The following is a 218,168-nucleotide window of genomic DNA, read 5'->3' as shown; positions in this document are numbered from 1 at the left end:
TCCAAGTTATTCACAATTATTTCGCTGGACATAGCAAGATCAACACATCTTGCCCCAAGATTGCCCACACAATGATCCACATTTAGGCAAAATCAACCAGATCCAGCAATTGGTGATAAGTCTGTGAATGAATTTTCCTTCATTGTGCTTTTTTCATTGCCAATCCAGTTCATTTCGATCGTTTTTTCATCATTTATCCCAATTTATCGCCTACTATCTATACCAAATACGATCTTATTACTCTCAGGTCTAGGTTATTGCACTTGGTTATTTATTTAATTGAGCTAACTAACAGTAGTATTTCCAACCATAAAAGTATGGAGATGTATTATGAAACACTGGATTAAGGTTGCCGTTGCAGCCATTGCTTTGTCTGCAGCAACCGTTCAAGCAGCAGTCGACACTGCAGCTACGGAAGTAAAAGTCGGCATGTCAGGTCGCTACTTCCCATTCACCTTTGTTAAGCAAGACAAGCTACAAGGTTTTGAAGTAGATATGTGGGACGAGATCGGTAAGCGTAACGACTACAAGATCGAATATGTCACAGCGAACTTCTCTGGTTTATTCGGCCTACTAGAAACCGGCCGTATTGATACCATCTCTAACCAGATCACCATGACGGAAGCACGCAAAGCCAAATACCTTTTCGCAGACCCTTATGTGGTAGACGGTGCACAAATCACGGTACGTAAAGGCAATGACAGCATTCAAGGTGTAGAAGACCTCGCCGGTAAAACTGTTGCGGTAAACCTAGGCTCCAACTTTGAGCAACTGCTGCGCGATTACGATAAAGACGGCAAAATCAATATTAAGACTTACGATACGGGTATTGAGCACGACGTAGCACTTGGCCGCGCTGATGCATTCATCATGGATCGCTTGTCTGCCCTAGAATTGATTAAGAAAACAGGCCTGCCACTAGAGCTTGCGGGTGAACCGTTTGAAACCATTCAAAACGCTTGGCCTTTCGTAGATAACGAGAAAGGTCGCAAACTACAGGCAGAAGTGAATAAAGCACTTGCAGAGATGCGCGCCGATGGAACAGTAGAGAAGATTTCGGTGAAATGGTTTGGTGCCGACATCACTAAGTAACATTTCTCTTCTTTTAGGACGCTGAGTTTTATCTCGCGTCCTTTTTTAACTTAATGACAAGGTGGAACTTCGTATTCCACCTTTTCTTTTCTCAAGGTAAGTCGTATGGGATTTGATTTTAATTACATGTTGGAACTGCTGCCAATACTGCTCAAGTATCTTGGCACAACCATGGAAATGGCCACATGGGGATTGGTCTTTTCACTGATTTTAGCCATTATTTTAGCTAATATTCGTGTATTTAAGCTGCCTGTTCTCGACCAGTTAAGTCAACTTTACATCAGCTTCTTTCGCGGTACGCCACTTTTAGTTCAGCTGTTCTTATTGTATTACGGCCTACCACAAATCTTCCCGATCATGGTCGGCATCGATGCCTTCTCTGCTGCGGTAATTGGTTTAACATTACACTTTGCCGCTTACATGGCAGAGAGCATTCGTGCTGCCATCATCGGTATCGATCGCAGTCAAATGGAAGCGAGCTTGTCGGTGGGCATGACAACACCGCAAGCGATGCGTCGTGTTATCTTGCCACAAGCCACACGAGTCGCGTTGCCTTCATTGATGAATTACTTTATCGATATGATTAAGTCGACTTCCCTCGCCTTCACCTTGGGTGTAGCAGAAATCATGGCCAAAGCGCAGATGGAAGCCTCTTCGAGCTTCCGCTTCTTTGAAGCTTTCCTTGCAGTCGCTCTGATTTATTGGGGTGTGGTGGTGATTCTGACTCGAGTTCAAATTTGGGCAGAAGCGAAATTGAATAAGGCGTATGTACGATGATCAAATTAGAAAATATCCACAAGCGCTTTGGTGATACTGAAGTTTTAAAAGGTATTGATCTCAACATCAAACAAGGCGAGATCATCGTTATTATCGGCTCAAGTGGTACGGGTAAATCGACATTGCTACGTACCGTTAATTTCTTAGAGCAAGCGGATCAGGGACGCATCACCATTGATGACATCTCTGTGGATACGCAAAAGCATACTAAAGCAGAAGTATTAGCATTACGTCGCCGGACAGGATTTGTTTTTCAAAACTATGCCCTATTTGCTCATATGACTGCGCGCCAGAACATTGCAGAAGGCCTGATTACCGTACGTGGCTGGAAGAAAGATGACGCACTAAAACGTGCACAAGAAATTCTCGACGACATTGGTCTTGGCGATAAAGGCGAAAGTTATCCAGCGGCACTGTCTGGAGGTCAACAGCAGCGTGTGGGTATTGGCCGCGCAATGGCCTTACAGCCGGAACTGTTGCTTTTTGATGAGCCAACGTCTGCACTGGATCCTGAGTGGGTTGGAGAAGTTCTCTCATTAATGAAGAAGTTAGCTAACCAACACCAGACAATGCTAGTGGTAACGCATGAGATGCAATTTGCCAAAGAAGTGGCTGACAGAGTGATCTTTATGGCCGAAGGCAACATTGTTGAACAAGGTTCTCCACAGGATATTTTCGACAATCCACAAGATCCTAGATTGAAAAAATTCCTTAACCAAGTGGGAATAGAGTAAAGATCAAGCATTAGGATCAATCGATCCTTGAGATTTTACTCACACTACGTATAATCGCCCGGCCGGAATTTCATACACATGAGTCATTGACACATTATGTGAGTGTGATTACAATTCCGCCTCTTTGTTGAGAGGCGTCGGTTGTTCTTCTCTATATAAAGAGCTTCTTTATATAAAGAAAGCATATTGCCCACGCCGGGTTTAACAAGAACCTAAAACTACTGATCAGTAAAGGTAATTATCATGAAACGCACTTTTCAACCTACAGTTCTAAAGCGCAAGCGTACTCACGGCTTCCGTGCTCGCATGGCAACTAAGAACGGTCGTAAAGTTATCAACGCACGTCGTGCAAAAGGCCGTGCGCGCCTATCAAAATAATCGCTAGTTTATTTTGAACACGTACGCGTTTAATCGGGAGTTACGCTTGTTAACTCCCGAGCATTATCAAAACGTCTTCCAGCAAGCTCATCGAGCTGGCTCGCCTCATTTCACCATCATTGCTCGCAATAACAAACTTTCTCATCCACGATTAGGTTTAGCTGTTCCGAAAAAGCAAATCAAAACTGCTGTCGGTCGTAACCGTTTTAAGCGTTTGGCTCGTGAAAGCTTTCGTAACAATCAACATCAGCTTCCAAATAAAGATTTTGTTGTGATCGCGAAGAAAAGCGCGCAAGATTTAAGCAATGAGGAATTATTTAAGTTGTTTGATAAGCTATGGCATCGCCTGTCTCGCCCTTCACGTGGATAGCCATTGGGCTCGTTAATCTTTATCGCTGGTTTATCAGCCCTCTGATTGGTCCTCGCTGCCGGTTCACACCAACTTGTTCCACTTACGCACTAGAAGCTTTGAGAGCTCACGGTTTTGTAAAAGGATGTTGGTTATCAGGCAAACGTCTATTAAAATGCCACCCTTTGAATGAAGGGGGGTATGACCCCGTTCCACCAGTCCAAAAACAAGACAGAGATAACTAACGATGGATTCTCAACGTAATATCCTGCTCATCGCTCTGGCACTGGTTTCTTTCTTGCTGTTTCAACAGTGGCAAGTCGCAAAGAATCCAGCACCTCAAGCGGTTGAACAGGCTCAATCAAGCAGTACTCTACCTGCACCATCTTTTGCGGATGAGCTAGACCCAGTTCCTGGTCAACAGCAAGCTTCTGCAAAAACTATCACAGTAACGACTGATGTTTTAACTCTGTCGATCGACACCGTTGGTGGCGATGTGGTACATGCCGACCTGAACAAATACTCTGCTGAACTTGATTCATCAGACCCATTCGTTCTGCTAAAAGACACTAAAGGTCACCAGTTCATCGCACAAAGCGGTCTAGTGGGTCCTCAAGGTATCGACCTTAGCAGCACTAACCGTCCTCACTACAACGTGAGCGCAGACAGCTTCACTCTAGCTGACGGTCAAGATGAACTACGCGTTCCAATGACTTTCACTGCGAATGGCATCGAATACATCAAGACTTACGTATTCAAACGTGGCAGCTACGCGCTGAACGTAGAATACGATGTAGTGAACAACTCTGGTAACAACGCAACATTTGGTATGTACGCTCACTTGCGTCAAAACCTAATGGACGCCGGTGGTAGCATCACAATGCCGACTTACCGTGGCGGCGCTTACTCTACAGAAGACGTTCGTTACAAGAAATACAGCTTCGAAGATATGCAGGATCGTAACCTGTCTATCAACCTAGCGGATGGCCAAGGTTGGGCAGCAATGATCCAACACTACTTCGCTGCAGCTTGGATCCCACGCAACGAACCAGGTACTAACCTGTACACTCGCGTGATTGGTAACCTAGGCGACATCGGCGTGCGTATGCCAAACAAAACTATCGCAACGGGCGACCAAGCGAAGTTTGAAGCAACACTATGGGTTGGTCCTAAGCTACAAAACGAAATGGCAGCAGTGGCACCAAACCTAGATCTAGTAGTGGACTACGGCTGGCTATGGTTCATCGCTAAACCACTTCACTCACTGCTTGCTTTCATCCAAAGCTTCGTGGGTAACTGGGGTGTGGCAATCATCTGTTTGACCTTCATCGTTCGTGGTGCAATGTACCCACTAACGAAAGCGCAATACACGTCTATGGCGAAAATGCGTATGCTACAGCCTAAGCTGCAAGCAATGCGTGAGCGCATCGGTGATGACCGTCAGCGCATGAGCCAAGAGATGATGGAACTGTACAAGAAAGAGAAAGTGAACCCACTAGGTGGCTGTTTACCTCTTATCCTACAGATGCCTATCTTCATCGCGCTATACTGGGCACTAATGGAATCGGTTGAGCTTCGTCACTCACCATTCTTCGGTTGGATTCACGACCTTTCAGCACAGGACCCTTACTACATCCTGCCGCTACTGATGGGTGCGTCAATGTTCCTAATCCAGAAGATGAGCCCAACAACCGTAACGGATCCAATGCAGCAGAAGATCATGACCTTTATGCCGGTTATGTTTACCTTCTTCTTCTTGTTCTTCCCATCAGGCCTAGTTCTATACTGGTTGGTGTCGAACATCGTTACGCTTATCCAGCAAACTTTGATTTACAAAGCGCTGGAGAAAAAAGGCTTACACACTAAGTAACCTTGATAGAAAAGCATAAGAAAGGCGGCCAAAAGGTCGCCTTTTTGTTTTTGGCTGATTACAATTCAGCTAATTAACTAGTTCTGGCTCCCTAGGTTTCAACACCTATAGCCCAGCTCAAAAGGCAAGATTATGACTACAGATACGATTGTCGCTCAGGCTACCGCACCCGGTCGTGGTGGTGTCGGCATTATTCGTGTTTCTGGCCCTAAGGCCAATCAAGTGGCGCTAGAAGTCACAGGTAAAACGCTAAAGCCTCGCTACGCAGAGTATCTGCCATTTCAAGCGGAAGATGGCACCGTGCTAGACCAAGGCATTGCACTGTACTTCCCTAACCCACATTCATTTACAGGCGAAGACGTACTTGAACTGCAAGGTCATGGTGGCCCTGTGGTAATGGATATGCTGATTAAGCGTATCTTGGGTATTGATGGCGTGCGTGCCGCGCGTCCTGGTGAGTTCTCTGAACGCGCCTTCCTAAACGATAAGATGGATCTTACTCAAGCAGAAGCGATTGCCGACCTGATTGATGCCAGCTCAGAAGAAGCGGCCAAATCAGCACTGCAATCACTGCAGGGTCAGTTCTCACAACGTATTCAAACGCTGGTGGAATCGCTGATCCATTTGCGTATTTACGTTGAAGCCGCGATTGACTTCCCTGAAGAAGAGATCGACTTTTTGGCCGATGGGAAAGTATCTGGCGACTTACAAGCCATCATTGATAACCTCGATGCGGTACGCAAAGAAGCAAACCAAGGCGCCATTATGCGCGAAGGCATGAAAGTCGTGATTGCCGGTCGCCCCAATGCAGGCAAATCAAGCCTACTGAACGCCCTGTCAGGCAAAGAGTCTGCGATTGTGACCGATATTGCAGGTACCACCCGTGACGTACTACGTGAGCATATCCATATTGATGGAATGCCACTACACATCATCGATACTGCAGGTCTGCGTGACGCTTCAGACGAAGTCGAGAAAATAGGTATCGAGCGCGCATGGGATGAAATCGCCCAAGCTGACCGAGTGCTATTCATGGTGGACGGTACAACAACTGACGCGACGGATCCAAAAGACATCTGGCCAGACTTTGTTGATCGCCTACCTAACAGCATCGGCATGACAGTGATCCGCAACAAAGCGGATCAAACCAGTGAAGAAATGGGGATCTGCCATGTCAACGATCCAACCTTAATTCGCCTCTCTGCAAAAACAGGAGCTGGTGTGGATGCTTTACGTAGTCACTTAAAAGAATGTATGGGCTTCTCAGGTAACACCGAAGGCGGCTTTATGGCTCGTCGTCGTCACTTGGATGCACTAGAACGTGCTGCTCAGCATCTTCAAATCGGTCAAGAGCAACTTGAAGGCTTTATGGCTGGAGAAATCTTGGCAGAAGAGTTACGAATCACTCAGCAGCACTTGAATGAGATTACCGGTGAATTCAGCTCGGATGACCTATTAGGCCGAATCTTCTCCTCATTCTGTATCGGTAAATAATCAAAACGCGCGGTGTTAAGCATAAGTTTAACACCGCGTTTCTTTTTGTACTGACGCTAACAGCAATGCTGGCGTCAGTATGGCTCAATAAAGGAAGACACATGATCCACATTATTACAGGCAGTACGCTAGGTGGCGCAGAGTACGTGGGTGATCACCTTAGTGATCTACTGAATGAAAACGGTTTTGAAACCACGATCCACAACCAACCTGAATTGGCATCAATCGAGAACCAAGGCACTTGGTTGCTGATTACTTCAACCCACGGTGCGGGCGAATACCCAGATAATATTCAGCCTTTCATTGCTGCATTGCAGAATACGCCACCTAAGATGGCTGATGTGAAGTTTGCGGTGATTGCAATTGGTGACTCAAGCTACGATACCTTCTGCGCAGCAGGCCAGCACGCGTATGACCTACTCGAAGACATCGGTGCTACGCCGATTACAGACTGCTTGAAAATTGATGTGCTTAGCCACGACGTGCCAGAAGATGCTGCTGAAATGTGGCTAAACGAAAACCTGTCTCGATTTTCCGCTTAACTCCCCCTCTCTCAGAGTCGAATCACGGCTCTGATTTTCCTCTTTGTGAACAACTCCTAGCAAAACCAATTGTTCAACCGCTCAAAAAACACTCAAACTATCTGTGGATAAGTCAGGGAAGATCCAGTGATTTTCCTTTAGTTATCCAAATAACAACTTGGATCCAATTTTACTCCTGTGTATAACCCACACTTTTGATCCCAGATAATCCTCGATCAGATCAAATCATGATCACAAGATATGATCCAAAGAAGATCCATGATCTTGTTGATCATTTTCTAGTTATCCACAGAAACCTGCGATCCTAATAATAGATCCAATAAAAGATCATATATATAGATCTTATATATATAGTCTTGAAGACTAAAATGTGAAAAGCGAGAAAACGATTCTCTCTCACAGATAAAAAAGGTAAAATATCGCTCTTTTTTATCTGTCCATTTAATCCTTTGAATACCTGAGGTCAGTTCATGCTTTATCACGAAAACTTTGACGTCATTGTTGTCGGTGGCGGACACGCAGGAACGGAAGCCGCGCTCGCATCTGCACGCACAGGACAAAAAACCTTACTCCTTACCCATAACATCGATACATTAGGCCAGATGTCTTGTAATCCGGCGATTGGTGGTATCGGTAAAGGTCACTTAGTAAAAGAAGTGGATGCTATGGGCGGTCTGATGGCTGAGGCCATTGACCATGCAGGTATTCAATTCCGAACACTAAATGCCTCTAAAGGTCCAGCGGTTAGAGCAACACGTGCTCAAGCTGACCGTGCATTGTACAAAGCGTATGTACGTAACGCGCTAGAAAACGCACCAAACCTTACTCTGTTCCAACAATCGGTTGATGATCTGATTGTGGACCAAGATCGTGTGGTTGGCGTTGTGACGCAAATGGGTCTGAAATTCCACGCAAAAGCGGTGGTATTAACGGTTGGTACCTTCCTTGGTGGTAAGATCCACATCGGTATGGAAAGCTCTTCTGGCGGTCGCGCTGGGGATCCACCATCGATCGCATTGGCGGATCGACTGCGTGAACTGCCATTTCGTGTCGATCGTCTGAAAACAGGTACACCACCACGTATCGATGCACGTAGTGTGGATTTCTCAGTGTTAGAGGCGCAACACGGTGATAATCCAACACCTGTATTCTCATTCATGGGTAAACGTGAGCACCAGCCACGTCAAATTCCATGTTTTATTACACACACCAATGAACAAACTCATGAGGTGATCCGCAACAACCTTGATCGCAGTCCAATGTATGCCGGTGTGATTGAAGGGATTGGCCCGCGCTACTGCCCGTCTATCGAAGACAAAGTGATGCGCTTTGCGGACAAGAACAGTCACCAAATCTTCATTGAGCCAGAAGGCCTAACGACGCACGAGCTATACCCGAATGGTATTTCCACTAGCTTGCCATTTGACGTGCAAGTACAAATCGTTCGTTCTATGAAAGGTTTTGAGAACGCACACATTGTTCGTCCTGGTTACGCGATTGAGTACGATTTCTTCGATCCTCGTGATTTGAAGCAAACCTACGAAACTAAATTCATCAGTGGTTTGTTCTTTGCTGGCCAAATTAACGGCACAACTGGTTACGAAGAAGCGGCGGCACAAGGTCTGATGGCTGGTTTGAACGCAAGTTTGCACAGCCAAGGCAAAGAAGGCTGGAACCCTCGCCGTGATCAAGCGTACATGGGTGTGCTGATTGACGACTTGTCGACCATGGGTACCAAAGAACCGTACCGCATGTTCACGTCTCGTGCCGAATACCGTTTGTTGTTGCGTGAAGACAATGCCGATTTACGTCTGACAGAAAAAGCTCGTGAACTTGGTTTGATTGATGATGTGCGTTGGGCACGTTTCAACGAGAAAATCGATAACATGGAAACCGAGCGCCAACGTCTTAAATCGACGTGGATGAACCCGAATTCTGCAGGCATTGATGAGCTGAACAAGCTATTGAAAACACCAATGGCACGTGAAGCAAGCGGTGAGGATCTTCTGCGTCGTCCGGAGATCTCATACTCGCAACTGACGCAACTTGATGCGTTTGCACCTGCACTAGAAGATCAACAAGCGTCTGAGCAGGTAGAAATTCAAGTGAAGTACGATGGTTACATCAAGCGTCAGCAAGAAGAGATCGAAAAGTCACTGCGCCATGAGCACACTAAGTTACCAGCCGATATCGATTACAAAGACGTAAAAGGCCTTTCCAATGAAGTTGTGGCGAAGCTAACGGAAGCAAAACCAGAAAGCATCGGTATTGCATCTCGTATCTCAGGTATTACGCCTGCAGCGATTTCTATTCTGCTAGTGCACCTGAAAAAACATGGCTTGTTGAAAAAAGGTGAGGAAGAGTAATGAGCGCACTACGTACTAGACTGGATGCTCTGATCGCCAAAACCGATTTAGAAGTCTCTGATAAACAACGTGAGCAGTTAGTTGGTTACGTCGAACTGCTCGACAAGTGGAATAAAGCTTACAACCTAACGTCGGTTCGTGATCCTCTTGATATGTTAGTGAAACATATCCTTGATAGCATCATCGTTAGCACTCACTTACGAGGTGAGCGCTTTATTGATGTAGGTACAGGGCCTGGTTTGCCTGGTATTCCATTGGCGATAATGAACCCAGGTAAGACATTTTTCTTACTTGATAGTCTTGGCAAACGCATTCGCTTCATCAAGCAAGTTGTGCATTCGCTGGGACTGAAAAATGTGACGCCAATTCAAAGTCGCGTCGAAGAGTTCCAACCAGAAGAAAAATTTGATGGCGTTTTGAGTCGAGCTTTTGCTTCAATGACGGATATGGTGGAGTGGTGTCATCATCTGCCTAAACAAGATTCTGGGGTGTTTCTTGCGTTGAAAGGACAACACCCTAAAGATGAAATAGATCTGCTTCCTGAATGGTGTTGTGTGACAGAGATCATATCTTTAGCTGTTCCTGAGTTGGAAGGTGATCGTCATCTAGTAATCTTATCGCGCAAGGAAAATTAGCGAGGTAATCGTGGGTAAAATCGTAGCAATCGCCAACCAGAAAGGTGGGGTCGGCAAAACAACAACGTGCATTAACTTAGCAGCTTCGATGGCGGCAACAAAGCGCAAGGTTTTGGTGATCGATCTCGACCCTCAAGGTAATGCTACGATGGCCAGTGGCGTGGATAAGTACATGGTAGACGCAACGGCGTATGATCTTCTGGTTGAAGATACGCCGTTTGATCAAGTTGTGTGTACGCAGACCACTGGAAAATACGATCTGATTGCGGCGAACGGTGACGTGACCGCTGCAGAAATCAAATTGATGGAAGTGTTCGCTCGTGAAGTGCGTTTGAAAAATGCCCTTGCGTCAGTTCGCGATAACTATGATTTCATCTTTATTGATTGTCCTCCTTCTCTAAACCTTCTTACAATCAACGCTATGGCCGCAGCAGATTCTGTGCTGGTGCCGATGCAATGTGAATACTTTGCGTTAGAAGGTTTAACTGCTCTTATGGATACAATCAGCAAGTTAGCGGCCGTGGTCAATGAGAACCTCAAAATTGAGGGCTTACTACGTACTATGTACGATCCACGTAACCGCCTGTCTAATGAAGTATCCGATCAACTGAAAAAGCACTTTGGTAGTAAAGTTTACCGTACTGTAATCCCACGTAATGTGCGTTTGGCCGAAGCGCCGAGCCACGGTAAACCAGCCATGTACTACGACAAGTACTCTGCTGGCGCCAAAGCGTATCTTGCTCTAGCAGGCGAAATGCTTCGCCGCGAAGAAGTCCCAGTTTAACACTAACCTAAGGAATTCATCCCATGTCTAAGCGTGGTCTTGGAAAAGGACTGGATGCGTTATTGTCGACCAGTTCGTTAGCGCGTGAGAAACAGCACATTGCATCTCAAAGTCAGGCTCTATCAGCGGATGGAGAACTGGCAGATTTAGCGATAGGCCAGTTACAGCCGGGTGTATACCAACCGCGTAAAGATATGGCTCCTGAGGCGTTAGAGGAGCTGGCAGCTTCGATTCAGTCACAAGGTATCATTCAACCTATCGTGGTGCGTCAGGTGGCGAGCGGTCAGTTTGAGATCATTGCTGGTGAACGTCGTTGGCGTGCGGCCAAGCAAGCCGGACTCAAGCGCGTGCCTTGTTTGGTGAAAAAGGTTGAAGACCGTGCTGCAATTGCGATGGCGTTGATTGAAAACATTCAGCGTGAAGATTTGAATGTGATTGAAGAAGCCCAAGCACTTGAGCGTTTGCAGGATGAGTTTACTCTCACCCATCAGCAAGTAGCCGATGTGATTGGCAAATCAAGAACCACAGTAAGTAACCTATTACGTCTTAATCAGCTAGAAATTGATGTAAAAGGTTTGGTTGCAGATAAAAAATTAGAAATGGGGCATGCTCGTGCGTTGTTGGCTCTAGAAGGTGAGCAACAAGTCGAAGTCGCAGAGCAGGTCGCAAAGAAACAAATGACCGTTCGTCAGACCGAACAGTTAGTAAAAAAGTGCTTAGCGCCACAAAATGAGCAAAAAGCTCAACAAGAAGATACCGAAGCAGAGCAAATGTCGCATAAATTGAGTCGACTGCTTGATGCTAAAGTTTCTTTAGTCCGTTCAGCGAATGGCAAAGCAAAAGTGACGATAAGTATTGATGAGCCTCACAAATTGGAGCAACTAATTGCCAAGCTTGAGGCCTAGATGAGATAATTGATTTAGGTCAATTAATCAAAATAATCGAATTTTGTGTGAAAGTTGTCGGTTTGTAAACAAAACTGTAAGTTTTTGCTGCAATTTAATTGCATTCAGTTGGACTGACCGTATAATTTTCGCCAATTTCCCTGCACAGAGAGTTTAGTGCGAAGTGGATATTACTAGAGGTACGAATACATGGTAGCTGCGTTAGCTAGACCAGGACGAGAGCTCGCAAGGCAATTGTTGATGATCCAGTCTGGCGCGGTTATTTTTGTGGCTGCAGGAATGGCGATAGCCGTGAATCCTGAATGGGGACTTTCAGCGCTGGTTGGTGGGGGCATTTTTGTTGTTGCCAACGCTGTCTTTGCGTTTTGTGCTTTTATGTTTAGTGGAGCTCGCGCTGCCAAGCGTGTCGCGGCCTCTTTCTACACAGGTGAAGTTCTGAAAATTCTCATCACGGTTGTGTTGTTCTACGTAGCCTACATGTATATGCAGGTGGAACTTGTTCCCCTCAAACTAACCTATTTGCTGGTACTAGGTATTAATATCTGTGCACCAGTGCTATTCATTAACAACAAAAAATAGGATGAGTTATGGCTGCGCCAGGTGAAGCGCTAACATCGTCCGGATACATTGCCCACCACTTATCAAACCTATCTTTAGCTAAGTTAGGCTTGGTAGCGGATGAAGCAAGTTTCTGGAACGTACATATCGATAGCCTGTTTTTTTCTTGGTTTACTGGTTTAATTTTCCTAGGAATTTTTTACAAAGTAGCGAAGAAAACAACAGCGGGTGTACCAGGTAAGCTTCAGTGTGCTGTAGAAATGATCGTTGAATTTGTCGCGGAAAACGTCAAAGACACGTTCCATGGACGCAACCCACTGATCGCGCCTTTAGCACTGACTATCTTTTGTTGGGTATTTTTGATGAACGTGATGGACTTAGTCCCGATCGACTTCTTACCATACCCAGCAGAGCATTGGCTAGGTATCCCTTATCTTAAGGTTGTACCGTCTGCTGATGTGAATATCACCATGGCTATGGCTCTAGGCGTTTTTGCATTGATGATTTACTACAGCATCAAAGTGAAAGGTCTAGGTGGATTCGCAAAAGAACTTGCACTACATCCATTCAATCACCCACTGATGATTCCGTTTAACCTATTGATTGAAGTGGTATCGCTACTAGCGAAACCTCTATCACTCGGTATGCGTCTATTCGGTAACATGTTTGCGGGTGAGGTTGTATTCATTCTTTGTGCGGCAATGCTACCATGGTACTTACAATGGATGGGTTCACTACCGTGGGCAATCTTCCATATCTTGGTTATTACGATTCAAGCCTTCGTATTCATGATGTTGACAATTGTTTACCTGTCAATGGCACACGAAGACTCTGATCATTAATTTTTTAAGCTTTTTATTTGGGCACTAAGCCAACAACTATAAATTGGAGATAGTAATGGAAACTTTACTGAGCTTTTCTGCAATCGCCGTAGGTATTATCGTCGGTCTTGCTTCTCTTGGTACAGCGATTGGTTTCGCACTACTAGGTGGTAAATTCCTAGAAGGTGCAGCACGTCAACCAGAAATGGCTCCTATGCTACAAGTTAAGATGTTCATCATCGCAGGTCTACTTGATGCGGTTCCAATGATCGGTATCGTAATCGCGCTACTATTCACATTCGCAAACCCATTCGTTGGTCAACTAGGTTAATCACCTTTAACTCGGGACGAGCTCAGGCTTGTTACTGATTAACACTAAGTCCAAATAGAGGGGTAGCTGTTGTGAACATAAACGCAACTCTGCTAGGTCAAGCAATCTCGTTCGCACTATTTGTGTGGTTCTGCATGAAGTATGTATGGCCACCGTTGATGCAAGCGATTGAAGAACGTCAGAAAAAAATTGCTGATGGTCTTCAAGCAGCGGAACGTGCTGCAAAAGACTTGGATCTAGCACAAGCCAACGCTTCTGATCAGATGAAAGAAGCGAAGCGCACAGCAACTGAGATCATCGACCAAGCGAACAAGCGTAAGTCTCAAATTATTGATGAAGCTCGCGAGGAAGCTCAGGCAGAACGCCAGAAAATCCTAGCGCAAGCGGAAGCAGAACTTGAAGCTGAACGTAATCGTGCACGCGATGAGCTGCGCAAACAAGTTGCTACTCTGGCTGTAGCTGGTGCTGAGAAAATCCTTGAGCGTTCTATCGATAAAGACGCTCAGAAAGATATTCTCGACAACATTACTGCAAAACTTTAAGTCTGGGGGCGCATATGTCTGATTTGACTACAATCGCACGCCCCTATGCTAAAGCAGCTTTTGACTTTGCTGTAGACAAAGACCAGTTGGACCAATGGGGCCAAATGTTGTCTTTCGCTACTGAAGTTGCCAAAAACGAACAAATGAATGAACTTCTAACGGGTTCTGTTTCAGCTGATAAAATGGCAGAAATTTTTGTTGCAGTTTGCGGTGAACAAGTTGATGCGCACGGTCAAAACCTGATTAAGGTTATGGCTGAGAATGGTCGTCTGACGGCCCTTCCTGATGTTTGTGAGCAATTCTTCTTATTGAAGAAAGAGCATGAGAAAGAAGTCGATGTTGAAGTGATTTCAGCAAGCGAACTTTCTGATGAGCAGCTAGCAAATATTGGCAGCAAACTTGAAGCGCGTCTTGAACGCAAAGTGAAGCTGAATTGCAGCGTAGATGAGACCCTACTTGGTGGGGTTATTATTCGAGCCGGAGACCTAGTCATCGATGACTCAGCGCGTGGTCGTTTGAACCGCCTGAGCGATGCATTGCAGTCTTAATGGGGATTGGAGCATGCAACTTAATTCCACGGAAATTAGCGATCTAATCAAACAACGTATCGAATCTTTCGAAGTTGTTAGTGAAGCTCGCAACGAGGGTACTATCGTATCGGTAAGCGATGGTATCATCCGCATCCACGGCCTAGCGGACGTGATGCAAGGTGAAATGATTGAATTACCGGGTGGCCGTTATGCACTAGCACTTAACCTTGAGCGTGACTCGGTTGGTGCGGTAGTAATGGGCCCATATGCTGACCTTAAGGAAGGCATGAAAGTTACAGGTACTGGCCGCATTCTTGAAGTGCCAGTTGGTCCAGAACTACTAGGTCGCGTAGTAAACACGCTAGGTGAACCTATCGATGGTAAAGGTCCAATCGAAGCGAAACTGACTTCGCCTGTAGAAGTAATCGCACCAGGTGTAATCGACCGTAAATCGGTAGACCAACCTGTACAAACTGGCTACAAATCAGTTGACTCAATGATCCCTATCGGTCGTGGTCAGCGTGAGCTTGTGATCGGTGACCGTCAGACTGGTAAAACAGCAATGGCGATCGATGCGATTATCAACCAGAAAGACTCTGGTATTTTCTCAATCTACGTAGCAATCGGTCAGAAAGCATCGACTATCGCTAACGTAGTTCGCAAACTAGAAGAGCACGGCGCGCTAGCTAACACTATCGTTGTTGTTGCATCTGCTTCTGAATCTGCAGCGCTACAATACCTAGCGCCATACGCAGGTTGTGCGATGGGTGAATACTTCCGCGATCGCGGTGAAGACGCACTGATTGTTTACGATGATCTATCTAAGCAAGCGGTAGCTTACCGTCAGATCTCTCTACTACTAAAACGTCCACCAGGCCGTGAGGCATTCCCAGGTGACGTATTCTACTTACACTCGCGTCTACTAGAGCGTGCAGCTCGTGTAAACGAAGAGTACGTAGAGCGTTTCACTAACGGTGAAGTGAAAGGTAAGACTGGTTCTTTGACTGCTCTTCCTATCATCGAAACTCAAGCAGGTGACGTTTCAGCATTCGTACCGACTAACGTAATCTCGATTACCGATGGTCAGATCTTCCTACAAACTGAGTTATTCAACGCAGGTGTACGCCCAGCCGTTGACCCAGGTATCTCAGTATCTCGTGTAGGTGGTTCAGCTCAGACGAAAATCATCAAGAAGTTATCTGGCGGTATCCGTACTGCACTAGCTCAGTACCGTGAACTAGCGGCATTCGCACAGTTCTCGTCTGACCTTGATGAAGCGACGAAGAAACAGCTAGACCACGGTCAAAAAGTTACAGAACTAATGAAGCAGAAGCAGTACGCTCCAATGTCTGTATTTGACCAAGCACTAGTAATCTTCGCGGCAGAGCGCGGCTATTTAGCAGATGTTGAACTAAGCAAACTGCTAGATTTCGAAGCGGCTCTACTATCGTACGCTCGCGGTCAATACGCTGAATTCGCAGCTGAGATCGACAAGACGGGTGCATACAACGATGAAGTTGAAGCTCAGTTGAAGAAACTGACTGACGACTTCGTAGCAACCCAAACTTGGTAATTAGGTCGGTGGCAGTTTCTGCCACCAACTAACGGAGAGTAACGATGGCCGGCGCAAAAGAGATACGTAATAAAATCGGTAGTGTTAAAAGCACGCAGAAAATTACGAAAGCGATGGAAATGGTAGCAGCTTCAAAAATGCGTCGTTCTCAAGACGCAATGGAAGCTTCTCGTCCATACGCTGAAACAATGCGTAAAGTGATCGGTCATGTGGCTAACGCAAACCTAGAGTACCGTCATCCGTACCTAGAAGAGCGTGAAGCTAAACGTGTTGGTTACATCATCGTTTCGACAGACCGTGGTCTGTGTGGTGGTTTGAACATTAACGTGTTCAAGAAAGCCGTCACAGACATGCAATCATGGAAGGAGAAAGGTGCTGAAGTTGAACTGGCGGTAATCGGTTCAAAAGCAACAGCTTTCTTTAAAAATGGTGGCGCAAAAGTTGCGGCACAGGTTTCTGGTCTGGGTGATAACCCAAGCCTAGAAGACCTAATCGGTTCTGTTGGCGTAATGCTTAAGAAATACGATGAAGGTGAACTGGACCGTCTATACGTAGTGTTCAACAAATTTGTGAACACTATGGTTCAGCAACCAACGATCGATCAATTGCTACCTTTGCCTAAATCGGACAGCGAAGAGATGCAGCGTGAGCACTCATGGGACTACATCTATGAGCCTGAGCCAAAACCTCTATTGGACACACTTCTAGTGCGTTACGTAGAGTCTCAGGTATACCAAGGTGTGGTAGAGAACCTTGCTTGTGAGCAAGCGGCTCGAATGATTGCGATGAAGGCTGCAACGGATAACGCAACCAACTTGATTGAAGATCTAGAACTTGTGTACAACAAAGCCCGTCAGGCTGCGATTACACAAGAACTATCGGAAATCGTTGGTGGTGCATCTGCGGTTTAAGCTTAGGTAAAACGAAATAGTTTAGAGGATTAACGATGGCTACAGGTAAGATCGTACAGATCATCGGTGCGGTAGTCGACGTAGAGTTCCCACAGAGCGAAGTACCAAGTGTATATGACGCTCTAAACGTTACAGAATCGAAAGAGCGTCTAGTTCTTGAGGTTCAACAACAGCTAGGCGGTGGCGTAGTTCGTTGTATCGTAATGGGTAGCTCTGATGGTTTACGTCGTGGCGTTGAAGTGGTTAACACTGGCGCTCCAATTTCAGTACCAGTAGGTACTAAAACTCTAGGTCGTATCATGAACGTCCTAGGTGACGCGATTGATGAGCGTGGTGAGATCGGTGCAGAAGAGGTTTACTCTATTCACCGTGAAGCACCAAGCTACGAAGAGCAATCAAACGAAACAGCACTTCTAGAAACTGGTGTTAAGGTAATCGACTTGGTTTGTCCATTCGCTAAGGGTGGTAAAATCGGTCTATTCGGTGGTGCAGGTGTAGGTAAGACCGTTAACATGATGGAACTTATCAACAACATCGCACTTCAACACTCAGGTCTATCAGTATTTGCTGGTGTTGGTGAACGTACTCGTGAAGGTAACGATTTCTACTACGAGATGCAGGAAGCGGGCGTTGTAAACGTTGAGAAGCCTGAAGAATCTAAAGTAGCAATGGTTTACGGTCAGATGAACGAGCCACCAGGCAACCGTCTACGTGTTGCACTGACTGGTCTAACAATGGCAGAACGTTTCCGTGACGAAGGTCGTGACGTACTACTGTTCGTTGATAACATCTACCGTTACACGCTTGCAGGTACAGAGGTATCAGCACTGCTAGGTCGTATGCCTTCAGCGGTAGGTTACCAGCCAACTCTTGCAGAAGAGATGGGTGTATTGCAGGAGCGTATCACGTCAACTAAGCAAGGTTCTATCACGTCTGTACAGGCGGTATACGTACCAGCGGATGACTTGACTGACCCGTCTCCAGCAACAACGTTCGCGCACTTGGATGCAACGGTTGTACTTAACCGTAACATCGCAGCTATGGGTCTATACCCAGCGATCGACCCACTAGATTCGACGTCTCGTCAGCTAGACCCACTAGTAGTTGGTCAAGAACACTACGACACAGCTCGTGGCGTTCAGCAGACACTTCAGCGCTACAAAGAGCTGAAAGACATCATTGCGATTCTAGGTATGGACGAGCTATCTGAAGAAGATAAGCAAGTTGTATCTCGTGCACGTAAGATTGAGCGTTTCCTAACTCAGCCTTACCACGTAGCGGAAGTATTTACAGGTGACCCAGGCGTTTACGTACCTCTTAAAGAGACACTACGTGGCTTTAAAGGTCTACTAGCTGGTGAATACGATGACATTCCAGAGCAAGCGTTCATGTACTGCGGTACGATTGACGATGCTATCGAGAATGCGAAGAAGCTATAAGGCTAACTAGGAGGCGATATGGCACCAATAACCTTTCACCTAGACGTAGTAAGCGCTGAGAAACGTATTTTCTCGGGTCGCGTAGAAACGTTTCAGGTGACCGGTAGCGAAGGTGAGCTGGGTATTTTCCACGGCCACACTCCGCTGCTGTCCGCTATTAAGCCTGGTATGGTGCGTATTGTGAAACAGCACGGCCACGAAGAGTTCATTTATGTCTCTGGTGGTATGGTCGAAGTTCAGCCGGGTACTGCTACAGTACTGGCTGATACAGCGATTCGTGGTGAAGATCTAGACGCAGCGAAGGCAGAAGAAGCCAAGCGCCGCGCTGAGGAGCAAATCCAGAATCAGCATGGTGACATGGACTTCGCACAAGCGGCCAGTGAACTGGCTAAAGCCATTGCTCAGCTTCGAGTTATCGAGCTGACCAAAAAGCGTCGCTAAGCTCAATTAGCAACGTTGCATGTAAAAGGCGGCCATTAGGTCGCCTTTTTGCTTATTTTTTAAGGGAAATTTACCTTCCTACGTTAACTATTGCTTCTTAACTGACTACAATAGTCGACAGTTTTATTTCAGTTTAAAGGTAATTCGATGAAGTTTAGCGCGGTAATTCTTGCTGCGGGTAAAGGTACACGCATGTACTCCAACATGCCGAAAGTACTGCATACCCTTGCTGGCAAACCGATGGCGAAGCATGTGATTGATACATGTGCGACTTTAGGTGCACAAAACATTCACTTAGTTTACGGACATGGTGGTGACCAAATGCAGGCAGTGCTAGCTGATGAACCTGTAAATTGGATCTTGCAAGCAGAGCAGTTAGGGACCGGGCACGCTGTTGATCAAGCTTCGCCACACTTCGAAGATGATGAAAAGATCTTGGTTTTGTATGGTGATGTACCTCTGATTTCAGCGGAAACGATCGAAAACCTATTAGAAGCTCAGCCAAATGGCGGCATCGCTCTTTTGACAGTTATGCTAGATAACCCGATGGGATACGGTCGTATTATTCGACGTAATGGTCCTGTTATTGCTATTGTTGAGCAAAAAGATGCGACAGAAGAGCAGAAGCTCATCAAAGAATGTAACACTGGTGTGCTGGTGGCGACAGGTGGTGACCTGAAACGCTGGCTTGCTGGTCTAAACAATGAAAACGCTCAAGGCGAATACTATCTAACGGATGTTATCGCGGCTGCACATAGTGAAGGCCGAGCGGTAGAGGCTGTGCATCCGGTTAACTCTATTGAAGTTGAGGGTGTCAACGATCGTGCTCAATTGGCTCGTCTAGAGCGCGCATTCCAATCAATGCAAGCTCAGAAACTGCTAGAGCAGGGCGTGATGCTGCGTGATCCTTCCCGCTTTGATCTGCGCGGTGAGCTGCAATGTGGTATGGATTGTGAAATCGATGCCAATGTGATCATCGAAGGTAAAGTATCACTGGGTGATAACGTTGTCATCGGAGCTGGTTGTGTACTGAAAGACTGTGAAATCGACGATAACACCATCGTTCGCCCATACAGCGTAATTGAAGGCGCAACAGTTGGTGAAGAATGCACAGTTGGTCCATTCACACGCCTACGCCCAGGCGCAGAGATGCGTAACGACTCTCACGTGGGTAACTTCGTTGAAGTGAAAAACGCGCGTATCGGTGAAGGTTCTAAAGCGAACCACCTAACTTACCTAGGTGATGCAGAAATCGGTCAACGTACTAACATCGGTGCTGGTACCATCACTTGTAACTACGACGGTGCGAACAAGTTTAAGACCATCATTGGTAACGACGTCTTCGTTGGTTCTGACAGCCAACTTATCGCGCCAGTGACAGTTGCGGATGGTGCAACCATTGGTGCTGGTACTACGTTAACCAAAGATGTCGCTGAAGGTGAGCTTGTGATCTCTCGTGCGAAAGAGCGCAAAATTACCGGTTGGCAGCGTCCAGTTAAGAAGAAGTAAGCTTAATTCGCTTACATAAAAAGAATAAAAACCAAAGCCGCTCTTGATGAACGGCTTTGTTGTATCTGGTGTTGTGAAAGAGAGAGTTTAGTGACTTGGGATCGCTATGCGCTTCTCTAGCCAGCGCACCGCTTGAGAGACCAAAAGAATCAGCACCAAATATTCTAAGACGAGAAACGTATAGATCTCTAATGGTAAGTACTCATTCACCACCAACTCATTGGCTCGTCTTGTTAGATCACTTAAACCAATCACGCTGACTAGTGAGCTCATCTTGAGAATATAGACAAATTGATTGCCCAGTGGCGGTAAGATTTGGCGAAATGCTTGGGGAAGAATCACCAATCGCATTTTTTGCCAGTAGTTTAGCCCAAGCGACTCTGCTGCTTCATGTTGTCCGCGGCTTATGGCTTGGATTCCTCCTCTAAACACTTCCGCCATAAAGGCACTTTCTGCAATGGTTAATGCGATCACACCTGCCCAAAAATGATTCAGGGATACATCAAGCAGCGTTGGCATGCCGTAGTATACCCAGAGTAGCAATACTAAGACTGGTATCGAGCGGATTATCTCGACATAGATTCTGTTTAACCACTTAAGTGCAGGTGAATCAGATAAGGCTGGAAGGGCGACCAATAGCCCTAGACTCATCGCAAACAGCATGCTGAGTAGAGACACTTGGATCGTGTCATTAAAGCCTGCTATTAGAAACTTGATGTTGGTTAATCCCTGCTCCGTAGAAGGGTCAAGTATGTACCACCCCCATTGATAGTCAGAGCAACCTGTCAGTAATAGAGGGAAAAAGAGCCACAGCGTTCGATTATTCAACCTTCATTTCCTAACTTGACTAAAAAATGCCACTTGTTACTGCTATGTTATCAAGGTTGTGTTTGTAAATCTTGAATCAAAATAAGTATATAAGGAAATACAATGAAAAAGCTTATGTTTGCTGTTGTTCTTTGGTTATCGGTGATTACTCAATTTGCTCATGCTGAGAGCCGACTGCATGAAATACTGGATAGTGGCGTGTTACGAGTAGGGACGACTGGCGATTGGAACCCGATGACGATGAAAGACCCCGCTACCAATAGTTATCGTGGTTTTGATATTGACGTTACCACTGAGTTGGCCAAAGATCTCGGTGTTAAGGTGGAATACATCGCGACGGATTGGAAAACGCTAGTTAATGGCATTACTGCCAATAAATATGATGTTACTGGTAGCGCTTCATTGAATATGTCGCGTGCCAAAGTAGCAGGTTACAGCCAACCATACTTCTATCTTGCGTTTGTACCCGTGGTACAAAAGAAAGATTTAGCTAAGTTCTCTGATTGGGCGGATTTTGATAAACCTGAAGTGAAGGTCGCTGCTACGCTTGGTACCGTGCAAGAGAAGATGGTCAAAGACTTTTTTCCATCCGCGCAGCACATTGTCATTGAAGCGCCAGCACGTGATTTCCAAGAGTTATTGGCTCGCCGAGCTGATGTTTCTGTGACATCTAATGTAGAGGCGGCAACGCTGGTGGAGAAATTCAAACAGTTGGCGATTGTCCCAGTCAAAGAGCCTCGCAAGCCAACGCCTATTGCGATGCTGCTGCCTCAAGACGACCAAGTCTGGATTAACTATATTAACCACTGGGTTGAGTTGAAGAAAACCCAAGGCTTCTTCAAGCGAGTGGCCGAAAAATGGGGCTTGCAGAGTATGTAAGTACTTTCTTTTGTATACAAATATAAAAACAAAGAGCCGCATTACGCGGCCCTTTGTTTGCTGTTCTACTGAGATTGGCAGAACTAAAGTTCGTCTTCACTCACCACGCGAGCATTATCTGGCGTCGTGAAGTGCTTGGATAATTCACGGTTAGACAGGATGTACCCCATCCACAGACCACCCATACAGATGATGATAGCGACGCCCGTTACCATCTGAGCTTGGCTTGCCATCGCTGCTACTAGTGCGCTTGATAGGCTGCTCACGGTAATTTGTAAGCTGTTTTGCAAACCCGCTGCGGTAGCAGGGCTTTGCTTCGCACTTGCCAATGCACGGTTGACTACGATTGGGTACAGCGCACCATTCGCTACCGCAATCAGACAGAAAGGCGCTAGGATTGGCCAGATTGACGTCAATTGCCATTGCGAAGCAATGAAAATTAGTAGTGCAGCAACGCTAAATAGACCAATTAACTGACGCAGAACTTTTTCGTCACCGAACTTGCGTACACCTACTTTACCTAAGTAACCACCCGCCATAAATGCGATCGTCTGAGGGATAAAGCTCAAACCAATGTCTTTAGCTTCGTAGCCCAGTTGTGCCATGATTTCAGGCATACCTGTTAGGTAAGCAAAGAACGCTGCAGAAGCAGTTGCAAACATAAACACGTTACCTAGGTATGTTTTAGAACCCAGTAATGCTTTGATATCTGAAGACATACTGGTTTGTTTGGCTTCTACTTTTTCATTTTTTTGCGCCATAGTCGCAACGACCAACAGCACACCCATAAGCGTTAGTGCAACGAAAATACTGTGCCAACCAAAGCTGTCAGCCAGTAGTACACCTAGCTGAGGAGCGAGCGCTGGAGACAGTGCCACCAGCGGCATGATAGTGGCAAAAATCTGTTGGCTCTGGCTTGAGTGACGTTTGATTACCATCGCTTGCCAGATTACAGCAGGAGCACAGACACCGATTGCTTGTACGAAACGCAGTGCCAATAACTGCCATACTTGTTCACTGAACGCTAAACCAAACGAGGCGATAGTGAATATCACTAGACCTGCCGCCAGCGTATTGCGGTGGCCGAATTTGTCTGAAGCTAAGCCCCACATCAACTGACCAAAAGCCATACCAACAAGAAATACAGTTAAAGAAAGTGCGATTTGTTCTGGACCAGTGGCAAAGTCTATTTCCATTGCTTTGAACGCTGGTAAGTACATATCCGTGGCAATAAAGCCAAGCATAGATAGGGCTGCTAGATAAACAAGCTGTAGTTTTGAGATTTTCATGATTCAACCAATCAAATTATTTAATCACTTTTTAGTCAATATCCGTTGGCGCCAACCCCGATTTATTTACCCTTCCATTCTATTTTTCGATTTTGAGAAAATAAAACGCTAAAATTATTAGTTATCAATCAAATTTTTTGAAAGGTTACGGCCGTGTTCTCGAAGTCTTCGTTAGAAATGCTAGATACTGTTGCTCGTTTAGGCAGTTTTACAGCGGCAGCTGAAGTTCTGCATAAAGTACCCTCTGCGATCAGTTATGGTGTTCGTCAAGTTGAGCAAGAGCTTGATGTCGTTTTATTCCGTCGACTGCCAAGAAAAGTGGAACTGACCCCTGCTGGTGAGTTGTTTATCGAAGAAGCTCGTCTGCTACTCAGACAAATGGCTGAAGTCAAAGCACAAACCCGTCGTGCCGCACATGGCTGGCAGTCAACGTTGAAGCTCACGCTGGATAATGTGGTTAAGCTGGATAAGCTCAAACCTTTGGTTGAAGACTTCTACCGTGAGTTTGAATTCGCAGAGCTGCAAATCAACATGGAAGTATTTAACGGCTCATGGGAAGCCATCGCCCAGGGGCGTGCTGATATTGTCGTTGGAGCAACATCTGCGATACCTGTTGGTGGGGATTTTGAGGTCAAAGATATGGGCGTATTGGATTGGGCATTCGTGATGTCGCCAGCTCACCCTTGTGTCCGCCAGCAAATTCTAACTGAAGAGTTTGTCAGTCAGTTTCCGGCTATTTGTCTTGATGATACATCGAACGTGCTACCAAAGCGTCATACTGGCCACTATCCTAAGCAGCGTCGTTTGCTGTTACCCAATTGGTACAGCGCAATTGAATGCTTGAAGAATGGCGTCGGAGTAGGGTATATGCCTCGTCATATTGCAATGCCGTTGATTCATGAAGGAACACTAGTGGAAAAAGTACTGCAAGATGACATGCCAATCAGTCAGTGCTGCTTGGTATGGCGCAAAGATGACAACCACAAGTTGATTCAGTGGATGGTAGATTACTTAGGTGCATCGAATAAACTGCACCAAGACTGGCTTCAATATTGATAACAAAGCCACTTTCAAGGAAAGTGGCTTTGTTGGTTCTAGGACAAGAAAAACTTATACGATGGGTTGTCTGTTTCGTCTTTGCATTGATAACCAAGTTCGCGCAAATGCGCAGAAAACTGGGCTAAATCGCTTTCATCTAACTCGAAACCACATAAAACGCGTCCGTAGTCCGCACCGTGGTTACGGTAGTTGAACAAGCTGATATTCCAATGAGTACCGAGTGTGCTTAAGAACTTAAGTAGCGCTCCCGGATACTCTGGAAACTCAAAGCTGTAGAGGCGTTCTTTAAGCGGCTTAGACGGCTTACCACCAATCATGTAGCGCACGTGCAGCTTCGCCATTTCATCATCAGACAGGTCAACCACAGGGTAGCCACCATCACGTAAGTCGTGAATGATGTTTTCTAGCTCTTCCTGACCGCCTTGCAAACGAACACCAACAAAGATATTCGCCAGCGCGTCATCATTGTAGCGGTAGTTAAACTCCGTTACGGCGCGGCCGCCAATGAGGTTACAGAACTCAAAGAATGCACCTTGACGTTCAGGAATGGTGACGGCAAGCAAACCTTCACGTTTCTCACCAAGCTCGCAACGCTCAGAAACATAACGTAAGCCATGGAAGTTAGTGTTTGCACCTGACAGCACAGTACCTAGATTCTTACCTTGCAGTTTGTTTTGCTCAGCAAACTTCTTCAACCCCGCCAGAGCAAGTGCGCCCGAAGGCTCCGCAATCGCACGGGTGTCTTCAAAGATGTCTTTTACTGCTGCGCAGATTTCATCGCTAGAGACGGCAATATGGCCATCAATGTACTTTTGGCACAGACGGAAAGTCTCTTCGCCAATGCGTTTTACAGCGACGCCATCGGCAAACATGCTGACTTGGTCTAGTACCACTGGCTCACCAGCATCCAATGCTGCTTTGAGGCATGACGAATCTTCTGGCTCAACCGCAATCACTTTGATTTCTGGCATGAGCTGTTTCACAAGTACCGCAACACCTGCCGCCAAACCGCCACCACCGACAGGGACGAAGATGTAATCGAGGTGACCATTTTGCTGCAGCATTTCCATGCCGATAGTGCCTTGACCTGCAATCACCAGTGGATGATCGAAGGGAGGAACAAAGGTGTAACCGTTTAACTCGGATAGACGCTCTGCCTCGGCTTTTGCCTCATCAAAGTTACTGCCGTGCAGCACCACGTTGCCACCAAAGCCACGTACCGCATCGACTTTGATGTCTGGTGTGGTTTTTGGCATCACGATAGTGGTCTTGATGCCTAGCTTAGTACCAGAAAGCGCCATGCCTTGAGCGTGGTTACCTGCAGATGCAGCGATGACACCTGCGGCTTTTTGCTCTTCAGACAGGCTTGCCACCATGTTGTATGCACCACGCAATTTGAACGAGTGCACGGGTTGACGATCTTCACGTTTGATTTGCACATTGTTGCCAATACGAGCAGCAAGGCGAGGCATTTCTTGCAAAGGAGTGACTGTTGCGACTTCATACACAGGAGCACGCAAGATCTGGCGCAGATAATCTGCACCAGATTGGTTTTCCTGTTTTAAGGGAAAGGGTTGACTCATAAAGCTAGCCCTCGAGCTTAGATTTGTCTCGTACTGCACCTTTGTCAGCACTGGTCGCCATGCTTGCGTAAGCTTTGAGTGCAAATGAAACTTCACGTTGGCGGTCTACCGGTTTCCAGCCTAACTCGTCTTGTTTCGCACGGCGCTCAGCAAGTTCTTGTTCAGATACTTGAAGTGAAATTGAACGGTTTGGAATATCAATCGCAATAATGTCGCCTTGCTTCACCAAGCCAATCGCACCGCCGTTTGCCGCTTCAGGAGAAGCGTGGCCGATAGACAGACCTGATGTTCCACCAGAGAAACGGCCGTCAGTTAGAAGTGCACACTCTTTGCCAAGGCCCATCGATTTTAGGTAAGTGGTTGGGTACAGCATTTCTTGCATGCCCGGACCACCCTTAGGGCCTTCGTAGCGGATAATTACCACGTCGCCTGCTTTTACTTTGCCACCCAAGATGCCTTCTACGGCGTCTTCTTGGCTTTCAAATACTACGGCTGGGCCAGTGAACTTATGAATGCTCTCATCAACACCAGCTGTCTTAACGATACAACCATCCAGTGCGATGTTGCCTGATAGAACGGCTAGGCCACCTTCTTGGCTAAAGGCATTTTCTTTGGTGCGAATACAACCTTCTGCTCGGTCGTCATCAAGGCGATCCCAGCGGCAATCTTGTGAGAACGCTTGAGTGGTACGAATACCCGCAGGGCCTGCGCGGTAGAACTTCAGTACGTCTTCGTCTTCAGTTTGGATGATGTCGTATTTTGCCAGCTGCTCTTTCATCGAAAGGCCAAGTACGGTGCGCGCATCATTGTGCAGTAGACCCGCTCGGTCTAGCTCACCAAGAATCGCCATTACGCCACCAGCGCGGTGTACGTCTTCCATGTGATATTTCTGGGTAGATGGTGCCACTTTACACAAGTGCGGTACTTGGCGAGACAGACGGTCGATATCTTCCATATCGAAATCCACTTCACCTTCTTGCGCCGCTGCCAGTAGGTGCAGAATGGTGTTGGTCGAGCCACCCATTGCAATATCCAGCGCCATCGCGTTTTCGAACGCATCAAACGTAGCGATGTTGCGAGGAAGGGCCGATTTGTCATCTTGCTCGTAGTAACGACGAGTCAGTTCAACGATGCGACGACCTGCATTAAGGAACAGTTGTTCACGGTCAGCGTGTGTTGCCAGCATAGAACCGTTACCCGGTTGAGAAAGACCCAGTGCTTCCGTTAGACAGTTCATTGAGTTTGCAGTGAACATGCCTGAACACGATCCACACGTTGGACATGCGCTACGTTCGATCTGCTCGCTTTGCTCATCAGATACTTTTGGATCTGCGCCTTGGATCATTGCATCAACAAGGTCTAGCTTGATGATCTGATCAGAAAGCTTGGTTTTACCCGCTTCCATTGGACCACCAGAAACAAAGATAACAGGGATGTTAAGACGCATAGATGCCATCAACATTCCCGGAGTGATTTTGTCACAGTTAGAGATACATACCATGGCATCGGCACAGTGCGCGTTGACCATGTATTCTACTGAGTCTGCTATAAGTTCACGTGAAGGCAGTGAGTACAGCATGCCGCCGTGACCCATTGCGATACCATCATCAACCGCGATGGTGTTGAATTCTTTTGCGATGCCGCCGGCTTTTTCGATTTCACGCGCTACAAGCTGACCCATGTCTTTTAGGTGTACGTGACCCGGAACAAATTGAGTAAACGAGTTTACGACGGCGATGATTGGTTTACCGAAGTCTTCTTCTTTCACACCCGTTGCACGCCATAGTGCTCGTGCACCCGCCATGTTACGACCATGTGTTGTGGTTGCTGATCTATATTTTGGCATTTCCTAATCCTTCTTACTTCTGTTCTGGGTACACATAGTCTAACCAGCCCCACTTATCTTCCGTGGTGCCGTTAAATAGGCCAAAGTAGGCCGCTTGTAGTTCTTTAGTGATTGGGCCGCGTTTACCGGTGCCCACTTCAATTTTGTCGATGGTTGCTACTGGCACAACTTCGGCTGCCGTACCTGTCATAAAGACTTCATCGGCTAGGTAAAGTGCTTCACGCGCAATGTTCGCTTCACGCACTTCATAACCTTTATCGCGTGCAATAGTCATGATCGAATCACGAGTGATGCCCGGTAGAATCGCGCTGGTTGCTGGTGGTGTAGTGATCACGCCATCTTTGATAACAAAGATGTTTTCACCGGCGCCTTCCGATAGGTAACCATCTACGCTCAGTGCGATACCTTCGTCATAGCCGTGACGACGCGCTTCGCCGCCAACGAGCAGTGAAGATAGATAGTTACCGCCTGCTTTCGCTGCAGTTGGGATAGTGTTAGGCGCAGCTCGATTCCAACTAGAGATCATGGCATCAACGCCAGCTTCTAGCGCTTCTTCACCTAGGTAAGAGCCCCAAGGGAATGCGGCAATGATCAGGTCCATCTCAGTACCAACAGGTGGGCACACGCCCAAGCCAACATTACCGACAAAACCCAATGGACGAATGTAAGCGCTGTCGAGTTTGTTCTGGCGCAGGGTTTCGCGTGTTGCTTCCATGATTTCTTCCACTGTGTATGGAATCGGAAAGCGGTAAATCTTGGCAGAATCTTTTAAACGTTGTGCATGCTCACGGTGACGGAAGACAATTGGTCCTTTTGGCGTGTTGTAGCAGCGTACGCCTTCAAATACAGAGGTGCCGTAGTGCATCGCGTGAGTCAGAACGTGAACGTTCGCCTCTGCCCACGGAACCATCTCGCCATTAAACCAAATGAAATCTGCAGTTTTCGTTGCCATTTATTGCCTTCCTTATGCACTCACGTGTTGTTGTAAGTTGTGATTTGGGAGTTCATCGTTGCGGATCTTCAGTACCTCAACGGTGCGAATGTCCCACAACTTCTCAATTTGATTGACCAAAAACGAGATAGGTCGATCGCTGTCGACGATGATCTCTACGCTGGCTACTTTGCTTTCGTGGTTTTGGGTAGCAGCGACTTGTTTGATCACAAAGCCTCGGTGACGAATCACACGAAGAACGCGCTCCAACAATACCGGTTTATCGTCGGCTTTGATGTCGAGTAAATATCTGTCCATGCGATTGTCTCCTAAGTGTTTTCCAACATATCACTGTTTGATGCACCAGGTGGTACAAGTGGCCACACGTTCTCTTCTTCGTCGATTAAAACGTGAAGCATGTAAGAAGTCTTACTTTCTAGCATCTCTTTGAGAGCCTGTTCGACTTCTTCTTTCTTGGTGATGGTTTTGCCCGGGATATCGAACGCTTTGGCAAGCATTACGAAGTCTGGGTTGTCATCAAGAATGGTTTCGCTGTGGCGGCCGTCAAAGAACAGCGACTGCCATTGGCGAACCATGCCAAGACGTTGGTTATTAAGAAGGACAATCTTTACTGGAATCTGACGACGCTTCAGCGTGCCCAATTCCTGCACGTTCATCATAAATGAACCGTCACCTGTAATAAGGATAGACTGATCATCAGGACGTGCGACTGCAGCGCCCATCGCCGCTGGCAGGCCAAAGCCCATAGTGCCAAGGCCAGCTGAAGTGATGAAGTTTTGCGGATCGCGTGGTTGAATGTGTTGTGCTGCCCACATCTGATGCTGACCTACGTCGGTCGAGACAATTGAGCTATCCGGCATCATGTCTGACAACTGTTTAAGTAGCAACGGAGCGTAGATCAGCTCGCCCGGGTGGTCGTAACGCCATTTGAATCCGCTACGCAGGCTTTCACTGTGATGTACCCAAGGAGTGATATCTTGAGTGAGCTCTAATTGAGGAAGAATCTTGCTGATCTCACCACGAAGAGGTGCATTGGCGTGGCGTAGCTTATGAATTTCAGCCGCATCGATGTCGATATGAATAACTTTCGCGTTTGGCGCAAATGTGTCGAGCTTACCGGTCACGCGGTCATCAAAACGTGCCCCAACTACAATCAAAAGGTCACATTCTTGAACCACAAGGTTTGCGGCTTTGGTGCCATGCATGCCCAACATACCTAGGTAGTGTGGGTCGTGACGTTCAATGGTACCCAAACCTTTTAGCGTGCTTACCGCTGGCATTGGATTTAAACGCAGGAACTCGCGCACTGAGTCTGTCGCTTTTGCAATCTGTACGCCACCACCGACGTATAAAACTGGTCGAGTTGAAGCGGCAAGCACTTCTTGAGCGCGCTGGATATCAGCATCAGTAACTAAAGGTGCAGCTGGTGGAACAAAAGGAGGCAGTAATTCGGTTGGTGCTTGAGCAAGCTGAACGTCTTTGGCGATATCAACAATCACCGGGCCAGGACGACCTGTTTTTGCTACTTCAAACGCTTCGGCCAGCGTTGGGGCAAGGTCTTCAATCTCAGTCACTAGGTAACTGTGTTTGGTACAGGCTAGAGACATTCCGATCACATCCATTTCTTGGAACGCGTCGGTACCGATATGAGAGCTAGCAACCTGACCTGTGATGGCTACTAGAGGAACGGAATCGAGGAAGGCGTCGGCAAGGCCAGTAACAAGGTTGGTGGCGCCTGGGCCTGAAGTGGCCATACAAACGGCAACGTCTTGCGTCGCTCGAGCCATCCCGATGGCGGCCATTGCAGCCCCTTGCTCATGACGGCATAAGATGTGTTCAACACCTCCGTCATACAACGCATCGTAGATTGGCATGATGGCTCCACCAGGATACCCAAACACCGTCTCGATGCCTTGCTGTCTTAAAGCGGCTACGACTAGTTCTGCACCGGTCATCGTAAACCTCCTTTGCTACGTTGTGGCTCGTAGCTATCGCCATGTGTTTTGCACTTCATGTGCACTCCCATTCTTCCCGTTAAGCTGTCTAAGGGTTAGACAGATGACAACTTGTAGTTGTAAAAAAACCCCCGGACTTCTCAGTGCGGGGGTTTTTTGTAATTTGTGGTTATCTTTCGCCCACAATCCCCCGCGCGGTGCCAATAATGACCACGATAATCAGGGCTAGCAGTGAGTTGATGTGAGCGAATAAGTTCATCTGTCTGTCGTTCTGTTTTCGTTAATAAGTATTGTGTAATGTTCTACGAAAATGTTTGCGTCACTAGTGGTAACACACAAATCTGCTGCATGACAAGCAAAAAGTCATTCTTTTTTCACATTAAGTACCAATCTGGACAGGCTATATAACATATCCATATAGAAAACATCTGGTTATATAACGTACAAAAATTTGAGGAAATTATGGGGCTGGCAATCATTCATAGTCGAGCAAGTGTGGGTGTGCAAGCGCCGTCGGTAAGTGTGGAAGTCCACATCAGTAATGGGATGCCGGGCTTTACGCTAGTGGGTCTACCGGAAACGACAGTAAAAGAATCGAAAGATCGCGTCCGCAGTGCGATCGTTAATTCCAACTTTCAATTCCCTGCCAAGCGAATTACGGTAAATTTAGCACCTGCGGATCTGCCCAAAGAAGGTGGACGCTTCGATCTGCCGATTGCATTAGGGATTTTGGCAGCTTCAGAACAAATCGCGACAGATAAGCTCAAAAACTACGAATTTGTTGGTGAATTAGCCCTTTCTGGCGGATTAAGAGCTGTAAAAGGCGTGCTGCCCGCTGCGTTGGCTGCGAACAAAAAGCAGCGCCGTTTAGTGGTGCCTCATGCCAATGGTGATCAGGCGGCACTTGTCGGCAAAGAGCAGCACAAATCTGCTCAATCGCTATTGGAAGTTTGTGCTGAGTTGTGTGGCCAACATCAATTGAATTTGTATCAAACCCCGAAGAAAAAAGAGATCAAAAAGCACGGCCGAGATTTGCAAGACATCATCGGTCAACAGCAAGGCAAACGCGCTCTAGAGATCGCTGCAGCAGGCAATCACAATCTACTGTTTCTCGGCCCTCCTGGTACGGGAAAAACCATGCTGGCATCACGCCTGTGTGACCTGTTACCTGAGATGAACGTTGAAGAGGCAATGGAAACCGCTTCTGTGGCATCTCTGACTCAAAGTGAAATCAATGAGCACAACTGGAAGACGCGACCGTTTCGCGCGCCGCACCATTCTAGCTCAATGGCAGCGCTCGTAGGAGGCGGCTCTTTGCCTAGGCCGGGTGAGATTTCATTAGCGCACAATGGGTTACTGTTTCTCGACGAGATGCCAGAGTTTGACCGTAAGGTGCTCGACTCTTTACGTGAGCCATTGGAGTCTGGTGAAATCATTATCTCTCGAGCGCAGGGTAAAACCCGTTTTCCGGCTCGTTTCCAATTGGTTGGTGCATTGAATCCGAGCCCGACAGGGTACTACGAGGGCAATCAAGCTCGGACAAACCCGCAAGCGATACTGCGTTATCTTGGTCGGTTATCAGGCCCGCTTCTGGACCGCTTTGATATGTCGTTAGAGATTCCCGCATTGCCAAAAGGTACACTTGCTGAAGGGGGCGATCGAGGAGAGCCTACCGCTGTGGTTAAGCAAAGAGTCAATCAGGCCAGAGACAGCATGGTGCAACGCAGTGGTAAAGTGAACGCGTTATTGGGTAGTCGAGAAATTGAAGCCTTTTGCCCGCTGCAAAAAAGCGACGCTGAGTTTTTAGAAAATGCGCTGCATCGACTTGGATTATCGATTCGTGCTTACCACCGCATCATTAAAGTCGCGCGTACTATTGCTGATCTGGAAGGCTCACCGCAAATTGAGCGAACTCACTTGGCAGAAGCTTTGGGTTATCGAGCAATGGATAGGTTGCTCAAGCAGTTGACGGCGCAGGCAGTATAAATTTAAGCCTGCTTTCGGTTGCGTTTATCTTGGTAGAGTGCTTGGTCAGCACGCTCGATACATTGCTCAAGACTCCCTTGGCACTCCACCAAGCCAAAACTGAATGAGATACCATGTAGATGGATATCATTTTCTACAAATTGGCGAATATTCAACAGGATGTCTTGAGCACTGGATAATGGCATGCAATCAAATAGGACGACAAACTCATCACCGCCAACCCGGTAGAGCGTGCCATTCTCTCCCAGTTTTTGCATCATTAAGGTGGCAAAGTCGATCAGTACTTTGTCTCCAATAGCATGACCATAAGTGTCGTTAACTTGCTTGAATTTATCCAAATCAAGATAAGCCACAACGCAGCAGTCACAGCCCTTTTGTATGGCTGACATCAACGCTTTTTTATTTAATGCACCTGTTAGGTGATCGTAATGTAGGCTTTGTTTTAGCTGGTTTTGTTCTTCGATACGCGCTGTTATATCCCATGCCATCAATACGATATGACGCTCACCATTAACTTCGGTAAGGTAGCGCATCGATTCAAAGTGGTGATTTTGAAAGGTTTCAATATCCACTCGCATCGGGGCTTTGCTGTCGATCAAAGCTTGGTCGTTGCGTTTGCATTGAAGTAACAGATCTCGTAGGTCTTCGTTATCACAATCTGTGATCATGTTGTCTAAGCTGATGCCGAGAATGTCTTCTTCGAAGAAAGCACGGTAGCGCTGGTTGAGGGCGACATGTTCACCTGTCTCTTTTCGCACAGCGATAAAACCCGGAAAGTTCTTGGAAAGAACGCTCATTAAGTTTTGTTCGGAAGCGTATTGAGGATCGATGTGCATGTATGGCTCTCGCAAATAATAAATAGGGCGCATATTATCCACAAGAGCGTTCGATTGGCTATTGTTTGAGCAATGAATTGTTTTTATTGTGACGATCAGTCCATTTTATACTCGCAGAAAATGGATCCCATTTACTGCGAGTATCGATCTTAGAAGTTGTAGTTCATACCAACTGAAACTAAATATTCTTTCTCATCGTAGAAGGTGATGTTGGAGTCGTTGTTCCCGTAACCTGCCAGAGATATGAGTGACCAGTTTTGCCAATCGAATACATTCTTGTACTCGTAGGCCGCAAACAAGCTGAGCTTACCGTCATCACGTGTCTTATCGAATGTGTCACTGGCTGCTTCGTAGTTTTTCAGCGTGTAGCCTGCTGTAACTGCAAAACGATGGCGATTCACGAACTGGAACCAGCTTAATTCGAATCGGTAAGAGTCGAAGGATTCCGCTTCGCCATCTGCATCTTGGTAGACATAAGTAAATGCGGGTTGCAGCATCGATGTGCGGCTAAGCGGGATACGGTAGTCGCCTTTGATGTGGTAGATCTTTGCATCACGCAGCAAAGATGAATCGGTCACGGTATCTTTCTCTACGTCTTTATCTGCGTAAGCCAAATCAAGATTAAAGTTGTCGTCTAAGAAGCGATTGATTTGGAGACGAAACGCATTGCCGCCCTCATCGGTGGTTTTTCTCGACTGTCCCGTTAAGTACGGATCTTGCCAAGTTTCTCCCTCCAAGATGGTCGGTAAGTAGGAAAAGTCGAGCACAGTGCCCGAAGCCAGTTGGTATTTGTAACCAAGTTGGAAGGCGAGAGTACCGATCGCGATATCGGAACGAGTGGTACCGGCATACACTTGGTGATTGAGTTTGTTACCAAAGGTATACGCTGCGCTGCCTAGCGGTGCAACGATAAAAGATTCATCACTTTCGGCACGCTGATTCAATGACGTGATAGTGCTGTTGCTGTCTGTATTGAAGTTGGATTCTGATGAGACGAAGCCTGCGTTCAACGAAATCTCACCGCTAAAACCTGCTGTTTCTGCAAGTTGAGCTTGTGCTGAACTGACGATAAAGGCCAAAGGCAGTAAGGTTAGCCTTGGATTCATTCGCTTTCTCCTTGTTTGTCGAATGAAAGATGTTATTTGAGCGTTGGTCCAGTTTTACAGTGAAACAAATCTGACCATTCTTACAAATGTTTCAATGTGGCAACGGATTCGTATAATTACACGCTGTTTTATTACTCACGCGCTATAGTTACTGATTGGTTACCATGTTGGCATATTTGTTACTCATTTTTAACGCTTCTTTTGTGATTATAAATTCTGCGGTTTGTTCCATCGCAATTTGTATCATCGCCATTTTTAAGCTGTTGCTTCCAACTGCGAAGCTCAAAGCCAAAGGCACCGAGGCTGCCAACAAAATGATGTGGGTGTGGGCAACGGTTAACGCCGGTATTCTTGCGCTCTCTAATCGCGTTGAATGGGATGTTCAAGGCGGTGAAAACCTAAAGAAAGATGGCTGGTACTTACTGATCAGTAATCATCTTAGTTGGACTGACATTGTTGTACTGTGTTGCGTGTTTAAAGATCGCATTCCGATGCCAAAATTTTTCCTCAAGCAGCAGCTATTATATGTGCCTTTTATCGGAATGGCATGTTGGGCGTTAGATATGCCGTTCATGCGTCGCTATTCGCGAGAGTATTTGCTTCGTAATCCAGACAAACGTGGGCAAGATCTGCAAACCACGCGCCGTTCATGTGCCAAGTTTAAACATACGCCAACCACAGTGGTGAACTATGTAGAGGGCACACGCTTTACTCAAGATAAGCAACGTAAGAGCCGAGCGGGTTATCAACATTTGTTGCAACCTAAATCTGGTGGTATTGCTTATACGTTAGCGGCCATGGGGGAGCAGTTTGAGAACATCATCGATGTGACCTTAGCGTACCCAGAAAACACCAATAAACCCTTTAAAGATATGCTAATGGGGCGTATGACTAAAATTGTGGTGCGAGTGAAGGTTCTGCCAGTCGATGAGCGAGTGTTGGGTGATTACTTCAATGACAAACCATACAAACGCCAGTTTCAACAATGGTTAGGCGATGTGTGGCAAGAGAAAGACCAAGTGTTGCAAGAGATACATAAATAGAAAGGGGAGCAATGTGCTCCCCTTTTTAATGATGGCCTGAATTATTTCAGTGTCAGCAAGTAGTTCACTAGCGCAAAGTACTCGTCAGTAGACTTAATGCCTTGTGCTTGAACTAGGTATTTGTTGTTAACGATAACCGCTGGAACACCAGTTAGGCCGCTGTTTTCAAATTGCTTGTCCATACGGCGAACCATTGAATCAACTGCGAAGCCTTTGAATGCAGCATCGAATTTCTTCGCATCTACGCCTTCATCTAGGAAGATTTGACGAAGTTCTGCATCGTCACGTGGTGCTTTACGCATGTTGTGAATGCGGTTAAACATCACTGGTACCATCTTGTCTTCAATTTTAAGCGCAACCATGGTCGCGTAAGCTTTGCTCATTGAAGGACCCATATTGCCACCCATGAATGACACATGGTTCTTTTGCAGTTTCACACCTTCAGGTAGCTGCTTCTTCAGTTGCTGAATGATCGGCTCGAAAGAATGACAGTGTGGGCAGTAGAAAGAGAAGAACTCAGTCACTACAGGCTTTTTCGATGCCTCTAGATCCAATACTTTGTAATGTTCACCTTCTTTGAATTGCGCTGCATGTGCCGACAGGCTTAGCATCAGCATAGAAAACAGTGCGAACAGCTTTTTCATTTAATTATCTCCATTTTGAATTGTTCGGCCTGACTTACCATTGAGGCATTAAAGATAGCGGTGCTTCTTCTAAGTTGGCAATCTGCTCTTTAAATGCCAGGACCTGACCTTCCCAGTATTTTGGCTCATTAAACCATGGAAAAGCGAGCGGAAATGCCGGGTCGTGCCAACGTTTTGCTAGCCATGCCATATAGTGCACCATTCGTAGACCGCGAAGTGGTTCGATTAGTTTCAATTCTGCCGAGTTAAAATCGCAAAACTCTTGGTAACCTTCTAAAACAATATCTAATTGTATTAGCTTGTCTTGGCGCTCGCCATTGAGTAGCATCCATAAATCTTGTACCGCAGGGCCATTACGTGAGTCATCCAAATCGACAAACATTGGGCCATCGCGCCATAAGATATTGCCCGGATGGCAATCTCCATGCAGACGAATGGTATTGAAGCCTTCTTGCCAGTGACTTTCAATCGACTTGATCAGCATATCCAAATCATTAAAGAAGCTGTTCTCCAAATGCATCGGAATCATGTTGGCGTTTTGTAGTATCTCTCTTGGCTGATAGAGATACTCTTGCAAGCCAATGGTTGGGCGATGTTGGAATGCTTGGCGGCTACCCACTTTGTGGATACGTCCTAGAAAACGACCGACACCTTCGAGTTGATCTAAGTTGTCGACTTCATATTGACGACCGCCGACACTCTCAAATAAAGCAAAGCCATAGCCTTGATAGTGATGCAGCGTTTCACCGTTGATGAGTACAGGTGGTGCAACTGGGATTTCGTTATCAATCAATTCGAGCGTAAAGTCGTGCTCTTCTTGAATTTGCTCGTCGCTCCAACGCTCTGGGCGATAGAACTTTACCACGTAGCGCTGGCGTTCTTCGTCAGTGAACTGGTAAACGCGGTTTTCATAGCTGTTTAGAGCAAGAAAGCCCGATTCTGCTCGAATACCGATGCTCTCTAACGCGTACCACATAAAGTCGGGTGTGAGGGCATCAAAGTTAAAAGTACCTTGGGACATATAAATAAAAAGGCTCATTGCTGAGCCTTTTTCCATTGGTCATCGAAGTTATAGCTTCTTGATAAATCGGCTTTCTACTTCAATGGTGAATTCGTTGCTCTTATCGGTGAGTATAAACTGAATTGTTGTGATCGCAGAGTCTAGCTTGTCAGGATCTGCGCCAAGACTCATTGGTAAGTTCAATACCTCACCAGGTTCAACTTGGATGGTTTGTTTACCATACCAACTAACGTCACTTAACCCTTCTACATCCAAGTTGTATTCTTTAACTTGTTGGGTCTTGTTGATGACTTTGAGAGTATAGGTGTTTTCCACTTCACCTGAGCTATTCACTCGGAACAGTTGGTTGCGGTCACGAATGACGCTCAACCCAGCTGGGTCAACAGCCGCTATCTGGGCGAAGAACAAACCAATCATCATCAACAATACTGCCCCATAACCAAGCAGTTTAGGTCGCATCACTTTGGTGTGTTTACCTGATAGACGATGCTCCGTGGTGTAGTTGATCAAACCTTTTTCATAACCCATGCGATCCATCGTTTGGTTGCATGCGTCAATACAAGCGCCACAGTTGATGCATTCGTACTGTAATCCATCACGAATATCGATTCCTGTTGGACATACTTGAACACACAAATCACAGTCGATACAGTCACCTAAACCTAATTGCTTTGGGTCGGCCTTACGTGAACGTGGACCACGTTTCTCACCGCGTTTGGTGTCGTAGCCAACGATGAAAGTATCCTTATCAAACATAGCGGATTGAAAGCGTGCATACGGACACATGTGAAGGCAGACAATAGAACGCATCCAACCAGCATTTGCATAGGTACAAACCGCAAAGAAAAGAACCCAAAAAACCGGCCAGAAGCTGGCGTTAAAGGTGAAAAAGTCTACCACTAGGTGTTTGACTGGAACGAAATAGCCAACAAAAGTAAAGCCAGTGGCAAGCGCAATAGCAAACCAAGCTATGTGCTTGATGGTTTTTCGCATCGCCAGATTCGCAGTGATCTTATTCGAATCTTGTTTGCGGCGCTTATTCGCACTTCCTTCAAGTTTTTCTTCAAACCAAATATACATGAAGGTCCAAACTGTCTGGGGGCATAAGTAACCACACCAAACTCGACCTAAGAAGGTAGTAATAAAGAACAATCCAAACGCGGCAATCATAAACAGCAGCGCAAGTAGGGTCAGGTCTTGTGGATAAAGAGTCGTACCAAAAAAGTTAAACTGTTGGTGGCCAATGTCTAAGAGTATTGCTTGGCGCTCTCCGTATGGAATCCACGGAACCAGTGCAAACAACAGCAACAAAAACCAACCACCATAACGGCGCAACTTTTGGAAGGTGCCTTTGCTTTCTCGTACGTAAATTCGATTATTGGGGTTGAAGCGATCCCCTTTTCCTTTATGGGTCTTTGGGTTAAAGGTTTTTGGAGTCACATCTTTGATATCGATCTTGTCCTGACTCATGTATACATCCTTCTTTAGGCTTTTATAATGTACGGCGACACTTCTATCGATGTCGCTCGATGACATTGCTGCTTTGTTCATGTCATATGTTATGACGGAACATAATTATTTTAGTAAATACTGATGAACGGCGATTATACAATCAATAACAATTCCGTTTCTTTAACGTAGTCAACGTTTAACAACAAAAGTCAGTACAGTTAACCTAATAAATGACTGAACAGTTATAACTAGCTTTTGAACTGTTTGGTTTAGTTATAAAAAAAGCGACTCAAAGGAGTCGCTTAGGAATACTAGGGTGCTGATTCGTTTACTTGATGATGCCACGTGCGCGTAGGATTGCGGTTTTAAAATCATCTTCTTGGTCTTTCTTTAGACCTGGGATCATATCGTCTTTGCCGCTGTTACGCATTTTAAGGTGGTAGATCAGTACATCGTCGGTTAGATCTTCCAGTTTACCTTCATAGCCCGCTTCATTTGCTAGCTTCATGATGAACTGTAGCAAGTTCATTTCTTGGTCTTTATGCCACTCAGGCTCTAATAGCTCAAGCAACTCTTCAATACGATGACACTTCATTTCTTTCTCCACAGAATTTATAGGTGTTATTTGCTTCTAAAGGTATCAAATTGCATGTCGAACACCAAATAGGAAAAGGCTGGAAAGAAAGAAAAAAGCGCGGTGAGTGCCGCGCTTTTTAATTAAGCTGCTTTAATAACTTTGTTTGGAACACTCGGCATAATCGCTGTTTTCTCAACCAGAGTCATTGCTGGCGCAACTTGTTTTGCCTTAAGCGCAGTAGTGAAACCACTGCGACGGCGCATTGCACTACGATTAGTGTGTGCGAACCTGACTGTTGTTGGGCGCATTTAATTACCTAACTGCCAGGCATATCCATTGCCAATGTAATGGCCTGATGCATTATGAGTTGAGCTTCAACTGCTTGAAGGGTGGCTCTTTTGGCTCTCGCCAATCCAAATAATGAACCAGGAATAATGATATGCATGCATATCATGTATAGGTTAGCACTCCTGCTATAATTGGTCGATACTTGAGCAATTGAAATTGTTCAATTTTGCTATTTTCTTTCGAAGAACTGGGGTGAAAAGTTTGTTTTACCATCATGATCAACAGTAGTATGAGATCTCGACAAAGGAGGTGCGTATGTCATTTTTGAAAAAGACATTGGCGAGTTTTGGAATCGGCAGCGCCAAGGTAGATTCAGTTCTTAATCAGGATGTCCTTTATCCCGGTCAAAGTGTTGATGTATCAATTCATGTCTATGGTGGATCCACTGATCAGGCGATTGATAACATTGATTTGAAGTTATGCTGTCGATACATCGCAGAAGTCCCTGATGATCGTGGTGCTCGTGAAGGCCATAGCTTACGCCGTCTTCCGCAAACCCATGTGCTAGCGAGTTGGAGCTTACCCTATGCTTTTACCCTACACCCAAGTGAAGAGCGTACTTTTGAAGTAAAACTTGATGTACCTTGGAATACACCAGTCACTATTGGTGATGCCAAAGTCTGGCTAGAGACTGGTTTAGATGTTGCGATGGCTCTCGACCCAACCGACAAAGACATTCTCACAGTGAGGCCCGATCCACTGATGGATGCCATTTTGTCTGCCTTTGAATCGCAAGGTCTGCGCATCCGCCAAGTCGAGTGTGAAGAAGTGAAAGGTTTTGATCTGCCATTTGTACAAGAGTTTGAGATGGTACCAACAGATGGGCCATATCATGGTGTATGGCGCGAGTTAGAATTTGTTGCTCATCGTGACGAGAACACTCTTAAGCTTTGGTTTGAAGTTGACCGAACTCGAAGTGGGGCGAGTGGTATGCTAGCGAGTCTATTAGGTAGCGGTAAACTCAAACGCGAGCTTTGTATCCCAGTGAATACTAAATTGGAAGAAGTCGGTCCGCTGGTTCTTAATTATCTTGAACGAACCACCGCTGCTCACGAACTCTAATTTAAGCTTACGCGTGTACGCTTAATGTGCCATACTAGAGCGAATATTCAAACTCTAGTATAGGCACGTTCATGTCTTCACCTCAGAAAGCACAATACAGTCAGGGCGAAGAACTGGCCAACTCCATCACCCATGGTATCGGAATGATTTTCGGTATTGTAGGCTTGGTTTTACTACTGGTTAAAGCGATTGATCATCAAGCGGACACGCTGACCATTACCAGTATGGCAATCTACGGCTCTAGTATGATTGTGCTGTTTCTGGCTTCCACGCTTTATCACGCCATTCCATACCCGAAAGCCAAACGTTGGCTGAAAACCTTCGATCACTGTGCCATCTACCTTTTGATTGCAGGTAGTTACACGCCATTTTTATTGGTGAGTCTGCGTACTCCATTAGCGATTGGGCTGATGATTGTGATTTGGACCATTGCGCTGATTGGCATCATCATGAAAGTCGCGTTTGTCTATCGATTCAAAAAATTATCTTTGATGACGTATCTGGTGATGGGGTGGTTATCGTTGATCGTGATTTATCAGTTGGCGATAAATCTCGATATTGGTGGTCTGACACTATTGGCGGCTGGTGGATTGGTGTATTCAATTGGGGTGATTTTCTACGTTGCTAAGCGGATCCCTTTTAATCACGCAATTTGGCACGGCTTTGTATTGGCGGGTTGTGTGTGTCACTTCTTCGCGATTTATTACTTTGTCGAGCCTATCTAGCTGATAGAGATCAACCCGACAAAGCATGTCGTATCGTATTAGCGAGTTTTCACTTCTAATACTTCTGCTGAGAACTGGTATTGCTGCGACTGTGGCACTGCCAGTTTGATCGCTTTACCTTGCTCGGCTTGTTGTGGGCGAAGGTAAGTATCAGCGATACGCTTAATGGATTGCCAAACGGTCACGCTCTCTTTCACTAACTGCTTACCAGACGTGTCAAATACCTGAACTTCTACTTCTACCTGAATGACTGATTGTGAACTTTGGTTGGTGATAGACGTTGGAAAGATAAGTTCACCGTCTTCGTAGCTTGCAGAACCAATCAAGACATCAACACCCGAATCAGACAGCTGCATGGTTGGCTTCTTCGCGTTTACCACTACTGTAGTTCCGACTTTCTTGTTTACGATGGGAATTGTCGCAATCTCAGGTGCTTTAGTGGTTTGCGTGGTAACCGCTTCTAAGGCAGTTGTCGATGCAGCAACCGCAGACGCTTCTACCGCTTCGACTTTTTCTAGTGTGGTTTCTGTGGTGTTCGGCATTGCCTTTTTCACAACGTATTCCCACGTAAAGTCGTCGTTCAGTTTTACTTCGCGTCCATCCGCCAGTTTCACGACCTCTGCCGCGTAAACCGATGAAGTGGCGAGTAGGGTCGCCAGAGTGATCCATGTTTTCATTGTTATACCTTTTGTTTGAGTCTGTTTAACGGCGCCAAAACGCAGGGAAGAACAGGACAAGAATAGTCAGAATTTCCAGACGGCCCATTAACATACCAAAGCTTAATAACCACTTTGCAGTATCTGGCAGCGGCGCAAAGTTACCTGTTGGGCCAATCACGCTACCCATGCCAGGACCTACGTTTGCGACTGCGGTAATCGAACCAGAAATACTAGTTAGCGGATCAAGGCCGAGTGCGCTTAAGCAGCCTGCAATAAATATGATGGTGATAAAGAACATCAAGCCAAACGCTACGACAGAGCGAACGATATCGTCGTTCACAGGGCGTTGGTTGTAGCGTTGAACGAACACACCAGATGGGTGAATTAGCTTCATGATCTGCTTGTTAAGCAGCGTCATTGCGATCTGAAAACGGAAGATCTTAATTCCGCCTGCGGTTGAGCCTGAACACGCACCAGCCATCATCAAGAAGGCAAACAGCGTGGTAGGTAGAGCACCCCATGCAGTGAAGTCCTCTAAACCAAAGCCCGTAGTGGTGACGACTGAGACGATGTTAAACATCGACACGCGTAGTGCATCCAAAATGGTGTAGCCATCGCGGATAACTAACCAAGCAGACACAACCAAACTCGAGAACAAAAATAGATAGGCAAAGCCGCGAACCTGCGCATCTTTCACCAATACATCGATACTACGTTTGCGTAATGCGACGACGAAAAGTAGAAATGGCAACCCACCAAGGAACATAAAGGTAGTGGCCACCCAATGAGCACCGTTAGAGAAGTGGTTCATTGAACCATCAGAAGTCGAGTAACCACCCGTCGACAGCGTCGTAAAGGCGTGATTGATCGCTTCAAACAGATTCATGCCTGTCAGCAAGTAGCCAATAATACACAAGCCAGTTAGCATCAAATACACCAATACGATGTTCTTCGCGACGGTTTTCGCTCTCGGGCTGCTTTTATCAGACCAATCAGAAGATTCGGTTTGGAACAGCTTCATACCACCAACGTTAAGCATTGGTAGGATGGCTACCGCCATTACGATAAAGCCAATACCACCAAGCCACTGCAAGATGGAGCGCCAAAGCAATATACTCGGTGCCATGTCGTCTAAACCACTTAACACGGTAGAGCCTGTAGTGGTGATGCCAGACATGGTCTCGAAGTAGGCGTCGGTAAAGCTGATGTGGTTAATGAACACAAATGGTAATGCAGCGAAGGCACTGGCTATGGTCCACACCAAACTGGTGATAAGGAACATATCACGAACACTGAGCTTGAACTTAGCAGTTCGACCGATCGTCAAACAGATGAATGCGGCTAGGTGGGTGATCACTACGGCTTGAGCGAAATCGAGGAATCCGCCTGTACCTGTGAAAAACGCGACCAAAGTCGGCACGTACATAAAAAGGGCTAGTTTGGATAAAACCAGCCCGATAACAAACAGTACGGGACGTAAGTTGACCATAGGAAAATCCTAGAGGAAGAATGGACTCGGCTGGAACAGCGCTTCGACGTCTGGTACATACTTTTTGTCGACCAGGAACATCACGACGTGGTCATCTTGTTCGATGACGGTACGATCGTGTGCGATAAGTACTTCTTCGCCACGAACGATAGCACCAATGGTGGTTCCTGGTGGGAGTTTGATATCGCCAATCGCACGGCCAACCACTTTAGACGTGGTTTCATCACCGTGTGCAACGGCCTCGATGGCTTCTGCAGCGCCACGACGCAGAGAAGATACGTTAACAATATCAGCACGACGAACGTGCGTCAGTAGAGCAGAAATAGTTGCTTGCTGTGGGGAGATCGCTACATCAATCACGCCGCCTTGTACAAGGTCGACATAAGCGCCGCGTTGGATCAATACCATCACTTTCTTCGCGCCCATGCGTTTTGCCAACATCGCTGACATGATGTTGGTTTCATCTTCGTTGGTTAACGCAATGAATACATCTACTTGGTCGATATTTTCTTCGGTCAGCAGTTCTTGATCAGCCGCGTCACCACAGAAAACGATGGTGTTTTCTAGTTGCTCAGACAGCTTCTCTGCACGCTGATAGTTACGCTCGATTAGCTTCACGCTGTAAGTTTGCTCAAGGCGTTTAGCTAAGCTAGCACCGATGTTACCACCACCGACAATCATGATGCGGCGGTAAGGTTTCTCAAGGCGCTGAAGTTCACTCATTACCGAGCGAATATGGTTACTTGCAGCAACGAAGAACACCTCATCATCAGCTTCAATGATGGTAGTGCCTTGCGGACGAATCGGACGACCTTGACGGAAGATAGCAGCAACACGAGTATCGATGTGTGGCATGTGCTCACGCAGGGCAGACAGCGCGTTACCCACCAGAGGGCCACCATAGTAGGCTTTTACCGCTACTAGGCTGACTTTCTGCTCGGCAAAGCTCACCACTTGTAGTGCGCCTGGATATTGGATGAGGCGTTCAATGTAGCTGGTTACCAGTTCTTCTGGTGCGATAAGGTGATCAACAGGAATGGCGCCGGATTTAAATAGGGCTTCTTTTTCTGCCAGGTATTCTGGAGAACGAATACGTGCAACACGGTTTGGCGTATTGTACAGAGTGAAGGCTACCTGACAGGCCGCCATATTGGTCTCGTCGGTGTTGGTTACCGCAACTAGCATATCTGCATCTTGTGCACCCGCTTCATGAAGTACGTCTGGGTGGCTGGCGTGACCGTTAACCACTCGTAAGTCGTATTTGTCTTGCAACTCACGCAGTCGGTCGCCATTTTTATCGACGATGGTGATGTCGTTATTCTCACCAACTAGGTTTTCCGCCAATGTGCCGCCAACCTGACCTGCACCAAGAATAATGATTTTCATACTCTTTACTCGTTATCTGAAAAAGGCGATTGAATTCACTTCAATCGCCCTATTTAGCATGCTGTTACGCGTGTTTTTTTGTTAGCACTGCGTAGTAGAAACCATCCATATCTTCTTCACCTGGCAGAATCTGACGACCAGGTTGCTTTGGATCGGAGTCCATCAATTGCGCATCAGCAGTACGTGCTAAGAACGCTTTTACCTGTTCCACGTTTTCTTGTGGTGTGATTGAACAAGTTGCGTAAACCATGGTGCCGCCAGGTTTCAGTTGCGTCCACATTGCGTCGAAAATTTCGCTCTGTAGCTCAGCAAGTGCGGCAATATCATCAGCACGACGTAGCCATTTGATGTCTGGGTGGCGACGAATTACCCCCGTCGCAGAACACGGTGCATCTAACAAGATGCGATCAAATTGTTCGCCCTGCCACCATTCTTGAGGATTACGCGCATCGCCGCAAACCACTTTTGCCTGAAGGTTGAGACGCTTCAGGTTTTCGTGCACACGTTTAAGACGCGTGTCATCGCAGTCGATGGCAACCACTTCGCTGCCAGACGTACGCTCAAGAATGTGCGCTGTCTTACCGCCCGGTGCTGCACAGCAGTCTAGGATTAGCTCGCCATCTTTTGGTTCAAGGTAGTTAATCGACAGCTGTGCCGCCGCATCTTGCACCGATACCCAACCTTTTTCAAAGCCCGGTAGTTTCATTACATCGCATGGCGCCGCCAATTTTAGGGCGTCCATTGCTTGTGAGTGTGGCGTGCTATCAATGTTTTCATTTTTGAGTAGCGCAAGGTAGTCATCACGAGTGTGGTGCTGGTGGTTTACACGCAGCCACATTGGCGCTTTCTGGTTGTTGGCTTCAACAATGCTTTCCCACTGCTCTGGGTAAGCTTCTTGAAGCAGTTTAAGTAACCAGCTTGGGTGGCCGTACTTACCCGCATTGTTGCTGACCGCCATTTGGTCTAGCTCTTCTTGGTTGCGCTGATAGTTACGTAATACGGCGTTGATAAGACCACGCAAGCGGGGGCCTTTCAGCTCTTTAGTACCTTCAACCGTCTCACCCACTGCAGCGTGCGCAGGAATACGCATGAAGCTCAATTGGTAAATACCAACCAAAATCAGGTGATGGAAAACACGTTGTTTGCCTTTTAACGGCTTATCCATCAACTGGTTTGCAATCATTTCTAGGCGAGGGAGGTAACGTAGAGCACCGTAACAGATCTCTTGTAGAAGAGCGTGGTCACGTGGTCGTACGTTTTGTTGAGCCGCTGGAAGAGCGCTTGAAAGTGAGTGGCCCTTGTCGACGACAAGATACAAGACGTTGGCAGCCGCAGCGCGAACATTCATGATGAGTACCTTAAAGTAAAGGAGGGCATCTCTGCCCTCTAAAAGTTCGTATTATTGGTGTTTGACACTATTGCCTGGTTTTTAAACCAGTTGAGTGCCAACTTCAAACCAAGATGCACGAGAGTTCAGAATATCTTGAACTGACATGGCTTTTTTGCCCGGAACTTGCAGTTGTTCCAGCACCAATACGCCGTTGCCTGTTACAACATAGATACCGGTCTTATCTGCTTGCACGATGGTGCCCGCAGGTTTATTGCTGGTTTGCTCTGCAACACGGCTTTGCCATACCTTGATGCTGTTTTCAGCAGCTTCAAAGTGGCTCATTGGCCATGGGTTGAATGCGCGAACGCAGCGTTCAATGTGTGCCGCGTCATCATTCCAATCGATGCGCGCTTCTTCTTTGCTTAGCTTCTTCGCGTAGTTTGCTAGCTCGTCATCTTGCTTCACTGGCTCAGCTTTGCCAGCGGCGATATCCGCTAGACAGTCGATCAGGGCATCTGGGCCTAAGCCTGCCAGTTTCTCGTACATCGATGCACTGGTGTCACTTGCTTCAATCGGCAATGTCGCGATTTTTAGCATGTCACCCGTGTCCAGACCGATATCCATCTGCATGATGGTCACGCCAGTTTCTGCATCACCTGCCCAAATTGAACGTTGGATAGGGGCTGCGCCGCGCCAGCGAGGAAGAATCGAACCGTGTACGTTGAGACAACCTAGTTTAGGTGTGTCTAGTACAACTTGTGGAAGTAATAAGCCGTACGCAACAACTACCATGATGTCGGCGTTCAGATCGGCAAGCTCTTGCTTTGCTTCGTCTGATTTGAAGTTTTCTGGTTGGTATACCGGAATGTCGTGTTCAAGCGCGATGGTTTTTACTGGGCTTGCAGTAAGCTTCTTACCACGACCCGCTGGGCGGTCTGGTTGAGTGTAAACCGCAATTACTTCGTGCTCCGAAGACAACAACGCCGCCAAGTGACGGGCGGCGAAATCCGGAGTACCTGCAAAGACAATACGTAAAGACTGACTCAAGGTAGGCTTCCTTCTAATTAAATTGTATCGAGATTAAGCGCTTTGCTGTTTCTCGTTAAAGCGTTTGATTTTAGCTAGCTTGTCTTGAATACGCTTACGCTTCAGTGGCGATAGGTAATCCACGAACAGTTTGCCCATTAGATGGTCCAGTTCGTGTTGAACACAGATTGCTAGCAGATCGTCAGCTTCAAAGGTGTATTCTTTGCCATCGCGATCTAGCGCTTTAACCGTAACTTCAGCAGCGCGAGGCACAAGTGCACGTGCACCTGGTACCGATAGACAGCCTTCTTCGATGCCATCTTCGCCACGCTTTTCTAAAATCTCAGGGTTGATAAGCACCATAGGCTCATCACGAGTTTCAGAAATATCAATCACTACGATACGTTTGTGGATATCAACCTGCGTTGCAGCCAGGCCAATACCTTCTTCGTCGTACATGGTTTCAATCATGTCATCGACGATTTTTTGAATCTCAGGTGTCACCTCTTCTACAGGCTTTGCAACGGTACGCAGGCGATCATCTGGGAATGTTAATACTTGTAATACAGACATATTCACTCGAAATATTGAACTGTGCCGTAACAGCACAAACCTTGTTGGCTCAATTCTAGACATTTTATGACCTAAATGACAGCATCCTGATACCAATTTCCATTCTGGTAACTGCCTAACAGACCAAGGACGAGGGTCATGAATCGAATTTTCCGCGACGTTTTTCGCATTACGTTGCCGTTACTTTTCTCTTTCAGCGCCGTAGCAAATACGGATTCCCAACCACTTACTGTCAAAGATGACGCACCGCAAACCTATGTAGTGGTGAAAGGAGATACATTGTGGGATATTTCTGCTATGTACCTCGACAGCCCTTGGTTATGGCCGCGTTTGTGGCAGGTAAATCCTGAAATTGATAACCCGCACCTTATCTATCCGGGGGACAAGTTATCGTTAGTGTGGATTAATGGTCAGCCTGTCTTGAGCCTGAAACCAGTCAAAAAACTTAGCCCTAAAGCACGTATTACTGAGAAAAAAGCGGTTCCAACGATCGCAGAAGGTTTGGTATTACCTTACTTGAACTCAGACCGATTAGTTCTGGATAAAGATCTGGAAAGTGCGGCTAAAGTAATGGGTAGTAGTAAAGGTAGTAAGTACTTAGTTGGTGAAGATGTTCTTTATATAAGCGGAAAGCAGGCCGAGCAATATTGGGCTATTTATCGGCCTGTAAAGACATATGATAGAGAGGATACCTCTCAGTCGATAACCGCTTTAAAAGTGGTAGCTCGGGGAAATTTAGTCTCTTCTCAGACAGACTTCTCTGGAATAAAAATAACGGCTCAACTACAAGAAATTGAACGTAACGACATTGCTTTACCTCTCGAGCAGGAAGAGAAATCAGACCTTTCAGTGGTTTTTTACCCACAGCCAGCTCCAGCAGACGTATCTGCCAAAATTTTAGGCAATATTGAGGGGATGAGATTTAGCTCCACTAATCAAGTTGTCGTCTTAGATTTAGGCTCGAAAGACAACTTACGACAGGGCAGTATGTTAAATCTGATGGAAGATGCTCATGCTCTCTATCAAAATAGTGATGGCTATACAAAAGAGGGGAGTTTGTTTGATTCAGAGGTGGTATTACCTAAGAGTAAAGTGGGTGAGTTACTTGTGATTCGCCCTTATGAATATTTCAGCCTTGCTTTGATTACTAATAGCACCAAGCCAATCAACAAAGAGGTATCTGTGGTTTCTCCTCTGGCAGAGGAATCAACCACTAATGAAACCACACAATGATACTGATCTCGCAGCCTGGTTAAAGCTTAGCTGCTTACCGGGCATTGGTGGGGTCAAGATGAATAAGCTGCTCAGCAAAGATACGCCGAGCAATATTGTCCAATACTCGACAGAGCAGCTTCAGCTTTTAGGCTTAACGGCAAAACAGTTGCAAGCCTGGTCGCAGGTCGATAAAGAAGTCGATGCTTGTCTGGCTTGGGTTACTGCATCTTCTCATCATCATATTCTTACTTTGGCGGATGCTTTGTATCCGCCACTCCTTAAACAAACGGTCGCACCGCCTCCTTTACTCTTTGTAAAAGGAGAGGCGAGTTGTTTATCTCTGCCTCAAATTGCCATGGTTGGCAGTCGTAATGCCAGTGTGGATGGGCTACAACATGCAAGAAGCTTTGCATCAGACTTGGTACAACATGATCTGATCGTCACCAGTGGTTTAGCATTAGGTGTTGATGGTCACGCCCATGATGGCGCGCTCTTAGCTGGCGGTAAAACCATCGCAGTATTGGGTTCGGGATTAGGACAAGTGTACCCAGCAAGACACCGAGGTTTGGCGCAGCGAGTGACCGAAAATGGAGCGCTTGTTTCAGAGTTTCGTCCAGATGCTAAGCCTCGCGCAGAAAACTTTCCACGGCGCAATCGAATCATCAGTGGCTTGTCGCTGGGTGTGTTGGTGGTAGAAGCGGCTGAAAAAAGTGGCTCCTTGATTACGGCGCGTTATGCTTTAGAACAAGGTCGAGAAGTTTTCGCTCTGCCAGCTTCGATTAATGCACCTAACGCCAGTGGCGGTAATCAATTGATTCGTAACGGAGCTTGTCTCGTACAAAATACGCAAGAGGTGCTGAATGAAATACAGTCTTTGCTCGACTGGTCTATTAATCAGAGCTTAGATTTATTTTCTGCGCCAATTGATGAAGAAGAATTGCCATTTCCTCAGCTGTTAGCTAACGTAGGAAATGAGGCTACACCAGTTGATATTCTTGCAAGCAGGACCAATATACCTGTCCAAGAAGTCATGATGCAGCTCTTAGAGCTTGAGCTTTCAGGGCATGTTGTTGCAGTATCCGGTGGCTATATTCGAAAGGGGAGGGGCTAGCTATGATGATGGATATACTTATGTATCTATTCGAAACTTACATCCATAGCGATGCAGAGTTACAGGTCGAACAAGACGAGTTGGAAGATGAATTGCTTCGTGCAGGCTTCCAGCAAAAAGACATCTACAAAGCCCTTGTCTGGTTAGAAGAGCTGGCGGCATTGCAACAAAGCGATGAACATTCAGCCATTTCAACCTGCATTGCATCGGCATCGACACGTATCTATACCGCTTCAGAGATGCAGCGACTAGACCTCGAATGTCGTGGTTTCTTGTTGTTCTTAGAGCAAATCAATGTTCTGACTACAGAAACGCGTGAGATGGTTATCGACCGTGTAATGGGGCTTGAAACCAATGAGTTTGAGCTTGAGGACCTTAAATGGATCATCCTTATGGTGCTGTTTAATGTTCCAGGCAACGAAAACGCCTACACGCTGATGGAAGAGCTGCTGTACACCAAGGAACAAGGTATTCTTCATTAATATCTTCGCTTGAGCGGTGAGTATGAGTAGTAAAATCGATCACAACCTTTTTTCGGCACACGAGCATGCGCTTGAGCGCGAACCTTGCCCTAAATGCGGTGGGGAAGTTTCGCTTAAGCACGGTAAACACGGTCCTTTTTTAGGTTGTAGCCAATACCCAAGTTGCGATTACATTAAGCCGTTACACAGCAATGACGGTCACATCGTGAAAGAGTTGGGTGTGCCTTGCCCTGAGTGTGGCAATGAATTGGTACTCCGCCAAGGGCGCTACGGTATGTTCGTTGGTTGCAGCCATTACCCAGCATGCCATCATATTGAGTCGATTAACCAACCTGAGCCAGAGCAGCAAGCGAAAGAGCAACACGCTTGCCCTGAATGTGGCAAAGGACATTTGGTTGAGCGTAAAACCCGATTTGGGAAAACATTCTACGCGTGTGATAACTATCCGAAGTGCAAGTTTGCGGTGAACTTGCCACCTGTTAGAGGCCGCTGCGAGGAATGTGGATTTACCTTGTTGGTAGAAAAGAAACTGGCCAGCGGGGTTAAACTGCAATGCGCGAGCCGGAAGTGCCAGCATACTCAATCACAATAACCTTCAGTACGAATTAAAAAGGGTCGCATTATGCGACCCTTTTGCTATTTATTCCGCTGCTTTTCTATGCTTGCCACTGCTTGGCAAATTCATGCACAGCAGGGAAAGCCTGTTCATCCAAAACATCTGCTAATGCACAAAGTTTGCGATTAAGTTCGCCAGTGTAGTCACCACAGACGTTGATGTGGCCCATCTTGCGACCCGCACGTTTTTCTTTGCCATACCAATGAATGTGACAACCATCCATCGCTAGCAATGCTTCTGGTAGTGTGTCTTCACCAAGAATATTAATCATCGAGGTTTCACGAACCAGTTTCGTGCTACCCAAAGGCATGCCACACACGGCGCGTAGGTGGTTCTCAAACTGACAAGTTTCTGCACCCTGTTGAGTCCAGTGGCCAGAGTTGTGTACGCGTGGTGCGATTTCGTTAACCAGCAAAGTGCCGTCAACGTCAAAGAACTCCAAAGCTAACACGCCAACGTAATTCAAGTTGTTGGCAACAGCTGTGAACATCTGTTTTGCTTGCTCTTGCAACTCTGGCGCATCAATCGCAGTAGAAAGGCTCAATACACCATTGATATGGACGTTCTCTGCCAGAGGGTACACTTCAACGCTGCCATCTTTACCGCGAGCACCAACCAGTGAAACTTCGCGGTTAAAAGGGACAAACTCCTCAGCAACAATCGCTTGAGTTGGTGTTGCCGCGATGCACTCTGCCATCTCTGTCCAAATGTTTTCGACTTGAGACGTCTCTTTTAAGCGCCACTGGCCTTTACCATCGTAACCACCCAATGCACTTTTCAGAACCATTGGCATACCAACGTGCTCAATGGCGCGGTCAAAGTCTTCACGAGTTTCGATGACGTAGTATTTCGCGTTACGCACGCCAGCATCATCAAGTAATGCCTTTTCAATACGGCGATCACCACCTGCTTTGATGGCTTGCGTACTTGGTAGGAACTTGCCGCTCGCCTCGCAAACATCGAGCACATCATGTGGGATATGCTCGAACTCAGCAGTAATGACGTCCACTTGTTCAATTGCATTCTCTAAGCCGTTGCCTAGTACGTGCTGAGTCAGTGGATGAACGATGTTACCGCTGCCCACATCGTAAGCTGAGATTTGAATATTCAGTGGCGCACCAGCCAGAGACATCATACGAGCTAGTTGACCCGCACCAAGAACCAGTACATGCATCTGATTAATCCTCAGCAGGGTTTGGGTTCGCCAATACGGTTTCCGTTTGTTCGTTACGGAACGCTTCGACTTTTTCCATGATCGCTTCATCATGTGTACCAAGGATTTGAGCGGCTAGGATGCCAGCGTTTGCTGCGCCAGCTTCGCCAATCGCCAATGTACCAACCGCAATACCCTTTGGCATTTGTACGATAGAAAGCAGTGAGTCCATGCCTTTCAGCGCACGAGACTGAACTGGAACGCCAAGTACCGGAACGCTAGTAAACGCTGCTGCCATGCCTGGTAGGTGAGCGGCACCGCCTGCACCCGCGATGATGACTTTAATGCCGCGTTCTTTGGCGCTGCTTGCGTAATCAGCCAATAATTGAGGAGTACGGTGAGCTGACACCACCTTTGTTTCGTAAGACACGCCAAATTGATCCAGCATGTCTGCTGCTAGTTTCATGGTTGGCCAATCTGATTTAGAACCCATGATGATACCGACTTTCATCTCAAACTCCTTCAAGCTGCAAAATTAGGTGAGCTGATAAATTTGTGCGCATTATACGGGGATTTTTACCTCAAGCAAACGTTTGCGTGTGTTTGTAAATGCTATTGATACATTTTATAAACAAATTGATTTAGTCTCTGAGAATGAATATTTGTACACTTAGTGCAAACACAACAGATAAGACTATCAGGAAGTAATTGGTGGATAACTTTGAACAGGTGCTTGAAGCACTACAAAAAGGCGAAGTGATTGCCTATCCAACAGAAGGCGTATTTGGTGTCGGCTGTGATCCAGATAACCCAGAAGCGATTCAAAAGTTGCTAGAGCTAAAGCAGCGCCCAGTAGAGAAGGGGCTCATACTTATTGCGGCTAGTTACGAGCAGCTTTTGCCTTATGTTGATGAATCTCAGTTGACTCAAGAGCAGTTAGATAAAGTCCATGCGACGTGGCCAGGGCCATACACGTGGATCATGCCAGCGAGTGACAAAGTCTCTCACTGGGTATCGGGGCAATTTGATTCGATTGCAGTACGTGTGACTGATCATCCTTTAGTACAAAAGATGTGTAATGCATTCGGAAAGCCGCTAACCTCTACCAGCGCGAATCTTACTGGTCTGCCTCCTTGTATGACGACGAAAGAAGTCGAAGAACAGTTAGGTGACCGACTTGTGGCGATCTTACGTGGTGAAACCAGTGGTCGTGACAAGCCTAGTGAAATCCGTGATGCTAAAACCTCGCAAATATTAAGACAGGGCTAACCCTGCTAGTCAGCAATCAATAGGTACTACACGTATGTCAGCAATCGATAAGCACGCCGTAAAGCAGTTCTTGATGTCACTTCAGGATTCCATTTGTCAGCAACTAGAACAAGAAGATGGAAAGGCCGTCTTTGTCGAAGATGCTTGGCAACGTGAAAAAGGAGAGCGTCTTGGTGGCGGTGGCCGTACTCGCGTATTGCGTGATGGTCATATCTTCGAGCAAGGAGGAGTGAACTTCTCTCATGTAGAAGGTAATGAAATGCCAGCATCAGCGACAGCACATCGCCCAGAGTTAGCGGGGCGTCGTTTTGAAGCGATGGGTGTTTCTTTGGTTATTCACCCTAAGAACCCTTACGTACCGACTTCACACGCCAATGTCCGCTTCTTTATTGCAGAGAAAGACGGTGAAGACCCAATTTGGTGGTTTGGTGGTGGTTTTGACCTCACGCCTTTCTACCCATTTGAAGAAGATTGCCAATCATGGCACGACACAGCAAAACAGCTTTGTGCACCATTTGGTGAAGACGTTTACGCAGAGCACAAAGCATGGTGTGACAAATACTTCTTCCTACCACATCGAAATGAAACTCGTGGTGTCGGCGGTCTGTTCTTTGATGACCTAAACCAGTGGGAGTTTGATAAGTGCTTTGACTACATCAAAGCGGTTGGTGAGGGATACTGCCAAGCTTACCTTCCGATCGTTTCTCGTCGTAAAGACATTGAATACGGTGAGCGCGAGCGCGAGTTCCAATTGTATCGACGTGGTCGTTACGTAGAGTTCAACCTAGTGTATGACCGTGGCACTCTGTTTGGTTTGCAAAGTGGTGGTCGTACCGAGTCGATTCTAATGTCGATGCCACCACTTGCGCGTTGGGAATACAGCTATGAGCCGCAAGCTGGTTCTCCAGAGGCAGAGCTTTACGAGCAATACCTAACGCCCCGAGAGTGGTAGGCGCTGAATCTCCTTTTCTATATAGATAGATAGTGATAGGGTCATCTGTAATCAGGTGGCCCTGTTTTTTTCTATATAAGTAAGGAATAAAGGTAAGGAAATGACTCAGCAAATTGATCGCTATGCCGTGTTTGGTAACCCTATCGGACACAGTAAGTCGCCATTCATTCACACCTTGTTTGCTCGTCAAACTAATCAGTCTTTGGTGTATACCGCAGAAAGTGCACCTGTTGATGGCTTTATTGACGCAGCTAAGGTGTTTTTTGCTGAAGGTGGCAAGGGGTGCAACATTACCATGCCATTTAAAGAAGACGCTTATCAATTTGCTAGCCGTCTGACTGAGCGTGCTCAGTTGGCGGGCGCAGTGAACACTCTCAAGAAGTTAGATGATGGTGAAATCATTGGTGACAACACCGATGGTGCAGGTCTAGTGCAAGATCTGCTTCAACACCAAGTTGTATTGGAAGGTGCGCGAATCCTAATTATTGGTGCTGGTGGTGCAGCTCGTGGTGTTATTAAGCCACTGCTCGATCAAAAGCCGACTTCTTTAACCATTACCAACCGTACCTTTAGTAAAGCGCAAGAGCTTGCAGAGTTATTTGTCTCTCACGGCCCTATCGTAGCGAGAGAGATGGAAAGTATTGATGAAGAGTATGATGTCATCATTAACTCCACCTCCGCTTCTCTTAGTGGTGAACTGCCTGCTATCTCTTCCTCTATCTTTGCCGCCAACAGCACAAGCTATGACATGATTTATGGAAAAGGGGTGACGAGCTTTAACTTATGGGCAAGAGAAAATGGTGCCGCTCATGCGTATGACGGTCTTGGAATGCTAGTTGGGCAGGCTGCAGAAAGCTTCATGCTCTGGCGTGGTTTACGCCCAGGCGCCAAACAAATTCTCAGAGAACTAAGAAAGAATCTTGAAGGTCAATAATCAATGAATCAATCTATCCTATTCCCTGACATGCAGTCTTGGGATGAAGCATCGCAATCGGTAAATTTTGCTGCGCAGCAATCTGGTGCGTTGGTTGAGTGCTATGTAACAAAACAAAAGCTAGAAAAGCTCAGCGGTTCACTGATTGAAACTGAGCAAGCGGCAATTAAAGTGTTTACTGATTACCGATTCGATCTAGAAGAAATCGCCGAAGAGCTAATAGAAGATGAAGCCTTCGATGAAGAAGGCCATATCATCATCGACTAATTGACGACTTCTGACTACTCACTGATGTCTTCCACTTCATTAATGTAGTCGTTTTTGTTCTGCACATAGTTGTTGGCAGACTTTTGCAAGAAAGCTCGTTCTTTCTCTGACAGGGGGCGAGCTTGCTTTACTGGGCTTCCAACATATAAATAGCCACTTTCTAATACTTTCCCCGGTGGAACCAAACTTCCTGCCCCAATCATCACATCTGATTCCACCACCACGTTGTCTAAGACAATAGCGCCCATACCTACTAGGACGCGATCGTGGATCTCACAGCCATGCAACATCACTTTGTGACCTATGGTGACATCATTACCAATGATAAGTGGGTAGCCTTTGGGGTTTTCTGCGTTTTTATGAGTTACATGAAGTACGCTGCCATCTTGAATGTTGGTTCGCTCTCCAATATGGATATGGTTTACATCACCCCGAGCTGCGACCAATGGCCAGATACTAGAATCATCGCCAATTCGGATATCACCGACTAAAACAGAGGTTGAGTCGACATATACACGTTCGCCCAACTGAGGACGTATACCTTTATAACTTCTCATTGAACTCATCTTTACTCCTTATAAAGCGTTAATAATGGTGATATCTGGTGAGAAGAGTAGCAAAAACTCGCCTTTTAGAATAAAAAACATTCAAACGATAAAAAAATAAAAAAAAACGAGAAAAAGGGCTTGCCAATGTGATCGCAATCTCTATAATGCCACCTCGCTGACACGGCAACGCTTCGAAAGAAACGAAAGCCAAGTTAGCAAGCCAATTAGCCAAGCGGAAAGGCTTGAAAAAAGTTTGAAAAAAGTGATTGACACTAAACTTTAACTCGCTAAAATGGCCGTCCGATTTGAGCAAAGCTCAATAGGAAAGCTCTTTAACAATATAGACCTATCAATCTGTGTGGGCACTCGTTGATGATAATCCAATTAGAAACTTCGGTTTCAAATTAGGTTTCAATGAAACGAAGTGACCATTGAATCGAAAAATTCAGCACAGTCAATTCAAACATTACTTATGTAATGTTCAGTATTCATTGAGCCGAACAAAATCTTAAATTGAAGAGTTTGATCATGGCTCAGATTGAACGCTGGCGGCAGGCCTAACACATGCAAGTCGAGCGGAAACGAGTTATCTGAACCTTCGGGGAACGATAACGGCGTCGAGCGGCGGACGGGTGAGTAATGCCTAGGAAATTGCCCTGATGTGGGGGATAACCATTGGAAACGATGGCTAATACCGCATAATGCCTACGGGCCAAAGAGGGGGACCTTCGGGCCTCTCGCGTCAGGATATGCCTAGGTGGGATTAGCTAGTTGGTGAGGTAATGGCTCACCAAGGCGACGATCCCTAGCTGGTCTGAGAGGATGATCAGCCACACTGGAACTGAGACACGGTCCAGACTCCTACGGGAGGCAGCAGTGGGGAATATTGCACAATGGGCGCAAGCCTGATGCAGCCATGCCGCGTGTGTGAAGAAGGCCTTCGGGTTGTAAAGCACTTTCAGTCGTGAGGAAGGTAGTGTAGTTAATAGCTGCATTATTTGACGTTAGCGACAGAAGAAGCACCGGCTAACTCCGTGCCAGCAGCCGCGGTAATACGGAGGGTGCGAGCGTTAATCGGAATTACTGGGCGTAAAGCGCATGCAGGTGGTTTGTTAAGTCAGATGTGAAAGCCCGGGGCTCAACCTCGGAATTGCATTTGAAACTGGCAGACTAGAGTACTGTAGAGGGGGGTAGAATTTCAGGTGTAGCGGTGAAATGCGTAGAGATCTGAAGGAATACCGGTGGCGAAGGCGGCCCCCTGGACAGATACTGACACTCAGATGCGAAAGCGTGGGGAGCAAACAGGATTAGATACCCTGGTAGTCCACGCCGTAAACGATGTCTACTTGGAGGTTGTGGCCTTGAGCCGTGGCTTTCGGAGCTAACGCGTTAAGTAGACCGCCTGGGGAGTACGGTCGCAAGATTAAAACTCAAATGAATTGACGGGGGCCCGCACAAGCGGTGGAGCATGTGGTTTAATTCGATGCAACGCGAAGAACCTTACCTACTCTTGACATCCAGAGAACTTTCCAGAGATGGATTGGTGCCTTCGGGAACTCTGAGACAGGTGCTGCATGGCTGTCGTCAGCTCGTGTTGTGAAATGTTGGGTTAAGTCCCGCAACGAGCGCAACCCTTATCCTTGTTTGCCAGCGAGTAATGTCGGGAACTCCAGGGAGACTGCCGGTGATAAACCGGAGGAAGGTGGGGACGACGTCAAGTCATCATGGCCCTTACGAGTAGGGCTACACACGTGCTACAATGGCGCATACAGAGGGCAGCCAACTTGCGAGAGTGAGCGAATCCCAAAAAGTGCGTCGTAGTCCGGATCGGAGTCTGCAACTCGACTCCGTGAAGTCGGAATCGCTAGTAATCGTGGATCAGAATGCCACGGTGAATACGTTCCCGGGCCTTGTACACACCGCCCGTCACACCATGGGAGTGGGCTGCAAAAGAAGTAGGTAGTTTAACCTTCGGGAGGACGCTTACCACTTTGTGGTTCATGACTGGGGTGAAGTCGTAACAAGGTAGCGCTAGGGGAACCTGGCGCTGGATCACCTCCTTATACGATGATTACTCACGATGAGTGTCCACACAGATTGATACGGTTTATAAGTAAAAGAGACGAAGATATCCCAATATCTTCAATCCAGTGTCCCGTTCGTCTAGAGGCCTAGGACACCGCCCTTTCACGGCGGTAACAGGGGTTCGACTCCCCTACGGGATACCATTGGGTCGTTAGCTCAGTTGGTAGAGCAGTTGACTTTTAATCAATTGGTCGCAGGTTCGAATCCTGCACGACCCACCATTCTTCTCCACGAAGAATTAAAACTTATGTGGGCGATTAGCTCAGTTGGGAGAGCACCTGCCTTACAAGCAGGGGGTCACTGGTTCGAGCCCGGTATCGCCCACCATTCTCTAAGTATTTTTGGATGACAATTCCAAACCACTTCAATAAAACGGATGTGGTTAGAATCCTCGACTCTGAAAGTCTTTAGAAAATGTACTTCCTTGTGAAGAAACATAGCTCTTTAACAATTTGGAAAGCTGACAAATCAACAAGTTATTGTTGATTGTAAAGTTCTCAATGTTTGTCTTTAAGACAAACACCAATACAACACATTCAAGTGTTCTTGGAATTTGAGTCCGGCAAAATCGAGTCTGCATCATGTATAAAAATTGCAGACAACTTTGGTGACTTGTTCATCAACTCGAAACTCCTTCGGGTTGTATGGTTAAGTGACTAAGCGTACACGGTGGATGCCTTGGCAGTCAGAGGCGATGAAGGACGTATTAACTTGCGATAAGCCCAGATTAGGTAGTAAAAACCATTTGAGTCTGGGATTTCCGAATGGGGAAACCCACTTACATAAGTAAGTATCCTGTTGTGAATACATAGCAACAGGAGGCGAACCGGGGGAACTGAAACATCTAAGTACCCCGAGGAAAAGAAATCAACCGAGATTCCGAAAGTAGCGGCGAGCGAAATTGGACTAGCCCTTAAGCTTTATATGCGTTAGACGAACGGTCTGGAAAGTCCGGCGATACAGGGTGATAGCCCCGTAGTTGACAACGCACATTCAGTGAAATCGAGTAGGGCGGGACACGTGATATCCTGTCTGAATATGGGGGGACCATCCTCCAAGGCTAAATACTACTGACTGACCGATAGTGAACCAGTACCGTGAGGGAAAGGCGAAAAGAACCCCTGTGAGGGGAGTGAAATAGAACCTGAAACCGTGTACGTACAAGCAGTAGGAGCACCTTCGTGGTGTGACTGCGTACCTTTTGTATAATGGGTCAGCGACTTATATTCAGTGGCAAGGTTAACCATCTAGGGGAGCCGTAGGGAAACCGAGTCTTAACTGGGCGTTCAGTCTCTGGATATAGACCCGAAACCAGGTGATCTAGCCATGGGCAGGTTGAAGGTTGAGTAACATCAACTGGAGGACCGAACCGACTAATGTTGAAAAATTAGCGGATGACTTGTGGCTAGGGGTGAAAGGCCAATCAAACCTGGAGATAGCTGGTTCTCCCCGAAAGCTATTTAGGTAGCGCCTCGGACGAATACTACTGGGGGTAGAGCACTGTTAAGGCTAGGGGGTCATCCCGACTTACCAACCCTTTGCAAACTCCGAATACCAGTAAGTACTATCCGGGAGACACACGGCGGGTGCTAACGTCCGTCGTGGAGAGGGAAACAACCCAGACCGCCAGCTAAGGTCCCAAATTATAGCTAAGTGGGAAACGATGTGGGAAGGCTTAGACAGCTAGGATGTTGGCTTAGAAGCAGCCATCATTTAAAGAAAGCGTAATAGCTCACTAGTCGAGTCGGCCTGCGCGGAAGATGTAACGGGGCTAAGCTATAAACCGAAGCTGCGGCAATGAAGTTTACTTCATTGGGTAGGGGAGCGTTCTGTAAGCCGTTGAAGTGTGAGTTGTAAAGCATGCTGGAGGTATCAGAAGTGCGAATGCTGACATGAGTAACGATAAAGGGGGTGAAAAACCTCCTCGCCGGAAGACCAAGGGTTCCTGTCCAACGTTAATCGGGGCAGGGTAAGTCGACCCCTAAGGCGAGGCCGAAAGGCGTAGTCGATGGGAAACGGGTTAATATTCCCGTACTTCTTACAATTGCGATGGGGGGACGGAGAAGGCTAGGTGGGCCTGGCGACGGTTGTCCAGGTTCAAGTGCGTAGGCTGAAGAGTTAGGTAAATCCGGCTCTTCTTAAGGCTGAGACACGACGTCGAGCTACTACGGTAGTGAAGTCATTGATGCCATGCTTCCAGGAAAAGCCTCTAAGCTTCAGATTGTAAGGAATCGTACCCCAAACCGACACAGGTGGTCGGGTAGAGAATACCAAGGCGCTTGAGAGAACTCGGGTGAAGGAACTAGGCAAAATGGTACCGTAACTTCGGGAGAAGGTACGCTCTCGACGGTGAAGTCCCTTGCGGATGGAGCTATTGAGAGTCGCAGATACCAGGTGGCTGCAACTGTTTATTAAAAACACAGCACTGTGCAAAATCGTAAGATGACGTATACGGTGTGACGCCTGCCCGGTGCCGGAAGGTTAATTGATGGGGTTAGACTTCGGTCGAAGCTCTTGATCGAAGCCCCGGTAAACGGCGGCCGTAACTATAACGGTCCTAAGGTAGCGAAATTCCTTGTCGGGTAAGTTCCGACCTGCACGAATGGCGTAATGATGGCCACGCTGTCTCCACCCGAGACTCAGTGAAATTGAAATCGCTGTGAAGATGCAGTGTACCCGCGGCTAGACGGAAAGACCCCGTGAACCTTTACTACAGCTTGGCACTGAACATTGACCCTACATGTGTAGGATAGGTGGGAGGCTTTGAAACCAGCACGCCAGTGTTGGTGGAGCCGTCCTTGAAATACCACCCTTGTAGTGTTGATGTTCTAACGTCGACCCCTTATCGGGGTTACGGACAGTGCCTGGTGGGTAGTTTGACTGGGGCGGTCTCCTCCCAAAGCGTAACGGAGGAGCACGAAGGTGGGCTAATCACGGTTGGACATCGTGAGGTTAGTGCAATGGCATAAGCCCGCTTGACTGCGAGAATGACAATTCGAGCAGGTGCGAAAGCAGGTCATAGTGATCCGGTGGTTCTGAATGGAAGGGCCATCGCTCAACGGATAAAAGGTACTCCGGGGATAACAGGCTGATACCGCCCAAGAGTTCATATCGACGGCGGTGTTTGGCACCTCGATGTCGGCTCATCACATCCTGGGGCTGAAGTCGGTCCCAAGGGTATGGCTGTTCGCCATTTAAAGTGGTACGCGAGCTGGGTTTAGAACGTCGTGAGACAGTTCGGTCCCTATCTGCCGTGGGCGTTGGAAGATTGAAGGGGGCTGCTCCTAGTACGAGAGGACCGGAGTGGACGAACCTCTGGTGTTCGGGTTGTGTCGCCAGACGCATTGCCCGGTAGCTAAGTTCGGAATCGATAACCGCTGAAAGCATCTAAGCGGGAAGCGAGCCCTGAGATGAGTCTTCCCTGATACTTTAAGTATCCTAAAGGGTTGTTCGAGACTAGAACGTTGATAGGCAGGGTGTGTAAGCGTTGTGAGGCGTTGAGCTAACCTGTACTAATTGCCCGTGAGGCTTAACCATACAACACCCAAGGGGTTTTGATGGACTCAATGTAAGAACATTGAATGTGTTAAGAACTGAAAACAGCTTTCCGAATTAAAGAATTTGCTTGGCGACCATAGCGATTTGGACCCACCTGATTTCCATTCCGAACTCAGAAGTGAAACGAATTAGCGCCGATGGTAGTGTGGGGCTTCCCCATGTGAGAGTAGGACATCGCCAGGCTTGTATTTTATTTTCACTTTTTATGAAAAAGTGAAGACAAAAACTTAGACTTAAATGTCTAACCAGTGCGGAGCGGTAGTTCAGTTGGTTAGAATACCGGCCTGTCACGCCGGGGGTCGCGGGTTCGAGTCCCGTCCGCTCCGCCACTTATTTAGAAAGCCTTGCTAGAAATAGCAAGGCTTTCGTCGTTTCTAGAGCCTTCAATTTCCTATTTGCTTTAGCCTTATTTACCATTAGGCTCTCTTCTTCTTAAACCGCTCTCTTTTACTTGCTTGTTATATGTGTGTGGGTGCTTACTATCTTGTTAGTGACCATTAAATATAGATCCTTATTTATAATCTCTGAATCTAAGCATTATGACTGCACATCTTTAAAAGATAACTGAGAATCATTATTAATATTTAGTTACACTCACATCAATTGGAATAATGAGTGACTAAATACATGGATATATCTCGTCGACGCTTTCTTCAATCTTCCCTAGCGATCTCTGCGCTTACCGTTCTGCCTGCATGTTCTCTATCTAAGAGCACTAACAAACAAGGTCAGCATATATACGACATCACTGCAGAGCCTTCTATTGCTGAATTAGTACCAGGATTTAATACGGATGTACTCGCGTTTAATGGTTCGATTCCAGCTCCTACGATTCGTTGTCGCCAAGGCGAGAAAGTTATTATTCGGTTTACTAACAAGCTTTCAGAGCCGACTACAATCCACTGGCATGGCTTGCGAATCCCTATTGAAATGGATGGTGTCCCTTTCTTGAGCCAGCCACCTATTATGCCGGGTGAAACATTCGTTTATGAATTTACACCGCCAGATGCGGGCACATTTTGGTATCACCCACACATGAATAGTGTTAAGCAGCTTGGGATGGGCTTAGTCGGGCTAATTATCGTTGAAGAGACAGACCCTGTTCAGTTTGATGAAGAGCATGAAGTCGTCCTCAAGCATTGGCATTTAGACAAACAAGGCCAGTGGAAGAATCTAATGGTGCCGCGCTTGAGTGCACGCATGGGAACGCCAGGAGAGTGGAGTAGCGTTAACGGTGTTCATGAGCCTGTTTATAAGCTGAAGCAGAATGCTACCACGCGATTAAGAATTGCTAATGTCGATAACACCATTACTTATCCGATCGCTCTCGAGGGAGCAGAAGCTTGGGTTATTGCTATTGATGGTAATCCTGTTAAAACGCCTTATAAGCTCACTCAACACAAAATTGGTCCGGGAATGAGGTTAGATGTCGGATTGATTGCTCCGAAGGCAGGAGAACGTGTTTATGTGCGTCAAATGAAAGGGCGCTTCCCATTCCCTTTGTGTGAGTTCGAAGTTGTTGAGTCTGACCTGCCGACCAATCAGAAACTGCCTTTATTGCCTCTTAACCCAGTGCCAGATCTTGATTTGAAAAATGCGGAACAAATTGATTATGTGTTTGAATGGGAAGGGGCGATCACTCCCACCGATAAATCGGGCAAAGCGATACCTAAGTTTTGGCTGATGAACAAACGAGCTTGGGAGGGAATGAGTAAAGATAATATTCCTGCGCCGCTTTCAACATTGGAGCTTGGAAAAACCTATATCTTCAACCTTAAGAACGTCACCCAATATCATCATCCTATTCATCTGCATGGACACACATTTACCGTTCTTGAATTAGACGGTAAAAAACTCGATGTACCGTTTCATACCGATACGGTCTTACTTGGAAAAAACGGCAGTGCGAAAGCGGCATTTGTTGCAGATAACCCAGGGCGTTGGATGTACCATTGTCATGTGATTGAACATATGAAGACAGGTTTGATGGGGTACATCGAAGTAAAGTGACTCCTGTAACTTTTTAAATCTTGATAAGTTTTAAGCGCTATTACTTTGCTGGATTCTAAGATTGTATAATCACTATTGTCGTAAATTTGATTACAATGTCGCCATTAACTTTTCTGGGGGAATTATGGGGCAACTATCCATTTTGGGTTTTATTGCATTAGGCGGCGCATTTGGTGCATGTTCTCGTTACTTAATTTCTGAACTGTGTGTGATGCTACTTGGTCGTGGTTTTCCATACGGTACATTAACGGTTAACGTTGTTGGCTCATTTATTATGGGTCTACTGATTGCTGCTTTTGAAACTGAGTTAATGGTCACTGACCCATGGCGTCAAATCATCGGCCTTGGCTTTTTGGGCGCATTAACCACATTCTCTACTTTCTCGATGGATAACGTGTTGCTTATGCAGCAGGGCGCTTTCTTTAAGATGGGCTTGAACGTATTGCTGAATGTCGTGTTAAGCATTTCAGCTGCGTGGATTGGTTTCCAATTATTGATGCGTAGCTAGCAAAAACACTCAAATCTTAATCAGGTCGGCTTGGTTTAACCAAGCCGTTTTTATATACTGATTTCACTTGTCGGAGTGCCATAAGGCTGAGACCGTTAATTCGGGATCCGTTGAACCTGATCAGATTAGAATCTGCGAAGGGAACAAGAGAAGATATCTACACCAGAGTTCTATCTGGTAGACCTATCAAATAGTCGAATGTTGTTATAGACGAAGAGCATCCGCTCAACTTGTCCTTAATTCGATTCCTCTTGTCGCATCTATCCGCCAAGCATTTTTATCCCAATACTTTTTATCTAAGCATAACAAAGCAAGGAAAAATGCTATGTCGAGTCGCAAGCAAGCGAGACTGGAAGCAAAACAGTTCATTGATACACTCTCGGTACAACCGTACCCAAATTCAAGCAAAGTCTACGTAGAGGGTTCACGTCCCGATATCCGTGTGCCAATGCGTGAAATATCACTCGCTGATAGCCTTATTGGAGGTACAAAAGAAGCGCCTATTTTCGAGCCTAATGAGCCAGTACGTGTTTACGATACCTCGGGTGTATACACAGATCCAGAACACACCATAGACCTCTACAACGGCTTACCTAAGCTGAGAGAAGGGTGGATTGAAGAGCGTGCCGATACTGAACTACTTAATGAAGTAAGCTCGGTATACACCAAAGAGCGCCTAGAAGATGAAACTCTAGACGAGCTTCGTTACGGAAATCTGCCACGTATTCGACGTGCCAAAGATGGGCAGTGCGTGACTCAATTGCACTATGCTCGCAAGGGTATAATCACCCCGGAAATGGAATACATCGCCCTGCGTGAAAATATGGGGCGTGCTCAATACCGCGATGAAGTGCTGAATCAACAGCATCCGGGTCAAAGCTTCGGAGCGAACCTACCTAAAGATATTACCGCCGAGTTTGTGCGTAAAGAAGTTGCCGAAGGTCGCGCAATTATCCCTTCTAATATCAACCACCCCGAATCTGAACCGATGATCATTGGACGTAACTTTTTGGTCAAAGTGAACGCCAACATCGGTAACTCATCGGTCACTTCTTCGATTGAGGAAGAAGTAGAAAAGTTAGTATGGGCAACGCGCTGGGGTGGAGATACCGTTATGGATCTCTCTACGGGTCGTAACATTCACGAAACTCGCGAGTGGATTCTACGTAACAGTCCGGTTCCTATCGGTACCGTACCTATGTACCAAGCGCTTGAGAAAGTGAATGGTGTTGCTGAAAACCTTAACTGGGAAGTGATGCGCGATACTCTGATCGAGCAAGCAGAGCAGGGCGTTGACTACTTCACTATCCATGCCGGTTTATTACTTCGTTATGTGCCAATGACGGCTAAACGCGTTACTGGCATCGTCTCTCGTGGCGGTTCTATCATCGCGAAATGGTGTTTAGCGCATCACCAAGAAAGCTTCTTATACACCCATTTCCGAGAGATCTGTGAAATCTGTGCTAAGTACGATGTGGCACTGTCTCTCGGTGATGGCCTGCGCCCTGGCTCGGTAGCCGATGCTAACGACGAAGCGCAATTTGCAGAGCTTCGTACTCTTGGCGAATTGACCAAGGTTGCGTGGGAATACGACGTACAGGTGATTATCGAAGGTCCTGGTCATGTTCCAATGCATATGATCAAAGAGAACATGGAAGAGCAGTTAGAGCACTGTCATGAGGCTCCTTTTTATACCCTTGGTCCATTGACGACAGACGTCGCTCCAGGTTACGACCATATTACTTCAGGCATCGGCGCTGCCATGATTGGTTGGTATGGCTGTGCAATGCTTTGCTACGTAACTCCTAAAGAGCATCTTGGCTTACCAAACAAAGAAGACGTGAAAGTAGGCATGATCACTTACAAGCTTGCTGCGCACGCCGCTGATTTAGCGAAAGGGCACCCTGGCGCTCAAGTTCGTGATAATGCGCTTTCTAAAGCTCGCTTCGAGTTCCGTTGGGAAGATCAATTTAACTTGTCGCTCGACCCAGATACTGCTCGTGCTTTCCATGATGAAACCTTGCCTCAAGAGTCCGGCAAAGTTGCTCACTTCTGTTCGATGTGTGGACCAAAGTTCTGCTCGATGAAGATCTCGCAAGAGGTACGAGAGTATGCGAAAGACACTGAGCAAGTTGCTGCGGACCAAGCTATCTCAATCAAAATGCTGGATGATCCTCTTGAGGGGATGCGTCAAAAATCGCAAGAATTTAGAGAGTCAGGTTCTGAGCTATACCACCCAGCAGCACATGCCGAGGTAAGTGACTAATGAGCAAAATCCTTATTCCGTCATCATTGATTGAACTGACTGGTTTAGTTCAGCAATGTTTGTTGTTGGCGAAAGAACAGGGTTTTAGCATCGAAGACATTGAGTTGGGTGTGAGCCCAACTCAATCTATTCAGCTTGTTCGCGACCAACAGACCACACGCATAACGACAGATCTTATTGATGGTTATGACTCTGAGAATGAGAGTTCATTTGTGCTCTATTACCGCTCTGTTTTATCGGTAGAAGCGTGTGCTAAGCAACCGTCGAAAGCGATTTATATTGGCATTGATGATACGCAAGTATCCGATGAAAAGGAGAAAGTGCTTCAGCTTGATATCTGGCGTCACCCAATTAACAACGAAGTGAGAGCGCTTTCCGTTAAGTCCAAATTCAACGCAATGTTCGATCCCGAACATCACCTTGCTTGGATAGTAACGCTGACAGTACTCGATTTTCCTATCGAAGATGCGTTAACACTTGCTCGAGGAATGCTAACTCAACAAGCGAATGTTTCACGTGAAACACTGTTGAATGACAACCTTGACGAGGGAAGATCTACTCAGTGGGCTGACCAATTTGATGATTTCCCCACACCTGTACTGGAGGATAACCGACTAGGTATTCAAGTTGGTTGGTCTGCACAAGGGGAGCGCGTTAGCTTTCCAACTCTAACCAAGCAAAGTCTTGGGCTCTACCCAGTCGTTGATGATGTTGCTTGGATTGAGCGTTTACTGTCACTAGGCATCAACACTATTCAACTGCGAATCAAGAACCCACAACAAGCCGATTTAGAACAACAGATCATTCGAGCAATTGAGCTAGGTCGTCAGTATCAAGCGCAAGTGTTCATCAATGACTATTGGCAGTTGGCAATCAAGCATGGCGCTTATGGTGTTCACCTAGGACAAGAAGACATAGAAGAATCGAATTTGGCTCAGATAACTAAAGCCGGCATTCGTCTTGGTCTTTCTACGCATGGTTATTACGAACTACTGCGCATCGTACAAATTCATCCTAGCTACATCGCACTAGGGCATATTTTCCCAACCACCACAAAACAGATGCCATCGAAACCACAAGGTTTGGTGCGCTTGGCACTGTATCAAAAGCTGATTGATAGCATCCCTTACGGAAACAAAGATCTAGCTTTCCGTCCTGCAAAAGACAAAGCAGGTAGTGACTGTGTGCTTGGCTTTCCGACGGTCGCAATTGGTGGCATTGATCAATCTAATGCAGACCAAGTTTGGCAAACGGGTGTTTCTAGTTTGGCGGTTGTGCGTGCTATTACGTTGGCAGAATCACCTCAGTCCGTTATCGAGTTTTTTGCACAACTGATGAAGGAAAGACAACTAACGTTTACTGAGCAGAATGGTGAGTTGGCGTATAGCAAGAGAGGCGAGCATGCTCACGGATAAGCAGTTCCTTCGCTATCAACGTCAAGTCGCTCTGCCAGAAATTGCCGAAGTTGGGCAAGAGCGATTGAGTAAATCGCATGTGCTGATCATCGGTTGTGGTGGGTTAGGAAGTGCTGCGAGTTTGTACTTGGCATCAGCGGGTGTTGGTAAATTGGTTGTGGTCGATGACGATGAAGTTGATAGCAGTAACCTACAACGTCAGATCATTTATCGTGAGCAAGACATCCACGTTGCGAAAACAAAAGCGACTGTAAAGCAACTGACTGACCTTAATTCTATGATTCAAATTCGTGCTCTCAATAAGCGATTGGACAAAGCACAGCTGCAGCTTGAAGTGATGCTAGCGGATGTGGTGCTCGACTGCACCGATAACATGCCGACGCGCCAGCTCATTAACCAAGTTTGTTTCGAGCAAAACACGCCGCTCATCTCGGCGGCAGCACTTGGTTGGCAAGGGCAATTCGCTGTCTTTGATTACCAAACACCAAGTGAACAAGAAGCGCAGAGTAAAGCCTGTTACCGCTGTTTGTATCCGTTCGACGAATTACCGCAAACGCAAAAGTGCAGTGAGAGCGGTGTCGTCGGTCCGGTGGTGGGCACACTTGGTAACTACCAAGCGATAGCGGCAATTCAAAAACTGGCGACGGGAAAGTTTCATGTCGAGACTGCCAAGCTACACCTGTTTGATGGATTGAAACTGCAATGGCAAACCATGGCAATAAGCAAAGACAAACAGTGCCAAGTGTGTGCTCAGATTTAGCTTACGAGTAATGGGCAGAATTAAGAGAGTTGGAAGCAATGACGTTATCAGAACAACAAACAACACAAATGACCGCTGCTGACTTAGATGTGATCACTATTGTCATCAATGACCAGTCACATCAAGTTGCCAGTGAGTCGAATCTACAGCAAATCATTAGTCAATTTGCGCTGCCTGAAATGGGCTGTGTTTTTGCAATTAATAACAATGTTGTGCCGCGCAGTGAGTGGGCTAGCACAGTTCTTTCACAGGGAGATAGCATCTCTTTGTTTCAAGCAATCGCAGGGGGTTAAAGTCGATGCTTAAAATTGGTGATAAACAATTCGAATCAAGACTGTTCACGGGAACAGGGAAGTTTGCCAACAGCCGATTAATGGCAGAAGCGATTCAAGTATCGGGTTCTCAACTTGCGACCATGGCGTTGAAGCGTGTGGATGTGAACGACCAACAAGACGATATTTTGCTGCCGTTAGTACAAGCGGGCGTGAACTTATTGCCGAACACCTCAGGTGCAAAGAATGCTAAAGATGCTGTGTTTGCAGCACAATTAGCGAGAGAAGCGTTAGGTACAAACTGGCTAAAATTGGAGATTCACCCAGACCCGAAGTACTTGATGCCCGATCCAATTGAGACACTTGCTGCCGCTGAGCAACTGGTTCGTGAGGGCTTCATTGTCCTTCCTTATTGTCATGCTGACCCGGTTCTGTGCAAACGATTGGAAGAAGTAGGCTGTGCTGCAGTCATGCCATTAGGTGCGCCGATTGGTTCCAACAAAGGGATAGTTTCTCACGATTTCCTAGAGATTATCATCGACCAAGCTAATGTTCCTGTCGTTGTCGATGCGGGTATTGGCGCACCTTCACATGCCGCGCGTGCGATGGAAATGGGAGCGGATGCCGTGCTCGTCAATACTGCGATTGCAGCTTCGAGCGATCCCGTTGCGATGGCGAAGGCATTTAAGTTGGCGGTAGAGTCGGGGCGTATGGCTTATGAAGCTGGACTTGCTGGTAAGGTTTCTCATGCGGTTGCGTCGAGTCCACTGACGTCATTCCTAGATGAGCTTTAGTCCTAGATTGGTTTAGCTATTAAGCGAGGAAAACATGAGCTTCGTTGAACAATTTAAGCAGCTGAATTGGGATGACATTTCGATGTCGATCTACGCGAAAACGGCACAAGATGTCGAGCGAGCATTGAATAAACCCAAGCGTGATTTGGAAGACTTTAAAGCGCTAATTTCACCAGCGGCTGAAGCGTACTTAGAGCAGATGGCACAACTGTCATACTCGGCCACTCGCAAGCGTTTTGGTAATACCATGTCGCTTTATATTCCACTGTACCTTTCTAACTTGTGCGCCAATGCTTGTACTTATTGTGGCTTCTCGATGGAGAACAGAATCAAGCGTCGTACTTTGAATAGGGACGAAGTGGCTGCAGAAGTTGAAGCCATTAAACGCATGAAGTTTGATAGCGTATTGCTGGTGACTGGCGAACACGAAACCAAAGTGGGCATGAAATACTTCCGCGAAATGGTGCCGATGATTAAGAAGCGCTTTAACTATTTGGCGATGGAAGTGCAGCCGCTAGATCAAGACGAATACGCAGAGCTCAAGACATTGGGTTTGGATGCGGTGATGGTCTATCAAGAAACGTATCATCCTTCGACTTACGCCGAGCACCATTTGCGAGGTAATAAAATGGATTTCGAATACCGATTGGATACACCCGATCGTCTTGCAAAAGCAGGCATCGATAAGATCGGTATTGGTGCTTTGATAGGATTGGAAGAGTGGCGTACCGATTGCTTTTATGTTGCAGCGCACTTGGACTATCTTGAGCGCACGTATTGGCAGACTCGTTACTCAATTTCTTTCCCACGTTTACGTCCTTGTGAGGGCGCGCTCCAACCAAAATCAGTCATGACGGATAAACAGCTTGTGCAGTTGATTTGCGCTTATCGCTTGTTGAATCCAGAAGTGGAGTTGTCATTATCGACTCGTGAATCACCGAAGTTCAGAGACAATGCATTACCGTTAGGCATCACTAGTATGTCTGCTGCATCGAAAACTCAGCCGGGTGGTTATGCGATGGATGATGTTGAACTCGAGCAGTTTGAGATCAGTGACGAACGAAGCGCGGGTTCTGTGGAAAATATGATTCGAGCCAAAGGTTTTGACCCTGTATGGCGAGATTGGCACTCAGCGTATTCCGGTTAAGCAATAAATAAAGCCACTGGTCATCGTTATGTTTCACGTGAAACATAGGCAAAAAAAGAGGGTTGATGCAAAACATCAACCCTCTACTTTTTCTAGCTTCTAGCTTCTAGCTTCTAGCTGTGTGCTACTGGTAGTGTTGCTTGACGAAGCCACTCTTTCACATTGCCTTCAACTAGCGGGCTGATCTCATCCCATACTTTCTGATGGTAATCATTCAGCCAAGCAAGTTCTGGACGAGTTAGCATATCAACGTTGATATTGCGCTTGTCGATTGGGCAGCGTGTTAGTGACTCAAATGACAGAACAGGGAAGTCACCGTTAGTTGGTGTTTCAACAACAAGCTCTAGGTTCTCGATACGGATACCAAACGCATCCGCACGGTAGTAACCTGGCTCGTTGGATAGCACCATGCCTTCTGTTAGAGGCACGTCGATTTGCTTCTTCGAAATGCTCGCTGGACCTTCATGAACACTTAGGAAGTGACCAACACCGTGGCCAGTACCGTGGTCGTAATCGTAGCCTTCCGCCCATAGGTGCTGACGAGCTAGTGTATCGATTTGGTAACCACGTGTGCCTTTCGGGAAACGTGCACGAGCAACACCGATGTGACCTTTTAGTGCGAGAGTGAATTGTTTAATCATCTCTTGTGAAGGCTGACCGATCGCGATGGTACGCGTGATGTCTGTCGTGCCATCTAGGTACTGACCGCCTGAATCCACTAGGTAAAGTGTGTTCAGCTCTAGCTTGCCAGGTTCAGGTTGGTTTTCGTGGTTGTAGTGACACATCGCCGCGTTGCCACCTGCTGCCGAAATAGTATCGAAGCTAAGGTCCATAAGCGTCGGGTCTTCGCTACGGAACGCTTCTAGTTTGTCAGCCAATGCTGCTTCATCATGCAAGTTACCCGCAACGACTTCTGCATCTAACCAAGATAGGAACTTGCTCATCGCCACGCCATCTCGGATATGACATGCTTTCATACCTGCGATTTCAACTGCGTTCTTCGCCGCTTTTGGCATTAGGCATGGGTCAGCTTTACTTACCACTGATGCACCAGCATTTTGTAGAACCAGCTTAAACCACGCGTTACTTGTCGCAGGGTCAACCAGTACATTCTTGCCAGTTAGAGTTTCTAGTCGTGCTTGTAATGCTTCTGGGTGATGAACTGTTACGCCAGAACCAACGTGAGCGTCAAACTCAGCAGGTAGGCGCGCTGGATCTAGGAAGTATTCCACGCTTGAGTCTGAATGCAGAATCGCGTGAGAAAGCAGAACTGGTAGACGTGATACATCTAGACCACGAACGTTGAGCAACCAACAGATAGAATCAAGTGCTGTGATCACCGCGCTGTCTGCGCCGGTTTTTTTCACGAGCTCTGCGATTTCTTGGCGCTTGCTTTCACTTGATTGACCAACCGCTTCTGTTGCCATTAGGCGAACATCAGAAACCACAGGAGCAGGGCGGTCTTGCCACAGCTCATCAATTGGGTTGCTGTCGAGAATCTTAAGCTCAAGTGAGCCTGCAAGTTTTGCTTGTGCCATGTCTAACCAAGCAGAGCTGTGCATGCGAGGGTCGATTGCCACAGACGCGCCATTTGCAAGATGGTCTTTAATCCAATCTAGTGCAGGCTCTTCAATCAGGTGACGGTATTCGAATAGATCAGCAGGAACCTGCTTAGTGACTTGTACCGTGTAGCGACCATCAACAAAGATAGCGGCTTTGTCTTTGGTGATTACCGCAGCACCAGCAGAACCAGTAAAACCAGTTAGCCAATGTAAACGCTCGTTGTGCGCTGGTACGTATTCGCCCAAATACTCGTCTTCATGTGGGACAAGTAGGGCATCAATATTATGTTGTGCTAGCCATTCGCGAATTGCATTCACGCGGCTTTGGGTATCGTTGTGCATCTGTGTTATTCCTTCAAATTACCGCTCCTTCATGCTCAGGTGTGGGAGCTGTTTCCATCTGCTTCATGCAGTTTACGATTCCATTGAGGATCGCAATCACTTCAATAGAGTCGGAGTACAACAGGCCATAGATGAGCCAAAAAGGACTATCGACTGTTAAGCTACTCATTTTACCGTAAGAGCGCAAATCGCGTCCGGGATTTTTATCTAAGATGATCGGTTTTTTGCGTGATCATGGTACGTAGCCAAGTTAAAGCTGGGTCATTTTCTCTGTCTCGGTGCCAGAACAAAGTGTAAGCCATTGGCGGGAATTCGAGTGGCAGCGGCAGCAATGCCATGTCGTGTTGCTTGGCTGCCAGCTTCACAAAGTGGCTTGGCGCGGTAAACACAAAATCAGTGTAAGAACACAAACTGGCGGCACTGTTAAAGTCCGGTACGGTGACTGCGATATCACGTTCGCGACCAATGTCGGCTAGACGATAGTCGAGCAGCCAACGGTCGTTGCCATCACAACGCACCTGAACATGGCGCAGGGCTAAATAAGCTTCTAAGTTCCAATTACCACGCAAAGCCGGGTGGTCTTTACGTACGATACACATTTGGTGGTCGCGATAGATTTCCTGTTCACAAATGTCATCTGGCGGCAGCATAGTCAGCTTGGCATCGTTTATGTCGATATCTCGACCTGTCATGCCTAAATCGATTTCACCGCGTTGAATCATCTTGAACGTTTGTTCCGACCAAGAGTGGGTGCTTATGGTCACGCCTGGCGCTTGTTGGAATATTGCTGGCAAGAAGTGGGGTAGAATGAGCGGGTAGACACTCTCTACCGCTGCGATTTGAAAACGGTACTCACTGCTCTGTGGCGAGAACTCTTCGGGTTGAGTCAGTACCTCAAGTTGGTTTATCAACAGATCCAGTTTCGGTTTAAGGAACAATGCGCGCGGTGTTGGCGTTAATCCGTGTGAGTTTCGAGTGAATAGGGGATCGTCAAATTGGGTACGTAATTTCGCTAAGGATTTGCTCACGGCAGACTGACTCAAGCACAGTCTGTGGGCGGCTCGGGTGACATTCAACTCTTCAATCAGCACTTTAAAACAGACCAGCAAATTGAGGTCGATGCGTGCCAGTTTCTCTACGTTCACAGTGATTTTCCCCATTGGAATAATGGTCATGAGTATACATCATTTCCATTCATATCATCAGATGATTAAGCTTTGCTCAAAAGTTCTTGTTCAATTTGGAGTGTTTTGTGTCTAGCCATATTACAAATAGCAAAAAACAGATGGCGCTGTTGACCATGTTAGTTCTGTTCAGTCCGCTTGCGATTGATATCTATCTACCTGCTTTGCCTCTTATCGCGTCCACTTTTCAGGTAGAAAATGCATTGGCACAAGACACCATCACTTGGTTCCTATTTGCTATGGGGGTTGGTCAGCTATTCGCTGGTCCCTTGGCAGATAAACTCGGACGTCGAACTGTTGCATTGGGAGGCATCACCATCTACGCATTGAGCGCTTTATTGGCGTGGAGTGCTCAAAATATTGAGTGGATGTTGGCGGCTCGCTTGCTACAAGGCTTAGGTGCATGTGCAACATCTGTAGCAGCCTTTGCAACAGTTCGCGATATCTTTGGTCCGGAAAAAAGCGGCAAAATGATCAGCTACCTTAATGGTGCGATCTGCTTTATCCCGGCACTGGCGCCGATTCTTGGTAGTTGGTTAACCCAACAATTTGATTGGCGTGCAAACTTCAGTTTTATGGCGGGTTTCGCTGTAATTGCAGGTGCGATGATGTTCCTTGGTATGAAGGAAACCAACCCTGCAACAGAAAAGCAGGCGGTATTTAAACTAAGCCGCTACTGGGCAGTCTTGAGCACACCATCATTCATCTTCCACGCTTCACTGTGTTTGATGGCGATGGCAGTCATTCTTGCTTACGTGACTTCAGCTCCTGGCGTTCTAATGACAGGCATGGGCTTGTCGATGAATGAATTCACCTTCTGGTTTGGTCTGAATGCAGCGTTCAACATTGCGGCTTGTATGCTTGCACCTAAGTTCATGGATCGTTGGGGCACACACAATTCACTGGTTGTCGGTATCAGCTTACTGGCGATTTCTGGTGTGATCATGATGGTGATGAGAGAGCACAACACGGCACTGTCTTTCATGCTGCCAATCTTTATCTCATCGGTTGGCTTCGCTTGGATTCTTGGCGCAGCAGCTGGTAAAGCGTTAGAACCGTTTGGTGATAAAGCGGGTACTGCAGCTGCACTACTTGGTTTGTTCCAAATGAGTGGCTCTGGTTTGTTAGTGGGTACGCTACAACGTTTATCACTGGATCCACAAACTCTAATTGCGATTCATATGTGGGTATTGCTTCCAGCTTTGGTGATTCTGTTTAGCAAAGCTGGTAAGAACTGGCATGCGAAATTGGCGAATGCGTAAAACTCGGTAATTTAGTATTTTCCAATGTACCTAACGCGTGTATATTTGTCGTTCAAACTTTTCTCGACACCATAACGGAACTCATAAAGTAATGTCGTTAACCACGTATGAAATGGCTCGTATCCTAGAGCAAATGGAAGAGTCACCAGAAAAGGTGATGTTTGGTAAGTTGCTTAACGAATTAGGTAACCAAAGCTCTGAGCGCATTCGTAGCGCGGCAAAACAAGTTCCAGTGCCGGTATTACGTGATCTTGTGTATCAATTTCAGCAAGTGATTGAATCACGTAAAGGCGAGCAAGTAGAGCAGATGGCAAAAGACCTCGCGAAGCAAGGTATCTCAGCTGAAGAGCTACTGGCTTACTTGAACAAATAGTAAAAAAATCCCCGCATCATGCGGGGATTTTTTTAGCGAGTGATTTTCTTCTTCAATATGTGGTCGAGGGACAATGGCCCTGGTCCCCACACAATCACTACAAGAATCATCAATCCCCAAAGTTGGTGATCATAGAAACCTTTCTCCCACAACAGTGGGTAAGAGACCACAGCGATGATGTTGAACACAAACAGAATCGCAGCCATCGGGCGGGTAATCAAGCCTAGTGCTAAGAAGACCGGTAGAACCAATTCTGCAGCCGTACCTAAGTAAGCCGCCAATTCCCATGGCAGTATTGGCACTTGGTATTCCAGCTCAAATAAATACAGTGTGCTATCCCAAGACGAGATTTTGATTAGCCCTGAATTGAAGAACACCCATGCAACCCACAAGCGACAAAAGAGAAGTAGTAAAGGGACAAAGCCAGCTTGTAGGGTGCTGATTAAATCGTCGTACCGATTCACTAAGTTTTTAACCGTATCCGTCATAGAGTGCTCCTTAGATTGATTTCAATGTAAAGCCGTCAACGAGATCGAGTGCCATGATGCTATTGAGATGAGCGAGTAAAACTTCAGGTATTTCGCTCAAACTCAGTTTCTGCTCTAAACATTGCAGCAGTTGGAACACATCGGCATCGAGTGCGTGACACAAGGCTTCTCCATTGGCTTGAATCGAGATGACACCTTGCTGTAATTGGTTGATATTAAGTTGTTCGAATTGGCCAGTTTGAATCGCGCTGAACAAATCAAATACCGCGTAGCTGGAGTCAAAGCTTCGGCAGCCTTGTTTAAGGTGCAAAACCAAAGCGGGTTGTTGCTCCTCACTCAGTTCGCCAAGTAACGCAAGCGGTTTTAATGCTGCCGCATTGGATTGTTCATACTGTGCTTGACGAGCGAGGTCGATATGCCATTCGAAGCGTGCGACTTCAGGGCTGTAAGGTGCTTGTGCGATCACCTGACTAAACTGCATGATGGTGTCTTGAAAGCCGTCGCCATAATGCACCACATTTCCTTCTTCTAATGGATAAGAGAGAACATGCTGGCGAGCCATCTGTTCAAAGCATTCTTCACCAAGCAGTGCTTCAACCATCGGGTAGGTCGCGGATAACACCTCGCTCAAGCTAACGATAAAGTTATTGCGGTAAATCTGCATGCGTTCATCAGCGGTAAACTCATCACTGGCAATATCGCAATCTTCACCGAGTGCTTGATAGTGTAGGGCTTTAGCAAACTGGCTTTGTAAGGTGGCTAGATTCATGATGCCTTCCTTGGTTCGCTTTGTTCACTTGGAAGTGTGCCTTGCAACAGCAGCTGCGATGCTTTCTGTGCTTCTCCGAGTAAGATTTCTGGCGCAGGGATATCCAAGTCCCATTCAATCAATGCATGACGTGGACCATGCTTTTTTGTCCACTGCGCGAACAGTTGCCAAACTTCATCGCTAACTGGGCGGCTATGGGTATCAATCCATATCTCACCTTTGTCGAGTTGTTTGATGGTAAAACCTGCCAAGTGAATCTCATCCACTTTGTCGGCTGGAATTGCATCTAGGTATGTGTCGCAATCAAAACCGTGGTTGAACGCCGAAACATAAACATTGTTTAGATCGAGCAATAAACGACAGTCAGTGCGCTTTTGCACTTCGGTAAGAAACTCCCATTCGCTGATGGTCGAATGTTGAAACTTCACATAACTAGATGGGTTCTCTATCAAGATCTCGCGTTGCAAATAATCCTGCACTTCATTCACGTTACGAGTGAACACTTTGAGCGCTTCTTCCGTATACGGAAGTGGAAGCAGGTCATTAAAGTAGTGACCGCCGTTTTCACTCCAACTCAAATGGTCAGAAACAAGAATCGGGTCGATTGAGTCAATCAGCGCTTTAAGTTGAGCAAGGTGCTTTTGATTCACACGTTCCACCGAACCTAATGACAGACCAATGCCGTGACAGCTAATTTGATACTGCTCGCGTAATGCCTGTAATTGATTGCGCTCTGCAGCGTTGGGTTGAAAATAGTTTTCACTGTGGATTTCTAACCAAGATAACTTGGGTTTATTTTGGCTAAAGTAATCGAGGTGAGGGGTTCTTAATCCAACTCCAACAAGGTCGTGGAAGGTGTGGTGTTTCACGTGAAACTCCTTTTCAAAGCGGGCGGGAAGAGAAGGATGCGCTGGTTGAGCGTCAACGCATCCTTGCAGTAGCTAGCGATAAAAAATTATGAAGAAGAAGTGCTACCGCCAACGAGTTTGTCACATAGACCTTTTGGTACGACTACGAATGCGTCTTTTTGGTTATCTTCTTTAGAAGTACCAGCACATGAGCTGCTTTTCGTTGCACAGTCGTTTTTACCTGCTTTAGAAACGCCGTAGCACTTCTCTTTATCAGCAGCGACAGCTGGAGCTGCAGTTAGCATTGTGCCACCAAGAGCTAGAAGACCAGTAACAGCAGCAGTAACAGCTAGATTCGACTTTTTCATAATAAATTCCTCTGAATGATTTCCTTTACTTTAAGTTGGCAAGATGAATCGCCTGTTTTGGCGTTTTTGTTATCAACTTGCTTAACTTAAAAGATAGGAAACTGGCTAAAAAACTTTCAGAAAAATTTTCGAAACAAATGGTTTTAAAGAATGGAATTTATATAACTTATTGATGTGTAGAGTAAAAAAACGACGAATTTTTTATGAATTTTTGTCTAATCTGAACAGGTTGTTTAGGTTATAATCTATTTTTATGTATAAATAACCAGTAGCTCTCATCATGATGGATCCATCTCTATTACTCGACGGTTTGAACGACAAACAACGTGAAGCCGTTGCAGCACCTCTAGAAAACTTGCTCGTCCTTGCTGGTGCAGGGAGTGGTAAGACACGCGTTCTTGTTCACCGTATCGCTTGGTTGATGTCGGTCGAGCAATCATCTCCGTTCTCAATCATGTCGGTAACCTTTACCAATAAGGCGGCGGCAGAGATGCGTGGACGTATCGAAGAGCTAATGATGGGCAGTGCAGGCGGTATGTGGAATGGTACTTTCCACGGCATTTGTCACCGTATTCTGCGCGCGCACTATCTTGATGCCAAGCTACCGGAAGATTTCCAAATCATCGACAGTGACGACCAACAGCGTTTGCTAAAGCGTTTGATCAAAGCGCAAAACCTCGATGAGAAGCAGTGGCCAGCACGCCAAGTGGCATGGTGGATTAACGGTAAGAAAGACGAAGGTCTGCGCCCGTCGCACATTGATGCGTACCATGATCCAGTGACCAAGACATATCTGCAGCTATACACCGCTTACCAAGAAGCGTGTGATCGTGCTGGTTTAGTCGATTTTGCGGAAATCTTGCTGCGCGCACATGAGCTACTGCGCGATAACAAATTCGTCCGTGAACACTACCAAGCACGCTTTAAGCATATCTTGGTGGACGAGTTCCAAGATACCAACAATATCCAATACGCTTGGCTACGTATGATGGCGGGTCCTGAGTGTCACGTGATGATCGTGGGTGATGACGACCAGTCGATTTACGGCTGGCGAGGTGCAAAAGTCGAGAACATTGAGAAGTTTACGCTGGAATTCCCAAGCGTGAATACCATTCGTCTTGAGCAAAACTACCGTTCAACCAAGACCATTCTGGAAGCGTCCAACGCTCTGATCGCGAATAACACCGAGCGTATGGGTAAAGAGCTTTGGACTGATGGCGTTGTCGGTGAGCCTATCTCGGTTTACAGCGCTTACAACGAATTGGATGAAGCCCGTTTTGCGGTAAACAAAATCAAAGAGTGGCAAGACAAGGGCGGGGCTCTGAACGACGCTGCAATGCTTTATCGCAACAACGCCCAGTCGCGTGTTCTGGAAGAAGCATTAATCCAAGCTGGTCTGCCTTACCGTATCTACGGCGGCATGCGATTCTTCGAACGTCAGGAAATCAAAGATGCCTTGAGCTACATGCGTTTGATTGCCAACCGTAATGATGATGCGGCATTTGAACGTGTAGTGAATACGCCAACACGTGGTTTGGGTGATAAGACGCTTGAAACCATTCGTTTTGCGGCTCGTGACCGTGGTTGCACCATGTGGGAAGCGAGTGTGGCTATGTTGGATGAGAAGGTGCTTGCTGGTCGTGCTGCTGGTGCTCTGAGCCGTTTTATCGAGCTTGTTACGGCACTAGAAGACGACACCATCGAGATGCCGCTGCATCACCAGACTGACCATGTGATCAAGTACTCGGGCTTGTTCGCGATGTACGAGCAAGAGAAGGGCGAAAAGTCTAAGGCGCGTATTGAGAACTTGGAGGAATTGGTGACCGCAACTCGCCAATTCGAGAAACCAGAAGAAGCGGAAGACATGTCCTTGCTGACGGCATTCCTAACCCACGCAGCATTAGAAGCGGGCGAAGGACAAGCGGACGAGTTTGAAGATGCGGTTCAGCTCATGACATTGCACAGTGCGAAAGGTCTAGAGTTCCCATTGGTGTTTATGGTTGGTGTGGAAGAAGGCATGTTCCCAAGCCAAATGTCGGCAGAAGAAGCAGGGCGTTTAGAAGAAGAACGTCGTCTGTGTTACGTAGGCATGACCCGTGCGATGCAGAAACTGTACATCACTTATGCTGAAATGCGCCGTTTGTACGGTCAGGATAAGTACCATAAACCGTCTCGCTTTATCCGTGAACTGCCAGAAACGTGTTTAGACGAAGTACGCATGAAGGCGCAAGTTAGCCGTCCTGCAAGCAGTGGTCGATTTAGCCAAACGGCAGTGAAAGAGAGCTTCAATGAAACTGGCTTTACGCTAGGTTCTCGTGTGATGCATCCTAAGTTTGGTGAAGGCACCATCATCAACTTCGAAGGCAGTGGTCCACAGAGCCGCGTACAGATTGCCTTTAATGGTGAGGGCATCAAATGGTTGGTGACTGCTTACGCCCGACTAGAGAAGCTGTAAGGCTTCAACAAAACCATCAACTTAAGAGCTGCTTCGGCGGCTCTTTTTGTTTGTGCTGTTTTTGTGTCGCTAATGCAGTAAAAAATGGAATGATAAATGGAGTGCGAAAGCGCGATTTAACGATGCTGTTTGAAGGGAAAGTCAGGTGTTGTTGGTGAATGTCTGTTTTCAGCAGAGCTGCTGAGAAAAATTTTAGGCAAAGAAAAACCCCGAGGGCTTGCGCCCATCGGGGTTATAGTCTTACTCGCAGCAATCCGGCTACTAAGAGTGCTCCATGCATCTAATCCATGATAGTGTGCTGAATCCGTCAGCTTAATCCTTACGTCGCCTTCCTAGCGGTGTCCTTAATGACCTTATCCTGGTCTGCTAACCATCCTCGTTAGCTCTCATCACTTGTTCCCTGAGCGGTGTCCCTGACATCATCCTGATGTTCAAATCCTTGCCTCGTCCAGAGGTGTCCATTTCCCGTCCTTAGTAGTAACCATCCTAGTCACTATTGATTCCGTTCAATGTCCAATTTTGCAATCCATGCCCGACTATTCATCCTGAATAACCGTTTCTTCTTCCTGAAGTTCACCAAGTCCGTGGTGTTTCCTGTTCCGTGTCAGCATCCTTCCGACAGGTTTAATATTACGTGTTTAACGATTTCCAACAACGGGCTAATCTCACATTTTTTCACTTTATTTGCGTTCAAAAAAGATACATAAATATTAAATTCAATGACTTATGTTCTTTGTTGTACGGTTTTACCATTAAAAAAGAGAGGTTTGCTCAACCCTTTGTGAGAGATCTCGCACAAGGGGTCGAGCGAAAGACTCTTACTGCCCGATAGCGGCACCTTCACGCCTTGGATCGGCTGCGCCCTCAAGACCGTCTTTTGTTATACGTATCGCATGCAGTCCAGAGTTCAAATCACGAACATCAGTTTTAAAACCCATCTTTTCCAACTCAGGCTGTAAGCCTTCTGCAGCGGTACCTTGCTCAATATCTAAGGTACCAAAACGGTTCAGTAATCGTGGCTGATTAATCGCACTTTGGATGTCCATATCCCACTGCGTGTGGGCGATAATGGCTTGTGCGACGTAACCAATGATGCGGCTGCCACCCGGTGAGCCAATTGCCATGTAAGGTTTGTCATCCTTCATCATAATGGTTGGTGCCATGGATGAACGTGGGCGTTTGCCCGGTTCTAAGCGGTTCGCGATTGGCACACCATCTTGATGAGTGCGGAAAGAGAAATCGGTCAGTTCGTTGTTGAGCAAGAAGCCGCGCACCATCAAGCGTGAGCCAAAAGCGTTTTCAATGGTTGTTGTCATTGAAACTACATTGCCTTGCTTATCGACGATATTGAAATGGCTGGTGGAAGGCAGCTCGATTGATTGGTCCATGCTTAAGTTCATCGCGTGCGACCAAGGAGGATTGCCGGCTTCAACCTTACTCAACGCTTTACCGACTTGAATGAGCTCAGCACGTTGCTTGAGATAATCTTTATCAAGCAAGCCTTCGGTTGGCATTGGCACATAATCTTGGTCAGCCATGTATTTACCGCGATCCGCAAACGCAAGGCGCGATGCATCGGCGATCACTTGCCATGATTTCGCGCTTTCGGCTCCCCATCCTTTCAGATCGTATTGCTCGGTGATCGCAAGAATCTGCCCAACCGTCAGTGCGCCAGAGCTAGGTGGTCCCATGCCGCAGATGTCATAGCTTTGGTAAGCCGCACAAACCGGTTCACGTTGCTTGATTTGGAACGCATCAAAGTCAGGTTGTGCCAATACGCCAGGATTGCCCGGTGCATTCTGTACTGTCTTGATGATGTCTGTGGCGATATCGCCTTGATAGAAAGCTTTTGCCCCCTGTTCTGCAATTGCCGTCAGAGTTTGCGCGTATTCAGGGTTCTTCAACAACGTGCCTTCGGCTTTTGGTGAACCATCTGGATTAAAGAAGTAAGCCTTAGTCGCAGGGAAGCGTGATAGGCGCTTGGCATCTTTCTCAATCAGGCTCGCGAGGCGAGGACTGACTTCGAAACCTTGTTCAGCCAAGGTAATCACAGGTTGGATGATCTTTTTCCATTCCAACTTGCCGTATTTCTGGTGCGTGTCCCACAGCAGTTTCACTGTACCAGGAGTGGCAACGGAACGCCCACCGACAACCGCATCGTAAAATTGCAGTGGTTGTCCTTTGTCATCTAGGAAGAGTTTCGGCGTTGCGGCGAGCGGTGCGGTTTCGCGTCCATCATACGTAGTCAGTTTTTGTTTCTCACTGTCCCAATACACTAAGAAGGCACCGCCACCAATGCCTGAAGATTGCGGTTCTACCAAGCCCAGCATCAGTTGTACGGCAACCATGGCATCAATAGCATTACCACCTTGTGCAAGAACATCCGCCCCAGCTTGGGTGGCAAGTGGGTTGGCTGCGGTGACCATATAATCTTTGGCTTTGACCAATTGCTTTTGCTCGAAGCCAGTACTGTGCTCCGGTGCAACCGCATCTGCTGCTTGGTTAGCAAAGGCTGAGGTAGATAAGACGAGTGGGGAAGTAAGAAAAAGACCCGTGGTCACGAGTCGGTTGAACGTCCAATGCATGATGACTCTCCATGTTGCCAGTTTGGTGCTTTCAGCTTGGCAGTCATGAAGAGTCACGTCGAGTCAGCAATCTTAGAAATGTCGATTGTGCTACGCTTTTAAATCAGTACTTTATCCGATAAAAGTGCTGATGGTTTGGTACAAAATACTGCCACCCACGAGAGTAAATACCACGCCACACAGACCGTCGATGTAGATGCCTGCTTGTTGCAATTTGCGTTGTAAGCGCTGCGTCGACAGCATCCATGCAAGGCTAGAGAACCAGAATAGCGACAAGCCAAACAGGATGACCAAAGCAATACCTTTGCCAGTGATCGACATACCTGCAGGGACTAAGCTCGACATCAAACTGATAAAGAACACCAAGGCTTTCGGGTTAAGAATGTTGGTCGCAAATCCTTTAGCAAATGCCTGACGCTTATTGCTGATCACTAGGTTGTTTTGCTTCTTAGGTTGATCCGCCATTGGATTTTTGATCATTGAGATCACGGCGCGTAATGCACCAATACCTAAATAGAGCAGGTAACTACCACCGAGCAGTTGCACCACGGAGTACAACACTGGGTGCTGGTGGACGATATAACTTACGCCTGTCAGGCTGAACAAAGAGTGCAGCAAAATACCGACAGACAATCCCAACGCAATGTACAAGCCAGTTTGACGACCATGACGCGTCGCGTTTTGTACAACCAGCGCAAAGTCGGGACCGGGACTCATTAGGGCAATAAAGTGAATGCTGGCGAGCGTCAGCAATATGGTGGATTCATTCATAACACATCTCAAATATAACCAATGTGGCTATTGTCGTGGCAAGTCACCTGTGGCGCTTGTAAAAAACTGACAGCTTTCTCGGTAAATGAAATTAACGAGTCACTTGAGAAGGGGAAACGCCGTAGGTTTGCTTAAACGCTTTGCTGAAATGCGCTTGATCGTAGAAACCGATTTGATGGGCGACGTCGGTACCACATTGACCAGCTTGCAGTAACTTCATGCCTTGTTCGAGTCGTAGGCGTGCGAACCATGCGTAAGGCGTCATGCCAGTTTGCGCTTTAAAGTGGCGCTGGAACTGAGTTGGGCTCAGTTGGCACAGCTCTGATAGCGAATCCAAACGCACCGCTTGGTCAAGGTTCGCCATTAGATAATCTTTTAACGTTCCAAGTGATTGATTTCCTAACGGCACCACTTTTTGTCGCTCAAGCGATCCGTAGCGATCAAAAAGTTGGTTAAATCCTTCAAAAGGAAGGCAATCTTTGGTGAGTTGGCTGAGGTTTTCACGACGAAGTAGCCCGTGTAAGTTACTAAGTTGTGAAAATATCTGTGGATCCGAGATGATCAGCTCGTTGAAGTGTATTATTTGACCGTTTTGCTTAAGATCAGCCAGATCGCTCAATAGGTGAGGTTCGATCGCAAATACATTCACTTCGTAGCCACTTTCGAGCTTAGATTGCCCGTCGTGTAGCTCATCTGGCGGCATAATCACAATTTGCCCGTGACCAACTTGGTGGCTGTTACCTTGGTATTGGAACTTCTGCGCGCCATGCGTGATCAGACCGAGATGAAAATCCAGATGGTAATGCCTTTGAAAAGCAAATTTCTGGTATTTCGCCTCTATCAGACTCAAGTTGTCATGGTCGGTTGCGTAGTACTGAATATGTTCCATTAAATAAAAAAAGCTTGGTCACATTATGACCAAGCTTATCCATCAATTTCTTAAATGTCTTGTAAAAAACGATCAGGCAGCACGAGCTGCTTTGCGTGACTTGCGGTTATTACGCAGACCATCAAAGCTAAATACCACCAAGGCGCCCCAAATAAAGGCGAAGGTGATGGCTTTATCGCTAGTGAACGGTTCGCCGTAGATCAGCACCGCAAGCAAGAACATCAGACTTGGACCAATGTATTGGAAGAAGCCCAACGTCGATAGCTTTAGACGGGTTGCTGCGCCAGTAAAACACAGTAGCGGCAGGGTAGTGATCACGCCTGCAGCAATCAACAAGGTATTCAGCTGCATTGGGTTATCTAGCATGTTGGACGTCGGTGAACTCGCAATAAACAGCAAGTAAATTGCTGCAGCAGGTAACATCACCAAGGTTTCAATAAACAGTCCGGTTTGTGCTTCCACACTGACTTTCTTACGTAGCAAGCCATAAAAGCCGAAACTCATTGCCAGCGCTATAGCGACCACAGGCACCGAGCCAAAGACGATCAGCTGAACTAATACGCCACAAGCAGCAAGGACAACCGCGAACCACTGAAGCTTACGTAGACGCTCGCCAAGGAAGACCATCCCGAGTAAGACGTTGATCAGTGGGTTAATGTAATAACCTAAGCTGGCATCGAGCATGTGATTCGAGTTCACCGCCCAAATGAAGATCAACCAGTTTGCACCGACCAAAATGGCAGTAGAAACCAGAAACATCATCTTGGTTTTGTTTTTAATGATGTCGCGAACCGAGCGCCAATGGCGACCAAAATGGAGAAGTGCGGCTAGCAAAAAGAAAGACCAAATCACTCGGTGGCTTAAGATCTCTAGTGGCGAGACTTCAGCAATCGATTTGAAGTAAATGGGTGCGATGCCCCACATGGTGTACGCGCCAATAGCAAGCAAGACGCCTTGCCGTGAGCGTTGTTGTTCTTCTGGTGTCATGGGATGTCACCTAATTGAGTTTTTATAGAGCAGAAAATCAGTATACGAGTCGTGAGCTGAATCACCTAACAATTTGCGGTTTTATTCGCCATGAAACCCCATTACAATGTGCCCTCACTTTGCGTGCTAGTGGCATGCATAAGCACCTCTTTTTAAGACCCAATCTGAGATTTTTCATGACCTCTACCTTGTTAGCCGAACAATCAGACTCGCCTGTAACGCCTCAACGTGTGTTGGAGGATGTGTTTGGTTACCAAGAGTTCCGTGATGGTCAGCAGTTGGTAATTGATGCCGCGGTAGAAGGTCGCGACAGCTTAGTTATCCTGCCTACTGGTGGCGGTAAGTCGCTGTGTTATCAAATTCCTGCTTTGGTTCGCTCTGGCATTACTTTGGTGATCTCTCCGCTTATCTCGCTGATGAAGGACCAAGTGGACCAGCTTAAAGCCAACGGTGTAGCGGCTGAGTGCATTAACTCGACCATGCCTCGTGAGGAGCTGCTCAGCGTGTATAACCGCATGCACACTGGGCATCTTAAGTTGGTGTACGTCTCGCCAGAACGCGTATTGATGCGTGACTTCATTGAGCGCTTGGAAAATCTGCCGCTATCGATGATTGCCGTCGATGAAGCGCACTGTATTTCCCAGTGGGGACACGATTTCCGTCCCGAATACGCCGCGCTTGGGCAACTCAAGCAGCAGTTTTCCCATGTGCCATTTATGGCGCTGACGGCGACGGCGGATGACGCTACGCGTCGAGATATTCTTGAGCGCCTGCAACTGAATAATCCAGAGGTTTATCTAGGCAGCTTCGACCGTCCTAACATTCGCTACAACTTAGTTGAGAAGCACAAGCCGGTTTCGCAAATCGTTCGTTATCTTGAAACCCAAAAGGGTAACTGCGGCATCATCTATTGTGGTAGCCGTAAGAAAGTTGAGATGGTGACCGAGAAGTTGTGTAACAACCACATTCGTGCTGCTGGTTATCACGCAGGTATGGATGCTGATGAGCGCGCTTACGTTCAAGAAGCTTTCCAACGTGATGACATCCAAATCGTAGTGGCGACTGTGGCATTCGGTATGGGCATCAACAAACCAAACGTGCGCTTTGTGGTTCACTTTGATATCCCGCGCAACATTGAATCCTACTATCAGGAAACCGGTCGTGCAGGGCGTGATGGTTTGCCTGCCGAAGCGATGATGTTGTATGACCCAGCAGACATCAGTTGGCTGCGCCGTATGTTGGATGAGAAAGACGATGGTCCACAGAAGCAGGTGGAAACCCACAAACTGAATGCGATGAGTGCCTTTGCTGAGGCGCAGACTTGTCGTCGTCAGGTGCTACTGAATTACTTTGGTGAGTATCGCGAGAAGCCATGTGGCAACTGCGATATTTGCTTAGATCCACCGAAACACTTTGATGCCACGGAAGAAGCACGTAAGGCGTTGTCTTGTGTGTACCGTGTTAATCAGAGCTTTGGTATGGGCTACGTGGTAGAGGTGCTACGTGGTATGCAAAATATTCGTGTACGTGAAAACGGGCACGATAAGATTTCTACCTACGCGATAGGGCGCGATCACAGCCACGATTACTGGGTGAGTATCTTCCGTCAGTTAATCCACAAAGGGCTGCTGTTCCAAAACATCACGCGTAACTCAACGTTGCAACTTACCGAAGAGGCGCGTCCGCTGCTGCGTGGCGATGTGACTCTGGAGTTAGCGGTTCCACGTTTAGACACCGCAGCACGTGCGGCGAAGTCGGACAAACTGACCAGCAAGAACTACGACAAAAAGCTGTTTGCTAAGTTACGTAAGCTGCGTAAGTCGATTGCTGATGAAGATGGTTTGCCACCATACGTGGTCTTCAGTGACGCGACTCTGATTGATATGGCGGAAATTCTGCCAACGTCTTACGGCGAAATGCTGGCAGTTAGCGGTGTTGGTCAGCGCAAACTAGAGAAGTACGCCGACCCATTCCTTGATTTGATTCAAGAACACATTACTCACCACGGATAAGGAACCAAGATGCAAAAGGAATTTGGCTTAGCGGACTACATGGCACAAGAAGGGCGCTTAATCATTACCGCGCCGAGCTTTGACCTTGATAGCTTTCCTGCCTTAGGTGAGCGTTTAGTCGGACTGCTTTCTGCTACTGTGGTGGAAAAGCAATGGGATGCAGACATTCACTCTTGGCTGATTGACTTTGAAGGTTGCCGATTGTTTATGAAAGCAGAGCATTACAGCGAAGCGATTTGGTTTGAAGCTTTAGCGATTGAAGAGAGCAGGGAAGAGTTGGATTATCTTGCAGGATTGTTCCAGCGCGGCTTCTAAAAATAGAATTTTTCTTGAAAGGGTGTTTCACATGAAACACCCTTTTTTATGCTCAAACGTTTGCGTAAAACAGACGACTTGCGGCAAAAAGTGGTTAATGTATAATCGCCCACCGCTTCGCTCGGAATGAGCCAAGCCAGTTTATTTTTCATTTTACATTGTTGGTAAGAGCCACTCTATTCAGTGACTCGATTTGGGTTCCCTCACCCCCAAACCAAACTAAAAAGGTATCGCATGAGTAACTTTACCCCTGCGCAGCAGCGCAACGCCCTTATCTATCTGGTTCTATTCCATCTAGTCATTATTGCATCTAGCAATTACCTAGTTCAGCTACCGTTTACTATCTTCGGTTTCCATACCACTTGGGGCGCATTTACCTTTCCATTTATCTTTCTAGCAACGGATTTAACCGTGCGTATTTTCGGTGCGAAAATGGCACGAAAGATCATCTTCTTAGTGATGTTGCCCGCTCTGGCTGTCTCTTACTTCCTATCGGTGGTGTTCTTCGAAGGTCAGTTCCAAGGTTTTGGCCACTTAGGTGAATTCAACTTATTTGTTGCTCGTATAGCGATTGCTAGCTTCATGGCGTACCTACTTGGTCAGATCATGGATGTACACGTGTTCAACCGCCTACGCCAAATGAAACAGTGGTGGGTGGCACCAACGTGTTCAACGCTTTTCGGTAATGCACTTGATACCATCGCTTTCTTCGCCATTGCCTTCTACCAAAGCCCAGATCCATTTATGGCGGAGCATTGGACGGAAATCGCGCTGGTGGATTACGGCTTCAAACTGATTATCAGTCTTGGTCTGTTCGTTCCTATGTATGGTGTACTACTGAATTACCTAATTAAGAAACTGACTGCGGTGAACCCTGACTTTAAGGTGACGACAAGCGTTCAGTCTTAATATCAGTGGGAACCCCGAAAGCCGCTTGCTCAAATCAAGCGGCTTTTTTGTGCCTGTTTACTTGGGTTTAGAGCGTTTTGTACAGCGTGGGGAGTAATTAGATCATGGGTGTCCAAAAGCTCTCTAAGCTGTACAAAGGTAAAAATGAGCAATAAAAAAAGGCCCCAATAGGGACCTTTAACTAAGCAATAAGTTATCGTGAGATTTAACAAGTCACAATACTTAACGGCCAACCGATGTCTGTTTGACGGTTGGATTCAATTTCCAACTCAGCGGCCGTCAGCGGATTTGCATCTAACCATTTGGCTTCAATGCTGAGCGTTAGCTTGTCGCCTTCTGCTTTTAGAGTGACGTTTGGTACTAGGTCTGGATTACGACGATGACTAAGTAAAACAGCCAAACGCAATAGACGTAATACACGTTTCGCACTGTTACCTGAAAGTGCATGCTGCTCAGGCAGGGAGGTGAGCTGTTCGCGGTAGCGGCGAGCAATTTCACCAATAAAGAACTTTTGCGCGCGCGTATAACCAGGCAAATCTAAATGCTGTAGCAGGTAAGCGCTGTGCTCTCCACCTTTTTTGAAGTCGATAGTCAGACCGATTTCGTGCAGCTTAGCTGTTGTTTCCAGCAGGACTTTACCTTGAGGTTCTGCAACCCAAGCTTCACCGCCAACTTGCTCAAGCAGATTATTAGCGAGGTTTGCCACTTGCTCACCGTACTGGCAATCCAATTGGTAACGGCTTTGTACGCTGCAAATGGTACGTGCACGGATGTCGTTTTGACGAAGCTCATCAACCATCTCATACACTAGCCCTTCACGCAGAGCGCCGCCAGCTAGTGTCATGGCATCAATTTCTAGTAGCTCAAAGATTGCAATTAAAATAGATAAGCCACTTGGAAATACCAGAGCACGCTCTAGGGTCAGACCTTCAATATCAAGCTCTTCCAAGTGGTCAGCAAGCATTGCCTGCTTTTGTAGACGCTTAAGTTTGGAGTGAGTGATTACTTCGTCCATACCTTGCGCTAGCATTATTTCTTGCAGTGCTTGAACTGTACCTGAAGCACCCACACACACATCCCAACCTAGGTCGGTGTACTGCTCTAAGATTGGCTTTAAGGTTTGTTTTGCGCCTTCAATGGCAGACTCGAAGTTGCGTGCGTTCAACTGGCGGTCTTTAAAGAAGCTTTCCAACCATGTTACACAACCCATCTTAAGGCTAGTTAGCGCTTTCGCTTCGAAGCCCTCACCGATAATCAGCTCGGTACTTGCACCGCCAATATCGACCACAAGGCGGCGACCACTGCCTCCCGAAGTGTGAGCAACGCCTTTATATATAGTGGCGGCTTCTTCTTCACCTGTGATGACTTCGATAGGTTGACCTAAAATTTGGTTCGCCTTCTCTAGGAAAATATCTACATTGGTTGCGGTACGCAAAGTCGCGGTACCGACAATACGGATGTTCTGTTTAGGAATATCCTGCAAGCGTTCTGCAAATAGACTTAAGCAGTCCCATCCTCGCTGCATAGCTTCCATACTAAGAGAGTTATGTTCATCTAAGCCCGCGGCTAGACGAACTTTGCGCTTAATTTTAGCCATAGTTTGAACGCTGCCATCGATGTGACGCACAACGAGCATGTGAAAACTGTTCGACCCGAGGTCGATGGCGGCGTATAGCGGTGATGATCCTGCTTGACTCATAAACGACTTCAGTTTCCTTTTATGATTGTTTTGGCGCTGATTGACGCGGTTGACGAGGACGACGTCCTTGTGGCTTGCGGTTACCAGAGCGAGTGCCACCTGTATTGGTGCGACGTTGTTGAGTACGAGGCGCGCGCATACGAAGTGGTGCAGGCAGATCTTGGATTAGAGCCGAAGCGTCGTAATCAGAAACTGGGATTGCGTGCTCAATGTATTCTTCGATTGGTGGCAAGTTGATTGCGTAATCTTCACAAGCGAAGCTGATAGAGTGACCACTTGCTCCGGCACGGCCCGTACGACCGATACGGTGAACGTAATCTTCACAGTCATCAGGCAGGTCGAAGTTAAATACGTGTGTTACTTGAGGGATGTGTAGACCACGTGCTGCAACGTCAGTTGCTACTAATAGGTCAACTTCACCGCGAGTGAATTGCTCAAGAATCTTTTCACGCTTCTTCTGCGGTACATCGCCAGTCAGTAGACCAACACGGTGGCCATCTGCTGCTAGGTGACCCCAAATCGATTCACACTTGTGCTTAGTGTTGGCAAAAACGATCGCGCGATCTGGCCATTCTTCTTCAATCAGGGTTTGAAGCAGTGCCATTTTGTCTTCGTTCGAAGGGTAGAAAAGCTCTTCTTGGATGCGATGACCGGTTTTTTGTTCTGGCTCAACCACAACGTGCTCTGGGTTGTGCATGTGTTCGAATGCCAGCTCTTGAACGCGGTAAGAAAGCGTCGCTGAGAACAGCATGTTCAAACGCTCTTTTGGTTCTGGCATACGGCGGAACAAGAAACGAATGTCTTTAATAAAGCCAAGGTCAAACATACGGTCGGCTTCATCGAGTACAACCGCTTGAATGTTGTTTAGGTTGAATACGCGCTGTTTGTAGAAATCGATAATACGACCAGTCGTACCAATCAGGATATCTACACCGTCTTGAAGCTTCGATAGTTGCTTATCGTAGCTTTCGCCACCGTAAGCTAAGGCAGCTTTAAGACCTGTACTCGCAATCAAAGGTTCCGCATCATTAAAGATCTGAATCGCTAGCTCACGGGTTGGTGCCATAATGATAGCACGCGGTTGAGTTGGCTTACGACCTTCATGCTCAGGTGTAGTCAATAGGTGGTTAAAGGTAGCAGTAAGAAACGCAAGCGTCTTACCAGTACCCGTTTGGGCCTGGCCTGCAATGTCTTGGCCGGTGAGCAGTACCGGCAACGCCAAGGCTTGAATTGGGGTACAAAATTCGAACCCTTTTTTCTCCAAACCTTCAGTAATTTGTGGATTTAATCCCAAATCGGCGAACTTTTGCTCTGTGATATGCGTCTTTTTCATGGCTATAGAATATCAGCTAAAGCTTGCAATACGAAAGTAAATACATTCCAATAGGGCATCTAATTACTGGTTATCATCCAACCAGTTTCAAAAAACACATTGGAGTGGAAGATGAGTGATAAGATTTTGCAGCTTACTGATGACGGTTTTGAAAACGATGTAATCAACGCTGCAGGCCCGGTTCTTGTTGATTTCTGGGCAGAATGGTGTGGTCCTTGTAAGATGATTGCTCCAATTCTGGACGAAATTGCAGAAGAGTACGAAGGCAAACTCACTATCGGTAAACTAAATATTGACCATAACGCAGGTACACCACCTAAGTTTGGTATTCGCGGCATTCCAACGCTACTGTTATTTAAAGACGGTAACGTGGCGGCAACGAAAGTTGGTGCACTGTCTAAGACTCAGCTAAAAGAGTTTTTGGACGCAAACCTATAATCACCAAGTGATTCAGAACAAAACCGTGCAAAGTGATAATGCACGGTTTTGTTTTTCTAACTCTGGACTAGAATATTAATTAGTGCTAACTTATCGCGCGTTAATTGAACAAATTTCTCTTCTTGGTCGATCCTGAGACCAAATCCATCTTAACTAGAAAATAGATCTTATTTTGACTAAACAAGCATCCACCACCATGAATCTTACTGAACTGAAGAACAGACCTGTGTCTGACCTTGTAAAGCTTGGCGAAAGCCTAGGTCTTGAGAACCTAGCTCGTCTAAGAAAACAAGACATCATCTTCGCTATTCTTAAAGCGCACGCGAAAGGCGGCGAAGACATCTTTGGCGATGGGGTTCTGGAGATTCTGCAAGACGGCTTTGGTTTCCTACGTAGCGCAGACAGCTCATACCTTGCTGGCCCTGATGATATCTACGTTTCGCCAAGTCAGATTCGTCGTTTCAACCTACGTACTGGTGATTCAATCGCTGGTAAAATTCGTCCACCAAAAGACGGTGAGCGCTACTTTGCTCTTCTTAAAGTCAACACGGTTAACGACGACAAACCAGATAACGCTCGTAACAAGATCCTATTTGAGAACTTAACGCCTCTACACGCTAATGAGCGTATGGTTATGGAGCGCGGTAATGGTTCAACAGAAGATATCACGGCACGTGTACTAGATTTGGCATCGCCAATCGGTAAAGGTCAACGTGGTTTGATTGTTGCTCCGCCTAAAGCGGGTAAGACAATGCTTCTGCAAAACATCGCTCAAAGCATCGCATACAACCACCCTGAGTGTGAGTTGATGGTACTTCTAATCGATGAACGTCCAGAAGAAGTAACCGAGATGCAGCGCCTAGTTAAAGGTGAAGTGGTTGCGTCAACGTTCGATGAGCCAGCTTCTCGCCACGTACAAGTCGCGGAAATGGTAATTGAGAAAGCAAAACGTCTTGTTGAACACAAGAAAGACGTAGTTATCCTGCTTGACTCTATCACTCGTCTAGCTCGTGCATACAACACCGTAGTACCTTCATCAGGTAAAGTACTAACTGGTGGTGTGGATGCAAACGCACTACATCGTCCTAAGCGTTTCTTCGGTGCAGCACGTAACGTAGAAGAAGGCGGCAGCCTAACTATCCTTGCTACTGCTCTTGTTGATACTGGCTCTAAGATGGACGAAGTTATCTACGAAGAGTTCAAGGGTACAGGTAACATGGAAATCCACTTGAACCGTAAGATTGCAGAGAAACGCGTATTCCCTGCGATTGACTTCAACCGCAGCGGCACACGTCGTGAAGAGCTTCTAACTAAGAACGAAGAACTTCAGAAGATGTGGATTCTGCGTAAGATTGTTCACCCAATGGGCGAAATCGACGCAATGGAGTTCCTCATCGACAAACTAGCGATGACGAAGACCAACGACGAGTTCTTCGATGCGATGCGTCGTCAATAGTCTCAGATAAGCAATTCTGCGAAGGGCCACCGTATATCGGTGGCTTTTTTATTGCTTTCTCCCGAGATAAGCAGCAGAATGAAGGAAATGTTATCGGGAGGTTAACATGCAACAAGGAATGTTGTCGTCATTACTCCTGAGCTTGTCACTTATTACGCTACCAGCAACGTTATCTGCCAAGGAAATGCAGGAAACTGTGGTAGAGCAGTGGCTTCAGGATACCCAAATACAGACCAAAGTATCTGAACTGCTTGATTATGCCGTCAGAGACGAGGTTGACTCGCTTAAATTTGCCCTAGACCGACTTGCTTTCCCTCAACAAGAAGTCGTCCGCTTTCTTTTGCTCGAAAAGTTTGAACAACAAGAAATCATCCTCACGCCAAGAATGGCGATTTTTGTCGAATCTCAGATTAGTATTACTCCAACTTACCAAGTACTAGAGCGCGGCGACGGTTACGAATTCACCGTACCTGCTTTTAACTTTCCTTCTATTGCTAGTCGTCTGATTAAACGTTGGAAACAAGACCAAAGTACGTTGGAGTTTGTGTTAGCGGCAGAGCGCCAAGAACTTAATCTAAAAGATTGGTTAACAGGCACTTCGCAACATGTACAAACCAGAGAAGCGTTACTAATTCGTGAGCTGGACAGCTTATCGCCGGATGCACTTGAAGCCCTGATTAAACAATTAACTCATGCTAATGTGACTAGTTGGCTGCCATCAACAGCGGTGGTCGTGCGTTTGGCACAAGTCAGTCAAAGTGAGGCAATGTATGATCTGCTGTGGCGAATGCGTGCGGACTATAATAGCCAAACCGAGCTGGCAAGGCTTGCCGAGGTTGGTGACGAATTTTCATTGCAACAATTGATGAATTCCACTGCCAATCCAACCTTAAAACCTTATGCTATTGAGCTGCTCACCAGATCCAATCCACTCTCTCATGACGTAAAACAATTCTTAGTGGCCAAGATGGCACTTTCCGAAGAAGCCACTTTGGTTGCAAGAGAACTCGCAAAGCAAGGGCACCACTCGTGGTTGGAAGAGCTTGTTTCAAATAATCGCCAAGTAAAAACACGACAGATTGCAGAATTCTTGGAATAACCGTTGTTGAAGCCATTGTTCTTTAAGTAACGATTCTTGTCGCTATCGAGTTCACATACCCACACAAAATAGGAGGATCTTAGCGTCCTCCTATTTGATATACTGCGGACAGTTTAATCAGCCAGCATGAAGGCCTATGAGTTTTAAGGATTTACGCGAATTTATCGACCACCTAGAACAGAAAGGTCGACTTAAACGCATCACTCACCCCGTCGACCCCGCTTACGAAATGACAGAGATCAGCGACCGTACCTTGCGTGCTGGTGGCCCTGCGCTGTTGTTTGAGAATCCAATTGGCTACGACGTACCTGTTTTGACGAACCTATTTGGTACGCCAGAGCGTGTCGCGATTGGTATGGGACGTGAAGACGTTAAAGAATTGAGAGAAGTCGGTAAGCTGCTGGCTTATTTGAAAGAACCTGAGCCACCAAAAGGCTTCAAAGACGCATTGGAAAAATTGCCAGTGTTCAAGCAAGTATTGAACATGCCAGCCAAGCGCCTACGTAAAGCGCCATGCCAAGAGATTGTGTGGCAAGGTGATGAAGTCGATTTGGATAAAATCCCGGTGATGAGTTGCTGGGCGGAAGACGTTGCGCCACTGCTTACGTGGGGCTTAACCGTGACCAAGGGTCCAAACAAGAAACGTCAGAACCTAGGTATTTATCGCCAGCAGAAAATTGCCAAGAACAAAATCATCATGCGTTGGTTGGCTCATCGTGGTGGTGCGCTTGACCTGCGTGATTGGATGGAAACCAATCCAGGTAAACCTTTCCCTGTTTCAGTCGCGTTTGGTGCAGACCCCGCAACCATTCTTGGTGCAGTAACGCCAGTGCCAGATACGCTATCGGAATACGCATTTGCAGGTTTGCTACGTGGCAGCAAAACGGAAGTCGTGAAGTCAGTCAGTAATGATGTGGAAGTGCCAGCGAGCGCTGAAATCGTGATGGAAGGCTATATCGACCCGAACGAGTTTGCCGATGAAGGTCCTTATGGCGACCACACTGGCTACTACAACGAAAAAGAAAAACACCACGTGTTCACCATTACGCACATTACCATGCGTAAAGACCCAATCTACCACAGTACCTACACAGGCCGTCCGCCAGATGAACCAGCTGTATTGGGTGTGGCATTAAACGAAGTCTTTGTGCCGATTCTGCAAAAGCAGTTTCCAGAGATTGAGGACTTCTACCTACCGCCAGAAGGTTGTTCGTACCGAATGGCGGTCGTCACTATGAAGAAGCAGTACCCAGGACATGCCAAGCGCGTAATGATGGGCGTATGGTCTTTCTTACGTCAATTCATGTACACCAAGTTTGTTATTGTGTGCGATGAATCGGTAAACGCGCGAGATTGGAATGATGTCGTGAAAGCCATGTCAGAGCATATGGATCCTGTACGTGACACCTTGATGATAGACAACACGCCAATCGACTCACTTGACTTTGCTTCGCCTGTGGTTGGTCTTGGCTCCAAGATGGGTTTAGATGCGACCATTAAATGGGATGCTGAACTGGCGACACGCATCAAGGTCAACGAACGTGACAATAAAGTGATTACCCAGTCTGATCTAGATACGCTAAAACAGCAACGCCCTGAGATTGTCGATATCTATCTACCAGCAACAGCAAATAACCAGTTCGCTGTTGTGACCATGAAGAAAGACCAAGCTGGTCAATCGCAAGCCTTGATGGAATACCTGTGGGGCTTCTTTGCTCAGTACACGGATAACAAATTCATTATCTTGTGCGACGATGACGTTAATGCACGAGATTGGAATGACATCATCTGGGCTGTAACAACCCGAATGGATCCAGATAGAGACACTATTCAAGTGCATGGTAAGACTGATAGTTCATCCAAATTAGGATTTGATGCGACCAACAAGTTCGAATCCGAAGTCACGCGCGAGTGGGGAACACCTATCAAAAAAGATCCTAAACTTGTGGCTAAAGTCGATGAGATTTGGAACCAGTTAGGTATTCTATGAGTCATCAAGTCCACCTTCTACCGATGGACGTTACGTTCCAAGTAAAAGAAGGGGAGACGGTGTTGGAAGCCGCGCTCAACAATAATATTCGCTTCCCCCACCGTTGCCAAGTTGGCGCTTGCGCCATGTGTATGTGTAAAAAGCTGACGGGTGAGGTGAGTTACCACCTCGAACCGATGCTAACCGAAAAAGAGCAACAGCAAGGTTGGATATTCCCTTGCCAAGCCTATACAGAAAGTAATTTAGTGCTTACTTTTGATGAGTAAGCGAGAGGAACACCATGACCATCCAATGTAAAGTAAAGTCTATTCAGCCGTTAGCTTGTAATACTTATCAAATCCTTCTACACCCAGAATCACCTGTACCTTTTAAAGCAGGTCAGTACCTAATGGTTGTGATGGGTGAAAAAGACAAGCGTCCTTTCTCTATTGCAAGCAGTCCTTGTCGTCATGAAGGTGAACTTGAACTGCACATCGGTGCGGCGGAACACAACGCTTATGCACTAGAAGTTGTTGAAGCAATGCAAGCGGCATTAGAAACAAATGGTCATATCGAGATTGATGCCCCACATGGTGATGCTTGGGTTCAAGAAGAAAGCGAACGCCCACTATTATTGATTGCTGGTGGTACTGGCTTTAGTTACGTGCGTTCGATTCTGGATCACTGTGTTGCACAGAACAAAACCAACCCTATCTATTTATACTGGGGTGCGCGTGATAACTGCCAACTTTACGCTAAAGAAGAGTTGGTCGAGATCGCTGAAAAGTTTGCCAACGTTCACTTTATTCCAGTAGTAGAAGAAGCACCTACCGATTGGCAAGGTAAAGTTGGTAACGTGCTACAAGCGGTGAGTGAAGATTTCGAAAGCTTAGAAAACTACGATATCTATATTGCAGGTCGCTTCGAAATGGCTGGCGCAGCGCGTGAACAGTTCACTCAGAACAAGAAAGCTAAGAGTGAACGTATGTTCGCAGACGCGTACGCGTTCATTTAAATACGGCTTTTGAGGCAGAAAAAGAGGGTTTTTTACCCTCTTTTTTGCTTTTTTGATGAAATAGTCATCGAACAGTCAGTTTTTTCCATTTTTTTTCAAAAAAGGGTTGCGAACGGATCTGAGTTCCCTATAATGCGCATCCACCGACACGGCAGACGCGATAAGGCTTCAGCAGGGTCGGAGAGGTGAAAAGCTTCTGAGAAAATAAATTGAAAAAAGTGTTTGACACTCTCAATTATCTCGTTAGAATGCACCTCCGCTTTGAGAGAAAAACTTCTCGATAAGCAAGCTCTTTAAAAATATAGACCTATCAATCTGTGTGGGCACTCGTTGATGATAATCCAATTAGATATTTCTTTCTTAACGGAAAGCGGTATCAAATTAGGTTTCAATGATACGAAGTGACCATTGAATCGAAAGATTCAGCACAGTCAATTCAAACATTACTTATGTAATGTTCAGTATTCATTGAGCCGAACAAAATCTTAAATTGAAGAGTTTGATCATGGCTCAGATTGAACGCTGGCGGCAGGCCTAACACATGCAAGTCGAGCGGAAACGAGTTATCTGAACCTTCGGGGAACGATAACGGCGTCGAGCGGCGGACGGGTGAGTAATGCCTAGGAAATTGCCCTGATGTGGGGGATAACCATTGGAAACGATGGCTAATACCGCATAATGCCTACGGGCCAAAGAGGGGGACCTTCGGGCCTCTCGCGTCAGGATATGCCTAGGTGGGATTAGCTAGTTGGTGAGGTAATGGCTCACCAAGGCGACGATCCCTAGCTGGTCTGAGAGGATGATCAGCCACACTGGAACTGAGACACGGTCCAGACTCCTACGGGAGGCAGCAGTGGGGAATATTGCACAATGGGCGCAAGCCTGATGCAGCCATGCCGCGTGTGTGAAGAAGGCCTTCGGGTTGTAAAGCACTTTCAGTCGTGAGGAAGGTAGTGTAGTTAATAGCTGCATTATTTGACGTTAGCGACAGAAGAAGCACCGGCTAACTCCGTGCCAGCAGCCGCGGTAATACGGAGGGTGCGAGCGTTAATCGGAATTACTGGGCGTAAAGCGCATGCAGGTGGTTTGTTAAGTCAGATGTGAAAGCCCGGGGCTCAACCTCGGAATTGCATTTGAAACTGGCAGACTAGAGTACTGTAGAGGGGGGTAGAATTTCAGGTGTAGCGGTGAAATGCGTAGAGATCTGAAGGAATACCGGTGGCGAAGGCGGCCCCCTGGACAGATACTGACACTCAGATGCGAAAGCGTGGGGAGCAAACAGGATTAGATACCCTGGTAGTCCACGCCGTAAACGATGTCTACTTGGAGGTTGTGGCCTTGAGCCGTGGCTTTCGGAGCTAACGCGTTAAGTAGACCGCCTGGGGAGTACGGTCGCAAGATTAAAACTCAAATGAATTGACGGGGGCCCGCACAAGCGGTGGAGCATGTGGTTTAATTCGATGCAACGCGAAGAACCTTACCTACTCTTGACATCCAGAGAACTTTCCAGAGATGGATTGGTGCCTTCGGGAACTCTGAGACAGGTGCTGCATGGCTGTCGTCAGCTCGTGTTGTGAAATGTTGGGTTAAGTCCCGCAACGAGCGCAACCCTTATCCTTGTTTGCCAGCGAGTAATGTCGGGAACTCCAGGGAGACTGCCGGTGATAAACCGGAGGAAGGTGGGGACGACGTCAAGTCATCATGGCCCTTACGAGTAGGGCTACACACGTGCTACAATGGCGCATACAGAGGGCAGCCAACTTGCGAGAGTGAGCGAATCCCAAAAAGTGCGTCGTAGTCCGGATCGGAGTCTGCAACTCGACTCCGTGAAGTCGGAATCGCTAGTAATCGTGGATCAGAATGCCACGGTGAATACGTTCCCGGGCCTTGTACACACCGCCCGTCACACCATGGGAGTGGGCTGCAAAAGAAGTAGGTAGTTTAACCTTCGGGAGGACGCTTACCACTTTGTGGTTCATGACTGGGGTGAAGTCGTAACAAGGTAGCGCTAGGGGAACCTGGCGCTGGATCACCTCCTTATACGATGATTACTCACGATGAGTGTCCACACAGATTGATACGGTTTATAAAGTAAAAGAGACGATACTGGGTCTGTAGCTCAGGTGGTTAGAGCGTTCGCCTGATAAGCGAGAGGTCGGTGGTTCGAGTCCACTCAGACCCACCAATTTCCTTTGAAGTTGGTATGCAGTATCGACACCTTGATGGGGCTATAGCTCAGCTGGGAGAGCGCCTGCCTTGCACGCAGGAGGTCTGCGGTTCGATCCCGCATAGCTCCACCATCTTTAAGCGCATTCAATGAGTGCTTTTAAAAATGGTTTCATTAAGAAATCTAGCTCTTTAACAATTTGGAAAGCTGACAAATCAACAAGTTATTGTTGATTGTAAAGTTCTCAATGTTTGTCTTTAAGACAAACACCAATACAACACATTCAAGTGTTCTTGGAATTTGAGTCCGGCAAAATCGAGTCTGCATCATGTATAAAAATTGCAGACAACTTTGGTGACTTGTTCATCAACTCGAAACTCCTTCGGGTTGTATGGTTAAGTGACTAAGCGTACACGGTGGATGCCTTGGCAGTCAGAGGCGATGAAGGACGTATTAACTTGCGATAAGCCCAGATTAGGTAGTAAAAACCATTTGAGTCTGGGATTTCCGAATGGGGAAACCCACTTACATAAGTAAGTATCGCTGCGTGAATACATAGCGCAGCGAGGCGAACCGGGGGAACTGAAACATCTAAGTACCCCGAGGAAAAGAAATCAACCGAGATTCCGAAAGTAGCGGCGAGCGAAATTGGACTAGCCCTTAAGCTTTATATGCGTTAGACGAACGGTCTGGAAAGTCCGGCGATACAGGGTGATAGCCCCGTAGTTGACAACGCACATTCAGTGAAATCGAGTAGGGCGGGACACGTGATATCCTGTCTGAATATGGGGGGACCATCCTCCAAGGCTAAATACTACTGACTGACCGATAGTGAACCAGTACCGTGAGGGAAAGGCGAAAAGAACCCCTGTGAGGGGAGTGAAATAGAACCTGAAACCGTGTACGTACAAGCAGTAGGAGCACCTTCGTGGTGTGACTGCGTACCTTTTGTATAATGGGTCAGCGACTTATATTCAGTGGCAAGGTTAACCATCTAGGGGAGCCGTAGGGAAACCGAGTCTTAACTGGGCGTTCAGTCTCTGGATATAGACCCGAAACCAGGTGATCTAGCCATGGGCAGGTTGAAGGTTGAGTAACATCAACTGGAGGACCGAACCGACTAATGTTGAAAAATTAGCGGATGACTTGTGGCTAGGGGTGAAAGGCCAATCAAACCTGGAGATAGCTGGTTCTCCCCGAAAGCTATTTAGGTAGCGCCTCGGACGAATACTACTGGGGGTAGAGCACTGTTAAGGCTAGGGGGTCATCCCGACTTACCAACCCTTTGCAAACTCCGAATACCAGTAAGTACTATCCGGGAGACACACGGCGGGTGCTAACGTCCGTCGTGGAGAGGGAAACAACCCAGACCGCCAGCTAAGGTCCCAAATTATAGCTAAGTGGGAAACGATGTGGGAAGGCTTAGACAGCTAGGATGTTGGCTTAGAAGCAGCCATCATTTAAAGAAAGCGTAATAGCTCACTAGTCGAGTCGGCCTGCGCGGAAGATGTAACGGGGCTAAGCTATAAACCGAAGCTGCGGCAATGAAGTTTACTTCATTGGGTAGGGGAGCGTTCTGTAAGCCGTTGAAGGTGTGTTGTAAAGCATGCTGGAGGTATCAGAAGTGCGAATGCTGACATGAGTAACGATAAAGGGGGTGAAAAACCTCCTCGCCGGAAGACCAAGGGTTCCTGTCCAACGTTAATCGGGGCAGGGTAAGTCGACCCCTAAGGCGAGGCCGAAAGGCGTAGTCGATGGGAAACGGGTTAATATTCCCGTACTTCTTACAATTGCGATGGGGGGACGGAGAAGGCTAGGTGGGCCTGGCGACGGTTGTCCAGGTTCAAGTGCGTAGGCTGAAGAGTTAGGTAAATCCGGCTCTTCTTAAGGCTGAGACACGACGTCGAGCTACTACGGTAGTGAAGTCATTGATGCCATGCTTCCAGGAAAAGCCTCTAAGCTTCAGATTGTAAGGAATCGTACCCCAAACCGACACAGGTGGTCGGGTAGAGAATACCAAGGCGCTTGAGAGAACTCGGGTGAAGGAACTAGGCAAAATGGTACCGTAACTTCGGGAGAAGGTACGCTCTCGACGGTGAAGTCCCTTGCGGATGGAGCTATTGAGAGTCGCAGATACCAGGTGGCTGCAACTGTTTATTAAAAACACAGCACTGTGCAAAATCGTAAGATGACGTATACGGTGTGACGCCTGCCCGGTGCCGGAAGGTTAATTGATGGGGTTAGACTTCGGTCGAAGCTCTTGATCGAAGCCCCGGTAAACGGCGGCCGTAACTATAACGGTCCTAAGGTAGCGAAATTCCTTGTCGGGTAAGTTCCGACCTGCACGAATGGCGTAATGATGGCCACGCTGTCTCCACCCGAGACTCAGTGAAATTGAAATCGCTGTGAAGATGCAGTGTACCCGCGGCTAGACGGAAAGACCCCGTGAACCTTTACTACAGCTTGGCACTGAACATTGACCCTACATGTGTAGGATAGGTGGGAGGCTTTGAAACCAGCACGCCAGTGTTGGTGGAGCCGTCCTTGAAATACCACCCTTGTAGTGTTGATGTTCTAACGTCGACCCCTTATCGGGGTTACGGACAGTGCCTGGTGGGTAGTTTGACTGGGGCGGTCTCCTCCCAAAGCGTAACGGAGGAGCACGAAGGTGGGCTAATCACGGTTGGACATCGTGAGGTTAGTGCAATGGCATAAGCCCGCTTGACTGCGAGAATGACAATTCGAGCAGGTGCGAAAGCAGGTCATAGTGATCCGGTGGTTCTGAATGGAAGGGCCATCGCTCAACGGATAAAAGGTACTCCGGGGATAACAGGCTGATACCGCCCAAGAGTTCATATCGACGGCGGTGTTTGGCACCTCGATGTCGGCTCATCACATCCTGGGGCTGAAGTCGGTCCCAAGGGTATGGCTGTTCGCCATTTAAAGTGGTACGCGAGCTGGGTTTAGAACGTCGTGAGACAGTTCGGTCCCTATCTGCCGTGGGCGTTGGAAGATTGAAGGGGGCTGCTCCTAGTACGAGAGGACCGGAGTGGACGAACCTCTGGTGTTCGGGTTGTGTCGCCAGACGCATTGCCCGGTAGCTAAGTTCGGAATCGATAACCGCTGAAAGCATCTAAGCGGGAAGCGAGCCCTGAGATGAGTCTTCCCTGATACTTTAAGTATCCTAAAGGGTTGTTCGAGACTAGAACGTTGATAGGCAGGGTGTGTAAGCGTTGTGAGGCGTTGAGCTAACCTGTACTAATTGCCCGTGAGGCTTAACCATACAACACCCAAGGGGTTTTGATGGACTCAATGTAAGAACATTGAATGTGTTAAGAACTGAAAACAGCTTTCCGAATTAAAGAATTTGCTTGGCGACCATAGCGATTTGGACCCACCTGACTTCCATTCCGAACTCAGAAGTGAAACGAATTAGCGCCGATGGTAGTGTGGGGCTTCCCCATGTGAGAGTAGGACATCGCCAGGCTTTAATATCGCTTTTAGACAAATCTAAAGGCAAAACTGAAATTTAGCATTATTTAAGTAAGACTAAATTTTAGTAACAATTTGTGGAGAGATGGCTGAGTGGTTGAAAGCACCGGTCTTGAAAACCGGCATACGTTAATAGCGTATCTAGGGTTCAAATCCCTATCTCTCCGCCACTATTAAGAAGCCTCGCTAGAAATAGCGAGGCTTTTTTCATTTCTACACGAGCTATGAAATGATAGGGATTTACTAAATCCCGATTCTCTGTCACTACATAGAAAGCCCGTTGACAATTCAACGGGCTTTCGTCGTTTCTGATACTTGCAAATCGGCGAAGTGATTTGAATCAACCTCCTAGCCGACGTTGCTCCAAACTAAGCACCTCTGATCTCCACCTAATAAGCAGTCCCTTGAGGCTTTCTGTTATCCTCACTTTATAGGGTTATAGGAACTCATAGCTTTGTCCTCCACTAAAAGTTATTAAGCCTGTCCCTTACCCTTCCTATCTCTATCGGCTCAGTGTTTCTGTTAACAGAAGAGCGTTTCTATTCACTGTTGCCTTAAATATGTATAAGCGACGTTACGTACCCTCTGATGCTTATTGCCGATTACCGTGACTCTTTAGTTAGCTTGTACAAAGAACGCTATTCAAGCGCTCTATAGAGCTATTCTTTGTCTAACTGAGTACATAATGTCAGGTCGCTGATGCATTCGGTTAATTCTCTCTACATCAATCCAATATAGCTATGTTGGATTGATGTAGAGTTGCCTTACTAGCTATTCAGATTCAATCGCTCTACTTTGTAGAAAGTGATTGAGGTTGTTTCTCGTAGCTCTTGATGAGATGAAGAGTTGTAGTTTGGAGTGAACTACAGAGGCGTTGGTGATTGTTTCTAATGAAGAATAGTCAGTAGAGGGAACACAACTTTTGGGTCGTTAGTTGAAGCGATAAAAGGGCATGAGGAATGGCAGGCAATAAAAAAGCCGACAGTAAACTGTCGGCTTTCTACTTTCTGAATCGCTTAGTTGTTTTGAACTAGCGTTAGTGCTTTACGAGAGACCTCGTGAGCCGCTTTAGTCAGGTTTTGCTTCTCTAGTGTGTCTGCGAGGAAAGCATAGTCAGAGACGTCTGAGTGGAGCTTAAGAGCAACCTCGAACTGTTGTTGTGCGTCTTGCCATTTTTCTTGTCGGAATAGGAAGTGTCCTAAAGCACTATGAGCAGCGGCATTATCCGATTCACGCTTTAATACACCTTCTAAGAATACAACTACAGGGTGGCTGTCTGACAAATTTAGCTCAGGCAGTAGTCGGTATAGTTCAGGTGTTGGGTGTTTCTTCAGTGCTTCTTTGATAACCGTGAAGGCTTCAGAATCTGCTTTACGTGAAATGAGTTCTCGTGCGAAGCAAGCAATGAGGTGAGTATCTTGTTTTACTTTGCGTGGCAGACCGTTCCAGTGTGAGATCAGTCCTTCGCTACCTTGTTGCTGGGCGACTTCGTGTAGTAAGCCACACTGTGCCTTCTGAATCAGTTCCGCTTGCTCTTCTTCTGTTACCAGCTTGGCTTTGGTTAGCTGAGGCATCAGATCGATCAGTGGTTGCCATAGCTTAAGCTGCATGTAAGTGGTTTTTAGCAGGTTAAGAACGATCGAGTTATTCGCGTACTGGCCTTTCAGTGCTTGTAGCGTATCGAATGCCGATTCGAATTCGTTATCGCGAATGAACTGTTTCGCTCGAGTCAGCTCTACTGCTAGGTGCGCATTCTCTTGCTGGCTTGCCAGTTCTAGGTACTGGTCACGCTTGGCTTTGTCACCTTGACCTTGTGCAGCCTCTGAAGCCACTAGGTAACATAGAAGAGGCATGTCGTGGTGATTTGCCCAGCGTGTCACTTTCTTCTCGGCACCTTTCCAGTCACCTTCAAGTAGCTTGATGATGCCTTCGTTGGTGTAGCGACGAGAGCGGCGCATTTTACGCACGCTGAAGTAGTTCCAGGTGCTTGAGCTTGCGTAAACCAGTTTCTTGACCACGTACTCTAGGAAGAACAGTGCTGCCAACGCTGCAATTACGAAGATCACTAGCGTGGTTACGCTCATCTCAATGGTTTTGTTCGCGATTGAAATCAGGACATAACCTTGCTGACCTGAGAACTGCGTGCCAACGAATAAGCCAGCACCAAGAACTACAAATAGGAAAATAAGACGAACCATTACTTATCCTCCGTACCTGTCATCGTGGTCACTTCACGGCGTAGGCGTTCACGAATCACATCTGAGAGTTGGTTTTGGCTTTCTAGCTTCGCAGGGTATTCGACTTGAATGTCTTGCTTGCTCAGTTGGCTCAGTGTCTTGTTGAATTCTTTAACCGAGTTGTCGTCTTGGTTGAAGAATGCCATTGCCCATTTATCCGCTGTTTCCAACGAGGTGGTGTAGATTTCACCTTGCTCTTGGTATACCGCTTTGATTGCTGTCTCTAGCTTCGCTTTGATGTTTTCTTTCAAGTAGAAGTGTTGCTGTGGGGACAATAGAGGAATCACGTTACCATCGCGAGTACGGAAGGTGATGAAGTTTTCTGAGAAATCTTTCAATGACGTCATCAGGTTATCTTGCCAGTTAGCAATGTCTTCTGAGACTTCTTGTTTCTCGACTGCTGCCGCCTCTGGTAGCAAAGCATTCGCTAGAGGTAGTTTATCTACTTGTTGCTGTAGCGCAGTGAGGCGTAATACCAAGCCATCACGGTCTACCAAAGGTACAACACGTAGCTTAGTAATGTCGTTTGCCATTGCTTTACGAAGCCCAACTAAACTTGGATCGTTTAGTGCGGCGATGCGTTGGTCTGCACTTTCCATCAATTGAGTCGCGCTTTCTACATCGTGCTCTAGGAACAACTTACGACCAGCGAGTTTTACTAGGTAGTCAGCTTCTGCTAGTAACCAGTCGTTTGGACGACGGCCTTTTACGTCAGCGACTGCTAGTTGCAGGCTTTCAATGCTCTTTTGCTGCTGACCGAGTACCACTTCTGCTTTGTGAGTGACTGTAGTCGCTTTTTCAATTGTCTCTTGTTTTACTTGGCTTAGCTCTTGTTTCATTGCTGATTGAGCTTGCTCTAGTTGGTTTTGAAGCTGAGCAATCTGAGTTTGGTATTCAGACTGCTGCTCGAGCATTTTGTAAGTCAGACCACCACCAAAAATAAGTGACAAGACGATTGCAACGGTACCCAGCTTGACGCCACGTTTACCTTGCTTCTCTTCAAATTCACCTTTGCTTGGCTCTGTTGGTTTGGTTGGTTCGGCAGGCTTTGATTCTGCTTTGCTCGATTCAGATTCCTTTTTAGGCGTGTCTTTTTCAGCTAGCGGTGCCGATGTGGTTTCTTCGGAAAGGTTTTTATCGTTATTCTTTTGATCGTTATTTTTACTTGTCATGCCTATATCCTGTGTAGCTAGGGCTGGAGAGCAGCCAGTAATTCTTGGTTGGATGCGCTTCCTGTGCATCTGACCTGAGTGAAGCCCCGTTGAATTGCGATGTCAGCGATTCGCTGACTGGGGATATACAACTCTTGTTGATTAAGCCAAGCCAATTGCTCTGGCGACAATTGGCGACACAAATAATCCAGTTGTTCACCACTGGTGATGATGATCTGGTTGATTTGCTGGGTTTTCCATTGTGAGACACAGCTTACTGGATCGAATGGGATAAATTCTCTCTTATAAGTCTCACAATAGTGAACTTTTGCTCCACGTCTCACCAATGCGTCTTTTATCAGCTCTCTTCCACCGTTACCGCGAAGAATAAGAACGGTTTGTTTATCTACATTGTCTAATTCGGGAAGCTGCAACAAGTGCTCACTATCACTGACTTGTGGATAGTGTACTTTTTGTTGGGTACATTTGCTCAAATAGTGTGCGGTTTTTTGACCAACGGCAAGGTATATAGCTTGCTTAGACCATGATTTAGCGTGGTTTCGCAAGATTTGCTCTGCGCATTGCACCGCATGTTGGCTTACCGCAATGATGATTTGAGCATTTTCAATGTATTTGGAGAGTTGTGTGTCGCTGAGATCGGCGACGATGTCGATCAGTGGATGATGAATTGCAGTTATGCCGTGCCTTTCGAGCAGAGAGCAAAGCGCCATGCCTTGCTCTCCCGGACGAGTGACCAACACTGTCATGATTATTCGTGGTCTGCGTACAGTTTGGTTAGGATGTCGCGCGCACCGTTTTCAAGTAGCTCGTTAGCAAGTTGAACGCCTAGTGCTTCGGCATCGTTGCGGTGACCACGAATTTCACCACGTACAATTAGGCTACCGTCTGGTTCACCAACCAGTGCGCGAAGCCAGATGTTGTCGCCATCAAGCAGTGAGTAGCTGCCGATTGGTACCTGACAACCGCCCTCAAGAGTGAGGTTCATTGCGCGCTCACAGCGCACGCGATCTGCCGTATCTTGGTGATTTAGTGGCTCAAGCAGTTTTAGTAGGCGTTCGTCATCCACACGGCACTCAATGCCTACCGCGCCTTGGCCTACTGCTGGCAGTGATTGTTCTGGTTCGATAAAGCTGCGAATGCGCTCTTCTAGCTCAAGGCGCTTCAGACCTGCTGCTGCAAGAATGATCGCGTCGTATTCACCTGCATCTAGCTTACCTAGACGCGTACCAACATTACCGCGTAGCTCTTTGATGATCAGGTCTGGGCGGTATTCTTTCAACTGACACTGACGACGTAAGCTACAAGTACCAACAACCGCGCCTTGCGGTAGCTCATCAATGTTGTTGTAAGTGTTTGATACGAATGCATCACGTGGGTCTTCACGTTCACAAATCGTCACCAAGCCAAGACCTTCAGGGAAGTCTACTGGTACATCTTTCATTGAGTGCACCGCAAGGTCTGCGCGACCTTCAAGCATTGCCACTTCCAGCTCTTTAACGAACAAGCCTTTACCACCGACTTTTGCTAGCGGCGTATCCAAAATGATGTCGCCTTTGGTCACCATAGTAACCAGCTCCACTTCAAGGCCAGGATGAGCGGCTTGAAGGGCATCTTTTACATAGTAGGCTTGCCATAGGGCAAGTGGGCTTTTTCGTGTTGCAATGCGAATTGGCGTAGATTGTGTCATGGTCTTCTCAATGCTGTTTTAGTTTTGCTTAATCCTACCACTCAACGCGTGAAAGTCTTAATGTTAGTTAGGCTTCTCTAGGGGTCATAAATGGAATTACACAACGTTATGAAAATAGTGTGACTAGATTCTCATTTAGACTAAGGACTATTATTAGTTATAGGCGAATACAAGCGACACTACGGCGCTATCAATTTTTGCGACTAGTGTGGGGTTTTTAGACCACAACTATTTGCGGGTGGAAATCTTTACCAACCCTGATGAAAGTGTTAAATTGATCACGTTTTTAAGCCATTTTGGTTTAAAACATCAGCAAATTTCGTGATTGTTCAACCAAGGAACTTCCCTTGCAGGCTTACACCCAAAAACTTATTCAGCGATTAGATAATCTAAACCAGCAGCGTATTGATCGCGCGCTGGCGCTTATGGATTCGCAAAGCCAGCAAGTATTCCACTTGATTCCTGCCTTGTTGAACTACAACCACCCTGTGATTCCGGGCTATTATGATGCCGATGTACCTTATGGTGTATTTGGCTTTGAGTTGAATCAACTCCAGCAACAATTCCTTGAAGACACTCAATTAACGATTGGTCAGCCGCTCGAAACTGCTGAGCAATCTGCCATCCTTGGCTTATACACCATGGGCAGTACCTCTTCTATTGGTCAAAGTACCTCAAGTGATTTGGATATCTGGGTGTGTATCTCGCCGGAGATGGATAACGACCAGCGTGAGCTGCTTACCAACAAATGTTTGCTGATCACTGATTGGGCGCAAAGCCAAGGTGTGGAGGCGAACTTCTTCTTGATGGATGAAGAGCGTTTCCGTAGTAATCATTCAGAAGAGATGACCGGTGATAACTGTGGTTCTTCTCAGCATTTATTATTGTTGGATGAGTTCTACCGTTCTGCGGTACGTCTAGCTGGACAGCGTTTGTTGTGGCAAATCGTGCCACCAGAAATGGAAGAGTGTTACGACGAGTACGTTGCACAGCTTTGTAAAGATGGCTATATCAACTGTGATGAGTGGATCAACTTTGGTCAGCTTAACCGCATTCCTGCTGAAGAGTACTTCGGCTCGAACTTATGGCAGCTGTATAAGAGTATCGATTCCCCTTACAAATCCGTGTTGAAAGCGATCTTGCTTGAAGCTTACTCGTGGGAATACCCGCACACACAACTTCTTAGTATCGACACCAAGCGTCGCTTCTTTGCCCACGAGCCTGACTTGTACGGCATGGATGCGTACTACTTGATGCTAGAGAAAGTAACGCGTTACCTAGAGCGAATCCAAGATGACACACGTTTGGATTTAGTTCGCCGCTGTTTCTATCTTAAAACCCATGAAAAACTGTCTCGCGAACCAGATGTCGGCTCTGTGGCTTGGCGTCGTGAAGCTTTGAGCGACATGACTGCGAAATGGGATTGGGATGCATCGGTATTGGCGGAGCTCGACGATCGCCGTAACTGGAAAGTAGAGCAAGTGAAAGTAGTGCACCATGCACTGCTGGATGCTTTGATGCAAAGCTACCGTAACTTGATCCAGTTTGCGCGCCGTAACGACATTACTTCGGCGATCAGCCCGCAAGATATCAGTATCCTCGCACGTAAATTGTACGCGGCATTCGAAGTGTTGCCGGGTAAAGTTACCTTGCTTAACCCGCAGATCTCACCAGATTTGCACGAACCCGACTTGAGCTTTATTGAAGTAAAAGAAGGCAGCGTAAACAAATCCGGTTGGTACTTGTACAAGCAACCATTGATTGCGCACCGCATTCTTGGTCAACCTTGTCTTGAGCATCACGAATACTTGAGCAAGCTGGTTTCTTGGGCGTTCTTCAACGGTTTGATTACTGAATCGACACGTTTACACGCGGTGGTGCGTGAAGCTCAGTTAGACATTGATAAGTTCTACCAAATGGTGAGTGACTTGCGTAACACCTTCTCGTTGCGTAAGCGTCGTCCAACCATGCAAGCATTAGCGAGCCCGTGTGAGATCAGCCAAATGGCAATGTTCATCAACTTCGAAAATGACCCGACGGCAGCATTGTCCGGTCGTTCACTGAAAGTTGATGTGAAGAATACAGACATCTTTAGCTTTGGTCCTGAGCAAGTCAACTTAGTTGGCAGTGTTGATTTGGTTTACCGTAATTCATGGCATGAAGTACGTACACTGCATTTCAAAGGCGAAACCGCAATGCTGGATGCGCTGAAGACCATTCTGGGCAAAATGCACCAAGATGCGATCCCGCCAGAGTCGGTTGATGTGTTCTGTTACGCGAAGAACATGCGTGGTGTGATGCGCAATATGGTTTACCAATTATTAGCTGAGTGCATTGACTTACGTTTGAAGCCGGTTGAACAAGAGAAGCGTCGTCGCTTTAAAGCGATGCGCCTTGGAAATCAAACTTATGGTTTGTTCTTCGAACGTCGTGGCGTATCGGTACAGAAGTTAGAAAACTCAGTCGATTTCTACCGCAGTATTTCAACCAACAAGTTGAAAGGCTCACCGCTGTTGATGCTGGATCGTGAGCAAGAGTACCAATTGCCAGAAGTGGTAGATGGCTTTGCCAGTGAAGGTTTGGTGCAGTTCTTCTTTGAAGACACCGACGATGGCTTCAATATCTATGTATTGGATGAGTCAAACCAAGTTGAGGTTTACCATCAATTTAGCGGTTCGAAAGATGAAATGATTGCGTCGGTGAACAGCTTCTATACCTCGGTAAAAGATGACAGTCGTGTCTCGTCGAAGTTTATTAACTTTAACTTGCCACAGTACTACCAAATCATTCATCCGGAAGAAGGGAATACCTACATTATCCCTTATCGCAATGATGGTTGTACACCAACTCGCCCAACCAAAGCGGTGAACGTGTAAAAATGAAAAAGAGCACAGGGTGCTCTTTTTTATTTCTGGCTTACTAGAATACTATTGGCTTATACCCAATCTATCGCTTCACCAGCGTGCTTTTCACACTCTTCTTTTACCATTGCAAATAGTTCCATGCCCGTCTTAGAGCAGGTCCATTTGTTATCGATAAGCTTGAAGTGGAAGCCACCCGACTTCGATGCTAACCAAATCTCATGCATTGGCTCTTGGCGGTTAATGATGATTTGGCTACGGTCTTCAAACTCCAATGTCATTACATTACCAGACACTTCGTAATCAATGTCTGCGCCTGATTCATCGATGGATTCTTCGATGATTTGCATCTGCGCATCCACCAGTTGATGAAATTCAGTATCGTTCATCCGTCTATCCTATTGCTTTTCCTGAGTGTGGTGCGATTATAGGGGGCATTGAATCAATAATCACGATATGCGAAATGAAAAAACTACTTACTGTGTTGTTTGTGATGATGGCTGCGACCTTAGCCGGTTGTGGGCAGTCGGGAGACCTTTACATTCCAGATGATGCTCAGAAGAATGAGCAATCACAATAACGAATTTATAGCATCATACATTTAGGGTTTAGCAGTCGAATTAATTAAGGGAAGCGAATTTTGGATTACTTCAACTATCAGGATGATGGCCAGCTTTGGGCCGAAGACGTCTCACTCCAAGCACTTGCCGAGCAACATGGCACTCCTCTTTATGTTTACTCACGTGCGACGCTGGAGCGTCACTGGAATGCGTTTGATAGCGCTGTGGGTCAGCATCCTCATCTTGTTTGTTACGCAGTAAAAGCAAACTCTAACCTTGGCGTATTGAATGCATTGGCTCGTTTGGGTTCAGGCTTTGATATTGTATCGGGTGGTGAGCTTGAGCGTGTTATCGCGGCAGGCGGTGATGCGAAGAAGGTGGTGTTCTCGGGTGTTGGTAAAACGCCAGCAGAGATGAAACGCGCACTGGAGCTGGGCATTAAATGCTTCAACGTGGAATCAGAACCTGAGCTTGAGCGCTTGAACAAAGTTGCGGGTGAGCTAGGTGTGGTTGCACCGATTTCTCTACGAATTAACCCTGACGTAGACGCAAAAACGCACCCTTACATTTCGACTGGTCTGCGTGATAACAAATTTGGTATCGCTTTTGATCGTGCTCCGGCGGTTTATCAATTCGCCCAGAGCTTACCAAACCTAAATGTACAAGGTATTGACTGTCATATTGGTTCTCAACTGACTGAGATTGAACCTTTTATTGATGCAACAGACCGTCTATTAGCACTGATTGATGACTTGAAAACACAAGGTATCAACATTCGTCACCTAGATGTAGGTGGTGGTCTAGGCGTGGTATATCGTGATGAATTGCCGCCACAGCCTTCAGACTACGCAAAAGCACTACTAGGTCGTCTTGAGAATCATCAAGATCTTGAACTGATTTTTGAACCTGGTCGTGCGATTGCTGCCAACGCAGGGGTCTTGCTCACACGTGTGGAGTTTCTCAAACACACAGAGCACAAGAACTTTGCGATTATCGATGCAGCAATGAACGACTTGATGCGTCCGGCACTATACCAAGCGTGGCAAGATATTGTCCCAGTCGCACCACGTGAAGGTGAAGCTCAGACTTACGACTTAGTAGGCCCGATCTGTGAAACGGGTGACTTCTTGGGCAAAGATCGAGCACTAATACTGCAAGAAGGTGATCTACTCGCGGTTCGCTCTGCAGGCGCCTATGGCTTTGTGATGTCTTCGAACTACAATACTCGTACCCGAGCAGCGGAAGTAATGGTGGATGGTAAACAAAGCCACCTTGTTCGCCAGCGTGAGGAGCTGACCAGTTTGTGGCAGCTGGAACAGATTCTACCGGAGTAACACACAACAAATGCATTTCCACTTTTCCAAAATGCACGGTTTGGGCAACGACTTTATGGTCGTCGACTGCATTACCCAGAACGTGTTTTTCTCGCAAGATTTGATTCGTCGTTTGGCGGATCGACACACGGGGGTTGGTTTCGATCAACTGCTCGTGGTTGAAGCGCCATATGACCCAGAAACTGACTTCCACTACCGTATTTTTAATGCGGATGGCAGCGAAGTTGAGCAGTGTGGTAATGGCGCTCGCTGTTTCGCGCGTTTTGTGCGTTTGAAAGGACTAACTAATAAGTACAGCGTCAGTGTTAGCACCAAGAAAGGTAAGATGATTCTTGATGTCGAAGATGATGGTGATGTGACGGTTAACATGGGTGTGCCCGAGTTTGAACCGAATAAGATTCCTTTCAAAGCTAAACAGAAAGAGAAAACCTACATCATGCGTGCTGGTGATAAGACCCTGTTCTGCGGTGCAGTGAGCATGGGTAACCCTCATGTAGTTACCGTGGTAGATGATGTTGATACGGCTGATGTGGAAGTTCTTGGTCCATTGCTTGAATCGCATGAACGCTTCCCTGAGCGAGTGAACGCAGGCTTTATGCAGGTCGTAGATCGCAATCACATCCGTTTACGTGTGTTTGAACGTGGTGCCGGTGAAACACAAGCTTGTGGCAGCGGTGCATGTGGCGCAGTTGCGGTAGGCATTCTGCAAGGTCTACTGGACGAGAATGTGAAAGTCTCTCTTCCGGGTGGTGACCTACGTATTTCTTGGCAAGGTCCGGGTAAACCGCTGTTTATGACAGGGCCAGCAACTCACGTATTTGATGGTCAGTTGTCGTGCTAGTTGAAGAACAAGAAAACCAAATGTCAGAAGTAGAAGCGGATGCGTTGACAGCTGAAGTCGTCGCTCAGTATCTGAAAGACCATCCCGACTTTTTCGCTCAGCGTCCCGAACTGATCGACCGTTTATCAATGCCGCATGCAGATCTCGGCACGGTCTCCTTGGTTCACATTCAAATGAATCGCCAGCGCCAACGTATTGAAGAGCTGGAAGAAGAGATCACGACACTGATGTCATTGGCGGCGAATAATGATCGTACTTTCTACGAGTTCATGGACCTGCAAGGACAAATCCTAAAGTGTGGTGACTTTAAGCAAGTAGTCAAAGCTATCGAACTGAAAGCCAAAGAACTTGGTTTGAGAGCTTATGTTCGTTTGTTGAGTCAGTGCGATGCATCGACTCAACTTAGCAAGGAAAATTACCAACGCTTTGCAACCAACCACCTAAATGGCAAAGAGGCATACTTGGGTCGCTTGCGTAAGGTGGATCGTGAAGCTTTGTTTGGGAATATGGATGTTCCAGAAATGGGTTCCTATGTGGTGTTACCGCTTGTGAAAAAGCAGACGCTTGGCGTTTTAGCATTTTCTAGCGAGGAGGGCGGTCACTTCCAACCAGATATGGACACTCTGTTTTTGCGTCATCTATCCTTAGTAGTGGCACATCTCGCTCAAACATTGGTATGGCAAAGTCACCATGACGATAACTCCCAACACTCCTCTGCCAACTAGCCTAATAAAGCCTCTTGAACGCTTCTATGAGTTCCTAAGAAGCGAAAAGGGGCTTAGCTTACACACCCAACGAAACTACAAGCAGCAATTGGAAACCATGGCTCACCACTTGGCTGAGATGGGTTTGAAAGATTGGTCGCAAGTCGATGCGGGTTGGGTGCGTCAATTGGCAGGTAAAGGCATGCGTGAAGGCATGAAAGCTAGCAGCTTAGCGACGCGCCTATCTTCTCTACGCAGCTTTTTTGATTTCCTGATCCTACGTGGAGAAATGTCAGCTAACCCTGCCAAAGGGGTATCGGCGCCGCGTAAGAAACGCCCACTGCCGAAAAACCTCGATGTAGATGAAGTTAATCAACTGCTTGAAGTTAGCGAAGATGATCCGTTAGCGGTGCGTGATCGCGCGATGATGGAGCTGATGTACGGTGCTGGTTTGCGTTTGGCTGAACTGGTCAGTATTGATGTTCGTGATGTTCACCTAAGAAGCGGTGAACTGCGAGTCATAGGTAAAGGTGATAAAGAGCGTAAAGTACCGTTCTCTGGTATGGCAACCGAATGGGTTGGGAAGTGGTTGCGTGTTCGTGGTGATTTAGCCGCATCGGGAGAGCCTGCATTATTTGTTTCCAAGCTAGGTACGCGTATCTCACACCGTAGCGTGCAAAAGCGCATGGCAGAATGGGGCCAAAAGCAGTCCGTCGCGAGCCACATCAGTCCGCACAAATTGCGTCACTCATTTGCGACCCATATGTTGGAATCGAGCAATAACTTGCGTGCGGTACAAGAACTGTTGGGGCACGAAAACATTTCAACGACCCAAATCTACACCCACTTGGATTTCCAACATTTAGCGCAGGCCTACGATCAAGCTCACCCCAGAGCACGTAAGAGAAGCGACGACAAGTCCGACTAACCCCAAGGAAAACCATGAAATTCTACCGCCGTATTGCGCCTGTAAAGGCGATGACGTTTGACCTTGATGACACCCTCTATGACAACTATCCAGTGATAGTTCGCATGGAACGTGAGTTGCTCTCTTGGCTTAAACATCATCATCCGGCGGTTGCTCATATGGACAAAACCGATTGGTTGTCACTCAAGCAACGTGTCGCTGCGCAACAGCCTGAGCTGAAGAGTGACGTCACTTTGTGGCGTTTAATGCAACTTAAGCAAGCCTTCTCCCAAGTTGGTTATGATGACGTAGCCGCACACGCCGCCGCACAAGCAGCAGTCGATGTCGCTTTGGATTGGCGCAACCGTTTTGAGGTTCCACAGCAAAGCCTCGATGTGCTTGCCGAATTAGCGCAAGCCATCCCGCTGGTGGCCATCACCAATGGTAATGTGGATTTGGACAGAATTGGACTAACACCATATTTTCAGCAAGTACTGAAAGCAGGGCCGGATGGCAGTGCGAAACCCGCACCCGATATGTTCACTAAAGCGCAGCAGTTTTTGGCGCTACCAAGAGAGTGTATTCTTCATGTCGGCGACCATTTGGTGACGGATGTTCAAGGTGCGAAACTGTCGGGCTTTGCCGCATGTTGGTTCAATAATATGAATAAAAATGTCATTAAACAGCCTCAAAGTCGTGCGTTGCCCGATGTCGAAATCAGTTGCTTACAACACTTGCTCACACTTTTGTAACGACAATCGCATTAATGTATTGAGTCTTTAACATTAGTCTGGTCAAGCCCTATAAACCCACGTAAATTACTAAGCTAACAGTAAAAATGTCCTTGCACTAATACTAAAGGACGATAAGCGATAGGGTATCATTTCAATACATGCGAACTTATTCTCAGTTGATTCATGACCAGAATCAGCTCAATGATTTTTTAGGCACAATTTCGTGGCAAACAAGCAAGCAGTACTTGGTGCAGCTACTCTCTACGCAATCGCGAGAAGAAGCGACCAGTTTTGCTCAATGTTTGTTGGAAGTTGTACCTCATGCGCATGTTATTGGTCACAGTGCCCGAACATTGATTTATTCAGGCGATATATTTACCGATGGTAGTTTGCTGATTGTGAGCGAGTTGGTAGACACAACTCTTACCTCTGCTGTTCAAACCTACTCTTTCTCTCCTGATATCGATGGCTACGATTTAAAGCAATCACTTGCTTTGCGTGATAACTCGAAAGCCATTATCAGCTTTTCTGTTCAAGTGGAACGTCGTGATTATCCTATTTATCGAGGCTTTTGTTCTGATGGGCCTCCAGTATCAGGAGGGTTAGCACAAGCCAATGAAGGTGGTTGCTGGGTTCTATTTCAAACTCAGTGTTATGAACACGCCGCTGTCGCGGTTGCTATGCATAGCAATACACTAAAAACGTGGACTAATGCCTATTCGGAGTGGAACCCCGTCGGCATGCCTCACCAGGTGACGGAAGCAAAAGGGAACCGGCTGTTTAAACTGGGAAACAAAACGGCTTACGATGTGTATAAGCGATACCTTTCGGATGGGCGTGAATTGACGTTTGGTCAATTAATTAATTTCCCTTTGTATCGAGAGTCTGTGGGTAAGAAAGAGGTTTGTGCAGTCGTAGAAATTCATTCTGATGGCAGTATGACGTTTGATAAGTCTTGGTGTGTTGGGGATGAAGTTCAGTTTTGTTACAACCACCCATCATTGACTCTTGAGCAGGTAAAGCATGGTGTCCTTGAGCTGATGATGCATCAGCCAGAGTCGGTGATGATTTACAATTGTGCGTCACGACTAGACTTTATTGATGGAAGCTCGGAGGTCAAAGCTTTCGCCGATATTGCCCCAACGCTAGGCAGTTATTGTATGGGTGAGCTGCATCGAAATAATGGCCAACAAGAAATATTGCACCATAGTTTGACCTACCTAGCACTGCGAGAAGGAGATGAGGTCGCCTCATTGAGTGTGCTTGGTGATGAAGTGAGTAGTTCCATCTCTCCTTTGTTTAGTTTAATTAGAAATGCGATTAGCGATCTCAATGAAATGAATACTCATATGGAGTATCAACTTGAGAGGCAGGCTAGGAAGTTACACGAGAGTTTTAGGCATGATACTCGAACAGGCTTAAAAAACCGTGTTGCTTTGCAAGAAGCGTTGAATGACTTGGATGACGAAGAGCACCTTTTGACGTTAAAGCTGCTCAATTTTAGCCACATCAACGAAAAGTATGGTTATCGAGTGGGTGACCAACTACTTAATGACTTATCTCTTCATTTTAGTAACCGCCTACGTAAACGCTTGGGTAAACCCGCTGCCTTGCAGCTGTACAGCATAGGCGTGGGTGAGTGGGCATTTGTGTTTAAAGCTGATGCTAGCAGTGAGGTTATTAAGCAGCATTTCACTCGCTTTGCTGATGCGATTGAACAGACAAACTTTGAGCCGCGTGGTTTGTTTAATATTGATTATCTCACCGTCTCACTATGTGGCGGTTTGGTCAGCCGAAGAGATTTCCCTAATGCCACGCCAGATGAGCTGCTATTGAAAGCGATAGAAGCCCGCCGAGCTGGGGTAAGAAATAATACGCACATATGTAATGCCAAGGATGTAGAGGTAAATGAAGATGTGCGAAAAGAGCAGCTTGGTTGGCTGAGCTGTGTGAGTCGAGCCATACTGCAACAGAATATTGTCACTTACAGTCAGCCCATTGTTCATGCCTATAGTCATCGCCCTGCAAGCCAAGAGTGTCTAGTCAGAATTGTTGAGGAAGATGGTTCTATTATTCCTCCGGGACGATTCCTCCCGATCATTACCGATACTCACCTTTACACCCGATTGAGTCGTCATATGATCAGGAATACGTTGGGTTATATGCAGGACAAAGAGGGTGACTTCTCCATTAACTTATCGCCTCAAGACTTTTTCAGTGACAAAACGTTAGCAGTACTTGAGCGTTCGATATTAAAGCTCAACGACCCTCGGCGTTTAGGTTTAGAGGTATTGGAGTCAGAACAGATCAAAGATTATGGGCGAATGATTGAAGTATGTAGCCACTTTAGAAAGCTTGGAGCGCGCATTATTGTTGATGACTTTGGTTCAGGGTATTCCAATATTGATGAAATTCTTAAGCTGGAACCGGAAGTGATTAAGATTGATGGGAGCTTAATCAAGAATATTGATAAGGATCCGAAACAGCGCAAGATTGCCTCGCAGTTAGTGCGTCTGTGTCAGGTGTTTAATGCTCAAACCGTAGCGGAGTTCGTGCACAACGAGGAAGTTTGTAATATTGCTCAGGATATGGGAGTGGACTATCTGCAAGGCTATTACTTGGGAGAACCAACGCGTTTGTTCTGAGGCTAACACCTTGTTTCACGTGAAACAGCATCGAATAAAAAACGCAGCATTAAAGCTGCGTTTTTTGATTCTTAACAGCGTTAGGTTTTGAGCTCGTGACCACTTTTCTCGGCTTGGAAACGAGGGAGGTATTGCTCGAAGAAGTTCAGCATCTGTTGCTGGTTTTGCTCTTCACCAAGTTGTCCGAGCAATTGAGCAGCAACTTCAAAGGTACATAAGTTGCCTTGTTGTTGATTGCGACGCAGTTGATACTGGGAATCGGCTTGAGTGGCTAAGCCCATCATCGCGATACCCTCTAGCCATCGGCTTTTATTGATCATTTTGCGCGCCTCTTGCCAGGTTGCATCAACAATGATGTACAGCGGTCGTCTGCTTTGCTCGTTACTTTGTTGCTGCACTTGTTCAAGCGTCAGGCTCTCTTCACTTGGGAATAGCAATACCGGCAGCAGGCTTGGATTGGCAAGCGTTTCTAACAACTCCGCTGGTGGCGCTTTACGATCCCAAACGACTTGAGTGACATTCAGTTGGCACTGGGTGAGTAGTTTGCCAGTGTTGGTGTCTCGCGCCAGTTCATTAGGGTGCATTAACAGCATCAGCGAGTGTTCACTGCTTAACTTCGGCAGCAGTGAACAGATGCAGTTGAACTGGAAGTCACAATGTGGACAAGGCTGCGCCATTACAAGCGCACTCCATCACGAACAGGGCTGATGCCATCTGAGAATAGACGCACGCCGCTGACTTGTTCTTTGCTCGCTTTTGGTGCCAAGCTTGGGTTGATTGGGTAACTTACGCCAGTGTATTGCATCACGTGTTGCCCAGGTGTTGTGCCGCCACCACCGACATTAAAAATCAGGTCTCGCCAACCGTGTGAGGTTTGTTGACCAAGCATGATTGGACTTTGCACTAACGTCATACGGCTGTTGAAACGCCACTCTTTCTCGTGGTTTTCGAATACCAGCAGAGTACAACCGCCAGAACCACACCAATCAAGTTGCACCAGCAATTCTTCATCCCCATCGCCATTCAGATCGTAAGTTAGCCAACGGTATTGGTTGTTACTTGGGTTGGTTTGGTGAATGAAGAAGTAGTTACGTACCGCAGCGTCCACCTTTGAGTTGAAGTCCGCACTAGAAGGAACATCAGCAGCGCCAATTGGATCGTTGTTGCGCTCGGCTGCTGGTTGCTCTGTGCCTGAGTTACGCACGGTTGCTGGGTATAGCACTAAACCGCCATCGGCGATAGGGTAAACGACATTCCCCACTTTTTCTTGTGTTGCTTTTAGTTGATTACCATCTCGCATAAACAAGCGCTCAGAAACGAGTCGCTGCCGTTGATGATGGGTCATCACCACTTGGACTTGCGATGGACTCAGTTGTTGCCAGTAGCCGCGCTCAACCAATGGTGGCTGGCCGTCTGAGTAGCTGTATTTGGTGATGGCACTGTGGTCGCTGTTCAGTGTCATCTGCACTTCGAAGCCTTGCGATTGGGTCGATGTCGCGACGTAAGTATTCACCCACTCCAATGTTGAATCTACGTTGGCGGTCATGCCACAGCCTTGGTAGGTTTTATCGCCATGCTCTAGTGTCGCCTTCCAACCGTAAAGGGAGTCACTCATGGTGTCAGAACACAAATTCTCGGTCATGCGCAACTCGCCGTTATCAAGTTGGTAAGTACGTTGGCGAGGTTGCAGTTTACTGCTGTCGATCTCGATCGTTTGTGTCGACTTGCCCATTTGCTGGAACTTAAGTGCGCCGCCTTCAAAAGTTGCCGCCCACGAAGGTTCATTACCGAAGATGCGAGTTGGTTTGCTGGTTTGTTTGCAGTGATGCGGATTTTCGGTAGTGAGGAAGTTCACTTGCTCAACCACAAAGTTAGCATCGAAATCTGCAGAAAATCCGTCGACGCCCGGTGGATTGAGATGACCAATCACTTCACCATACATGGTTTGATAAGGTTCATTGGTGATTGCTACTGCACGCTGAACTTGTTGTGGTGACAGTTGCAGCCAGTATTGTTTATCACTGCCACAAGGTGTGATGTATTGGCTTTCGTGTCCAATCACCACTTCGCCACGCAACATGAAGGTTTGAGGTAAGATGGTTTCCGGCTTATCTAGGGATGCAGGTGGAGTGGTTGGTGTGTCTGCATCGGACTGCTGCGGCTGCATGCTACATGCTTGCAGGACCAGCAGTGTGGCTAATGCCACTGGGTTTTTCAAAGCCTTCATGTTATATCTTCCTCATTACTCAATTTGCATCGGATGGCATTATGGCATATTGGTTATTTAAAACAGAACCAGATACCTTTTCTATTGACACGCTCCGAACCCAAAAGGTTTCATGTTGGGAGGGAGTTCGTAATTATCAGGCGCGTAATATGATGCGTGACCAAGTCAAATTGGGCGACTTGGTACTGATTTACCATTCCTCTTGTAAGAATGTGGGTGTGGCAGGTATTGCCAAAGTGACTCGTGAAGCGTATACCGATTATTTTCAGTTTGACCTAGAGAGTGATTATTACGACCCGAAATCTGACCCAGAAAATCCGCGTTGGATAATGGTGGATATTGAGTTTGTGCGTAAGACTGAGCGCTTAATTCCGTTGTCGGTCATGAAAGCGATGCCAGAGCTAGAAAACATGCCATTAGTGAAACGCGGCAATCGCTTATCGATCATGCCGGTGAGCGAAGAAGAGTGGCAAGCAATCCTCGGCAAAGAGAAGTTGCCGAGTCAGCGATAAAAGAAAAAGGGCTGCATGGTGCAGCCCTTTGTGATTTTGTCGATAACCAGTTGTTGATAACTAATACAGGTTATAGCAGATGATCTTGCAGGTAGTGTGCAACTGCATCGTCGGCGTTGCTGCCGATCACTTCATTGTTTGGTAGTGCTTTCATCACTTTCTCGTGAGAGGTGCCCATGACCAAACCTTTACCCGCCATCGATAGCATTTCTACGTCGTTCATGCCGTCACCAAACGCGATGGTGTTTTCCAGTGTTAGACCAATAGACTCTGCGACTGCCTTCAGGGCATCACCTTTAGAAACGCCAGCGCTCATCACTTCCAAGCACCAAGGTGTTGAGAAAGCGATGTTCAATCGGTCACCAAATTGTTCGCGCAGTTTGGTTTCGAAAGTCACCAGATGGTCGTGGTCTTGCGAAGGGTGGGTGAAGAAGATTTTTGCAATGCCGTCTGTAGGTGCGTTGTCTTCATCGTACAATTTGTAAGTGAACTCTTCGTGGAAATCACGCAGTTGTTCGTCATCTTTGTTCAGCAACCAGTCGTCGTTTTGGTACATGTGGATAAGTATTTCAGGATCCGTTTTGATCGTGTCGATCACTGGCTGAACCAAATCCTCTGGTACGTTCTGGCTGTACATCTCTTGATCATTTTGGTCGTGCACACGTGCACCATTCGAAGTAATCATGTAAGCCGGAATACCTACCGTGCGACGAATGCTTGCGACGTCTACGTGGTGGCGACCCGTTGCAAAGACAAATGTGTAGCCTTGCTCATGTAGCGCTTTGAGTGTCTCTTTCGAGTAAGCGCTTAGCTGGTGGTTAGGTGCGAGTAAAGTGCCATCCAGATCTGAGGCAACGATTTTAGTGATCTCTTTGCAAGGTAGCGATGTGCTCATGAAGCCCTCGTAAACGGTTCGGATAGAGTAGAACAGGTTGATTGCACACGGAGCGCAGCAGATTGACTAGGTCATACTGCTCCGCGTGCGGGGGAACATGGGGAAGTCTACGCCAAAATAAGGAAAAAAAAGAGGGTAAATCGATGAGCTCGTATTTCCTCTTTAATCTGTTTTTATTGGCTGTGCTCGCGCATGAAGGCAAAGACGGCATCCAACGCTGGGTTACGATACTGATCTTTTTCGAATAAGATTTCGTGCTCTGCGCCAGCTATCGAAACTAGGCTCACATTAGGATTAGTCTTACTCAGCTTGTCGATAAAGCGCTGCTGAGCGGCATTACTCACGATACGATCATTACCAGGTTGGAGTAATAAAACCGGAACTTTAATTTGCCGGGTCAGCAAAATACACTGCTTTGCTGCCATCAAGCCTTGCCATACCCAACGTGTACTAGGGCCGCCCACTTGTAGCTCTGGTTTATCGCGGTATAAACCACGGAACCAATGGTAGCGATCGTAGCTTTGGCTGAGTGGGTTATCTTCAAACGGTTTTGGATAGTATTCCTTATGACCCGGTGCGTAGCTTGGCTGTGGGGATACCGCCGCAAGGATTTGCGTGACCGGAATCGCGATAGGACTGAGATACCAAGGTAAGTTGATACCAAACATCGGCGCACTCAGGATTAAACCATCAAAGTTATGATTTGGGTGGGTTTGCAAATAACGCGTCGCAATTGCACCGCCCATTGAGTGAGAAATGATAAAACGCTGCTGATATCCGCTTAAATCAAGCTGCTGTAGCACCAATTCCATATCTTCAATGTAGTCATTAAAGTCATAGACGTGACCCATGTCTGAGTCTGAGACGAGTCGTTCTGATAAACCTTGTCCTCGGTGGTCAAACGAATACACGTCATAACCTTGTCGATACAGGTCGTAGAACAGTTCTTGGTATTTCCAGGAAGCTTCAATGCGACCGTTGACGATCAGCACGGCTTTTGTGTGCTCAGGTTTGGTGAGTTTGCACCAGTAGATGTTCTTTTTTTCTGTCCCTTTTACAAAGCCTTCTTGGCGTTCTTGCCAAAGTGCTGCGATCGGACCACCTATTGCTTGCTCAAATAAGGTCTCTTGAGTATAAGTCAAAGGTGAATGGTTAATAGCCATTAGTCGATTACCTGAAGATACGTTGTTTACGCGATGTATCATCGAAGAATTATTGAGGAAATGCAATGGATACCCATGTTTGGTTAGCCTATGTGGTAACAGCAATCGTTTTTAGTCTGGCTCCGGGATCTGGTACCGTCAACTCAATCAGCAATGGTTTGAGTTACGGCACGCGCAAGTCTCTGGGCGCTATTGTTGGTTTACAGATCGGCCTGGCAATTCATATTGCTCTGGTTGGTGCAGGTATTGGTGCTTTGGTCGCGCAATCGGCAACCGCATTTGCCGTTATTAAGTGGGTGGGTGCAGCTTACCTTGTGTGGCTTGGTATTCAAAAATGGCGTGATACGTCTAGTTTGGTAACACCAGAGACTCATAAAACAATGTCAGGTAAGTCATTATTGTACAAAGCCATTCTTATCAACCTGACTAACCCTAAATCTATTGTGTTCTTAGTGGCGCTGTTTCCACAGTTTATTGACCCAGCAAAAGATCAGCTAACCCAACTGCTTGTCTTGGGGGTGACGACTGTCGTTATTGATGCATGTGTGATGCTGGGCTACACCAGTTTGGCCGCACAAATGGGACGTTTTATTCGTTCAGATAAGATCATGGGCAAAATAAACAAAGTATTCGGTTCAATGTTTATGGGATGTGGTGCATTATTAGCGGCTGCGAAGTCATAAGCTACCAGAAGAGTTGTCCTTTAGCATGAATACTACGTATGTCGCTCGCCAGCCAATCTTTAACCGTAAAAGACAAACGCTGGGCTATGAATTGTTATTCCGTGATGGTGAGCGCAATGCTTACCCTGCTCATATAGATTCAAATCGAGCGACATACCGACTTATCGTCGAGAACTTTCTTTCTGTCGGCACTAACCCTGTTATTGCTTCATCACGCTGCTTTATCAATTTTCCTCATCAAAGCTTGGTGCGCAGATTGCCTCGCAGCTTACCCAAAAACAAAATTGTTATTGAGGTGCTGGAGACATGTCGTCCAACTGATGACCTTCTAGATGCAATTCGAGAGTTCTATCGAGAAGGTTATTTAATTGCTCTAGATGACTTTACGTTGACTCAGGAGTGGCGTCGATTTTTGCCTTACGTCCATATCGTGAAACTCGACATTATGGCTATGGGCTTAGATAAGGCATGCGAGTTAGTCAAAAGTCATTTAGATAAAAGAGTTAAGTACCACTTTCTTGCAGAGCGAGTTGAAACTGAAGAAGAATTTGAAGCGACTAAAGAGGCTGGCTTTAAGTTTTTCCAAGGGTACTTTTTTAGTCAGCCACTAATATCCCAAACAAAGTACGTCAGTCCTGAGCAGGTTCTTGCCCTGAAGCTGTTTCGTGAAGTATGTGTACCAGATCCTGATTTTGATCGGATTGAAAGTATCATTACTCAAGATGTCGCGTTGTCGTACAAGTTGCTGCGCTTTGTAAATACACAATCAAGCAATCTTGAGGTCGCTATTACCTCTTTTCGCCAAGCATTGATTTATTTGGGGCAAGAGAAGCTTAAGATGTTTGTCTCGTTGGTGGTGGCATCTTATATCTCGAGTAACAAACCCAGAGAGTTGTACAATCTGTCTTTACAACGTGCGCAATTTTGCCAGTTGATGTCTAGCTACCAGCCATTTTCACACCTCAATGAACAAGGCTTTATGGTCGGGCTATTGTCAATTCTTGATGCCATGCTCGATTTATCAGTAGATTCTCTTGTAGAGCAGCTACCACTTAGCCCCGCTTTAAAACAAGCGCTTTTGCATCGAGAAGGCGCTTATGGAGCACTCATTGCCCTAGAAGAGTGTTACGAACGTGCTGACTGGAATGGTGTGGAAAAATTCTCTCAACAGCTTGGGCTCTCCTTTGACGATGTTAAGTCTCAGCTTGGTGAAGCGGTGCGCTTGAGCCAGACTTTCGTTGGCGCATAATCCGATCAAATATTAAACTTTTATTACAGTCGAGCGCGATCGCTTGACGGCATCCTAGTTTTAAATAAGTATATACGTATATCCATATATAGGTATGTAACAATGCTTCCGCATCAATTCTTCAAACTTCTTTCCGATGAAACTCGTGTGCGCTGCTTAATGCTTGTTGTGCGCGAAGGGGAAACCTGCGTTGGTGATCTAGCCTATGCGCTACAAGAAAGTCAGCCAAAGATTTCTCGTCATTTAGCTCTGTTAAGGTCGAATGGCATTTTGGTAGATAGACGCCAGGGACAGTGGGTGTTCTATCAATTGTCCCAACAGTTACCAGGATGGATGCAAAAATTGATTGATGACTTGGTCGCTTCGAACTGCTTAAAACAAGAGTACCAAGACGATATTTCACGATTGCACGATAAAACTCGTGCGGCTTGCTGCTAGTAGTAAGCGTTACCAGTTTATAGGTTTGAAAAGGTAGAAGATTATGACGATTAAAGTAGGTATTAACGGTTTCGGTCGAATTGGTCGCTTGGCACTGCGTGCTGCGTTTGATTGGCCAGAGCTAGAGTTTGTGCACATCAACGATGTAGCGGGTGATGCAGCGACGCTTGGCCACTTACTTGAGTTCGATTCAGTTCAAGGTCGTTGGAATCATGCAGTGCAAGTTGAAGGCACAGACATGGTGATCAATGGTAAGCGCATCACGACTTCACAAGAACGCGATATCGACGCTGTGAACTGGGGTCAATGTGATGTTGTGATTGAAGCAACGGGCGTTCATCGCAAAACCTCATTCCTAAACAAATACCTAGAACAAGGCGTAAAGCGTGTTGTTGTTAGCGCACCAGTGAAAGAAGAAGGCGTTGCAAACATCGTAGTGGGTGTTAACGACCACATCTTCGACCCAGCGCAGCACCGCATCGTAACTGCAGCGTCTTGTACAACCAACTGTATTGCACCAGTCGTGAAAGTGATTCATGAGAAACTGGGCATTGAACAGTCATCATTCACAACGATTCACGATTTAACCAACACACAAACGATTCTGGATGCGCCGCACAAAGACCTGCGTCGTGCACGTGCATGTGGTATGAGCCTGATCCCAACCACAACGGGCAGTGCGACTGCAATTGTGGAAATTTTCCCAGACCTAAAAGACAAGATTAACGGTCACGCGGTTCGTGTCCCTTTAGCAAACGCCTCACTTACAGACATTATTTTCGATGTGAAACGTGATACTACGGCTGAAGAGGTTAACGCACTACTGAAAGAAGCTTCTGAAGGCGAGCTAAAAGGCATCCTTGGCTTCGAAGAGCGTCCATTAGTTTCTATCGATTACAAAGGCGACCAACGTTCAACGATCGTCGACGCGCAATCAACCATGGTTGTGGGCTCTCGTATGGTGAAGATTTACGCTTGGTACGATAACGAAATGGGTTACGCGACGCGTACTGCGGAATTGGTTCGTAACGTTGGTATGGCATAAGGAGTTTTAAGATGTCTCATCCTACATGGCAATTAGATTTAGAAACGGGCGCTTTGGTACTGACTCCATGTCCAGGTACCAAAGGTGTGGAACTGCAAGCTTCGCTAGAACAACTAAAAGCGCAAGGTGTAGAAGCGATTGTTACTGCCCTTGATGATGCTGAATTAGCGTCCAAAGACGTGTCTGCGTTGGGCGATATAACCCAACAGTTGGGCATGAAATGGTTCCAAATTGAAATTGAAGATGACTGTGCTCCGGGCGAAGACTTCGCTGAAAAATGGTCACAAGCGAGCCCTGAACTGCACGCGATTCTTGCTCAAGGTGGCAAGGTTGCAATGCACTGTATGGGTGGCTCTGGTCGCACAGGCTTGTTTGCTGCGCACCTACTGCTAGAGAAAGATTGGGCGCTAGAAGATATCGTACGTGAAGTACAAGCTTTGCGCCCTGGTGCTTTCACTAAACCAGTACAAGTTGAGTACATCGAGCGCGTAGCTCAAGGCGCTTGATCAGCTTATAGAGCTTTTGGAACATCATGATCTAAAAGCTCTCTTTATGCCGTAATGGCTTACCAATTTATGTGATTCTTGTTTATTGATTTCATATTTAAATTGTTGTTTATTAATGAATAATGTTTGGGTGTTTAATCAGTTCTTGTTTCACAATTTAGCGCCAGTATTGAGATGACTCAATGCTGGTGTTCAGGTTATAGAGCATTTGGAACATCATGATCTAAATGCCATAAACGCTGTACATCTGAGGTCGTTATGATTTCAAAACTAAGCAAAAGTATCCGTCAGTACATGCTGGTGACGTTCAACTATTGGAACTTCACCGTGACGGATGGTGCACTCCGTATGTTGGTGGTGCTTTACTTCCATGACTTAGGCTACTCAAGCTTGGCCATTGCCTCGCTTTTCCTTTTCTATGAATTTTTTGGCGTGGTGACCAACTTGGTTGGTGGCTGGTTAGGTGCTCGACTTGGTTTGAACAAAACCATGAACGTCGGCTTAGGGATGCAGATTTTTGCCTTGCTGATGTTGGCAGTGCCCAATGCTTGGTTGACCATTCCTTGGGTGATGGCGGCACAGGCAATCTCAGGTATTGCCAAAGACTTAAACAAGATGAGTGCCAAGAGCGCGATCAAAACTTTGGTGCCAGACGAGCAGCAAGGTGCGCTGTACAAATGGGTTGCGATCTTAACTGGCTCGAAGAATGCGCTGAAAGGTGCGGGTTTCTTCGTTGGTGGCTTGCTGCTATCGGCGTTTGGTTTCCAAACTTCGATGATAATCATGGCAAGTGTGCTGGCCGTTGTGTTTGTATCCAGCTTGATTTGGCTTGAGGCGGATATGGGTAAGGCGAAGAGCAAACCTAAGTTCCGTCAGATTTTTTCCAAGTCAGAGTCGGTGAACATTCTTTCCGCTGCACGTATGTTCCTATTTGGCGCTCGTGATGTGTGGTTTGTTGTTGCACTGCCAATTTATCTTGGCAGCGTGTTTGGTTGGGATCACCTGATGGTGGGTGGTTTCCTTGCGGCTTGGGTGATTGCTTACGGATTCGTTCAAGGTTTTGCGCCTCGTATTACCGGTAAAGCGCAAGGTCGAGTGCCAGATGGCAGCGCGGCATTAATTTGGGCAGGTATACTTGCTGTCATCACTGGTGCGATTGCTTATGGCGTGCAAATCGGTTGGCAACCAGAGCTGGTCATTGTGGTGGGCTTGATGATTTTTGGCGCTGTGTTTGCGGTGAATTCATCTTTGCACTCTTACCTTATCGTCAGCTACGCGAAAGGCGATGGTGTTTCACTGGATGTCGGCTTCTACTATATGGCGAATGCGATGGGACGTTTGATTGGTACGGTTCTATCCGGTTGGATTTACCAAGAAGCGGGGCTGGCGGCATGTTTGTGGGTGTCATTTGCCTTCTTAGCGCTGACAACTCTAATTTCTATCAAGCTACCAAAAGCCAAAGTGGCGACGGCTTAAATCGATTTACGATTCAGAATAAAAAATGGCTCCGCTTTGGGAGCCATTTTTGTTTTTACGATTCAGTATCGCAAATCAGCAAATCTTGCTTATGGGCAAATGCGGCCCTGTTGTGCTGGCTGCGTCATTTCCATATCACCTTTCAGTGAGCGGTAAACGATGGTGTTCCAAACTTCACCATTGTCCATTTCGAATTCAATCGCGTAGTTCATGCCATTCACGACTTGAGTTCGTACGCTCAAGATTTCTTTTAGCTTCGCTGCGGTATTCATCTGACCAAGAACAAAGTCGAGTGCTTGTTGAGCTTCAGGAGTCACTTCACTTTGTGACCAGCCGCCAGCAAGGTTTTCAGCGTTGCAGATAGGGTTCGCTTCCGGTTGCGATTGTGTTGGTGCCACGGCCTCTTCCTTTTGATTACATCCAGCTAAAGCCACTACACAAACCAGTGACGCTAATAATGTTTTCTTCATAAAGACCTCTCTTAATAATCTAATTGGCATCCTAAAGGAACGCAGAATTTAAAGCTGTTTCATATCCGAGAAAGCTTAGGGTTACCGAATTCACTTCGCAATAGATGTTGGAGCGATTTATTTTGCAGATGAATGATGCTCTAGCGTCATTGTAGGGTTAAAAATAAGCAAAAACAGATTGTTAACTATTTAACTGGATGAAAATTGCCCTATGCTATAGACGTGAAGTTACGCAAATTAGGAAAGGGTATGAGAGAAAGGGTTCTGTTTTTCGACTTATTACGTTGTGTGGCGGCGGTAGCAGTGATCGCCATCCATGTGTTAGCGCCATATCGTAATGAGTTGGGCGTGATTCCATTTGACCAATGGTTAACCGCGGTGGGTGTAAATAGCGTGACTCGTTGGGCAGTGCCAGTTTTTATTTTGATCACGGGGGCATTGATGCTCAGCGATACGCGTCCTTTTGATGCCAAGTACTACTTCAAACGGCGCTTAGGTAAGGTGTTAGTCCCTTTTATTATTTGGTCGATGTTTTATGCGTATTTGTCAGGCTGGACGGCGCAAGGCTTTGACTTTGCCACCGTTGAAGAAGTGGTGAGCAACAGTCCGCATCATGCAACCTACTACCACCTTGGATTCTTCTATTACTTTATTCCGCTCTATTTTGTGATTCCGTTGTTTCAATGGGTAGTCCGTAATTGTGATGACAGTGTCCTCTATGCGTATCTGGCGGTTTGGCTACTCACCAGCACTTTATTCTTATTCAAAATTGATGGACCGTGGAGTAATCAATACTGGCTTTATATGGGATATTTGCCACTCGGTTATGTTTTGTTTAAGAAAGTACCGCTCAATCGTTCTATGGTTACAGCGTTTACTGCGCTTGGGCTGGTGGCATTAGTGGTGACGTTTACTATGGTTGTCGCAAATAGCTTAGAGGCAGATAAATACACAGTGGGGCGTTGGCTATCATACAAAACATTGAATGTGATCTTAGCTGCGTCGATGATCTTTATGCTGTGTCGTTACTTTGGAGAAGGTTTGGCGCCAAAAGCGCAAAAAGTGGTGAGTGTTATTAGCCAACACAGTTTGGGTATTTATCTTCTCCACCCAATTTTTTTATGGCCGATGAAAGCGTTCGGTTGGTATCAAGGGCACCCTGCATGGGTGATTCCGGTATGGATTGTATTAAGCGGTGCTGGAGCCTTGGCGATGAGCTATTTGTTCTCCAAGTCAGCCAAGACTCGCTGGTTGTTGCCGTAGTTTAGCGTTTTAGGGCGAAGTGTAAGAACTTGTCGCCACAGTAAGTCAGTGTGCCTTTATCACCGGGATTTAGAGCGTGGTAATAGTGCACACCGATTTGAAACTCGCGTTTTGGTCCAATCGAGCCGCGTTGTACATAAATCCAATATTCTTGGTCGTCTTGACCTGGCTCTGCTTCTGGTACTTCTATTACTTGCTTGTCTAATATGGTCACTTGAGCGCTTTGTTCAGGTGCGTCTTCGCCAAAGTAATGCTTGCTGTAGAAGCGGAAAAATACCCATGCACCAAGTGCAATTAGTGCGAATAGAGCCAAAATAAGTGAGATTGGCATGATAACCTCCAATGTTTCATTGGCGCCTATTTTACAGAACTCCCTGATTAAACTATGAGTTGAGATAAATTATTCGTGATCTAGTAAAAGCGTCGTAGATTTTATTCGGCGCACTTCACATTTTATATGCGTTCAAGAGCACAATTTAAAAGGAAATTTGCACCTTTTGACTCGAAAAAGTTCTAAATTTATAGAAGAATGAGATGACAGACAAAGGAATGGTCAAGTAAGGAGGGTTGCGATGTCAGATATTGAGAAAGTAGTCATGCGTACCCGAACCATCGAAAAACTTCTGCGTACGCAATATCATGCGGAAGGGAAGGGGTTGCATCAATTGATCAGCAGCTGTGAAGAACGCTTGCCACACGACGTTATAGCGAAATTACGCTTTATCGCAACCGTGCGCAATAAGATTGTTCACGAAGAAGACTATAAGTTGGACGACAGAAAAGGCTTTATGGCGGCATGTGATGCCTGTGAAAAGGAACTTACGCCAAGAAGTTCTCGCTTTATTTGGCGAGCGGCTATTTTGTTAATGGCCTTGATTACGCTTGCTGCTCTTGGCTTTTATTACATGCACTGGGATATTCTAAGTAAGCATTTGTAGACTACAAAAATTGAACAATAAAAAAGGGACGCGGAAGCGTCCCTTTTTTATTTTAAACAGTAACTTAGTACATCATTGGCAGTGTCATTAAACCAACAACCACTGCAATCATTACCAGCCCTTGTTTTTGAGAAGAAGAAATCATAACACTACCCCTAAAATCATTGATGAACTCGATGTAAATAATATAGCACTGTTTTTGGCTGTTGATCAACTTCAAAGCGCAAAACTTTTCAAAACTAACACTTAACTTTCGTTTATTGGCCCTTTATTGACTAATAAAACTGTGTTTTTTGTGCTGTTGTTAAAGTGTGCGACTTGTCTAATTCTTCTTCTTTTTGTTTTTAAGTGTATGATTTTTATGTGTTAAATATGGTTAATGTGATGGTGTTATAGTGTTTATTGTCTCTATGGTGTGTTTGGTGATCTATTTTTGCTGAATTTCTCAAAAGTTGAGAAAATTCTATTTAATGCTAGTTAGGTCGATTTAAATTAAGGGCTTTGGAAACGTATTTTCCTATCTGATGAGAAAATTACAGCCTCAAAAACGGATAGGCTCAGTCTTGATTGGCAATGGTTGGGTTTTTTCGACTTATCTCCTTGATGGTTAGTCATATCAGTTACTTATGTTGAATTGTCTGAATTTTTAATCTACATGATTACTGGGCTGATAGCGGTTTATTCTTTATAGGTCAGGCGGTTTTGTCCCTCTTGGTGCACAGAGGTGATGGATTTTAGTTTTGTGTTGGTTATTTACACATAGTGCTCGTGTGGTGAACAAAGTGGCGGTTTATTTTTCACAGTATTGTCTATGGTGAGCTGAAAGGCCGAGCTATTCTTAGAGGTGAATAGATTGTCACTTCGTTGATTGAGTCCGTGGTGATTACGAAATGTTTTGATTCGCTAGCGAGATCCAACTTTCATTGATTATGTCTTTACATCAAGATTGGTCTACCTAGACTAGCGGCGAGATTACGTGAAAGGTGTATCGGCATGTGGAGTTGGTTAGCGATTGGGCTATCGGGGATGTATTCCGTGTTGGGGGCAAAACAGGCCAATCCAACGCAGTCTCTAACATTTAAAATTTTTACTCTGCTATTGCTGCTGATTTTGGCACTGACTGAGGGTTCTTCAGCACCACATACGTATTGGATCGTAGGTGGTCTCGTGGTCTCGATGTTTGCTGATACGCTCCATTCGTTTAAATCTCGTAAGCCTCTCTATTTTGCTGGTTATCTACTGGCACAAATTTGCTATAGCAAATCTTTCTGGGTTCAGCTCAATGGTGACATTGTGTGGTGGCTGTTAGCTTTACTGCTTGCTGCAAGTATTGTGGCTTTCTTCCTCTTGCTACCACAGTTAGATTCCATGGTCTTTCCGGTTGTGATCATGGGCATCATGCTGGTTCAACTGGCTTGGGCGGCAGGTGAGGTTTGGTTACAAGTGCCGAGCTTTGCTAATGCGATCGGGTTTAGTGGCACCTTAGTGATGATTTATTCTGCTTTAGCTTACGCGATACATGGTTATCGTAAGCCGATGAAGCGAGCCTATGTCTGGGTGAGCGGCACTTACTTCTTAGCCCATGCATTAATTGTTGCCTCTATCATTTACTAACTTAGGTCAAAGCAATCGATAATGTTTTAGTTACACTGCCCAGACTAACTTTGAAGATTGGAATCGATGATGACTGAAATTCATGCACATAACTTGCTGAACCTACTCCGTGAAACCCCAATGAATCGTGATGAACTTGCTGCTCATTTCGGCACAGATGCGCGCTTTCATACCTGTAAGCTGAATGATCTAGACTTAGATGCATTGCTAGAGTTTTTGCTAAAGCGCGAAAAAGTACGCGAACTGGAAGGTAAGTTTGTGGTTAACATGGCGCGCGTTTGTAATCACTAAGCGGCGGCTAAGCGTTATTCGTTGAGGGCGGGAAATCCATTTCGCCTTCAACCATATATTCACGTATTCACTTTGTTATACTGGCCGCCAATTTTCCTGTCGAGGTCAGAACATGGACATTCTTTCTGCAGCGACCATGCTGTTTCTTATTATGGACCCGCTCGGCAATTTGCCGATTGTGCTGTCCATTCTCAAACACCTAGATGCCAAGCGTCGCCGTAAAGTGTTAATCCGTGAATTGTTGTTTGCCTTGATGATTTTGATGCTATTCCTCTTCGCAGGCCGAAGCATCATGAGCTTCCTTCATGTTCAACCTGAAACCTTGAGTATTTCTGGCGGTATTATTCTGTTCATCATCGCGATTAAGATGATTTTCCCTAGTGCGGGCAGTATTACTGGTTTAGCGGCTGGCGAAGAACCATTCATTGTGCCGATGGCGATTCCGATGATAGCTGGACCATCTGTGATTGCTGCATTGTTGCTATTGTCTTCTCAGCACCCAGATAAGATTATGGAGCTGTCGGCAGCTGTGTTGATTGCATGGGGGGCGACGTTCTTTATCTTGATGTTCTACAGTTTCTTCCACCGTATTTTAGGGGAACGTGGTCTGAAAGCCGTCGAACGTTTGATGGGATTACTCTTGGTGATGATTTCTACTCAGATGTTCCTTGATGGCGTGAAGAGCTACATGGGTTAAGCCTTTGTCCACCGGATGAATACAAAAAAGCCGCTCTAGTGAGCGGCTTTTGTTTATCTGAGGTTTCTACATCATATGCTTGCGACGGATATCGAGCAGAGCAAAGATGCCAAAAATCAAAATCGAGTATTTCTCCCAATTGCTCATCTTAATTTTGTCACCAAATGCACCGATGAAGATCGCCATTTGTAGACCATGCATAATGAACAAAAATGCCGCCATGATATACAGCGCAATGGCCGCTTTACCTGGAAAGGGCATAAAGATGTTGAGGATTAATATAAACCAGACAAAGGCGATGGCCGCTTTAGCCAGTATCAATAATGCTTTCATTTAACTATCCTTTTAAATTGAGGCTTTAAGCTGTTGCGCGTTCATATAAGCGGTAGCTGACTTGGCCTGCGGTTTTCTCGCGGTGCAGACGCCAGTTTTCTGGAAGCCCAGCAATGTTTAGTTCTTTCTCTGTTTCAATATAAATCATCGCATCTTCAGCCAGCCAGCCATTTTGCTCAAGCAAGGTCACGGTTTCATCCAATAAGCCTTTGCGAAACGGCGGATCGATGAATACTACGTGATGTGGCGTACCCGGTTGCTTCAAAAAGCTTAACGCATCGGTGTTCACTACATGAATATTACTAGTATTCAATGATGCAATGTTCTTTTGTAACTGCTGAAATGCTTGTGGATTTAGCTCCACCATGGTGACAAGCTCTGCTTGGCGAGAAGCGGCTTCAAAGCCTAAGCCGCCCGAGCCAGCAAATAGATCGAGGCATTTTGCTTGCGGCACATCTTGAGCTAACCAGTTAAATAGGGTTTCTTTTACGCGATCCGTGGTTGGGCGCAAACCTTCAGCGTCATGAACAGGTAGCTTTCTGCCTCTCCATAAACCACTAATAATGCGAACAAAGCCCGTTGTTGGCTTTTTTTGTGATGAGTTTTGCTGGCGACGTCTTACCATAGATTTTTTGACCGCTAATAAAGTGATACTATATCCAATCGCCCAAGCTTTGAGCTTGGATACAGCCCAGAATATTCAAGATGACAGAGTGTAACACTAATAAGATTAGATTCACCTAATTGGAAAGTTTTCACAACTTTGTCATTCGCCTTTTCTGTCAAGATAATATTCTTGTCAGAAAAGAGTCATTAATAGATAAGAAGACAATCTAGGATAGCCCCAGATGACGGAAAAAAAGAAGCGCGGATTACTTTCGTGGCTAGGTTTTGGTGATGAAGAGCAAAGCCAAAAACCGACAACTGAAGAATCAGTAAAAGAAGAAGCAGCGGAAGTGCCTGCCGCCGAGCAACAATCTACAGAAGATGCTGCCTATCAAGCAGAAGAAAAAACAGTTGTTGAAGAAGAAACTGAGAAGCCTGAGCCTGTCCTAGCAGAAGCAGAAGCAGAAGCAGAAGCAGAAGCAGAAGCAGAAGCAGAAGCAGAAGCAGAAGCAGAAGCAGAAGCGCCAGTTGTGCCTCGCATCCAAGAGCAAGAGAAGCCAACGGAAAGCTTTTTTGCTCGTCTTAAGCGCAGTCTAAGCCGTACTAAAGCGAACATTGGTGCAGGCTTCTTTGGTCTGTTCAGTGGTAAGAAGATCGATGAAGACCTTTTCGAAGAGCTAGAAGAACAACTGTTGATTGCTGATGTGGGGATGAATACCACCACCAAAATCATCGACAACCTGACCGAGAAAGCTTCTCGCGGTGATCTGAAAGATGGTGAAGCACTTTACGGCCTATTAAAAGAAGAGATGGCAGAAATCTTAGCTAAAGTAGAACAGCCTCTCGAAATCGACAGCAGCAAAACCCCTTACGTTATCTTGATGGTTGGTGTGAACGGCGTTGGTAAAACAACTACGATCGGTAAGTTAGCGAAGCAATTCCAAAACCAAGGCAAGAAAGTCATGCTCGCTGCAGGTGATACCTTCCGTGCAGCAGCGGTTGAGCAGCTACAAGTATGGGGCGAGCGTAACAACGTTCCTGTGATTGCTCAGCACACTGGTGCAGACAGCGCATCTGTTATCTATGATGCAATTGAAGCGGCAAAAGCGCGTGGCGTTGATGTCGTGATTGCAGATACTGCCGGTCGTTTACAAAACAAAGCTAACTTAATGGAAGAGCTACGCAAGATCGTGCGCGTGATGAAGAAGATTGATGATTCTGCACCGCATGAGATCATGCTGACGCTAGACGCGGGTACAGGTCAAAATGCCATTAGCCAAGCGAAACTGTTCAGTGACGTGGCCCCTCTAACTGGGATTACATTGACTAAGCTGGATGGTACGGCGAAAGGTGGCGTTATCTTTGCTATTGCTGATCAGTTCGAAATCCCAATTCGCTACATTGGTGTAGGCGAAGGTATCGAAGACTTGCGTCCTTTCGAAACTCAAGAGTTCATCGACGCTCTGTTTAGCCGTGAAGAGTAATTAGAGTTAGAGGTAATCAACGGTGATCAAATTTCAGCAAGTGAGTAAAGCATATCGAGGTGGTCGACAAGCCTTACAGAAGGTCGATTTTCATCTTAGGCGCGGAGAAATGGCGTTTTTAGGTGGCCACTCGGGTGCGGGTAAAAGTACTTTGTTGAAACTGATATGTGCAATAGAGCGCCCAACTGATGGAAAGATCCAGTTCAACGGGCACGACATTACGCGTATTCCAAGCAAAGACATCCCTTTTTTACGTCGTAATATTGGGATTGTGTTTCAAGATCACCGTTTATTGATGGACCGAAGCGTGTTCGACAATGTCGCGCTGCCGATGCGTATTGAGTCGATTTCTGAAAATGAAATCAAACGCCGAGTTTCTGCGGCATTGGATAAAACGGGTCTACTTGATAAAGCCCGTTGTCTACCTAGTCAACTCTCGGGAGGTGAGCAACAGCGTGTCGGTATCGCTCGTGCTGTTGTAAACCGACCAACGTTATTGGTGGCGGATGAACCGACGGGTAATTTAGATCCAGAATTGTCTAGTCGTGTTATTCGCTTATTTGAAGAATTTAATCGTGCTGGCGTAACGATTCTCCTTGCGACGCATGATATCGGGTTAGTCAATACTCGCCCTCAATATCGCCACTTTGAATTGAACCAAGGTTTCCTTAGTGAGGTAGAAGACTATGGTAGGTAATAAGCGCACCCAGAAGAAAGGGCGTAATACCGGTCGTGCAAATACCGATAGTTTTTTCTCCGTCCATCTGAAGCAAGCGAAAGCTTCTTTTCGTGCGTTATGGCGACGTCCTTTAGGTAATATCCTTACCCTTGCCGTGATTTCGATGGCGCTTTCCATGCCTGCATGTTTATACCTATTAGGTAAAAATGTAGCGGGCGCAGCCGAAGATGTAGCTTCACCATCGCAAGTTAGTGCTTACTTAGTTGAAGGGATGCCAGATGCTAGGGTGATGGTATTAAAAGATCAGATAGAAACTTGGCCTTTGGTAAAAGAGGTGGAATATATTTCGCCACAACAAGGTCTATCAGATCTAAGCCAATACGCTGGGTTTGACCAAGCGTTGAGCCTGTTGAGTGGTTATGCACTACCTGGTGTGTTGGTGATTACGCCAGATACCGAGTTAAAAAGTGATATCAAAGCGTTAGCGAAGGACGTCCGCCAACAGCAAGACGTTACCGATGTTAGGCTTGATGAGGATTGGTTAACCCGTTTAGATGCGATTAAAACCCTTGCTGGTATTATTGTCATCACCCTGACAATACTGATGTTAGGTGCTGTATTTTTAATCGTCGGCAATACATTACGTTTTAATGTATTAGCAAATAAAGAAGAGATTCAAACCATGAAACTGATCGGCGCGACCGACAGTTTTATTCTTCGTCCCTACCTCTATACAGGTATGTGGTTCGGAGTACTAGGCGCAGCAATAGCATGGTTGGTTACTGCATTAGTTACAGTGGTAATGAATAGTGCGGTAGAAGATTTAGCAGCGCTGTACGATAGTCAGTTCCGTTTGATTGGCTTGAGCTGGGATGAATCTCTGTTATTGATCATCACTGGCAGTTTATTGGGTTGTATTGCCGCACGAGTATCCGCGCAGCGACACCTAAAAGAAATTGAACCAGTTTAGGTGATAAAGGTCTTATACTTGGAATTTATTAGCACAAGCTAATTTTTCTCTCTTGTTTAGACGATTTGTTTATGGATAATTGCTCACCCTTCTTGCAACTTGTTCACTTTGAGTTCAAGATGGCGAAGCTAAATTGCAATGTATTGCTCCAGATCAGAGATTGATGAGGAATTGAATGTCAAACGAAGCGTATCCGATGGCCCTAGTCACGCAAGATAGCCTTGATAGCTATATCCGTTCTGTAAACAGCTACCCAATGCTGACACCAGAAGAAGAGCGAGGACTGGCAGAAAGATTACACTACAACGGTGAGATTGACGCGGCGAAAGGCCTGATCTTGTCACACCTACGATTTGTTGTTCACGTTGCTCGTGGCTACTCAGGCTACGGCTTGCCAATGGCAGACCTAGTTCAAGAGGGCAACATCGGTCTGATGAAAGCGGTTAAGCGTTTCAACCCAGAAGTGGGTGTTCGTTTGGTCTCTTTTGCGGTTCACTGGATCAAAGCAGAAATTCATGAATACGTGCTACGTAACTGGCGTATCGTGAAGATTGCGACTACAAAAGCGCAGCGTAAACTGTTCTTTAATCTGCGTAAGTCGAAAAAGCGCCTAGGTTGGTTCAACAATGGTGAAGTAGAAACGGTTGCACGTGAGCTGGGGGTAGAGCCTTCAGAAGTGCGTGAAATGGAATCTCGTTTGGCAGCAATAGATTCAACGTTCGATATGCCAACAGACGAAGACGACAGTTCGAATTCATATACAGCCCCAATGCTGTACTTAGAAGATAAGTCGTCAGATGTCGCGGATAATGTTGAAGCGGCTAACTGGGAAGCACATACCAATAACCGTTTGAGCCATGCATTAGCAAGTCTAGATGAGCGTAGTCAGCGTATCGTAAGCTCGCGTTGGTTAGACGACCAAAAAGCAACACTGCAAGATCTAGCGGATGAGTTTGGTGTATCTGCTGAGCGTATTCGTCAGCTAGAAAAGAACGCGATGAAGAAGCTAAAATTAGCTGTTGGTGAGTTCTAACTTACGCTCCTAATACAAAGTAAGATTTTCATAGAAAGCCGAGATCATGTGATCTCGGCTTTTTTATTGTCGATCTAAATTCGATGAAGTTTGCGATCCATTTTATCTGTGCTACCTGTGTATAACTCTGTGAAGTAATTATTCATCAACTGTTCGAAAGCCGGACAAAATAAGGCTTTATCGCCGTTTTTGTTTTGGGGATAGTTGTGAATATACACACAGTTAGATCAAGATCATCACTACATATTGTGGATCAAAAGATCCAAATGCACTTTATCAACGCAATTCACAGATTTATCCACAAACGGTTGGAATATGAACAGCTTTAAATGACCAGACTATCTCTGTGGCTAAGTTTGGCTTTGGATAGGTTACAATGACGTCAATTCTGAGAACAACATGAGAAAGTAAATGGACCAGTTTCAACACATTGATGTACAAAGTGCTCAAGCCTTGCTTAAACAAGGCGAAGCTAAACTTGTCGATATTCGTGACCCTCAATCTTTTGCAGTGGCGCATGCAGAATCCGCTTTTCATCTGACCAATGACTCAATCGTGGCCTTTATGGACGAAATAGAGTTCGAACAACCTGTTTTAGTGATGTGCTATCACGGCATCAGTAGTCAAGGTGCGGCACAATATTTGGTTAACCAAGGCTTCGAACAGGTGTACAGTGTGGATGGTGGCTTTGAAGCCTGGCAACGAGCAGAACTCCCAATAGTGAGAAGTTAATGAAGAGATTGGTAACGTTAAGTAATCCACGTATGGCGCAAGCTTTCATTGATTACATGGCATCGCGCAAAATTGAGATTCAGATGATGCCGGAAGGTGAAGGGCAGTTTGCGCTTTGGTTGACGGACGCGCAGCATGAAATAGAAGTTGACGCGGAGCTGAAGCAGTTCTTAGCCAACCCATCGGCTTCGAAGTACAGCGCGGCCTCGTGGGACGTTGCCGATACTCGCAAGAGTAAATTTCATTACTCCAGCCCAAGCATCATGGGAATGATCAAAGCCAAAGCGGGTCCTGTGACTTTATTGATCATGGCCGTTTGTACAGTTATCTACTTTTTACAGATGTTTGGTTTTGGTGATGGGGTGTTTGCACTGCTGCACTTCCCCGCTTTTGAAGGTCAGCAATGGCAAGTTTGGCGTTGGATAAGTCATGCATTGCTGCATTTTTCAGTGACACATATTGTGTTTAACCTACTGTGGTGGTGGCAGTTAGGTGGTGATATCGAACGTCGCCTAAGCTCCGGTAAGTTACTGCAAATCTTCTTTATCTCTGCGGCGCTGTCTGGCGCTGGGCAATTTTACGTAGAAGGGGCCAACTTCGGTGGCTTGTCTGGTGTGGTCTATGCGCTACTTGGTTACTTGTGGGTTCTTGGTTATCGCTGCCCACACCTTGGCTTAGCCCTACCTAAACCGATTATTGGCTTTATGCTGGTGTGGTTAGTACTAGGCTTTGTTCAGCCATTTATGGCGATTGCCAATACTGCCCACTTGGTAGGTTTGCTCTCAGGTATGGCGATTGCGCTGTTTGATTCAGGCAAACAGAAATACCAACAAGCATTGTGAGCACTTGATAAGAATAGAAAAGACCGCCGAAAGGCGGTCTTTTGTTTTACGAAGTAAACCTGCAGAGGTTATTGATAGAGATACTTGGTAAAGAGTAAATCAGCAATAATGGTCTTGCCTGTTTCTGGAAGAAGAATCTCATTGAGTTTTTCAACCAAGGTTTTACGTAAGTCTTCTCGGCCAGACAATGATTTAATCGTATCTTCAGTTTGTTTGCCCAGTAACTCTATAACCGCATCACGAATGAGCGGTTGATGATGTTCGACAACAGCAAGATCTTGTTGGCTCATGACCATAATATCGATACGAACTTGTACATAACCTAGCTTTTTGCCTTTGGTGTAAAAGTTAGTAGTTAAATCTGGCTCAAGAGTAAAATAGGCCAACTGAGGTCCTGTTTCTTCCGATTCTGCCCAACTAGGTGCAGAGATCAGCAAGCTCAATGCAAAAATAATTTGGGCTACATAACGTTTGTACATATTTCTAACTTTTCTTTCTCTGGATCGCGATACTCGAATCGCTTTAGTCTTGATACAATAGACCGTCTATAACAAATAACGGAACTTACAGTTTCAATAAGACGGTAAGTTGTTGCTTTATTGTACGCATAAAGCCACCAATTGAATACTAGTATGAATCAGCCGACATCACTCTATATTACTTCTTTAATGGAAGTAGAGTGGCAAAAACCCGAAGATTTCGCATTTCCCAATGAATTTGCTCAGCATTGGCTTGAGGAGCAAGGGTCTTTGTCACGCCGTTTGAAGCAGCACTGTCAGGAACTGACAGTGGAATTGCTGCATAACCAAATTGTTACTGCACAGACACTACATGCAGATGAAAGTCTCTTGTTATCCGACCAAGATTGCCTGCTTAGAGAGGTGATTTTATGTGGTGACAATACAGATTGGGTCATTGGCCGCACGCTAATCCCACGCACAACGTTGGTTGATCAACAATATGACTTGGCGCAGCAGGGGGATATCCCGTTGGGCTTGACCGTATTCAGCGCTGATAATGTTGAACGCGATGCTCTGCAAATGGGGTGGGTTGATCTGCCACAAGGGCGCTTTTTAGCGCGTCGCTCAAGATTGTGGATGAATCACAAACCGATGCTGGTCGCTGAGTTATTCTTACCAAATTCACCCGTTTACGCTAAGGAGAAGGTGTAAATGTCCGCAGAAAAAGCCAAAGCATATTGGCAACTGATGCGAATGGATCGCCCAATTGGCTCATTGTTGTTGTTGTGGCCGACGGTTTGGGCACTTGTGATTGCCGCGCAGGGCATGCCAAATTGGGATGTACTCATCGTGTTTGTATTAGGCGTGTTCCTAATGCGCAGCGCTGGTTGTGTGATTAACGATTTTGCCGACCGTAAAGTCGATGGACATGTGAAACGTACCAAGCAGCGTCCTTTGCCATCGGGTAAAGTGACCTCGAAAGAAGCGATTGGTTTGTTTTTGGTTCTTGGTATCAGTTCGTTCTTATTAGTGCTAACTATGAATCCGCTTACGATTAAGCTCTCTTTTGCGGGCATCTTTTTAGCGTTCATCTATCCATTTATGAAGCGTTACACCCATCTGCCACAGCTGTTTTTGGGCTTGGCTTTTAGTTGGGCGATTCCGATGGCATGGGCTGCGCAAACTGGCGACCTGCCTTGGATTGTGTGGTTTGTGTTTGTGATTAACGCGCTGTGGACCATTGCCTACGACACTCAATACGCGATGGTTGACCGAGACGATGACTTAAAGATTGGTATCAAATCGACGGCTATCTTGTTTGGCCGTTATGACAAACTAGTGATTGGCGTTCTGCAGTTGCTTACCTTGGCGATGTTGGTGCTACTTGGTCAACACTACCAACTTGGACAGAGCTACTACTGGACGATTCTGGTTGCGGCTTCTTTGTTTGTATACCAGCAACACTTGATTCGCCACCGAGAACGCGACTTGTGTTTTAAAGCCTTCCTTAACAACAATTATGTCGGAATGGTGATTGCGGTCGGTCTGTTTATCGCTTTCTGGTAACGGCGTAGTACAAACGTTCAGATAGAAAAAAGGCATCCAATTGGATGCCTTTTGTGTTTTTGTCGAGGTAAGTATCAGGCTTAAGCAAGTTATGCTTGCAGCTGGTGGATACTCTCTTCGATGGTCAACTTCACTTCTGGGTAAAGCAGAGCAAATAGCAGTTTGGCAAATTGCTGCGTCTTCTCAAGATCGCAGTTGCCGTCACTGTCTAGGTATTGCTGCTCTTTCAGCGTATTGAACATCGCAGCAAAAACACCTTTGTCGAAGAATTCTGGCGCGTTAATACCGTGCAGACGCCCCAAACGCTGTGCAATGTCTTGGCTCTTCTGCTCAAGATCAGATTTACCCAGTTCTTGATCTGCTACTAGTAGGTTCATCGCGATAGAGTAGCGTTGTAGCGTTTCAGTGATAGTACGACCCAACAGAACCAATGATTGGTTGTTTGATTGGTTGATTTCCAGCTTCTCACCGTCTTGGCAAATCATCTTCTGCTCAATGAACTCGTTCAAGATCTTTACGACCAGCTCGTTCAACTCTTCTTCCTTATAGCTTAGGAAAAGCTCTTTTTTCAGGAATGGATAGATTTGAGCGACGTTGTCTTGAATCTTCTCTACAGTTACGTTGCGCTGACGAATAATCATCTGAGCAATCAATGATGGTAGAGCGAACAAGTGAATGATGTTGTTGCGGTAGTAGGTCATCAGAATCGACTGACTACGATCCAGCGAAATGATGTCACCCATGGTGTCGGTTTCAATTACAAACTTATCGAGTGAGATAGCGTGATCCACCAACTCTTCAGCACTTTCTGTTGGAACGGTTGAAGTGTTTGAGTATGGGTTGTTCTTAAGTAGCTTCAGGTAGCATTCAATCTGGTTGATCAAAGAGTCACGAGACAACGCACGCTGACGAGAAGCCAATAGCGCCGTCGCACATAGAGTCAGCGCGTTAGTCGCTGCCGCATCGTTAATGTGCGTCATCATCTTGTTTGCCAGACCGTTCACCACAGGGTTCATCCATTGTGGTTTGCTGCCACCCATGCGATCGATGTCTTTCGTCCACTCAGGTGCGTGTTCATTCAGGTATTGGTTTAGCTGAATCGGCTCACCGAAGTTCACGTAACCAAGACCAAAGTTGCGCAGCTTACGCAGAGTACGCAGAACAAGACCTGCGTTTTCTTTCTCTTTGCGCGAACCGCGAAGCTCTTTGGCGTAAGTACCCACTTCCATTACGTGCTCGTAACCGATGTACACAGGCACTAACGTTACTGGACGGTTTAGACCGCGTAGCATGGCTTGAATCGTCATTGCCAACATACCGGTTTTTGCTTGCAGCAGACGACCAGTACGTGAACGACCACCTTCACTGAAGTACTCAACCGAGTAACCTTTAGCAAACAGCTCTGATAGGTACTCACGGAAAATCGTGGAGTACAGCTTATTGCCTTTAAAGCTACGACGAATAAAGAACGCACCACCACGACGGAAGATTGGACCCGCTGGGAAGAAGTTCAGGTTGATACCCGCAGCAATATGCGGTGGCACCATACCTTCATGGTACAGAACGTAAGAAAGCAGTAGGTAGTCCATGTGACTGCGGTGACATGGCACGTACACGATCTCATGACCATCTTGCGCTAGGCGACGAACGGTCGAAGCGTTGTTGATGTGCAGACCTTGGTACAGCTTAGTCCACAACCAGCCCAGAATACGATCGCCATTTTTCACCAAACCATAAGAGAAGTCCGCTGCAATCTCGTCCATGATGTCATGGGCTTCTTTGCGTGCTTTCTCGATAGAAATGTTTTTACTTTGCGCTTCGTCTTCAATCGCTTTTTCGATTGCTGGCGATTTCATTAAGCGTGCAAACAGCACTTGGCGTTGAGGTAGGTTTGGACCCGATGCCGCAAGTTTTTGGCGAGAGAAGTGGATACGTGCAACGCGCGCTAGCTTGTGTGCAATAGCGCTGTCGGTACCGTGAGAGTCTGCCATGTAACGTAGTGAAACCACTGGGCTAAAGCGCACCAAGCAGTCACGACCCGCTGCCATTACCGCTTTTGCTTTTTGCGGACCGTTCATTGGTTGTAGGTACGGCTTGTGGTTTTCTTCTTTACCTGGCTTACGACCCCAAAGCACGGTCGCTGGGATCATTTGCACGTCTAGCTCGCTGTCGAGTTTGTGCAATTCAAGTAATTCAGTAAACAGAGAAACAGACTCACTCGGTACGTCGTTATCATTGCTCATCACGGTTGGACGAGAGGCAATAAACACGTAACGAGTCAGTTTTTTGCCATTGATTTCTAGCGGGCTAAGCGGGTCTGGTAGACCAAGGCTCAAAGCTTGTTTTTGTAGTGTCAGCAAATCCACGTTCGAACGGAACGGTAAGGCATACACAATCGGCTTCGCTAGGTCGATGTTGAGATCGTCAATTGGATTTGACGGGATTGTGGTGCCCTTTACCATTACCGATAAAGGTAGTTTTAGTAATGAACGTGAAAATGATTGTCCAGAAGACATAAAGTTCACAGCCTCAATAGGTATTCAAACAAGCCTAACCTTATTTCTGCGTCCGCTTTCCCTTCTTCTATAGGAAAGGAAATAGATACGGCAATAGAAATAAGCCTAGGCGATAAATTTTAAGCGCAGCAAGGATACCAGAAACTGGTCAAACCTTTTAATTTTATTGAGCGGAAATTAGCCGAACCCCTAGGTTGTTGCTTTCATTAGACGAATTGGCTATTGCGTGTTTAAAACGCATACTCACTTGAGGTTTGTGGGTGGGATCTGAAACAGGCGCAAATAAATTAAAAAACAACCAATTGGGTTTTCATTTGTCCATTTACTGGATATACTCACAGTTAACTGTATAAAAAGACAGGTGACATATGAAGCCGTTAACGCCACGCCAACAACAAGTCTTCGATTTGATTAAAAGCAAAATCGAAGACACCGGAATGCCACCAACTCGTGCAGAGATTGCGCGTGAGCTTGGCTTCCGCTCTGCGAATGCCGCAGAAGAACACCTAAAAGCGCTTGCTCGTAAACAAGCGATTGAAATTATTCCAGGCGCATCTCGCGGGATCCGAATCCTGCTTGAAGATGCGGCAAACGACGATCAAGGTCTGCCTTTGATTGGTCAAGTTGCTGCTGGTGAGCCGATTCTGGCTCAAGAGCATGTGGAGTCTCACTACCAAGTGGACCCTGCGATGTTCAAACCAAAAGCAGATTTCTTACTTCGCGTAAACGGCGAAAGTATGAAAGACATCGGTATTATGGACGGCGACTTACTAGCTGTGCACAAAACCCAAGACGTTCGCGACGGTCAAGTTGTGGTTGCACGTGTTGATGATGATGTGACGGTGAAGCGTTTAGAGCGTAAAGGTTCTACAGTTCTACTGCATGCAGAGAATGAAGAGTTTTCACCAATCCAAGTTGACCTAACATCGCAACACCTGACGATTGAAGGTCTGGCGGTTGGCATCATCCGTAACACTGATTGGATGTAGGCTTCTTGCCTCAAGCATTCTAATAAAGCCCAGCGTTCTGCTGGGCTTTGTGTTTTCTAAGCTTTCTATTGTTGTTTTCATTCCTTCAAACTTATTACGCTCGCCACCGGTTGAGAATTTTGGTCATGCTGTAAAACTTGCAAGTGATATTGAGATTTATTATCATCTAAATCTATTTAATCATTTTCTTTTCGGCGTAAGGAAATGCCCATGTCCAAGCCTCAACATCACGTACCCAATCATCTGTTGAAACCGTTGTTTTTGCGCAGCCGCGAAAGCATGGTAGACAACGGTTTGGTGTACGATCCAATCGCCGCAAAAGCGTGTTTGAGCTGTAAGATGGCACCAGATTGTATTAGTGGTGATGTCGATCAGAAGCAACTATTGCACGTGACCTTAACTCAGCTGTGCGATCAGCAGGTCAGTCACTTTCTTCAACAACACTCAGACGCTTGGATCATTAATGTTGGTGCGGGCTTAGATACGCGTTTCTACCGTTTGGACAATGGCCGTTGTCATTGGATTGAACTGGATGTCACCGAGAATCTGGTTTGGCGTCAGCGATTGTTCCACAAAAACGAACGTTACGAGCATCGTTGCGGCAGCGTAGAAGACATGAGCTGGTTAGACGAACTGCGCATTCCTGAAAAAGCACCAGTACTGATCCTATGTGAGATGGCTTTACTCGATTGCGATGAATCGCGTGTTGCGACTTTCATCCAAACTCTGGGTCGCTATTTTGTATCGGCAGAAGTGTGCATGGTGCTAGCAGGTGACTTAACCGAAAGTAAATGGGGTCAGAAGCTCGGTTCAGATACGTATGCACATGGTTTTGAAGCACCAGCGCAACAAGTACTGCATTGGCTGCCATGGGCGCAATGGGTCAAAGCCTTCTCACCATTCGACCGATTCTGCTCACGCTGGAAGGCATGGCAACGTTGGCTGAATAAGATCCCAATGTTGAAGCATCGCCTCACGCCAGTCCTCGTTCACATCAAGTGGTAATTGGCTAGGCTCGAGGGTCTGTTTACCTTTTGCGGTTAAATTTTGTTCGAGATAAAAGCGTTTTAATCGCGACGATAGGTTAGCCGCCTAGTCACTCTAAGCAATGGCCTATCAACAAAGAGTAAAGCGCTTTTAGCCGAACCCTTGGGCAGCTTTGTGGCTCTCTTGTGCTGAGTTACTGTATTTCAAACTTTTCTCTTTTTTGATTGAATAGTAAGAACCCACAAACAGCTGCAAAAATAAGCTCTAAAGGTCAACAGACCCTTAGTACTCAGGTACACTCGCTGATCTAAACAACGAGGTGCCTGTGACAAACTCTATCTTCTCTCCTTTATCGAATCCTCAAGTGCATCGCCAAGTGTTAGCGCTCGCTATCCCCATGGTGCTGTCGAATATTACTGTTCCATTATTAGGCTTGGTTGACGCTGCGGTGATCGGCCACCTTGAACACGCTTGGTATCTGGGCGGTGTTGCGTTGGGCAGTACCATGATCAGCGTGACGTTTTGGTTGCTTGGCTTTTTACGTATGTCGACTACTGGATTAGCGGCGCAATCCTATGGTGGTGAAGACCGAAAACAACTCGCTTTGGTGTTTATGCAAGGCTCACTCATGGCATTGTTGTTTGCGTTAGTCTTCCTTATTGCTCATAACCCAATCGCGGACCTGATCTTTGGTTGGAGTGATGCCAGTGCTGAAGTGAAGCACTACGGCATGCAATATTTCTCTATCCGTGTATGGAGCGCCCCTGCAGCGCTGATGAACTTTGTGCTGTTGGGTTGGTTGCTCGGAACGCAAAACTCCAAAGCACCAATGTGGATGGTGATCATCACTAACGTGACCAACATAGCGCTCGATTTACTGTTTGTGATTGGTTTGGGTTGGAAAGTTGAAGGGGCAGCGCTGGCATCGGTGATTGCTGATTACTCAGGCATGGCGTTTGGCTTGATGTGTGTATGGAAAACATGGCGATCGCGTCAGTTACCATCTCCTAAGAGCCTGTTAACCGATACTCAACATGGGCTAGGGCGGTTCGTAAAACTCAATCGCGATATCTTCTTACGCTCGCTCTGTTTACAAGCTACGTTTAGCTTTATGACTTTCCAAGGCGCGAGCTTTGGTGACGATGTAGTTGCGGCTAATGCGGTATTGATGAGTTTCTTGATGATGATTTCCTATGGCATGGACGGTTTCGCTTATGCCATGGAAGCCATGGTAGGCAAAGCAATTGGTGCCAAAGACCGAGCGCAACTCAGTGCATCGTTGATTGGTACTTTCTTTTGGAGCCTGATCATCTGTTTAGGTTTGACTGCGGTATTTGGTTTGGCGGGATCGCACTTGATCGCCATGATCACTTCGATTGAAGCGGTGCAGCAGCAAGCTGCGGTGTATCTGCCGTGGCTGGTGGTCATGCCATTGGCCTCGATGTGGTGCTTCCTATTTGATGGCATTTTTGTTGGTGCAACTAAAGGTAAAGACATGCGAAACAGTATGTTCGTGGCGACTTGCTGTTTCTTTGCGATTTTCTTTTTGTTCTCAGGTTGGCAAAACCATGCGCTGTGGTTTGCGATGACCAGTTTCATGGCAATGCGAGGGATTGGACTCGGCGCTATATTCTTCTATCAATGGCGCAAGGGAAGCTTTCTTGCCTAGTTACACATAAAAAAACAGCAGGTCGAAACCTGCTGTTTTAGCTTTTGGATCATGGCAACCCAATTGAATTAGAATAGTCGGTTCAAACCGTTCAGCGCCGCTACGCGATACGCTTCTGCCATCGTTGGGTAGTTAAAGGTGGTATTGACGAAGTATTCAATCGTATTGGCTTCGCCTTTTTGTTCCATGATGGCCTGACCGATGTGGATGATTTCCGCAGCGCGCTCACCAAAGCAGTGAATACCAAGAATCTCTTTGGTTTCACGATGGAAGAGGATTTTCAAGCTGCCGATGTCTTTGCCTGCAATCTGCGCTCGAGCGAGATGCTTGAACGAAGAGCGTCCCACTTCGTAAGGCACTTTCGCCGCAGTCAGTTCTTGCTCGGTTTTACCTACTGAGCTGATTTCTGGAATGGTGTAAATACCCGTCGGGATATCATCAATCAGATTGCCGTCGGCTTGCCCTTTCGTGATGGCTTGTGCCACGAAACGACCTTGGTCATACGCTGCACTCGCTAGGCTAGGGTAGCCAATCACATCACCGACTGCATAGATGTGTTCCACCTCTGTACGGTAGTTACCATCTACTTTAAGTTGCCCGCGAGAGTCGCTTTCTAATCCAACGGCAGGTAGGTTGAGTTTGTCGGTATTACCCGTTCGACCATTAGCATACAGTAGGCAGTCGGCTTTCATCTTTTTACCTGATTGCAGGTGTACGATTACGCCGTCTTCGGTGCCTTCGATTTTCTCGAACGTTTCATCGTTACGAATTACCACGCCACTGTTCCAGAAGTGGTAAGACAATGCATCTGAGACTTCGTTATCTAGGAAGGAGAGCAGACGGTCGCGAGTGTTAATCAAGTCGGTCTTCACGCCTAGGCCACGGAAAATAGATGCGTATTCACAACCAATCACGCCCGCACCGTAAATGATGATGTGGCGAGGGTCGTGTTTCAGGCTCAAGATAGAGTCACTGTCGTAGATGCGTTCATGCAAGAAGTCGACATCATTTGGTTGATATGGACGAGAGCCCGTAGCGATAACAAACTTATCCGCAGAGTACACTTCTTCCGTCCCATCACTTTGCATTACCGCGATGGAGTAGTTATCGATAAAGCGCGCAGTACCAAACAACAGTGTGCATGAATTTCGGTCATAAAAGCCCTGACGAAGTCGAGTTTGTTTATCAATGACCGATTTCGCATGACCTAAAATGTCAGAAAATGTTGCATGAAGGCTGGTGTTATTACGACAGAACAGTGGGTTGCTATTGAACTCAATGATACGGCTAACCGCGTGACGCAATGCTTTCGATGGTATGGTTCCCCAGTGCGTACAACCGCCACCAACACTGCTTTCTTTTTCAACGATGGCAACATTCAGACCGGCTTTGGTCAATCCCATTGCCGCCCCTTCACCGCCAGGGCCACTACCAATTACGATCACGTCATAGTGATTAGCATGCGCCATGATGTCTTCCTTGTTATATTTAATTAACATTGCTGTAGCGGGATTTTAACTCATTTGCTCTACAGGTACACATCATCGCTGCTAGAGAGTGGAAGTGATCACGTAGAATCGACCAAAAGAACTAATTGGTATGCTGTATGTCTACAATTTGAAGCGAAACGTTTGCATTTGAACGTCGGGCAATAGTAACTTGCTCGCGCTTGCCTCAGTCGAGGCAACATATCTTTTTACGTAGGGGCTAATTGCGTTATATTGATGCTCTTGTACCCAATAGAAAAAAGAGCAAGTTTTAGAATGAAATCGATGGGAATCCGCGCGCAGCAAAAAGAAAAGACACGTCGATCATTGATCGATGCGGCATTTAATCAACTTAGTGCGGATCGCAGCTTTTCCAATCTCAGCTTGCGAGAGGTTGCCCGGGAGGCCGGAATAGCACCGACTTCTTTTTACCGTCACTTCAAAGATATGGACGAACTTGGTTTAACCATGGTTGATGAGGGCGGTCTACTGTTACGCCAACTGATGCGTCAAGCTCGTCAGCGTATTGTCAAAGAAGGCAGTGTGATTCGAACTTCGGTTGAAACCTTCATGGAATTCATTGAAAGTAGTCCTAACGTATTCCGCTTATTGTTGCGTGAGCGCTCTGGTACTTCCTCTGAGTTTCGTACTGCTGTCGCTCGAGAAATACAACATTTTGCGGCAGAATTGACTGAATATTTAATAAGCACCGGTATGACCAAGGAAGAGGCGTTTACTCAAGCTGAGGCGTCAGTCACTTTGGTATTCAGTTCAGGTGCGGAAGTTTTAGACTTAGATCGACGTGAGCGCGATGAACTCGCCGAGCGATTGATCATGCAATTGCGAATGATAGCCAAAGGGGCTTATTGGTATCGCAAAGAACGTGAACGTAACCGATTAAAAGGCGGGATAGAATAATGTCGAATGGAAATAAATCTGAAAAGAAAACGCTGATTTTGGCACTGGTTGCAGGTATGTGTGGTGATGCTTTGTTGTCATGGTTGACCATGAGCGAAGTATCTTTCTCAATCTTCCCTCTGATTGCACTCGTGCTAGCAGTACAGGCGCTTTACCAAGAATACCTTAACAATCCAGTATCGGAAGATATCCCACTTGTTGGTCTGGCGTGTTTCTTCGTGGGGGCATTTGGTCACTCTGCGTTTATCAAAGCACAATACCCAGAAGCAGGTTCTAACTTCTTCGCGATCCTAGTTTCAATGATTCTATTGGCTTGGGTTGGAAAAAAGCTAGGTTTCATGGAAAAGAAAACTTCTGCTGAGTAAGCCAAAAGAACTCAACAAAAAAGCGAGCTACTGAGCTCGCTTTTTTTAGGTTCATCGCGGCTTTCCGGGGAAAGCCGCTTTTATCTTTAAGAAGAAGTAATCAGTATCTCGATAGCCATATCCCATCCGCTTGATTAACTTTATCTTGTTATTTATCCCTTCAAGCGTACAGGTATTCAGCGGATAGCTTGCTGAAGCAGTGATCCCATGAAGGTATGGACGGAGCTTTCGAGCGAACTCTTTGAGCGGCTTAATTTCACTCTCATTCACTTGTCCCAACCATACCTGCCACAGGTTTTTAGCCTGAAGTTCTGAGCCGCAACGCCACAGTTCTTTTAATTGCGCACCCAGCAAGTAGGTTGTCATCAAGTCCTGATTCATATTCAATATTTCTGTGAGGTAGCTTTCCTGTTGTGTATTTAAATTATCCCTATTTTTCAATAATACCCAGCGCGAACGTTTGACCCATTGCCTTGCTTTTTTATCCTGTTTTAGCTTATTGGCTTGGTCGACTCTGACTCTATCCATCACTTCACGACCGAACTTAGCAACAACGTGGAACAAGTCATAAACGACACGGGCATTTGGGCAATGCTCTTGGACTTCAAGGTCAAAAGCCGTATTCATATCCATTGCTACTGCTTCGATATTTTTTCCGTGCTCGCCTAATTGTTCAAAGAACGGTCGAATATCCTTGCGGCTACGACCTAGCCCTATCCAGATAACCTGATGACTTTTCGCATCTGCAATGACTGTCGCGTAACGGTGCCCTTTAAAAATGGCAAACTCGTCCATGACGAGTTGCCTTAATTCACCCCATTTAACTTGTGGTACTACTTGTTGAAGCCGACGTTTATCTATCTCTTTGATTGTGTGCCAATGAACGCCTGTCACTTGGGCTATATGTTTAATTGGTAGCAGGGGCAACAACTGCTCTATATAGCTTCGTAGGCGGTTAGTGATACGAGCATAAGGTTCCAACCAAGATAGTCGTTCTGTTTTAATGCCACAGTGACTGCACTTGATGCGTCGGGTTTGAACGGATAGTTCAACGGGAACTCCTAGCAGTGTGGCTTCCTTCACGTTACGCCATTGATACTCATGTATGGCTTGAGCTTTAAGCCCGCACGAACACCTAGCGATAGAATTAGGTTTGAGAGTGAGCTTTATTAATGATGCAGTCTGATGAGACTTTACTATATGAAAGCCTTCCCAGAATGAAGATAGGAAAGTATGATTCGACATGAAAACGGTAGTTTGTGTAGGTTTTGTTTGGCGATAAAACTCTATCACTTACTACCGTTTTTGTTTTCAGTTCCCGCTTATCCGCGATGAACCTTTTTTTATGCCTGACGCTGGTGGATTACGCTTTGCGTTCCAATAGTACGCCAGCTTCCATGTGGTGGGTGTAAGGGAACTGGTCAAACAGAGCAAAACGCGTCACGTTGTGTGTTTCACATAGAATGTCCAAGTTCTCTTTTAATGTTTCAGGGTTACAAGAGATGTACATAATGCGATCGTAACCTTGCACCATCTTACAAGTGTCAACGTCCATACCTGAGCGTGGAGGATCAACAAAAATCGTGTTGCAGTTGTAACTCTTCAGATCCACACCTGCATCTTGTAGACGACGGAATTCACGCTTACCTTCGATTGCCTGAGTAAACTCTTCCGCTGACAGACGTAGGATTTGTACGTTATCAATCTCGTTCGCTGCGATGTTGTATTGCGCAGAAACTACAGATGGCTTCGCTAGCTCAGTTGCTAATACGCGGTCAAAGTTTTGTGCTAGCGCTAGAGAGAAGTTACCGTTACCACAGTAAAGTTCTAGTAGATCACCCGTGCTTTCTTGAGTACAGTCGACCGCCCATTCCAGCATCTTCTCTGCCACTTTACCGTTTGGTTGGGTGAAGCTGTTTTCAACTTGTTGGTAGATGTAGCTTTGACCATTCACATCTAGCTTTTCGATCACGTAATCACGGTCTAAGACAATCTTCATCTTACGTGCACGGCCAATGATGTTTAGGTTGAAACCCTCATCATTTAAGCGTTGTTTTAGTGCTTTTGCGTTTTCAATCCATTCCTCATCAAGTTGACGATGGTAAAGCAGTGAAACCAGAATCTCACCACTTAGGGTAGACAGGAAGTCCACTTGGAACAATTTGCGACGTAATGATTCGTTGTCTTTCGTCGCATCCACTAAAAGTGGCATCAAGTCGTTGATCAGGCGGCTGGCTGCTGGAAACTGGTCAACGCGGTATTTTTCACGAGTTTCTTGGTTGAACATGATGTAGTAAAGGTCTTCACCTTCATGCCAAACGCGGAACTCAGCACGCATGCGGTAGTGCTGCTCTGGTGATTCAAACACTTCCAGTTCTGGCACGTTGTATGGCGCGAACATATCGGTCAGACGTTCGACTTTTTCAGCCAGTTGTTCTTGGTAGCGTTGTGGGTTTACATCAAGAGTAGCCATGATCTTACCTTTTATGGTGCATTCAATTTAAGAGCGCAGATTTTATTCAATCTTAATAGGATGTCCAGTTTTGTACCCGAATTGATCTAAAGATAGTGTGTTCTGTGTCAGTTGAAACTCAAATGAACCGAATCGTTACAATTGTCAGGGGTAATATTGGCTGGACAAATAATCAATAGCTTAATAGTATTTGCCCCAAGCTGGTGCTATCTAGCAATCTAGATGGCTGAAATGGGAATCTGGTGGAAATCCAGAACTGACGCGCAGCGGTAAAAGAGAACGAACGCTCATTGAGACACTGCATTAGTTTATGTGGGAAGTCGAGCAAGTAGGTAGAACAACCTCGCTCTTAAGTCCGAATACCTGCCAGCAACTGAGCCACAGCACTGGACTGCTCAATAAGAGTAGGGCTCGGTAGGAATTACGCGATTTAGGACAATACAATGAGAAAAACTCTTCTTGCGATCACGTGTGCATCGCTGCTTTCACCTACTTTTTATTCACAGGCCCAACAAGCCTCCGCAGACGAAACGGTTGTGGTTACCGCAAACCGATTCCAGCAAATTGATGGTGCGGTTCTCGCACAAACTGTTACGGTAACCAAAGAAGACATTCAACGTCTTCAAGCAAATAGCCTATTTGATGTGTTCCGCACACTACCGAGTGTTGAAGTTGCTCAATACGGTGGACGTGGTCAATCTGCATCTATCTACGTTCGAGGTGGTAGTTCATCCCAAGTTCTGGTTTTAGTAGATGGTGTACGTATGCCACGCGCTATCATGGGTGGTATCGACTTTAACCAATTTCCAATCAACTCTATCGAACGTATCGACTACATTCGTGGTGCACGTGCCTCTATCTATGGTTCAGAAGCGATCTCTGGCGTAATCAACATTATTACTCGTGCAGACATTGATAATGACGCGAGCCGTGTATCGGTCGGCTATGGATCGGATAATCACAAGAAAGGCACGTTTGTTGTCTCTAAGCCTGTAGGCGAAGGTAAACACTTTAAGGGCGTGCTAGGTTACGAAAAAACCGATGGTTTTAATGTTAAACCTTTGCCGGGTGTGAACGACGGTGATGAGCACGGTTTTGAAACGCTCAACCTTAAACTAGGCTACCAACAAAACTTCTCTAATAACTTATCTGGTTACGTTGGGTTGAGTGCTTATAACAATGAGTACGACTACGATAACAGTAGCTATGGTAACCCTGCATGGGGAACGGTTGATAAGCACGAAAAGAAAACCGGTGAAGTTGAGTATGTTGGCGCAGACCTGTCGTTGGAATATAACAGAGACGTCTACTCATCTGAATTGAAACTGGCTTATGGTCAGCAAGACAACTATGACCATAAATCAGGTCAAAGCAAATCAACCGGCGATCATGTTGCTATTGAACAGTTCAACGCAATTTGGCTGAACTCGTACAGCATTAACGAAGAGTTGAGCGTTGGTGGTGGTTTGGACTACCGTACTGAGAAGCTAGCCAAGGGCTATATTGCACCAAGTGACTGGGGACCAGCTAAAGACTACGATCCAGAAAAGAACCCAAGAACCAACTTTGGTGTTAGCGCCATTGCTCAATACGCGTATGACGTCTGGACGTTAGAAGCGAGTGTACGTAATGACGACAACAACCAGTTTGGTAATAACACCACGTGGCAAACCGCAGCGGGTTGGAAGTTTTACCAAGGTTATGAATTGACGATGAGTCACGGTACCGCCTTCCGCGCCCCGAGCTTTGTTGATTTGTATTACCCAGGCTACGAAATGCCAAACCTGAAACCGGAAGAGTCAGAAAATACCGAGCTATCGTTATCGGGTGCTGTATCGATTGTTGATTGGACGGTAACGGGTTACTACAACCAAATTGAAAACATGCTGATCTGGGAAGGTGCGGGCATGCAAAACGTTGGTGAAGCCGAAATTAAAGGTGTGGAGTTAGAGGTGAAATTCGATACAGATATCGTTTCTCACGAGTTCTACTTAGATTACAAAGACCCTGTCGATAAGTCTGGTGCAGAAGATACCCAACTAGCATACCGCTCTAAGCGTGGTGCTAAGTGGAACGCTTACGCGACGTTTGACCAATGGACGTTGGGTTCACAGTACCTTTACCAAGGTGAACGCTTTAATGGCAACACAAGACTGCCGAGTTACAGCCTATGGAACTTCACTGCGTCTTATACGGTGAACCAAAACTGGGACATTAATGCGAAGCTAAGCAACGCCTTTGATAAAGATTACGAGATGTATGTGGGCTACGCGACACCAGGGCGTCAGTACTTTGTCTCGGCGAACTACCGCTTCTAATCGAATCCAACAAGACCGCCACATCGGCGGTCTTTCTTATTGTGAATAAAGAAGCTGGTGGAAATAGGCAACGAGGAAAGTTAATGACAAAAGCAAAACGGGTTGTGATCAGTTGGTCGAGTGGTAAGGACTCTACGCTAACGTTGGAGCGATTAAACGAAAATCCGCATTATCAGGTCGTAGGGCTATACACCACTTATGTTGAGAAAGAAGTGCCTTTTCAAGCAACGCCTTTAGAGGTTGTGCAAATGCAGGCCGACTTACTTGGCCTTCCGCTCATAACTATCGAACTGCCTGAAGTGTTTCCGAGTAACGACATTTATCAATCAACTATCGTTAATGCATTACAAAGCAGCGGACTGAATGTAGAAGCGGTCGCGTTTGGCGATATGTTCTGTAATGGCATTGCAGACTATCGTCGCAGCTATATTGAACCTGCCGGTTGGGAGTGTGTATTCCCATTACTGGGGGAAGAGAGCAAGGCATTGGCATTTGAAATTGTCGAGCGTGGTATTCAAACCATGTTAATTACCACCGATGGAAACGTGTTGCCGCCCGAGTGGTGTGGGCGTTGGTATGACAAAACGCTGATTGAGTCATTGCCCGGTCATATTGATCCCTGCGGAGAAGATGGTGAATTCCATACATTGGTGACATCAACGCCGTCATTTCAAGGACATATAGAACTGACTAAGCTTGAAGTGGAAATAGGGGAGCGATTCAGCCATCAAAGATACCAAGCCAAAGCATTGCCAAAACAAATCTAACCAGTATGATCGCCGAGTCTCTAATTTGCAGGTAAGACTCGTGCGAGCATCAAGTAAGAAAAAAGTCCTAGTGTTTGATTCCGGTGTCGGAGGGCTATCGGTCTTCCAAGAAATCCACCGACTCCTACCACACATGGATTACTTGTATCTGTTCGATAACGAAGCCTATCCGTATGGCGAGCTCGATCAAGATGTGTTGATTACTCGCGTTAATAAGCTGGTGGCTGCGTTGGTCGAAGAGCATCAAGCTGACATCGTCGTCATCGCCTGCAATACCGCAAGCACCATAGTGCTGCCATCATTGCGTGCGAATCTATCTATTCCGGTTGTCGGTGTGGTGCCTGCGATTAAGCCTGCCTCGTTACTCGCTTCTCAAGGTGTAGGACTTATTGCTACGCCTGCGACCGTAACTCGTCAATATACCCATGAACTTATCCGCGACTTTGCCCAAGGCAAACCTGTCGAGTTATTAGGCTCGACTCGCTTAGTAGATATGGCAGAAGAAAAGCTGCGTGGTGAAAGTATTTCTCTTTCAGAGCTGGAGAGTATTCTTCTCCCACTACGTAATAAAGTCGATGTTGCAGTACTAGGCTGTACCCACTTCCCTCTAATTAAAGACGAAATACATCAAGCATTGGGTGGTGAAGTAACGTTAGTTGATTCTGGTGAAGCCATTGCCCGACGAGTGAAAGCGTTAATATCGAGTGACACAAAGGAAGAGAGCAAAGATGAGGGGAGTAAGAAGATATATGCCAGTGCACCTCCTTGGCAAGAAGATGCACTGAATGTATGTTTGGCAAACCTAGGATTTAATCCTGTTCAGGTTTACCGCCATCCGGGTGTTTAGGATCGTTAGCAATACGTACTTTAAGCGTACGCTCCATATATTCCTTCTCATTAAGTTTTGCGATAGCAGGTTTTGCATCTGCTGCGGCCATCACTACAAAACCAAACCCTCTTCTTTTACCTGTGCGCTTATCTTTCATTAAGCGCACTGCATAGACCTGCCCATACTCAGCAAACAAATCACGAACGTGACTCTCATTTGCCTTATAGGGAAGGTTGCCGACATACAGTGTTTTAGTCGAAGGATCGGAATCCGAAGATTGAATAACAGGTGCCTTGCTAGAAAGTGAAAACAGAAAAGCAGTAGCGACAACACCGATAACAAAGCTCAAGGCTGGTGACACAGGCACTTGAGAGAAGATAACTCCTCCAAGAACCGCCAACCCAATACATAAGATCAGATTTTTTTTAGACGTCATTTTGATTACTACATATAGATGATAAATAGATAAGCTGCCTATTAACAAAATAGACACACGGATCTTACGTATATGGTTGGTGTTTTTCCAACCAATTGCTGTGATATGTCTCAAATGTGACGAAGAAATATGCAGATACCGCGTTATTGATGGATTAATAAGCGCTTGAAATGTTTTTTTCAAAAAAGGGTTGCACTCATTTCTGGATTCCTTATACTGCGCATCCACCGACACGGAGTGAGACGAAAGTCACACAACGAGTCGGGAAGAGAGAAAATAGAATTTAAAAAACTCTTGACTCTCAGAATGGGAAGCGTAAGATACGCACCCCTAACGACGAGGCGCTGATGCGGCAAGTTAGTTAGAAAAAGCTCTTTAAAAATAAGAACCTATCAATCTGTGTGGGCACTCGTTGATGATAATCCAATTAGATATTTCTTTCTTAACGGAAAGCGGTTTCAAATTAGGTTTCAATGAAACGAAGTGACCATTGAGTCGAAAGACTCAGCACAGTCAATTCAAACATTACTTATGTAATGTTCAGTATTCATTGAGCCGACAAAATCTTAAATTGAAGAGTTTGATCATGGCTCAGATTGAACGCTGGCGGCAGGCCTAACACATGCAAGTCGAGCGGAAACGAGTTATCTGAACCTTCGGGGAACGATAACGGCGTCGAGCGGCGGACGGGTGAGTAATGCCTAGGAAATTGCCCTGATGTGGGGGATAACCATTGGAAACGATGGCTAATACCGCATAATGCCTACGGGCCAAAGAGGGGGACCTTCGGGCCTCTCGCGTCAGGATATGCCTAGGTGGGATTAGCTAGTTGGTGAGGTAATGGCTCACCAAGGCGACGATCCCTAGCTGGTCTGAGAGGATGATCAGCCACACTGGAACTGAGACACGGTCCAGACTCCTACGGGAGGCAGCAGTGGGGAATATTGCACAATGGGCGCAAGCCTGATGCAGCCATGCCGCGTGTGTGAAGAAGGCCTTCGGGTTGTAAAGCACTTTCAGTCGTGAGGAAGGTAGTGTAGTTAATAGCTGCATTATTTGACGTTAGCGACAGAAGAAGCACCGGCTAACTCCGTGCCAGCAGCCGCGGTAATACGGAGGGTGCGAGCGTTAATCGGAATTACTGGGCGTAAAGCGCATGCAGGTGGTTTGTTAAGTCAGATGTGAAAGCCCGGGGCTCAACCTCGGAATTGCATTTGAAACTGGCAGACTAGAGTACTGTAGAGGGGGGTAGAATTTCAGGTGTAGCGGTGAAATGCGTAGAGATCTGAAGGAATACCGGTGGCGAAGGCGGCCCCCTGGACAGATACTGACACTCAGATGCGAAAGCGTGGGGAGCAAACAGGATTAGATACCCTGGTAGTCCACGCCGTAAACGATGTCTACTTGGAGGTTGTGGCCTTGAGCCGTGGCTTTCGGAGCTAACGCGTTAAGTAGACCGCCTGGGGAGTACGGTCGCAAGATTAAAACTCAAATGAATTGACGGGGGCCCGCACAAGCGGTGGAGCATGTGGTTTAATTCGATGCAACGCGAAGAACCTTACCTACTCTTGACATCCAGAGAACTTTCCAGAGATGGATTGGTGCCTTCGGGAACTCTGAGACAGGTGCTGCATGGCTGTCGTCAGCTCGTGTTGTGAAATGTTGGGTTAAGTCCCGCAACGAGCGCAACCCTTATCCTTGTTTGCCAGCGAGTAATGTCGGGAACTCCAGGGAGACTGCCGGTGATAAACCGGAGGAAGGTGGGGACGACGTCAAGTCATCATGGCCCTTACGAGTAGGGCTACACACGTGCTACAATGGCGCATACAGAGGGCAGCCAACTTGCGAGAGTGAGCGAATCCCAAAAAGTGCGTCGTAGTCCGGATCGGAGTCTGCAACTCGACTCCGTGAAGTCGGAATCGCTAGTAATCGTGGATCAGAATGCCACGGTGAATACGTTCCCGGGCCTTGTACACACCGCCCGTCACACCATGGGAGTGGGCTGCAAAAGAAGTAGGTAGTTTAACCTTCGGGAGGACGCTTACCACTTTGTGGTTCATGACTGGGGTGAAGTCGTAACAAGGTAGCGCTAGGGGAACCTGGCGCTGGATCACCTCCTTATACGATGATTACTCACGATGAGTGTCCACACAGATTGATAGTTCACAAGCGAAAGCTTGTAGCTAACATAGCTCTTTAACAATTTGGAAAGCTGACAAATCAACAATTTATTGTTGATTGTAAAGTTCTCAATGTTTGTCTTTAAGACAAACACCAATACAACACATTCAAGTGTTCTTGGAATTTGAGTCCGGCAAAATCGAGTCTGCATCATGTATAAAAATTGCAGACAACTTTGGTGACTTGTTCATCAACTCGAAACTCCTTCGGGTTGTATGGTTAAGTGACTAAGCGTACACGGTGGATGCCTTGGCAGTCAGAGGCGATGAAGGACGTATTAACTTGCGATAAGCCCAGATTAGGTAGTAAAAACCATTTGAGTCTGGGATTTCCGAATGGGGAAACCCACTTGCATAAGCAAGTATCCTGTTGTGAATACATAGCAACAGGAGGCGAACCGGGGGAACTGAAACATCTAAGTACCCCGAGGAAAAGAAATCAACCGAGATTCCGAAAGTAGCGGCGAGCGAAATTGGACTAGCCCTTAAGCTTTATATGCGTTAGACGAACGGTCTGGAAAGTCCGGCGATACAGGGTGATAGCCCCGTAGTTGACAACGCACATTCAGTGAAATCGAGTAGGGCGGGACACGTGATATCCTGTCTGAATATGGGGGGACCATCCTCCAAGGCTAAATACTACTGACTGACCGATAGTGAACCAGTACCGTGAGGGAAAGGCGAAAAGAACCCCTGTGAGGGGAGTGAAATAGAACCTGAAACCGTGTACGTACAAGCAGTAGGAGCACCTTCGTGGTGTGACTGCGTACCTTTTGTATAATGGGTCAGCGACTTATATTCAGTGGCAAGGTTAACCATCTAGGGGAGCCGTAGGGAAACCGAGTCTTAACTGGGCGTTCAGTCTCTGGATATAGACCCGAAACCAGGTGATCTAGCCATGGGCAGGTTGAAGGTTGAGTAACATCAACTGGAGGACCGAACCGACTAATGTTGAAAAATTAGCGGATGACTTGTGGCTAGGGGTGAAAGGCCAATCAAACCTGGAGATAGCTGGTTCTCCCCGAAAGCTATTTAGGTAGCGCCTCGGACGAATACTACTGGGGGTAGAGCACTGTTAAGGCTAGGGGGTCATCCCGACTTACCAACCCTTTGCAAACTCCGAATACCAGTAAGTACTATCCGGGAGACACACGGCGGGTGCTAACGTCCGTCGTGGAGAGGGAAACAACCCAGACCGCCAGCTAAGGTCCCAAATTATAGCTAAGTGGGAAACGATGTGGGAAGGCTTAGACAGCTAGGATGTTGGCTTAGAAGCAGCCATCATTTAAAGAAAGCGTAATAGCTCACTAGTCGAGTCGGCCTGCGCGGAAGATGTAACGGGGCTAAGCTATAAACCGAAGCTGCGGCAATGAAGTTTACTTCATTGGGTAGGGGAGCGTTCTGTAAGCCGTTGAAGGTGAGTTGTAAAGCTGCTGGAGGTATCAGAAGTGCGAATGCTGACATGAGTAACGATAAAGGGGGTGAAAAACCTCCTCGCCGGAAGACCAAGGGTTCCTGTCCAACGTTAATCGGGGCAGGGTAAGTCGACCCCTAAGGCGAGGCCGAAAGGCGTAGTCGATGGGAAACGGGTTAATATTCCCGTACTTCTTACAATTGCGATGGGGGGACGGAGAAGGCTAGGTGGGCCTGGCGACGGTTGTCCAGGTTCAAGTGCGTAGGCTGAAGAGTTAGGTAAATCCGGCTCTTCTTAAGGCTGAGACACGACGTCGAGCTACTACGGTAGTGAAGTCATTGATGCCATGCTTCCAGGAAAAGCCTCTAAGCTTCAGATTGTAAGGAATCGTACCCCAAACCGACACAGGTGGTCGGGTAGAGAATACCAAGGCGCTTGAGAGAACTCGGGTGAAGGAACTAGGCAAAATGGTACCGTAACTTCGGGAGAAGGTACGCTCTCGACGGTGAAGTCCCTTGCGGATGGAGCTATTGAGAGTCGCAGATACCAGGTGGCTGCAACTGTTTATTAAAAACACAGCACTGTGCAAAATCGTAAGATGACGTATACGGTGTGACGCCTGCCCGGTGCCGGAAGGTTAATTGATGGGGTTAGACTTCGGTCGAAGCTCTTGATCGAAGCCCCGGTAAACGGCGGCCGTAACTATAACGGTCCTAAGGTAGCGAAATTCCTTGTCGGGTAAGTTCCGACCTGCACGAATGGCGTAATGATGGCCACGCTGTCTCCACCCGAGACTCAGTGAAATTGAAATCGCTGTGAAGATGCAGTGTACCCGCGGCTAGACGGAAAGACCCCGTGAACCTTTACTACAGCTTGGCACTGAACATTGACCCTACATGTGTAGGATAGGTGGGAGGCTTTGAAACCAGCACGCCAGTGTTGGTGGAGCCGTCCTTGAAATACCACCCTTGTAGTGTTGATGTTCTAACGTCGACCCCTTATCGGGGTTACGGACAGTGCCTGGTGGGTAGTTTGACTGGGGCGGTCTCCTCCCAAAGCGTAACGGAGGAGCACGAAGGTGGGCTAATCACGGTTGGACATCGTGAGGTTAGTGCAATGGCATAAGCCCGCTTGACTGCGAGAATGACAATTCGAGCAGGTGCGAAAGCAGGTCATAGTGATCCGGTGGTTCTGAATGGAAGGGCCATCGCTCAACGGATAAAAGGTACTCCGGGGATAACAGGCTGATACCGCCCAAGAGTTCATATCGACGGCGGTGTTTGGCACCTCGATGTCGGCTCATCACATCCTGGGGCTGAAGTCGGTCCCAAGGGTATGGCTGTTCGCCATTTAAAGTGGTACGCGAGCTGGGTTTAGAACGTCGTGAGACAGTTCGGTCCCTATCTGCCGTGGGCGTTGGAAGATTGAAGGGGGCTGCTCCTAGTACGAGAGGACCGGAGTGGACGAACCTCTGGTGTTCGGGTTGTGTCGCCAGACGCATTGCCCGGTAGCTAAGTTCGGAATCGATAACCGCTGAAAGCATCTAAGCGGGAAGCGAGCCCTGAGATGAGTCTTCCCTGATACTTTAAGTATCCTAAAGGGTTGTTCGAGACTAGAACGTTGATAGGCAGGGTGTGTAAGCGTTGTGAGGCGTTGAGCTAACCTGTACTAATTGCCCGTGAGGCTTAACCATACAACACCCAAGGGGTTTTGATGGACTCAATGTAAGAACATTGAATGTGTTAAGAACTGAAAACAGCTTTCCGAATTAAAGAATTTGCTTGGCGACCATAGCGATTTGGACCCACCTGATTTCCATTCCGAACTCAGAAGTGAAACGAATTAGCGCCGATGGTAGTGTGAGGCTTCCCCATGTGAGAGTAGGACATCGCCAGGCTTTATTTCGCACTTGCTTATTTAATAAGCAAGTCACCATAAAGTTCTAAATTATTTTAGAGTTTTATGTTGACTTTCAAAGTGGGAAGCGTATTATACGCACCTCGCTGAGACACTAACGTGTTGAAAGCCAAGCTCTTTAACAATATAGACCTATCAATCTGTGTGGGCACTCGTTGATGATAATCCAATTAGAAACTTCGGTTTCAAATTAGGTTTCAATGATACGAAGTGACCATTGAATCGAAAGATTCAGCACAGTCAATTCAAACATTACTTATGTAATGTTCAGTATTCATTGAGCCGACAAAATCTTAAATTGAAGAGTTTGATCATGGCTCAGATTGAACGCTGGCGGCAGGCCTAACACATGCAAGTCGAGCGGAAACGAGTTATCTGAACCTTCGGGGGACGATAACGGCGTCGAGCGGCGGACGGGTGAGTAATGCCTAGGAAATTGCCCTGATGTGGGGGATAACCATTGGAAACGATGGCTAATACCGCATAATGCCTACGGGCCAAAGAGGGGGACCTTCGGGCCTCTCGCGTCAGGATATGCCTAGGTGGGATTAGCTAGTTGGTGAGGTAATGGCTCACCAAGGCGACGATCCCTAGCTGGTCTGAGAGGATGATCAGCCACACTGGAACTGAGACACGGTCCAGACTCCTACGGGAGGCAGCAGTGGGGAATATTGCACAATGGGCGCAAGCCTGATGCAGCCATGCCGCGTGTGTGAAGAAGGCCTTCGGGTTGTAAAGCACTTTCAGTCGTGAGGAAGGTAGTGTAGTTAATAGCTGCATTATTTGACGTTAGCGACAGAAGAAGCACCGGCTAACTCCGTGCCAGCAGCCGCGGTAATACGGAGGGTGCGAGCGTTAATCGGAATTACTGGGCGTAAAGCGCATGCAGGTGGTTTGTTAAGTCAGATGTGAAAGCCCGGGGCTCAACCTCGGAATTGCATTTGAAACTGGCAGACTAGAGTACTGTAGAGGGGGGTAGAATTTCAGGTGTAGCGGTGAAATGCGTAGAGATCTGAAGGAATACCGGTGGCGAAGGCGGCCCCCTGGACAGATACTGACACTCAGATGCGAAAGCGTGGGGAGCAAACAGGATTAGATACCCTGGTAGTCCACGCCGTAAACGATGTCTACTTGGAGGTTGTGGCCTTGAGCCGTGGCTTTCGGAGCTAACGCGTTAAGTAGACCGCCTGGGGAGTACGGTCGCAAGATTAAAACTCAAATGAATTGACGGGGGCCCGCACAAGCGGTGGAGCATGTGGTTTAATTCGATGCAACGCGAAGAACCTTACCTACTCTTGACATCCAGAGAACTTTCCAGAGATGGATTGGTGCCTTCGGGAACTCTGAGACAGGTGCTGCATGGCTGTCGTCAGCTCGTGTTGTGAAATGTTGGGTTAAGTCCCGCAACGAGCGCAACCCTTATCCTTGTTTGCCAGCGAGTAATGTCGGGAACTCCAGGGAGACTGCCGGTGATAAACCGGAGGAAGGTGGGGACGACGTCAAGTCATCATGGCCCTTACGAGTAGGGCTACACACGTGCTACAATGGCGCATACAGAGGGCAGCCAACTTGCGAGAGTGAGCGAATCCCAAAAAGTGCGTCGTAGTCCGGATCGGAGTCTGCAACTCGACTCCGTGAAGTCGGAATCGCTAGTAATCGTGGATCAGAATGCCACGGTGAATACGTTCCCGGGCCTTGTACACACCGCCCGTCACACCATGGGAGTGGGCTGCAAAAGAAGTAGGTAGTTTAACCTTCGGGAGGACGCTTACCACTTTGTGGTTCATGACTGGGGTGAAGTCGTAACAAGGTAGCGCTAGGGGAACCTGGCGCTGGATCACCTCCTTATACGATGATTACTCACGATGAGTGTCCACACAGATTGATACGGTTTATAAGTAAAAGAGACGAAGATATCCCAATATCTTCAATCCAGTGTCCCGTTCGTCTAGAGGCCTAGGACACCGCCCTTTCACGGCGGTAACAGGGGTTCGACTCCCCTACGGGATACCATTGGGTCGTTAGCTCAGTTGGTAGAGCAGTTGACTTTTAATCAATTGGTCGCAGGTTCGAATCCTGCACGACCCACCATTCTTCTCCACGAAGAATTAAAACTTATGTGGGCGATTAGCTCAGTTGGGAGAGCACCTGCCTTACAAGCAGGGGGTCACTGGTTCGAGCCCGGTATCGCCCACCATTCTCTAAGTATTTTTGGATGACAATTCCAAACCACTTCAATAAAACGGATGTGGTTAGAATCATCGACTCTGAAAGTCTTTAGAAAATGTACTTCCTTGTGAAGAAACATAGCTCTTTAACAATTTGGAAAGCTGACAAATCAACAATTTATTGTTGATTGTAAAGTTCTCAATGTTTGTCTTTAAGACAAACACCAATACAACACATTCAAGTGTTCTTGGAATTTGAGTCCGGCAAAATCGAGTCTGCATCATGTATAAAAATTGCAGACAACTTTGGTGACTTGTTCATCAACTCGAAACTCCTTCGGGTTGTATGGTTAAGTGACTAAGCGTACACGGTGGATGCCTTGGCAGTCAGAGGCGATGAAGGACGTATTAACTTGCGATAAGCCCAGATTAGGTAGTAAAAACCATTTGAGTCTGGGATTTCCGAATGGGGAAACCCACTTACATAAGTAAGTATCGCTGCGTGAATACATAGCAGCAGAGGCGAACCGGGGGAACTGAAACATCTAAGTACCCCGAGGAAAAGAAATCAACCGAGATTCCGAAAGTAGCGGCGAGCGAAATTGGACTAGCCCTTAAGCTTTATATGCGTTAGACGAACGGTCTGGAAAGTCCGGCGATACAGGGTGATAGCCCCGTAGTTGACAACGCACATTCAGTGAAATCGAGTAGGGCGGGACACGTGATATCCTGTCTGAATATGGGGGGACCATCCTCCAAGGCTAAATACTACTGACTGACCGATAGTGAACCAGTACCGTGAGGGAAAGGCGAAAAGAACCCCTGTGAGGGGAGTGAAATAGAACCTGAAACCGTGTACGTACAAGCAGTAGGAGCACCTTCGTGGTGTGACTGCGTACCTTTTGTATAATGGGTCAGCGACTTATATTCAGTGGCAAGGTTAACCATCTAGGGGAGCCGTAGGGAAACCGAGTCTTAACTGGGCGTTCAGTCTCTGGATATAGACCCGAAACCAGGTGATCTAGCCATGGGCAGGTTGAAGGTTGAGTAACATCAACTGGAGGACCGAACCGACTAATGTTGAAAAATTAGCGGATGACTTGTGGCTAGGGGTGAAAGGCCAATCAAACCTGGAGATAGCTGGTTCTCCCCGAAAGCTATTTAGGTAGCGCCTCGGACGAATACTACTGGGGGTAGAGCACTGTTAAGGCTAGGGGGTCATCCCGACTTACCAACCCTTTGCAAACTCCGAATACCAGTAAGTACTATCCGGGAGACACACGGCGGGTGCTAACGTCCGTCGTGGAGAGGGAAACAACCCAGACCGCCAGCTAAGGTCCCAAATTATAGCTAAGTGGGAAACGATGTGGGAAGGCTTAGACAGCTAGGATGTTGGCTTAGAAGCAGCCATCATTTAAAGAAAGCGTAATAGCTCACTAGTCGAGTCGGCCTGCGCGGAAGATGTAACGGGGCTAAGCTATAAACCGAAGCTGCGGCAATGAAGTTTACTTCATTGGGTAGGGGAGCGTTCTGTAAGCCGTTGAAGGTGAGTTGTAAAGCTGCTGGAGGTATCAGAAGTGCGAATGCTGACATGAGTAACGATAAAGGGGGTGAAAAACCTCCTCGCCGGAAGACCAAGGGTTCCTGTCCAACGTTAATCGGGGCAGGGTAAGTCGACCCCTAAGGCGAGGCCGAAAGGCGTAGTCGATGGGAAACGGGTTAATATTCCCGTACTTCTTACAATTGCGATGGGGGGACGGAGAAGGCTAGGTGGGCCTGGCGACGGTTGTCCAGGTTCAAGTGCGTAGGCTGAGGAGTTAGGTAAATCCGGCTCTTCTTAAGGCTGAGACACGACGTCGAGCTACTACGGTAGTGAAGTCATTGATGCCATGCTTCCAGGAAAAGCCTCTAAGCTTCAGATTGTAAGGAATCGTACCCCAAACCGACACAGGTGGTCGGGTAGAGAATACCAAGGCGCTTGAGAGAACTCGGGTGAAGGAACTAGGCAAAATGGTACCGTAACTTCGGGAGAAGGTACGCTCTCGACGGTGAAGTCCCTTGCGGATGGAGCTATTGAGAGTCGCAGATACCAGGTGGCTGCAACTGTTTATTAAAAACACAGCACTGTGCAAAATCGTAAGATGACGTATACGGTGTGACGCCTGCCCGGTGCCGGAAGGTTAATTGATGGGGTTAGACTTCGGTCGAAGCTCTTGATCGAAGCCCCGGTAAACGGCGGCCGTAACTATAACGGTCCTAAGGTAGCGAAATTCCTTGTCGGGTAAGTTCCGACCTGCACGAATGGCGTAATGATGGCCACGCTGTCTCCACCCGAGACTCAGTGAAATTGAAATCGCTGTGAAGATGCAGTGTACCCGCGGCTAGACGGAAAGACCCCGTGAACCTTTACTACAGCTTGGCACTGAACATTGACCCTACATGTGTAGGATAGGTGGGAGGCTTTGAAACCAGCACGCCAGTGTTGGTGGAGCCGTCCTTGAAATACCACCCTTGTAGTGTTGATGTTCTAACGTCGACCCCTTATCGGGGTTACGGACAGTGCCTGGTGGGTAGTTTGACTGGGGCGGTCTCCTCCCAAAGCGTAACGGAGGAGCACGAAGGTGGGCTAATCACGGTTGGACATCGTGAGGTTAGTGCAATGGCATAAGCCCGCTTGACTGCGAGAATGACAATTCGAGCAGGTGCGAAAGCAGGTCATAGTGATCCGGTGGTTCTGAATGGAAGGGCCATCGCTCAACGGATAAAAGGTACTCCGGGGATAACAGGCTGATACCGCCCAAGAGTTCATATCGACGGCGGTGTTTGGCACCTCGATGTCGGCTCATCACATCCTGGGGCTGAAGTCGGTCCCAAGGGTATGGCTGTTCGCCATTTAAAGTGGTACGCGAGCTGGGTTTAGAACGTCGTGAGACAGTTCGGTCCCTATCTGCCGTGGGCGTTGGAAGATTGAAGGGGGCTGCTCCTAGTACGAGAGGACCGGAGTGGACGAACCTCTGGTGTTCGGGTTGTGTCGCCAGACGCATTGCCCGGTAGCTAAGTTCGGAATCGATAACCGCTGAAAGCATCTAAGCGGGAAGCGAGCCCTGAGATGAGTCTTCCCTGATACTTTAAGTATCCTAAAGGGTTGTTCGAGACTAGAACGTTGATAGGCAGGGTGTGTAAGCGTTGTGAGGCGTTGAGCTAACCTGTACTAATTGCCCGTGAGGCTTAACCATACAACACCCAAGGGGTTTTGATGGACTCAATGTAAGAACATTGAATGTGTTAAGAACTGAAAACAGCTTTCCGAATTAAAGAATTTGCTTGGCGACCATAGCGATTTGGACCCACCTGACTTCCATTCCGAACTCAGAAGTGAAACGAATTAGCGCCGATGGTAGTGTGGGGCTTCCCCATGTGAGAGTAGGACATCGCCAGGCTTTATTTCGCACTTGCTTATTTAATAAGCAAGTCACCATAAAGTTCTAAATTATTTTAGAGTTTTATGTTGACTTTCAAAGTGGGAAGCGTATTATACGCACCTCGCTGAGACACTAACGTGTTGAAAGCCAAGCTCTTTAACAATATAGACCTATCAATCTGTGTGGGCACTCGTTGATGATAATCCAATTAGAAACTTCGGTTTCAAATTAGGTTTCAATGAAACGAAGTGACCATTGAATCGAAAGATTCAGCACAGTCAATTCAAACATTACTTATGTAATGTTCAGTATTCATTGAGCCGACAAAATCTTAAATTGAAGAGTTTGATCATGGCTCAGATTGAACGCTGGCGGCAGGCCTAACACATGCAAGTCGAGCGGAAACGAGTTATCTGAACCTTCGGGGAACGATAACGGCGTCGAGCGGCGGACGGGTGAGTAATGCCTAGGAAATTGCCCTGATGTGGGGGATAACCATTGGAAACGATGGCTAATACCGCATAATGCCTACGGGCCAAAGAGGGGGACCTTCGGGCCTCTCGCGTCAGGATATGCCTAGGTGGGATTAGCTAGTTGGTGAGGTAATGGCTCACCAAGGCGACGATCCCTAGCTGGTCTGAGAGGATGATCAGCCACACTGGAACTGAGACACGGTCCAGACTCCTACGGGAGGCAGCAGTGGGGAATATTGCACAATGGGCGCAAGCCTGATGCAGCCATGCCGCGTGTGTGAAGAAGGCCTTCGGGTTGTAAAGCACTTTCAGTCGTGAGGAAGGTAGTGTAGTTAATAGCTGCATTATTTGACGTTAGCGACAGAAGAAGCACCGGCTAACTCCGTGCCAGCAGCCGCGGTAATACGGAGGGTGCGAGCGTTAATCGGAATTACTGGGCGTAAAGCGCATGCAGGTGGTTTGTTAAGTCAGATGTGAAAGCCCGGGGCTCAACCTCGGAATTGCATTTGAAACTGGCAGACTAGAGTACTGTAGAGGGGGGTAGAATTTCAGGTGTAGCGGTGAAATGCGTAGAGATCTGAAGGAATACCGGTGGCGAAGGCGGCCCCCTGGACAGATACTGACACTCAGATGCGAAAGCGTGGGGAGCAAACAGGATTAGATACCCTGGTAGTCCACGCCGTAAACGATGTCTACTTGGAGGTTGTGGCCTTGAGCCGTGGCTTTCGGAGCTAACGCGTTAAGTAGACCGCCTGGGGAGTACGGTCGCAAGATTAAAACTCAAATGAATTGACGGGGGCCCGCACAAGCGGTGGAGCATGTGGTTTAATTCGATGCAACGCGAAGAACCTTACCTACTCTTGACATCCAGAGAACTTTCCAGAGATGGATTGGTGCCTTCGGGAACTCTGAGACAGGTGCTGCATGGCTGTCGTCAGCTCGTGTTGTGAAATGTTGGGTTAAGTCCCGCAACGAGCGCAACCCTTATCCTTGTTTGCCAGCGAGTAATGTCGGGAACTCCAGGGAGACTGCCGGTGATAAACCGGAGGAAGGTGGGGACGACGTCAAGTCATCATGGCCCTTACGAGTAGGGCTACACACGTGCTACAATGGCGCATACAGAGGGCAGCCAACTTGCGAGAGTGAGCGAATCCCAAAAAGTGCGTCGTAGTCCGGATCGGAGTCTGCAACTCGACTCCGTGAAGTCGGAATCGCTAGTAATCGTGGATCAGAATGCCACGGTGAATACGTTCCCGGGCCTTGTACACACCGCCCGTCACACCATGGGAGTGGGCTGCAAAAGAAGTAGGTAGTTTAACCTTCGGGAGGACGCTTACCACTTTGTGGTTCATGACTGGGGTGAAGTCGTAACAAGGTAGCGCTAGGGGAACCTGGCGCTGGATCACCTCCTTATACGATGATTACTCACGATGAGTGTCCACACAGATTGATACGGTTTATAAAGTAAAAGAGACGATACTGGGTCTGTAGCTCAGGTGGTTAGAGCGTTCGCCTGATAAGCGAGAGGTCGGTGGTTCGAGTCCACTCAGACCCACCAATTTCCTTTGAAGTTGGTATGCAGTATCGACACCTTGATGGGGCTATAGCTCAGCTGGGAGAGCGCCTGCCTTGCACGCAGGAGGTCTGCGGTTCGATCCCGCATAGCTCCACCATCTTTAAGTGTTCTTGCAAAGAATCTTTTAAAAATGGTTTTCATTAGAAATCTGCTCTTTAACAATTTGGAAAGCTGACAAATCAACAATTTATTGTTGATTGTAAAGTTCTCAATGTTTGTCTTTATGACAAACACCAATACAACACATTCAAGTGTTCTTGGAATTTGAGTCCGGCAAAATCGAGTCTGCATCATGTATAAAAATTGCAGACAACTTTGGTGACTTGTTCATCAACTCGAAACTCCTTCGGGTTGTATGGTTAAGTGACTAAGCGTACACGGTGGATGCCTTGGCAGTCAGAGGCGATGAAGGACGTATTAACTTGCGATAAGCCCAGATTAGGTAGTAAAAACCATTTGAGTCTGGGATTTCCGAATGGGGAAACCCACTTACATAAGTAAGTATCGCTGCGTGAATACATAGCGCAGCGAGGCGAACCGGGGGAACTGAAACATCTAAGTACCCCGAGGAAAAGAAATCAACCGAGATTCCGAAAGTAGCGGCGAGCGAAATTGGACTAGCCCTTAAGCTTTATATGCGTTAGACGAACGGTCTGGAAAGTCCGGCGATACAGGGTGATAGCCCCGTAGTTGACAACGCACATTCAGTGAAATCGAGTAGGGCGGGACACGTGATATCCTGTCTGAATATGGGGGGACCATCCTCCAAGGCTAAATACTACTGACTGACCGATAGTGAACCAGTACCGTGAGGGAAAGGCGAAAAGAACCCCTGTGAGGGGAGTGAAATAGAACCTGAAACCGTGTACGTACAAGCAGTAGGAGCACCTTCGTGGTGTGACTGCGTACCTTTTGTATAATGGGTCAGCGACTTATATTCAGTGGCAAGGTTAACCATCTAGGGGAGCCGTAGGGAAACCGAGTCTTAACTGGGCGTTCAGTCTCTGGATATAGACCCGAAACCAGGTGATCTAGCCATGGGCAGGTTGAAGGTTGAGTAACATCAACTGGAGGACCGAACCGACTAATGTTGAAAAATTAGCGGATGACTTGTGGCTAGGGGTGAAAGGCCAATCAAACCTGGAGATAGCTGGTTCTCCCCGAAAGCTATTTAGGTAGCGCCTCGGACGAATACTACTGGGGGTAGAGCACTGTTAAGGCTAGGGGGTCATCCCGACTTACCAACCCTTTGCAAACTCCGAATACCAGTAAGTACTATCCGGGAGACACACGGCGGGTGCTAACGTCCGTCGTGGAGAGGGAAACAACCCAGACCGCCAGCTAAGGTCCCAAATTATAGCTAAGTGGGAAACGATGTGGGAAGGCTTAGACAGCTAGGATGTTGGCTTAGAAGCAGCCATCATTTAAAGAAAGCGTAATAGCTCACTAGTCGAGTCGGCCTGCGCGGAAGATGTAACGGGGCTAAGCTATAAACCGAAGCTGCGGCAATGAAGTTTACTTCATTGGGTAGGGGAGCGTTCTGTAAGCCGTTGAAGGTGTGTTGTAAAGCATGCTGGAGGTATCAGAAGTGCGAATGCTGACATGAGTAACGATAAAGGGGGTGAAAAACCTCCTCGCCGGAAGACCAAGGGTTCCTGTCCAACGTTAATCGGGGCAGGGTAAGTCGACCCCTAAGGCGAGGCCGAAAGGCGTAGTCGATGGGAAACGGGTTAATATTCCCGTACTTCTTACAATTGCGATGGGGGGACGGAGAAGGCTAGGTGGGCCTGGCGACGGTTGTCCAGGTTCAAGTGCGTAGGCTGAAGAGTTAGGTAAATCCGGCTCTTCTTAAGGCTGAGACACGACGTCGAGCTACTACGGTAGTGAAGTCATTGATGCCATGCTTCCAGGAAAAGCCTCTAAGCTTCAGATTGTAAGGAATCGTACCCCAAACCGACACAGGTGGTCGGGTAGAGAATACCAAGGCGCTTGAGAGAACTCGGGTGAAGGAACTAGGCAAAATGGTACCGTAACTTCGGGAGAAGGTACGCTCTCGACGGTGAAGTCCCTTGCGGATGGAGCTATTGAGAGTCGCAGATACCAGGTGGCTGCAACTGTTTATTAAAAACACAGCACTGTGCAAAATCGTAAGATGACGTATACGGTGTGACGCCTGCCCGGTGCCGGAAGGTTAATTGATGGGGTTAGACTTCGGTCGAAGCTCTTGATCGAAGCCCCGGTAAACGGCGGCCGTAACTATAACGGTCCTAAGGTAGCGAAATTCCTTGTCGGGTAAGTTCCGACCTGCACGAATGGCGTAATGATGGCCACGCTGTCTCCACCCGAGACTCAGTGAAATTGAAATCGCTGTGAAGATGCAGTGTACCCGCGGCTAGACGGAAAGACCCCGTGAACCTTTACTACAGCTTGGCACTGAACATTGACCCTACATGTGTAGGATAGGTGGGAGGCTTTGAAACCAGCACGCCAGTGTTGGTGGAGCCGTCCTTGAAATACCACCCTTGTAGTGTTGATGTTCTAACGTCGACCCCTTATCAGGGTTACGGACAGTGCCTGGTGGGTAGTTTGACTGGGGCGGTCTCCTCCCAAAGCGTAACGGAGGAGCACGAAGGTGGGCTAATCACGGTTGGACATCGTGAGGTTAGTGCAATGGCATAAGCCCGCTTGACTGCGAGAATGACAATTCGAGCAGGTGCGAAAGCAGGTCATAGTGATCCGGTGGTTCTGAATGGAAGGGCCATCGCTCAACGGATAAAAGGTACTCCGGGGATAACAGGCTGATACCGCCCAAGAGTTCATATCGACGGCGGTGTTTGGCACCTCGATGTCGGCTCATCACATCCTGGGGCTGAAGTCGGTCCCAAGGGTATGGCTGTTCGCCATTTAAAGTGGTACGCGAGCTGGGTTTAGAACGTCGTGAGACAGTTCGGTCCCTATCTGCCGTGGGCGTTGGAAGATTGAAGGGGGCTGCTCCTAGTACGAGAGGACCGGAGTGGACGAACCTCTGGTGTTCGGGTTGTGTCGCCAGACGCATTGCCCGGTAGCTAAGTTCGGAATCGATAACCGCTGAAAGCATCTAAGCGGGAAGCGAGCCCTGAGATGAGTCTTCCCTGATACTTTAAGTATCCTAAAGGGTTGTTCGAGACTAGAACGTTGATAGGCAGGGTGTGTAAGCGTTGTGAGGCGTTGAGCTAACCTGTACTAATTGCCCGTGAGGCTTAACCATACAACACCCAAGGGGTTTTGATGGACTCAATGTAAGAACATTGAATGTGTTAAGAACTGAAAACAGCTTTCCGAATTAAAGAATTTGCTTGGCGACCATAGCGATTTGGACCCACCTGATTTCCATTCCGAACTCAGAAGTGAAACGAATTAGCGCCGATGGTAGTGTGGGGCTTCCCCATGTGAGAGTAGGACATCGCCAGGCTTTAAATTTAGACTTAAATGTCTAACCAGTGCGGAGCGGTAGTTCAGTTGGTTAGAATACCGGCCTGTCACGCCGGGGGTCGCGGGTTCGAGTCCCGTCCGCTCCGCCACTTATTCAGACAAAGCCCTAGCAGAAATGCTAGGGCTTTTTCGTTTGCGCTATTATTTTGGTCTACGACCAACGAGTCCCGCTCGTGTGCGAGTCCAATTGAGTGCAAGCCCAGCAGCTCCGCCACTTATTTAGAAACCCAGTCCGAAGACTGGGTTTTGTCGTTTTAGAGCATAACAACTTCCCTTTCAGGGAACGAGTCCCGGTTGCCAGCAACTCTGGACTAGGCATCTTTATTCAGACAAGTAACAAGGCCCCACCAAAGATTTGATCGTAGTCTTTAAGCCTTTCTTCAAGAAATATTAGTCTCTGTTGAATTACACGCCTTCGGTTTACTCTCTGTAGGTTCGTAAATACTGCATTTGAGTGGTTCATTGAAGCACGCTAGGCGGGTCGATAGATCTTTACTTGAGGGAGTGTGGCAATTGTATTATCAGGGCTATTGTTAATAGTGATGTTTCACTATTAGTTGAGCGTTTCGACTAGAACATATTTATCGAGGACTTCTACTGAAGAAATTTATGAGGATAGACAGAAGAGAAAAAGCCCAACTCACGTTGGGCTGAAGATTTTTATAGGATACGTTTTAGTACGCCATCTGCTTTTATACGAGTGATTTTGCGAACAAGTTTCTGCACTGCTTCAGGATAGTCTTCAACTTTTTCAAGTTGCTTATAAGTACAAATCAGCTGGGTGTGCTCTAATATTTTTGCCACTTCGTTCTCGAACTTTTCCGTCATCTTAGCAAAATTATCTTGAACTAGAAGACCGTTCTCTAAATCCAAAGACCACGCTCTCGGGTTTAGGTTGTTGCCTGTTAGTAACATATAGCGCTTATCAACCCAAATGCCTTTTAAGTGGAAGCTATTGTTATCGTGCTTCCATAGGTGGATTGAGAGTTTTCGAGCGGCAATGCTAGCTTCGTGCGACTTTGCAAAGCGACGTAGATTGAGCTCATATAGGTATGGCAGGCCGCCAATTGTTTTAAACTCTTCTTCTGGGGAAATGTAAAAGTCATTTGCGGTTTTATCGCCAACGACAATAGTTACTTTCACTCCGCGCTTTAACGCACGTTTTACTTCTCTGTTTAGAGCTTTAGGGAAATTGAAGTATGGAGTACAGATGAAGATTTCATTTTGAGCGGCTGCTAATAGCTGCACAATTCTTTGGTTTAAGCTATTGCGACGTTTTCCTAAACCGACGAGAGGGGTCACTTTCACTTCTTCTTCTGAAGCCGATTCACTTTGAAAGTTATAATCAGCTCTTGATAAAGATGAGCGCAGCTGGCGAATGGCTGCTTTGATGTCCTTAGTCTCTGGCTTATCTCGATCTGCTAAATCATTTACAGCGGGATGAGCAATCATCTCACTCTGCACAAAATTAACCATACTATCTGCAAGTGGTTTATGCTGAATAACATGATATCGATCGAAACGGTATCGGCCATTATATTGCAGATATACGTTATTTAGGCTAGCTCCACTATAGATGACGGTATCATCAATAATAAAACCTTTAAGGTGAAGAACACCAAACACTTCTCGCCCGCGGACAGGAATTCCATAAACAGGAATCGCGTGCTGGTATTTCTTTGCATAAGCCTTATAAAGAGCAGAATTGCCCTCAGAGCTCTCTGCACCAATTAAGCCACGTTGTGCACGGTGCCAGTCTACACAGATGTTAATGTCGAGTCCTGGGTTGCGCTGCTTGGCTTCATAAAGAGCAGTCAGAATTTCTCTCCCTGCTTCATCATCTTCCAGATACAAAGCAACTAGGTAGATTCGTGATGTTGCTTTGCTAATTGCTTCAAGAAGACGTGTTCTAAAAGTTTCTGCAGCATGCAGAACTTCGAAGTCTTCTGGCTTTACCGCAAGACTTGGCAACTGCTCGAATGGATTCCTACTAACAATCATATCGGTGTGTGTACCTTAATTTAGTGCAATATTGCGAACCTGATATTTTACCAAAGATATGAATTATCTGGCTACAAAACCCCGCTCTTTAGAGCGTCAGAATTGCTGAATTGCATTGGAATGAGATCTTTACCACTGTCTACATAGCGTAGATAAGCCATTTTTAATGAGTTTGGTAGTGCAGAACTATCAATGGTAGCAAATCCATGTCGAGCGTAATAATTCTCTAAATGCCTAAAAGCGAAGCAGTAGTCACCACTAGTGAAAACTGTGTTTTTGCAATGAGAAAGCAGTGCATCTCCTATGCCACTTCCACGGAACTCTGGAATCACTAACATCCCCGTGAGCAGTCGTGACTTTTCTACGGTTTTCATTCTTAGGAGAGCAATAATGCAATTTTCCACACTGGCGGTAATGATCAGCTCATCTCGTTTGGCCTTGCCAGCAGGGTAATGCGTTTTGTACAACCTCTTGATGAGAGGAAGTTTGATGGGATTTAACACTTCTATGATTAATGAGTCTGGTATTGTCACTGCGGCTAAAAGATAACTAAGGTAGAATGCTTACAGTTTAAGAGAATCTCATCAGGCGTTGCAAATCCACTATGGAAATTAAGAAACACGCGAGCCTTAAGGCTTTTCACACATTTGGTATAGAACAAACTTGTGCGTATTTAGCGATCGTTGAATCTGTTGACGACGTTATACAACTCTTCCAAGACAAAGCTTATCAAAACATACCTAAGCTCTTCTTAGGTAAAGGCAGTAATATGCTGTTCACTCAGCACTATGAAGGCATGGTGATAATCAACCGTTTAATGGGCAAAACCATTACCGAAGAAGATGAGCATTATTTACTGCATATCGCCGGCGGTGAGGATTGGCCGGATCTGGTTAAGTGGTGTGTAGAGCTAGGCATGGGAGGGGTTGAAAATCTGGCTCTCATCCCTGGTTGCGCTGGTTCGGCGCCGATCCAGAATATTGGGGCGTATGGTCTAGAGCTGCAGGATATCTGCGGATATGTCGATATCCTAGATCTCGACAGTTTCGAGATTAAGCGTATGAGTGCCGAAGAGTGTCAGTTTGGTTATCGTGATTCTATTTTTAAACATGAGCTGTATGAGAAGTGTTTTATCACTGCGGTTGGTCTTAAGCTGCCGAAGCAATGGCAGGCGATTAATCAATATGGCCCTTTGCAGAGTATTCCTGAAGAAGAGTTGAGTCCGCTTTCTATCTTTGAGCGTGTCTGTCAGGTACGAATGGAAAAGCTGCCTGATCCAGCCAAAGTCGGCAATGCGGGTAGTTTCTTCAAAAATCCAGTGATCAGTCAAGATCATTATGATCTCCTTATTCAGCAGCATAGCAATATGGTGGCTTACCCAACACAAAACGGAATGAAGATTGCCGCAGGCTGGTTAATTGATCAATGCGGACTTAAAGGCGCATCGGTTAAAGGTGCTCAGGTGAACCCTCTACAAGCTTTAGTACTCACTAATGTTAATAATTGTAGTGCTGATGATGTGGTTGAGCTTGCTTCTCTGGTTAAGAAGACCGTGTGGGACAAATACCAGATAGAGCTAGAACATGAAGTTCGATTTATGAATCGAACAGGCGAAACTAATCTCGCTGATATAGAGGCTGCACAATGAGAAAGGAGCACTCCGCAAAGCTGCATATTCTAAAGGCATTAAGTGATGGCGACTTTCATTCCGGTGAAGCGCTCGGTCAGGAGCTTGGAATTTCTCGTGCAGCTATCGCTAAACATATCAAAGGCCTAAATGACTGGGGGGTTGATATTTATCGCATTCAGGGGCGAGGCTATCAACTCGCACATCCTTTACAGTTATTAGACGAGGTTAAACTCCAAGCGAAACTTAGTAGCCAAATTGAGCTGATTTCTGTAATTGATTCGACCAATCAGTATTTGCTTGAAAGAGTCTGTGAGTCGGAGAAAGGGCGGGTGTGTCTTGCTGAGTACCAAGCTAAAGGCAGAGGTAGGCGGGGGCGCCAATGGGTTTCCCCTTTTGGAACTAACCTTTACTTATCCATGTACTGGAGGCTAGATGCTGGTATGGCCGCCGCGATGGGCTTAAGTTTGGTCGTTGGTATTGCCGCGGTGGAAGCTATAGAAAGCATGGGCATTCATGGCGTGAAGCTGAAGTGGCCGAACGACATTTATTTTCAAGATAAAAAGTTGGCTGGTATTTTGGTGGAAATGTCTGGTCAAGCCGGTGGTGCTGCACATTTAGTGATTGGTATGGGACTGAATATCGGTATGCCAGACTTGCAACCAGACATCGATCAGCCCTGGACAACACTCAATCAAGTCAGTGACGGTATTGCGATTGACCGAACTCAGCTTGCGATCAACTTAATAGAGCATTGGAAGACCACGTTAGAAGAATATGAAATGACTGGGCTGGCTGGGTTTGTTGAGCGGTGGAATCGTTTAGATAACTTTATTGGTCGTCCAGTCAAGCTACTAATGGGGCCTAGAGAGGTTCATGGTGTTGTAAAAGGAATCGATCAGCAGGGCGGGGTTGTATTAGAAACTGATAATGGTTTGGAGACCTACATTGGTGGTGAGATCTCCCTAAGGAAAAGTGATTAGTGCGTATAGGTAGGCACTATTTCCGCAACGATACCTTATCAACCAAATGGCTTGGGCCTTTATGCAGGATTAAATGGGCTCTCTCTCGAGTCGGAAGTATATTATGTTCCAAGTTGAGTCCATTAATGCTTTGCCAAATGTCTTTTGCTTTGTTCTTCGCTTCATCTTCAGTGAGCTGAGTGTAATGACTAAAGTAAGAACCGGGCTTGGTAAATGCCCCGCCTCTAAACTTCAAGAATCGTTCGATATACCATTGTTCGATGGTCTCTGTTTCAGCATCAACATAGATTGAGAAGTCTAGAAAATCAGAAACAAACACTCTATGCGGGTCATGCGGGTAATCCATTCCACTTTGTAAGACGTTTAACCCCTCAATAATCAATACGTCTGGACGATCGACTTTTTTCCGCTCATCAGTAATGTCATAGGTAATATGTGAATAGACTGGTACTTCTAAGTTTGGTTGACCAGCTTTGACATCAGAAACAAACTCCACCAAGCGTTTAATATCGTAAGACTCTGGAAAACCTTTACGGTGCATGATTCCTTTCTCTTCCAGAACTTTCTTTGGATACAAGAAACCGTCGGTTGTCACCAGCGCAACCTTTGGGTGGTTATCCCAACGAGACAGTAGTGCTCTGAGTAGTCGAGCTGTAGTGCTTTTGCCGACAGCCACACTGCCCGCAATACCAATAACAAATGGCGGAGCATGTTCTTCGGTATTAAGAAACTGCTGTAGTACTGTATTGCGACTTTGGCGAGCTTGAACATATAAGTTCAATAGGCGAGACAAGGGAAGGTAGATCTCTACCGCTTCCTCCATAGTGAGGTTTTCATTAATGCCTTGAAGCGCAGCTAGATCGTCTGCAGAGAGTGTCATCGGAACAGAATTACGTAATTCTGCCCACTCTGCACGATCGAATGACAAAAATGGACTCATGGATCTCTTTTATCCTTGGTTTCATCGAGAGCAAGAACATACAACAAGCTCTGGGCAAAGCAAACGACAAAGCTCGAAAGTTTGCTTTAAAAAGCGAGGTTTGTATGATTTTGCAGCAAACAAATCTAAAAAGAAGAAAATTACGTTTTTTTTTAAAATAGCTATTGCAACCTAGAAAATCATTCAATAGAATGCGCACCACTTATGCCGACTTAGCTCAGTAGGTAGAGCAACTGACTTGTAATCAGTAGGTCACCAGTTCGATTCCGGTAGTCGGCACCATTCTTTCCTTTAGTAGTTAGAATGGCTTTAAAATTTGGAGGGGTTCCCGAGTGGCCAAAGGGAGCAGACTGTAAATCTGCCGGCACTGCCTTCGATGGTTCGAATCCGTCCCCCTCCACCATATTCTTTAGGAAATAGCTCTCAGAGTTACGTGTTGCGGGCATCGTATAATGGCTATTACCTCAGCCTTCCAAGCTGATGATGCGGGTTCGATTCCCGCTGCCCGCTCCACTCTAATTTGAGTGCTGATATAGCTCAGGTGGTAGAGCGCATCCTTGGTAAGGATGAGGTCGGCAGTTCGAGTCTGCCTATCAGCACCAGCTCTCAAAGTTATCTCCTTTTGATATAAGATTTACCAATAATCTTTTTTGGTTGCGTGGTCAATTCGGGCCACCTAAATCCGTACCTAGAGGGACTACTCATGTCTAAAGAAAAATTTGAACGTGTAAAACCGCACGTAAACGTTGGTACTATCGGCCACGTTGACCACGGTAAAACAACTCTAACTGCAGCTATCTGTACAACACTTGCTAAAGTATACGGCGGTGCTGCTCGTGACTTCGCATCTATCGATAACGCTCCAGAAGAGCGTGAGCGCGGTATCACAATCGCTACTTCTCACGTAGAGTACGATACTCCAACTCGCCACTACGCGCACGTTGACTGTCCAGGACACGCGGACTACGTTAAGAACATGATCACTGGTGCTGCACAGATGGACGGTGGTATTCTTGTAGTTGCTGCTACTGATGGTCCAATGCCACAAACTCGTGAGCACATCCTACTAGGCCGTCAGGTTGGTATCCCTTACATCATCGTATTCATGAACAAATGTGACATGGTTGACGATGAAGAGCTACTAGAACTAGTAGAAATGGAAGTTCGTGAACTTCTATCTGAGTACGACTTCCCAGGTGATGACCTACCAGTTATCCAAGGTTCTGCACTAGGCGCACTAAACGGCGAAGAGCAGTGGGAAGCTAAGATTGTTGAACTAGCAGAAGCGCTAGATTCATACATCCCAGAGCCAGAGCGTGCAATCGATCAGCCATTCCTAATGCCTATCGAAGACGTATTCTCAATCCAAGGTCGTGGTACAGTAGTTACTGGTCGTATCGAGCGCGGTATCCTAACTGTAGGTGACGAAGTAGAAATCGTAGGTATCAAAGAAACTACAACTACTACTTGTACTGGTGTTGAGATGTTCCGTAAGCTTCTAGACGAAGGTCGTGCGGGTGAGAACGTTGGTGCACTTCTACGTGGTACTAAACGTGACGAAGTAGAGCGTGGTCAAGTACTAGCAGCTCCTAAGTCAATCAACCCACACACTAAGTTCGAGTCAGAAGTATACGTGCTTTCTAAAGATGAAGGTGGTCGTCACACTCCATTCTTCAAAGGCTACCGTCCACAGTTCTACTTCCGTACAACTGACGTAACTGGTGACATCTCTCTACCAGAAGGCGTAGAAATGGTAATGCCAGGCGACAACATCCAAATGCAAGTTGAGCTAATCGCTCCTATCGCTATGGACGAAGGTCTACGTTTCGCTATCCGTGAAGGTGGCCGTACAGTAGGTGCTGGTGTTGTTGCTAAGATCTTCGACTAATTCTTAACGAATTGCCGAATGTCTTCGGAAAATCTTGAATTAGATTTGACGAACCAGTAGCAAAAAGGGCATCATTTGATGCCCTTTTTCTGCACTCAACTTTTTTTTAGCTGTTTTATTGTTCAGAATTTGGTTGAGAGCAGAGCAAGATTGGCCAGTGAGGCTTAATCTTAAGAGTGTAACGCTGATTTTTTCAGCGATATGGAGTTTGCCCTGCAACAGCGGGGTTGTTGTCGTCTATAGTAAGACTTGTGACAGGTTGGTTTATGAAAGCAAATAATGCTGAAACTCCTGATAGCTCAAACGCAGCCGATACGTTTAAGTGGATTGCCGCTTTCGTATTAGCAGCGGCCGCTGTTGTGGGTAATTACCTGTATGGTGAAATGTCTGTAGTGGTTCGTGCTGCAGGCGTTGTTGTTCTAATTGCAGCTGCTCTTGGCGTTGCAGCAACAACAACTAAAGGTAAAGCAGCGATCAGTTTTGCAAAAGAATCTCGTATGGAAGTTCGTAAGGTTGTTTGGCCTACTCGCCAAGAAACCATGCAAACAACACTGATCGTTTTAGCTGTAAGTATTGTAATGGCTCTAGCGCTTTGGGGTATTGACGGCATTATGGTTCGTCTAGTAGCTCTAGCGACTGGGGTATAGAGGGTTTTAATTCATGAGTGAAGCTCCAAAAAAACGCTGGTATGTGGTTCAAGCCTTCTCTGGATTTGAAGGTCGTGTAGCTCAGTCTCTTCGCGAGCATATCAAAATGCACAGCATGGAAGAGCTATTCGGTGAAGTACTGGTTCCTACTGAAGAAGTAGTGGAAATGCGCGCGGGTCAGCGTCGCAAATCTGAGCGTAAGTTCTTCCCTGGTTACGTCCTTGTTCAGATGATTATGAACGATGAATCATGGCACTTAGTACGCAGTGTGCCGCGTGTCATGGGCTTCATTGGTGGTACCTCCGACCGTCCAGCACCTATCACAGATAAAGAAGCTGACGCTATTCTTAACCGTCTTGAGAAGGCGAGTGAAGCTCCTCGTCCACGTACTATGTACGAAGCGGGTGAAGTGGTACGTGTTAACGAAGGTCCATTTGCTGACTTCAATGGTACTGTTGAAGAAGTAGATTATGAGAAGAGCCGCCTGAAAGTGTCTGTGTCGATCTTTGGTCGCGCAACACCAGTTGAGCTTGAATTTGGTCAGGTTGAAAAACTTGATTAAAAAAACACCTTTTTAAGGGTTGTCTAAGGCGCGAATTATGACTATAATTTCGCGCCTTTTTACTTCTCGTGAAGTAAAGAGTTTTTTCACAAACGGGGAGCTGATCAGTGATTAGCGTTTGTACCCAAACTTAGGAATTATCATGGCTAAGAAAGTTGAAGCTTACATCAAGCTACAAGTTGCAGCTGGTATGGCGAACCCAAGTCCACCAGTTGGTCCTGCACTAGGTCAACACGGTGTTAACATCATGGAATTCTGTAAAGCGTTCAACGCGAAAACAGAATCTCTAGAGAAAGGTCTACCTACTCCAGTTGTTATCACTGTATACAACGACCGTTCTTTCACGTTCGTAACTAAGACTCCACCTGCTGCTGTTCTACTTAAGAAGGCTGCTGGCGTTAAGTCTGGTTCAGGTCGTCCAAACACTGAAAAAGTTGGTACTGTAACTGACGCTCAAATCCAAGAAATCGCAGAAACTAAAGCTGCTGATATGACTGGTGCTGACATCGAAGCAATGAAGCGTTCAATCGCTGGTACTGCTCGTTCAATGGGCCTAGTGGTAGAGGGTTAATAAGATGGCTAAACTAACTAAGCGCATGCGCGTAATCCGCGAAAAAGTTGACGTAACTAAAGAGTACGAAATCAACGAAGCTGTAGCTCTTCTTCAAGAACTAGCGACTGCTAAATTCGTAGAATCTGTTGACGTTGCTATTAACCTAGGCATCGATGCTCGTAAATCTGACCAGAACGTACGTGGTGCAACTGTACTACCTCACGGTACTGGCCGCGAAATCCGCGTTGCAGTGTTCACTCAAGGTGCAAACGCTGAAGCAGCTAAAGAAGCTGGCGCAGACATCGTTGGTATGGAAGATCTTGCTGAGCAAGTTAAGAAAGGCGAAATGAACTTCGACGTAGTTGTTGCTTCTCCAGATGCAATGCGCGTTGTAGGTCAACTAGGTACTATCCTAGGTCCTCGCGGTCTTATGCCAAACCCTAAAGTTGGTACTGTAACTCCTAACGTTGCTGAAGCAGTTAAAAACGCTAAAGCTGGTCAGGTTCGTTACCGTAACGACAAAAACGGCATCATCCACACTACTATCGGTAAAGCAAACTTCTCTGCTGAGCAGATCAAAGAGAACCTAGAGTCACTTCTAGTTGCTCTGAAGAAAGCTAAGCCATCTTCAGCGAAAGGTACTTTCCTGAAGAAAGTAAGCATCTCTACTACTATGGGTGCTGGTGTTGCTGTTGATCAGGCTAGCCTGAACACTCAAGCATAATTTATTTGCTTAGGCGCAAAATTTGTGTATAATTTTGCGCCTAATATTTGTGGTTGGGGCTGAACTTTGGTTCTAAATGAATTAAGACCCAGTCTCCGTCCAAGACCGTAGGTGTCTGACTTTATTTTTAAATGAAGGCTTAATATTCCCTACGTAGATGGTGCCCGAACTGACAGAAAGCTCTATGTAAATAGTTACCTTTCTTCTGGGAAGCACCTGAATAACTCTCACTGTCGTGATGATAGTGAGTGGTGTAACGACAACCAGGAGTAAATCCAAGATGGCTTTAAACCTTCAAGACAAAAAAGCAATTGTTGCTGAAGTCAACGAAGCTGCCAGTGGTGCACTTTCTGCAGTTGTAGCTGATTCTCGTGGCGTAGAAGTTGGCGCTATGACATCACTACGTAAACAAGCTCGTGAAGCTGGTGTTTACGTACGTGTTGTTCGTAACACACTTATGCGTCGTGCGGTTGCAGGTACTGAGTACGAGTGTCTAACTGACACTTTCACTGGTCCTACTCTAATCGCATTCTCTAATGAGCACCCAGGTGCTGCAGCGCGTCTTTTCAAAGACTTCGCTAAAGAGAACAAAGACTTCGAGATCAAAGCTGCTGCATTTGAAGGCGCGCTAACTGACGCTGAAGTACTAGCGACACTACCAACTTACGACGAAGCTATCGCACGCCTAATGATGTGCATGAAAGAAGCTTCTGCAGGCAAGCTGGTACGTACTATCGCTGCACTACGCGACCAAAAAGAAGAAGCTGCTGCGTAAGCCTTGCTTTTCACTGGTTGCTATTTAAACTTATTGTTGATTTAAAAGAGAATTGTTATGTCTATCACTAACGAGCAAATCCTAGACGCAGTTGCAGAAATGTCTGTAATGCAAGTTGTTGAACTAATCGAAGCAATGGAAGAGAAATTCGGTGTTTCTGCTGCTGCTGCTGTTGTAGCTGGCGGCGCTGCTGCAGGCGAAGCTGCTGCTGAGCAAACTGAATTCGACGTAATCCTAGAATCTGCTGGCGGTAACAAAGTTGCTGTAATCAAAGCAGTACGTGGCGCAACTGGCCTAGGTCTTAAAGAAGCTAAAGCTCTTGTAGACGGCGCTCCAGCACCTCTTAAAGAAGGTGTTGACAAAGCAGAAGCTGACGCTCTTAAAGCTCAGCTAGAAGAAGCTGGTGCAACTGTTGCTGTTAAGTAATTATTGCATAGTTTCTTAGCCTAACGGCTAATTGGCTGGTGGTTTTTTAACCACCGGCCTTTTTGCGCTGTAGGGTATAGGCGAATTTTCCCGCTGTTTAAGCGCCTCATATCCATGCAAAAAACATTTCATTCTTTCGCAATGGAATGTCACTACAGTAAACAGCTATTTAGTCACTGTCCCTTACCCCCCTTAAGTAACTAGGAGCGGGCGGACAGTTTGGGTCACTTATCAGCGAGCTGAGGAACCCCATGGTTTACTCTTATACCGAGAAAAAGCGCATCCGTAAGGACTTTGGTACTCGTCCACAAGTTTTGGACATTCCATACCTGCTATCGATCCAGCTCGATTCGTTCGACAAATTCATCGAACAGGATCCTGAAGGTCAATACGGTCTTGAAGCTGCTTTCCGTTCTGTATTCCCAATTCAGAGCTACAACGGCAATTCTGAGCTGCAATACGTTAGCTACCGTCTTGGTGAGCCAGTTTTTGACGTTAAAGAATGTCAAATCCGCGGTGTAACTTACTCAAAGCCACTACGCGTAAAACTACGTCTAGTAATCTTTGATAAAGACGCACCAGCAGGTACTGTAAAAGACATTAAAGAACAAGAAGTCTACATGGGCGAAATTCCGCTTATGACAGACAATGGTACCTTCGTAATCAATGGTACCGAGAGGGTTATCGTATCCCAGCTGCACCGAAGCCCAGGCGTGTTCTTCGACAGCGATAAGGGTAAGACCCACTCTTCAGGTAAAGTTCTATATAACGCACGTGTAATTCCTTACCGTGGCTCATGGCTAGACTTTGAGTTCGATCCTAAGGATAACCTATACGTACGTATCGACCGTCGTCGTAAGCTACCAGCATCGATCATCCTTCGTGCACTTGGTAAAACGTCAGAAGAAATCCTAGATATCTTCTTCGAGAAAGTGAACTTCGAAGTGAAAGACCAAACTCTACTTATGGAGTTGGTTCCAGATCGTCTACGTGGTGAAACTGCGTCATTCGATATCGAAGCGAACGGTAAGACTTACGTTGAGCAAGGTCGTCGCGTTACAGCTCGTCATATCCGCCAACTAGAAAAAGATGGCGTTGATCACATCGAAGTACCAGTTGAGTACATCGTTGGTAAAGTTGCATCGAAAGACTACGTTAACGAAGCAACAGGCGAGATCATCGTAAACGCTAACCAGGAAATTAGCCTGGAAGCTCTAGCGAACCTATCTCAGGCTGGCCATAAAGCGCTAGAAGTTCTATTTACGAACGATCTAGACCACGGTCCATTCATGTCAGAAACGCTACGTATCGACAGCACTGTTGATCGTATTTCTGCACTGGTAGAAATCTACCGCATGATGCGCCCTGGTGAGCCACCAACAAAAGAAGCTGCAGAAGCTCTATTCGAAAGCCTATTCTTCTCTGAAGAGCGCTATGACCTATCAACTGTTGGCCGTATGAAGTTCAACAGTTCTATCGAGCGTGAAGATGCTCTAGAACAAGGTACGCTTGACGAGCAAGACATCATCGAAGTGATGAAGAAGCTTATTGCGATCCGTAACGGTAAAGGCGAAGTGGACGATATCGACCACCTAGGCAACCGTCGTATCCGCTCTGTAGGCGAAATGGCTGAGAACCAATTCCGTGTTGGTCTTGTGCGTGTTGAACGTGCAGTGAAAGAGCGCCTAAGCCTTGGTGACCTTGATGCAATCATGCCTCAAGATCTAATCAACGCTAAGCCTATTTCAGCAGCAGTTAAAGAATTCTTTGGCTCTTCACAGCTTTCACAGTTCATGGACCAAAACAACCCGCTATCAGAAGTAACGCACAAGCGTCGTATTTCTGCATTGGGTCCTGGCGGTCTAACTCGTGAACGTGCTGGCTTCGAAGTACGTGACGTACACGTAACTCACTACGGTCGTCTATGTCCTATCGAAACGCCGGAAGGTCCAAACATCGGTCTGATCAACTCTCTATCTGCGTTTGCGCGTTGTAACGAGTACGGTTTCCTAGAGACGCCATACCGTCGCGTTGTAGATGGCGTTGTTACAGACGAAGTAGATTACCTATCTGCAATCGAAGAAGGCCAATTCGTTATCGCACAGGCTAACGCTGCGCTAACTGAAGAAGGCGGTTTTGCAGATGAGCTGATCACAGCTCGTCAAAAAGGTGAATCTGGTCTACACCCTCGTGAGCACGCTCAGTACATGGACGTTGCGACAAACCAGGTTGTATCTATCGCTGCATCGCTTATCCCGTTCCTAGAACACGATGATGCGAACCGTGCATTGATGGGTGCGAACATGCAACGTCAGGCAGTTCCAACACTGAAAGCTGACAAACCGCTTGTTGGTACTGGTATTGAACGTAACGTAGCAGTTGACTCAGGTGTAACTGCAGTTGCTAAACGTGGTGGTGTAATCCAGTCAGTAGATGCTTCTCGTATCGTTGTTAAAGTGAACGAAGAAGAACTAGTACCAGGCGAAGCTGGTATCGACATCTACAACCTGACTAAATACACACGTTCTAACCAGAACACATGTATTAACCAGCGCCCATGTGTAATGCCAGGTGAACCAGTATCACGTGGTGATGTTCTTGCTGATGGTCCTTCAACAGACCTAGGTGAACTAGCGCTTGGTCAAAACATGCGTATCGCGTTCATGCCTTGGAACGGTTACAACTTCGAAGACTCGATCCTAGTATCTGAGCGCGTAGTTCAAGAAGACCGCTTCACGACTATCCACATTCAAGAACTTACTTGTGTGGCGCGTGATACTAAGCTTGGTTCTGAAGAGATCACTGCTGATATTCCAAACGTAGGTGAATCTGCTCTGTCTAAACTAGACGAGTCAGGTATCGTTTACATCGGTGCTGAAGTTAAGGGTGGCGACATCCTAGTTGGTAAAGTAACACCTAAAGGTGAAACCCAGCTAACGCCTGAAGAGAAGCTACTACGTGCAATCTTCGGTGAAAAAGCATCTGACGTTAAAGATACTTCACTACGTGTGCCTAACTCTGTTTCAGGTACGATTATCGACGTTCAAGTCTTCACTCGCGATGGCGTAGAGAAAGACAAGCGTGCGCTTGAAATCGAGCAAATGCAGCTTAAAGAAGCGAAGAAAGACCTAACTGAAGAATTCCAGATTCTTGAGGGTGGCCTTCTAAACCGTGTTCGCGCTGTATTGATCGATGGCGGTTACTCTGAAGCGAAACTAGACGCAACTGATCGTAAGAAGTGGCTAGAACTAACGCTAGAAGATGACGCTCTACAAACTCAGCTAGAACAACTAGCAGAGCAGTGGGACGAGCTAAAAGCTGACTTCGATAAGAAATTCGAAACTAAGCGTCGTAAGATCACACAAGGTGATGATCTAGCACCTGGCGTACTGAAGATCGTTAAGGTTTACCTAGCGGTTAAACGTCGCATCCAGCCTGGTGATAAGATGGCGGGTCGTCACGGTAACAAGGGTGTAATCTCTAAGATCAACCCTGTTGAAGACATGCCATACGATGAAAAAGGTCAGCCTGTAGACATCGTACTTAACCCACTGGGTGTACCTTCGCGTATGAACATCGGTCAGATCCTAGAAGTACACTTAGGTCTGGCAGCGAAAGGTATCGGTGACAAGATCAACCAGATGGTTAAAGAGCAGCAAGAACTAGCGAAATTCCGCGAGTTCCTACAGAAAGTTTACGATCTAGGCGAAACTCGCCAGAAAGTAGACATTGCTTCTCTATCTGATGACGAAGTTCGTACTCTGATCAAGAACCTACGTGGCGGTCTACCAATCGCGACTCCAGTATTTGACGGTGCACCAGAAGCGTCTATTAAAGCGCTACTGAAACTAGCAGACCTACCAGAATCTGGTCAGCTAAAACTGTTTGATGGTCGCACAGGTGACCAGTTTGAGCGTCCTGTAACTGTAGGTTACATGTACATGCTGAAACTGAACCACCTTGTTGATGACAAGATGCACGCTCGTTCAACTGGTTCGTACAGCCTAGTAACTCAGCAGCCACTTGGTGGTAAAGCTCAGTTCGGTGGTCAGCGTTTCGGTGAGATGGAAGTATGGGCACTAGAAGCATACGGTGCTGCTTACACTCTACAAGAAATGCTAACGGTTAAGTCGGATGACGTTAACGGCCGTACTAAGATGTACAAAAACATCGTAGACGGTAACCACAGCATGGAACCTGGTATGCCAGAATCGTTCAACGTATTGTTGAAAGAGATTCGCTCGCTAGGTATCAACATCGAGCTAGAAGACGAAGAGTAATCTCTTTCCCTCTCGACCAAGGTTGAGAGAGATATAAAGCGATTATTTGGTAGAAGGTGCTCACTTTAGCGGGTGAGCTCCTTTTAACTCCTTACAGGAGCTGATTGTGAAAGACTTATTAAACTTTCTAAAAGCACAGCATAAGACCGAAGAATTTGATGCAATCAAAATCGGTCTATCTTCACCAGACATGATCCGTTCATGGTCTTTCGGTGAAGTTAAAAAACCTGAAACGATCAACTATCGTACGTTCAAACCTGAACGCGATGGTCTGTTCTGTGCGCGTATCTTTGGTCCAGTTAAAGACTACGAATGTCTTTGTGGTAAGTACAAGCGCCTGAAGCACCGTGGTGTTATCTGTGAGAAGTGTGGTGTAGAAGTTACACAAACTAAAGTTCGTCGTGACCGCATGGGCCACATCGAGCTAGCTTCACCAGTAGCTCACATCTGGTTCCTAAAATCGCTACCGTCTCGTATCGGTCTACTAATGGATATCCCTCTACGTGATATCGAACGTGTTCTTTACTTCGAAATGTACGTAGTAACAGAGCCAGGTATGACTGATCTAGAAAAATCTCAGATGCTTACTGAAGAAGAGTATCTAGATCGTCTAGAAGAGTGGGGCGACGAGTTCACTGCTAAGATGGGTGCAGAAGCAATCAAGGACCTACTAGGTTCTATGGATATGCACGCTGAAGCAGAACAAATGCGTGAAGAGTTAGAAACAACTAACTCTGAAACTAAGCGTAAGAAAGTAACTAAGCGTCTGAAACTGGTAGAAGCGTTTATTCAATCTGGCAACAACCCAGAGTGGATGATCCTTACTGTACTTCCAGTTCTTCCGCCAGATCTACGTCCTCTAGTACCACTAGATGGCGGTCGTTTTGCGACTTCAGATCTGAACGACCTATACCGTCGTGTGATCAACCGTAACAACCGTTTGAAGCGTCTTCTAGAGCTAGCTGCTCCGGACATCATCGTACGTAACGAAAAACGTATGCTGCAAGAGTCTGTTGATGCGCTACTAGACAACGGTCGTCGTGGTCGTGCGATCACAGGTTCTAACAAGCGTCCTCTTAAATCTCTTGCTGATATGATCAAGGGTAAACAAGGTCGTTTCCGTCAGAACCTTCTAGGTAAACGTGTAGACTACTCTGGCCGTTCTGTAATCACAGTAGGTCCATACCTTCGTCTACACCAGTGTGGTCTTCCTAAGAAGATGGCACTTGAGCTATTCAAACCATTTATCTACAGCAAGCTAGAGACTCGTGGTCTTGCGACTACAATCAAAGCTGCTAAGAAGATGGTAGAGCGTGAAGAAGCGGTAGTTTGGGATATCCTAGACGAAGTAATCCGTGAACACCCAGTACTATTGAACCGTGCACCTACACTTCACCGTCTAGGTATCCAGGCGTTCGAACCAGTACTAATCGAAGGTAAAGCGATTCAGCTACACCCACTAGTGTGTGCGGCGTACAACGCGGACTTCGATGGTGACCAAATGGCGGTTCACGTACCTCTAACTCTAGAGGCACAGCTTGAAGCTCGTACACTGATGATGTCGACAAACAACATTCTGTCGCCAGCGTCAGGTGATCCGATCATCGTACCTTCTCAAGACGTTGTATTGGGTCTGTACTACATGACTCGTGACAAGATCAACGTGAAAGGTGAAGGCATGTACCTTTCTGGCCCAGCAGAGGCTGAGAAAGCATACCGCACTAAGCAAGCTGAGCTTCACGCACGCGTTAAAGTACGTATTACAGAAACAGTTGTAGACGAAGACGGCAACAGCACAACAGAGACTAAGATGGTTGATACAACTATCGGTCGTGCAATGCTATGGCAAATCGTGCCAGCTGGTCTACCGTACAGCATCGTTAACCAAAAGCTAGGTAAGAAGCAAATCTCTAACCTACTAAACGAGGCGTACCGTAAACTAGGTCTGAAAGACACTGTAATCTTCGCCGACCAAATCATGTACACAGGTTTCGCATACGCGGCACTATCTGGTGTATCTGTTGGTATCGACGATATGGTTGTACCGCCAGCTAAGTACACTGAAATCGCAGAAGCGGAAGAAGAAGTACGTGAAATCCAGGAACAATACCAATCTGGTCTTGTTACTGCGGGCGAACGATACAACAAAGTTATCGATATCTGGGCATCGACCAACGATCGCGTAGCGAAAGCGATGATGGCAAACCTTTCATCTGAAACGGTAGTTAACCGTGACGGTGAAGAAGAGCAACAAGAATCGTTTAACAGCATCTACATGATGGCTGACTCGGGTGCTCGTGGTTCTGCAGCTCAGATTCGTCAGCTAGCGGGTATGCGTGGTCTGATGGCGCGTCCAGATGGTTCAATCATCGAAACGCCGATCACAGCGAACTTTAAAGAAGGTCTAAACGTACTTCAGTACTTTATCTCAACGCACGGTGCTCGTAAGGGTCTTGCGGATACGGCACTGAAAACAGCGAACTCGGGTTACCTAACTCGTCGTCTAGTAGACGTTGCTCAAGACGTTGTTGTAACTGAACATGACTGTGGCACTCACGAGGGTGTTGACATGATGCCTCACATCGAGGGTGGTGATGTTAAAGTTGCACTAACTGAGCTAGCGCTAGGTCGTGTAGTAGCTGAAGACGTTCTTAAGCCAGGTACAGAAGATGTTCTGATCCCACGTAACACTCTAATTGATGAGAAGTGGTGTCAGATCATGGAAGAGAACTCAGTAGACAGCATGAAAGTGCGCTCTGTAGTTACTTGTGATTCTGACTTCGGTTGTTGTGCACAGTGTTACGGTCGTGACCTAGCACGTGGTCACCTAGTGAACCAAGGTGAAGCAGTTGGTGTAATCGCTGCTCAGTCTATCGGTGAACCGGGTACACAGCTTACGATGCGTACGTTCCACATCGGTGGTGCGGCATCTACTGCAGCAGCAGAGAACAGCATCCAAGCGAAGACAACTGGTACAGTTAAACTGCACAACGCTAAGTTCGTAATCAACAAAGATAAGAAGCTGGTAATCACGTCTCGTGCATCTGAGCTAACTATCATTGATGAATTCGGTCGTACTAAAGAGAAGCACAAACTTCCTTACGGTTCGATGCTAAGCAAAGGCGACAACGACGCAGTAACAGCTGGTGAAGTTGTTGCTAACTGGGAAGCGCACACCATGCCAATCATCACTGAAGTGGCAGGTCGCATCCAGTTCGTAGACATGATCGACGGTGTTACAGTTTCTCGTCAAACAGATGACCTAACAGGTCTATCTTCAAGCGAAGTAACTGATCCAGCAGCTCGCCCAGCAGCAGGTAAAGATATGCGTCCAGCTATCAAACTTGTTGATGAGCAAGGTAACGACGTAATGATCCCTGGTACTGAAATGCCAGCTCATTACTTCCTACCTGGTAAAGCGATTGTAAACATCGAAGACGGCGCGGAAGTAGGTGTGGGTGATACACTTTCACGTATCCCTCAGAAGTCTGGCGGTAACAAAGATATCACCGGTGGTCTACCACGCGTAGCTGACCTATTCGAAGCTCGTAAGCCTAAAGAGCCTGCGATTCTTGCTGAGCACACAGGTACTGTGAGCTTCGGTAAAGAGACGAAAGGTAAACGTCGTCTAGTAATCACTCGTGACGGCGGTGACGCTTACGAAGAGATGATTCCTAAGCATCGTCAGTTGAACGTATTTGAAGGTGAGCGTGTTGAACGTGGTGACGTGATCGCAGATGGTCCAGAGTCTCCACATGACATCCTACGTCTACGTGGCGTACACGCTGTAACTCAGTACATCGCTAACGAAGTACAAGAAGTTTACCGTCTACAAGGCGTTAAGATTAACGATAAGCACATCGAGACTATCGTTCGTCAGATGCTACGTAAGTGTACAATTACTCACGCAGGTGACTCTGAGTTCCTACCTGGCGAGCAAGTTGAATACTCACAAGTTAAGATTGCTAACCGTAACCTAGAAGCTGAAGGCAAAGAGCCTGCACGTTTCGAGCGTGAGCTACTAGGTATCACTAAGGCATCTCTAGCGACTGAGTCGTTCATCTCTGCGGCATCGTTCCAGGAGACAACTCGCGTACTAACAGAAGCTGCGGTTTCTGGTAAGCGTGATGACCTACGTGGTCTGAAAGAGAACGTAATTGTTGGTCGTCTGATCCCAGCTGGTACTGGTTTCGCATACCACCAAGAGCGTCAAGCTAAACGTGCTGAAGAGCAAGAAGGTCCATCTGCTGAACAAGCAACAGATAACCTAGCTGCACTTCTAAACGCTGGCTTCTCATCTGACGAGTAATCGTTAAGAGCTTAAAAGAAAAGGCACCTTCGGGTGCCTTTTTTGTTTTTTTGAAGCAAGAGGTTAGAACGCTATGCTTCGAGAGCGCTTTGCTATAGGAATTGAGATTTGTTGTTTGAGGGCTAGTGCAAGACGTTTAGATAGAACTTGTCCTTAGAGAGGTAAAATGAACCGAATCCCAAAAAACAAAAAGGGTTGACGCACAAACGCCAACCCTCAAGAATTGTTCTCGCTTCTCGCTTCTCGCTTCTCGCTTCTCGCTTCTCGCTTCTCGCTTCTCGCTTCTCGCTTCTCGCTTCTCGCTTCTCGCTTCTCGCTTCTCGCTTCTCGCTTCTCGCTTCTCGCTTCTCGCTTCTCGCTTCTCGCTTCTCGCTTCTCGCTATGCGCCAGGAGGCATCGCAAGACTGTTTGCAATTAGCTTAATCAGATGATCTTCAACGGCAAAACGTGTCTCAATAATTTCCCCAATTAGAGACATATCACCATCAAACTCGCCAAGTACATCGTCCTCGGATACATCTGAATATTTATCAGTGAAGTTAAGCAAAGGCTCAGTTGTCAGTACAATTTTGCCGTAGGTTTGGTTGATTTCATCAGTGGCAACAAAACCGGTTGCTTTCCATTTGTCCATGACCATCTCGTAAATTTTAAAATGGCCTTCGGAGATGTAATCTACAAGGTGTTGGCAGAAGTGTTGTAGTTCTTGAGGAGTAGGGAGTTCAATGACGTTAGTTTTTGAACAAGGTTGCAACGCAGCAAGTTTACAATATTCGACAATCAAAGATTGTCTCGTTTCAAGCCAATGGTCGATGACCTCACTCGAACCACCCCATTGTGCTTGTGTTTGTTTGAATTTTTTTAGCATGACCATGCCCTCATGATCTGAACACCCAATGGCATTCGTATCCTTTGCAAAGCAAAGTTAGTAAATTGAATACAAACTCTTGTCCTTCCTAGAATTTATAGTTGCAGATTTGGCAAACAACAAACTCTGGTATGAAATTAGATTGCCAGTAAAATGGATGAACTGCAAGCAGAGGGAAGTAGTAATGTTAAGAAAAGGTGAAGCAAACCGTATGAAAGACGCCTATTGGTGTGTTGTCTCAGGAAGTGATATTTGGCTGGTGGATGGTGCTATTCCATTAGGTAGTGCGGAGCAGTTCTCACTACCAGAAGCAAGCGCAAGGCAAATAGGGGACTACCAAGGCACTCCTTTCATGTGGGTAAATTTATCTGATCTTGACCATGATTTAGAGCTTGTCTCTCTGCGCGATTGTCTGCATTATCCCGAAGCCCTTTTTCTGCTGATCAGCAAAGCCATCCAGTATGGCCATATGACGCAAAGTCTGCGCTTTTGCCCACAATGTGGTGGTCGTAACTTCCTCAATAACAATCAATTGGCGATGCAGTGTGGTGAGTGCCGTACTTTGCATTATCCACGTATTTTCCCATGCATCATTGTCGCTGTGCGCAAAGAAAAGCAGATCTTGCTAGCTCAGCACCCTCGTCATCGAAATGGCATGTATACCGTAATAGCGGGCTTTTTAGAGGTAGGAGAAACCTTAGAAGAATGTGTCGCAAGAGAAGTGCATGAAGAAACCGGTGTACAGGTTAAAAACATTCGTTACTTTGGCAGTCAGCCGTGGGCATTTCCATCCAGTATGATGATGGCATTTCTTGCTGATTATGACTCTGGTGAATTGAATCCGGACTACACTGAACTGTCTGATGCTCAGTGGTTTGGTGTTGATGAGATGCCACCTGTCGCGCCAAAAGGGACGATTGCACGAGCGCTTATCGAAAAAACGCGACAAGATATCGAATCTAATTAGATGAAAAATAGATAAAAAAAACCCTCCGAGAGGGAGGGGGTAAGTAAGATGTCGTTATGAGATGCTGAGTACTGGGTACTCAGTTTATAATTGTAGTTTTCGCTAGCGAACAAATTTTTAACACTGATACCGATTGGGTGCAAATTAAGCACTGATTTAAAAGTTAATAACTTGATCCAGGTTGCAAAGCACGCAGCTATTAGCCTTAAATCAGTGATAGAATACCCCCTTTCAAAGAAAGCCTAACAATTGGAATTACGGAATGACTGAATTAAAAAATGATCGTTATCTGCGTGCCCTTCTAAAAGAGCCAGTAGATTACACGCCAGTATGGATGATGCGTCAGGCAGGTCGTTACCTACCAGAATACAAAGCAACTCGTGCGCAAGCGGGCGATTTCATGTCTTTGTGTAAGAACGCAGAGTTGGCGTCAGAAGTAACGCTTCAACCACTACGCCGTTTTCCTCTTGATGCAGCGATCTTGTTCTCTGACATCCTAACTATCCCAGATGCAATGGGTTTAGAACTTCGCTTTGCTGCGGGTGAAGGTCCGGTTTTCGATAAACCAATCACTTGCAAAGCAGACGTAGAAAAGATCGGTCTGCCGGATCCAGAAGGCGAGCTGCAATACGTAATGAACGCAGTGCGTCAAATCCGCAAAGATTTGAACGGTGACGTTCCACTGATTGGTTTCTCTGGTAGCCCATGGACACTAGCAACCTACATGGTCGAAGGTGGCAGCTCGAAAGCGTTCACCAAGATCAAGAAGATGATGTACGCTGAACCACAAACTCTGCACCTGCTTCTAGATAAGCTAGCAGACAGCGTTATCGAGTACCTAAACGCACAAATTAAAGCGGGTGCGCAATCAGTAATGGTATTTGATACATGGGGTGGTGTACTGACACCTCGTGACTACAACCTGTTCTCACTGCAATACATGCACAAGATTGTGGATGGTCTGATTCGTGAAAACGACGGTCGTCGCGTACCAGTAACGCTGTTCACTAAGAACGGTGGCATGTGGCTTGAGCAAATCGCAGCAACGGGCTGTGATGCGGTAGGTCTAGACTGGACCATCAACATCGCAGACGCGAAAGCGCGTATCGGTGACAAAGTGGCTCTACAAGGTAACATGGACCCATCAATGCTTTACGCTTCACCAGAGCGTATCCGTGAAGAAGTCGCGGGTATCCTAGAAGGCTTTGGCGATGCAGGTACTGGTCACGTGTTCAACCTAGGTCACGGTATCCATTTGGATGTGCCGCCAGAAAACGCGGGCGTATTTGTGGAAGCGGTACACGAGCTATCTAAGCCGTACCACAAGTAACTTCGACTTTTTGAAATCAAATACCGGCCTTCAGTGCCGGTATTTTTTTATCTGAAACTCAAGGTTGTACAGCTCTGGTAGTATTTGGTCTACCATGATCTAATTACTACTCAAGCTGTTCAGTTGCTGTTTAATGTTTTTATAAACAATGGTTTAGAGTCTTGGTGCTTGTGCGCCAATTTTCTTGTACAGATAAACAAGCAATTAGATCATGGGTAGCCTAAAGCATCGAATGGACACGCTTTTTAAGGTATGGCACGACGTCAGATTCAAACCAAGGGTTCTTCTTCAACCACAATGTGTTGCGTGGAGAAGGATGAGGAAGCGGGATAAAGTCAGGCTCCCAGTCCTGCCATTGCTGAACAGTTTGCGTGAGTGTTTTTGGTTTGTTGGTGAGATAGTACTGTTGTGAGTACTGACCAATCAGTAGTGTCAGCTCTATATTGGGCAACTGCTCAAGAATCTTTTTATGCCAAGCAGGCGCACACTCTTTGCGAGGAGGCAAATCGCCAGAGTTCCCCTTGCCTGGATAGCAGAAGCCCATCGGGACAATGGCTATTTTGTTTGGGTCGTAGAAAGTGTCTTTGTCGATATCGAGCCATTGGCGCAACCGATCGCCGCTTGGGTCATTCCAAGGTATCGAGGTTTTGTGTACGCGCGTCCCCGGTGCTTGTCCGATGATTAGGATGCGTGCGTCTTTTGCGGCTTGGACGACAGGGTTTGCACCCAAAGGTAAATCGTCTGCGCAGATCTGGCAGGCTCGTACTTGCTTTAGCAATGTTTCTAAAGACATAAGATGGTTAATATCCTTTATCGAAATCGACCTGATTATTTAGAGAGAACCCGTCTCGCCAACTCAAGTAGTTGTCTGCAAAAATGTCGACCACTTGCTCAGGGAAACTTAACGCCGCGATGTGGGGAGTGATGGTCACTTGAGAGAGCTTCCAAAACGGATGCTGCGCTGAGAGTGGCTCTTGCTCAAACACATCGAGAAAAGCATGTTCCACCCAGCGATTCTTTAGTGCGAGCAATAGACCCGCATCATCAATCACATCGCCTCTTCCGACATTAAATAACAGTGCATGATTAAGGTGGCTTAACACTTCACTTTTGAGTAATCGTTGCGTATCCGGTGTGCTCGGCAGCGTATTCACTACAATGTCCGCTTGGTGAAAGGCGTTTGCCAGTTCATTGATATGATAGGTTTGAACAAATTCGCCGCCAGAGGTTGGAATGCCAGTACGATTGATCCCTACGGTCTTCATTCCCATCAATTGTGCTGCTTTACCTAAGTGGCTACCGATGCTGCCTGTACCAAGAATCACCATAGTTTTGCTTTGCAGCGAGGTATAAAGATGCGGTTGCCATTGCTTGCTCTGTTGTTGCTGGTGGTATTGCATAAAGTGACGGAAGTGAGCAATGCTGTAGCCAATCACATACTCGGCAATTAATGGGCCGAAAATACCGCGTACGTTGGTCAGAGTGTAATCTTGGCGCAGATCCGGTGACATTAAAGCGTTCACCCCCGCAAATGTGGATTGCACCCACTCAAGTTGCGAAAACTCGTCTAACCTTTGTGATAGCAATGGTGGATCCGCCAGTACGATCTGAGCTTCTTCAGGTTGGTCAGTGAGGCAAAGGTCGGGCAAGTTTTTCTCTGCCAGTAACGTTTCGTAGGTGTCGCGATGCTCTGAGAGCAGGAAAATCTGATTTGGATGCTGCATTAACTTTTTTCCCTGTGATGAATCAAGTACACTTCCGCTGTTTTTTTCTTCAATGATTGAGTGACTATGCTTAAGAATCCTCTTCAGGTTCGTTTGGAAAAACTAGAACCTTGGCAACAAATTACCTTCATGGCGTGTCTGTGTGAACGCATGTATCCAAACTATGCGATGTTTTGTGAGAATACAGAATTTGCTGAGCCACGTGCTTACCGAGCGATTCTTGATAGTGTATGGGAAATTCTGACGGTTAAGAACGCGAAAATTAACTTCGAACGTCAATTAGAGAAGTTAGAAGAATTGTTCCCAAGTGCAGATGAGTTCGATTTTTACGGTGTTTATCCAGCGATGGATGCTTGTCAGAGCTTGTCGACACTGCTGCATGGTCTGTTGGATCGCGACTACCTTTTCGATTCAATGCTTAAAGTGAGCCAACAGTCGGTACAAACCGTTGCTGACCTAGAACAAGCACAAGGCGCAGAGCCAATCACAAACGACAACCAAAAAGAAAATGAAGCCGTGTGTGAAGAGTGGGATGTTCAATGGGCTATCTTCCGTCCACTGCGTGAAGCGGTAGAACGTGACATCAGCCTGATTAAGGATTTGCGTGAAGAACTACGCGAAGAAGCCGTGAGCAACATCGGCATTGCACTTTAATTGTTGAATAGATAAAACAAAGGCATCCAGATTGGATGCCTTTTTTGTTTTTGCGTTTGAGCGATTACACCCAATGCTGATTACGATTCTTTAGATTCTGGTTTAGTTGGCTCTTGAGCGTCTTGCTCTTTGTCCTGTCTCTCCAGTTCTTCCTCTTCTTCATCGTCATCGCGGCTTTCAATTACGCCGTGTTTTTCTTTCCAGCTTTCCCAACGTTGGTAAGCCAGCTCTTGCATGTCAGTGCTCTTATCCGCTTCATCGATGATCTCTTCACCCAATAGGTGCTCAAAGATGTCTTCTAGCGTTACCAAGCCTTGTACTGTGCCGTATTCGTCAACTACAAGCGCTAGCTGCAGGCGGTGAGTCATCATCTGGTCGAACACTTTAGGTAGAGCCGTATTGTTCAATACCACTTGGATAGGACGCATGACCGAACCAAGTTGTTTTTGGCCGCTGCCTGATTGTTGCAGCTTGAACAGCTCTAGACGGTGCACAAAACCAATGATGTTGTCTTTCTGCTCACTGTAAACCAGTGGACGAGAGAAAGGCGTCTCTTTGTGCTTCTCTAGGAAGTCATTAATGGTCATGGTCGCGTCTACGCGGAATACTACCGGACGCGGTGTCATGACTTGCGTTACTGGCACATCTTGAATGCCAAGCAGGTTGCTCAGGATCTTTGATTCACCTTCTGCGAACTCACCACTTTCTTTTGCCAGGATGGCCATCGCAGACAACTCATCACGCATCTTCGGTGCTTCGTGGTTTCGAGCAAGGCGCTTAGTGATTTGTTCTGAGAACCATACGAACGGGGTGAGCGCCCATACCATCCAGCGCAGTGATACAGCGGCAGCTGGTGCAAGTTGGCGCCAGTACGTCGCACCAATCGTCTTAGGAACGATTTCTGAAAGAACAAGAATCGCCAGTGTCAGTACCGCAGAGAAGATGCCCAGAGCTTCACTACCAAAGACGACCGCCGCCTGTGCACCTGCCGTTGCTGCACCAATAGTGTGAGCAATGGTGTTCAGCGTCAGGATAGAAGCCAAAGGTCGGTCGATGTCTGCTTTCAGCTTGCCTAATTGAGCGGAAGCAGGGTGCCCCTGTTGTTTGAGCTGCGCAATGTAGCTGGGACTGATACTCAGTAGAACCGCCTCCAGTACCGAACAGATAAACGAAATGCCGATAGCAATAGAGATATAAATGGATAACAGCAGCATAGTTGCCCTTGAATGTAATGTGATAGTCGGGATTTTAAGCGATTATAACCGCAAAAGCGCCCTATAAATCGTTCTAATTGCGTTAGAAAGCAAGCGCTTTGCCCGTACAAGTAGTAACAAATTGTGAGTTATTACTCATATTATGGCTAAAACTACGTCAGAAAATCGAAAGATCGCTTACAAACCTTTGCCAGATGGGGCATTTATGTTTTAGAGTGAGGTGAATTCGATAACATATGAGAAGGGAAACCTAATGAACAAGACCCAATTAATCGACTTTATTGCAGAGAAAGCAGACCTATCTAAAGCACAAGCTAAAGCTGCTCTTGAAGCAACTCTTGAGGGTGTTACTGGCGCTCTTAAAGAGGGTGACCAAGTTCAACTAATTGGTTTTGGTACATTCAAAGTAAACCACCGTGCAGCGCGCACTGGTCGTAACCCTAAAACTGGTGACGAGATTCAAATCGCAGCAGCTAACGTACCTGCATTCGTAGCAGGTAAAGCGCTGAAAGAATCAGTAAACTAAGTTAAAATGCACCGAGGTATCCTGCCTCGGTGCAATTTCATGAAAAAACATCTACTCACTTCACTCCTTCTATCAAGCCTCGCTCTTGTTGGCTGTTCATCTGTAGAAACCCCAAACCTTGATCAGTTTACCCATTTTTCTGGCGGTAAAATTCTGGGTGATGCCACTAGTTTGTATTGGATGACCGAACGTTTGACACGCGTCAGCACAGCAGCAGACTATGTAACTATGGGCGATTACGGCTCGTACCAGAGTGATTATCGTTGGGATGACGGTGAACTCAGAGAGTTGATTCGAAAAGGTGAGCAACTCGATGCCAAACAAGGATTGGTGCCTTTTCAAATCCACATTCGATTTAATAAAGATGGCGACGCGATTTATCAGCAATACCGTATGAACGGAAAAGTGCTGCCTTTACAGCGTGATCAGCTAGAGCGTTACAAGACAGAAGCAAATGATGTGGTTGCTGCAATCAAGGGGCAATCTCGTGAAGGCCAGAGCCTAATTCAAGGTTATTGGGATGGCGAAACGTTCGAAACCTGCAAAGGACGCGAGTTTGCGACGCTGGAGTTTAACCAGACGTTGCCTAAGTTTGTGATTGATAGATTGGCGTCTGTGGACAGCTACATTGCGTTTATCGGTAAAGAGTCACGCAATACGGCAACTGTCGATGAGTTGCTGATGCTAAATGATGACAACTTTGATTGTATCCGGCGCCCAAAACTGATCTCTGAGTAAGCTTCACGTTTTATGTCAGCGATTCAAATAAATAAAAAAGGCGCTTAGTGCGCCTTTTGTCGTTTTAGCCAACTGAAGTTGTTTTTATTTATCTTGCTCACGTGCGATTGCACGGTAGCCGATGTCATTACGATGGAACATGCCATCCCAACTGATCTGTTTCGCGAGCTCGTAAGCACGTTGCTGCGCTTCTGATACGCTGTTGCCAAGTGCGGTTGCACAAAGAACACGGCCACCGTTTGTCACGATGTCGCCATCTTTGTTATCTGTACCGGCATGGAAGACTTTCTCGCCTTCAATTTCAACTTGTGGCAGACCCGAAATTACGTCGCCTTTGTTGTATGCTGCTGGGTAACCACCGGCTGCTAGCACGATACCAATCGATGCTCGTGGATCCCACTTTGATTCCGCTTGATCCAGTTTCTCGTCGATTGCCGCTAGGCACAGATCAACAAGATCCGATTCCATGCGCATCATGATAGGTTGCGTCTCAGGATCACCGAAGCGGCAGTTGTACTCGATTACTTTCGGAGTGCCATCTTTGTCGATCATAAGACCCGCGTATAGGAAACCAGTGTAAGGGTTACCTTCAGAAGCCATGCCACGTACCGTTGGGTAAATCACTTCTTCCATGATGCGGTTATGGATTTCCTGTGTTACCACTGGAGCTGGAGAGTATGCACCCATGCCACCGGTGTTAGGACCAGTATCTTTGTCGCCTACGCGTTTGTGGTCTTGGCTGGTGGCCATTGGTAGAACGTTCTCACCATCCACCATCACGATGAAGCTTGCTTCTTCACCATCTAGGAACTCTTCGATAACGACACGACTACCAGCATCACCAAATGCGTTGCCTGCTAGCATGTCTTTGATTGCGTCTTCAGCTTCTTCTAGCGTCATCGCTACGATAACGCCTTTACCAGCAGCAAGGCCGTCAGCTTTTACTACAATCGGTGCACCTTGTTCACGTACGTAAGCAAGAGCAGGCTCGATTTCAGTGAAGTTCGCGTAGGCACCCGTTGGGATTTGGTGACGAGCAAGGAAGTCTTTGGTAAACGCTTTAGAGCCTTCAAGCTGAGCTGCTGCTTGTGTTGGACCAAAGATTGGTAGACCTGCTTCGCGGAAAGCATCCACAACACCGATAACCAGCGGCGCTTCAGGGCCGACAATAGTCAGTTCAACCGATTTCTCTTTTGCAAAAGCAACCAAGCCAGCGATGTCTTCTACTGCGATGTTTACGTTCTCTAGTTTAGGCTCAAGTGCTGTGCCTGCGTTACCTGGAGCAACGAAGATAGTCTCAACATTTGGGTTTTGCGCCGCTTTCCAACCTAGTGCGTGTTCACGACCGCCTGAACCAATGATAAGAATATTCATAATATTTCCTTTGATTTCGCTCCTCCCCTTATTAAGGAGAGGTTGGGAGGGGTAAGTCGTGTACGTACAACAGACCCCCTCTAACTCCCCCTTGGTAAGGGGGAGGACCAAAAACTAATTAGTGGCGGAAGTGACGCATACCTGTGAAGATCATCGCCATGCCGTGCTCATCTGCTGCTGCGATAACTTCGTCATCACGCATAGAGCCACCCGGTTGGATCACACACTTAATGCCAGCCTCTGCTGCTGCATCGATACCATCACGGAATGGGAAGAAAGCGTCAGATGCCATTACGCTACCTGCAACTTCTAGACCTTCGTCTGCAGCTTTAATACCTGCAATCTTTGCAGAGTAAACGCGGCTCATTTGGCCAGCGCCTACACCGATAGTCATGTCGCCTTTCGAGTAAACGATCGCGTTAGATTTCACGTATTTCGCTACTTTCCAGCAGAATAGGGCATCTTTCAGCTCTTCTTCTGTTGGCTGGCGCTTAGAAACCACTTTTAGGTCGTCTAGGCTTACCATGCCTTGGTCACGGTCTTGAACCAGTAGGCCGCCATTCACGCGTTTCACGTCAAAGCCAGTTGTCTTAGTTGTCCATTCTCCACACTCAAGTAGACGCACGTTCTTCTTCGCTGCAACCACTTCAATCGCTTCTGCAGAAACAGAAGGTGCGATGATTACTTCAACGAATTGACGCTCAACAATAGCGGCTGCTGTTTCAGCATCTAGCTCTTGGTTGAATGCAATGATGCCGCCGAATGCAGATGTTGGGTCAGTTTGGTAAGCGCGGTTGTACGCTTCTAGAATGTCTTTACCTAGAGCTACACCACATGGGTTCGCGTGCTTTACGATCACACATGCAGGCTCGTTGAACTCTTTCACACACTCAAGTGCTGCGTCAGTGTCTGCGATGTTGTTGTAAGAAAGGGCTTTACCTTGGATTTGGCGAGCAGTTGAAACAGATGCTTCTTGTGGGTTTGCTTCAACATAGAATGCGGCTGCTTGGTGGCTGTTCTCACCGTAGCGCATGTCTTGCTTCTTCTCGAACTGTTGGTTGAAAGTACGTGGGAATTTCGACTCTTCATCACCTTCTTTGTTCTCACCATAAGATGGAACCATAGTGCCGAAGTAGTTTGCGATCATGCCATCGTAAGCCGCAGTGTGTTCGAATGCAGCGATAGCAAGGTCGAAGCGAGTTTCTAGAGTAAGAGATTTGTCGTTTGCGTCCATCTCTGCGATTACGCGGTGGTAATCACCTGCGTTAACTACGATAGTTACGTCTTTGTGGTTTTTCGCTGCAGAGCGAACCATTGTTGGACCACCGATATCGATGTTCTCAACTGCATCAGCAAGCGTACAGCCTTCTTTAGCAACGGTTTCTGCGAATGGGTATAGGTTAACAACAACCATATCGATAGGGTTGATGCCGTGCTTTTCCATCACGTCATCATCTTGGCCACGACGACCCAGCACACCACCGTGAACTTTCGGGTGAAGCGTTTTAACGCGACCGTCCATCATTTCTGGGAAACCAGTGTAGTCAGAGACTTCTGTTACAGCGATGCCTTGTTCTGCAAGTAGACGAGCCGTACCACCAGTAGATAGGATATCGACACCGCGCTCAGCAAGAGCTTGTGCAAACTCAACAATACCTGTTTTGTCTGATACGCTGATAAGCGCACGGCGAATAGGACGAGCGTTGTTCATGCTTCCATTTTCCTCAAATTCACGGAGTTAAAGATGTTTGCCAAAAATGAACTTGTTTTTACCTCTTGGGGTAAAATATTGGCCAGTTTTGGTAAAGACCTTTGCGGGGCGTTTTCATGCTTAGAAAACAGTCTCCACTATTTGATGGCGCGTATTCTAACCAATTTATTACAAAAAAGCTCGCGCAATCGTTTGGCATCTCAAAAATAATTGCAAAAAACTCGATCTTTGGCTTTAAAAGTAACGAGATAGTTAATAAGGAAAGTTATGTTTCAGATAGGTGAACTGGCGAAACGCTGTGGTGTGACTGCCGACACACTCCGATTCTATGAAAAAAATGCGCTGATTAAACCCGCAGGGCGAAGTGAATCGGGCTATCGTCTGTATAACGAAGAGAATCAAAAACAGGTGCGTTTTATTCTCAAAGCAAAAGAGCTTGGCTTGAGCTTAGATGAGATCAAGGAACTTCTTGGGATCAAATTAGAGGCAACAGAACACAGCTGTGCGGAGGTAAAAGCCATCACTTCTGCAAAGTTAACTTTAATTGATGAAAAAATCGCGGAACTGACAAAAATTCGTGCGGCATTAAAGAAGATAAATGACGCTTGCTGCGGGCATAACAATGATGATGCTAGCCATTGTTCTATCCTCGCAGCCCTTGAGTAGCGTGCTACTTAACTTAAGTTTGCATTTTTGACGGCTTGCTTTTCTAGGTTCAAGCCGTTTTCCCACCTATAATCTCGGCTTTAGTCGACTGTAAGAATGTGTAGTCCTATCTATTCCTAAAGCGACGCTGTCTATCAGATACGAGAGTTTTCATACATGGTTGGAGTCTATTTTCAAATCAATGACTGGGTTTTAAGCGTTGATGAAAATAAGCTGTATCGACAAGACAGGGAAGTTACCGTTGAGCCACGCTTAATTAATCTGCTGCATTTCCTTGCCGAGCACGCCAGTGAAGTATTCAATCGTGAAGAGCTAATCCAATATGTTTGGGCAGGCGCGATTGTGACTGACCAAGTGGTGACACAGTCGATCTTTGAGTTGCGTAAGCTGTTACGTGATGGTCGAGAGGAAAACATCAGCTACGTTATTACTGTGCCTAAGCGCGGTTATAAGTTGGTGGCGAACGTTAAGCCAATGACGCACGAGGAATTCCTTGTATGCCGTCATTGCGATCATGATGATGACTTGCCATTTGTTGAAGCAAACGAAGAAGCGTTACCTGAAACGCCAGCACCAGCGGTAACCTTTCCGGCAGGACCTCTGACTCGTGCGGTGTGCGAGATGTCGAAAGAGAAAAAAGCACCGCGTAAACCAAACAAAATCAGCCCATGGCGATTGGGTTTTATGAACTTCATCTGGATTAGCATCTTAGTTGTGGTGATGGGCGTGTTTACGTATAAGCAATCAGAAGTGCGCATCACCCAAGCTATCGATACGCATTTAATAGAGTTTAAGTTCCAAGATAACTTCGGCAGGGGTGATTTAAGTTACGAATTGGCCGATGGCTTTGCACAAAAGCTGATGGCTGATATTGCTCAGGTTAGTGACTATCGTGTGATGCTCAAAAAAGCTGCTTTTACCAACGGTATTGTTCCGGGTAAGTCGGTGTTGGTACGCGTTAGAGAAAACGATGGTGGTAACTTTCTTGAGGTGGAGTACCGTAATAATTCATCTGAGAAGGTGCTTTTTAGTCGTCAATATGCACTTACGAGCAACCACTTGAAGACGGTATTGCAGCAAGCTTCTTTGGATTTAATGACGGTACTGAAAGTGCCAGATGCAAAACTGAAGTCGAAAGTGCTGGTGGCTGGCATGCCCAATAATCCAGAAGCTCTAAAGTTGTTTATACAAGCTAACCATTATCTAAATGTTTCGGATGCAAACCAGTTTCAGCATGGCATTGATTTGATGGAGAAAATTCTCGAAGTTGAGTCGGATAATGCTTATGTTCAGGCTGAGCTGTTAATTGCCTACCATGTGCAGAGAGCATTAGACCCTGCATTGGAACTAAGAAAAGGCAGAGTGCAGCAACTGAGCGATAAGTTAGAGACCAATACCAAGATGATGCTAGGGCCTATTCAGCCTCGGATTTATGAAGCTTTGGCGTTACATGAAACCATCATTGGTGATCTCGACTTGGCAAAGCGTCATTTGAATCAAGCGCTAGGGTTGCGTGATTCGGTTTTGTCGTACGTGATTCGTGGTAAGCATGCCGAGCTTGATGGTGATTTGGATTTGGCGAGTGAGTCCTACAGTGAAGCCTTCTATATAGATACGTCTGTTGAGACCTATCTGTTGTGCGAAAACTTGGTTTTCCCAAGCAACATGAAGGCGATTGATTACGCCATGTACCGCGCAGTGCACCCTTCGGTAGTTCGTATGCTGTAATCAAACCAGTTTTTGATCGGCAAAGATACTGAGCTCTTCACTTCGGTGAGGGGCTTTCTTGTATCTGCACAATTAAAGCTTACCGCTGCTTCTTTCTTTAAATAGAACTTGCTTTACTGGGGGAGAGGGCTTTTCAATCTCTATTCTCTATTCTCTATTCTCTATTCTCTATTCTCTATTCTCTATTCTCGCTACCTTTATATCCGTTTGTCGCCAAGTAGAAGGTTGTCCTTGTGCGATTTGCTATACCCATCTTCCGTTTGTGCTTTTCAAGCAGCCCCGACACACTGTTATTTGCCTGAAGTAGTGTGTGCATCTACGCATAGCAGAAGCAAAAAACCAAGAAACTTTGATGTAAGTCAATTGCTCTATTAGGGGAGGAAAAGGCTGTATCAACAGTTCAGGTAATTTGCTGGGCTTTGTCTTGATGTTGATAGTCGTTGATAAGGTTGATGGAAAATTTGTTGAGGTTGATGTTTTTAGATTTTGAGATAGAGCGTTTTAGATTTTAGCTATAAATCATTGTACTTAGTGGTTTTATGTTTTTTGGTTTATCAGGTTTATCTCAACTTTATACCGATGGGGTAATTGTTTTATTGATAACCCCAAGTTTATTTTTTTCCCAGCTTTTGGGCGTAGTCTTCACTTCGAAATTTAGCGAGGTCGAGTGACTTCTTTCTCATAGCATCTCGCTAATTACCATTCAGTTTGAGTCATTGAGGCTCGAGTAGAATAGATTTGGAGATGTTATGTCATCGAATACAAAAAAAATCGGTTTAATCGCCTGTACGGGTGTTGTTGCCGGTAACATGATGGGTAGTGGTATTGCACTATTACCTTCTAGTCTTGCCTCCGTAGGCTCTGTTTCAATCTTCAGTTGGCTGATCTGTTTGATCGGTGCACTTAGTTTAGCGTTCGTTTACGCTCGTCTGGCAACCAAAAACCCACAAGAAGGTGGTCCTATCGCTTATGCTGGCGAAGTGTCTCCGGTATTTGGTTTCCAAACGGGCGTTCTTTATTACCACGCGAACTGGATTGGTAACCTAGCTATTGCCATTACAGGTGTTTCTTACCTTTCAGTATTCTTCCCTGTGCTTAACAACCCAATCCCAGCAGGTATTGCGACGATTGCATCGGTATGGATCTTCACTTTCGTCAACCTACTTGGTGGTAGCTGGGTAAGCCGTCTATGTACGCTTGGTCTAGTTCTTATCCTTATCCCTGTTGTTGGTACAGCAGCATTTGGTTGGACGCACTTCGACACTGCGCTTTACAGCCAAAACTGGAACGTATCAGCAGGCACTGACAGCCACGCGGTAGTAACTGCGGTTCTTATCTGTCTATGGTCATTCGTAGGTGTGGAATCAGCAGCGGTATCTACTGGTATGGTAGAAAACCCTAAACGTACCGTACCACTAGCAACTATGTTGGGTACTGGTATCGCAGGTGTGATTTACATCCTATCAACTCAAATGATTAGCGGCATGTTCCCTGCGTCAGAAGTTGCGGCATCAGGTGCGCCATTTGCACTAGCAACCACTGAGCTATTCGGTAGCTGGACAGCACCATTCGTATCAGCATTTACAGCACTAGCATGTTTCACTTCGCTAGGTTCTTGGATGATGCTAGTAGGTGAAGCAGGTAAACGCGCAGCCAACGACGGCAACTTCCCTAAAATCTACGGCGAAACTGACAAAAACGGTGTGCCTAAGAAAGGTCTAATCCTTGCGTCAATCAAGATGACTGCACTGATGGTTGTACTGATGTTCTTCAGCTCTAAAACAGCGCACGCATCAGACCTGTTCAACCAACTAACGACTGACGCAGTTCTACTAACTATGCTGCCTTACTTCTACTCAAGCATTAACTTGATTCGCTTCGAAGGTATGACAACACGCAACGGCTTCGTAATGCTGTTCTCTGGTGTGGCTTGTCTGTTCTGCTTCATCGCACTAGCAGGTGCAGAGGGCGGTACGCTAACAGCAACCTTCATCGTTTCTCTAGTTATCTTGATGTTCTACAGCAAAAAAGCAGGTCTTGCTCAGTACGTGAAAATGCACGCTGACGACATGCCTGCCCAAGCAAGCAACTAATCCCCAAAACGCTGGCACTACGGTGCCAGCCCATAAAACCCAAATTCACGCGGCGCTCACCTTACTCATTGTCTGTAAATGGCAAAGAGCGCCCTCATTCGCCTTGGAGATGTCCAAATGAATATATTCGCTATCTTGAACCACATGGGTGTGTTCTTTAAAGAAGAGCCAGTTCGTCAACTTCACGCTGCTCTTGAGAAAGCGGGCTACGAAGTGGTTTACCCAGTAGATGATAAAGACTTGATCAAAATGATTGAGATGAACCCACGCATTTGCGGTGTGCTGTTCGACTGGGATAAATACTCACTTGAGCTATGTGAACGTATCAGCCAAATCAACGAAAAACTGCCTGTTCACGCATTTGCTAACGAACAGTCTACTCTAGACATTTCACTAACAGACCTACGTCTAAACGTGAGCTTCTTCGAGTACGCTTTAGGTATGGCTGACGACATCGCTATCAAAATCAACCAAGCGACTGAGGCATACAAAGATGCCATCATGCCTCCATTCACTAAAGCGTTATTCAAATACGTAGAAGAAGGTAAATACACCTTCTGTACTCCAGGTCACATGGGCGGTACTGCATTCCAGAAAAGCCCTGCTGGTAGCATCTTCTACGATTTTTACGGTCCAAACACATTCAAAGCGGACGTATCAATCTCAATGCCTGAGCTAGGTTCTCTACTAGACCACTCAGGTCCACATAAAGATGCAGAAGAATACATCGCACGTACATTCAATGCAGACAGTTCGTACATCGTAACTAACGGTACGTCTACATCGAACAAAATCGTTGGTATGTACTCAGCACCTGCGGGCAGCACAGTACTGATTGACCGTAACTGTCACAAATCTCTGACTCACCTAATGATGATGAGCGACGTGACACCAATCTACTTCCGCCCAACTCGTAACGCATACGGCATCCTTGGTGGTATTCCACAAAGCGAATTCAGCCGCGATGTCATTGCAGAGAAAGTGGCGAAAACACCAGGTGCAACAGCACCAACTTACGCAGTAGTAACTAACTCAACTTACGATGGCTTGTTGTACAACACACAATTCATCAAAGAGTCGCTAGATTGTAAACACATTCACTTCGACAGTGCTTGGGTGCCTTACACTAACTTCAACCCAATTTACGAAGGTAAATGCGGTATGAGTGGTGAAGCGATGCCAGGCAAAGTGTTCTACGAAACACAATCAACACACAAACTGTTGGCAGCGTTCTCACAAGCTTCAATGATTCACGTGAAAGGCGACTTTGATAAAGAATCTTTCAACGAAGCATTCATGATGCACACTTCAACTTCACCTCAGTACGGCATTGTTGCTTCTACTGAAACTGCAGCGGCAATGATGCGCGGCAACACTGGTAAGAAGTTGATGCAAGACTCTATCGATCGCGCAATCCGCTTCCGTAAAGAGATCAAACGTCTAGAAGCAGAAAGTGACAGCTGGTTCTTCGATGTATGGCAACCAGAAAACATCGATACCACAGAATGTTGGAAACTAGATCCTAGCGACACATGGCACGGCTTCAAGAACATGGATGACAACCACATGTATCTTGACCCAATCAAAGTAACGCTATTGACTCCTGGGATGAATAAAGAAGGCGAACTAGAAGAATCAGGTATTCCTGCTTCGCTGGTGGCTAAATTCCTAGACGAGCGCGGCATCGTGGTAGAGAAAACAGGTCCATACAACTTGTTGTTCCTATTCTCTATTGGTATCGACAAATCAAAAGCAATGCAATTGCTACGTGGTCTAACTGAATTTAAACGTGGCTACGACTTGAACCTAACCATCAAGAGCTTCCTACCTTCGCTATACAACGAAGACCCAAGCTTCTATGAAGGCATGCGCGTTCAAGAACTAGCACAAGCAATTCATGACCTAACTAAGAAATACAACCTACCAGAGCTAATGTACAAAGCGTTCGATGTACTTCCAGAAATGAAAGTAACACCACACGCAGCATGGCAAGAAGAGCTTCGTGGCAACATCGAAGAAATCAAACTGGAAGAAATGGTTGGCCGCGTAAGTGCGAACATGATCCTTCCTTATCCTCCAGGTGTGCCACTAGTACTTCCTGGTGAAATGGTGACTCAAGAGTCTCGCCCTGTGCTGGACTTCCTAGAGATGCTTTGTGAGATCGGTGCGCATTACCCAGGTTTCGAAACCGACATCCACGGTTTATACCAACAAAAAGATGGTAGCTACACCGTAAAAGTATTGAAGAACTAAGTTCCTCTCGAAGATGACGTCATTGGGAATGCAAGCATGCTCCACTCTTACGAGCTCAATGCGTCATCGAACAATAACGACATTTAGATATACCCCTAACTAATCTGTCGTAAAGAGAAGGGCAAGGATGCTCTGATCTTTTCTTCTATATATAGAAGAAACACTTTTCCAAGACTTCACCTGAAGTACCCCAAATAAAAAGCAAAGACCAAAAGAGCAGTTCGTCATCGTTCTGCTCTTTTTTTCGTCTTTATATAGAGAGAAAGAGAAAATAGAACCAAGAGAGATAAGATCAGCAATCAAAATCACAAAGAAATCGGCGATCTTTTAATGCAGAAGTCAGGTGTTTCATCATGAAAAGATCCTCTGCAACCCGAAATATTAGACAAGATCGTTGAGTATCTATGCAGAATGCTCGTTATTTGTGCGGTTGAAAGTTTTTTTGCAAAAAACGCTTGTGCTAATTTCTCAACCCCCTATACTGCGCATCCACCGACACGGAGTGAGACGAAAGTCACACAGCGAGTCGGGAAGAGAGAAAAAAGAATTTGAAAAAAATGCTTGACTCTCTCACAGTGTGAAGTAAGATACGCACCCCTAACGACGAGCAACTAAGTTGCTGAAAATGTTAGAAAAGCTCTTTAAAAATAAGAACCTATCAATCTGTGTGGGCACTCGTTGATGATAATCCAATTAGATACTTCGGTATCAAATTAGGTTTCAATGAAACGAAGTGACCATTCGAATTGGGAAGCAGCCTTGAGCTGTTTTATTTCACTTTTTAAAAGTGAAAACCAATAAGAGCACAGTCAATTCAAACATTACTTATGTAATGTTCAGTATTCATTGAGCCGAACAAAATCTTAAATTGAAGAGTTTGATCATGGCTCAGATTGAACGCTGGCGGCAGGCCTAACACATGCAAGTCGAGCGGAAACGAGTTATCTGAACCTTCGGGGAACGATAACGGCGTCGAGCGGCGGACGGGTGAGTAATGCCTAGGAAATTGCCCTGATGTGGGGGATAACCATTGGAAACGATGGCTAATACCGCATAATGCCTACGGGCCAAAGAGGGGGACCTTCGGGCCTCTCGCGTCAGGATATGCCTAGGTGGGATTAGCTAGTTGGTGAGGTAATGGCTCACCAAGGCGACGATCCCTAGCTGGTCTGAGAGGATGATCAGCCACACTGGAACTGAGACACGGTCCAGACTCCTACGGGAGGCAGCAGTGGGGAATATTGCACAATGGGCGCAAGCCTGATGCAGCCATGCCGCGTGTGTGAAGAAGGCCTTCGGGTTGTAAAGCACTTTCAGTCGTGAGGAAGGTAGTGTAGTTAATAGCTGCATTATTTGACGTTAGCGACAGAAGAAGCACCGGCTAACTCCGTGCCAGCAGCCGCGGTAATACGGAGGGTGCGAGCGTTAATCGGAATTACTGGGCGTAAAGCGCATGCAGGTGGTTTGTTAAGTCAGATGTGAAAGCCCGGGGCTCAACCTCGGAATTGCATTTGAAACTGGCAGACTAGAGTACTGTAGAGGGGGGTAGAATTTCAGGTGTAGCGGTGAAATGCGTAGAGATCTGAAGGAATACCGGTGGCGAAGGCGGCCCCCTGGACAGATACTGACACTCAGATGCGAAAGCGTGGGGAGCAAACAGGATTAGATACCCTGGTAGTCCACGCCGTAAACGATGTCTACTTGGAGGTTGTGGCCTTGAGCCGTGGCTTTCGGAGCTAACGCGTTAAGTAGACCGCCTGGGGAGTACGGTCGCAAGATTAAAACTCAAATGAATTGACGGGGGCCCGCACAAGCGGTGGAGCATGTGGTTTAATTCGATGCAACGCGAAGAACCTTACCTACTCTTGACATCCAGAGAACTTTCCAGAGATGGATTGGTGCCTTCGGGAACTCTGAGACAGGTGCTGCATGGCTGTCGTCAGCTCGTGTTGTGAAATGTTGGGTTAAGTCCCGCAACGAGCGCAACCCTTATCCTTGTTTGCCAGCGAGTAATGTCGGGAACTCCAGGGAGACTGCCGGTGATAAACCGGAGGAAGGTGGGGACGACGTCAAGTCATCATGGCCCTTACGAGTAGGGCTACACACGTGCTACAATGGCGCATACAGAGGGCAGCCAACTTGCGAGAGTGAGCGAATCCCAAAAAGTGCGTCGTAGTCCGGATCGGAGTCTGCAACTCGACTCCGTGAAGTCGGAATCGCTAGTAATCGTGGATCAGAATGCCACGGTGAATACGTTCCCGGGCCTTGTACACACCGCCCGTCACACCATGGGAGTGGGCTGCAAAAGAAGTAGGTAGTTTAACCTTCGGGAGGACGCTTACCACTTTGTGGTTCATGACTGGGGTGAAGTCGTAACAAGGTAGCGCTAGGGGAACCTGGCGCTGGATCACCTCCTTATACGATGATTATTCACGATGAGTGTCCACACAGATTGATAGTTCACAAGCGAAAGCTTGTAGCTAACATAGCTCTTTAACAATTTGGAAAGCTGACAAATCAACAATTTATTGTTGATTGTAAAGTTCTCAATGTTTGTCTTTAGACAAACACCAATACAACACATTCAAGTGTTCTTGGAATTTGAGTCCGGCAAAATCGAGTCTGCATCATGTATAAAAATTGCAGACAACTTTGGTGACTTGTTCATCAACTCGAAACTCCTTCGGGTTGTATGGTTAAGTGACTAAGCGTACACGGTGGATGCCTTGGCAGTCAGAGGCGATGAAGGACGTATTAACTTGCGATAAGCCCAGATTAGGTAGTAAAAACCATTTGAGTCTGGGATTTCCGAATGGGGAAACCCACTTACATAAGTAAGTATCCTGTTGTGAATACATAGCGCAGGAGGCGAACCGGGGGAACTGAAACATCTAAGTACCCCGAGGAAAAGAAATCAACCGAGATTCCGAAAGTAGCGGCGAGCGAAATTGGACTAGCCCTTAAGCTTTATATGCGTTAGACGAACGGTCTGGAAAGTCCGGCGATACAGGGTGATAGCCCCGTAGTTGACAACGCACATTCAGTGAAATCGAGTAGGGCGGGACACGTGATATCCTGTCTGAATATGGGGGGACCATCCTCCAAGGCTAAATACTACTGACTGACCGATAGTGAACCAGTACCGTGAGGGAAAGGCGAAAAGAACCCCTGTGAGGGGAGTGAAATAGAACCTGAAACCGTGTACGTACAAGCAGTAGGAGCACCTTCGTGGTGTGACTGCGTACCTTTTGTATAATGGGTCAGCGACTTATATTCAGTGGCAAGGTTAACCATCTAGGGGAGCCGTAGGGAAACCGAGTCTTAACTGGGCGTTCAGTCTCTGGATATAGACCCGAAACCAGGTGATCTAGCCATGGGCAGGTTGAAGGTTGAGTAACATCAACTGGAGGACCGAACCGACTAATGTTGAAAAATTAGCGGATGACTTGTGGCTAGGGGTGAAAGGCCAATCAAACCTGGAGATAGCTGGTTCTCCCCGAAAGCTATTTAGGTAGCGCCTCGGACGAATACTACTGGGGGTAGAGCACTGTTAAGGCTAGGGGGTCATCCCGACTTACCAACCCTTTGCAAACTCCGAATACCAGTAAGTACTATCCGGGAGACACACGGCGGGTGCTAACGTCCGTCGTGGAGAGGGAAACAACCCAGACCGCCAGCTAAGGTCCCAAATTATAGCTAAGTGGGAAACGATGTGGGAAGGCTTAGACAGCTAGGATGTTGGCTTAGAAGCAGCCATCATTTAAAGAAAGCGTAATAGCTCACTAGTCGAGTCGGCCTGCGCGGAAGATGTAACGGGGCTAAGCTATAAACCGAAGCTGCGGCAATGAAGTTTACTTCATTGGGTAGGGGAGCGTTCTGTAAGCCGTTGAAGGTGTGTTGTAAAGCATGCTGGAGGTATCAGAAGTGCGAATGCTGACATGAGTAACGATAAAGGGGGTGAAAAACCTCCTCGCCGGAAGACCAAGGGTTCCTGTC

At 46.6% G+C, this 218,168-nt stretch carries 177 protein-coding genes, 17 tRNA genes, 17 rRNA genes and 2 riboswitches (1 of these 213 only partly in view); of the genes, 148 read left to right on the top strand and 63 right to left on the bottom strand.

Features of this window, described 5'->3' with window-relative positions; genetic code table 11:
* The first annotated feature begins 330 nt into the window (after positions 1 to 330).
* The 23 genes from J4N37_RS16170 to glmU all read left to right on the top strand — a co-directional run bounded on the left by J4N37_RS16170 (position 331) and on the right by glmU (position 20,581).
* Positions 331 to 1,092, top strand: coding sequence for an amino acid ABC transporter substrate-binding protein (locus J4N37_RS16170; RefSeq protein WP_038885244.1), 762 nt, complete (start codon positions 331 to 333; stop codon positions 1,090 to 1,092).
* A gap of 105 nt (positions 1,093 to 1,197) precedes the next feature.
* On the top strand, positions 1,198 to 1,869 hold the full coding sequence (locus tag J4N37_RS16165) for an amino acid ABC transporter permease (protein ID WP_010444786.1): 672 nt from the start codon (positions 1,198 to 1,200) through the stop codon (positions 1,867 to 1,869).
* The gene (locus tag J4N37_RS16160) at positions 1,866 to 2,603 is read left to right on the top strand and encodes an amino acid ABC transporter ATP-binding protein (RefSeq protein WP_010444784.1); all 738 of its coding nucleotides are present in this window, start codon (positions 1,866 to 1,868) and stop codon (positions 2,601 to 2,603) included. The genes J4N37_RS16165 and J4N37_RS16160 overlap by 4 nt, the downstream gene beginning before the upstream one ends.
* Before the next feature lie 243 nt (positions 2,604 to 2,846).
* Positions 2,847 to 2,981: a 50S ribosomal protein L34 gene (gene rpmH / locus J4N37_RS16155; RefSeq protein ID WP_005378825.1), complete on the top strand. Its 135-nt coding sequence runs from the start codon at positions 2,847 to 2,849 to the stop codon at positions 2,979 to 2,981.
* Between the two features lie 46 nt (positions 2,982 to 3,027).
* Entirely contained in the window at positions 3,028 to 3,351 is a 324-nt protein-coding gene (rnpA, locus tag J4N37_RS16150; protein WP_009699098.1) for a ribonuclease P protein component, read from the top strand.
* A complete protein-coding gene (yidD, locus tag J4N37_RS16145) occupies positions 3,318 to 3,575 on the top strand; it encodes a membrane protein insertion efficiency factor YidD (protein WP_005451046.1) in 258 nt (85 codons plus the stop codon). Before rnpA ends, yidD begins: the two co-directional genes overlap by 34 nt.
* Before the next feature lie 2 nt (positions 3,576 to 3,577).
* Entirely contained in the window at positions 3,578 to 5,200 is a 1,623-nt protein-coding gene (yidC, locus tag J4N37_RS16140) for a membrane protein insertase YidC (RefSeq protein ID WP_010444766.1), read from the top strand.
* A gap of 132 nt (positions 5,201 to 5,332) precedes the next feature.
* Positions 5,333 to 6,694: a tRNA uridine-5-carboxymethylaminomethyl(34) synthesis GTPase MnmE gene (mnmE, locus tag J4N37_RS16135; RefSeq protein ID WP_038885239.1), complete on the top strand. Its 1,362-nt coding sequence runs from the start codon at positions 5,333 to 5,335 to the stop codon at positions 6,692 to 6,694.
* 101 nt (positions 6,695 to 6,795) lie between these two features.
* Positions 6,796 to 7,236: an FMN-binding protein MioC gene (mioC, locus tag J4N37_RS16130; protein ID WP_010444763.1), complete on the top strand. Its 441-nt coding sequence runs from the start codon at positions 6,796 to 6,798 to the stop codon at positions 7,234 to 7,236.
* 470 nt (positions 7,237 to 7,706) lie between these two features.
* Complete coding sequence (mnmG, locus tag J4N37_RS16125) at positions 7,707 to 9,602, top strand: tRNA uridine-5-carboxymethylaminomethyl(34) synthesis enzyme MnmG (protein ID WP_252041383.1); 1,896 nt, start codon at positions 7,707 to 7,709, stop codon at positions 9,600 to 9,602.
* Positions 9,602 to 10,237: a 16S rRNA (guanine(527)-N(7))-methyltransferase RsmG gene (gene rsmG / locus J4N37_RS16120; protein ID WP_252041381.1), complete on the top strand. Its 636-nt coding sequence runs from the start codon at positions 9,602 to 9,604 to the stop codon at positions 10,235 to 10,237. The genes mnmG and rsmG overlap by 1 nt, the downstream gene beginning before the upstream one ends.
* A gap of 10 nt (positions 10,238 to 10,247) precedes the next feature.
* Complete coding sequence (locus tag J4N37_RS16115; RefSeq protein WP_010444758.1) at positions 10,248 to 11,021, top strand: ParA family protein; 774 nt, start codon at positions 10,248 to 10,250, stop codon at positions 11,019 to 11,021.
* Positions 11,022 to 11,044: 23 nt separating this feature from the next.
* Positions 11,045 to 11,926: a ParB/RepB/Spo0J family partition protein gene (locus tag J4N37_RS16110; RefSeq protein WP_010444756.1), complete on the top strand. Its 882-nt coding sequence runs from the start codon at positions 11,045 to 11,047 to the stop codon at positions 11,924 to 11,926.
* Between the two features lie 189 nt (positions 11,927 to 12,115).
* On the top strand, positions 12,116 to 12,505 hold the full coding sequence (locus J4N37_RS16105; RefSeq protein ID WP_010444753.1) for a F0F1 ATP synthase subunit I: 390 nt from the start codon (positions 12,116 to 12,118) through the stop codon (positions 12,503 to 12,505).
* Positions 12,506 to 12,513: 8 nt separating this feature from the next.
* On the top strand, positions 12,514 to 13,326 hold the full coding sequence (gene atpB, locus J4N37_RS16100; protein WP_010444751.1) for a F0F1 ATP synthase subunit A: 813 nt from the start codon (positions 12,514 to 12,516) through the stop codon (positions 13,324 to 13,326).
* Positions 13,327 to 13,381: 55 nt separating this feature from the next.
* Complete coding sequence (atpE, locus tag J4N37_RS16095) at positions 13,382 to 13,636, top strand: F0F1 ATP synthase subunit C (RefSeq protein WP_002540812.1); 255 nt, start codon at positions 13,382 to 13,384, stop codon at positions 13,634 to 13,636.
* Between the two features lie 71 nt (positions 13,637 to 13,707).
* Complete coding sequence (atpF, locus tag J4N37_RS16090) at positions 13,708 to 14,178, top strand: F0F1 ATP synthase subunit B (protein WP_010444724.1); 471 nt, start codon at positions 13,708 to 13,710, stop codon at positions 14,176 to 14,178.
* A 14-nt stretch (positions 14,179 to 14,192) separates the two neighbouring features.
* The gene (gene atpH, locus J4N37_RS16085) at positions 14,193 to 14,726 is read left to right on the top strand and encodes a F0F1 ATP synthase subunit delta (protein ID WP_010444722.1); all 534 of its coding nucleotides are present in this window, start codon (positions 14,193 to 14,195) and stop codon (positions 14,724 to 14,726) included.
* 13 nt (positions 14,727 to 14,739) lie between these two features.
* A complete protein-coding gene (atpA, locus tag J4N37_RS16080) occupies positions 14,740 to 16,281 on the top strand; it encodes a F0F1 ATP synthase subunit alpha (RefSeq protein ID WP_005451027.1) in 1,542 nt (513 codons plus the stop codon).
* A gap of 44 nt (positions 16,282 to 16,325) precedes the next feature.
* Positions 16,326 to 17,192, top strand: a complete 867-nt coding sequence (gene atpG, locus J4N37_RS16075) for a F0F1 ATP synthase subunit gamma (RefSeq protein ID WP_010444718.1) — start codon at positions 16,326 to 16,328, stop codon at positions 17,190 to 17,192.
* Positions 17,193 to 17,227: 35 nt separating this feature from the next.
* Positions 17,228 to 18,631 carry a F0F1 ATP synthase subunit beta gene (atpD, locus tag J4N37_RS16070; protein ID WP_045386090.1) on the top strand — a complete coding sequence of 468 codons (1,404 nt, stop codon included), beginning with the start codon at positions 17,228 to 17,230 and terminating at the stop codon, positions 18,629 to 18,631.
* Between the two features lie 18 nt (positions 18,632 to 18,649).
* Entirely contained in the window at positions 18,650 to 19,072 is a 423-nt protein-coding gene (locus tag J4N37_RS16065; protein WP_005429758.1) for a F0F1 ATP synthase subunit epsilon, read from the top strand.
* 147 nt (positions 19,073 to 19,219) lie between these two features.
* On the top strand, positions 19,220 to 20,581 hold the full coding sequence (glmU, locus tag J4N37_RS16060) for a bifunctional UDP-N-acetylglucosamine diphosphorylase/glucosamine-1-phosphate N-acetyltransferase GlmU (protein ID WP_252041379.1): 1,362 nt from the start codon (positions 19,220 to 19,222) through the stop codon (positions 20,579 to 20,581).
* An 87-nt stretch (positions 20,582 to 20,668) separates the two neighbouring features.
* On the opposite strand, the gene J4N37_RS16055 is transcribed toward glmU, so the two are convergent.
* Entirely contained in the window at positions 20,669 to 21,409 is a 741-nt protein-coding gene (locus J4N37_RS16055; protein ID WP_252041377.1) for an amino acid ABC transporter permease, read from the bottom strand.
* 102 nt (positions 21,410 to 21,511) lie between these two features.
* Here J4N37_RS16055 and J4N37_RS16050 point away from each other — a divergent pair, with 102 nt between their 5' ends.
* Complete coding sequence (locus J4N37_RS16050) at positions 21,512 to 22,288, top strand: transporter substrate-binding domain-containing protein (RefSeq protein ID WP_252041376.1); 777 nt, start codon at positions 21,512 to 21,514, stop codon at positions 22,286 to 22,288.
* An 83-nt stretch (positions 22,289 to 22,371) separates the two neighbouring features.
* On the opposite strand, the gene punC is transcribed toward J4N37_RS16050, so the two are convergent.
* Entirely contained in the window at positions 22,372 to 23,577 is a 1,206-nt protein-coding gene (gene punC, locus J4N37_RS16045) for a purine nucleoside transporter PunC (protein WP_010444706.1), read from the bottom strand.
* A gap of 153 nt (positions 23,578 to 23,730) precedes the next feature.
* Here punC and punR point away from each other — a divergent pair, with 153 nt between their 5' ends.
* Positions 23,731 to 24,633: a DNA-binding transcriptional activator PunR gene (punR, locus tag J4N37_RS16040; protein WP_010444705.1), complete on the top strand. Its 903-nt coding sequence runs from the start codon at positions 23,731 to 23,733 to the stop codon at positions 24,631 to 24,633.
* A 38-nt stretch (positions 24,634 to 24,671) separates the two neighbouring features.
* On the opposite strand, the gene ilvA is transcribed toward punR, so the two are convergent.
* From ilvA to ilvG, 5 genes are read right to left on the bottom strand one after another with little or no spacing between them, the layout of a single operon-like run.
* Complete coding sequence (gene ilvA, locus J4N37_RS16035; protein ID WP_005440790.1) at positions 24,672 to 26,219, bottom strand: threonine ammonia-lyase, biosynthetic; 1,548 nt, start codon at positions 26,217 to 26,219, stop codon at positions 24,672 to 24,674.
* A 4-nt stretch (positions 26,220 to 26,223) separates the two neighbouring features.
* The gene (gene ilvD, locus J4N37_RS16030) at positions 26,224 to 28,065 is read right to left on the bottom strand and encodes a dihydroxy-acid dehydratase (protein WP_252041374.1); all 1,842 of its coding nucleotides are present in this window, start codon (positions 28,063 to 28,065) and stop codon (positions 26,224 to 26,226) included.
* Between the two features lie 13 nt (positions 28,066 to 28,078).
* A complete protein-coding gene (gene ilvE / locus J4N37_RS16025; RefSeq protein ID WP_009708024.1) occupies positions 28,079 to 29,017 on the bottom strand; it encodes a branched-chain-amino-acid transaminase in 939 nt (312 codons plus the stop codon).
* 12 nt (positions 29,018 to 29,029) lie between these two features.
* A complete protein-coding gene (gene ilvM, locus J4N37_RS16020; protein ID WP_005440786.1) occupies positions 29,030 to 29,314 on the bottom strand; it encodes an acetolactate synthase 2 small subunit in 285 nt (94 codons plus the stop codon).
* Between the two features lie 11 nt (positions 29,315 to 29,325).
* Positions 29,326 to 30,972, bottom strand: a complete 1,647-nt coding sequence (gene ilvG / locus J4N37_RS16015) for an acetolactate synthase 2 catalytic subunit (RefSeq protein ID WP_252041372.1) — start codon at positions 30,970 to 30,972, stop codon at positions 29,326 to 29,328.
* 462 nt (positions 30,973 to 31,434) lie between these two features.
* Here ilvG and J4N37_RS16010 point away from each other — a divergent pair, with 462 nt between their 5' ends.
* The gene (locus J4N37_RS16010; protein WP_252041370.1) at positions 31,435 to 32,958 is read left to right on the top strand and encodes a YifB family Mg chelatase-like AAA ATPase; all 1,524 of its coding nucleotides are present in this window, start codon (positions 31,435 to 31,437) and stop codon (positions 32,956 to 32,958) included.
* Positions 32,959 to 32,960: 2 nt separating this feature from the next.
* On the opposite strand, the gene J4N37_RS16005 is transcribed toward J4N37_RS16010, so the two are convergent.
* A complete protein-coding gene (locus J4N37_RS16005) occupies positions 32,961 to 33,794 on the bottom strand; it encodes a sensor domain-containing diguanylate cyclase (RefSeq protein WP_005451004.1) in 834 nt (277 codons plus the stop codon).
* Between the two features lie 149 nt (positions 33,795 to 33,943).
* Complete coding sequence (locus J4N37_RS16000; RefSeq protein ID WP_252041368.1) at positions 33,944 to 34,900, bottom strand: DUF2860 domain-containing protein; 957 nt, start codon at positions 34,898 to 34,900, stop codon at positions 33,944 to 33,946.
* A gap of 164 nt (positions 34,901 to 35,064) precedes the next feature.
* Between J4N37_RS16000 and yihG the strand changes: the two genes are divergently transcribed.
* Positions 35,065 to 35,943, top strand: coding sequence for a 1-acylglycerol-3-phosphate O-acyltransferase, YihG family (gene yihG / locus J4N37_RS15995; RefSeq protein WP_005440777.1), 879 nt, complete (start codon positions 35,065 to 35,067; stop codon positions 35,941 to 35,943).
* A 41-nt stretch (positions 35,944 to 35,984) separates the two neighbouring features.
* Here the strand turns inward: yihG and J4N37_RS15990 are convergent, their stop codons facing one another.
* The 5 genes from J4N37_RS15990 to J4N37_RS15970 form a co-directional block, all read right to left on the bottom strand.
* Positions 35,985 to 36,587 (bottom strand): thiol:disulfide interchange protein DsbA/DsbL, encoded by a 603-nt coding sequence (locus J4N37_RS15990; protein ID WP_005440776.1) that lies wholly within the window; start codon positions 36,585 to 36,587, stop codon positions 35,985 to 35,987.
* A gap of 34 nt (positions 36,588 to 36,621) precedes the next feature.
* Positions 36,622 to 37,608: a serine/threonine protein kinase gene (locus tag J4N37_RS15985; RefSeq protein WP_252042147.1), complete on the bottom strand. Its 987-nt coding sequence runs from the start codon at positions 37,606 to 37,608 to the stop codon at positions 36,622 to 36,624.
* Positions 37,609 to 37,656: 48 nt separating this feature from the next.
* On the bottom strand, positions 37,657 to 39,078 hold the full coding sequence (gene ccoG, locus J4N37_RS15980) for a cytochrome c oxidase accessory protein CcoG (protein WP_010444692.1): 1,422 nt from the start codon (positions 39,076 to 39,078) through the stop codon (positions 37,657 to 37,659).
* Between the two features lie 310 nt (positions 39,079 to 39,388).
* Positions 39,389 to 39,655 carry a YihD family protein gene (locus tag J4N37_RS15975; protein WP_045386080.1) on the bottom strand — a complete coding sequence of 89 codons (267 nt, stop codon included), beginning with the start codon at positions 39,653 to 39,655 and terminating at the stop codon, positions 39,389 to 39,391.
* Between the two features lie 122 nt (positions 39,656 to 39,777).
* Positions 39,778 to 39,945 (bottom strand): hypothetical protein, encoded by a 168-nt coding sequence (locus tag J4N37_RS15970; protein ID WP_010444690.1) that lies wholly within the window; start codon positions 39,943 to 39,945, stop codon positions 39,778 to 39,780.
* Positions 39,946 to 40,240: 295 nt separating this feature from the next.
* Between J4N37_RS15970 and J4N37_RS15965 the strand changes: the two genes are divergently transcribed.
* Together J4N37_RS15965 and trhA are read left to right on the top strand one after the other, a co-directional pair.
* Positions 40,241 to 41,047, top strand: a complete 807-nt coding sequence (locus J4N37_RS15965) for a sporulation protein (protein ID WP_252041366.1) — start codon at positions 40,241 to 40,243, stop codon at positions 41,045 to 41,047.
* Between the two features lie 71 nt (positions 41,048 to 41,118).
* Entirely contained in the window at positions 41,119 to 41,772 is a 654-nt protein-coding gene (gene trhA, locus J4N37_RS15960) for a PAQR family membrane homeostasis protein TrhA (protein WP_010444687.1), read from the top strand.
* Positions 41,773 to 41,810: 38 nt separating this feature from the next.
* Here trhA and J4N37_RS15955 read toward each other — a convergent pair whose 3' ends face one another.
* The 6 genes from J4N37_RS15955 to def all read right to left on the bottom strand — a co-directional run bounded on the left by J4N37_RS15955 (position 41,811) and on the right by def (position 48,235).
* Positions 41,811 to 42,449 carry a DUF3157 family protein gene (locus J4N37_RS15955; RefSeq protein ID WP_252041364.1) on the bottom strand — a complete coding sequence of 213 codons (639 nt, stop codon included), beginning with the start codon at positions 42,447 to 42,449 and terminating at the stop codon, positions 41,811 to 41,813.
* Between the two features lie 25 nt (positions 42,450 to 42,474).
* The gene (locus tag J4N37_RS15950; RefSeq protein WP_010444685.1) at positions 42,475 to 43,920 is read right to left on the bottom strand and encodes a TrkH family potassium uptake protein; all 1,446 of its coding nucleotides are present in this window, start codon (positions 43,918 to 43,920) and stop codon (positions 42,475 to 42,477) included.
* A gap of 9 nt (positions 43,921 to 43,929) precedes the next feature.
* On the bottom strand, positions 43,930 to 45,306 hold the full coding sequence (gene trkA, locus J4N37_RS15945; RefSeq protein WP_010444684.1) for a Trk system potassium transporter TrkA: 1,377 nt from the start codon (positions 45,304 to 45,306) through the stop codon (positions 43,930 to 43,932).
* Positions 45,307 to 45,370: 64 nt separating this feature from the next.
* On the bottom strand, positions 45,371 to 46,654 hold the full coding sequence (gene rsmB / locus J4N37_RS15940) for a 16S rRNA (cytosine(967)-C(5))-methyltransferase RsmB (RefSeq protein ID WP_010444683.1): 1,284 nt from the start codon (positions 46,652 to 46,654) through the stop codon (positions 45,371 to 45,373).
* A gap of 81 nt (positions 46,655 to 46,735) precedes the next feature.
* A complete protein-coding gene (gene fmt, locus J4N37_RS15935) occupies positions 46,736 to 47,683 on the bottom strand; it encodes a methionyl-tRNA formyltransferase (protein ID WP_252041362.1) in 948 nt (315 codons plus the stop codon).
* 33 nt (positions 47,684 to 47,716) lie between these two features.
* Positions 47,717 to 48,235, bottom strand: coding sequence for a peptide deformylase (gene def / locus J4N37_RS15930; protein ID WP_010444681.1), 519 nt, complete (start codon positions 48,233 to 48,235; stop codon positions 47,717 to 47,719).
* Between the two features lie 138 nt (positions 48,236 to 48,373).
* On the opposite strand from def, the gene J4N37_RS15925 reads away from it, so the two are divergent.
* The 4 genes from J4N37_RS15925 to J4N37_RS15910 are packed head-to-tail and all read left to right on the top strand — an operon-like array spanning position 48,374 to position 51,635.
* Entirely contained in the window at positions 48,374 to 49,468 is a 1,095-nt protein-coding gene (locus J4N37_RS15925) for a LysM peptidoglycan-binding domain-containing protein (protein WP_252041360.1), read from the top strand.
* Positions 49,452 to 50,561, top strand: a complete 1,110-nt coding sequence (gene dprA, locus J4N37_RS15920) for a DNA-processing protein DprA (protein ID WP_045386065.1) — start codon at positions 49,452 to 49,454, stop codon at positions 50,559 to 50,561. Before J4N37_RS15925 ends, dprA begins: the two co-directional genes overlap by 17 nt.
* 2 nt (positions 50,562 to 50,563) lie before the next feature.
* On the top strand, positions 50,564 to 51,043 hold the full coding sequence (locus J4N37_RS15915) for a DUF494 family protein (protein WP_005429833.1): 480 nt from the start codon (positions 50,564 to 50,566) through the stop codon (positions 51,041 to 51,043).
* Between the two features lie 22 nt (positions 51,044 to 51,065).
* The gene (locus tag J4N37_RS15910; protein ID WP_009708006.1) at positions 51,066 to 51,635 is read left to right on the top strand and encodes a DNA topoisomerase family protein; all 570 of its coding nucleotides are present in this window, start codon (positions 51,066 to 51,068) and stop codon (positions 51,633 to 51,635) included.
* Between the two features lie 64 nt (positions 51,636 to 51,699).
* On the opposite strand, the gene J4N37_RS15905 is transcribed toward J4N37_RS15910, so the two are convergent.
* Both J4N37_RS15905 and purE read right to left on the bottom strand, forming a co-directional pair.
* Entirely contained in the window at positions 51,700 to 52,833 is a 1,134-nt protein-coding gene (locus J4N37_RS15905) for a 5-(carboxyamino)imidazole ribonucleotide synthase (RefSeq protein ID WP_252041358.1), read from the bottom strand.
* A gap of 4 nt (positions 52,834 to 52,837) precedes the next feature.
* The gene (gene purE / locus J4N37_RS15900; protein ID WP_045386060.1) at positions 52,838 to 53,323 is read right to left on the bottom strand and encodes a 5-(carboxyamino)imidazole ribonucleotide mutase; all 486 of its coding nucleotides are present in this window, start codon (positions 53,321 to 53,323) and stop codon (positions 52,838 to 52,840) included.
* 200 nt (positions 53,324 to 53,523) lie between these two features.
* On the opposite strand from purE, the gene tsaC reads away from it, so the two are divergent.
* From tsaC to J4N37_RS15880, 4 genes are all read left to right on the top strand, one after another.
* Positions 53,524 to 54,081, top strand: a complete 558-nt coding sequence (gene tsaC / locus J4N37_RS15895; protein WP_054824623.1) for an L-threonylcarbamoyladenylate synthase type 1 TsaC — start codon at positions 53,524 to 53,526, stop codon at positions 54,079 to 54,081.
* 34 nt (positions 54,082 to 54,115) lie between these two features.
* The gene (gene hemF, locus J4N37_RS15890; RefSeq protein ID WP_039987198.1) at positions 54,116 to 55,033 is read left to right on the top strand and encodes an oxygen-dependent coproporphyrinogen oxidase; all 918 of its coding nucleotides are present in this window, start codon (positions 54,116 to 54,118) and stop codon (positions 55,031 to 55,033) included.
* A 100-nt stretch (positions 55,034 to 55,133) separates the two neighbouring features.
* The gene (gene aroE, locus J4N37_RS15885; protein ID WP_042523879.1) at positions 55,134 to 55,967 is read left to right on the top strand and encodes a shikimate dehydrogenase; all 834 of its coding nucleotides are present in this window, start codon (positions 55,134 to 55,136) and stop codon (positions 55,965 to 55,967) included.
* A gap of 3 nt (positions 55,968 to 55,970) precedes the next feature.
* Positions 55,971 to 56,234, top strand: a complete 264-nt coding sequence (locus J4N37_RS15880) for a DUF1488 family protein (RefSeq protein ID WP_045386056.1) — start codon at positions 55,971 to 55,973, stop codon at positions 56,232 to 56,234.
* A 14-nt stretch (positions 56,235 to 56,248) separates the two neighbouring features.
* On the opposite strand, the gene J4N37_RS15875 is transcribed toward J4N37_RS15880, so the two are convergent.
* Positions 56,249 to 56,800: a gamma carbonic anhydrase family protein gene (locus J4N37_RS15875; protein WP_045386053.1), complete on the bottom strand. Its 552-nt coding sequence runs from the start codon at positions 56,798 to 56,800 to the stop codon at positions 56,249 to 56,251.
* A 492-nt stretch (positions 56,801 to 57,292) separates the two neighbouring features.
* On the opposite strand from J4N37_RS15875, the gene J4N37_RS15870 reads away from it, so the two are divergent.
* The 15 genes from J4N37_RS15870 to thiH all read left to right on the top strand — a co-directional run bounded on the left by J4N37_RS15870 (position 57,293) and on the right by thiH (position 71,597).
* A 16S ribosomal RNA gene (locus tag J4N37_RS15870) occupies positions 57,293 to 58,845 on the top strand.
* Between the two features lie 89 nt (positions 58,846 to 58,934).
* A tRNA-Glu gene (locus J4N37_RS15865) sits at positions 58,935 to 59,010 on the top strand.
* 2 nt (positions 59,011 to 59,012) lie between these two features.
* A tRNA-Lys gene (locus tag J4N37_RS15860) sits at positions 59,013 to 59,088 on the top strand.
* A gap of 30 nt (positions 59,089 to 59,118) precedes the next feature.
* A tRNA-Val gene (locus J4N37_RS15855) sits at positions 59,119 to 59,194 on the top strand.
* A 319-nt stretch (positions 59,195 to 59,513) separates the two neighbouring features.
* Positions 59,514 to 62,404, top strand: a 23S ribosomal RNA gene (locus J4N37_RS15850).
* An 87-nt stretch (positions 62,405 to 62,491) separates the two neighbouring features.
* Positions 62,492 to 62,608, top strand: a 5S ribosomal RNA gene (gene rrf, locus J4N37_RS15845).
* The 16S, 23S and 5S rRNA genes sit together here with 4 tRNA genes alongside, the layout of an rRNA operon.
* A gap of 69 nt (positions 62,609 to 62,677) precedes the next feature.
* Positions 62,678 to 62,754: transfer RNA gene (locus J4N37_RS15840), tRNA-Asp, on the top strand.
* 298 nt (positions 62,755 to 63,052) lie between these two features.
* The gene (locus J4N37_RS15835; protein ID WP_252042146.1) at positions 63,053 to 64,435 is read left to right on the top strand and encodes a multicopper oxidase family protein; all 1,383 of its coding nucleotides are present in this window, start codon (positions 63,053 to 63,055) and stop codon (positions 64,433 to 64,435) included.
* 124 nt (positions 64,436 to 64,559) lie between these two features.
* Entirely contained in the window at positions 64,560 to 64,943 is a 384-nt protein-coding gene (gene crcB, locus J4N37_RS15830) for a fluoride efflux transporter CrcB (RefSeq protein WP_005535872.1), read from the top strand.
* 61 nt (positions 64,944 to 65,004) lie between these two features.
* A riboswitch (TPP riboswitch) is annotated at positions 65,005 to 65,103 on the top strand.
* Positions 65,104 to 65,268: 165 nt separating this feature from the next.
* Positions 65,269 to 67,209 carry a phosphomethylpyrimidine synthase ThiC gene (gene thiC, locus J4N37_RS15825; RefSeq protein WP_252041356.1) on the top strand — a complete coding sequence of 647 codons (1,941 nt, stop codon included), beginning with the start codon at positions 65,269 to 65,271 and terminating at the stop codon, positions 67,207 to 67,209.
* A complete protein-coding gene (locus tag J4N37_RS15820) occupies positions 67,209 to 68,624 on the top strand; it encodes a thiamine phosphate synthase (protein WP_252041354.1) in 1,416 nt (471 codons plus the stop codon). The genes thiC and J4N37_RS15820 overlap by 1 nt, the downstream gene beginning before the upstream one ends.
* Positions 68,611 to 69,384 carry a HesA/MoeB/ThiF family protein gene (locus J4N37_RS15815; protein ID WP_061065484.1) on the top strand — a complete coding sequence of 258 codons (774 nt, stop codon included), beginning with the start codon at positions 68,611 to 68,613 and terminating at the stop codon, positions 69,382 to 69,384. Before J4N37_RS15820 ends, J4N37_RS15815 begins: the two co-directional genes overlap by 14 nt.
* A gap of 38 nt (positions 69,385 to 69,422) precedes the next feature.
* Positions 69,423 to 69,677 (top strand): sulfur carrier protein ThiS, encoded by a 255-nt coding sequence (gene thiS, locus J4N37_RS15810; RefSeq protein ID WP_005378804.1) that lies wholly within the window; start codon positions 69,423 to 69,425, stop codon positions 69,675 to 69,677.
* 5 nt (positions 69,678 to 69,682) lie between these two features.
* The gene (locus J4N37_RS15805) at positions 69,683 to 70,450 is read left to right on the top strand and encodes a thiazole synthase (protein WP_005397059.1); all 768 of its coding nucleotides are present in this window, start codon (positions 69,683 to 69,685) and stop codon (positions 70,448 to 70,450) included.
* 34 nt (positions 70,451 to 70,484) lie between these two features.
* On the top strand, positions 70,485 to 71,597 hold the full coding sequence (thiH, locus tag J4N37_RS15800) for a 2-iminoacetate synthase ThiH (protein WP_252041353.1): 1,113 nt from the start codon (positions 70,485 to 70,487) through the stop codon (positions 71,595 to 71,597).
* A gap of 113 nt (positions 71,598 to 71,710) precedes the next feature.
* On the opposite strand, the gene J4N37_RS15795 is transcribed toward thiH, so the two are convergent.
* Positions 71,711 to 73,501, bottom strand: coding sequence for an aminopeptidase P family protein (locus J4N37_RS15795; RefSeq protein ID WP_252041351.1), 1,791 nt, complete (start codon positions 73,499 to 73,501; stop codon positions 71,711 to 71,713).
* 203 nt (positions 73,502 to 73,704) lie between these two features.
* Positions 73,705 to 74,646, bottom strand: coding sequence for a LysR substrate-binding domain-containing protein (locus tag J4N37_RS15790; protein WP_005447244.1), 942 nt, complete (start codon positions 74,644 to 74,646; stop codon positions 73,705 to 73,707).
* 107 nt (positions 74,647 to 74,753) lie between these two features.
* Between J4N37_RS15790 and J4N37_RS15785 the strand changes: the two genes are divergently transcribed.
* Both J4N37_RS15785 and tsrA read left to right on the top strand, forming a co-directional pair.
* Positions 74,754 to 75,947, top strand: coding sequence for a multidrug effflux MFS transporter (locus tag J4N37_RS15785; protein WP_252041350.1), 1,194 nt, complete (start codon positions 74,754 to 74,756; stop codon positions 75,945 to 75,947).
* 91 nt (positions 75,948 to 76,038) lie between these two features.
* The gene (gene tsrA / locus J4N37_RS15780; protein WP_005443411.1) at positions 76,039 to 76,320 is read left to right on the top strand and encodes an H-NS-like global regulator TsrA; all 282 of its coding nucleotides are present in this window, start codon (positions 76,039 to 76,041) and stop codon (positions 76,318 to 76,320) included.
* A 32-nt stretch (positions 76,321 to 76,352) separates the two neighbouring features.
* On the opposite strand, the gene J4N37_RS15775 is transcribed toward tsrA, so the two are convergent.
* From J4N37_RS15775 to J4N37_RS15760, 4 genes are all read right to left on the bottom strand, one after another.
* On the bottom strand, positions 76,353 to 76,808 hold the full coding sequence (locus tag J4N37_RS15775; RefSeq protein WP_199452862.1) for a DoxX family protein: 456 nt from the start codon (positions 76,806 to 76,808) through the stop codon (positions 76,353 to 76,355).
* Positions 76,809 to 76,818: 10 nt separating this feature from the next.
* On the bottom strand, positions 76,819 to 77,577 hold the full coding sequence (locus J4N37_RS15770; protein WP_252041349.1) for an HvfC/BufC N-terminal domain-containing protein: 759 nt from the start codon (positions 77,575 to 77,577) through the stop codon (positions 76,819 to 76,821).
* Positions 77,574 to 78,446 carry an MNIO family bufferin maturase gene (bufB, locus tag J4N37_RS15765; protein ID WP_180826023.1) on the bottom strand — a complete coding sequence of 291 codons (873 nt, stop codon included), beginning with the start codon at positions 78,444 to 78,446 and terminating at the stop codon, positions 77,574 to 77,576. Before bufB ends, J4N37_RS15770 begins: the two co-directional genes overlap by 4 nt.
* 86 nt (positions 78,447 to 78,532) lie before the next feature.
* Complete coding sequence (locus J4N37_RS15760; RefSeq protein ID WP_005451246.1) at positions 78,533 to 78,793, bottom strand: BufA1 family periplasmic bufferin-type metallophore; 261 nt, start codon at positions 78,791 to 78,793, stop codon at positions 78,533 to 78,535.
* A 280-nt stretch (positions 78,794 to 79,073) separates the two neighbouring features.
* On the opposite strand from J4N37_RS15760, the gene uvrD reads away from it, so the two are divergent.
* Positions 79,074 to 81,248 (top strand): DNA helicase II, encoded by a 2,175-nt coding sequence (uvrD, locus tag J4N37_RS15755; protein WP_017817563.1) that lies wholly within the window; start codon positions 79,074 to 79,076, stop codon positions 81,246 to 81,248.
* Between the two features lie 818 nt (positions 81,249 to 82,066).
* Here the strand turns inward: uvrD and ggt are convergent.
* From ggt to rarD, 4 genes are all read right to left on the bottom strand, one after another.
* Positions 82,067 to 83,833: a gamma-glutamyltransferase gene (gene ggt / locus J4N37_RS15750; RefSeq protein WP_252041348.1), complete on the bottom strand. Its 1,767-nt coding sequence runs from the start codon at positions 83,831 to 83,833 to the stop codon at positions 82,067 to 82,069.
* A gap of 111 nt (positions 83,834 to 83,944) precedes the next feature.
* Complete coding sequence (locus J4N37_RS15745; protein ID WP_009696781.1) at positions 83,945 to 84,604, bottom strand: LysE family translocator; 660 nt, start codon at positions 84,602 to 84,604, stop codon at positions 83,945 to 83,947.
* A gap of 91 nt (positions 84,605 to 84,695) precedes the next feature.
* The gene (locus J4N37_RS15740) at positions 84,696 to 85,493 is read right to left on the bottom strand and encodes an AraC family transcriptional regulator (protein WP_005451239.1); all 798 of its coding nucleotides are present in this window, start codon (positions 85,491 to 85,493) and stop codon (positions 84,696 to 84,698) included.
* Positions 85,494 to 85,565: 72 nt separating this feature from the next.
* Positions 85,566 to 86,480, bottom strand: coding sequence for an EamA family transporter RarD (rarD, locus tag J4N37_RS15735; protein ID WP_005440031.1), 915 nt, complete (start codon positions 86,478 to 86,480; stop codon positions 85,566 to 85,568).
* 176 nt (positions 86,481 to 86,656) lie between these two features.
* On the opposite strand from rarD, the gene recQ reads away from it, so the two are divergent.
* The 3 genes from recQ to J4N37_RS15720 all read left to right on the top strand — a co-directional run bounded on the left by recQ (position 86,657) and on the right by J4N37_RS15720 (position 89,716).
* A complete protein-coding gene (gene recQ / locus J4N37_RS15730; protein WP_005451195.1) occupies positions 86,657 to 88,492 on the top strand; it encodes an ATP-dependent DNA helicase RecQ in 1,836 nt (611 codons plus the stop codon).
* Positions 88,493 to 88,501: 9 nt separating this feature from the next.
* Positions 88,502 to 88,807 carry a DUF3630 family protein gene (locus J4N37_RS15725; protein WP_005378772.1) on the top strand — a complete coding sequence of 102 codons (306 nt, stop codon included), beginning with the start codon at positions 88,502 to 88,504 and terminating at the stop codon, positions 88,805 to 88,807.
* 234 nt (positions 88,808 to 89,041) lie between these two features.
* Entirely contained in the window at positions 89,042 to 89,716 is a 675-nt protein-coding gene (locus tag J4N37_RS15720) for a 7-cyano-7-deazaguanine/7-aminomethyl-7-deazaguanine transporter (protein WP_038868584.1), read from the top strand.
* A gap of 205 nt (positions 89,717 to 89,921) precedes the next feature.
* Here the strand turns inward: J4N37_RS15720 and gppA are convergent, their stop codons facing one another.
* Together gppA and rhlB are read right to left on the bottom strand one after the other, a co-directional pair.
* Entirely contained in the window at positions 89,922 to 91,415 is a 1,494-nt protein-coding gene (gene gppA, locus J4N37_RS15715; protein WP_252041347.1) for a guanosine-5'-triphosphate,3'-diphosphate diphosphatase, read from the bottom strand.
* Positions 91,416 to 91,434: 19 nt separating this feature from the next.
* The gene (gene rhlB / locus J4N37_RS15710) at positions 91,435 to 92,748 is read right to left on the bottom strand and encodes an ATP-dependent RNA helicase RhlB (RefSeq protein ID WP_010444566.1); all 1,314 of its coding nucleotides are present in this window, start codon (positions 92,746 to 92,748) and stop codon (positions 91,435 to 91,437) included.
* A 111-nt stretch (positions 92,749 to 92,859) separates the two neighbouring features.
* Here rhlB and trxA point away from each other — a divergent pair, with 111 nt between their 5' ends.
* From trxA to J4N37_RS15650, 12 genes are all read left to right on the top strand, one after another.
* Positions 92,860 to 93,186, top strand: coding sequence for a thioredoxin TrxA (gene trxA, locus J4N37_RS15705; RefSeq protein WP_005458583.1), 327 nt, complete (start codon positions 92,860 to 92,862; stop codon positions 93,184 to 93,186).
* Positions 93,187 to 93,382: 196 nt separating this feature from the next.
* On the top strand, positions 93,383 to 94,642 hold the full coding sequence (gene rho / locus J4N37_RS15700) for a transcription termination factor Rho (protein WP_005440042.1): 1,260 nt from the start codon (positions 93,383 to 93,385) through the stop codon (positions 94,640 to 94,642).
* Positions 94,643 to 94,748: 106 nt separating this feature from the next.
* Positions 94,749 to 95,741 (top strand): hypothetical protein, encoded by a 993-nt coding sequence (locus J4N37_RS15695; RefSeq protein ID WP_252041346.1) that lies wholly within the window; start codon positions 94,749 to 94,751, stop codon positions 95,739 to 95,741.
* Positions 95,742 to 95,877: 136 nt separating this feature from the next.
* Entirely contained in the window at positions 95,878 to 97,731 is a 1,854-nt protein-coding gene (gene ubiD, locus J4N37_RS15690; protein ID WP_252041345.1) for a 4-hydroxy-3-polyprenylbenzoate decarboxylase, read from the top strand.
* Complete coding sequence (locus J4N37_RS15685; RefSeq protein ID WP_009696789.1) at positions 97,728 to 97,997, top strand: 2Fe-2S iron-sulfur cluster-binding protein; 270 nt, start codon at positions 97,728 to 97,730, stop codon at positions 97,995 to 97,997. The genes ubiD and J4N37_RS15685 overlap by 4 nt, the downstream gene beginning before the upstream one ends.
* A 14-nt stretch (positions 97,998 to 98,011) precedes the next feature.
* Complete coding sequence (gene fre, locus J4N37_RS15680) at positions 98,012 to 98,725, top strand: NAD(P)H-flavin reductase (RefSeq protein ID WP_071236528.1); 714 nt, start codon at positions 98,012 to 98,014, stop codon at positions 98,723 to 98,725.
* A 487-nt stretch (positions 98,726 to 99,212) separates the two neighbouring features.
* Positions 99,213 to 100,765 (top strand): 16S ribosomal RNA (locus J4N37_RS15675).
* A 68-nt stretch (positions 100,766 to 100,833) separates the two neighbouring features.
* A tRNA-Ile gene (locus tag J4N37_RS15670) sits at positions 100,834 to 100,910 on the top strand.
* Positions 100,911 to 100,949: 39 nt separating this feature from the next.
* Positions 100,950 to 101,025: transfer RNA gene (locus J4N37_RS15665), tRNA-Ala, on the top strand.
* 260 nt (positions 101,026 to 101,285) lie between these two features.
* Positions 101,286 to 104,175: ribosomal RNA gene (locus J4N37_RS15660) — 23S ribosomal RNA — on the top strand.
* 87 nt (positions 104,176 to 104,262) lie between these two features.
* A 5S ribosomal RNA gene (rrf, locus tag J4N37_RS15655) occupies positions 104,263 to 104,379 on the top strand.
* 84 nt (positions 104,380 to 104,463) lie between these two features.
* Positions 104,464 to 104,554 (top strand) — tRNA-Ser (locus tag J4N37_RS15650).
* 846 nt (positions 104,555 to 105,400) lie between these two features.
* Here the strand turns inward: J4N37_RS15650 and J4N37_RS15645 are convergent.
* Genes J4N37_RS15645 through hemC form a run of 4 tightly spaced genes read right to left on the bottom strand, consistent with a single transcriptional unit; the run spans position 105,401 to position 109,480 of the window.
* Complete coding sequence (locus J4N37_RS15645) at positions 105,401 to 106,582, bottom strand: heme biosynthesis protein HemY (protein ID WP_252041344.1); 1,182 nt, start codon at positions 106,580 to 106,582, stop codon at positions 105,401 to 105,403.
* Positions 106,582 to 107,793: a uroporphyrinogen-III C-methyltransferase gene (locus tag J4N37_RS15640; protein WP_010444547.1), complete on the bottom strand. Its 1,212-nt coding sequence runs from the start codon at positions 107,791 to 107,793 to the stop codon at positions 106,582 to 106,584. Before J4N37_RS15640 ends, J4N37_RS15645 begins: the two co-directional genes overlap by 1 nt.
* 17 nt (positions 107,794 to 107,810) lie before the next feature.
* Positions 107,811 to 108,539, bottom strand: coding sequence for a uroporphyrinogen-III synthase (locus J4N37_RS15635; RefSeq protein ID WP_252041343.1), 729 nt, complete (start codon positions 108,537 to 108,539; stop codon positions 107,811 to 107,813).
* A gap of 2 nt (positions 108,540 to 108,541) precedes the next feature.
* Entirely contained in the window at positions 108,542 to 109,480 is a 939-nt protein-coding gene (hemC, locus tag J4N37_RS15630) for a hydroxymethylbilane synthase (protein ID WP_010444539.1), read from the bottom strand.
* A gap of 347 nt (positions 109,481 to 109,827) precedes the next feature.
* Here hemC and J4N37_RS15625 point away from each other — a divergent pair, with 347 nt between their 5' ends.
* A complete protein-coding gene (locus tag J4N37_RS15625; RefSeq protein WP_252041342.1) occupies positions 109,828 to 112,356 on the top strand; it encodes a class I adenylate cyclase in 2,529 nt (842 codons plus the stop codon).
* A gap of 59 nt (positions 112,357 to 112,415) precedes the next feature.
* Here J4N37_RS15625 and cyaY read toward each other — a convergent pair whose 3' ends face one another.
* Positions 112,416 to 112,730 (bottom strand): iron donor protein CyaY, encoded by a 315-nt coding sequence (cyaY, locus tag J4N37_RS15620; RefSeq protein WP_010444537.1) that lies wholly within the window; start codon positions 112,728 to 112,730, stop codon positions 112,416 to 112,418.
* Positions 112,731 to 112,804: 74 nt separating this feature from the next.
* Between cyaY and lptM the strand changes: the two genes are divergently transcribed.
* From lptM to J4N37_RS15585, 7 genes are all read left to right on the top strand, one after another.
* Positions 112,805 to 112,921, top strand: coding sequence for an LPS translocon maturation chaperone LptM (gene lptM / locus J4N37_RS25260; protein WP_010444536.1), 117 nt, complete (start codon positions 112,805 to 112,807; stop codon positions 112,919 to 112,921).
* Positions 112,922 to 112,981: 60 nt separating this feature from the next.
* A complete protein-coding gene (gene lysA / locus J4N37_RS15610) occupies positions 112,982 to 114,235 on the top strand; it encodes a diaminopimelate decarboxylase (protein WP_252041341.1) in 1,254 nt (417 codons plus the stop codon).
* Positions 114,236 to 114,245: 10 nt separating this feature from the next.
* Positions 114,246 to 115,076 carry a diaminopimelate epimerase gene (gene dapF, locus J4N37_RS15605; RefSeq protein ID WP_010444534.1) on the top strand — a complete coding sequence of 277 codons (831 nt, stop codon included), beginning with the start codon at positions 114,246 to 114,248 and terminating at the stop codon, positions 115,074 to 115,076.
* A gap of 20 nt (positions 115,077 to 115,096) precedes the next feature.
* Complete coding sequence (locus J4N37_RS15600; protein WP_252041340.1) at positions 115,097 to 115,801, top strand: DUF484 family protein; 705 nt, start codon at positions 115,097 to 115,099, stop codon at positions 115,799 to 115,801.
* Positions 115,767 to 116,708 (top strand): tyrosine recombinase XerC, encoded by a 942-nt coding sequence (gene xerC, locus J4N37_RS15595; protein WP_252041339.1) that lies wholly within the window; start codon positions 115,767 to 115,769, stop codon positions 116,706 to 116,708. The genes J4N37_RS15600 and xerC overlap by 35 nt, the downstream gene beginning before the upstream one ends.
* A gap of 14 nt (positions 116,709 to 116,722) precedes the next feature.
* On the top strand, positions 116,723 to 117,439 hold the full coding sequence (yigB, locus tag J4N37_RS15590) for a 5-amino-6-(5-phospho-D-ribitylamino)uracil phosphatase YigB (RefSeq protein ID WP_252041338.1): 717 nt from the start codon (positions 116,723 to 116,725) through the stop codon (positions 117,437 to 117,439).
* A 140-nt stretch (positions 117,440 to 117,579) separates the two neighbouring features.
* Positions 117,580 to 120,066, top strand: coding sequence for a bifunctional diguanylate cyclase/phosphodiesterase (locus J4N37_RS15585; protein WP_252041337.1), 2,487 nt, complete (start codon positions 117,580 to 117,582; stop codon positions 120,064 to 120,066).
* Between the two features lie 80 nt (positions 120,067 to 120,146).
* Here J4N37_RS15585 and J4N37_RS15580 read toward each other — a convergent pair whose 3' ends face one another.
* Together J4N37_RS15580 and J4N37_RS15575 are read right to left on the bottom strand one after the other, a co-directional pair.
* The gene (locus tag J4N37_RS15580; RefSeq protein ID WP_010444528.1) at positions 120,147 to 120,743 is read right to left on the bottom strand and encodes a tRNA-uridine aminocarboxypropyltransferase; all 597 of its coding nucleotides are present in this window, start codon (positions 120,741 to 120,743) and stop codon (positions 120,147 to 120,149) included.
* Entirely contained in the window at positions 120,743 to 122,293 is a 1,551-nt protein-coding gene (locus J4N37_RS15575) for a COG3650 family protein (protein WP_252041336.1), read from the bottom strand. The genes J4N37_RS15580 and J4N37_RS15575 overlap by 1 nt, the downstream gene beginning before the upstream one ends.
* Before the next feature lie 41 nt (positions 122,294 to 122,334).
* Here J4N37_RS15575 and J4N37_RS15570 point away from each other — a divergent pair, with 41 nt between their 5' ends.
* Positions 122,335 to 122,805 carry an EVE domain-containing protein gene (locus tag J4N37_RS15570; protein ID WP_252041335.1) on the top strand — a complete coding sequence of 157 codons (471 nt, stop codon included), beginning with the start codon at positions 122,335 to 122,337 and terminating at the stop codon, positions 122,803 to 122,805.
* A 70-nt stretch (positions 122,806 to 122,875) separates the two neighbouring features.
* Here the strand turns inward: J4N37_RS15570 and J4N37_RS15565 are convergent, their stop codons facing one another.
* A complete protein-coding gene (locus tag J4N37_RS15565; protein WP_010444517.1) occupies positions 122,876 to 123,700 on the bottom strand; it encodes a Cof-type HAD-IIB family hydrolase in 825 nt (274 codons plus the stop codon).
* 173 nt (positions 123,701 to 123,873) lie between these two features.
* Positions 123,874 to 124,863, bottom strand: a complete 990-nt coding sequence (locus tag J4N37_RS15560) for an alpha/beta fold hydrolase (RefSeq protein WP_171358975.1) — start codon at positions 124,861 to 124,863, stop codon at positions 123,874 to 123,876.
* 65 nt (positions 124,864 to 124,928) lie between these two features.
* Here J4N37_RS15560 and rhtB point away from each other — a divergent pair, with 65 nt between their 5' ends.
* The 6 genes from rhtB to arsJ all read left to right on the top strand — a co-directional run bounded on the left by rhtB (position 124,929) and on the right by arsJ (position 130,260).
* Positions 124,929 to 125,546, top strand: a complete 618-nt coding sequence (gene rhtB, locus J4N37_RS15555; RefSeq protein WP_088881553.1) for a homoserine/homoserine lactone efflux protein — start codon at positions 124,929 to 124,931, stop codon at positions 125,544 to 125,546.
* Positions 125,547 to 125,571: 25 nt separating this feature from the next.
* A complete protein-coding gene (locus J4N37_RS15550) occupies positions 125,572 to 126,795 on the top strand; it encodes an EAL and HDOD domain-containing protein (protein ID WP_143693074.1) in 1,224 nt (407 codons plus the stop codon).
* A gap of 102 nt (positions 126,796 to 126,897) precedes the next feature.
* Positions 126,898 to 127,233: a metalloregulator ArsR/SmtB family transcription factor gene (locus J4N37_RS15545; RefSeq protein ID WP_010444511.1), complete on the top strand. Its 336-nt coding sequence runs from the start codon at positions 126,898 to 126,900 to the stop codon at positions 127,231 to 127,233.
* A 43-nt stretch (positions 127,234 to 127,276) separates the two neighbouring features.
* The gene (locus J4N37_RS15540) at positions 127,277 to 128,278 is read left to right on the top strand and encodes an ArsJ-associated glyceraldehyde-3-phosphate dehydrogenase (protein ID WP_071236451.1); all 1,002 of its coding nucleotides are present in this window, start codon (positions 127,277 to 127,279) and stop codon (positions 128,276 to 128,278) included.
* Between the two features lie 11 nt (positions 128,279 to 128,289).
* The gene (locus tag J4N37_RS15535) at positions 128,290 to 128,784 is read left to right on the top strand and encodes a cyclin-dependent kinase inhibitor 3 family protein (protein ID WP_252041334.1); all 495 of its coding nucleotides are present in this window, start codon (positions 128,290 to 128,292) and stop codon (positions 128,782 to 128,784) included.
* Between the two features lie 258 nt (positions 128,785 to 129,042).
* Entirely contained in the window at positions 129,043 to 130,260 is a 1,218-nt protein-coding gene (gene arsJ, locus J4N37_RS15530; RefSeq protein ID WP_252041333.1) for an organoarsenical effux MFS transporter ArsJ, read from the top strand.
* 89 nt (positions 130,261 to 130,349) lie between these two features.
* Here arsJ and J4N37_RS15525 read toward each other — a convergent pair whose 3' ends face one another.
* Positions 130,350 to 130,730 (bottom strand): cystatin domain-containing protein, encoded by a 381-nt coding sequence (locus J4N37_RS15525; RefSeq protein ID WP_182027380.1) that lies wholly within the window; start codon positions 130,728 to 130,730, stop codon positions 130,350 to 130,352.
* Positions 130,731 to 130,979: 249 nt separating this feature from the next.
* On the opposite strand from J4N37_RS15525, the gene J4N37_RS15520 reads away from it, so the two are divergent.
* Positions 130,980 to 131,993, top strand: coding sequence for an acyltransferase (locus J4N37_RS15520; RefSeq protein ID WP_182027379.1), 1,014 nt, complete (start codon positions 130,980 to 130,982; stop codon positions 131,991 to 131,993).
* Between the two features lies 1 nt (position 131,994).
* Here J4N37_RS15520 and J4N37_RS15515 read toward each other — a convergent pair whose 3' ends face one another.
* Positions 131,995 to 132,324, bottom strand: coding sequence for a DUF2500 domain-containing protein (locus J4N37_RS15515; RefSeq protein ID WP_010444499.1), 330 nt, complete (start codon positions 132,322 to 132,324; stop codon positions 131,995 to 131,997).
* A gap of 241 nt (positions 132,325 to 132,565) precedes the next feature.
* Here J4N37_RS15515 and J4N37_RS15510 point away from each other — a divergent pair, with 241 nt between their 5' ends.
* The 4 genes from J4N37_RS15510 to J4N37_RS15495 all read left to right on the top strand — a co-directional run bounded on the left by J4N37_RS15510 (position 132,566) and on the right by J4N37_RS15495 (position 135,533).
* Complete coding sequence (locus tag J4N37_RS15510) at positions 132,566 to 132,931, top strand: hypothetical protein (protein WP_010444498.1); 366 nt, start codon at positions 132,566 to 132,568, stop codon at positions 132,929 to 132,931.
* A 993-nt stretch (positions 132,932 to 133,924) separates the two neighbouring features.
* Complete coding sequence (locus tag J4N37_RS15505; RefSeq protein ID WP_252041332.1) at positions 133,925 to 134,545, top strand: lysoplasmalogenase; 621 nt, start codon at positions 133,925 to 133,927, stop codon at positions 134,543 to 134,545.
* A 69-nt stretch (positions 134,546 to 134,614) separates the two neighbouring features.
* Complete coding sequence (locus J4N37_RS15500; protein WP_010444493.1) at positions 134,615 to 134,836, top strand: YecH family metal-binding protein; 222 nt, start codon at positions 134,615 to 134,617, stop codon at positions 134,834 to 134,836.
* A 112-nt stretch (positions 134,837 to 134,948) separates the two neighbouring features.
* Positions 134,949 to 135,533 (top strand): YhgN family NAAT transporter, encoded by a 585-nt coding sequence (locus J4N37_RS15495; protein WP_010444492.1) that lies wholly within the window; start codon positions 134,949 to 134,951, stop codon positions 135,531 to 135,533.
* A 66-nt stretch (positions 135,534 to 135,599) separates the two neighbouring features.
* On the opposite strand, the gene J4N37_RS15490 is transcribed toward J4N37_RS15495, so the two are convergent.
* Positions 135,600 to 135,866: a DUF1145 domain-containing protein gene (locus J4N37_RS15490; RefSeq protein WP_252041331.1), complete on the bottom strand. Its 267-nt coding sequence runs from the start codon at positions 135,864 to 135,866 to the stop codon at positions 135,600 to 135,602.
* 25 nt (positions 135,867 to 135,891) lie between these two features.
* On the bottom strand, positions 135,892 to 136,491 hold the full coding sequence (gene rsmD, locus J4N37_RS15485; protein ID WP_010444480.1) for a 16S rRNA (guanine(966)-N(2))-methyltransferase RsmD: 600 nt from the start codon (positions 136,489 to 136,491) through the stop codon (positions 135,892 to 135,894).
* Between the two features lie 223 nt (positions 136,492 to 136,714).
* Between rsmD and ftsY the strand changes: the two genes are divergently transcribed.
* From ftsY to glpG, 6 genes are all read left to right on the top strand, one after another.
* Positions 136,715 to 137,956: a signal recognition particle-docking protein FtsY gene (gene ftsY, locus J4N37_RS15480; protein ID WP_252041330.1), complete on the top strand. Its 1,242-nt coding sequence runs from the start codon at positions 136,715 to 136,717 to the stop codon at positions 137,954 to 137,956.
* A gap of 22 nt (positions 137,957 to 137,978) precedes the next feature.
* Positions 137,979 to 138,653, top strand: coding sequence for a cell division ATP-binding protein FtsE (gene ftsE / locus J4N37_RS15475; protein WP_010444476.1), 675 nt, complete (start codon positions 137,979 to 137,981; stop codon positions 138,651 to 138,653).
* Positions 138,643 to 139,605, top strand: coding sequence for a permease-like cell division protein FtsX (gene ftsX / locus J4N37_RS15470; protein ID WP_010444474.1), 963 nt, complete (start codon positions 138,643 to 138,645; stop codon positions 139,603 to 139,605). The genes ftsE and ftsX overlap by 11 nt, the downstream gene beginning before the upstream one ends.
* 175 nt (positions 139,606 to 139,780) lie before the next feature.
* Positions 139,781 to 140,638, top strand: a complete 858-nt coding sequence (gene rpoH / locus J4N37_RS15465; RefSeq protein ID WP_038884842.1) for an RNA polymerase sigma factor RpoH — start codon at positions 139,781 to 139,783, stop codon at positions 140,636 to 140,638.
* A 411-nt stretch (positions 140,639 to 141,049) separates the two neighbouring features.
* A complete protein-coding gene (gene glpE, locus J4N37_RS15460) occupies positions 141,050 to 141,370 on the top strand; it encodes a thiosulfate sulfurtransferase GlpE (protein WP_038884844.1) in 321 nt (106 codons plus the stop codon).
* Positions 141,370 to 142,212: a rhomboid family intramembrane serine protease GlpG gene (glpG, locus tag J4N37_RS15455; protein ID WP_038884846.1), complete on the top strand. Its 843-nt coding sequence runs from the start codon at positions 141,370 to 141,372 to the stop codon at positions 142,210 to 142,212. The genes glpE and glpG overlap by 1 nt, the downstream gene beginning before the upstream one ends.
* Before the next feature lie 68 nt (positions 142,213 to 142,280).
* Here glpG and J4N37_RS15450 read toward each other — a convergent pair whose 3' ends face one another.
* The gene (locus J4N37_RS15450; protein ID WP_010444471.1) at positions 142,281 to 142,691 is read right to left on the bottom strand and encodes a flagellar basal body-associated protein FliL; all 411 of its coding nucleotides are present in this window, start codon (positions 142,689 to 142,691) and stop codon (positions 142,281 to 142,283) included.
* A 153-nt stretch (positions 142,692 to 142,844) separates the two neighbouring features.
* On the opposite strand from J4N37_RS15450, the gene J4N37_RS15445 reads away from it, so the two are divergent.
* Positions 142,845 to 143,384: a chorismate lyase gene (locus J4N37_RS15445; RefSeq protein WP_252041329.1), complete on the top strand. Its 540-nt coding sequence runs from the start codon at positions 142,845 to 142,847 to the stop codon at positions 143,382 to 143,384.
* Positions 143,385 to 144,239: a 4-hydroxybenzoate octaprenyltransferase gene (gene ubiA / locus J4N37_RS15440; protein ID WP_252041328.1), complete on the top strand. Its 855-nt coding sequence runs from the start codon at positions 143,385 to 143,387 to the stop codon at positions 144,237 to 144,239. It abuts the gene before it with no gap.
* An 89-nt stretch (positions 144,240 to 144,328) separates the two neighbouring features.
* Here ubiA and plsB read toward each other — a convergent pair whose 3' ends face one another.
* Positions 144,329 to 146,755: a glycerol-3-phosphate 1-O-acyltransferase PlsB gene (gene plsB, locus J4N37_RS15435; protein WP_071236442.1), complete on the bottom strand. Its 2,427-nt coding sequence runs from the start codon at positions 146,753 to 146,755 to the stop codon at positions 144,329 to 144,331.
* A 368-nt stretch (positions 146,756 to 147,123) separates the two neighbouring features.
* On the opposite strand from plsB, the gene lexA reads away from it, so the two are divergent.
* From lexA to dinF, 3 genes are all read left to right on the top strand, one after another.
* Positions 147,124 to 147,744, top strand: a complete 621-nt coding sequence (lexA, locus tag J4N37_RS15430; protein WP_005438488.1) for a transcriptional repressor LexA — start codon at positions 147,124 to 147,126, stop codon at positions 147,742 to 147,744.
* 210 nt (positions 147,745 to 147,954) lie between these two features.
* Positions 147,955 to 148,749 (top strand): class I SAM-dependent methyltransferase, encoded by a 795-nt coding sequence (locus J4N37_RS15425; protein ID WP_010444461.1) that lies wholly within the window; start codon positions 147,955 to 147,957, stop codon positions 148,747 to 148,749.
* A 307-nt stretch (positions 148,750 to 149,056) separates the two neighbouring features.
* On the top strand, positions 149,057 to 150,400 hold the full coding sequence (gene dinF / locus J4N37_RS15420; protein ID WP_045393373.1) for an MATE family efflux transporter DinF: 1,344 nt from the start codon (positions 149,057 to 149,059) through the stop codon (positions 150,398 to 150,400).
* Between the two features lie 68 nt (positions 150,401 to 150,468).
* On the opposite strand, the gene sthA is transcribed toward dinF, so the two are convergent.
* Positions 150,469 to 151,869 carry a Si-specific NAD(P)(+) transhydrogenase gene (gene sthA, locus J4N37_RS15415; protein ID WP_038884855.1) on the bottom strand — a complete coding sequence of 467 codons (1,401 nt, stop codon included), beginning with the start codon at positions 151,867 to 151,869 and terminating at the stop codon, positions 150,469 to 150,471.
* Positions 151,870 to 152,163: 294 nt separating this feature from the next.
* On the opposite strand from sthA, the gene fabR reads away from it, so the two are divergent.
* Entirely contained in the window at positions 152,164 to 152,805 is a 642-nt protein-coding gene (fabR, locus tag J4N37_RS15410; protein ID WP_010444457.1) for an HTH-type transcriptional repressor FabR, read from the top strand.
* Positions 152,805 to 153,170, top strand: a complete 366-nt coding sequence (locus J4N37_RS15405) for a YijD family membrane protein (RefSeq protein ID WP_038884856.1) — start codon at positions 152,805 to 152,807, stop codon at positions 153,168 to 153,170. Before fabR ends, J4N37_RS15405 begins: the two co-directional genes overlap by 1 nt.
* Positions 153,171 to 153,221: 51 nt before the next feature.
* Here J4N37_RS15405 and J4N37_RS15400 read toward each other — a convergent pair whose 3' ends face one another.
* On the bottom strand, positions 153,222 to 154,415 hold the full coding sequence (locus J4N37_RS15400) for an ISL3 family transposase (protein ID WP_252041327.1): 1,194 nt from the start codon (positions 154,413 to 154,415) through the stop codon (positions 153,222 to 153,224).
* 118 nt (positions 154,416 to 154,533) lie between these two features.
* The gene (trmA, locus tag J4N37_RS15395) at positions 154,534 to 155,643 is read right to left on the bottom strand and encodes a tRNA (uridine(54)-C5)-methyltransferase TrmA (RefSeq protein WP_045393376.1); all 1,110 of its coding nucleotides are present in this window, start codon (positions 155,641 to 155,643) and stop codon (positions 154,534 to 154,536) included.
* A 184-nt stretch (positions 155,644 to 155,827) separates the two neighbouring features.
* A riboswitch (cobalamin riboswitch) is annotated at positions 155,828 to 156,028 on the top strand.
* 58 nt (positions 156,029 to 156,086) lie between these two features.
* On the opposite strand from trmA, the gene J4N37_RS15390 reads away from it, so the two are divergent.
* From J4N37_RS15390 to murI, 3 genes are all read left to right on the top strand, one after another.
* The gene (locus J4N37_RS15390; protein WP_045393379.1) at positions 156,087 to 157,961 is read left to right on the top strand and encodes a TonB-dependent receptor domain-containing protein; all 1,875 of its coding nucleotides are present in this window, start codon (positions 156,087 to 156,089) and stop codon (positions 157,959 to 157,961) included.
* Positions 157,962 to 158,044: 83 nt separating this feature from the next.
* A complete protein-coding gene (locus J4N37_RS15385) occupies positions 158,045 to 158,728 on the top strand; it encodes a Dph6-related ATP pyrophosphatase (protein WP_045393382.1) in 684 nt (227 codons plus the stop codon).
* 40 nt (positions 158,729 to 158,768) lie between these two features.
* Complete coding sequence (gene murI, locus J4N37_RS15380) at positions 158,769 to 159,575, top strand: glutamate racemase (protein ID WP_045393385.1); 807 nt, start codon at positions 158,769 to 158,771, stop codon at positions 159,573 to 159,575.
* Here murI and J4N37_RS15375 read toward each other — a convergent pair.
* A complete protein-coding gene (locus J4N37_RS15375; protein WP_010444441.1) occupies positions 159,538 to 159,993 on the bottom strand; it encodes an RNA-binding protein in 456 nt (151 codons plus the stop codon). The genes murI and J4N37_RS15375 overlap by 38 nt on opposite strands.
* A 568-nt stretch (positions 159,994 to 160,561) precedes the next feature.
* Here J4N37_RS15375 and J4N37_RS15370 point away from each other — a divergent pair.
* The 15 genes from J4N37_RS15370 (at position 160,562) to J4N37_RS15300 (ending at position 176,703) form a co-directional block, all read left to right on the top strand.
* Positions 160,562 to 162,114 (top strand): 16S ribosomal RNA (locus tag J4N37_RS15370).
* Positions 162,115 to 162,391: 277 nt separating this feature from the next.
* Positions 162,392 to 165,280, top strand: a 23S ribosomal RNA gene (locus J4N37_RS15365).
* Positions 165,281 to 165,367: 87 nt separating this feature from the next.
* Positions 165,368 to 165,484 (top strand): 5S ribosomal RNA (gene rrf / locus J4N37_RS15360).
* Positions 165,485 to 165,799: 315 nt separating this feature from the next.
* Positions 165,800 to 167,352 (top strand): 16S ribosomal RNA (locus J4N37_RS15355).
* Positions 167,353 to 167,441: 89 nt separating this feature from the next.
* Positions 167,442 to 167,517: transfer RNA gene (locus J4N37_RS15350), tRNA-Glu, on the top strand.
* Positions 167,518 to 167,519: 2 nt separating this feature from the next.
* Positions 167,520 to 167,595, top strand: a tRNA-Lys gene (locus tag J4N37_RS15345).
* A gap of 30 nt (positions 167,596 to 167,625) precedes the next feature.
* Positions 167,626 to 167,701 (top strand) — tRNA-Val (locus tag J4N37_RS15340).
* A gap of 319 nt (positions 167,702 to 168,020) precedes the next feature.
* Positions 168,021 to 170,908 (top strand): 23S ribosomal RNA (locus tag J4N37_RS15335).
* 87 nt (positions 170,909 to 170,995) lie between these two features.
* Positions 170,996 to 171,112 (top strand): 5S ribosomal RNA (gene rrf / locus J4N37_RS15330).
* Positions 171,113 to 171,427: 315 nt separating this feature from the next.
* Positions 171,428 to 172,980: ribosomal RNA gene (locus tag J4N37_RS15325) — 16S ribosomal RNA — on the top strand.
* A 68-nt stretch (positions 172,981 to 173,048) separates the two neighbouring features.
* Positions 173,049 to 173,125: transfer RNA gene (locus tag J4N37_RS15320), tRNA-Ile, on the top strand.
* A 39-nt stretch (positions 173,126 to 173,164) separates the two neighbouring features.
* Positions 173,165 to 173,240: transfer RNA gene (locus J4N37_RS15315), tRNA-Ala, on the top strand.
* Positions 173,241 to 173,500: 260 nt separating this feature from the next.
* A 23S ribosomal RNA gene (locus tag J4N37_RS15310) occupies positions 173,501 to 176,390 on the top strand.
* An 87-nt stretch (positions 176,391 to 176,477) separates the two neighbouring features.
* Positions 176,478 to 176,594 (top strand): 5S ribosomal RNA (gene rrf, locus J4N37_RS15305).
* A 32-nt stretch (positions 176,595 to 176,626) separates the two neighbouring features.
* Positions 176,627 to 176,703: transfer RNA gene (locus tag J4N37_RS15300), tRNA-Asp, on the top strand.
* A 571-nt stretch (positions 176,704 to 177,274) separates the two neighbouring features.
* Here the strand turns inward: J4N37_RS15300 and pssA are convergent.
* Both pssA and J4N37_RS15290 read right to left on the bottom strand, forming a co-directional pair.
* Positions 177,275 to 178,615, bottom strand: a complete 1,341-nt coding sequence (gene pssA, locus J4N37_RS15295; protein WP_010444438.1) for a CDP-diacylglycerol--serine O-phosphatidyltransferase — start codon at positions 178,613 to 178,615, stop codon at positions 177,275 to 177,277.
* A gap of 71 nt (positions 178,616 to 178,686) precedes the next feature.
* On the bottom strand, positions 178,687 to 179,118 hold the full coding sequence (locus J4N37_RS15290; protein WP_071236653.1) for a GNAT family N-acetyltransferase: 432 nt from the start codon (positions 179,116 to 179,118) through the stop codon (positions 178,687 to 178,689).
* Positions 179,119 to 179,219: 101 nt separating this feature from the next.
* Between J4N37_RS15290 and murB the strand changes: the two genes are divergently transcribed.
* Positions 179,220 to 180,263, top strand: a complete 1,044-nt coding sequence (murB, locus tag J4N37_RS15285; protein ID WP_252041326.1) for a UDP-N-acetylmuramate dehydrogenase — start codon at positions 179,220 to 179,222, stop codon at positions 180,261 to 180,263.
* The gene (birA, locus tag J4N37_RS15280) at positions 180,260 to 181,225 is read left to right on the top strand and encodes a bifunctional biotin--[acetyl-CoA-carboxylase] ligase/biotin operon repressor BirA (protein ID WP_252041324.1); all 966 of its coding nucleotides are present in this window, start codon (positions 180,260 to 180,262) and stop codon (positions 181,223 to 181,225) included. The genes murB and birA overlap by 4 nt, the downstream gene beginning before the upstream one ends.
* Before the next feature lie 16 nt (positions 181,226 to 181,241).
* Here birA and coaA read toward each other — a convergent pair whose 3' ends face one another.
* Positions 181,242 to 182,165 (bottom strand): type I pantothenate kinase, encoded by a 924-nt coding sequence (gene coaA / locus J4N37_RS15275; protein ID WP_038887814.1) that lies wholly within the window; start codon positions 182,163 to 182,165, stop codon positions 181,242 to 181,244.
* Between the two features lie 206 nt (positions 182,166 to 182,371).
* On the opposite strand from coaA, the gene J4N37_RS15270 reads away from it, so the two are divergent.
* The 13 genes from J4N37_RS15270 to rpoC all read left to right on the top strand — a co-directional run bounded on the left by J4N37_RS15270 (position 182,372) and on the right by rpoC (position 196,329).
* A tRNA-Thr gene (locus J4N37_RS15270) sits at positions 182,372 to 182,447 on the top strand.
* Positions 182,448 to 182,483: 36 nt separating this feature from the next.
* Positions 182,484 to 182,568, top strand: a tRNA-Tyr gene (locus J4N37_RS15265).
* Between the two features lie 35 nt (positions 182,569 to 182,603).
* Positions 182,604 to 182,678, top strand: a tRNA-Gly gene (locus tag J4N37_RS15260).
* A 13-nt stretch (positions 182,679 to 182,691) separates the two neighbouring features.
* Positions 182,692 to 182,767: transfer RNA gene (locus J4N37_RS15255), tRNA-Thr, on the top strand.
* Positions 182,768 to 182,868: 101 nt separating this feature from the next.
* Complete coding sequence (tuf, locus tag J4N37_RS15250; RefSeq protein WP_088880292.1) at positions 182,869 to 184,053, top strand: elongation factor Tu; 1,185 nt, start codon at positions 182,869 to 182,871, stop codon at positions 184,051 to 184,053.
* Between the two features lie 266 nt (positions 184,054 to 184,319).
* Positions 184,320 to 184,700, top strand: coding sequence for a preprotein translocase subunit SecE (gene secE, locus J4N37_RS15245; RefSeq protein WP_005451121.1), 381 nt, complete (start codon positions 184,320 to 184,322; stop codon positions 184,698 to 184,700).
* A 13-nt stretch (positions 184,701 to 184,713) separates the two neighbouring features.
* Entirely contained in the window at positions 184,714 to 185,262 is a 549-nt protein-coding gene (gene nusG / locus J4N37_RS15240; RefSeq protein ID WP_005451123.1) for a transcription termination/antitermination protein NusG, read from the top strand.
* Between the two features lie 142 nt (positions 185,263 to 185,404).
* Positions 185,405 to 185,833 (top strand): 50S ribosomal protein L11, encoded by a 429-nt coding sequence (gene rplK / locus J4N37_RS15235; RefSeq protein ID WP_005451125.1) that lies wholly within the window; start codon positions 185,405 to 185,407, stop codon positions 185,831 to 185,833.
* 4 nt (positions 185,834 to 185,837) lie between these two features.
* Positions 185,838 to 186,539: a 50S ribosomal protein L1 gene (rplA, locus tag J4N37_RS15230; protein ID WP_010444406.1), complete on the top strand. Its 702-nt coding sequence runs from the start codon at positions 185,838 to 185,840 to the stop codon at positions 186,537 to 186,539.
* Between the two features lie 280 nt (positions 186,540 to 186,819).
* Positions 186,820 to 187,314: a 50S ribosomal protein L10 gene (gene rplJ / locus J4N37_RS15225; protein ID WP_010444404.1), complete on the top strand. Its 495-nt coding sequence runs from the start codon at positions 186,820 to 186,822 to the stop codon at positions 187,312 to 187,314.
* A gap of 57 nt (positions 187,315 to 187,371) precedes the next feature.
* Positions 187,372 to 187,740 carry a 50S ribosomal protein L7/L12 gene (gene rplL / locus J4N37_RS15220; RefSeq protein ID WP_010444402.1) on the top strand — a complete coding sequence of 123 codons (369 nt, stop codon included), beginning with the start codon at positions 187,372 to 187,374 and terminating at the stop codon, positions 187,738 to 187,740.
* A 251-nt stretch (positions 187,741 to 187,991) separates the two neighbouring features.
* Positions 187,992 to 192,020 carry a DNA-directed RNA polymerase subunit beta gene (gene rpoB / locus J4N37_RS15215; protein WP_010444401.1) on the top strand — a complete coding sequence of 1,343 codons (4,029 nt, stop codon included), beginning with the start codon at positions 187,992 to 187,994 and terminating at the stop codon, positions 192,018 to 192,020.
* Between the two features lie 106 nt (positions 192,021 to 192,126).
* Positions 192,127 to 196,329: a DNA-directed RNA polymerase subunit beta' gene (rpoC, locus tag J4N37_RS15210; protein WP_045390538.1), complete on the top strand. Its 4,203-nt coding sequence runs from the start codon at positions 192,127 to 192,129 to the stop codon at positions 196,327 to 196,329.
* A 379-nt stretch (positions 196,330 to 196,708) separates the two neighbouring features.
* Here rpoC and rsd read toward each other — a convergent pair whose 3' ends face one another.
* Positions 196,709 to 197,200: a sigma D regulator gene (gene rsd / locus J4N37_RS15205; RefSeq protein ID WP_252041322.1), complete on the bottom strand. Its 492-nt coding sequence runs from the start codon at positions 197,198 to 197,200 to the stop codon at positions 196,709 to 196,711.
* 178 nt (positions 197,201 to 197,378) lie between these two features.
* Between rsd and nudC the strand changes: the two genes are divergently transcribed.
* Both nudC and hemE read left to right on the top strand, forming a co-directional pair.
* The gene (nudC, locus tag J4N37_RS15200) at positions 197,379 to 198,161 is read left to right on the top strand and encodes an NAD(+) diphosphatase (protein ID WP_010444395.1); all 783 of its coding nucleotides are present in this window, start codon (positions 197,379 to 197,381) and stop codon (positions 198,159 to 198,161) included.
* A 262-nt stretch (positions 198,162 to 198,423) separates the two neighbouring features.
* Complete coding sequence (gene hemE, locus J4N37_RS15195) at positions 198,424 to 199,491, top strand: uroporphyrinogen decarboxylase (protein WP_005433634.1); 1,068 nt, start codon at positions 198,424 to 198,426, stop codon at positions 199,489 to 199,491.
* A 220-nt stretch (positions 199,492 to 199,711) separates the two neighbouring features.
* Here the strand turns inward: hemE and J4N37_RS15190 are convergent, their stop codons facing one another.
* Together J4N37_RS15190 and J4N37_RS15185 are read right to left on the bottom strand one after the other, a co-directional pair.
* A complete protein-coding gene (locus tag J4N37_RS15190) occupies positions 199,712 to 200,284 on the bottom strand; it encodes a uracil-DNA glycosylase family protein (RefSeq protein WP_038887649.1) in 573 nt (190 codons plus the stop codon).
* Positions 200,285 to 200,291: 7 nt separating this feature from the next.
* Entirely contained in the window at positions 200,292 to 201,215 is a 924-nt protein-coding gene (locus tag J4N37_RS15185; RefSeq protein WP_252041320.1) for a D-2-hydroxyacid dehydrogenase, read from the bottom strand.
* A 66-nt stretch (positions 201,216 to 201,281) separates the two neighbouring features.
* On the opposite strand from J4N37_RS15185, the gene J4N37_RS15180 reads away from it, so the two are divergent.
* The gene (locus J4N37_RS15180; RefSeq protein WP_005434878.1) at positions 201,282 to 201,869 is read left to right on the top strand and encodes a YjaG family protein; all 588 of its coding nucleotides are present in this window, start codon (positions 201,282 to 201,284) and stop codon (positions 201,867 to 201,869) included.
* A gap of 80 nt (positions 201,870 to 201,949) precedes the next feature.
* Here J4N37_RS15180 and J4N37_RS15175 read toward each other — a convergent pair whose 3' ends face one another.
* Positions 201,950 to 203,083 (bottom strand): CNNM domain-containing protein, encoded by a 1,134-nt coding sequence (locus J4N37_RS15175; protein ID WP_252041318.1) that lies wholly within the window; start codon positions 203,081 to 203,083, stop codon positions 201,950 to 201,952.
* Between the two features lie 253 nt (positions 203,084 to 203,336).
* Between J4N37_RS15175 and hupA the strand changes: the two genes are divergently transcribed.
* The gene (hupA, locus tag J4N37_RS15170) at positions 203,337 to 203,609 is read left to right on the top strand and encodes a nucleoid-associated protein HU-alpha (protein WP_005433627.1); all 273 of its coding nucleotides are present in this window, start codon (positions 203,337 to 203,339) and stop codon (positions 203,607 to 203,609) included.
* A gap of 39 nt (positions 203,610 to 203,648) precedes the next feature.
* Positions 203,649 to 204,347: a DUF1481 domain-containing protein gene (locus tag J4N37_RS15165; RefSeq protein ID WP_045390526.1), complete on the top strand. Its 699-nt coding sequence runs from the start codon at positions 203,649 to 203,651 to the stop codon at positions 204,345 to 204,347.
* An 84-nt stretch (positions 204,348 to 204,431) separates the two neighbouring features.
* On the opposite strand, the gene purD is transcribed toward J4N37_RS15165, so the two are convergent.
* Both purD and purH read right to left on the bottom strand, forming a co-directional pair.
* On the bottom strand, positions 204,432 to 205,721 hold the full coding sequence (gene purD, locus J4N37_RS15160) for a phosphoribosylamine--glycine ligase (protein WP_252041316.1): 1,290 nt from the start codon (positions 205,719 to 205,721) through the stop codon (positions 204,432 to 204,434).
* Between the two features lie 118 nt (positions 205,722 to 205,839).
* The gene (purH, locus tag J4N37_RS15155; protein ID WP_252041314.1) at positions 205,840 to 207,432 is read right to left on the bottom strand and encodes a bifunctional phosphoribosylaminoimidazolecarboxamide formyltransferase/IMP cyclohydrolase; all 1,593 of its coding nucleotides are present in this window, start codon (positions 207,430 to 207,432) and stop codon (positions 205,840 to 205,842) included.
* A gap of 33 nt (positions 207,433 to 207,465) precedes the next feature.
* Here purH and J4N37_RS15150 point away from each other — a divergent pair, with 33 nt between their 5' ends.
* The 7 genes from J4N37_RS15150 to J4N37_RS15120 form a co-directional block, all read left to right on the top strand.
* On the top strand, positions 207,466 to 207,642 hold the full coding sequence (locus J4N37_RS15150) for a hypothetical protein (protein ID WP_005533821.1): 177 nt from the start codon (positions 207,466 to 207,468) through the stop codon (positions 207,640 to 207,642).
* A 57-nt stretch (positions 207,643 to 207,699) separates the two neighbouring features.
* The gene (gene zntR / locus J4N37_RS15145; RefSeq protein ID WP_138942337.1) at positions 207,700 to 208,098 is read left to right on the top strand and encodes a Zn(2+)-responsive transcriptional regulator; all 399 of its coding nucleotides are present in this window, start codon (positions 207,700 to 207,702) and stop codon (positions 208,096 to 208,098) included.
* Positions 208,099 to 208,254: 156 nt separating this feature from the next.
* Complete coding sequence (gene cadC / locus J4N37_RS15140) at positions 208,255 to 209,826, top strand: lysine decarboxylation/transport transcriptional activator CadC (protein ID WP_252041311.1); 1,572 nt, start codon at positions 208,255 to 208,257, stop codon at positions 209,824 to 209,826.
* Between the two features lie 749 nt (positions 209,827 to 210,575).
* Positions 210,576 to 211,919 carry a cadaverine/lysine antiporter gene (cadB, locus tag J4N37_RS15135; RefSeq protein ID WP_252041309.1) on the top strand — a complete coding sequence of 448 codons (1,344 nt, stop codon included), beginning with the start codon at positions 210,576 to 210,578 and terminating at the stop codon, positions 211,917 to 211,919.
* 117 nt (positions 211,920 to 212,036) lie between these two features.
* Positions 212,037 to 214,172: a lysine decarboxylase CadA gene (locus J4N37_RS15130; RefSeq protein ID WP_017635553.1), complete on the top strand. Its 2,136-nt coding sequence runs from the start codon at positions 212,037 to 212,039 to the stop codon at positions 214,170 to 214,172.
* A gap of 865 nt (positions 214,173 to 215,037) precedes the next feature.
* Positions 215,038 to 216,590 (top strand): 16S ribosomal RNA (locus J4N37_RS15125).
* Positions 216,591 to 216,866: 276 nt separating this feature from the next.
* Positions 216,867 to 218,168: ribosomal RNA gene (locus J4N37_RS15120) — 23S ribosomal RNA — on the top strand; it runs 1,587 nt beyond the window's last position.

It is taken from the genome of Vibrio sp. SCSIO 43153, from assembly GCF_023716625.1.
Classification (GTDB): Bacteria; Pseudomonadota; Gammaproteobacteria; order Enterobacterales; family Vibrionaceae; genus Vibrio; species Vibrio rotiferianus.
Note: the sequence above shows the minus strand (reverse complement) of the source record. Positions and strands in the feature narration are given on the sequence as shown.

Excerpts from the sequence above, each read along its gene's own strand:
- trkA (WP_010444684.1), bottom strand. The coding sequence starts at position 45,306 with ATGAAAATCATTATTCTTGGTGCAGGTCAGGTTGGCGGCACATTGGCG.
- J4N37_RS15565 (WP_010444517.1), bottom strand. The coding sequence starts at position 123,700 with ATGAGCACATCGCTACCTTGCAAAGAGATCACTAAAATCGTTGCCTCA.
- J4N37_RS15990 (WP_005440776.1), bottom strand. The coding sequence starts at position 36,587 with ATGAAAAAGCTGTTCGCACTGTTTTCTATGCTGATGCTAAGCCTGTCG.
- J4N37_RS15645 (WP_252041344.1), bottom strand. The coding sequence starts at position 106,582 with ATGGTTCGTCTTATTTTCCTATTTGTAGTTCTTGGTGCTGGCTTATTC.
- J4N37_RS15190 (WP_038887649.1), bottom strand. The coding sequence starts at position 200,284 with ATGTCTTTAGAAACATTGCTAAAGCAAGTACGAGCCTGCCAGATCTGC.
- gppA (WP_252041347.1), bottom strand. The coding sequence starts at position 91,415 with ATGAGTCAAGCAGGATCATCACCGCTATACGCCGCCATCGACCTCGGG.
- cyaY (WP_010444537.1), bottom strand. The coding sequence starts at position 112,730 with ATGAACGATACTGAATTTCATCAACTGGTGGATGCGCAGATGCAAATC.
- hemF (WP_039987198.1), top strand. The coding sequence starts at position 54,116 with ATGTCAGCAATCGATAAGCACGCCGTAAAGCAGTTCTTGATGTCACTT.
- secE (WP_005451121.1), top strand. The coding sequence starts at position 184,320 with ATGAAAGCAAATAATGCTGAAACTCCTGATAGCTCAAACGCAGCCGAT.
- tuf (WP_088880292.1), top strand. The coding sequence starts at position 182,869 with ATGTCTAAAGAAAAATTTGAACGTGTAAAACCGCACGTAAACGTTGGT.
- glpG (WP_038884846.1), top strand. The coding sequence starts at position 141,370 with ATGAAGAGATTGGTAACGTTAAGTAATCCACGTATGGCGCAAGCTTTC.
- J4N37_RS15975 (WP_045386080.1), bottom strand. The coding sequence starts at position 39,655 with ATGAAGTGTCATCGTATTGAAGAGTTGCTTGAGCTATTAGAGCCTGAG.
- purH (WP_252041314.1), bottom strand. The coding sequence starts at position 207,432 with ATGAACAACGCTCGTCCTATTCGCCGTGCGCTTATCAGCGTATCAGAC.
- uvrD (WP_017817563.1), top strand. The coding sequence starts at position 79,074 with ATGATGGATCCATCTCTATTACTCGACGGTTTGAACGACAAACAACGT.
- plsB (WP_071236442.1), bottom strand. The coding sequence starts at position 146,755 with ATGTCTTCTGGACAATCATTTTCACGTTCATTACTAAAACTACCTTTA.
- J4N37_RS15910 (WP_009708006.1), top strand. The coding sequence starts at position 51,066 with ATGAGTAGTAAAATCGATCACAACCTTTTTTCGGCACACGAGCATGCG.
- J4N37_RS15405 (WP_038884856.1), top strand. The coding sequence starts at position 152,805 with ATGTCGAATGGAAATAAATCTGAAAAGAAAACGCTGATTTTGGCACTG.
- J4N37_RS15490 (WP_252041331.1), bottom strand. The coding sequence starts at position 135,866 with ATGAAAGCATTATTGATACTGGCTAAAGCGGCCATCGCCTTTGTCTGG.
- J4N37_RS15835 (WP_252042146.1), top strand. The coding sequence starts at position 63,053 with ATGGATATATCTCGTCGACGCTTTCTTCAATCTTCCCTAGCGATCTCT.
- rpoB (WP_010444401.1), top strand. The coding sequence starts at position 187,992 with ATGGTTTACTCTTATACCGAGAAAAAGCGCATCCGTAAGGACTTTGGT.
- J4N37_RS15185 (WP_252041320.1), bottom strand. The coding sequence starts at position 201,215 with ATGCAGCATCCAAATCAGATTTTCCTGCTCTCAGAGCATCGCGACACC.
- J4N37_RS15130 (WP_017635553.1), top strand. The coding sequence starts at position 212,037 with ATGAATATATTCGCTATCTTGAACCACATGGGTGTGTTCTTTAAAGAA.
- lexA (WP_005438488.1), top strand. The coding sequence starts at position 147,124 with ATGAAGCCGTTAACGCCACGCCAACAACAAGTCTTCGATTTGATTAAA.
- J4N37_RS15720 (WP_038868584.1), top strand. The coding sequence starts at position 89,042 with ATGAGTAACTTTACCCCTGCGCAGCAGCGCAACGCCCTTATCTATCTG.
- J4N37_RS15925 (WP_252041360.1), top strand. The coding sequence starts at position 48,374 with ATGAATCGAATTTTCCGCGACGTTTTTCGCATTACGTTGCCGTTACTT.
- J4N37_RS15585 (WP_252041337.1), top strand. The coding sequence starts at position 117,580 with ATGCGAACTTATTCTCAGTTGATTCATGACCAGAATCAGCTCAATGAT.
- rpmH (WP_005378825.1), top strand. The coding sequence starts at position 2,847 with ATGAAACGCACTTTTCAACCTACAGTTCTAAAGCGCAAGCGTACTCAC.
- rplJ (WP_010444404.1), top strand. The coding sequence starts at position 186,820 with ATGGCTTTAAACCTTCAAGACAAAAAAGCAATTGTTGCTGAAGTCAAC.
- J4N37_RS15165 (WP_045390526.1), top strand. The coding sequence starts at position 203,649 with ATGAAAAAACATCTACTCACTTCACTCCTTCTATCAAGCCTCGCTCTT.
- J4N37_RS15880 (WP_045386056.1), top strand. The coding sequence starts at position 55,971 with ATGAATCAATCTATCCTATTCCCTGACATGCAGTCTTGGGATGAAGCA.
- J4N37_RS16110 (WP_010444756.1), top strand. The coding sequence starts at position 11,045 with ATGTCTAAGCGTGGTCTTGGAAAAGGACTGGATGCGTTATTGTCGACC.
- ggt (WP_252041348.1), bottom strand. The coding sequence starts at position 83,833 with ATGCATTGGACGTTCAACCGACTCGTGACCACGGGTCTTTTTCTTACT.
- J4N37_RS16010 (WP_252041370.1), top strand. The coding sequence starts at position 31,435 with ATGGGGCTGGCAATCATTCATAGTCGAGCAAGTGTGGGTGTGCAAGCG.
- J4N37_RS15390 (WP_045393379.1), top strand. The coding sequence starts at position 156,087 with ATGAGAAAAACTCTTCTTGCGATCACGTGTGCATCGCTGCTTTCACCT.
- J4N37_RS15805 (WP_005397059.1), top strand. The coding sequence starts at position 69,683 with ATGCTTAAAATTGGTGATAAACAATTCGAATCAAGACTGTTCACGGGA.
- J4N37_RS16170 (WP_038885244.1), top strand. The coding sequence starts at position 331 with ATGAAACACTGGATTAAGGTTGCCGTTGCAGCCATTGCTTTGTCTGCA.
- J4N37_RS16050 (WP_252041376.1), top strand. The coding sequence starts at position 21,512 with ATGAAAAAGCTTATGTTTGCTGTTGTTCTTTGGTTATCGGTGATTACT.
- coaA (WP_038887814.1), bottom strand. The coding sequence starts at position 182,165 with ATGAGTCCATTTTTGTCATTCGATCGTGCAGAGTGGGCAGAATTACGT.
- atpD (WP_045386090.1), top strand. The coding sequence starts at position 17,228 with ATGGCTACAGGTAAGATCGTACAGATCATCGGTGCGGTAGTCGACGTA.
- J4N37_RS15950 (WP_010444685.1), bottom strand. The coding sequence starts at position 43,920 with ATGGTCAACTTACGTCCCGTACTGTTTGTTATCGGGCTGGTTTTATCC.
- nusG (WP_005451123.1), top strand. The coding sequence starts at position 184,714 with ATGAGTGAAGCTCCAAAAAAACGCTGGTATGTGGTTCAAGCCTTCTCT.
- J4N37_RS15515 (WP_010444499.1), bottom strand. The coding sequence starts at position 132,324 with ATGCCAATCTCACTTATTTTGGCTCTATTCGCACTAATTGCACTTGGT.
- rplA (WP_010444406.1), top strand. The coding sequence starts at position 185,838 with ATGGCTAAACTAACTAAGCGCATGCGCGTAATCCGCGAAAAAGTTGAC.
- J4N37_RS15540 (WP_071236451.1), top strand. The coding sequence starts at position 127,277 with ATGACGATTAAAGTAGGTATTAACGGTTTCGGTCGAATTGGTCGCTTG.
- ccoG (WP_010444692.1), bottom strand. The coding sequence starts at position 39,078 with ATGAGTCAGGACAAGATCGATATCAAAGATGTGACTCCAAAAACCTTT.
- J4N37_RS15795 (WP_252041351.1), bottom strand. The coding sequence starts at position 73,501 with ATGCACAACGATACCCAAAGCCGCGTGAATGCAATTCGCGAATGGCTA.
- J4N37_RS15905 (WP_252041358.1), bottom strand. The coding sequence starts at position 52,833 with ATGCATGTACTGGTTCTTGGTGCGGGTCAACTAGCTCGTATGATGTCT.
- cadB (WP_252041309.1), top strand. The coding sequence starts at position 210,576 with ATGTCATCGAATACAAAAAAAATCGGTTTAATCGCCTGTACGGGTGTT.
- J4N37_RS15375 (WP_010444441.1), bottom strand. The coding sequence starts at position 159,993 with ATGACGTCTAAAAAAAATCTGATCTTATGTATTGGGTTGGCGGTTCTT.
- birA (WP_252041324.1), top strand. The coding sequence starts at position 180,260 with ATGAGAAAGGAGCACTCCGCAAAGCTGCATATTCTAAAGGCATTAAGT.
- atpH (WP_010444722.1), top strand. The coding sequence starts at position 14,193 with ATGTCTGATTTGACTACAATCGCACGCCCCTATGCTAAAGCAGCTTTT.
- J4N37_RS15745 (WP_009696781.1), bottom strand. The coding sequence starts at position 84,604 with ATGAATGAATCCACCATATTGCTGACGCTCGCCAGCATTCACTTTATT.
- J4N37_RS15685 (WP_009696789.1), top strand. The coding sequence starts at position 97,728 with ATGAGTCATCAAGTCCACCTTCTACCGATGGACGTTACGTTCCAAGTA.
- glpE (WP_038884844.1), top strand. The coding sequence starts at position 141,050 with ATGGACCAGTTTCAACACATTGATGTACAAAGTGCTCAAGCCTTGCTT.
- J4N37_RS15740 (WP_005451239.1), bottom strand. The coding sequence starts at position 85,493 with ATGGAACATATTCAGTACTACGCAACCGACCATGACAACTTGAGTCTG.
- J4N37_RS16160 (WP_010444784.1), top strand. The coding sequence starts at position 1,866 with ATGATCAAATTAGAAAATATCCACAAGCGCTTTGGTGATACTGAAGTT.
- J4N37_RS15770 (WP_252041349.1), bottom strand. The coding sequence starts at position 77,577 with ATGAATCTAGCCACCTTACAAAGCCAGTTTGCTAAAGCCCTACACTAT.
- atpA (WP_005451027.1), top strand. The coding sequence starts at position 14,740 with ATGCAACTTAATTCCACGGAAATTAGCGATCTAATCAAACAACGTATC.
- yidD (WP_005451046.1), top strand. The coding sequence starts at position 3,318 with ATGGCATCGCCTGTCTCGCCCTTCACGTGGATAGCCATTGGGCTCGTT.
- rarD (WP_005440031.1), bottom strand. The coding sequence starts at position 86,480 with ATGACACCAGAAGAACAACAACGCTCACGGCAAGGCGTCTTGCTTGCT.
- J4N37_RS15985 (WP_252042147.1), bottom strand. The coding sequence starts at position 37,608 with ATGTCCCAAGGTACTTTTAACTTTGATGCCCTCACACCCGACTTTATG.
- J4N37_RS15640 (WP_010444547.1), bottom strand. The coding sequence starts at position 107,793 with ATGACAAGTAAAAATAACGATCAAAAGAATAACGATAAAAACCTTTCC.
- J4N37_RS15600 (WP_252041340.1), top strand. The coding sequence starts at position 115,097 with ATGTCAGAAGTAGAAGCGGATGCGTTGACAGCTGAAGTCGTCGCTCAG.
- yidC (WP_010444766.1), top strand. The coding sequence starts at position 3,578 with ATGGATTCTCAACGTAATATCCTGCTCATCGCTCTGGCACTGGTTTCT.
- arsJ (WP_252041333.1), top strand. The coding sequence starts at position 129,043 with ATGATTTCAAAACTAAGCAAAAGTATCCGTCAGTACATGCTGGTGACG.
- J4N37_RS15175 (WP_252041318.1), bottom strand. The coding sequence starts at position 203,083 with ATGCTGCTGTTATCCATTTATATCTCTATTGCTATCGGCATTTCGTTT.
- purD (WP_252041316.1), bottom strand. The coding sequence starts at position 205,721 with ATGAATATTCTTATCATTGGTTCAGGCGGTCGTGAACACGCACTAGGT.
- J4N37_RS15500 (WP_010444493.1), top strand. The coding sequence starts at position 134,615 with ATGACTGAAATTCATGCACATAACTTGCTGAACCTACTCCGTGAAACC.
- J4N37_RS15550 (WP_143693074.1), top strand. The coding sequence starts at position 125,572 with ATGAATACTACGTATGTCGCTCGCCAGCCAATCTTTAACCGTAAAAGA.
- J4N37_RS15970 (WP_010444690.1), bottom strand. The coding sequence starts at position 39,945 with ATGCGCCCAACAACAGTCAGGTTCGCACACACTAATCGTAGTGCAATG.
- ubiA (WP_252041328.1), top strand. The coding sequence starts at position 143,385 with ATGTCCGCAGAAAAAGCCAAAGCATATTGGCAACTGATGCGAATGGAT.
- J4N37_RS15820 (WP_252041354.1), top strand. The coding sequence starts at position 67,209 with ATGAGCAAAATCCTTATTCCGTCATCATTGATTGAACTGACTGGTTTA.
- J4N37_RS15545 (WP_010444511.1), top strand. The coding sequence starts at position 126,898 with ATGCTTCCGCATCAATTCTTCAAACTTCTTTCCGATGAAACTCGTGTG.
- rpoH (WP_038884842.1), top strand. The coding sequence starts at position 139,781 with ATGTCAAACGAAGCGTATCCGATGGCCCTAGTCACGCAAGATAGCCTT.
- J4N37_RS15955 (WP_252041364.1), bottom strand. The coding sequence starts at position 42,449 with ATGAAAACATGGATCACTCTGGCGACCCTACTCGCCACTTCATCGGTT.
- rsmB (WP_010444683.1), bottom strand. The coding sequence starts at position 46,654 with ATGAATGTTCGCGCTGCGGCTGCCAACGTCTTGTATCTTGTCGTCGAC.
- atpB (WP_010444751.1), top strand. The coding sequence starts at position 12,514 with ATGGCTGCGCCAGGTGAAGCGCTAACATCGTCCGGATACATTGCCCAC.
- trxA (WP_005458583.1), top strand. The coding sequence starts at position 92,860 with ATGAGTGATAAGATTTTGCAGCTTACTGATGACGGTTTTGAAAACGAT.
- tsrA (WP_005443411.1), top strand. The coding sequence starts at position 76,039 with ATGTCGTTAACCACGTATGAAATGGCTCGTATCCTAGAGCAAATGGAA.
- ilvD (WP_252041374.1), bottom strand. The coding sequence starts at position 28,065 with ATGCCAAAATATAGATCAGCAACCACAACACATGGTCGTAACATGGCG.
- def (WP_010444681.1), bottom strand. The coding sequence starts at position 48,235 with ATGTCTGTATTACAAGTATTAACATTCCCAGATGATCGCCTGCGTACC.
- J4N37_RS15575 (WP_252041336.1), bottom strand. The coding sequence starts at position 122,293 with ATGAAGGCTTTGAAAAACCCAGTGGCATTAGCCACACTGCTGGTCCTG.
- pssA (WP_010444438.1), bottom strand. The coding sequence starts at position 178,615 with ATGATTGTTAGTAGGAATCCATTCGAGCAGTTGCCAAGTCTTGCGGTA.
- ubiD (WP_252041345.1), top strand. The coding sequence starts at position 95,878 with ATGAGTTTTAAGGATTTACGCGAATTTATCGACCACCTAGAACAGAAA.
- murB (WP_252041326.1), top strand. The coding sequence starts at position 179,220 with ATGGAAATTAAGAAACACGCGAGCCTTAAGGCTTTTCACACATTTGGT.
- J4N37_RS16065 (WP_005429758.1), top strand. The coding sequence starts at position 18,650 with ATGGCACCAATAACCTTTCACCTAGACGTAGTAAGCGCTGAGAAACGT.
- thiC (WP_252041356.1), top strand. The coding sequence starts at position 65,269 with ATGTCGAGTCGCAAGCAAGCGAGACTGGAAGCAAAACAGTTCATTGAT.
- J4N37_RS15525 (WP_182027380.1), bottom strand. The coding sequence starts at position 130,730 with ATGAAGAAAACATTATTAGCGTCACTGGTTTGTGTAGTGGCTTTAGCT.
- J4N37_RS15775 (WP_199452862.1), bottom strand. The coding sequence starts at position 76,808 with ATGACGGATACGGTTAAAAACTTAGTGAATCGGTACGACGATTTAATC.
- J4N37_RS16105 (WP_010444753.1), top strand. The coding sequence starts at position 12,116 with ATGGTAGCTGCGTTAGCTAGACCAGGACGAGAGCTCGCAAGGCAATTG.
- J4N37_RS15560 (WP_171358975.1), bottom strand. The coding sequence starts at position 124,863 with ATGGCTATTAACCATTCACCTTTGACTTATACTCAAGAGACCTTATTT.
- rsmD (WP_010444480.1), bottom strand. The coding sequence starts at position 136,491 with ATGGTAAGACGTCGCCAGCAAAACTCATCACAAAAAAAGCCAACAACG.
- mnmE (WP_038885239.1), top strand. The coding sequence starts at position 5,333 with ATGACTACAGATACGATTGTCGCTCAGGCTACCGCACCCGGTCGTGGT.
- J4N37_RS15580 (WP_010444528.1), bottom strand. The coding sequence starts at position 120,743 with ATGGCGCAGCCTTGTCCACATTGTGACTTCCAGTTCAACTGCATCTGT.
- hemE (WP_005433634.1), top strand. The coding sequence starts at position 198,424 with ATGACTGAATTAAAAAATGATCGTTATCTGCGTGCCCTTCTAAAAGAG.
- J4N37_RS15915 (WP_005429833.1), top strand. The coding sequence starts at position 50,564 with ATGATGATGGATATACTTATGTATCTATTCGAAACTTACATCCATAGC.
- J4N37_RS15570 (WP_252041335.1), top strand. The coding sequence starts at position 122,335 with ATGGCATATTGGTTATTTAAAACAGAACCAGATACCTTTTCTATTGAC.
- purE (WP_045386060.1), bottom strand. The coding sequence starts at position 53,323 with ATGAAAGTCGGTATCATCATGGGTTCTAAATCAGATTGGCCAACCATG.
- sthA (WP_038884855.1), bottom strand. The coding sequence starts at position 151,869 with ATGGCGCATGCTAATCACTATGACGTGATCGTAATTGGTAGTGGCCCT.
- J4N37_RS15965 (WP_252041366.1), top strand. The coding sequence starts at position 40,241 with ATGTCATTTTTGAAAAAGACATTGGCGAGTTTTGGAATCGGCAGCGCC.
- glmU (WP_252041379.1), top strand. The coding sequence starts at position 19,220 with ATGAAGTTTAGCGCGGTAATTCTTGCTGCGGGTAAAGGTACACGCATG.
- J4N37_RS15510 (WP_010444498.1), top strand. The coding sequence starts at position 132,566 with ATGTCAGATATTGAGAAAGTAGTCATGCGTACCCGAACCATCGAAAAA.
- J4N37_RS15875 (WP_045386053.1), bottom strand. The coding sequence starts at position 56,800 with ATGAGTTCAATGAGAAGTTATAAAGGTATACGTCCTCAGTTGGGCGAA.
- ilvG (WP_252041372.1), bottom strand. The coding sequence starts at position 30,972 with ATGACCGGTGCAGAACTAGTCGTAGCCGCTTTAAGACAGCAAGGCATC.
- rplL (WP_010444402.1), top strand. The coding sequence starts at position 187,372 with ATGTCTATCACTAACGAGCAAATCCTAGACGCAGTTGCAGAAATGTCT.
- J4N37_RS15445 (WP_252041329.1), top strand. The coding sequence starts at position 142,845 with ATGAATCAGCCGACATCACTCTATATTACTTCTTTAATGGAAGTAGAG.
- ilvA (WP_005440790.1), bottom strand. The coding sequence starts at position 26,219 with ATGAGTCAACCCTTTCCCTTAAAACAGGAAAACCAATCTGGTGCAGAT.
- ftsX (WP_010444474.1), top strand. The coding sequence starts at position 138,643 with ATGGTAGGTAATAAGCGCACCCAGAAGAAAGGGCGTAATACCGGTCGT.
- dprA (WP_045386065.1), top strand. The coding sequence starts at position 49,452 with ATGAAACCACACAATGATACTGATCTCGCAGCCTGGTTAAAGCTTAGC.
- yigB (WP_252041338.1), top strand. The coding sequence starts at position 116,723 with ATGAAATTCTACCGCCGTATTGCGCCTGTAAAGGCGATGACGTTTGAC.
- J4N37_RS15180 (WP_005434878.1), top strand. The coding sequence starts at position 201,282 with ATGCTTAAGAATCCTCTTCAGGTTCGTTTGGAAAAACTAGAACCTTGG.
- fre (WP_071236528.1), top strand. The coding sequence starts at position 98,012 with ATGACCATCCAATGTAAAGTAAAGTCTATTCAGCCGTTAGCTTGTAAT.
- punC (WP_010444706.1), bottom strand. The coding sequence starts at position 23,577 with ATGAAAATCTCAAAACTACAGCTTGTTTATCTAGCAGCCCTATCTATG.
- rho (WP_005440042.1), top strand. The coding sequence starts at position 93,383 with ATGAATCTTACTGAACTGAAGAACAGACCTGTGTCTGACCTTGTAAAG.
- J4N37_RS15535 (WP_252041334.1), top strand. The coding sequence starts at position 128,290 with ATGTCTCATCCTACATGGCAATTAGATTTAGAAACGGGCGCTTTGGTA.
- hemC (WP_010444539.1), bottom strand. The coding sequence starts at position 109,480 with ATGACACAATCTACGCCAATTCGCATTGCAACACGAAAAAGCCCACTT.
- J4N37_RS15400 (WP_252041327.1), bottom strand. The coding sequence starts at position 154,415 with ATGTCGAATCATACTTTCCTATCTTCATTCTGGGAAGGCTTTCATATA.
- recQ (WP_005451195.1), top strand. The coding sequence starts at position 86,657 with ATGACCTCTACCTTGTTAGCCGAACAATCAGACTCGCCTGTAACGCCT.
- cadC (WP_252041311.1), top strand. The coding sequence starts at position 208,255 with ATGGTTGGAGTCTATTTTCAAATCAATGACTGGGTTTTAAGCGTTGAT.
- mioC (WP_010444763.1), top strand. The coding sequence starts at position 6,796 with ATGATCCACATTATTACAGGCAGTACGCTAGGTGGCGCAGAGTACGTG.
- J4N37_RS15760 (WP_005451246.1), bottom strand. The coding sequence starts at position 78,793 with ATGAAAAAGTCGAATCTAGCTGTTACTGCTGCTGTTACTGGTCTTCTA.
- lptM (WP_010444536.1), top strand. The coding sequence starts at position 112,805 with ATGAAAAAACTACTTACTGTGTTGTTTGTGATGATGGCTGCGACCTTA.
- J4N37_RS15635 (WP_252041343.1), bottom strand. The coding sequence starts at position 108,539 with ATGACAGTGTTGGTCACTCGTCCGGGAGAGCAAGGCATGGCGCTTTGC.
- ilvM (WP_005440786.1), bottom strand. The coding sequence starts at position 29,314 with ATGGACAGATATTTACTCGACATCAAAGCCGACGATAAACCGGTATTG.
- J4N37_RS16165 (WP_010444786.1), top strand. The coding sequence starts at position 1,198 with ATGGGATTTGATTTTAATTACATGTTGGAACTGCTGCCAATACTGCTC.
- ilvE (WP_009708024.1), bottom strand. The coding sequence starts at position 29,017 with ATGGCAACGAAAACTGCAGATTTCATTTGGTTTAATGGCGAGATGGTT.
- yihG (WP_005440777.1), top strand. The coding sequence starts at position 35,065 with ATGTTGGCATATTTGTTACTCATTTTTAACGCTTCTTTTGTGATTATA.
- dapF (WP_010444534.1), top strand. The coding sequence starts at position 114,246 with ATGCATTTCCACTTTTCCAAAATGCACGGTTTGGGCAACGACTTTATG.
- J4N37_RS15505 (WP_252041332.1), top strand. The coding sequence starts at position 133,925 with ATGTGGAGTTGGTTAGCGATTGGGCTATCGGGGATGTATTCCGTGTTG.
- ftsY (WP_252041330.1), top strand. The coding sequence starts at position 136,715 with ATGACGGAAAAAAAGAAGCGCGGATTACTTTCGTGGCTAGGTTTTGGT.
- thiS (WP_005378804.1), top strand. The coding sequence starts at position 69,423 with ATGACGTTATCAGAACAACAAACAACACAAATGACCGCTGCTGACTTA.
- rplK (WP_005451125.1), top strand. The coding sequence starts at position 185,405 with ATGGCTAAGAAAGTTGAAGCTTACATCAAGCTACAAGTTGCAGCTGGT.
- hupA (WP_005433627.1), top strand. The coding sequence starts at position 203,337 with ATGAACAAGACCCAATTAATCGACTTTATTGCAGAGAAAGCAGACCTA.
- J4N37_RS15695 (WP_252041346.1), top strand. The coding sequence starts at position 94,749 with ATGCAACAAGGAATGTTGTCGTCATTACTCCTGAGCTTGTCACTTATT.
- atpG (WP_010444718.1), top strand. The coding sequence starts at position 16,326 with ATGGCCGGCGCAAAAGAGATACGTAATAAAATCGGTAGTGTTAAAAGC.
- J4N37_RS15450 (WP_010444471.1), bottom strand. The coding sequence starts at position 142,691 with ATGTACAAACGTTATGTAGCCCAAATTATTTTTGCATTGAGCTTGCTG.
- J4N37_RS15150 (WP_005533821.1), top strand. The coding sequence starts at position 207,466 with ATGTTTGCCAAAAATGAACTTGTTTTTACCTCTTGGGGTAAAATATTG.
- rhtB (WP_088881553.1), top strand. The coding sequence starts at position 124,929 with ATGGATACCCATGTTTGGTTAGCCTATGTGGTAACAGCAATCGTTTTT.
- fabR (WP_010444457.1), top strand. The coding sequence starts at position 152,164 with ATGAAATCGATGGGAATCCGCGCGCAGCAAAAAGAAAAGACACGTCGA.
- aroE (WP_042523879.1), top strand. The coding sequence starts at position 55,134 with ATGACTCAGCAAATTGATCGCTATGCCGTGTTTGGTAACCCTATCGGA.
- J4N37_RS16005 (WP_005451004.1), bottom strand. The coding sequence starts at position 33,794 with ATGCACATCGATCCTCAATACGCTTCCGAACAAAACTTAATGAGCGTT.
- J4N37_RS16000 (WP_252041368.1), bottom strand. The coding sequence starts at position 34,900 with ATGAATCCAAGGCTAACCTTACTGCCTTTGGCCTTTATCGTCAGTTCA.
- J4N37_RS15520 (WP_182027379.1), top strand. The coding sequence starts at position 130,980 with ATGAGAGAAAGGGTTCTGTTTTTCGACTTATTACGTTGTGTGGCGGCG.
- J4N37_RS15725 (WP_005378772.1), top strand. The coding sequence starts at position 88,502 with ATGCAAAAGGAATTTGGCTTAGCGGACTACATGGCACAAGAAGGGCGC.
- atpE (WP_002540812.1), top strand. The coding sequence starts at position 13,382 with ATGGAAACTTTACTGAGCTTTTCTGCAATCGCCGTAGGTATTATCGTC.
- xerC (WP_252041339.1), top strand. The coding sequence starts at position 115,767 with ATGACGATAACTCCCAACACTCCTCTGCCAACTAGCCTAATAAAGCCT.
- thiH (WP_252041353.1), top strand. The coding sequence starts at position 70,485 with ATGAGCTTCGTTGAACAATTTAAGCAGCTGAATTGGGATGACATTTCG.
- J4N37_RS15495 (WP_010444492.1), top strand. The coding sequence starts at position 134,949 with ATGGACATTCTTTCTGCAGCGACCATGCTGTTTCTTATTATGGACCCG.
- nudC (WP_010444395.1), top strand. The coding sequence starts at position 197,379 with ATGTTAAGAAAAGGTGAAGCAAACCGTATGAAAGACGCCTATTGGTGT.
- crcB (WP_005535872.1), top strand. The coding sequence starts at position 64,560 with ATGGGGCAACTATCCATTTTGGGTTTTATTGCATTAGGCGGCGCATTT.
- rhlB (WP_010444566.1), bottom strand. The coding sequence starts at position 92,748 with ATGAAAAAGACGCATATCACAGAGCAAAAGTTCGCCGATTTGGGATTA.
- rsd (WP_252041322.1), bottom strand. The coding sequence starts at position 197,200 with ATGGTCATGCTAAAAAAATTCAAACAAACACAAGCACAATGGGGTGGT.
- J4N37_RS15425 (WP_010444461.1), top strand. The coding sequence starts at position 147,955 with ATGTCCAAGCCTCAACATCACGTACCCAATCATCTGTTGAAACCGTTG.
- rsmG (WP_252041381.1), top strand. The coding sequence starts at position 9,602 with ATGAGCGCACTACGTACTAGACTGGATGCTCTGATCGCCAAAACCGAT.
- trmA (WP_045393376.1), bottom strand. The coding sequence starts at position 155,643 with ATGGCTACTCTTGATGTAAACCCACAACGCTACCAAGAACAACTGGCT.
- zntR (WP_138942337.1), top strand. The coding sequence starts at position 207,700 with ATGTTTCAGATAGGTGAACTGGCGAAACGCTGTGGTGTGACTGCCGAC.
- J4N37_RS15385 (WP_045393382.1), top strand. The coding sequence starts at position 158,045 with ATGACAAAAGCAAAACGGGTTGTGATCAGTTGGTCGAGTGGTAAGGAC.
- mnmG (WP_252041383.1), top strand. The coding sequence starts at position 7,707 with ATGCTTTATCACGAAAACTTTGACGTCATTGTTGTCGGTGGCGGACAC.
- J4N37_RS15815 (WP_061065484.1), top strand. The coding sequence starts at position 68,611 with ATGCTCACGGATAAGCAGTTCCTTCGCTATCAACGTCAAGTCGCTCTG.
- trhA (WP_010444687.1), top strand. The coding sequence starts at position 41,119 with ATGTCTTCACCTCAGAAAGCACAATACAGTCAGGGCGAAGAACTGGCC.